The sequence below is a fragment of the Hymenobacter endophyticus genome (genome assembly GCF_032464715.1).
GTDB classification, from domain to species: Bacteria; Bacteroidota; Bacteroidia; order Cytophagales; family Hymenobacteraceae; genus Hymenobacter; species Hymenobacter endophyticus.
This window is the reverse complement of sequence record NZ_JAWDJT010000002.1, coordinates 115,344-344,775: the sequence shown is the minus strand read 5'-3', so window position 1 is coordinate 344,775 and position 229,432 is coordinate 115,344. Positions and strand designations below refer to the sequence as shown.

206 protein-coding genes, 5 tRNA genes, 1 pseudogene and 2 riboswitches (2 of these 214 only partly in view) are annotated in these 229,432 nt (G+C 58.6%); of the genes and pseudogenes, 143 read left to right on the top strand and 69 right to left on the bottom strand.

Features of this window, described 5'->3' with window-relative positions; all coding sequences use genetic code 11:
- From dut to ROI90_RS03835, 3 genes are all read right to left on the bottom strand, one after another.
- Window positions 1-345, bottom strand: partial view of a dUTP diphosphatase gene (gene dut, locus ROI90_RS03845; RefSeq protein ID WP_315997008.1) — the 5' portion only. It extends 90 nt beyond the left edge of the window; 345 of the gene's 435 nt are visible here — the first part of the coding sequence; the start codon lies at window positions 343-345; the stop codon falls past the left edge of the window.
- Between the two features lie 170 nt (window positions 346-515).
- Entirely contained in the window at window positions 516-2,015 is a 1,500-nt protein-coding gene (locus ROI90_RS03840; RefSeq protein WP_315997007.1) for a lipopolysaccharide biosynthesis protein, read from the bottom strand.
- A gap of 121 nt (window positions 2,016-2,136) precedes the next feature.
- A complete protein-coding gene (locus tag ROI90_RS03835; RefSeq protein WP_315997006.1) occupies window positions 2,137-2,925 on the bottom strand; it encodes an enoyl-CoA hydratase/isomerase family protein in 789 nt (262 codons plus the stop codon).
- 242 nt (window positions 2,926-3,167) lie between these two features.
- Between ROI90_RS03835 and mscL the strand changes: the two genes are divergently transcribed.
- The 3 genes from mscL to ROI90_RS03820 all read left to right on the top strand — a co-directional run bounded on the left by mscL (window position 3,168) and on the right by ROI90_RS03820 (window position 5,215).
- Complete coding sequence (gene mscL, locus ROI90_RS03830) at window positions 3,168-3,593, top strand: large conductance mechanosensitive channel protein MscL (RefSeq protein ID WP_315997005.1); 426 nt, start codon at window positions 3,168-3,170, stop codon at window positions 3,591-3,593.
- A gap of 75 nt (window positions 3,594-3,668) precedes the next feature.
- Window positions 3,669-4,670: a DUF3078 domain-containing protein gene (locus ROI90_RS03825; protein WP_315997004.1), complete on the top strand. Its 1,002-nt coding sequence runs from the start codon at window positions 3,669-3,671 to the stop codon at window positions 4,668-4,670.
- A gap of 92 nt (window positions 4,671-4,762) precedes the next feature.
- Window positions 4,763-5,215, top strand: coding sequence for a hypothetical protein (locus ROI90_RS03820; protein ID WP_315997003.1), 453 nt, complete (start codon window positions 4,763-4,765; stop codon window positions 5,213-5,215).
- Between the two features lie 540 nt (window positions 5,216-5,755).
- Here ROI90_RS03820 and infB read toward each other — a convergent pair.
- The 4 genes from infB to ROI90_RS03800 form a co-directional block, all read right to left on the bottom strand.
- Window positions 5,756-8,875, bottom strand: coding sequence for a translation initiation factor IF-2 (gene infB / locus ROI90_RS03815; RefSeq protein WP_315997002.1), 3,120 nt, complete (start codon window positions 8,873-8,875; stop codon window positions 5,756-5,758).
- Window positions 8,876-8,999: 124 nt separating this feature from the next.
- On the bottom strand, window positions 9,000-10,286 hold the full coding sequence (gene nusA, locus ROI90_RS03810) for a transcription termination factor NusA (RefSeq protein WP_315997001.1): 1,287 nt from the start codon (window positions 10,284-10,286) through the stop codon (window positions 9,000-9,002).
- A gap of 99 nt (window positions 10,287-10,385) precedes the next feature.
- Window positions 10,386-10,859: a ribosome maturation factor RimP gene (locus ROI90_RS03805; protein WP_315997000.1), complete on the bottom strand. Its 474-nt coding sequence runs from the start codon at window positions 10,857-10,859 to the stop codon at window positions 10,386-10,388.
- A gap of 228 nt (window positions 10,860-11,087) precedes the next feature.
- A complete protein-coding gene (locus tag ROI90_RS03800; RefSeq protein ID WP_315996999.1) occupies window positions 11,088-14,567 on the bottom strand; it encodes a DUF7948 domain-containing protein in 3,480 nt (1,159 codons plus the stop codon).
- Window positions 14,568-14,701: 134 nt separating this feature from the next.
- Between ROI90_RS03800 and ROI90_RS03795 the strand changes: the two genes are divergently transcribed.
- From ROI90_RS03795 to ROI90_RS03785, 3 genes are all read left to right on the top strand, one after another.
- Window positions 14,702-15,829 (top strand): endonuclease/exonuclease/phosphatase family protein, encoded by a 1,128-nt coding sequence (locus ROI90_RS03795; RefSeq protein WP_315996998.1) that lies wholly within the window; start codon window positions 14,702-14,704, stop codon window positions 15,827-15,829.
- 239 nt (window positions 15,830-16,068) lie between these two features.
- Window positions 16,069-17,616, top strand: a complete 1,548-nt coding sequence (cysS, locus tag ROI90_RS03790; RefSeq protein WP_315996997.1) for a cysteine--tRNA ligase — start codon at window positions 16,069-16,071, stop codon at window positions 17,614-17,616.
- 132 nt (window positions 17,617-17,748) lie between these two features.
- Window positions 17,749-18,774 (top strand): M28 family peptidase, encoded by a 1,026-nt coding sequence (locus ROI90_RS03785; protein ID WP_315996996.1) that lies wholly within the window; start codon window positions 17,749-17,751, stop codon window positions 18,772-18,774.
- Between the two features lie 79 nt (window positions 18,775-18,853).
- Here the strand turns inward: ROI90_RS03785 and ROI90_RS03780 are convergent, their stop codons facing one another.
- Together ROI90_RS03780 and ROI90_RS03775 are read right to left on the bottom strand one after the other, a co-directional pair.
- Window positions 18,854-19,375: a GNAT family N-acetyltransferase gene (locus ROI90_RS03780; RefSeq protein WP_315996995.1), complete on the bottom strand. Its 522-nt coding sequence runs from the start codon at window positions 19,373-19,375 to the stop codon at window positions 18,854-18,856.
- A gap of 22 nt (window positions 19,376-19,397) precedes the next feature.
- Complete coding sequence (locus ROI90_RS03775) at window positions 19,398-20,315, bottom strand: S66 peptidase family protein (protein ID WP_315996994.1); 918 nt, start codon at window positions 20,313-20,315, stop codon at window positions 19,398-19,400.
- 127 nt (window positions 20,316-20,442) lie between these two features.
- Here ROI90_RS03775 and ROI90_RS03770 point away from each other — a divergent pair, with 127 nt between their 5' ends.
- Both ROI90_RS03770 and ROI90_RS03765 read left to right on the top strand, forming a co-directional pair.
- Entirely contained in the window at window positions 20,443-21,669 is a 1,227-nt protein-coding gene (locus ROI90_RS03770) for an alpha/beta hydrolase (protein WP_315996993.1), read from the top strand.
- 76 nt (window positions 21,670-21,745) lie between these two features.
- A complete protein-coding gene (locus tag ROI90_RS03765; protein ID WP_315996992.1) occupies window positions 21,746-22,903 on the top strand; it encodes an alpha/beta hydrolase in 1,158 nt (385 codons plus the stop codon).
- Between the two features lie 69 nt (window positions 22,904-22,972).
- On the opposite strand, the gene ROI90_RS03760 is transcribed toward ROI90_RS03765, so the two are convergent.
- The 4 genes from ROI90_RS03760 to ROI90_RS03745 form a co-directional block, all read right to left on the bottom strand.
- The gene (locus tag ROI90_RS03760; protein ID WP_315996991.1) at window positions 22,973-24,238 is read right to left on the bottom strand and encodes a homoserine dehydrogenase; all 1,266 of its coding nucleotides are present in this window, start codon (window positions 24,236-24,238) and stop codon (window positions 22,973-22,975) included.
- Window positions 24,228-25,265, bottom strand: a complete 1,038-nt coding sequence (gene metX, locus ROI90_RS03755; RefSeq protein ID WP_315996990.1) for a homoserine O-acetyltransferase MetX — start codon at window positions 25,263-25,265, stop codon at window positions 24,228-24,230. Before metX ends, ROI90_RS03760 begins: the two co-directional genes overlap by 11 nt.
- 289 nt (window positions 25,266-25,554) lie before the next feature.
- On the bottom strand, window positions 25,555-26,937 hold the full coding sequence (locus ROI90_RS03750; RefSeq protein WP_315996989.1) for an O-acetylhomoserine aminocarboxypropyltransferase/cysteine synthase family protein: 1,383 nt from the start codon (window positions 26,935-26,937) through the stop codon (window positions 25,555-25,557).
- 379 nt (window positions 26,938-27,316) lie between these two features.
- Window positions 27,317-27,430, bottom strand: a riboswitch (SAM riboswitch).
- Window positions 27,431-27,786: 356 nt separating this feature from the next.
- Complete coding sequence (locus tag ROI90_RS03745; RefSeq protein ID WP_315996988.1) at window positions 27,787-28,083, bottom strand: LysM peptidoglycan-binding domain-containing protein; 297 nt, start codon at window positions 28,081-28,083, stop codon at window positions 27,787-27,789.
- Between the two features lie 227 nt (window positions 28,084-28,310).
- Between ROI90_RS03745 and ROI90_RS03740 the strand changes: the two genes are divergently transcribed.
- Window positions 28,311-28,730 (top strand): lipocalin family protein, encoded by a 420-nt coding sequence (locus ROI90_RS03740; RefSeq protein ID WP_315996987.1) that lies wholly within the window; start codon window positions 28,311-28,313, stop codon window positions 28,728-28,730.
- A 129-nt stretch (window positions 28,731-28,859) separates the two neighbouring features.
- Window positions 28,860-31,451: an erythromycin esterase family protein gene (locus ROI90_RS03735; RefSeq protein WP_315996986.1), complete on the top strand. Its 2,592-nt coding sequence runs from the start codon at window positions 28,860-28,862 to the stop codon at window positions 31,449-31,451.
- A gap of 87 nt (window positions 31,452-31,538) precedes the next feature.
- Here the strand turns inward: ROI90_RS03735 and ROI90_RS03730 are convergent, their stop codons facing one another.
- Entirely contained in the window at window positions 31,539-32,624 is a 1,086-nt protein-coding gene (locus tag ROI90_RS03730) for a lysylphosphatidylglycerol synthase transmembrane domain-containing protein (RefSeq protein ID WP_315996985.1), read from the bottom strand.
- A gap of 252 nt (window positions 32,625-32,876) precedes the next feature.
- Here ROI90_RS03730 and dxs point away from each other — a divergent pair, with 252 nt between their 5' ends.
- Complete coding sequence (gene dxs / locus ROI90_RS03725; RefSeq protein ID WP_315996984.1) at window positions 32,877-34,820, top strand: 1-deoxy-D-xylulose-5-phosphate synthase; 1,944 nt, start codon at window positions 32,877-32,879, stop codon at window positions 34,818-34,820.
- A 204-nt stretch (window positions 34,821-35,024) separates the two neighbouring features.
- Entirely contained in the window at window positions 35,025-35,555 is a 531-nt protein-coding gene (locus ROI90_RS03720; RefSeq protein WP_315996983.1) for a YceI family protein, read from the top strand.
- 120 nt (window positions 35,556-35,675) lie between these two features.
- Here the strand turns inward: ROI90_RS03720 and ROI90_RS03715 are convergent, their stop codons facing one another.
- A complete protein-coding gene (locus ROI90_RS03715) occupies window positions 35,676-36,668 on the bottom strand; it encodes an SRPBCC family protein (RefSeq protein ID WP_315996982.1) in 993 nt (330 codons plus the stop codon).
- A 91-nt stretch (window positions 36,669-36,759) separates the two neighbouring features.
- On the opposite strand from ROI90_RS03715, the gene ROI90_RS03710 reads away from it, so the two are divergent.
- Both ROI90_RS03710 and ROI90_RS03705 read left to right on the top strand, forming a co-directional pair.
- Window positions 36,760-37,515, top strand: coding sequence for an alpha/beta fold hydrolase (locus ROI90_RS03710; protein ID WP_315996981.1), 756 nt, complete (start codon window positions 36,760-36,762; stop codon window positions 37,513-37,515).
- Window positions 37,516-37,720: 205 nt separating this feature from the next.
- Window positions 37,721-38,953 (top strand): isocitrate dehydrogenase (NADP(+)), encoded by a 1,233-nt coding sequence (locus ROI90_RS03705; protein ID WP_315996980.1) that lies wholly within the window; start codon window positions 37,721-37,723, stop codon window positions 38,951-38,953.
- Between the two features lie 224 nt (window positions 38,954-39,177).
- Here the strand turns inward: ROI90_RS03705 and ROI90_RS03700 are convergent, their stop codons facing one another.
- Window positions 39,178-40,176, bottom strand: coding sequence for an aspartate-semialdehyde dehydrogenase (locus ROI90_RS03700; RefSeq protein WP_315996979.1), 999 nt, complete (start codon window positions 40,174-40,176; stop codon window positions 39,178-39,180).
- Between the two features lie 132 nt (window positions 40,177-40,308).
- On the opposite strand from ROI90_RS03700, the gene ROI90_RS03695 reads away from it, so the two are divergent.
- From ROI90_RS03695 to ROI90_RS03685, 3 genes are all read left to right on the top strand, one after another.
- Window positions 40,309-42,921 (top strand): lamin tail domain-containing protein, encoded by a 2,613-nt coding sequence (locus ROI90_RS03695; protein WP_315996978.1) that lies wholly within the window; start codon window positions 40,309-40,311, stop codon window positions 42,919-42,921.
- Window positions 42,922-43,191: 270 nt separating this feature from the next.
- Complete coding sequence (locus ROI90_RS03690; RefSeq protein WP_315996977.1) at window positions 43,192-44,763, top strand: DUF1800 domain-containing protein; 1,572 nt, start codon at window positions 43,192-43,194, stop codon at window positions 44,761-44,763.
- A gap of 167 nt (window positions 44,764-44,930) precedes the next feature.
- Complete coding sequence (locus ROI90_RS03685) at window positions 44,931-46,142, top strand: DUF1501 domain-containing protein (RefSeq protein WP_315996976.1); 1,212 nt, start codon at window positions 44,931-44,933, stop codon at window positions 46,140-46,142.
- Between the two features lie 97 nt (window positions 46,143-46,239).
- On the opposite strand, the gene ROI90_RS03680 is transcribed toward ROI90_RS03685, so the two are convergent.
- The 3 genes from ROI90_RS03680 to ROI90_RS03670 all read right to left on the bottom strand — a co-directional run bounded on the left by ROI90_RS03680 (window position 46,240) and on the right by ROI90_RS03670 (window position 51,154).
- The gene (locus tag ROI90_RS03680) at window positions 46,240-47,100 is read right to left on the bottom strand and encodes a transporter (protein WP_315996975.1); all 861 of its coding nucleotides are present in this window, start codon (window positions 47,098-47,100) and stop codon (window positions 46,240-46,242) included.
- Between the two features lie 63 nt (window positions 47,101-47,163).
- Window positions 47,164-49,632, bottom strand: a complete 2,469-nt coding sequence (locus tag ROI90_RS03675) for a TonB-dependent receptor (RefSeq protein ID WP_315996974.1) — start codon at window positions 49,630-49,632, stop codon at window positions 47,164-47,166.
- A 148-nt stretch (window positions 49,633-49,780) separates the two neighbouring features.
- The gene (locus tag ROI90_RS03670; protein WP_315996973.1) at window positions 49,781-51,154 is read right to left on the bottom strand and encodes an Nramp family divalent metal transporter; all 1,374 of its coding nucleotides are present in this window, start codon (window positions 51,152-51,154) and stop codon (window positions 49,781-49,783) included.
- Between the two features lie 194 nt (window positions 51,155-51,348).
- Between ROI90_RS03670 and ROI90_RS03665 the strand changes: the two genes are divergently transcribed.
- Window positions 51,349-52,332 carry a cation diffusion facilitator family transporter gene (locus tag ROI90_RS03665; protein WP_315996972.1) on the top strand — a complete coding sequence of 328 codons (984 nt, stop codon included), beginning with the start codon at window positions 51,349-51,351 and terminating at the stop codon, window positions 52,330-52,332.
- Window positions 52,333-52,566: 234 nt separating this feature from the next.
- Here the strand turns inward: ROI90_RS03665 and ROI90_RS03660 are convergent, their stop codons facing one another.
- Window positions 52,567-53,964: a PQQ-dependent sugar dehydrogenase gene (locus ROI90_RS03660; protein WP_315996971.1), complete on the bottom strand. Its 1,398-nt coding sequence runs from the start codon at window positions 53,962-53,964 to the stop codon at window positions 52,567-52,569.
- 133 nt (window positions 53,965-54,097) lie between these two features.
- Between ROI90_RS03660 and ROI90_RS03655 the strand changes: the two genes are divergently transcribed.
- The 6 genes from ROI90_RS03655 to ROI90_RS03630 all read left to right on the top strand — a co-directional run bounded on the left by ROI90_RS03655 (window position 54,098) and on the right by ROI90_RS03630 (window position 61,868).
- Window positions 54,098-54,532 (top strand): GNAT family N-acetyltransferase, encoded by a 435-nt coding sequence (locus ROI90_RS03655; protein ID WP_315996970.1) that lies wholly within the window; start codon window positions 54,098-54,100, stop codon window positions 54,530-54,532.
- 42 nt (window positions 54,533-54,574) lie between these two features.
- Window positions 54,575-55,225 (top strand): HD domain-containing protein, encoded by a 651-nt coding sequence (locus ROI90_RS03650; RefSeq protein ID WP_315996969.1) that lies wholly within the window; start codon window positions 54,575-54,577, stop codon window positions 55,223-55,225.
- Between the two features lie 176 nt (window positions 55,226-55,401).
- A complete protein-coding gene (locus tag ROI90_RS03645) occupies window positions 55,402-56,988 on the top strand; it encodes a glycoside hydrolase family 43 protein (protein WP_315996968.1) in 1,587 nt (528 codons plus the stop codon).
- 173 nt (window positions 56,989-57,161) lie between these two features.
- Window positions 57,162-59,609: a S9 family peptidase gene (locus tag ROI90_RS03640; protein ID WP_315996967.1), complete on the top strand. Its 2,448-nt coding sequence runs from the start codon at window positions 57,162-57,164 to the stop codon at window positions 59,607-59,609.
- A 5-nt stretch (window positions 59,610-59,614) separates the two neighbouring features.
- Window positions 59,615-60,871 carry a hypothetical protein gene (locus tag ROI90_RS03635; protein ID WP_315996966.1) on the top strand — a complete coding sequence of 419 codons (1,257 nt, stop codon included), beginning with the start codon at window positions 59,615-59,617 and terminating at the stop codon, window positions 60,869-60,871.
- A 79-nt stretch (window positions 60,872-60,950) separates the two neighbouring features.
- Entirely contained in the window at window positions 60,951-61,868 is a 918-nt protein-coding gene (locus ROI90_RS03630; protein ID WP_315996965.1) for a hypothetical protein, read from the top strand.
- A 156-nt stretch (window positions 61,869-62,024) separates the two neighbouring features.
- On the opposite strand, the gene ROI90_RS03625 is transcribed toward ROI90_RS03630, so the two are convergent.
- The 4 genes from ROI90_RS03625 to ROI90_RS03610 form a co-directional block, all read right to left on the bottom strand.
- A complete protein-coding gene (locus ROI90_RS03625; RefSeq protein ID WP_315996964.1) occupies window positions 62,025-63,209 on the bottom strand; it encodes a hypothetical protein in 1,185 nt (394 codons plus the stop codon).
- A gap of 387 nt (window positions 63,210-63,596) precedes the next feature.
- Complete coding sequence (locus ROI90_RS03620) at window positions 63,597-63,836, bottom strand: helix-turn-helix domain-containing protein (protein ID WP_315996963.1); 240 nt, start codon at window positions 63,834-63,836, stop codon at window positions 63,597-63,599.
- On the bottom strand, window positions 63,836-64,594 hold the full coding sequence (locus ROI90_RS03615; protein WP_315996962.1) for a DUF2975 domain-containing protein: 759 nt from the start codon (window positions 64,592-64,594) through the stop codon (window positions 63,836-63,838). The genes ROI90_RS03620 and ROI90_RS03615 overlap by 1 nt, the downstream gene beginning before the upstream one ends.
- A 158-nt stretch (window positions 64,595-64,752) precedes the next feature.
- Window positions 64,753-65,571, bottom strand: coding sequence for a phosphatase PAP2 family protein (locus ROI90_RS03610; protein WP_315996961.1), 819 nt, complete (start codon window positions 65,569-65,571; stop codon window positions 64,753-64,755).
- Window positions 65,572-65,784: 213 nt separating this feature from the next.
- On the opposite strand from ROI90_RS03610, the gene metK reads away from it, so the two are divergent.
- Entirely contained in the window at window positions 65,785-67,044 is a 1,260-nt protein-coding gene (gene metK, locus ROI90_RS03605; RefSeq protein WP_315996960.1) for a methionine adenosyltransferase, read from the top strand.
- Window positions 67,045-67,131: 87 nt separating this feature from the next.
- On the opposite strand, the gene hpf is transcribed toward metK, so the two are convergent.
- The 4 genes from hpf to ROI90_RS03585 all read right to left on the bottom strand — a co-directional run bounded on the left by hpf (window position 67,132) and on the right by ROI90_RS03585 (window position 70,011).
- Window positions 67,132-67,431, bottom strand: a complete 300-nt coding sequence (gene hpf, locus ROI90_RS03600) for a ribosome hibernation-promoting factor, HPF/YfiA family (protein ID WP_315996959.1) — start codon at window positions 67,429-67,431, stop codon at window positions 67,132-67,134.
- Window positions 67,432-67,471: 40 nt separating this feature from the next.
- The gene (locus ROI90_RS03595; protein ID WP_315996958.1) at window positions 67,472-68,359 is read right to left on the bottom strand and encodes a tyrosine-type recombinase/integrase; all 888 of its coding nucleotides are present in this window, start codon (window positions 68,357-68,359) and stop codon (window positions 67,472-67,474) included.
- Between the two features lie 154 nt (window positions 68,360-68,513).
- Entirely contained in the window at window positions 68,514-68,714 is a 201-nt protein-coding gene (gene rpsU, locus ROI90_RS03590) for a 30S ribosomal protein S21 (protein ID WP_125425461.1), read from the bottom strand.
- A 157-nt stretch (window positions 68,715-68,871) separates the two neighbouring features.
- Complete coding sequence (locus ROI90_RS03585) at window positions 68,872-70,011, bottom strand: acyl-CoA dehydrogenase (RefSeq protein WP_315996957.1); 1,140 nt, start codon at window positions 70,009-70,011, stop codon at window positions 68,872-68,874.
- 255 nt (window positions 70,012-70,266) lie between these two features.
- Between ROI90_RS03585 and ROI90_RS03580 the strand changes: the two genes are divergently transcribed.
- The 11 genes from ROI90_RS03580 (at window position 70,267) to ROI90_RS03530 (ending at window position 83,021) form a co-directional block, all read left to right on the top strand.
- Window positions 70,267-71,229 carry a polysaccharide biosynthesis/export family protein gene (locus ROI90_RS03580; protein WP_315996956.1) on the top strand — a complete coding sequence of 321 codons (963 nt, stop codon included), beginning with the start codon at window positions 70,267-70,269 and terminating at the stop codon, window positions 71,227-71,229.
- 47 nt (window positions 71,230-71,276) lie between these two features.
- Complete coding sequence (locus ROI90_RS03575) at window positions 71,277-73,733, top strand: GumC family protein (protein ID WP_315996955.1); 2,457 nt, start codon at window positions 71,277-71,279, stop codon at window positions 73,731-73,733.
- Window positions 73,734-73,749: 16 nt separating this feature from the next.
- Entirely contained in the window at window positions 73,750-74,514 is a 765-nt protein-coding gene (locus ROI90_RS03570) for a tyrosine-protein phosphatase (protein ID WP_315996954.1), read from the top strand.
- A 36-nt stretch (window positions 74,515-74,550) separates the two neighbouring features.
- The gene (locus tag ROI90_RS03565) at window positions 74,551-75,549 is read left to right on the top strand and encodes an NAD-dependent epimerase/dehydratase family protein (protein WP_315996953.1); all 999 of its coding nucleotides are present in this window, start codon (window positions 74,551-74,553) and stop codon (window positions 75,547-75,549) included.
- A 207-nt stretch (window positions 75,550-75,756) separates the two neighbouring features.
- Window positions 75,757-77,154, top strand: a complete 1,398-nt coding sequence (locus ROI90_RS03560) for a tetratricopeptide repeat protein (protein WP_315996952.1) — start codon at window positions 75,757-75,759, stop codon at window positions 77,152-77,154.
- 191 nt (window positions 77,155-77,345) lie between these two features.
- Window positions 77,346-78,179, top strand: coding sequence for a phosphosulfolactate synthase (locus tag ROI90_RS03555; protein ID WP_315996951.1), 834 nt, complete (start codon window positions 77,346-77,348; stop codon window positions 78,177-78,179).
- 85 nt (window positions 78,180-78,264) lie between these two features.
- A complete protein-coding gene (locus tag ROI90_RS03550) occupies window positions 78,265-79,602 on the top strand; it encodes a PQQ-dependent sugar dehydrogenase (RefSeq protein WP_315996950.1) in 1,338 nt (445 codons plus the stop codon).
- Between the two features lie 173 nt (window positions 79,603-79,775).
- Entirely contained in the window at window positions 79,776-80,696 is a 921-nt protein-coding gene (locus ROI90_RS03545) for a TraB/GumN family protein (RefSeq protein ID WP_315996949.1), read from the top strand.
- An 82-nt stretch (window positions 80,697-80,778) separates the two neighbouring features.
- On the top strand, window positions 80,779-81,480 hold the full coding sequence (locus ROI90_RS03540) for a fused MFS/spermidine synthase (protein WP_315996948.1): 702 nt from the start codon (window positions 80,779-80,781) through the stop codon (window positions 81,478-81,480).
- Between the two features lie 44 nt (window positions 81,481-81,524).
- Complete coding sequence (locus ROI90_RS03535; RefSeq protein ID WP_315996947.1) at window positions 81,525-82,181, top strand: DedA family protein; 657 nt, start codon at window positions 81,525-81,527, stop codon at window positions 82,179-82,181.
- A gap of 96 nt (window positions 82,182-82,277) precedes the next feature.
- On the top strand, window positions 82,278-83,021 hold the full coding sequence (locus tag ROI90_RS03530; RefSeq protein WP_315996946.1) for a shikimate dehydrogenase family protein: 744 nt from the start codon (window positions 82,278-82,280) through the stop codon (window positions 83,019-83,021).
- A 133-nt stretch (window positions 83,022-83,154) separates the two neighbouring features.
- Here ROI90_RS03530 and ROI90_RS03525 read toward each other — a convergent pair whose 3' ends face one another.
- Entirely contained in the window at window positions 83,155-85,635 is a 2,481-nt protein-coding gene (locus ROI90_RS03525) for a TonB-dependent receptor domain-containing protein (RefSeq protein WP_315996945.1), read from the bottom strand.
- A 299-nt stretch (window positions 85,636-85,934) separates the two neighbouring features.
- Between ROI90_RS03525 and ROI90_RS03520 the strand changes: the two genes are divergently transcribed.
- Window positions 85,935-87,056: a sensor histidine kinase gene (locus ROI90_RS03520; protein ID WP_315996944.1), complete on the top strand. Its 1,122-nt coding sequence runs from the start codon at window positions 85,935-85,937 to the stop codon at window positions 87,054-87,056.
- 135 nt (window positions 87,057-87,191) lie between these two features.
- Window positions 87,192-87,950: a LytR/AlgR family response regulator transcription factor gene (locus tag ROI90_RS03515; protein WP_315996943.1), complete on the top strand. Its 759-nt coding sequence runs from the start codon at window positions 87,192-87,194 to the stop codon at window positions 87,948-87,950.
- Between the two features lie 110 nt (window positions 87,951-88,060).
- On the opposite strand, the gene ROI90_RS03510 is transcribed toward ROI90_RS03515, so the two are convergent.
- From ROI90_RS03510 to ROI90_RS03500, 3 genes are all read right to left on the bottom strand, one after another.
- Entirely contained in the window at window positions 88,061-90,628 is a 2,568-nt protein-coding gene (locus ROI90_RS03510; protein WP_315996942.1) for a TonB-dependent receptor domain-containing protein, read from the bottom strand.
- A 174-nt stretch (window positions 90,629-90,802) separates the two neighbouring features.
- The gene (locus tag ROI90_RS03505) at window positions 90,803-91,648 is read right to left on the bottom strand and encodes an ABC transporter permease (protein WP_315996941.1); all 846 of its coding nucleotides are present in this window, start codon (window positions 91,646-91,648) and stop codon (window positions 90,803-90,805) included.
- Between the two features lie 113 nt (window positions 91,649-91,761).
- On the bottom strand, window positions 91,762-92,697 hold the full coding sequence (locus ROI90_RS03500) for an ABC transporter ATP-binding protein (RefSeq protein WP_315996940.1): 936 nt from the start codon (window positions 92,695-92,697) through the stop codon (window positions 91,762-91,764).
- A 241-nt stretch (window positions 92,698-92,938) separates the two neighbouring features.
- Between ROI90_RS03500 and ROI90_RS03495 the strand changes: the two genes are divergently transcribed.
- Window positions 92,939-94,210 (top strand): sensor histidine kinase, encoded by a 1,272-nt coding sequence (locus ROI90_RS03495; protein ID WP_315996939.1) that lies wholly within the window; start codon window positions 92,939-92,941, stop codon window positions 94,208-94,210.
- Window positions 94,211-94,388: 178 nt separating this feature from the next.
- Window positions 94,389-95,129 carry a LytR/AlgR family response regulator transcription factor gene (locus ROI90_RS03490; RefSeq protein ID WP_315996938.1) on the top strand — a complete coding sequence of 247 codons (741 nt, stop codon included), beginning with the start codon at window positions 94,389-94,391 and terminating at the stop codon, window positions 95,127-95,129.
- A gap of 139 nt (window positions 95,130-95,268) precedes the next feature.
- Here ROI90_RS03490 and wrbA read toward each other — a convergent pair whose 3' ends face one another.
- On the bottom strand, window positions 95,269-95,880 hold the full coding sequence (gene wrbA, locus ROI90_RS03485; RefSeq protein WP_315996937.1) for an NAD(P)H:quinone oxidoreductase: 612 nt from the start codon (window positions 95,878-95,880) through the stop codon (window positions 95,269-95,271).
- A gap of 472 nt (window positions 95,881-96,352) precedes the next feature.
- Between wrbA and ROI90_RS03480 the strand changes: the two genes are divergently transcribed.
- From ROI90_RS03480 to ROI90_RS03455, 6 genes are all read left to right on the top strand, one after another.
- Window positions 96,353-96,937 carry an RNA polymerase sigma factor gene (locus ROI90_RS03480; RefSeq protein ID WP_315996936.1) on the top strand — a complete coding sequence of 195 codons (585 nt, stop codon included), beginning with the start codon at window positions 96,353-96,355 and terminating at the stop codon, window positions 96,935-96,937.
- Window positions 96,918-98,564, top strand: a complete 1,647-nt coding sequence (locus tag ROI90_RS03475; RefSeq protein WP_315996935.1) for a hypothetical protein — start codon at window positions 96,918-96,920, stop codon at window positions 98,562-98,564. The genes ROI90_RS03480 and ROI90_RS03475 overlap by 20 nt, the downstream gene beginning before the upstream one ends.
- A 21-nt stretch (window positions 98,565-98,585) precedes the next feature.
- A complete protein-coding gene (locus tag ROI90_RS03470; protein WP_315996934.1) occupies window positions 98,586-98,942 on the top strand; it encodes a DUF6970 domain-containing protein in 357 nt (118 codons plus the stop codon).
- Window positions 98,943-99,219: 277 nt separating this feature from the next.
- The gene (gene uvrB / locus ROI90_RS03465) at window positions 99,220-101,256 is read left to right on the top strand and encodes an excinuclease ABC subunit UvrB (RefSeq protein WP_315996933.1); all 2,037 of its coding nucleotides are present in this window, start codon (window positions 99,220-99,222) and stop codon (window positions 101,254-101,256) included.
- A gap of 95 nt (window positions 101,257-101,351) precedes the next feature.
- The gene (locus tag ROI90_RS03460; protein ID WP_315996932.1) at window positions 101,352-101,699 is read left to right on the top strand and encodes a hypothetical protein; all 348 of its coding nucleotides are present in this window, start codon (window positions 101,352-101,354) and stop codon (window positions 101,697-101,699) included.
- 136 nt (window positions 101,700-101,835) lie between these two features.
- On the top strand, window positions 101,836-102,366 hold the full coding sequence (locus ROI90_RS03455; RefSeq protein ID WP_315996931.1) for a hypothetical protein: 531 nt from the start codon (window positions 101,836-101,838) through the stop codon (window positions 102,364-102,366).
- Window positions 102,367-102,375: 9 nt separating this feature from the next.
- Here ROI90_RS03455 and ROI90_RS03450 read toward each other — a convergent pair whose 3' ends face one another.
- Window positions 102,376-103,080, bottom strand: a complete 705-nt coding sequence (locus tag ROI90_RS03450) for an HAD family hydrolase (protein WP_315996930.1) — start codon at window positions 103,078-103,080, stop codon at window positions 102,376-102,378.
- Between the two features lie 47 nt (window positions 103,081-103,127).
- On the opposite strand from ROI90_RS03450, the gene ROI90_RS03445 reads away from it, so the two are divergent.
- Window positions 103,128-103,757, top strand: a complete 630-nt coding sequence (locus ROI90_RS03445) for a chloramphenicol acetyltransferase (RefSeq protein ID WP_315996929.1) — start codon at window positions 103,128-103,130, stop codon at window positions 103,755-103,757.
- Window positions 103,758-103,760: 3 nt separating this feature from the next.
- On the opposite strand, the gene ROI90_RS03440 is transcribed toward ROI90_RS03445, so the two are convergent.
- The 5 genes from ROI90_RS03440 to ROI90_RS03420 all read right to left on the bottom strand — a co-directional run bounded on the left by ROI90_RS03440 (window position 103,761) and on the right by ROI90_RS03420 (window position 109,817).
- Complete coding sequence (locus tag ROI90_RS03440) at window positions 103,761-105,977, bottom strand: bifunctional alpha,alpha-trehalose-phosphate synthase (UDP-forming)/trehalose-phosphatase (RefSeq protein ID WP_315996928.1); 2,217 nt, start codon at window positions 105,975-105,977, stop codon at window positions 103,761-103,763.
- Between the two features lie 188 nt (window positions 105,978-106,165).
- Window positions 106,166-107,011 (bottom strand): cyanophycinase, encoded by an 846-nt coding sequence (locus tag ROI90_RS03435; RefSeq protein ID WP_315996927.1) that lies wholly within the window; start codon window positions 107,009-107,011, stop codon window positions 106,166-106,168.
- A gap of 385 nt (window positions 107,012-107,396) precedes the next feature.
- Window positions 107,397-108,176: an isoaspartyl peptidase/L-asparaginase family protein gene (locus ROI90_RS03430; RefSeq protein WP_315996926.1), complete on the bottom strand. Its 780-nt coding sequence runs from the start codon at window positions 108,174-108,176 to the stop codon at window positions 107,397-107,399.
- Complete coding sequence (locus ROI90_RS03425) at window positions 108,173-108,592, bottom strand: hypothetical protein (protein ID WP_315996925.1); 420 nt, start codon at window positions 108,590-108,592, stop codon at window positions 108,173-108,175. Before ROI90_RS03425 ends, ROI90_RS03430 begins: the two co-directional genes overlap by 4 nt.
- A gap of 598 nt (window positions 108,593-109,190) precedes the next feature.
- Window positions 109,191-109,817, bottom strand: a complete 627-nt coding sequence (locus tag ROI90_RS03420) for a ferritin-like domain-containing protein (RefSeq protein WP_315996924.1) — start codon at window positions 109,815-109,817, stop codon at window positions 109,191-109,193.
- A 576-nt stretch (window positions 109,818-110,393) separates the two neighbouring features.
- On the opposite strand from ROI90_RS03420, the gene ROI90_RS03415 reads away from it, so the two are divergent.
- Window positions 110,394-110,657 carry a hypothetical protein gene (locus tag ROI90_RS03415; protein ID WP_315996923.1) on the top strand — a complete coding sequence of 88 codons (264 nt, stop codon included), beginning with the start codon at window positions 110,394-110,396 and terminating at the stop codon, window positions 110,655-110,657.
- Window positions 110,658-110,761: 104 nt separating this feature from the next.
- On the opposite strand, the gene ROI90_RS03410 is transcribed toward ROI90_RS03415, so the two are convergent.
- The 3 genes from ROI90_RS03410 to ROI90_RS03400 all read right to left on the bottom strand — a co-directional run bounded on the left by ROI90_RS03410 (window position 110,762) and on the right by ROI90_RS03400 (window position 113,395).
- Window positions 110,762-111,661 (bottom strand): SDR family oxidoreductase, encoded by a 900-nt coding sequence (locus ROI90_RS03410; RefSeq protein ID WP_315996922.1) that lies wholly within the window; start codon window positions 111,659-111,661, stop codon window positions 110,762-110,764.
- 10 nt (window positions 111,662-111,671) lie between these two features.
- Window positions 111,672-112,958 (bottom strand): family 1 glycosylhydrolase, encoded by a 1,287-nt coding sequence (locus ROI90_RS03405; protein WP_315996921.1) that lies wholly within the window; start codon window positions 112,956-112,958, stop codon window positions 111,672-111,674.
- A gap of 364 nt (window positions 112,959-113,322) precedes the next feature.
- Window positions 113,323-113,395, bottom strand: a tRNA-Gly gene (locus tag ROI90_RS03400).
- A 154-nt stretch (window positions 113,396-113,549) separates the two neighbouring features.
- On the opposite strand from ROI90_RS03400, the gene ROI90_RS03395 reads away from it, so the two are divergent.
- From ROI90_RS03395 to ROI90_RS03385, 3 genes are read left to right on the top strand one after another with little or no spacing between them, the layout of a single operon-like run.
- Window positions 113,550-113,792, top strand: coding sequence for a hypothetical protein (locus ROI90_RS03395; RefSeq protein ID WP_315996920.1), 243 nt, complete (start codon window positions 113,550-113,552; stop codon window positions 113,790-113,792).
- Between the two features lie 48 nt (window positions 113,793-113,840).
- Entirely contained in the window at window positions 113,841-114,377 is a 537-nt protein-coding gene (locus ROI90_RS03390; RefSeq protein ID WP_315996919.1) for a GNAT family N-acetyltransferase, read from the top strand.
- A 57-nt stretch (window positions 114,378-114,434) separates the two neighbouring features.
- The gene (locus ROI90_RS03385) at window positions 114,435-115,517 is read left to right on the top strand and encodes a dienelactone hydrolase family protein (protein WP_315996918.1); all 1,083 of its coding nucleotides are present in this window, start codon (window positions 114,435-114,437) and stop codon (window positions 115,515-115,517) included.
- Between the two features lie 10 nt (window positions 115,518-115,527).
- On the opposite strand, the gene ROI90_RS03380 is transcribed toward ROI90_RS03385, so the two are convergent.
- The 3 genes from ROI90_RS03380 to ROI90_RS03370 all read right to left on the bottom strand — a co-directional run bounded on the left by ROI90_RS03380 (window position 115,528) and on the right by ROI90_RS03370 (window position 120,191).
- Window positions 115,528-117,810, bottom strand: coding sequence for a B12-binding domain-containing radical SAM protein (locus ROI90_RS03380; RefSeq protein WP_315996917.1), 2,283 nt, complete (start codon window positions 117,808-117,810; stop codon window positions 115,528-115,530).
- A gap of 136 nt (window positions 117,811-117,946) precedes the next feature.
- Window positions 117,947-119,452, bottom strand: a complete 1,506-nt coding sequence (locus tag ROI90_RS03375) for a hypothetical protein (RefSeq protein ID WP_315996916.1) — start codon at window positions 119,450-119,452, stop codon at window positions 117,947-117,949.
- Window positions 119,453-119,618: 166 nt separating this feature from the next.
- Window positions 119,619-120,191: an AraC family transcriptional regulator gene (locus tag ROI90_RS03370; RefSeq protein ID WP_315996915.1), complete on the bottom strand. Its 573-nt coding sequence runs from the start codon at window positions 120,189-120,191 to the stop codon at window positions 119,619-119,621.
- Between the two features lie 576 nt (window positions 120,192-120,767).
- On the opposite strand from ROI90_RS03370, the gene ROI90_RS03365 reads away from it, so the two are divergent.
- Window positions 120,768-121,043 carry a hypothetical protein gene (locus ROI90_RS03365; RefSeq protein ID WP_315996914.1) on the top strand — a complete coding sequence of 92 codons (276 nt, stop codon included), beginning with the start codon at window positions 120,768-120,770 and terminating at the stop codon, window positions 121,041-121,043.
- A gap of 109 nt (window positions 121,044-121,152) precedes the next feature.
- On the opposite strand, the gene ROI90_RS03360 is transcribed toward ROI90_RS03365, so the two are convergent.
- Both ROI90_RS03360 and ROI90_RS03355 read right to left on the bottom strand, forming a co-directional pair.
- Window positions 121,153-122,232: a DUF5074 domain-containing protein gene (locus ROI90_RS03360; protein WP_315996913.1), complete on the bottom strand. Its 1,080-nt coding sequence runs from the start codon at window positions 122,230-122,232 to the stop codon at window positions 121,153-121,155.
- 33 nt (window positions 122,233-122,265) lie between these two features.
- Window positions 122,266-124,218: a TonB-dependent receptor gene (locus ROI90_RS03355; RefSeq protein ID WP_315996912.1), complete on the bottom strand. Its 1,953-nt coding sequence runs from the start codon at window positions 124,216-124,218 to the stop codon at window positions 122,266-122,268.
- Between the two features lie 165 nt (window positions 124,219-124,383).
- A riboswitch (cobalamin riboswitch) is annotated at window positions 124,384-124,605 on the bottom strand.
- Between the two features lie 48 nt (window positions 124,606-124,653).
- Between ROI90_RS03355 and ROI90_RS03350 the strand changes: the two genes are divergently transcribed.
- Window positions 124,654-125,256: a DNA-3-methyladenine glycosylase gene (locus ROI90_RS03350; protein WP_315996911.1), complete on the top strand. Its 603-nt coding sequence runs from the start codon at window positions 124,654-124,656 to the stop codon at window positions 125,254-125,256.
- A gap of 85 nt (window positions 125,257-125,341) precedes the next feature.
- Here ROI90_RS03350 and ROI90_RS03345 read toward each other — a convergent pair whose 3' ends face one another.
- Together ROI90_RS03345 and ROI90_RS03340 are read right to left on the bottom strand one after the other, a co-directional pair.
- A complete protein-coding gene (locus ROI90_RS03345) occupies window positions 125,342-126,529 on the bottom strand; it encodes a class I SAM-dependent methyltransferase (RefSeq protein WP_315996910.1) in 1,188 nt (395 codons plus the stop codon).
- A 231-nt stretch (window positions 126,530-126,760) separates the two neighbouring features.
- Window positions 126,761-127,384, bottom strand: coding sequence for a hypothetical protein (locus ROI90_RS03340; RefSeq protein WP_315996909.1), 624 nt, complete (start codon window positions 127,382-127,384; stop codon window positions 126,761-126,763).
- 145 nt (window positions 127,385-127,529) lie between these two features.
- On the opposite strand from ROI90_RS03340, the gene ROI90_RS03335 reads away from it, so the two are divergent.
- Together ROI90_RS03335 and ahcY are read left to right on the top strand one after the other, a co-directional pair.
- Complete coding sequence (locus ROI90_RS03335; protein ID WP_315996908.1) at window positions 127,530-128,291, top strand: DUF4397 domain-containing protein; 762 nt, start codon at window positions 127,530-127,532, stop codon at window positions 128,289-128,291.
- 154 nt (window positions 128,292-128,445) lie between these two features.
- Complete coding sequence (ahcY, locus tag ROI90_RS03330; RefSeq protein ID WP_315996907.1) at window positions 128,446-129,762, top strand: adenosylhomocysteinase; 1,317 nt, start codon at window positions 128,446-128,448, stop codon at window positions 129,760-129,762.
- 83 nt (window positions 129,763-129,845) lie between these two features.
- Here ahcY and ROI90_RS03325 read toward each other — a convergent pair whose 3' ends face one another.
- The 4 genes from ROI90_RS03325 to ROI90_RS03310 all read right to left on the bottom strand — a co-directional run bounded on the left by ROI90_RS03325 (window position 129,846) and on the right by ROI90_RS03310 (window position 133,214).
- Entirely contained in the window at window positions 129,846-130,193 is a 348-nt protein-coding gene (locus tag ROI90_RS03325) for a DUF4870 domain-containing protein (protein WP_315996906.1), read from the bottom strand.
- A gap of 75 nt (window positions 130,194-130,268) precedes the next feature.
- Window positions 130,269-131,306, bottom strand: a complete 1,038-nt coding sequence (locus tag ROI90_RS03320; protein WP_315996905.1) for an LLM class flavin-dependent oxidoreductase — start codon at window positions 131,304-131,306, stop codon at window positions 130,269-130,271.
- Window positions 131,307-131,438: 132 nt separating this feature from the next.
- Window positions 131,439-132,317 carry an SDR family oxidoreductase gene (locus tag ROI90_RS03315; protein ID WP_315996904.1) on the bottom strand — a complete coding sequence of 293 codons (879 nt, stop codon included), beginning with the start codon at window positions 132,315-132,317 and terminating at the stop codon, window positions 131,439-131,441.
- A 60-nt stretch (window positions 132,318-132,377) separates the two neighbouring features.
- The gene (locus tag ROI90_RS03310; protein WP_315996903.1) at window positions 132,378-133,214 is read right to left on the bottom strand and encodes a T9SS type A sorting domain-containing protein; all 837 of its coding nucleotides are present in this window, start codon (window positions 133,212-133,214) and stop codon (window positions 132,378-132,380) included.
- Between the two features lie 98 nt (window positions 133,215-133,312).
- Between ROI90_RS03310 and ROI90_RS03305 the strand changes: the two genes are divergently transcribed.
- The 6 genes from ROI90_RS03305 (at window position 133,313) to nadD (ending at window position 137,664) form a co-directional block, all read left to right on the top strand.
- A complete protein-coding gene (locus ROI90_RS03305) occupies window positions 133,313-134,077 on the top strand; it encodes a glycosyltransferase family 2 protein (protein WP_315996902.1) in 765 nt (254 codons plus the stop codon).
- Complete coding sequence (locus ROI90_RS03300; RefSeq protein WP_315996901.1) at window positions 134,074-135,114, top strand: glycosyltransferase family 9 protein; 1,041 nt, start codon at window positions 134,074-134,076, stop codon at window positions 135,112-135,114. The genes ROI90_RS03305 and ROI90_RS03300 overlap by 4 nt, the downstream gene beginning before the upstream one ends.
- 390 nt (window positions 135,115-135,504) lie before the next feature.
- A complete protein-coding gene (locus ROI90_RS03295; RefSeq protein ID WP_315996900.1) occupies window positions 135,505-136,152 on the top strand; it encodes a sigma-70 family RNA polymerase sigma factor in 648 nt (215 codons plus the stop codon).
- 25 nt (window positions 136,153-136,177) lie between these two features.
- Entirely contained in the window at window positions 136,178-136,468 is a 291-nt protein-coding gene (locus ROI90_RS03290) for a hypothetical protein (RefSeq protein ID WP_315996899.1), read from the top strand.
- A gap of 9 nt (window positions 136,469-136,477) precedes the next feature.
- Window positions 136,478-137,062, top strand: a complete 585-nt coding sequence (gene gmk, locus ROI90_RS03285) for a guanylate kinase (protein ID WP_315996898.1) — start codon at window positions 136,478-136,480, stop codon at window positions 137,060-137,062.
- On the top strand, window positions 137,059-137,664 hold the full coding sequence (nadD, locus tag ROI90_RS03280; RefSeq protein ID WP_315996897.1) for a nicotinate (nicotinamide) nucleotide adenylyltransferase: 606 nt from the start codon (window positions 137,059-137,061) through the stop codon (window positions 137,662-137,664). Before gmk ends, nadD begins: the two co-directional genes overlap by 4 nt.
- A 111-nt stretch (window positions 137,665-137,775) precedes the next feature.
- On the opposite strand, the gene frr is transcribed toward nadD, so the two are convergent.
- The 3 genes from frr to ROI90_RS03265 all read right to left on the bottom strand — a co-directional run bounded on the left by frr (window position 137,776) and on the right by ROI90_RS03265 (window position 139,842).
- Entirely contained in the window at window positions 137,776-138,339 is a 564-nt protein-coding gene (gene frr / locus ROI90_RS03275; protein WP_315996896.1) for a ribosome recycling factor, read from the bottom strand.
- Between the two features lie 90 nt (window positions 138,340-138,429).
- Entirely contained in the window at window positions 138,430-139,218 is a 789-nt protein-coding gene (pyrH, locus tag ROI90_RS03270; protein ID WP_315996895.1) for a UMP kinase, read from the bottom strand.
- A gap of 114 nt (window positions 139,219-139,332) precedes the next feature.
- The gene (locus tag ROI90_RS03265; protein WP_315996894.1) at window positions 139,333-139,842 is read right to left on the bottom strand and encodes a biotin/lipoyl-containing protein; all 510 of its coding nucleotides are present in this window, start codon (window positions 139,840-139,842) and stop codon (window positions 139,333-139,335) included.
- 99 nt (window positions 139,843-139,941) lie between these two features.
- On the opposite strand from ROI90_RS03265, the gene ROI90_RS03260 reads away from it, so the two are divergent.
- From ROI90_RS03260 to ROI90_RS02990, 55 genes and pseudogenes are all read left to right on the top strand, one after another.
- Window positions 139,942-142,539, top strand: coding sequence for a M1 family metallopeptidase (locus ROI90_RS03260; RefSeq protein ID WP_315996893.1), 2,598 nt, complete (start codon window positions 139,942-139,944; stop codon window positions 142,537-142,539).
- 249 nt (window positions 142,540-142,788) lie between these two features.
- Window positions 142,789-142,868, top strand: a tRNA-Tyr gene (locus ROI90_RS03255).
- 77 nt (window positions 142,869-142,945) lie between these two features.
- Window positions 142,946-143,018: transfer RNA gene (locus ROI90_RS03250), tRNA-Gly, on the top strand.
- A gap of 92 nt (window positions 143,019-143,110) precedes the next feature.
- A tRNA-Thr gene (locus tag ROI90_RS03245) sits at window positions 143,111-143,182 on the top strand.
- Window positions 143,183-143,349: 167 nt separating this feature from the next.
- Entirely contained in the window at window positions 143,350-144,537 is a 1,188-nt protein-coding gene (tuf, locus tag ROI90_RS03240) for an elongation factor Tu (RefSeq protein WP_125435376.1), read from the top strand.
- 128 nt (window positions 144,538-144,665) lie between these two features.
- Window positions 144,666-144,739: transfer RNA gene (locus tag ROI90_RS03235), tRNA-Trp, on the top strand.
- 61 nt (window positions 144,740-144,800) lie between these two features.
- Window positions 144,801-144,995, top strand: coding sequence for a preprotein translocase subunit SecE (gene secE / locus ROI90_RS03230; protein WP_315996892.1), 195 nt, complete (start codon window positions 144,801-144,803; stop codon window positions 144,993-144,995).
- A gap of 18 nt (window positions 144,996-145,013) precedes the next feature.
- Entirely contained in the window at window positions 145,014-145,580 is a 567-nt protein-coding gene (gene nusG / locus ROI90_RS03225; RefSeq protein WP_315996891.1) for a transcription termination/antitermination protein NusG, read from the top strand.
- A gap of 116 nt (window positions 145,581-145,696) precedes the next feature.
- Window positions 145,697-146,140, top strand: coding sequence for a 50S ribosomal protein L11 (gene rplK / locus ROI90_RS03220; protein WP_315996890.1), 444 nt, complete (start codon window positions 145,697-145,699; stop codon window positions 146,138-146,140).
- Between the two features lie 19 nt (window positions 146,141-146,159).
- Window positions 146,160-146,855, top strand: a complete 696-nt coding sequence (rplA, locus tag ROI90_RS03215; RefSeq protein ID WP_125427633.1) for a 50S ribosomal protein L1 — start codon at window positions 146,160-146,162, stop codon at window positions 146,853-146,855.
- Window positions 146,856-146,874: 19 nt separating this feature from the next.
- Window positions 146,875-147,429, top strand: coding sequence for a 50S ribosomal protein L10 (rplJ, locus tag ROI90_RS03210; RefSeq protein WP_315996889.1), 555 nt, complete (start codon window positions 146,875-146,877; stop codon window positions 147,427-147,429).
- 64 nt (window positions 147,430-147,493) lie between these two features.
- Entirely contained in the window at window positions 147,494-147,871 is a 378-nt protein-coding gene (gene rplL, locus ROI90_RS03205) for a 50S ribosomal protein L7/L12 (RefSeq protein WP_125427637.1), read from the top strand.
- 284 nt (window positions 147,872-148,155) lie between these two features.
- Complete coding sequence (gene rpoB / locus ROI90_RS03200; RefSeq protein ID WP_315997497.1) at window positions 148,156-152,031, top strand: DNA-directed RNA polymerase subunit beta; 3,876 nt, start codon at window positions 148,156-148,158, stop codon at window positions 152,029-152,031.
- A 326-nt stretch (window positions 152,032-152,357) separates the two neighbouring features.
- Complete coding sequence (rpoC, locus tag ROI90_RS03195; RefSeq protein WP_315996888.1) at window positions 152,358-156,710, top strand: DNA-directed RNA polymerase subunit beta'; 4,353 nt, start codon at window positions 152,358-152,360, stop codon at window positions 156,708-156,710.
- A 311-nt stretch (window positions 156,711-157,021) separates the two neighbouring features.
- Window positions 157,022-157,375 (top strand): DUF3467 domain-containing protein, encoded by a 354-nt coding sequence (locus ROI90_RS03190; protein ID WP_315996887.1) that lies wholly within the window; start codon window positions 157,022-157,024, stop codon window positions 157,373-157,375.
- 290 nt (window positions 157,376-157,665) lie between these two features.
- The gene (gene rpsL / locus ROI90_RS03185) at window positions 157,666-158,094 is read left to right on the top strand and encodes a 30S ribosomal protein S12 (protein ID WP_045688446.1); all 429 of its coding nucleotides are present in this window, start codon (window positions 157,666-157,668) and stop codon (window positions 158,092-158,094) included.
- A gap of 86 nt (window positions 158,095-158,180) precedes the next feature.
- The gene (rpsG, locus tag ROI90_RS03180; RefSeq protein WP_110976705.1) at window positions 158,181-158,648 is read left to right on the top strand and encodes a 30S ribosomal protein S7; all 468 of its coding nucleotides are present in this window, start codon (window positions 158,181-158,183) and stop codon (window positions 158,646-158,648) included.
- 104 nt (window positions 158,649-158,752) lie between these two features.
- On the top strand, window positions 158,753-160,897 hold the full coding sequence (gene fusA / locus ROI90_RS03175; protein WP_315996886.1) for an elongation factor G: 2,145 nt from the start codon (window positions 158,753-158,755) through the stop codon (window positions 160,895-160,897).
- A gap of 21 nt (window positions 160,898-160,918) precedes the next feature.
- Entirely contained in the window at window positions 160,919-161,224 is a 306-nt protein-coding gene (gene rpsJ / locus ROI90_RS03170; RefSeq protein ID WP_022822123.1) for a 30S ribosomal protein S10, read from the top strand.
- A gap of 573 nt (window positions 161,225-161,797) precedes the next feature.
- Window positions 161,798-162,679, top strand: a complete 882-nt coding sequence (locus ROI90_RS03165) for an O-antigen ligase family protein (RefSeq protein ID WP_315996885.1) — start codon at window positions 161,798-161,800, stop codon at window positions 162,677-162,679.
- Between the two features lie 252 nt (window positions 162,680-162,931).
- A complete protein-coding gene (gene rplC / locus ROI90_RS03160; protein WP_315996884.1) occupies window positions 162,932-163,552 on the top strand; it encodes a 50S ribosomal protein L3 in 621 nt (206 codons plus the stop codon).
- A 9-nt stretch (window positions 163,553-163,561) separates the two neighbouring features.
- Window positions 163,562-164,200: a 50S ribosomal protein L4 gene (rplD, locus tag ROI90_RS03155; RefSeq protein WP_044003254.1), complete on the top strand. Its 639-nt coding sequence runs from the start codon at window positions 163,562-163,564 to the stop codon at window positions 164,198-164,200.
- Complete coding sequence (gene rplW / locus ROI90_RS03150; protein ID WP_125417664.1) at window positions 164,200-164,487, top strand: 50S ribosomal protein L23; 288 nt, start codon at window positions 164,200-164,202, stop codon at window positions 164,485-164,487. Before rplD ends, rplW begins: the two co-directional genes overlap by 1 nt.
- Window positions 164,488-164,528: 41 nt before the next feature.
- Window positions 164,529-165,356 carry a 50S ribosomal protein L2 gene (gene rplB, locus ROI90_RS03145; protein ID WP_315996883.1) on the top strand — a complete coding sequence of 276 codons (828 nt, stop codon included), beginning with the start codon at window positions 164,529-164,531 and terminating at the stop codon, window positions 165,354-165,356.
- Window positions 165,357-165,359: 3 nt separating this feature from the next.
- The gene (gene rpsS, locus ROI90_RS03140) at window positions 165,360-165,638 is read left to right on the top strand and encodes a 30S ribosomal protein S19 (RefSeq protein ID WP_044003251.1); all 279 of its coding nucleotides are present in this window, start codon (window positions 165,360-165,362) and stop codon (window positions 165,636-165,638) included.
- A gap of 1 nt (window position 165,639) precedes the next feature.
- A complete protein-coding gene (rplV, locus tag ROI90_RS03135; protein WP_315996882.1) occupies window positions 165,640-166,125 on the top strand; it encodes a 50S ribosomal protein L22 in 486 nt (161 codons plus the stop codon).
- 5 nt (window positions 166,126-166,130) lie between these two features.
- Entirely contained in the window at window positions 166,131-167,006 is an 876-nt protein-coding gene (gene rpsC, locus ROI90_RS03130) for a 30S ribosomal protein S3 (protein ID WP_315996881.1), read from the top strand.
- 38 nt (window positions 167,007-167,044) lie between these two features.
- Window positions 167,045-167,470 (top strand): 50S ribosomal protein L16, encoded by a 426-nt coding sequence (rplP, locus tag ROI90_RS03125; RefSeq protein ID WP_125417668.1) that lies wholly within the window; start codon window positions 167,045-167,047, stop codon window positions 167,468-167,470.
- Window positions 167,471-167,473: 3 nt separating this feature from the next.
- Window positions 167,474-167,686, top strand: a complete 213-nt coding sequence (gene rpmC, locus ROI90_RS03120) for a 50S ribosomal protein L29 (RefSeq protein WP_125417669.1) — start codon at window positions 167,474-167,476, stop codon at window positions 167,684-167,686.
- A gap of 2 nt (window positions 167,687-167,688) precedes the next feature.
- Window positions 167,689-167,979, top strand: a complete 291-nt coding sequence (gene rpsQ / locus ROI90_RS03115) for a 30S ribosomal protein S17 (RefSeq protein ID WP_125417670.1) — start codon at window positions 167,689-167,691, stop codon at window positions 167,977-167,979.
- 1 nt (window position 167,980) lies between these two features.
- Entirely contained in the window at window positions 167,981-168,349 is a 369-nt protein-coding gene (gene rplN / locus ROI90_RS03110; RefSeq protein WP_110976717.1) for a 50S ribosomal protein L14, read from the top strand.
- Between the two features lie 3 nt (window positions 168,350-168,352).
- Window positions 168,353-168,601 (top strand): annotated as a pseudogene (gene rplX, locus ROI90_RS03105) (50S ribosomal protein L24); the annotation flags it as partial.
- A 29-nt stretch (window positions 168,602-168,630) separates the two neighbouring features.
- Window positions 168,631-169,191: a 50S ribosomal protein L5 gene (gene rplE, locus ROI90_RS03100; protein WP_315996880.1), complete on the top strand. Its 561-nt coding sequence runs from the start codon at window positions 168,631-168,633 to the stop codon at window positions 169,189-169,191.
- Window positions 169,184-169,453 carry a 30S ribosomal protein S14 gene (rpsN, locus tag ROI90_RS03095; RefSeq protein ID WP_044003242.1) on the top strand — a complete coding sequence of 90 codons (270 nt, stop codon included), beginning with the start codon at window positions 169,184-169,186 and terminating at the stop codon, window positions 169,451-169,453. Before rplE ends, rpsN begins: the two co-directional genes overlap by 8 nt.
- A 196-nt stretch (window positions 169,454-169,649) precedes the next feature.
- Window positions 169,650-170,048, top strand: a complete 399-nt coding sequence (gene rpsH / locus ROI90_RS03090) for a 30S ribosomal protein S8 (RefSeq protein WP_044003241.1) — start codon at window positions 169,650-169,652, stop codon at window positions 170,046-170,048.
- Window positions 170,049-170,068: 20 nt separating this feature from the next.
- The gene (gene rplF / locus ROI90_RS03085) at window positions 170,069-170,623 is read left to right on the top strand and encodes a 50S ribosomal protein L6 (protein WP_315996879.1); all 555 of its coding nucleotides are present in this window, start codon (window positions 170,069-170,071) and stop codon (window positions 170,621-170,623) included.
- A 9-nt stretch (window positions 170,624-170,632) separates the two neighbouring features.
- Window positions 170,633-170,983, top strand: a complete 351-nt coding sequence (gene rplR / locus ROI90_RS03080) for a 50S ribosomal protein L18 (protein ID WP_044003239.1) — start codon at window positions 170,633-170,635, stop codon at window positions 170,981-170,983.
- A gap of 6 nt (window positions 170,984-170,989) precedes the next feature.
- On the top strand, window positions 170,990-171,598 hold the full coding sequence (gene rpsE, locus ROI90_RS03075; RefSeq protein ID WP_315996878.1) for a 30S ribosomal protein S5: 609 nt from the start codon (window positions 170,990-170,992) through the stop codon (window positions 171,596-171,598).
- A 6-nt stretch (window positions 171,599-171,604) separates the two neighbouring features.
- Window positions 171,605-171,784, top strand: a complete 180-nt coding sequence (rpmD, locus tag ROI90_RS03070) for a 50S ribosomal protein L30 (protein ID WP_044003237.1) — start codon at window positions 171,605-171,607, stop codon at window positions 171,782-171,784.
- A gap of 13 nt (window positions 171,785-171,797) precedes the next feature.
- Window positions 171,798-172,241: a 50S ribosomal protein L15 gene (rplO, locus tag ROI90_RS03065; protein ID WP_315996877.1), complete on the top strand. Its 444-nt coding sequence runs from the start codon at window positions 171,798-171,800 to the stop codon at window positions 172,239-172,241.
- A gap of 12 nt (window positions 172,242-172,253) precedes the next feature.
- A complete protein-coding gene (gene secY / locus ROI90_RS03060; RefSeq protein ID WP_315996876.1) occupies window positions 172,254-173,570 on the top strand; it encodes a preprotein translocase subunit SecY in 1,317 nt (438 codons plus the stop codon).
- A 1-nt stretch (window position 173,571) separates the two neighbouring features.
- Entirely contained in the window at window positions 173,572-174,342 is a 771-nt protein-coding gene (gene map, locus ROI90_RS03055; RefSeq protein WP_315996875.1) for a type I methionyl aminopeptidase, read from the top strand.
- Between the two features lie 4 nt (window positions 174,343-174,346).
- On the top strand, window positions 174,347-174,565 hold the full coding sequence (gene infA, locus ROI90_RS03050) for a translation initiation factor IF-1 (RefSeq protein WP_022822146.1): 219 nt from the start codon (window positions 174,347-174,349) through the stop codon (window positions 174,563-174,565).
- 9 nt (window positions 174,566-174,574) lie between these two features.
- Entirely contained in the window at window positions 174,575-174,691 is a 117-nt protein-coding gene (rpmJ, locus tag ROI90_RS03045) for a 50S ribosomal protein L36 (protein ID WP_044003233.1), read from the top strand.
- Between the two features lie 27 nt (window positions 174,692-174,718).
- The gene (gene rpsM / locus ROI90_RS03040; protein ID WP_045688471.1) at window positions 174,719-175,096 is read left to right on the top strand and encodes a 30S ribosomal protein S13; all 378 of its coding nucleotides are present in this window, start codon (window positions 174,719-174,721) and stop codon (window positions 175,094-175,096) included.
- 74 nt (window positions 175,097-175,170) lie between these two features.
- The gene (gene rpsK, locus ROI90_RS03035) at window positions 175,171-175,563 is read left to right on the top strand and encodes a 30S ribosomal protein S11 (protein WP_044003231.1); all 393 of its coding nucleotides are present in this window, start codon (window positions 175,171-175,173) and stop codon (window positions 175,561-175,563) included.
- Window positions 175,564-175,678: 115 nt separating this feature from the next.
- Window positions 175,679-176,284 (top strand): 30S ribosomal protein S4, encoded by a 606-nt coding sequence (gene rpsD, locus ROI90_RS03030; protein ID WP_315996874.1) that lies wholly within the window; start codon window positions 175,679-175,681, stop codon window positions 176,282-176,284.
- Between the two features lie 140 nt (window positions 176,285-176,424).
- Entirely contained in the window at window positions 176,425-177,414 is a 990-nt protein-coding gene (locus ROI90_RS03025) for a DNA-directed RNA polymerase subunit alpha (RefSeq protein ID WP_315996873.1), read from the top strand.
- A gap of 216 nt (window positions 177,415-177,630) precedes the next feature.
- Window positions 177,631-178,221 carry a 50S ribosomal protein L17 gene (rplQ, locus tag ROI90_RS03020; RefSeq protein ID WP_315996872.1) on the top strand — a complete coding sequence of 197 codons (591 nt, stop codon included), beginning with the start codon at window positions 177,631-177,633 and terminating at the stop codon, window positions 178,219-178,221.
- 177 nt (window positions 178,222-178,398) lie between these two features.
- Window positions 178,399-179,685: an erythromycin esterase family protein gene (locus tag ROI90_RS03015; protein ID WP_315996871.1), complete on the top strand. Its 1,287-nt coding sequence runs from the start codon at window positions 178,399-178,401 to the stop codon at window positions 179,683-179,685.
- A 50-nt stretch (window positions 179,686-179,735) separates the two neighbouring features.
- Window positions 179,736-180,767 carry a sensor histidine kinase gene (locus tag ROI90_RS03010; protein ID WP_315996870.1) on the top strand — a complete coding sequence of 344 codons (1,032 nt, stop codon included), beginning with the start codon at window positions 179,736-179,738 and terminating at the stop codon, window positions 180,765-180,767.
- 11 nt (window positions 180,768-180,778) lie between these two features.
- Window positions 180,779-181,573 carry a LytR/AlgR family response regulator transcription factor gene (locus ROI90_RS03005; RefSeq protein ID WP_315996869.1) on the top strand — a complete coding sequence of 265 codons (795 nt, stop codon included), beginning with the start codon at window positions 180,779-180,781 and terminating at the stop codon, window positions 181,571-181,573.
- A gap of 165 nt (window positions 181,574-181,738) precedes the next feature.
- On the top strand, window positions 181,739-183,010 hold the full coding sequence (gene eno, locus ROI90_RS03000) for a phosphopyruvate hydratase (protein ID WP_315996868.1): 1,272 nt from the start codon (window positions 181,739-181,741) through the stop codon (window positions 183,008-183,010).
- A gap of 198 nt (window positions 183,011-183,208) precedes the next feature.
- Window positions 183,209-183,523 (top strand): FtsB family cell division protein, encoded by a 315-nt coding sequence (locus ROI90_RS02995; RefSeq protein WP_315996867.1) that lies wholly within the window; start codon window positions 183,209-183,211, stop codon window positions 183,521-183,523.
- Window positions 183,524-183,562: 39 nt separating this feature from the next.
- A complete protein-coding gene (locus ROI90_RS02990) occupies window positions 183,563-184,003 on the top strand; it encodes a hypothetical protein (RefSeq protein ID WP_315996866.1) in 441 nt (146 codons plus the stop codon).
- Between the two features lie 63 nt (window positions 184,004-184,066).
- Here the strand turns inward: ROI90_RS02990 and ROI90_RS02985 are convergent, their stop codons facing one another.
- From ROI90_RS02985 to ROI90_RS02965, 5 genes are all read right to left on the bottom strand, one after another.
- A complete protein-coding gene (locus ROI90_RS02985; protein WP_315996865.1) occupies window positions 184,067-185,428 on the bottom strand; it encodes a RagB/SusD family nutrient uptake outer membrane protein in 1,362 nt (453 codons plus the stop codon).
- 27 nt (window positions 185,429-185,455) lie between these two features.
- Window positions 185,456-188,527 carry a SusC/RagA family TonB-linked outer membrane protein gene (locus ROI90_RS02980; RefSeq protein WP_315996864.1) on the bottom strand — a complete coding sequence of 1,024 codons (3,072 nt, stop codon included), beginning with the start codon at window positions 188,525-188,527 and terminating at the stop codon, window positions 185,456-185,458.
- Window positions 188,528-188,640: 113 nt separating this feature from the next.
- Window positions 188,641-189,852 carry an anhydro-N-acetylmuramic acid kinase gene (locus ROI90_RS02975; RefSeq protein WP_315996863.1) on the bottom strand — a complete coding sequence of 404 codons (1,212 nt, stop codon included), beginning with the start codon at window positions 189,850-189,852 and terminating at the stop codon, window positions 188,641-188,643.
- A 189-nt stretch (window positions 189,853-190,041) separates the two neighbouring features.
- Complete coding sequence (gene hscA, locus ROI90_RS02970; protein WP_315996862.1) at window positions 190,042-191,901, bottom strand: Fe-S protein assembly chaperone HscA; 1,860 nt, start codon at window positions 191,899-191,901, stop codon at window positions 190,042-190,044.
- A gap of 464 nt (window positions 191,902-192,365) precedes the next feature.
- The gene (locus ROI90_RS02965; RefSeq protein ID WP_315996861.1) at window positions 192,366-192,743 is read right to left on the bottom strand and encodes a hypothetical protein; all 378 of its coding nucleotides are present in this window, start codon (window positions 192,741-192,743) and stop codon (window positions 192,366-192,368) included.
- A gap of 114 nt (window positions 192,744-192,857) precedes the next feature.
- Here ROI90_RS02965 and ROI90_RS02960 point away from each other — a divergent pair, with 114 nt between their 5' ends.
- Both ROI90_RS02960 and ROI90_RS02955 read left to right on the top strand, forming a co-directional pair.
- Window positions 192,858-193,718 (top strand): murein L,D-transpeptidase catalytic domain family protein, encoded by an 861-nt coding sequence (locus tag ROI90_RS02960; protein WP_315996860.1) that lies wholly within the window; start codon window positions 192,858-192,860, stop codon window positions 193,716-193,718.
- Between the two features lie 10 nt (window positions 193,719-193,728).
- Window positions 193,729-194,181 (top strand): hypothetical protein, encoded by a 453-nt coding sequence (locus ROI90_RS02955; protein WP_315996859.1) that lies wholly within the window; start codon window positions 193,729-193,731, stop codon window positions 194,179-194,181.
- 54 nt (window positions 194,182-194,235) lie between these two features.
- On the opposite strand, the gene ROI90_RS02950 is transcribed toward ROI90_RS02955, so the two are convergent.
- A complete protein-coding gene (locus ROI90_RS02950) occupies window positions 194,236-196,599 on the bottom strand; it encodes an alpha-amylase family glycosyl hydrolase (protein ID WP_315996858.1) in 2,364 nt (787 codons plus the stop codon).
- 296 nt (window positions 196,600-196,895) lie between these two features.
- On the opposite strand from ROI90_RS02950, the gene ROI90_RS02945 reads away from it, so the two are divergent.
- Window positions 196,896-197,726: a murein L,D-transpeptidase catalytic domain family protein gene (locus tag ROI90_RS02945; protein ID WP_315996857.1), complete on the top strand. Its 831-nt coding sequence runs from the start codon at window positions 196,896-196,898 to the stop codon at window positions 197,724-197,726.
- Window positions 197,727-197,930: 204 nt separating this feature from the next.
- Here the strand turns inward: ROI90_RS02945 and ROI90_RS02940 are convergent, their stop codons facing one another.
- From ROI90_RS02940 to ROI90_RS02930, 3 genes are all read right to left on the bottom strand, one after another.
- The gene (locus tag ROI90_RS02940) at window positions 197,931-199,001 is read right to left on the bottom strand and encodes an Ldh family oxidoreductase (protein ID WP_315996856.1); all 1,071 of its coding nucleotides are present in this window, start codon (window positions 198,999-199,001) and stop codon (window positions 197,931-197,933) included.
- A 167-nt stretch (window positions 199,002-199,168) separates the two neighbouring features.
- On the bottom strand, window positions 199,169-200,125 hold the full coding sequence (locus ROI90_RS02935) for a Ppx/GppA phosphatase family protein (protein WP_315996855.1): 957 nt from the start codon (window positions 200,123-200,125) through the stop codon (window positions 199,169-199,171).
- A gap of 113 nt (window positions 200,126-200,238) precedes the next feature.
- Window positions 200,239-201,123: a class I SAM-dependent methyltransferase gene (locus ROI90_RS02930; RefSeq protein ID WP_315996854.1), complete on the bottom strand. Its 885-nt coding sequence runs from the start codon at window positions 201,121-201,123 to the stop codon at window positions 200,239-200,241.
- Between the two features lie 102 nt (window positions 201,124-201,225).
- On the opposite strand from ROI90_RS02930, the gene ROI90_RS02925 reads away from it, so the two are divergent.
- From ROI90_RS02925 to ROI90_RS02915, 3 genes are all read left to right on the top strand, one after another.
- Window positions 201,226-201,714 carry a DinB family protein gene (locus ROI90_RS02925; RefSeq protein ID WP_315996853.1) on the top strand — a complete coding sequence of 163 codons (489 nt, stop codon included), beginning with the start codon at window positions 201,226-201,228 and terminating at the stop codon, window positions 201,712-201,714.
- Between the two features lie 245 nt (window positions 201,715-201,959).
- Window positions 201,960-202,757 carry a diaminopimelate epimerase gene (gene dapF, locus ROI90_RS02920; protein WP_315996852.1) on the top strand — a complete coding sequence of 266 codons (798 nt, stop codon included), beginning with the start codon at window positions 201,960-201,962 and terminating at the stop codon, window positions 202,755-202,757.
- A 24-nt stretch (window positions 202,758-202,781) separates the two neighbouring features.
- Window positions 202,782-203,783, top strand: coding sequence for an ABC transporter ATP-binding protein (locus ROI90_RS02915; RefSeq protein WP_315996851.1), 1,002 nt, complete (start codon window positions 202,782-202,784; stop codon window positions 203,781-203,783).
- A gap of 5 nt (window positions 203,784-203,788) precedes the next feature.
- Here ROI90_RS02915 and ROI90_RS02910 read toward each other — a convergent pair whose 3' ends face one another.
- On the bottom strand, window positions 203,789-204,595 hold the full coding sequence (locus ROI90_RS02910; protein ID WP_315996850.1) for a hypothetical protein: 807 nt from the start codon (window positions 204,593-204,595) through the stop codon (window positions 203,789-203,791).
- 142 nt (window positions 204,596-204,737) lie between these two features.
- Here ROI90_RS02910 and ROI90_RS02905 point away from each other — a divergent pair, with 142 nt between their 5' ends.
- From ROI90_RS02905 to ROI90_RS02850, 12 genes are all read left to right on the top strand, one after another.
- Window positions 204,738-205,259: a GNAT family N-acetyltransferase gene (locus tag ROI90_RS02905; RefSeq protein ID WP_315996849.1), complete on the top strand. Its 522-nt coding sequence runs from the start codon at window positions 204,738-204,740 to the stop codon at window positions 205,257-205,259.
- 168 nt (window positions 205,260-205,427) lie between these two features.
- Window positions 205,428-206,633, top strand: a complete 1,206-nt coding sequence (locus tag ROI90_RS02900) for a glycosyltransferase family 1 protein (protein WP_315996848.1) — start codon at window positions 205,428-205,430, stop codon at window positions 206,631-206,633.
- A 74-nt stretch (window positions 206,634-206,707) separates the two neighbouring features.
- A complete protein-coding gene (gene glf, locus ROI90_RS02895) occupies window positions 206,708-207,886 on the top strand; it encodes a UDP-galactopyranose mutase (RefSeq protein ID WP_315996847.1) in 1,179 nt (392 codons plus the stop codon).
- Between the two features lie 221 nt (window positions 207,887-208,107).
- The gene (locus ROI90_RS02890) at window positions 208,108-208,749 is read left to right on the top strand and encodes a peptidase associated/transthyretin-like domain-containing protein (protein WP_315996846.1); all 642 of its coding nucleotides are present in this window, start codon (window positions 208,108-208,110) and stop codon (window positions 208,747-208,749) included.
- A 202-nt stretch (window positions 208,750-208,951) separates the two neighbouring features.
- Window positions 208,952-212,353, top strand: coding sequence for a preprotein translocase subunit SecA (secA, locus tag ROI90_RS02885; RefSeq protein ID WP_315996845.1), 3,402 nt, complete (start codon window positions 208,952-208,954; stop codon window positions 212,351-212,353).
- Window positions 212,354-212,485: 132 nt separating this feature from the next.
- Window positions 212,486-213,157 (top strand): deoxyribose-phosphate aldolase, encoded by a 672-nt coding sequence (gene deoC, locus ROI90_RS02880; protein WP_315996844.1) that lies wholly within the window; start codon window positions 212,486-212,488, stop codon window positions 213,155-213,157.
- Window positions 213,138-213,689 carry a sporulation protein gene (locus tag ROI90_RS02875; protein ID WP_315996843.1) on the top strand — a complete coding sequence of 184 codons (552 nt, stop codon included), beginning with the start codon at window positions 213,138-213,140 and terminating at the stop codon, window positions 213,687-213,689. Before deoC ends, ROI90_RS02875 begins: the two co-directional genes overlap by 20 nt.
- A 223-nt stretch (window positions 213,690-213,912) precedes the next feature.
- The gene (locus ROI90_RS02870; protein ID WP_315996842.1) at window positions 213,913-214,308 is read left to right on the top strand and encodes a hypothetical protein; all 396 of its coding nucleotides are present in this window, start codon (window positions 213,913-213,915) and stop codon (window positions 214,306-214,308) included.
- Window positions 214,309-214,395: 87 nt separating this feature from the next.
- Window positions 214,396-215,595, top strand: coding sequence for a M20 metallopeptidase family protein (locus ROI90_RS02865; RefSeq protein WP_315996841.1), 1,200 nt, complete (start codon window positions 214,396-214,398; stop codon window positions 215,593-215,595).
- A 77-nt stretch (window positions 215,596-215,672) separates the two neighbouring features.
- Window positions 215,673-216,497 carry a hypothetical protein gene (locus ROI90_RS02860; protein ID WP_315996840.1) on the top strand — a complete coding sequence of 275 codons (825 nt, stop codon included), beginning with the start codon at window positions 215,673-215,675 and terminating at the stop codon, window positions 216,495-216,497.
- 214 nt (window positions 216,498-216,711) lie between these two features.
- Window positions 216,712-217,146 carry an Hsp20/alpha crystallin family protein gene (locus tag ROI90_RS02855; RefSeq protein ID WP_315996839.1) on the top strand — a complete coding sequence of 145 codons (435 nt, stop codon included), beginning with the start codon at window positions 216,712-216,714 and terminating at the stop codon, window positions 217,144-217,146.
- Window positions 217,147-217,422: 276 nt separating this feature from the next.
- Window positions 217,423-218,931: a Do family serine endopeptidase gene (locus tag ROI90_RS02850; RefSeq protein WP_315996838.1), complete on the top strand. Its 1,509-nt coding sequence runs from the start codon at window positions 217,423-217,425 to the stop codon at window positions 218,929-218,931.
- 191 nt (window positions 218,932-219,122) lie between these two features.
- On the opposite strand, the gene ROI90_RS02845 is transcribed toward ROI90_RS02850, so the two are convergent.
- Window positions 219,123-219,533: a hypothetical protein gene (locus tag ROI90_RS02845; protein WP_315996837.1), complete on the bottom strand. Its 411-nt coding sequence runs from the start codon at window positions 219,531-219,533 to the stop codon at window positions 219,123-219,125.
- Between the two features lie 115 nt (window positions 219,534-219,648).
- Here ROI90_RS02845 and amaB point away from each other — a divergent pair, with 115 nt between their 5' ends.
- From amaB to ROI90_RS02810, 7 genes are all read left to right on the top strand, one after another.
- Complete coding sequence (gene amaB / locus ROI90_RS02840) at window positions 219,649-221,247, top strand: L-piperidine-6-carboxylate dehydrogenase (protein WP_315996836.1); 1,599 nt, start codon at window positions 219,649-219,651, stop codon at window positions 221,245-221,247.
- 254 nt (window positions 221,248-221,501) lie between these two features.
- Window positions 221,502-222,068 carry an RNA polymerase sigma factor gene (locus ROI90_RS02835; RefSeq protein ID WP_315996835.1) on the top strand — a complete coding sequence of 189 codons (567 nt, stop codon included), beginning with the start codon at window positions 221,502-221,504 and terminating at the stop codon, window positions 222,066-222,068.
- A gap of 127 nt (window positions 222,069-222,195) precedes the next feature.
- Window positions 222,196-222,957 carry a hypothetical protein gene (locus ROI90_RS02830; RefSeq protein WP_315996834.1) on the top strand — a complete coding sequence of 254 codons (762 nt, stop codon included), beginning with the start codon at window positions 222,196-222,198 and terminating at the stop codon, window positions 222,955-222,957.
- Window positions 222,958-222,960: 3 nt separating this feature from the next.
- Window positions 222,961-224,223: a hypothetical protein gene (locus ROI90_RS02825; protein ID WP_315996833.1), complete on the top strand. Its 1,263-nt coding sequence runs from the start codon at window positions 222,961-222,963 to the stop codon at window positions 224,221-224,223.
- 168 nt (window positions 224,224-224,391) lie between these two features.
- The gene (locus ROI90_RS02820; protein ID WP_315996832.1) at window positions 224,392-224,883 is read left to right on the top strand and encodes a PPC domain-containing DNA-binding protein; all 492 of its coding nucleotides are present in this window, start codon (window positions 224,392-224,394) and stop codon (window positions 224,881-224,883) included.
- Window positions 224,884-225,062: 179 nt separating this feature from the next.
- Complete coding sequence (locus ROI90_RS02815; protein ID WP_315996831.1) at window positions 225,063-225,575, top strand: PaaI family thioesterase; 513 nt, start codon at window positions 225,063-225,065, stop codon at window positions 225,573-225,575.
- A gap of 224 nt (window positions 225,576-225,799) precedes the next feature.
- Entirely contained in the window at window positions 225,800-226,327 is a 528-nt protein-coding gene (locus ROI90_RS02810) for a hypothetical protein (protein ID WP_315996830.1), read from the top strand.
- Window positions 226,328-226,334: 7 nt separating this feature from the next.
- Here ROI90_RS02810 and ROI90_RS02805 read toward each other — a convergent pair whose 3' ends face one another.
- Together ROI90_RS02805 and ROI90_RS02800 are read right to left on the bottom strand one after the other, a co-directional pair.
- Window positions 226,335-227,909, bottom strand: a complete 1,575-nt coding sequence (locus ROI90_RS02805) for a DNA integrity scanning protein DisA nucleotide-binding domain protein (RefSeq protein ID WP_315996829.1) — start codon at window positions 227,907-227,909, stop codon at window positions 226,335-226,337.
- A 118-nt stretch (window positions 227,910-228,027) separates the two neighbouring features.
- Window positions 228,028-228,819 (bottom strand): energy transducer TonB, encoded by a 792-nt coding sequence (locus ROI90_RS02800; protein ID WP_315996828.1) that lies wholly within the window; start codon window positions 228,817-228,819, stop codon window positions 228,028-228,030.
- Between the two features lie 113 nt (window positions 228,820-228,932).
- On the opposite strand from ROI90_RS02800, the gene ROI90_RS02795 reads away from it, so the two are divergent.
- On the top strand, window positions 228,933-229,367 hold the full coding sequence (locus tag ROI90_RS02795; RefSeq protein ID WP_315996827.1) for a RidA family protein: 435 nt from the start codon (window positions 228,933-228,935) through the stop codon (window positions 229,365-229,367).
- 42 nt (window positions 229,368-229,409) lie between these two features.
- A protein-coding gene (locus ROI90_RS02790; protein WP_315996826.1) for a hypothetical protein crosses the window boundary here: on the top strand, window positions 229,410-229,432 show its beginning. 1,081 nt of this gene lie beyond the right edge of the window; only the first 23 of its 1,104 coding nucleotides appear in the window; it begins with the start codon at window positions 229,410-229,412; its stop codon lies off the right edge, out of view.

Genomic DNA, 229,432 nt, shown 5'->3' with positions numbered 1-229,432 from the left:
GGCTACTATTAGCTGCGCAACTCGCTCCCCATCCTGCACCACAAACTCCTGGTCCGACAGATTCACGAGCAGCACTTGCAGTTCGCCGCGGTAGTCGGCATCAATGGTGCCGGGACTGTTGACGATGCCAATGCCGTGCTTGTAGGCCAGGCCGCTACGGGGGCGAACCTGCACTTCGTAGCCAACCGGAATTTCCAGGAATAAGCCCGTGGGAATGAGGGCGCGTTGCAGGGGCTTCAACGTAATCGGCTGCGGGAGGTTGGCGCGCACGTCGAGGCCGGCTGCGTGGGCCGTTTGGTATTCCGGCAGCGGGTGCTTGCTCTGGTTGATAACGGGAATCTGCATGAAGAAAAGAAAGTCAGGCAGTTGCCAGCAAGGCCGAGGCCACTGCTGCCCCCGAAGGGACGAATTACTTGCCGGATTCAGAGGAAAATATGGAAAATTTTGGGAGGAGTGCCCGCCGAAAACGGCCCAATCTAGCGTTTTTTACGGTCTCCGCAGTAGTTATAACGCACCTAAATACTACGCAGGCGGCGCCCCTCCACGGCAGCTACCAGCCCCACAAAGCCCAGGGTGAGTAGCGCGTGGAAACCGTAGCGGGCCCAAGCATCGGCCACCGGCACCCACCAACTGACGGTCACCACGGCTACGGCTACGGCCAGCCAGCTTAGCAGCCGGGCTACGGGGTAGGGCACCGGGTAGTGCCGCTCCCCCAGCCACCAACATAGGGCCGCCATCATAAAGTAGCAGGCCAGCGTGGCAATGGCCGAGCCCATATAGCCCAGCACCGGAATCAGCAGAAAGTTGAGGACAATGGTGAGGACAGCGCCGGCAAAGCCCAGGTAGGTGCCGTAGTACGTTTTGTCGGTGAGCTTAAACCACACCGAGAGGTTCCAGTACACGCCCAGGAACAGGTTGGCCAGCAGCAGAACCGGTACCACACTTAGCCCCTGCCGGTACTCGGCCCGTCCCAGAAATATCTGAGCTACCAGGTCCACGTTCACGCTTACGCCCACAAACAGCATGGCACAGCACAGGGTAAACCATTTGAGAACCAAGGCAAACGTACGGGGGGAATTCTGCTCCGTGCTTTGAGCAAAGAAGAAGGGCTCGGCTGCGTACCGGAAGGCCTGAATTACGAGGCTCATCAGAATACTAAGCTTGTAGCAAGCCCCGTACACACCCACGGCAGCCAGGTTGCTCTGGCCTGGGTAAAAGCCCTCGGGCAACCAGCGGGGCAGCAGAATTCGATCCAGGGTTTCGTTTACCATTCCGGCCAAACCCATCAGCATAATCGGGTAAGCGTACTTCAGCAAAGGCCGTAGGGGCTCCAGGCTCAGGCGCGGCCGGAAATCCAGTAACTCCTTACCCAGTAGCAGCAGCGTAAAGGCGGAAGCAGCCAGGTTGGATATAAACACGTAGCCTACTCCCACGGTGGGGTCGTACACGCGGGCCACCAGCGGCTGCAGTGCGGGCAGATACTTGCCAGCCAGCACATCGGGGCAGAGTACAATGAAAAACAGGTTCAGCCCGATGTTCAGTCCAATATTGGCCAGTCGGATGCCCGCAAATTTGCGGGCTTTGTTTTCCAGCCGAAGTCGGGCAAACGGAATGGCCGCCACCGCATCCAGCCCGAGAATAGCCGCTATCCAGATGGCGTACCGCTCGTGGCCGGGAGGGAGGTTTAGCAGGCTCATCAGCGGGCGGGCTAGCAAGGCCAGTAGTATGGTCAGCAGCACACTGGAAATGAGCAGCAGCGTCATCACCCGGTCATACAACTCACGCCGGTCGGTGCCAGGGCGGTTGGCAAAGCGGAAATAGGTGGTTTCCATGCCGTAGGTGAACAGCACATTCAGAAACGACACGTAGGCGTAAAGCCCCGTCACAATACCGTACTCGGCCGCTGCAAACCGCCCGGTGTACACCCGCACCAGCAGAAACGTGAGCACGCGCCCCAGAATGCTGCTCACGCCATAAATGGCCGTTTGCGAAGCCAGCCGCTTGGCTATACTCATCTATTCTCCGTCAAATTAGAAAGTGAACCCAAGGAAATAAAACCAGCAGGACTTGATACAGAAAAGCCGACGGCTGCAAAGCCACAAATCGGCTTCCCTTACCCGCCGGCCACTCTTAGTTTTATTTGCCCTGAAATGCGGCCGGGCGCTTTTCCAGGAAGGCCGAAGTGCCCTCTTGAAAATCCTCCGACCCAAAGCATTGGCCGAAAGCCTCGGCCTCAACCTGATAACCGTCGCGCTGCTTATCGAAGTAGGCATTCACGGCGTCAATGCACAGGCCCACGGCAATAGGAGCCTTGGTAAGAATGCGCGTGAGCAGCTGGCGCGTGAAAGTCAGTAGCTCGGCCTGGGGTACTACGTGGTTGGCCAGGCCCAGGCGCAACGCCTCATCAGCCTTTAGCATATCGGCCGTCAGCAGCAGTTCGAGGGCTTTGCCTTTGCCAATAAGCTGGGTAAGGCGTTGGGTACCACCGTAGCCCGGAATCAGGCCCAGGTTTACCTCTGGCTGGCCGAACCGGGCGTTATCAGCGGCAATGCGCATGTGGCAGGCCATGGCCAGCTCACAGCCTCCGCCCAGGGCAAACCCGTTAACGGCGGCAATAACCGGCTTGCGGCTTTCCTCAATCAGGCGGAACGCCACCTGCCCCGCTTCGGCCACGCGGCGGGCGGCGGCTTCATCCAGCTGCGTCAGCTCGGCAATATCAGCCCCCGCTACAAACGACTTCTCCCCGCTGCCCGTCAGGATAATACCGCGCACCGTTGGGTCGCTCTGGGCCTGCTCCACCGCCACCCGAATCTCCTGAATAGTAGCCGCATTCAGCGCGTTCAGCTTGTCGGGGCGGTTGACGGTAATGGTCAGAATACCAGTTTCGGGTTCGGGCTGATACAGGATGTTGGAGAAGGTAGCCATGCAGAAAGTAGGGTGGGGAGGAGTTATTGGCAGTAAAGATACTGGAAACTGCGCCGCTGCCTGGCCCGGCGCACAGGAAAGGCACTCAACGGGTAGCCGCTTCAGTTGAGCGAAAACAGCCCGTAGCGGGCCGGCTATGTTACCAAATTTGCCACCGGTAGCTAAATCCTGGCGCTGGATACAGAAATTTCTATATTTAGCCGTAGGTTTCTATTCGTTTCACCTTCAAATACTTCTAAAACATGAGCTTCGTTTCCGAATTCAAGGAGTTTATTTCCAAGGGCAATGTGCTCGATTTGGCCGTCGGCGTTATCATCGGGGGGGCTTTTGGCAACATTGTCAAGTCGCTAACGGATGACGTGTTGATGCCCATTTTAACCTTGCTCACTGGAGGACTGGACTTCAAGGATTGGTTTTTCGCCCTGGACGGTTCCGCGTACAAAACCTTGGAAGAGGCCAAAAAAGCGGGTGCTGCTACCATCAATTATGGCCTATTTCTGAATGCCGTTATTACCTTCATGCTCATGGCCTTTGCCATATTCTGGCTGGTAAAGCTAGCTAACCGTTTCAAGCGGCCGCAAGAAGTAATACCGGTAGCCGACCTGGGCCCCACCAAAGACCAGCAGCTGCTGATGGAAATCCGGGATGCCCTGCGTACGCGCAATTAACGGCATCTGTCCGTAGTTTTGGCCGGTTTTTGCCTCTTGTCCAGGGGCAGAAGCCGGTCATTTTTTTGCCTGCTGATGTCCTTGTCTCTATTGATCTGCCGAGTAACCGTCCTGCTGACCGGCCTGAGCCTGGGTGCCGCCACGGCCCAGGCCCAAGCCGACGACCCACGCCGCCCCCCGGCGCCCTTGCCCGCCTACAAAATATCAGCGGAGGTAGATACGGCCCGGGGCTGGCAACGGGGTGGGGCCGGCACGCTCAACTTCAGCCAGGTAAGTTTGCGCAACTGGGCTCCCGGCGGGCAAAGCTCCCTGTCGTTGCTTTCCAGTGGCAACCTTTTCCTGCACTACCGCGGCCCCGACCACACCTTTGACTTGGCTGGCAACTTGATCTACGGTTTGTTGAAGGCCGGGAAAAGCCGCCTCCGCAAAAACGATGACCGCCTGGAGCTGAATGGCCGCTACGCCCGGCAGTTTACCACCACACTGTCCTACGCGGCGCAGGTGAACCTGAAAACCCAACTGACGCCTACCAAGGCCTTGGAGAAACCTGACTCCTTATTGTCGCGGTTTTTCGCCCCGGCCTATATTCTGGCTTCGTTGGGCGTCGAATACAAGCCCAACACCGATTTCTCCCTCTTACTCTCCCCGGCCACTGGTAAGTTCACGGTGGTAGGCAACCAAGCGCTGGCCGATGCTGGTTCATTTGGGGTGCAGGCTGCCCGCCGTGATACGGCCGGCCTCCTACTTCGCGGCACCGGGGAGCGGCTGCGGGAAGAGTTAGGAGCCTACCTTAATGCCCGCTACCGCCACGTCTTCTTCACCAACATCACCTTCAATACCAAGCTGGAACTGTTCAGCAACTACTTCCACAACCCCCAGAATATTGATGTAAACTGGGAAAATCTGATTGACTTTAAAGTAAACAAATACGTAAGCGCCAGCGTGACCACCCTGCTGGTTTACGACGACGATATTCGGGTGCCCCTGGACCGGAACGAGGACGGTATTCCGGACGACCGGGGCCGCCGAGTACAATTCAAAGAAACTTTAGGTATCGGGCTGACTTACAAGTTTTAACGGGATTTGAACTAACTTTACTCCCTGTCCGTTGGCCGCAAATATCCCGAAGTGGTTGTTTTCTGGCACCGGCTCGTTTTCCTCTTCATTCTATGATCAAGTTGCTCTCTGTTCTGGCTGTTGCCGCTGGCCTGTTGATTGCCCCTGCTGCTACGGCGCAAAGCACGGTTGCCGGTGATAATCTGGGTCAGCCCCGGCGTTCCACGGAGGAAGCCCCACGCAAAAAGCGCAAAGCTGCCCCTACGGACATGGCCCGTATGCAACGTCGCATGAGCATGAACCCCGACGAGGTGAAGCGCGACCAGCAGATGGAAGTGCTGGAAGCCCGCTCCGGAGCAAATACGGCCAACACCAGCTTTGGGCGCTCCTCCGGCCCGGCCCGGCAGTATGAGAAGGGGGCCGGTGGCTTCACGGTGCGCAAATTCAAGGATAAGCGCATTGGTACTGCCAAGCAGAAGCGCGGCCAAACCCGCCAAGCCGGCTTCGTGGACCCGAAAGGCAAGCCCTTAAGCCACAAAAAGAAAAGACATTTCCTATTCTTCTAGCAGTCAATTACCTCCAGTGGATATGAAAAAGCCCCGGCGCAACGCTCCGGGGCTTTTTGTTTCTTCAGCAGTACTGAGGCCACCGTTCGCCCTCAGTGCGGCCGAAGAAATGGTGTTTATACGTCTTGTGTGGGCAAGTGTGATGGTGGAGTCAAGCAGCCCGCCGAAATAGGCTACGGGCAGGGGGCGGTTGATAATTGCCAACATCCAGCCGAAACCTTTCGCTAAAGTTTCCTGATCCGCTGTGTATCCTGCAGGCAACTACTAGCATACTGGGCTTGTGGAAGGACGCAGTTCCTAGTATATGCCTGTTGCTTCCCCTCATATCATCTTGCCTTGCCCTACACCAGTAGATTACTACGCTAACAATCAGGGTAATACTAATATATGTAATTTTGGATGTATGCGCAAGCGGCCAGGATGAGTGTACCGGATGAACATTTGATAGAGTAGCTCGATACGGCCGTCGGCACCTATACGCAACAGGCCCCCAACTGCTAGCAGTTGGGGGCCTGTTGCGTATAGGTGCCGACGGAGCGGTTACAGCGTCCGTTTCACTTCTTGCTCTTCGAAGCCTTCAATATTGTCGCCCTCCTGGAGGTCGTTGAAGTTCTTCAGCGAGATACCGCACTCGTAACCCTGGCGTACTTCCGACACGTCGTCTTTGTAGCGCTTGAGGTCCTGAATTTCGCCCGAGTACACTACAATACCGTTGCGCACGAGGCGAACTTTGGTTTTGCGGGTGAAGGTACCGTCTGTTACCATACAGCCGGCAATGGTGCCCACCTTGGTGATATTGAATACCTGACGAATTTCGGCGTTGGCTACTACCACTTCCTTCACCGTAGGAGCCAGCATACCTTCCATGGCATCTTTCACCTCGTTGATGGCGTTGTAGATAATTGAGTAGAGGCGGATGTCGATCTGCTCCTGCTCGGCCAGTTTCCGGGCACTCTGCGAGGGCCGCACCTGGAAGCCGATGATGATGGCGTCGGAAGCCGAAGCCAGCAATACGTCGGTTTCCGAAATGGCACCCACGCCTTTGCTGAGGATGTTCACGGCCACTTCCGGCGTGCTCAGTTTCAACAGGGAGTCGGCCAGTGCTTCCACCGAGCCATCCACGTCGCCTTTCACGATGACGTTGAGCTCCTTGAACGAACCGATAGCCAGACGACGACCAATTTCGTCCAGAGTGATGTGCTTTTTGGTGCGCATGCTCTGCTCACGGGCCAGCTGCTGACGCTGCGTAGCCAGTTCACGGGCCTCACGCTCCGTCTCCATCACCTGAATCTTATCACCAGCCTGCGGTGCACCCGTCAGACCCAGTACCTGCACCGGCGTGGCCGGGCCAGCCTGCTTCATCTTCTTACCGCGGTGGTCGGTCATGGCTTTTACGCGGCCGAAGTGCGGACCAGCCAGCACAATATCACCCACGTTCATGGTACCGGTTTGCACCAGAATAGTCGTTACGTAGCCGCGGCCTTTATCCAGCGAGGCTTCAATAACGGTACCGATGGCGTTGCGGTCGGGGTTGGCCGTCAGCTCGAGAATCTCGGCTTCCAGCAGCACCTTTTCCAGCAGATCGTCAATGCCCAGGCCGGTTTTGGCCGATACTTCCTGGCTCTGGTATTTACCACCCCATTCCTCCACCAGAATGTTGATTACCGACAGCTCTTCCCGCACTTTATCGGGGTTAGCACCGGGCTTATCAATCTTGTTAAGAGCAATTACGATGGGCACCCCAGCGGCTTGCGCGTGGTTGATGGCTTCCTTCGTCTGTGGCATCACCGAGTCGTCGGCCGCTACCACAATAATGGCAATGTCCGTTACCTTGGCACCCCGGGCACGCATAGCAGTAAACGCTTCGTGACCCGGCGTATCGAGGAAGGTTACGCGCTTGCCCGATTTAGTCATCACGTCGTAGGCCCCGATGTGCTGGGTAATACCGCCGGCTTCACCTTTGGCCACGCTGGCATTCCGGATATAGTCAAGCAAGGAAGTCTTGCCGTGGTCAACGTGACCCATGATGGTCACGATGGGAGCACGGGGCTGCAGATCTTCCTCGTTGTCTTCAATTTCAATGGTGGTATCCTCTTCCTCGGCGCTCAGGAACTCCACGTCGTAGCCAAACTCGTCGGCAATAACCGTAATGGCTTCGGCGTCGAGGCGCTGGTTGATGGACACGAACATGCCCATATTCAGGCACACCTTAATCACATCATTCACCGAGACATCCATGAACGACGCCAGGTCGTTGGCCGAAATAAACTCGGTTACTTTGAGGGTTTTAGCATCCAGCTCATTCTGGGCGCGCAGGGCTTCCCGGTCTTCAGCCGCCATGTTCCGCTTGTCGCGGCGGTACTTGGCGCGATTCTGCTGCTGACCACCACGGCCGCCGCTGAGCTTAGCCAGCGTAGCCTTGATCTGCTCCTGAATCTGCTTGTCGTTCTGCTCGGGCGTGAGCGGAACCGCAGGCTGGCGGTTGCCACCAGCGCGGTTGTCACGGTTGCCACCACCCTGCTGGCCAGGACCACCAGGACGGTTACCACCCTGGCCGCCGGGCCGGTTGCCGCCGCCTTGCTGGCCGGGGCCACTGGGCCGGTTACCAGCCCCTTGGGTTTGGCCACCGGTAGCTGGTCCGCCTTGCTGGCCGGGGCCGCTCATAGGAATGCGCTGGCGCTTCTTCTTGTCGTTGGCATTGAGGCCGCTCTTACGCACATCGGAAGAGGCAACGGGGCGGGCACCCCGTCCTCCTCCGCCACGACGTGAGGAGTCAACGGGTAGCTCAATTTTGCCGAGTACCGTGAGGCCTTTCAGCTGGTCAGCCTTGGCCACGATGGTGCCTTCCTCGGTTGCAGCCTCGGGAGAAGCCGGTGCTTCGGGAGCGGCGGCCGGAGTGGGCGCTGCGGCCGCAACTGCTTCCGCAGCCTTAGGAGCCGGAGCAGCCGCCTGCGGAGCTGGGGCGGCGGGAGCGGCCTGGGGTTTCTCGGGGGCAGGAGCAGGCGCGGCAGCAGGTTCCGGGTGCGGAGTTTCCTTGGCTTCTACCGGAACCTTCGCGGCAGGAGCAGGCTCGGCTACGGGCGTTACAGGAGCTTTGGGTGCTTCCGGAGCTTTGGGCGTCTCTACTGCTTTCGGAGCTTCTGGGACCGGAGCGGTAGGTTGCGAAGCAGCGGGGGCTGGAGCCGGAGTTGCTGGTTTGGGCGGCACGGGGCGGCCTTTGGCATCCAACTCAATTTTGCCCAATACCTTCAAGCCAGGCACACGGGCTGGCTCCTCGGCAGGGACAGGTTTGGGGGCCTCAGCAACCGGAGCGGGCTGAGGAGCGGCTTGCGGAGCAGCCACGGGAGCGGGAGCAGCAGGCTTGGGAGCCGGAGCCGCGGGCTTGGCGGCCTCAACGGCACGCGCCGCCGCCGCTTGGGCAGCCGCCGCTTCCATCTCGCTTTGGCGCTTGGCCTGACTCACTTTTGCAGCATCCATCTTATCCTGTGCCGACGACGCGAAGGCCTTCTCCAGCAGAGCAACTTGCTCCGAGGATAGCTTGGTCGTGGGTTTGTTTTCGATGGAATGCCCTTTTCCCGCCAGAAAATCCACGATTGTGGATAGCCCAACGTTCAGGTCTTTGGCCGCCTGATTCAGCCGTTTGGTTGCTGCTTCCGCCATTCTATGCTCGCGAACGATACTCTTATCTTGGTGCAAAGGTACTAACTTAAATCTTGCCGGGCGGCGCTAACTTCAAACCACCCGGCCTGATGTTAGCGCCCGTGCCGTACCGGCCGCCGCGCACTCATTGCGCGTCGCCGGAATTTGGGGTTTCTTCCTCCTGGTCTTCGTTATCTTCGAACTCCTGGCGGATCACGCGGAAGAGCTCTTCCACCGTTTCTTCCTCCAGCTCCGTGCGACGCACGATGTCTTCTTTGCTAACGGCCAGTACGGCGCGGCCGGTATCGAGGCCGATTTTCTTCAGCTCCTCGAGAATCCAGCCTTCAATCTCATCCTGGAACTCGTCCAAGGCAATATCTTCCTCGAAGTCACCGGCATCCCGGAACACGTCGATTTCCATACCAACCAAGCGTGAGGCCAATTTGATGTTGGCGCCACCGCGGCCAATGGCCAACGAAACCTGGTCGGGCTTCAAGAACACCGAAACCCGCCCAGTTTGTTCGTTGATTTTCATCGACGTGAGCTTGGCCGGCGACAGGGCCCGGGCAATGTAGAGCTCCAGGTTGTCGGTGTAGTTGATAATGTCAATGTTTTCGTTCTCGAGTTCCCGCACTACGGCGTGAATACGCGAGCCTTTCATACCCACGCAGGCTCCCACCGGGTCAATACGGTCATCGAAGCTTTCTACGGCTACTTTGGCCCGCTCGCCGGGTTCCCGCACGATATTTTTGATGGTGATGAGGCCATCGAAGATTTCGGGTACTTCCTGCTCCATCAGGCGCTCCAGGAAAGCGGGAGCAGCACGCGACAGAATGATTTTAGGCGTGCCGTTGAGCACATCCACGCGGTGCACGACGGCCCGAATGGAGTCGCCCTTGCGGTACCGGTCCTTGGGGATTTGCTCGCCTTTGGGTAATACCAACTCGTTCTCGTCCTTGTCTAGGATGAGAGCTTCGCGTCCCCATACCTGGTACACTTCGCCTACCACTACCTCACCTACCTGATCTTTGTAAGTCTGGTAGAGATTGTCGCGCTCCAAGTCCTTCACGCGCTGAATCAGCGTTTGGCGGGCCATGAGCACGGCGCGGCGGCCGAAATCCTCCAGCTTCACCTCCTCGGCTACCTGCTCGCCGATTTCGAAGTCGGGCTCAATTTTCTGCGCTTCCGTCAGCGGAATTTTGTCGAAGTCCCAGATGTCCTCGGAGTTGTCGTCCACGATTTCGCGGTTGCGCCAAATTTCCAGGTCACCCTTATCCACGTTCAGAATCACGTCGAAGTTCGAGTCGTCGTCGTACTTCTTGCGAATCATCGTGCGGAATACTTCCTCCAGGATGCTCATCATCGTGGGGCGGTCAATGTTCTTCGACCGGGCGAATTCGGCAAACGATTCAATCAGGACGTTGCTGTTCATGCTGATTTTTAGTTGTTGGTTGTTGGTTGGCAGTGGCTGGCAGATTGCGTGCGGGCTGGTGAAGCCGACAACGGATAACGCGCTACTGACAACCCTATACTACTTAAAAGAAATCACCACTTTGGCTTCGCTGATATCGGCGAAGGGCACAAAAGCGGCCGGGAGAGTCTTTTTCTTGTTCTTTTCCTTTATTTCTTCGGCCAGCTGAATGCCAGTGGAATCAGCTGCCTCCAGTACGCCGGTTTTTTCGGTGCCATCGGCCAGTTTCAGGCTGAGGCTGCGGCCCACGTGGCGGGTGTACTGGCGAGGGTCGCGCAGGGGCTGGTCGGCACCGGGGGAGGTGACTTCCAGCGTGTAGCTGATTTCCTCGCCGTATTCTTCCTCCACGCGGCGGGCCAGGCGGCGGCTAATCTGCGCGCACTCATCAATGCCAAGGCCCTGCTCCCCATCCAGGGTAACCGTTACTTTGGGCCGAATGGCATCCGACACGGCGAGGCTCACCACGAACAGACTACCATCAACAGGTAGACTATCCTGGAGCATCTCGGAGAGGCGGGCTTGGTCGAGTTTCATGGGCGGGACAGCTGATAAAAGAAAGAGGGGACTATCCGTCCCCTCTGTTCACATCCTAATTTGCTGGGGCAAAGATACAACGCAAAATCACGGAAAGCAAGCCAGTAGCCGGTTTGCGCCGAAGAGCAAGTCAGCTGGTAGTGAGGCCGCCAGTTCTGGGCGGGGGCTGGTTGTGAAGGTGCTGGACAAGGCAGCGGTATGGGCCTGGCTGACGAAACCGGGGAGAGCCTACCGCTCAACCGTAACCCAACCTTTTATAGCCCGGCCATCGGCATCTTTCAGGTGATAATAATACAGGCCGTCGGGCAGATTGTCGGCGCGCCAGTCGTTGCGGTAGGTATCGGTTTCAAATACCTTATTGCCCCAGCGCGTGAACACCTGCAGGCGGGCCGGCCGGCAGCTGAAGCGGGGAATAAAGGTTTCGTTCTTGTCGTCGTGGTTGGGGGTGATGATGTTAGGCACAAATACCTCGCCCACCACTATTGGCACGAAGCTGGTTTCTACGGTACAGTTGGCGTAGCGGGCCGTGAGCTTAGCGGTATAGTTGCCGGGCTGCTCGTACACGTGCGTGGGGGCCTCTTCGGTTGACGTTGGGCTACCATCGCCAAAATCCCAGACGTAGGTGCCGCCGGAAAGGACGGGTACGAAAGGACAACTGAAGGGAGCCAAGCCGGTGTACTGCGGGAAGCTGGTGCACTCCGGCGCGCTCAGGGGGAAATTGATGGCCGGAGAGGGAGCCAGTAATACCTGACGGGTGGCCGTGTTCACGCAGCCATTTTCCGTAACGGAGTAGGTAAGCGTAAAGATGTCCCCGCGCAGGTTGGTGTTCGGAGGCGTAAACAAACCACCCGCAGTAACCCCGGTACCGCTCCAAGTACCGCCGGCCGGTGAAAAGCCGCTAAGCTGCACGGGCTGGGTTTCGTAGGCGCAAAACGTGAGGTTGGGACCGGCTGCTATTTGTGGCAAGGGGTTTACCACAATGGTGCGGGTGGCCGAGCCACAGCCAAGGGTATCGGCGAAGGAGTAGGTGAGCGTGTACGTGCCGGCTCCCGCCTGCTGGGGGTTAAACACGTTGCCCGTGAGCCCCTTTGTGGCGCTCCAGGTACCGCCGGCCGGCGTGGCCTGCAGCGTTACGGGTGAGCCGCTGGCACACAGGGCGGGTACCGCGCTAATATTAACTGTGCGCTCGGGAGTTACAATCATGGCCAGGGGCCGCACACTCCGGCAGATGCCGGTGGTGACGACGGAATACTGCAGCACGTTGCGGCCTATTAGCGCCGCCGTGGGTTGAAACTGATAAGTGCCATCGGGCTGGCGTGTTACACCCGGCCCGCTCCAAGTGCCGCCGGCCGGCTGCCCGCCCAGGGTTACGGGCCCGCTGCTGGCGCACACGTAGCGGGCGGGGCCGGTTTCGGCTACGGTGAGGCCAAAGCTGATGACAAAGGCGGCGTTGTTGCAGTTGCTGCTGCCGTTGCGGGTAGTGTAGTAGTTGGCGCCAGCTGGGGTAGGGAAGCCCTGAGTGCCCCGGCACCCACCGCATACGGCTTGGTACACCACGCCTTTTTTATCAAAACGGGAGGTGCCCCCATCCACGTGCTCACCGGTGCCGCCTGTCTCCCCGTAAAAAGTAGCGTACTCCAACGCAGTAAGGCTGGCAGTAAACTGCGCAATGTAAAAGTCGCTGCCATCAGTGGTTCGCTGCAGCGCGTTGGCCGTAGTAGGCAACAAGCGAGTGGAACCGCCGGCATAATCGGCGTTACTGTTGCCGCCCCAGCCACTCACATACACCCGTTCACAGTCATCTACCAGAAAAGCAGTGGGTGAAATATCGTAGCCAGGTGACGTGGAGCCGAAAGCTGTGCTGTAACGGGTGGTGGCCAGATCGGGGCTGAGCTTATGAATGAACTGATGCGCCCCCCGTACCCCATACAAGCCCGTTGTGATAGGGTAATTGCTGGAGCTGGTCTGGCCGAGCACGTACACGTCGCCATCGGCATCCAGCTGCAGAAAGAAAGCTAACTCGGAAGCAGTCGTGCCCAGGTACGTGGCGTGCTGCAGGGTAGTGCCGTTGGGGGAGAAGCAGACGGCAAATCCGTCGCGGCCGCCGGGCTGCTGCCGTTGCAGGGCGCCGGCCGTCGTCGGGAAATCGGGGCTGTCGGTGCCGCCGGCCACAAACAGGCGCTGGTTGGGAGTGAGCTGCAGGGAAAAGGCGGCTTCGGCCCCGGCGCCTCCCAGGTAGGTGCTCCAAAGCTGGCGGCTTAGCTGGCGGTTAAGCTTGCAGACTACGGCATCGGAACTGCCCCGGCGAGTGCCCTGAATTGGCTGCACCAGGGGAAAATCGGCGCTTTGCGTGACAGTAGCAATGTAGATGTTGTTTTCGCCATCGGTCAGTACGTCGCCCCGGAAGGCATCCCCGTAGTTGTTCACCAGCCCTAGGTTCAGGCCATCATTGGCGCTGCCGCCCAAGTAAGTTGACGACGTGAGCCGGGTACCGTCGAAGCTCAGGGTGCTGATAAACAAGTCGGACCCACTGCCGTAGCCCATTGGGCCGCTGGAAATGCCCCCTGTAGGGTTCACGGAGTTACCGCCACGAAAATTCCGCTGCAGAGCTCCCGTTGAGGTAGGAAAATTGCCAGAGCCCGTGGAGCCCAGAATCACCAGCTCGCCTGCGTTATTCACTACTAAGCTGTGGGGGGCATCGGTGCCGGAGCCGCCGAGATAGGTAGCGTACAGGCGGGCTGCTGGCCCGGAGGTGGTCACGCGGTACTTAATGATAGCCACGTCGCCGGCCCCGGCAAAGGAGGATTGAAAAGCGCCCGGGGAAGTGGGGTAACCCTGGTCGAAGGCTACCCCACCGGAGTACATATTGCCCTGAGCATCATAGGTTGCCGTGAAGCCCCAGTTATCGGCCGAGGAGCCGGTAAACGAGGAGAACAGCACCGTGGGGTCAATGGTGAGCGGCCGGTTGGTATCGTAGCTGCCCAAGCGGAAGCGCACCGTCTGGCCAACCAGCTCGAACCGGCACTCCACCGGCTGGCGCTGGCCTGAGGGCGAGGTTTGCCAAGCTTTGGGAGCTTGCTCAGCAATGGTGCCTACTGAGGTTTCCAGTTGCAGATGCCCCTCTGAGGTTATTTTCATCGAGGTGAGCCCATCGTAGCGCAAGCGGATGAGGTTGGGCCGAGCCCCCGGAGCCAACAGGAAGTCGTATTCCAGGTGCTTCTGCTGGTTTTCGTACAGCTGCACATCAATGCCGGGATACATGCCGGTGTAGCGCACCTGCCGGTATCCGCGCACCTGCGAGGCCCACTGGTGCGCATCGGAACCCCGGAAGTAATTGCGGGTGCCCTCGGTGGGCTGCTGAGTGGCCAGGGCCGGCCGGGAGCTGCCGCCCTCAAACGACATGGTGTACGCGTGGCCCCGCAGCAGGGACGGGGCCGGCTGGCGCTGAGCCGCGCCCTGGCTCTGGCCGTGGTGGCTTAGAGCGGCAACATCGGCGGGGTGCAACAGGGAGTAGGTGAAGCCACTGGCCGTGAGGTAGAGCTGCCCGCCAGGTACCTCGGCCCGAAACAGCGCGGCCCGAGGCCATTGGCCTTTGTTTTCCACGAACTCCAGGCTTTGTGCGGGCTCGGGGGCATTAACCGGGCGGGGGGCTGCCGTAGCTGGCAGGCAGGACAGCAACAGAGAAATAAAGAGTAAGAATTGGGGCATATACGAATGGAAATAAACCAGACGAAAGATACGCACTGTGGCGTTGAAAATGCGCGCCATTTTCCGGGGCGCTTGGCTCACTGGGAACGGTTACCTTTGCCCACCTGATTCTATCTGCCGCAGAAAGGTTGCCCGTGCGTCGTTCGTTTGCTTTCAAGAGTACCGTGTTGGTAATGGGGTGGGTGCTGGCAGCCATTGCCTGCGTCCAGATTCCGGCCTATACCTTTTGGCCAGCCATTTTTGGGGCGCTTACCTTGCCCGTGGCCCTGGCCCTGAACCTGCTGCTGCTGGGTTACTGGCTGCTGCGGCGCTGGCCGGTGGCACTGCTGCCGCTGGGTTTGGCGGTGCTCACCTGGCCGCACTTTCAGCGGGGGCTGGCCCTGCATCCATTTAAGCTGAGCAATGCCCCTGTGCCAGCCAACGGTCCGGTGGTAAAGGTGCTGTCGGCCAACGTGCGCATTTTCAACGTGTATCCACAGCTGCGCAATGAAGGGCTCCAATCCTCGAAGGCCATGGTGCAGTGGCTGCAGGAAAACCCGGCCGATATTCTGTGCCTGCAGGAGTTTTACAACGAGCCAGCCGGCACCCGCACCCAGGATGGCGCGGTGTTCCGGACGGTAGATAAAATCGGGCGGGAGTCGGGCCGGCAGGCGTTCCTGTCCAAAACCCTGACCAATAGCGCCGGGGCCGAGTTTGGCATGGCCATTTTTTCGCGCTTTCCCATCGTGCACCGGGGCACCATCAGCTTCGGTAAGCTCACCCAAAACCACGCCATGTGGGCCGATGTGCGCCTGCCCTCCCAGGATACGGTGCGCGTGTACAGCTTCCACCTGCAAAGCATGAGCATGGATGAGAAGGACATCGTGGACAGCTACTCCAGCAAGGCCGGCCTGAAGCAGAAGGGCGCCGGTCTGCTGCGGCGCTTCAAGCGCGGAGCCCTTGCCCGGCACTGGCAGATTGATACACTGGTGCAGCGCTTTGCCCGGTGTCCTTACCCCATTCTGCTCTGCGCCGACCTCAACGACGTGCCCTACAGCTATAGCTACGACCAACTGGCCGACCATTTCCAGAATGGCTGGGCTGCCGTGGGCAATGGGGTGGGTAGCACCTACAATGGCCGCCTACCCTTCGTGCGTATCGACAATCAGTTTGCCGGTCCCCAGTTTTCCGTCGAGGATTTTCAGGTGCATTATTCCATTCCCTACTCCGACCACTTTCCCACCACAGCCACTTACCAATTGCGGAAACCCGCCCATAAATAACAACCGTTGTACCCCTCAGGGAACATCTTGTACTGTCCTTCGAACCTTTTAGACTGCCCGCCCGGATTTTTGTACTGCTTGGGCTAGGTTTTAAACTAAGTTTTGGGGAAATGCGGCCTGCAGCAGACTTTGGCAGGCTTGGGTTGTTGTTCGGCACCTTGAGCACGTATTACCGCAGGCGGTTATAAAATCTGGCACCGCCGCCGTTTCATGCCGCTATGGCGGTTACTTTTGCACCCATGCAGCACCCACTCTCGCTCTACAACACCCTCACCCGCCGCAAAGCCCCGTTCCAGCCCCTCAATGCGCCCTTTGTGGGCGTGTACTTGTGCGGGCCAACGGTGTACAACGAAGCCCACGTGGGCAACGCCCGCGGGCCGGTGGTGTTTGATGTGCTGACGCGCTACCTCCGCTACCTCGAATATACCGTGCGCTACGTGCGCAACATCACCGATGTGGGCCACCTGGAAGGCGACGCTGACGAAGGAGAGGACAAAATCGGGAAGATTGCCCGGGCCCGGCAGGTGGAGCCCATGCAGGTAGCCGAGGGCTACACCAACCTCTACCAGGAGCACATGGAAGCCCTGGGCTGCCTCCCGCCCGACATTACGCCCCGGGCCAGCGGCCACATTGTGGAGCAGATTGACATGGTGCAGCAAATCATCGACAATGGCTTCGGCTACGAGTCCAACGGCTCGGTGTACTTTGATGTGCCCGCCTACAATGCCGCCGGCCGCGAGTATGGTAAACTCTCCAACCGCGTAGTGGAGGAGCTGCTGGCCGGCTCCCGCGACAACCTGGCGGGTCAGGAAGAGAAACGCAGCCCCCTGGATTTTGCCCTCTGGAAAAAGGCCGATGAGCGCCACCTCATGCGCTGGCCCTCGCCCTGGAGCGACGGGTTTCCCGGCTGGCACCTGGAGTGCTCGGCCATGAGCCGCAAATATCTCGGCGCTGAGTTTGACATTCACGGTGGCGGGCTGGATTTGATGTTTCCGCACCACGAGTGCGAAATTGCCCAGAGCCAGGCCTGCAACCACCCCACCAACGAGGCTCAGGTGTGGATGCACAACAACATGATTACGGTGAACGGGGCCAAGATGAGCAAGTCGCTCGGCAATTTCATCACCATCAGCCAGCTCTTCTCGGGTGATAATGGTACCCTGGCCCAGGCGTACTCGCCCATGACCGCCCGGTTCTTCCTGCTGCAAGCCCATTACCGCAGCCCCGTAGATATTACCGATGAAGGTTTGCAGGCGGCCCGTAAGGGCTACCGCAAACTCATGAACGGCCTGCGTCTGCTCGGAAAACTGCGGGAGTTCAGCCTGTCCTCGGAGGTAATCAAGGCCCGCACCGTGGCCCCCGTAGCGGAAGGCAAAGCCCCCGACACTACCGCCGCTGATGCGGAGCTGAACAAGCTGGTGCAGGACTGCTTTGTGGGCCTGAACGACGACCTGAATACGGCCCGCTGCATTGCCAGCCTATTTAACCTGCTGCGCAAGCTCAACGGCTTCGCTGCCAACCCCGCCACCCTGGCCACCGTTAGCGCCGCCGCTCTGGAGGAAGCCACCACGGCCTATCAGGCCCTGGTGCAGGACGTGCTGGGCCTGCGTGATGAGCCCCGGGCCAGCGCCGAGGATTTGCTCCGCCTTACCCTGGAGTTCTACCAGGAAGCTAAAGCCACCAAGGCCTATGACAAGGTAGATCAGATTCGGGCGGCGCTCAAGCAGCAGGGCATTGTGGTAAAGGACACCAAAGCCGGCATCGACTGGGCATATAGCGAAGAGTAAACGGGTACGTTTGAACGTCATGCAGAGGCGCAGCCGAAGCATCTCGCTCGTGAGTAGTTAACTTGCCACTGCAACATCAGCACGCGAGATGCTTCGGCTGCGCCTCTGCATGACGTTCTTCATTCACTTTCTATGACGTCTGTACTTTCCCGTCTTGCTCCAGCCGCATTGGCTAGCTTGCTCCTGCTCACGGCCTGCCCCAGCAAAAACGACACCGCCGAAACCACTACCGATACGACCGGTACCGAAGAGCCTGCGCTGCCCAAAGCCCCGGCCTTCAATGCTGACTCAGCCTACGCCTTCACGGCCAAGCAAGTAGCTTTCGGCCCGCGCGTGCCTAACACCGCGGCCCACGTAAAAACCGGCGACTGGATCATCGGCAAGTTCAAGGAAGCGGGCCTCACAGTAAAGGAGCAGCCCTTTGAGGCCATGGCCTTCGACGGCAAAATGCTGAAGTCGCGCAACATCATTGCCCAGTACATGCCCCAGGCCACACGCCGGGTGGCCATCTTCGCGCACTGGGATACCCGCCCCTTCGCTGACAAGGACAAAGACAAGAAAAACGCGCCGCTTGATGGCGCTTCCGACGGGGCCAGCGGTGTGGCCGTGGCCCTGGAAATGGCCCGCGTGCTGGGTGCGCAGAAAGACAGCCTGGCTCCCGGCGTCGGCGTCGATTTCATCCTGTTCGACTCGGAGGACTACGGCTACGACGGCAGCACCCAGAGCGAGAAGAAAAATCTGCTGGGCAACCAGGAGAGTTGGTGCTTGGGCTCTCAGTACTGGGCTAAAAACGTGCTACCCGTCGGTTATAAGCCCAATTATGGCATTTTGCTGGATATGGTAGGAGCCAAGGGTGGCAAGTTCAGCCGCGAGGAACTCTCCCGCCAGAAGGCTCCGGATGTGGTGGCCAAAGTGTGGAATACGGCCTCCCAACTGGGCTTTTCCGACTACTTCCTGTTCGCTGATGGCTATGGCATCACCGACGACCACGTGTTTACCAATAACGCCGGTATCCGCACCATTGACATTATCGACTTCCTGCCCAACGGCGAGTTTCAGCCTTACCACCACACCACCCAGGACAACATGAGCATCATCGACCGACGCACCCTCAAAGCCGTCGGCCAGACGCTGCTGACGGTGGTGTACGGGGAGTAGAACCAAACACTGCTTTGATGAGAAAGCCTCCGCATCAGCTTGCGGGGGCTTTTTTGTGCCTGTGTACCTGGTACAGGCGTTACTTCAGTAACTTATAGTACACCACTGTAGCCTCCAGTTCCCCGCTGGGTACGCGGGCAAAGGCCGGAATAACTCCTGCTGCGGTGTAGCCCAGACTTTGATAGAGTAGTTCCGAGCCGGCGCCCTGCAGCGTGTCCAAAACCAGGGTGGAGCGGCCATGCTGGCGGGCCGTTTCCTCCGCGGCCCGCATGAGCTGGCGGCCGATGCCGCGCCGCTGTGCCCAGGTAGGTACCAGCAGCTTGGACACTTCGGCGCGGTGCAGGCCATTGGGCTTGGTGGCCAGCACCAGCTGCACGGTGCCTACCAACTGTCCGGCTTCTTCCGCAATCAGTAGTAGGGTGGTTCCGGCCGCAACGCCTGCGCTCACGCTTTGCCAAAACTCCTGGCCCTCGGCAGTACTCATGGGTGGCAGAAAGCCCACGGACGCCTCGGCATCTACGGCATCACGGAGCAGTTCGGTCAGGGCGCTTGCATGCTGGGGAAACTCTTGGGCAGTTACGCGGCGAATCGTGACGGACATGTTGACTGCAGATTGGTGAGCGTTAAACGTACTCCAAGCGCGTACCCTCAGCCGTTACCGTGAGGCGGGCCAAACGGCCCACGACAAGGGCCTGGTTATGGGGCTCATGGCCTACCGGGAAACTGTGAGCCACCGGAAAACCGTATTGCGCAGCGTAGTGCTGAATGATTTCGTTGGGGGTTTGGCCGTAGGGTACGGTATTATCCTGAGGGTTGGAAAAGTGCCCTACCACCAGTCCTGCCAGCCCCGCCAGCTTGCCGGTGCGGTCCAGGTGTACCAGCATCCGGTCAATGGCATACAGGTACTCATCAATATCCTCCAGAAACAGGATGCGGCCGGCCGTAGGTACATCCGACTGGGTGCCGGTGAGGGTTTGCAGGATGCTGAGGTTGCCGCCTACCAGCTCGCCGATAGCCGTGCCCAGTTGGTTGAGTGCGTGGGCCGGGGCCGCGTAGCTGATTTCCTTCCCGAACAACGCCCGCCGCAGGCTTTCCAGGGAGTCCGCGCCGCCCTCCTGGTGAAACAGCAGCGGCATTACCCCGTGAATACTCTGGTGCCCGCGCCGCAGCAAATGGCAGTTGAGGGTGGTGATATCCGAGAAGCCAGCTATCCACTTCGGGTCCTGCCCGAACCGGCCGAAATCAATGCCGTCAATAATGCGGGTGGTGCCGTAGCCGCCCCGGGCGCAGAGAATAGCCCGGATGGCGGGGTTGTCGAGCTGTTGCTGAAAATCCTGGCGGCGCACTTCATCCTCGCCCCCGAACTGGTGGTGCGCCACGTTGGTACTGGCCCCCAGCACTACACGCAACCCCCAGCTTTGCAGCGTGGCAACGGCGGCGGCCAGCTCCTCGTGCGAGGCTTTGCGGGCGGGGCAGACAATGGCAACCTGGTCGCCGGGGCGGAGAGGAGCAGGGGCGGTAGTGGGCATAATAGTCAGCATATCTGAGGCGGTAAACCTACTGAACAGAACTACGCGCCGCGAGGGAACGTATGCGCAGTGCCCGAAAATAAATCCTCTGACCGGGGGAATTATATTTTATATTGCGTAAATCACATAAAACAGCCTCATGAAGAAATTACTACTTGCTCTGTTGTGTGTGTGGTTGGGAAGTGCAGGAGCTACCTCGGCTCAAAGCCGGATTGATACCACCGGCGGCCGCTACTACCGGCCTATTTTCGCCAACATCACCCGCACCCAGGATGTGACCTACGGGGCGGCAACCGACTTTCTGGGCAGCAACCAGAACCTGCGCCTGGATGTGTATCAACCCACCGGCGACACTGTACGCCGCCGCCCGCTGCTCGTGTTTGCCCACGGCGGTGGGTTCGTTTCCGGCAACAAGAACGACGCGGACGTGGTGGAGCTGTGCACCCGCTTTGCCCGCATGGGCTACGTGACGGCCAGCATTGATTACCGCCTGCTGTTTCTGCCCTTTGATACCGTGAATATCGGTCGGGCGGCTATCCGGGCTACGCAGGACATGCGGGCCGCCGTGCGTTTCTTCCGCCGCGACGCCGCTACGGCCCGCACTTACCGCATCCACTCCGATTTCATCTACGCCGGGGGCTCTTCGGCCGGCGCCTTCATGGCTCTGCAAACCGGCTACCTTGATAAAGCTGCCGAAGTGCCCGCCTACATTGGGCTGGCCGACCTGGGCGGGCTGGAAGGCAACAGCGGCAACCCCGGCTACAGCAGTGCCGTGCGCGGCGTTATCAACCTCTGCGGTGCCCTGGGCCGCCCCGCCTGGATTGAGCCCGGTAACGTACCCCTGGTAAGTCTGCACGGCACCGCCGATGCCGTAGTGCCCTACGGCGCTGGCACAGTAGGCGGGGGCTTGCCGCCCCAGAAAGTGTACGGCAGCTCCATCCTGCATGCCCGCGCTACGGCCGTGGGCATCGTCAACCGGCTCTATACGTTCAAGCGGGCCGGCCATGTGCCCTATAGCGGCAGCAGCGCTACGGCCATGGCCTACATGGATACCACCACGCGCGTTGTCCGGGATTTTCTGCGGCCCCTGCTTCGGCAGCCGGCAGTTGTAACGGCCACTAAATCGGCTGCGGGCACTACCCCGCAGGCTTACCCAGTACCTGCTACGGGTACCGTGCAGCTGCAGTGGCCAGCGGCGCTGGCGTTCCGGCCTCAGCCGGTAGAGGTGCTGGATGCCACGGGCCGCGTAGTGCGCCGCCTGCGCTGGGAGCAGCCCACTTTGCTTATCCGCCGGGAGGCGCTGCCTGCCGGCACGTACTTAGTGCGGGCGCCCGGGCTGGTGGCCCGCCGCATCGTGTTCGAGTAAAAAAAACTGGCGCATCGGCCCCCAAACTGGCCGTATCTTTGAAAAAGCAACGGCTCCATGGTCGTTGCTTTTTTGCATGAAATACGGTTGGCTGCTTGGGCTATTGTTGTTGCTGAATATGGGGGCCCGGGCGCAGTCGGCGGCCTCCATTGATACCACCCACGGCCGCTACCACCGCCCGGTGTTCCGCCAGGTGCAGGTGCGCCGCAACGTGGAGTTTGCCCACGTCACCACCATGTTGGGTTTGCCCCAGACGCTGTACATGGACGTGTACGAGCCCCAGGGCGACACCGTGCGCCGCCGCCCCCTGGTAGTACTGGCCCACGAGGGCGGCTTCCTGACTGGCACCCGCGACGATGCCGTAATGACGGCCCTGTGCACCCGCCTGGCTCGCCTGGGCTATGTGGCCGCTACCATTGATTACCGACTCTATTTCTTCCCGTTTGATACCGTGGGCATTGGCCGGGCGGCTGTTCGGGCTACCCAGGATATGCGGGCGGCCGTGCGCTTTTTCCGCCACGATGCCGCCACGGCTCATAAATACCGTGTGCACCCGCAGTACGTGTTCGTGGGCGGTTCCTCGGCCGGGGGCTTCATGGCGTTGCAAACCGGCTACCTCAACAAAGCCTCCGAAGTACCCGCCTACCTGGATATAGCAGCCCTGGGCGGACTGGAAGGCACGGGGGGAAATGCCAAATTCAGCAGCCGACCCCGGGGGGTAGTAAACCTGTGCGGGGCACTAGCCAGAGCGAGTTGGCTGGAAGCCGGCGACCCTCCGCTGTGCAGCGTGCACGGCACCCGCGACGGGTTGGTACCCTACGGCAAAGGCACCATTGGGGCGCAGTTGCCGGCCCAGCTGGTATACGGCAGCGGGGCGCTGCGTGTGCGCGCCAACGCCGTGGGCGTACCCAACGTGCTGCGCCGCCTGCGCGGGGCCGGCCACGTGCCGTATTCCTTCGAGCCTACCTACATCGACTCGGCTTTCGTGGCCGTGCGCGACTTCTTGCGGCCTTTGCTGGGAAACGGGGCACCTGGCCCCCTGCTGGCAGCGGCCTTGAGTCCGCGCCGTGAAGCCCAGGTTACCGCCCTGCTTTTACCTCGGCGCATAACTCTACTCCCTCCTCAACCGGCCTTGGAATGGCAGCCCGCTCTGCTAAAAACCGAACCAGATTCTGTACAGACGCGCCCACAACCTACAACTCCGGAAGCTGCCGGAGCCGGGCCGCCTCAGTAAAAACCGGGTGCCCCGCTACTCGGAAGAGGCAGCAGAACACCCGATAAATGATTCTCGAAAAACGTGAGGTTATGCTAAAACCTCAGCTACCAACACCTCATTGCTGACGGGGCGGAGGCGGCCGGTACGCACAATGAACGCGCCGTATTTGCGCAGTGTGTCGCGGTGACGGATGAGGTTAGCCAGGGCCACGTAGCCTACCACATATTCGTCCTCATCGGCTTCCTCCGAAATTTCGCTGAAGTCGAGCAGGTCAATGAGGCGGTCCTCATCGGTGCGCAGGTAAATTTCCACTTCCAGGTCGGAGGCGTATTCGGCGGGGGCAGCGGCTTTGGGGTAGTGGTAAGCGAAGCCCTGGCGTAGCGCAACCAAATCGGCCAGTACGGCCGAGCCGGTAGGGTGCCCGCCGGCCCCACGCCCCCGCAGAAACTGCTCCCCGGCAAAATCGGCCTCCAGCACTACGCCATTAAACTCATGGTCAACAGTGTACAGCGGCGACTCGGGGCCCACTAGCTGTGGGGTTACCAGGGCGGTTATGCGGCCATCGGCCAGGCGCTGCAAGCCGGCTACTACTTTTATTTTCTGGCCCTGGCTGGCGGCAAAGGCAATATCCACGGCACTGATGCCCTCAATGCCCAGATTCAGCACTTCTTCCGGGTTCAGGAAGGAGCCATAGGCGTGAGCGGCTAGCAGCACGGCTTTGGAGCGCGGGTCGAAAGCGGCCATATCCAGGGTCGGGTCGGTTTCGGCGAAGCCTTTGTGCTGGGCTTCCCGCAACGCCGGCGCGTAGTCGGAGCCATCCTCACCCATGCGCGTGAGCACGTAATTGGAGGAGCCGTTCAGAATACCCGTGAGGCGGCGTAGCGGCTCCTGTCCAAAATAGGCGTCCAGCGTCCGGATAATGGGGATGCTACCGCATACGGCCGCTTCATACAGCAAAGTGCCCTGCCCGGTGCGCTGCAGCTGCACCAATTCGGGCAAGTGACGGGCCAACATGGCCTTGTTGGCCGTCACCACGCGGCGGCCCCGGCGCAACGCCTCGCTCACCAGCCGAAATGCCGTGTCCGCATCATCAATGAGTTCCACCAGCACGTCCAGGGAATCATCGGTAAGCAGCGCCTGGGCGTCAAACTCAAACCGCTCTGCGGGCAGGGGGCGGGCTTTATGGGGGTTTTTTACGGCAATGCGGCTGATAACGAAGCTGCTTTCCGGGTGCTGTTGCAGAATATCGTACAAGCCCTGGCCTACGCAGCCAAACCCAATCAAACCCACCCGCCACGCCTGGGCAGGGGCAGAAACAGCGGAAACGGGCAGGGAAGCAAGGTTAGTGGACATATGTCTGGACGTAGAATCGTTCGAGGAAATGAGTGATTTGAGCGGTTTCAATCAGAAAGCCGTCGTGGCCGTACTGGGAGTGCATTTCGGCATACATGGCCCCTCTGATGTAGCGCGTCAGCAGCTGCTGCTCCTGGGGCGGGAAAAGCACATCGGAGGTAATGCCCAGCACCAGCGTGCGGGCCCGGATGCGGCCCAGCGCCGCCTGCACGCTGCCCCGGCCCCGCCCCACGTTGTGCGAGTCCATGGCGTGGCTGAGCGTCACGTAGCTGTAGGCATCGAAGCGGGCTACTAGCTTATCACCCTGGTAACGCTGGTAAGAGCTGGCCAAAAAATCGGTGATTTTGGCCTCCTCCGGGTCGGTTTGGGTGCTGCCGTAGGCATCGTGGCTGCGGTAGCTGAGTAAGGCCACAGCCCGCGCGGCCCGCAAGCCCGCCGCCCCGCCCGCCGGTGTAGCCTGCTGATAGGTTGGGTCGGCGAAGATGGCCAGCCGTTGCGCTTCGTTGAAGGCAACGCCCCAGGCCGAGTGCCGGGCACTGGTGGCCAGCAGCACCAGGTTCTCAAACACGGCCGGGCGCTGCACGGCCCATTCCACGGCCTGCTGCCCGCCCAAGGAGCCCCCAAGCAAGGTATGGATGCGTGCCAGGGCCAGGTGTTCCCGCAGCGCTTCGTGCACCGTCACCATGTCGCGGATGGTAATAAGCGGAAACTGTTGGTAGGCAGCTTCCCCACGGGTGGGGTCGGGGGTGAGCGGACCAGTGGTGCCGTAGCAGGAGCCCAGCACGTTGGCGCACACGATAAACCACTCGCTCGGATCGAAATGACAACCGGGACCCACCAAACCGGGCCACCACTCCTGCACGTCGGAGTTGGCTGTGAGGGCATGGCACACCCACAGCACATTGTCGCGGGTGGGGCTCAACTGCCCGTAGGTGTGGTAGGTTACCTCCACGTGCGGCAGCACGGCCCCGTTTTCCAGCCGCAGTGGCCGGGGCAAACGAAACACATGGAAATCTTCGGAAGGCATTTTATAGGAGTGCTGTAGGAATGCAGTAGGGTAGGATGGGGCTAAAAAGCCATCATGCTGAGCTTGTGGAAACAGGATGCTCTGATTTTACCTAGCTACCATAAATCAAAAATTAGCCCGCGGGCGGAGTCGAATTCTACCCGACTCCGCCCCGGCTAGGTGCGGACACCACTGGTACTCCCGGTTTCTCTCTCACAAAAACCGGAATGGGTGCCCGCGCTGCGTGCTGGAAGTTGTGCCTCCGGCGGCTCTCTCACCTGCCTCCGGCGGCCTCAACCCCTCTCAAGTTTTACACTTCCAGCGGTGCAGCGTGTTCCGTTTCGGGCTCGGGCAGCAGGGTGCCCTGAGTAGTATTGGGCGAGGCGGCGTTGCGTACCGCGTCAAACGCCTGCTGCAAATCGGCCCGGATGTCCTCAAAATGCTCAATGCCCACCGACAGGCGCAGTAACGTGGGCGACACGCCGGCCGCGCGCTGCTCCTGCTCCGAAAGCTGCTGGTGCGTGGTGGCCGAGGGCTGAATGATGAGCGTTTTGGCGTCGCCTACGTTGGCCAGGTGGCTTACCAGCTTCAGGTTATCAATGAACTGAGTGGCCGTTTCCTTGGAGCCTTTGATGGCAAAAGTGAGTACTCCGCCGTAGCCGCGCTTCAGGTACTTCTGAGCCAGGGTGTGGTAGGGGCTGCTTTTCAGGCCAGGATAGTTCACGACTTCCACCTGCGGATGCTGCTCCAGCCAGGTGGCCGCGCGCAAGGCGTTTTCTACGGTGCGCTCCACCCGCAGACTCAACGTTTCCAGGCCCTGCAGCAGCAGGAAGGAGTTAAATGGGCTTTGCGAGGGGCCAAAGTCGCGCAGCCCCTCCACCCGGGCCCGAATAATAAAGGCAATGTTGCCAAACGGGCCGTTTTTGCCGAATACGTCGTTGAAGATCAGGCCGTGGTAGCCGTCGGAGGGCTCCGTAAACTGCGGGAATTTGCCGTTACCGAAGTCGTAGGTGCCACCGTCCACAATCACGCCGCCCACGCTGGTGCCGTGGCCGCCAATCCACTTCGTGGCCGATTCTACCACAATGTTGGCCCCGTGCTCCAGGGGGCGGAACAGGTAGCCGCCGGCCCCGAAGGTGTTGTCCACAATAAGCGGCAAATCGTGCTTGCGGGCAATGGCAGCAATGGCCTCAAAATCCGGAATGCTAAAGCTGGGGTTACCAATGGTTTCCAGGTAAATAGCCTTGGTGTGCTCATCAATCAGGGCTTCGAACTTGGCGGGCTGGTCGCCGTCAGCAAAGCGCACTTCAACGCCCAAACGCTTGAAGGCCACTTTGAACTGGTTATAAGTGCCGCCATACAGGTGCGTGGTGCTCACGAAATTGTCGCCGGCCTGCAAAATGTTGTTGAGGGCAATGAACTGCGCCGCCTGCCCCGAGGATACCGCCAGAGCTGCCACGCCGCCTTCCAGCGCCGCCACCCGCTGCTCGAACACGTCGGTAGTCGGGTTCATCAGGCGAGTATAAATGTTGCCAAACTCCTTCAGGGCAAACAGGTTAGCGCCGTGCTCAGCATTCTTGAACACGTAGCTGGTAGTCTGGTGAATGGGCACAGCGCGGGAGCCGGTTACAGGGTCAGGCTGCTGGCCGGCGTGGAGTTGGAGGGTCTCGAAGTGGAAGTTCTGCGTGGACATGGCAGGGCTAAGTTTGAAGACGTTGGGGTAGGAAGGGAACCTGAAAGGGAGAGCCACCACGGAGGATAAGGCCACGGCATTCACGTCAAGTTGCTGACGATGAAGCTGGTAGTGGATAGACTGGCTGGCGAGTGCCTAGCAGCGGGCACCTTCGGCTCGGGCCGGAGCTAGGCTGGGAAGAAGGAGGGCTGCGGGGTCGGGCTTGCGGCTAGCAACAGCAACAACACGCGCTGCTACAGCAACGCATTCGCATTCGGCCGGTGGCGGCTGAGGCAGCCGGGGCAACGCAAAAACCCCACGGCAGAACAGCAGGCGCAACGGCGGCTGAGGCGGTAGGGGCTAAAAAGGCGAAAGCGAGGGTGTTTTCCATGGTACTCCTGGGTTATATGCCCCGCCGCCGGATGGCTGGTCGGGCAGGAATTGGCACCTTTCGCGCGGTCGAAGGTTGCCAGTGGGTCAGGGAGCCTGTTCTCTCGCCACTTCTGTATAAATCCTATGAGAACTTCCCCGCCGCGAGCGGAGGAGTACCGAGTTGGTAATGCAAAGGTATAAACGAAGATTTGATATATGCAAGCATTGCCGGGGAAAAGGACTGAAATTATTTTTCTGGCTAATGCGGTTTTATAAATGCATAAAATTATGCATAACATATTGGTAATGAGAAAATAGAAAAAGTATAAGTTAAAGTGGATGTGCTGAGCGAAGTAAAGAAGTGACTAAGCTGATCTGTATAAGCCAACAGTTCCAGTGAGCAGCCAAGCTGAGCTATTGCGAGTAACAGGAGCGTTGGCACACAAAAAAAAGCCGCTCTTATAAGAGCGGCTTTTTGCATATTTTCAAGAATTAACCTTAGCTGGAAGCTTTAGGCAGGGTAAGCACCTGGCCTACTTCAATCTTGTCGGGGTCGGAGCCAATGATAGCCTTGTTGGCCTCGTAAATCTGGTGCCACTTGGTGCCGTCGCCGTAGTGATTGCGGGCAATTTTCGAAAGGGAATCACCGCTTACTACGGTATAGGTTTCGCCTTCGGTAGCGGCGGGCTGGTTGGCGTTGCCGAAAAAGTCGGTAGCACCACCGGCGGCAGGTTTGGCGGCTGGCTCAACGGGTTTCTTTTCGCCGTCGTTCGAGAGAAAATCAAACAGTCCCATAGGAGTAGAATCGTTAAGAGTGGGAGGGGAAGCACCGACATTCGGCCGGGTTGGCAGTCAGTCAGATGCTTCTTACGCCGTGGCGGCCATTAGGTTATAGCTGCACTATATTCTACTGAAGCAAGCATCTGCCGGGCAAACATCTTGCGGTGGGGTTCCGTACTAGACGCATTATCGGCCGTTGCGCCGTTGAGTTTGCCACATCCTTAACCCTATCCACTCTCCCCATGAAAACCCTGACCTCTCCCTTCCGCCTCCTGGCCAGCCTGCTGGTATTGTTGGTTCTCTTCACGGCTGCATCCTGCGGCAGCAAAGAGGGCAAAGTAGAAGGCGTAAATATGCTGTATGGTGCCCAAAGCAAAGTATGGAAAACCGATAAGGAGCTGAGCTCCACCGGCGACAAAGTAAAACAGACTGACGCGCAGGAAGATGAGCGTATTACCTTCTTCGCTAACGGCCAGTACAACATGACCTCGGCCGCTGGTGCCGTAAACGGTAAGTATGACTTTGACCAAGCCGGTAAAAAAATCACCATGACCCCCGACGGCGCGGCCCAAAGCAACACGTTTGATGTAGTAACCCTCACCGACGACAAGCTGACGCTAAAAGCTCCTACCGGCGCCGAGTTAAAGCTCGAAAAAGAATAACCCCGCTGTTAGGTTTGTATAGCAGTCCAAAAAACTTAAAAAAGCCCTTCTGCCCAGTGCGGAAGGGCTTTTTTGATGCGTGTTAGCGGAAGTATGTAGCTTGCTGGCCCACTACATATTATTGTTTCTATGTTTTCTATTCGGATGCTGGCCCTGAGTGGCTTGCTGAGTGTGTTGGCCGGACCGCTACTGGCCCAAAATGCGCCCGGTATTACGGCGGCCGCTGCGCCAATCAAAACATACCCGGTGCGCACCATTAGCCCAACAGATGCTGATTTAAGTGACCTGGAGTTTTTACGGCAGGAAATTGGTCCGGCACGGGTAGTCATGCTGGGTGAGCCTACGCATGGCGTGGGTACGGCCACGGAGGCCAAAGTCCGGTTGATCCGGTTTCTGGCGGAGCGCATGGGCTTTACCACCGTGGCGTTCGAAAGCAGCCTGTATCCGCTGGATCAGGCCGAGCGCGCAATTCAGGCGGGCACTCCGGTCCCGGCTGCCATTGCCGCTTCCGTGTACCCGGTCTGGACGGAAACCCGGGAGTTTCAGGCGCTGCTGCCGCTGCTAGGCAAGGGTAAGCTGCACGTAGCCGGCTTCGACTCGCAGGTGGGCTGGGGGCACGACGATATGCTGGACGAGCTGGAAACCTTCCTGAAGCCCGAAAAAGGCAGCTCCGACATAGCCTACGACTACCTGGATGAGTGCATCAGTACTATGGGGGAGCACAACATTTTTCCTCCTTCGCACCAGCTGGTTTTCTTCAAGATGCAGCTTGGCAAGGCGCGTAAAATATTGGATAAAGTAGCTGTTGGCCCGGACGCCAAGCGCCGGGAGCGGGCCGGCTTCTGGCTGCAGCAGCTGCGGAGTGTGCAGGCCCTGGCCCAGGACTACGCGAGTAACGACCCCGGCGCCAAAGACTCGGCCACGTTTAAGGCCGCCGACAGCAACGCCCGCGACGCTCAAATGGCCGATAACCTGCTATGGTACCTGCGCAACCACCCCCAGGAAAAGGTGATTTGCTGGGGTGCCATCGGGCACCTGTCCAACAAAACGGCCGGTTTGGAAAGTGAGGAGTTGAAGGGTTTCCGGCCCATGGGCCAAGCGGTGAAGGCCGCGCTGGGGGAAGAGGCCGTGTACGTGCTGAGCACGGTGGCGGGTAGCGGCACGCACGGGTTTGGGTACTGGGGCAAACAGCAACCCGTTCCAGTCCCGGCTCCCGGTACGCTGGAAGCCGAGTTGCTGGCCCAGGGCTCCGAGTACAGCTTTGTGAGCCTGAAGCACGATGCCCCGGGCCGCCGGCTCACCACTTACGCATTTGAATTTCTGCCAATATCAGGCCCCTGGAGTGAAGCAATTGATGGGCTGCTCTACCTGAAAACCGTAGCCCCACCCCAGCCCGCACAAGCCACAGCCGCTGCTACGCCCACCGAGGCGGTAGCCGCTGCGGCTCCGCCCGCCGTGCTGAGCCGGCAAAGCCCTACTGTGCGCCCAGCCGCAGGGAAAACCGGCGCGGCGCTTGTGCTCAGTGGTACAGTGCTCGACCGTAAAACCGGCCAGCCGGTTCCCTTTGCTACTGTAGCCATTCCGTCTCGCAGCGCCGGCACCGTTACCGATGCCCAGGGCCGGTTCCGGCTGGAGGCCCGCTTGGGGGAGCAAGTGCAGGTAAGCAGCATTGGCTACGAACCGGCCACCTTAGCGGCGCAGAACCCTACGGCCCTACAGGTGCGCCTGGTTCCGGCGGCCTTCGCCCTGGCCGATGTGCGCGTGAGTGCCCAGTCGCAGGACCCAAAGCGCATTATGAAAAAGGTTATCAAGGCCATTGAAACCAACTACGAGCGGCAGGACTATGCCCAGGATCTGTACGTGCACCGCCGCATTATGGGGTATGATACGCTGCGTCATGAGCTGGAATACACCGGCCGGCAATGGACGCCTGCGGGCTACCAGCATTGGGCGGGCGGCTTTCTGATGCTGGAAAAGCGGCCGGTTATACAGGTACAGGAGAAACGGGAGGCAACTACAAAGGCTGACGGCCGCGCGTACAGTGAGCCAGGCTACGGTTTTTCCGGCGGCTTCGACCCGGTGCGGGTTTCGCCGCTGTTTAAATCGGCCACGCTAGGCCGCTTCCGGCTGCAGCTGGATAGCATAGAACAACGTGGCGGAGAAGTGTACTACGTACTCAGCTTCGCGGCCAAGAAGGCCAGCCACCGGGCCACCGGCATGGGTTTCATTCAGGGCTACTCGGGCAGAATATACGTGCGTGAGCAAGACTACGCGGTGGTGCGCTACGAAAGCCTTTGGCAGCACGACACGGCGGAAGTAAACGCCATAGCACACAAATACTATGGCACTAAAAGCAACATCCGCCACTTCTTCAACGCGGTGTACCAGGACCACCGAACCACGCACGTCGTAACGTATCAGCAAGCGGGTAACGGCCGCTACTATGCCAGCGCCAGCGTGGCGCAGGCCCTGGAGGTTGGCCACATGCTAAGTGGCCGCGGCCGGCATTTTTACAACCAGAAAACCTGCGACGTATACTACGCGCCGCCAGTAGTTGTGCCGGCGGCTGAGGTGCCCGACCCCAATGCCCGGCCTGAGCTGCGCGGCGACAGTACGGGTATCTGGCAGGTTGGCAAAGTTTCAAACCGCCCGGATTTCTGGCAAACCTACCAGCGCCCTACACCGGTTGAGGCAGCTCCAACGCTGGAAGTCACCAGGTAAAGCGGGTTATACCGAGCAAAGCGAAGAATCTGGGGTTAGCGCATCAACAACGTAACCCGGATTCCTCGCTTTGCTCGCAATGACAGTCTATGAGTGCATTACCTGCTCCACCTTCCGCTTGCCATAAATGCGCGTAACCCAACGGGGCAGGAACACGGCCCCCAACACCAAATACAGGTAATACGTGACGATACGGTAAAGCAGCACCATGAAATTGGTCATGGTGGGTGTGCCGATGAACTTGCCGAAGAAGGTGGGGAAGGCGCCCTCGGCAACTCCCGCGCCGCCGGGCGTAATGGCAATCAGCAGGATGACTTTATAGGTGAGGTTGCGGCCGAAAATCAGCCAGAACTCCGGCCAGCTCACGTCAATAAACGCCGCAATCAGGCAGCCGATAACCAGGTAGCGGGCCGTCCAGACAAACGCTGTGCTCAGGGCTGCCCGCAGCCAGTAGCCCCAGCCGTTGCCGCGCAGCTGGGCCGAGGCTAGCACCAGCTCGTTGCCGTGCTGGTAGGCCTTGTTGCGCCAGCGCCGCAGCCCCCGCATGGTAAACAGCCGGATAAACAGCCGCCGCACCGATTGTGGGTTCACAAAAATGGCGTACAGCATCAGCAGGGCGTAGGCCGTCACGAACACGTAGCTCAGTACAAATCCTGCGCGAAGCGTTGCCATCAGTCCGCCCTGTAAGGCTTCGTGCGGGTACAGCGCATCCCCCCCGATGAGCACTACCAGCGGCACCATCAGTACATAGTACAGGTTGTCGAGCATGGCCGTGGCCATAATATAGGCCACCGATTTGCCCAGCGGAATACCCTCCTTGTGCAGCAACACCGGAGCCACGGCCGTACCGCCCACCGCCGATGGCAGCACGCAGGACGAGAACTCCCAGAGCATAATCACATCCAGGGCAGCCCGCCAGCTTAGCACTTTCTCGGTGAGGTACCGGATGCGGTAGACGTAGCCGGCGTCGCGGGCCACCAGCACTACCAGCATCAGCAGCAGCCAGAGTGGTTTGGCATTAGCCAGCGGGGCCAGGTCGCCGGGTTTGTAGCTGCGCCAGAACATAAAGCCCACTACGCTCAGGCCAATAAGCACCGGCAGCACAATCCGCGAGGGGCGGAGCTTATCGAGCAGCTGCTGGTCTTCGGCCTGGGGTTGGGTGAGCTGGGGCATTGCGGAGTGGCGGTGGGTGCGGCTAAAGGTACGGATTTGCGTAGGCGGGGATAGTAAAGTGGTAGTAAACAACAGGTGTTGGTGCCGCAGTTCAACCAATACACCGCCGAATTTCGTAACTCGACGGTTCAACCGGCCGTGCGGAAAACCCGTACCTTTGCCTGGTGTACATTTACGCATTCAGTAACTGCCTAACCTTTATCGGTAGTTGCCGGTTGCCTAGCAAATATCCCCTTTTCCTACCCCCCGCACATGATTGTCGAACCTGGTGCCCTGCTGGCGGAAATAAATTCGCCTGACGACCTGAAAAAGCTCAGTCCCGACCAATTGGTGCAGGTGAGCCAGGAACTGCGGCAGTTTATTATTGATACGGTTTCCATCTACGGCGGCCACTTCGGCGCCTCGCTGGGGGTAGTTGAGCTGTCGGTGGCCTTGCACTACGTGTTCAACACGCCCTACGACCAGCTGGTGTGGGATGTGGGCCACCAGGCTTATGGCCACAAAATCCTGACCGGCCGCCGCGACCGGTTCCCCACAAACCGCCGCTACAACGGCATGTCGGGGTTTCCCAAGCGCAGCGAAAGTGAGTACGATGCCTTCGGGGTAGGCCACAGCAGCACCAGCATCGGCGCGGCCCTGGGCATGGCCGTGGCGTCTGACTATAAAGGCGAATTCGACCGCCAGCACATTGCCGTAATCGGGGATGGCGCCATGACGGCCGGTATGGCTTTTGAAGCCCTCAACCACGCCGGCGTGGAGAAATCCAACCTGCTGGTTATCCTCAACGACAACTGCATGAGTATCGACCCCAACGTGGGCGCGCTCAAAGAATACCTCACCGATATTACCACCTCCCGCACCTACAACAAAGTGCGCGACGAGCTGTGGAACGTGTTGGGCAAGCTCAGCAAGTTCGGCCCCAACCCCCAGCAGATTGCCCGCAAAGTGGAGTCGGCCATGAAGGCGACCCTGCTCAAGCAAAGCAACCTGTTTGAGGCCCTGAACTTCCGTTACTTTGGCCCCGTGGACGGGCACGACGTGCAGCATCTGGCCACCATCCTCAACGACCTCAAGAGCATCCCGGGCCCCAAAATCCTGCACTGCGTAACGGTGAAGGGCAAAGGCTACGCGCTGGCGGAGAAAGACCAAACCCTCTGGCACGCGCCCGGCCTGTTTGACAAGGTGACCGGCGAAATCCACACCAAAACCTACGAGAAGCCCCAGCCACCCAAGTACCAGGATGTGTTTGGGCACACTATTGTGGAGCTGGCCGAGCAGAACGACAAAATCATGGGTGTGACGCCAGCCATGCCCTCGGGCTGCTCGCTCAACATCATGATGAAGGCTATGCCCGACCGTGCCTTCGACGTGGGCATTGCCGAGCAACACGCCGTGACTTTCTCGGCCGGCCTTGCTACCCAGGGTCTGGTACCATTCTGCAACATCTACTCATCCTTCATGCAGCGCGCCTACGACCAGGTGCTGCATGATGTGGCCCTGCAGAAGCTGCACGTAGTGTTCTGCCTCGACCGGGCCGGTTTCGCCGGTGCCGACGGTCCCACCCACCACGGCTGCTACGACCTGGCCTACATGCGTTGCATCCCCAACATGGTGGTGTCGGCCCCGATGAATGAGGAAGAGCTGCGCAACCTGATGTATACGGCCACCCTGTCCGAAAACGCCGGTCCGTTCAGCATCCGCTACCCCCGCGGCGAAGGCGTGATGCCGGAGTGGCGCAAGCCCCTGAAGAAAATTACCGTGGGTACCGGCCGCGTGGTGCGTGAGGGTGAAGGCGTGGCGGTACTCAGCATCGGCCACATCGGCAACTATGCCGTGAAAGCCACCCAGCAGCTCGCGGCCGAAGGCCTCAACCCCGGCCACTACGACATGCGTTTCTGCAAGCCGCTGGACGAGGAAATGCTCCACAACATTGCCCGCCAGTACAAAGCCATTGTAACCGTAGAAGACGGTTGCCTGCCCGGCGGTTTCGGTGCGGCCGTGCTGGAATTCCTCGCCGACCACGGGTACAGCCTCCCCGTGAAGCGCCTCGGTATTCCCGACCGTATTGTGGAGCACGGCACCCAGGACGAGCTGTACAAGGAGTGCGGCTTCGATGCCGCCAGTATTGCCGCCGCCCTGCGCGAAATGAACGGTAAGGTAGCTGCTACTGCCCCATTGGAAACGGTGCTGCTGTAAGCTAGAACTAGTATAGAAATGGAAGCCCCGCTGGATTCATCTAGCGGGGCTTTTTATTTTTCTATCAAAAGCCAATTGAAAATAAATAGATGTATATACATCATTTGTGAAATAAGTACGTACATTTGTCAGGAGTTCGGCGCGGCAGTGTAGCTTGCCTGAGTTCTTACAGTGTTCAACTTCACCCCTCAACTACCTACTGTTATGGCGACTACCAAATGGGTTCTGGACCCGATGCACTCCGAAGTACAGTTCAAGATCAAGCACCTCGTTATTTCAACGGTAACCGGCGCGTTCAAGAAGTTTGAAGGCACGGCTGAAACCGAAGGCGACGCCTTCGACAACGCCAAGGTGCATGTGAGCCTCGATGTGGACAGCATTGATACGAACCAGGAGCAGCGCGACCAGCACCTGAAGGCCGACGACTTCTTCGCCGTAGGTACCTACCCCAACATCACCTTCGAATCGACGGGCCTGACCAAATCCGGCTCCGACTATAAACTCACCGGCAACCTCACCATCAAGGACGTAACCAAGCCCGTTACCCTGGATGTTGAGTATGGCGGCACCGCTACCGACTTCTACGGCAACACCAAGGCCGGCTTTGAAGTGAGCGGCAAAATCAACCGCAAAGACTTTGGCCTGACCTGGGAAGGCATCACTGAAGCCGGCTCCATTGTGGTAGGCGAGGACGTGAAGCTGATTGCCAGCGTGCAGTTCGCCAAGCAAGCCTAAACAGCCACTTTACCTCCCGCACCGGACCGCACACCTAAGGCTCCTTCAATGAGGCCGCCCGCCGCGACGAGAATTTTATAGAACGCCCGTTTCCTGCTGCAGGAAGCGGGCGTTTTGGCGTTAACGGCTGGCGGTACTCTGTTGGTCAGCCTCACACCGGCGCTTGATTACTTCCAGAATGCGGCGCTGGATTTCGCTCATCACATAATCGGTCCAGAGGCCGGCGTAGGGGTTGAGGCGGGTGCTGAGGCGTTGCTGGCTGTAGAGCACGAGGTGGGTACGGCCGGGGCCGGCGGGTTGTAGCTCGTAGGTGCCGCGCAATACGTCGAAAAACCGGCCGCCCACGGTTACGTGCTCGTCGAAGGTGGTAGGCGGAATAGTGGCCGTATTGGGCACAATGCTGAACGACAAGCGCCGTTGCGGCTCCCACAAATCCACTGTTTCGATAAACTCAACGCCCCGCTCAAACGTGGCCCGGCGCACTCCACCCACGCCCTCGTGGCTGAGCGTGGCCTCTACGGGGCGCGGGAACCCAATTTTATCAACCAAGCTAGGGCCCAAGTCGTGGGCTTGGATGGGAGGAACCCGAATAATGTGCTGCCACACCACGGCGGCCGGGGCCTGAATCAGAATAGTGTTTTCGACACGGCGGTTATCCGTAGGTGCGTTGAGCTGGGCTTCGAGCGGGGCCAGCAGAAACGGCAGCAGCGCAAATACCGCCACCGTGTACGTCCGGTTTTTATCGGGTTTGTTGTTGGTTATGGCCAGGTAGAGGATGGCCCCCAGCCAGGAGGTAAACAGGAAGAGCGGCGAAATAATCAGCACGCAAATCAGGCCTTCTAAATGAAACAGCAACGCGCAGAACAGAAACAGCAATACTGTACAGAGGGGCCCCCACACCGCCCGCCATGTGCGCGACATATAACCGGGGGTGAAGTGGGCCGTAACCGCGCCTAAGGCCATTGGAATCAACAGCAGAAAGCAGAGCATAAGCAGTCCGCCGCCGGCATTCAGGATATCGGATCCAAAGACGAAACGGCCCAGCAATGCCACAAGAAGGCCCGCCCCTACGGCAATGGCATAGTGATAGTAACGACGCTCAATAATTGGCATGAGAATATGTGTACGAAGTAGGAACCGGGCAAAAGTGCGTAATTATGCTCATCCAACCAGCTTTCGGCCGCTTGCCTAGCGGGCTTTTCCTATGACCACGGCTCACCCCACCATCCTGTTCCTGCACGGCTTTGCCGAGTCCCGCGAAGTGTGGACGGAATTCACCCGCGACTTTCCCGACGGCTACCGCCTGCTCACGCTCAACCTGCCCGGCCACGGTACCAATGTGCACGATATCCGGGACTACTCCATGGAGGCCCAAGCCCGCTACGTGGCCGAGCAGCTACGCCAGAAAAACGTGGAGCGGGCCCTGCTGGTGTGCCACAGCATGGGTGGTTATGTGGCCCTAGCGTTTGCGGAGCGCTACCCCGAAATGGTGGCTGGCCTCGTGCTTTTCCACAGCACCGCCCTGCCCGATACGGCGGAGAAAAAAGCTAATCGGGACAAAAACATGGATTTCGTGCGCCGTCACGGCGTCGATAAGTTCATGGAGTCGTTTATCCGGCCGTTGTTTGCGCCGGCCAACCGGGAAAGTATGCTGGAGCAGCGCGCGTTTCTGGAAGATATCGGCCGGGCCACGCCCGAAGCTACTGTGCTGGGCGCGCTGGAAGCCATGAAAAACCGTCCCGACCGCACCGACATCCTGCGCGAAGCCCGCTTCCCGGTGCTGTTTATTGCGGGCAAGGAGGATGTGGCCGTGCCCACCGAAAGCCTGCTGCCCCAACTGGCCCTGCCGGCCCAAAGCCACACCCTGCTACTCAGCAATGTAGGCCACTTGGGCTACTTCGAGGAGCCCGAACTCACCCGCCGCGCCGTGGTGGATTTTGCGGGCGTGGTGTTCGGCTAACTGCGGATTTCGGCTATTCTGCCGGCACGGGGGTAGCCGCAGGGCGCCCCGGTTACGTACCGCACCGGAGAACCGCTGGCCCCGGTAGGTGTTATTACCGGATGTAGCCGTAGCTTGGGCCCGCTTTCGGGCTTGCAACGGCCCCGAAATGCACACCCTGCCATGCCCTTGGCGCACAGATTGACCACTTAATCCCCACTTACCCATGACCAAAATCAAAGTAGCAAACCCGGTAGTTGAGCTGGATGGCGACGAAATGACGCGCATCATCTGGAAGTTCATCAAGGACAAGCTGATTACGCCCTACCTGGAGCTGGACATTAAATACTACGACCTGGGCATTGAGTACCGCGACGAAACCAACGACCAGGTAACCATCGACGCCGCCAACGCCATCAAGCAGTACGGCGTGGGCATCAAGTGCGCCACCATCACCCCCGACGAGGAGCGCGTGCAGGAGTTCGGCCTGAAGCAGATGTGGAAGTCGCCGAACGGCACCATCCGCAACATCCTCGACGGAACCGTATTCCGGGAGCCCATTGTGATGAGCAACGTGCCCCGCCTCGTACCCAACTGGACGGCCCCGATCTGCATCGGCCGCCACGCCTTCGGCGACCAGTACCGCGCCACCGACTTCGTGACCAAAGGCAAAGGCAAGCTGACCATCAGCTTCCAGCCCGAGGACGGCGGTGAGGCGCAGTCGTTTGAGGTGTACAACTTCAAAGGCGACGGTGTGGCCCTGGCCATGTACAACACCGATGAAAGCATCCGCGGCTTCGCCCACGCCTGCTTCAACCAGGCTTTAAGCAAAGGCTGGCCCCTGTACCTGAGCACCAAGAACACCATCCTGAAAAAGTACGATGGCCGCTTCAAGGACATCTTCCAGGAGATTTACGAGCAGGACTATCTGGCCAAATTCCAGGCCGCCGGTATTACCTACGAGCACCGCCTGATTGACGACATGGTAGCCTCGGCCCTGAAATGGAACGGCAACTTTGTGTGGGCCTGCAAAAACTACGACGGCGACGTGCAGAGCGACACCGTGGCCCAGGGTTTCGGCTCGCTCGGCCTGATGACCTCCACGCTGGTTACGCCCGACGGCGGCACGATGGAGGCCGAAGCCGCCCACGGCACCGTAACGCGCCACTACCGTGACCACCAGAAAGGCAAACCCACCAGCACCAACCCCATTGCCAGTATCTTCGCTTGGACGCGCGGCCTGGAGTTCCGCGGCAAGCTGGATAACAACCAGGAGCTGATTGACTTCTGCCACGCTCTGGAGCAGGTGTGCATTGAAACTGTGGAAAGCGGCAAAATGACCAAGGATTTGGCCGTCTGCATCCACGGCAATAAAGTAGAGCACGGCCGCGACTATCTCTACACCGAGGAGTTCCTGGCTGCACTTGATGAGAACCTGAAAGCTAAGCTAGCCAAGTAAGCTGCTGCTGATTCTATGAAAAAAGCTCCCTCGGCTAACCGAAGGAGCTTTTTTCGTTGGGGCTGTTTAGGAAGTCGTGGAACGTCATGCAGAGCGGAGCGAAGCATCTCGCGTGCTGATGCCTGAATAGTTCTGCAACGTCAGCAGGCGAGATGCTTCGCTCCGCTCTGCATGACCGTTCTTTTTCCTGTATAAAACAGCCCCCTAGATCAAAATCAGGTTTTCTAAGCCTCCAGCAAGCCCATTTTCAGCATGGCCTCGGCAATTTGCACGGCGTTGGTGGCGGCGCCTTTGCGCAGGTTGTCGGCCACCACCCACAGGTTGAGGGTGCGGGGCTGGGTTTCGTCGCGGCGGAGGCGGCCAACGAGCACGGCGTCGCGGCCGTGGGCGTCTTTGGGCATGGGATACACGTTGTTCTTCACGTCGTCCACCAGCTCCACGCCTTCGGTCTGGCGGAGGATGTCGCGCACTTCGGCTAGGTCAAATTCCTCCGCAAATTCCACGTTTACGGCTTCGGAGTGGCCGCCCATCACGGGGATGCGTACGGTGGTGGCCGTCACCCGAATCTGATCGTCGCCGAAGATTTTCTTCGTCTCGTTCACCATCTTCATTTCCTCCTTGGTGTAGCCGTTGTCCTCGAACACGTCGATGTGGGGCAGCACGTTCAGATCGATGCGGTGGGGGTAGGCGGGGTTGCTGGGCGTCTGGCCGGCACGCTCTTCCAGCAGCTGGTCCACGGCCTGCTTGCCGGTGCCGGTTACGCTTTGGTAGGTGCTCACCACAATGCGCTGGGCCTTATAGCGCTTGTGCAGCTCGTTGAGGGCCACCACCATCTGAATGGTGGAGCAGTTGGGGTTGGCAATGATTTTATCGGCAGGAGTCAGCTCCTTGGCGTTGATTTCGGGCACTACCAGCTTCTTGGTGGGGTCCATGCGCCAGGCCGAGGAGTTGTCGATAACCACGGTACCCACTTCGGCGAAGCGCGGGGCTTCCTGCTTGCTGATGGAGCCGCCGGCCGAGAAAATGGCCACGGCGGGACGGGCCGCAATGGCGTCGTCCATGCTCACCACCTTATATTTCTTGCCCTGAAACTCAATTTCCTGGCCCACCGACCGGGCAGAGGCCACAGGCAGCAGTTCGGTTACGGGAAACTGGCGCTCAGCCAGCACTTTCAGCATCTCAGTACCTACCAGGCCGGTGGCACCTACTACGGCTACTTTCATGGAGTTGCGAGTTTTAAGAGGCGTAAAGGTACGGTGGCGCGGGCATTGATTTCTGGGTATATTTCAGGCAGTGATACGTGGCGTGGCTTGGGCAAATGCGGCTCCCGGCAGCGCCAACAACCCCTATTCAATGTGAAAAAACTACTGCTACCCTTCCTGGCGCTGCTTTTTGCGCGTACTGCTACTGCTCAGCTTGCGGATACTTTCGCCGACGGCAACTTCACTCAGAACCCCACCTGGACCGGCGACGCGGCGTCTTTTCAGGTAAACGCGGCCCTGCAGCTGCAAACCAACGGTGCTGCCACCACTGGCACCGAGCTGCAGCTGGTAACGCCCTGCGCGGCCACTACCGGTACTACCTGGGAGTTTTGGGCCAACCTGAAACTAGCCACCAGCAGCGGCAACTACGCCGATGTGTGGCTCATGGCCGACCAGCCCGACCTCAAAGCCAGCGGCACCAAAGGCTACTTCGTGCGCCTCGGCGGTACGCCCGACGAGGTGGCCCTATTCCGCAAAGACGCTACCGGCAGCCCGGTATATGTCATCAATGGCCAGGACGCCACGCTCAGCTCCACAAACAACAACCTAGTGCGGGTACGCGTGACGCGCAGTACGGCGGGTCTTTGGACGCTGGAGCGGGATTTGGCCGGCGGCACCACCTACGTGAGTGAGGGCACGGCTACTGATGTAACTCACCAGCGTAGTGCATATTTCGGAGTGTACTGCACGTATTCATCCACGAACAACCGGGCGTTCTATTTTGACGATTTCCGGGTGACGGACGCCACCGGGCCACTGCTGCTGCAGGCCGGTGCCCCCTCTGCCCGTCAGCTTGACCTTGGCTTCAACGAGGCTGTAGCGGCTACGCAGTCGGCGGCCAGCTACCGGCTGAGTACGGGTAGTCCGGCCGTAACGGCTGCCGCCCGGGATGCCCAGGACCCCACCGTGGTACACCTCACGTTGGCCGCCGATTTGCCCTTGGGCAGTATCACTGTGGAGGCCCGCAATGTGGCTGATGCGTTTGGCAACGTGGCGGCCGGCCCGCTTACGGCTACTTTTCAGAATAATGGGTTTGCGGTGCCGCCTGTCTTTAATCAGCTGCTCATCATCGAAATCATGGCCGATGAAACGCCGGTGGTGGGGCTGCCCGCTTCGGAGTTCATCGAAATCCATAACCCCTCGGCTACGGCCGTGGTGGATTTGGCAGGTGTGCGGCTGTTGAAACCGGGCAGTACCAGCAACCCGGCGGTGTTTCCGGCCGGGGCGTTGCTCTTGCCGGGCGAGTATGCCGTGGTGTGCGGCAGTACCCGTGCGGCGCTGTTTGCGGGTTACGGCAAGGTATTCGGCCTCACCAACTTCCCCAGTCTCAGCAACGCCACCGACCAGCTGGTACTGCGCGGCAAAGATGGCCGCACGCTGTTTGAGGTGAGCTACTCGGATGCCTGGTACCGGGACGCGCGCAAGAAGGAGGGAGGCTGGACGCTGGAAATGCTGGATACCGCTAACCCTTGCGCCGGCGCCGAAAACTGGAAAGCCAGCGAAGACCCTAGCGGCGGCACGCCCGGCCGCGCCAACTCGGTGCGTACCGCCAACCCCGACCGCACGCCGCCAGCCCTGCTCCGCGCCTTGGCTCTGAACCCAACTACTGTGCGGCTCTATTTCGGCGAGAAGCTGGACAGCGTGGCGGCGGCTAACGTGGCGCTGTACACTATCACCCCAACCGCCAGCACCCTGCGCGCCGCGCCGGTAGGATCAGATTTCCGGTTGGTGGATTTGGTACTGGCCGCTCCACTCACCGCCAATCAGCCGCTAACGGTAACCGCCCAGCGGGCCGTGGATTGCGCCGGCAATGCCAGCGGCCCGGTTACTTCGGCCACGTTGGCTTTGCCGGTACCGGTGGCTACGGGGGACGTAGTTATCAATGAAATCCTGTTCAACCCGCGTACCGGGGGCGTGGATTTCGTGGAAATCCTGAACCGCTCCGGCAAGTTTCTGGATTTGCAGGGCTGGCAATTGGGCAACCAGCGCCCTGATAACTCTGTGGATGCGGAGCCCATTAGCAGCGCGCCGGTACTGCTCCCGCCCGGTGGCCTGCTGGCCTTCACCACTCGCCCCGATATTGTGCAGCAGCAGTACCCCAACAGCACCGACGCAGCTCACCTACTCCAACTCCTGGCCCTGCCCACCTTCCCGGATGATGGGGGCACGGTAGTGCTATTCGATAGCCGGGGGCAGCTACTGGACAAATACGCCTACGCTGCCACCCAACACCTGAAGCTGCTGGATAATGTGGAAGGTGTTTCCCTGGAGCGGATTCGAGCTGCTGGCCCGAGCGAGGCAAGCAACTTTCACTCGGCGGCGGGCAGTGTGGGCTACGCCACGCCCGGCCGCCCCAACTCCCAGCAGCAGCCCGACGTGACGGGCACTGGCGTACTCACGCTGGAGCCGGAAATCTTTACCCCCGACGACGACGGCCAGCAGGACTTCACTACTCTAGCCTACCAGCTCGACCAACCGGGCTATGCCGGTTCTGTGACCATTTATGATGCCCAGGGCCGCTTGGCCCGCCGCCTCGTGCGCAACGAAACGCTGGCCACGCAAGGCACCTGGCAGTGGGACGGCCTAACCGACCGGGGCCAGAAAGCCAGCGTGGGCTACTACATCCTGCACGTGGAGCTGTTTCGGCCCAGCGGCGGCCAGAAGCGCGAGTACCGCAAAACAGTGGTAGTAGGCGCGCGTCAGTAAATCACAGATGGAGCAGATGAATGGATACCGCAGATGACGAGCTGGCGGATGGCTGGATGGATAAAATACACTGTCATCCTGAGCGGAGCGAAGGACCTTATTACATTGTAAGAGGTTGTTCAAGCGTAATAAGGTCCTTCACTCCGCTCAGGATGACAAATGAATCTACTTACTCATCATCCTGCACCAGAACATCATCTGCGGTATCTGTGGCTTCATCTGCACCATCTGTGATTTAAACCCAAGGGCTGTTTCCGCGTCCAACCGGATATGACGACGCAACAGCAACTGCAGCATTTGTATTGGCGGGCGGGATTTGGGCCCCGGCCTGAGGAGGTAGCCACAGGCATTTCGCCGCGTAAGGCCCTGCGCCAATTGCTGCAGAATTCCGAGCAGGTGGAGTTGCTGGATAGTCCGCAGATGCGCTACACGGAGCAGCTGGCCCAGTTTCGGCCCGTAGCGCCGGGCAGCGGTACCCCGCAGAACAGTATGGTAACCACGCCCGATCAGACGACCCAGCAAACTGGCCAGGCCCAGCCCGCGCCGGTGACGGCTATGCCGGTTCGCTCGGCGGTGTCCGGGACGCGGGGCCGTAACCAACCACCGCTGCTACGCCGGCAGGCAATGACGCCCGAGCAGCGTAAACTGCAAAACCAGAGCATCCGCGACGCATTTTACGCCATGAATACCGGCTGGCTGCAGCGCATGGCTACCTCATCGGCCCAGCTGCGCGAGAAGCTGACGTTGTTCTGGCACGGGCACTTCGCCTGCCGGGTGCGCCGCCCCGATGCGGCCCTGCACCTGAACAACACCATCCGGCAGCTGGCGCTGGGCAAGTTTGGCGACTTGCTGCTGGCCGTGAGCAAGGAGCCGGCCATGTTGCAGTTCCTCAACAACCAGCAAAACCGTAAGCAACATCCCAACGAGAACTTCGCCCGGGAGGTGATGGAGCTATTCACGCTGGGCCGGGGCCACTACTCCGAAACTGATGTGAAGGAAGCCGCCCGCGCCTTTACTGGCTGGGGCTACGATGGGCAGGGCGCTTTCGTGTTCCGGGAGAAGCAGCACGATGATGGCTCCAAAACCTTCCTGGGCCGCACCGGCAACTTCGGGGGCGAGAACGTGCTGAAGATCATCCTGGAGCAGCCAGCTTGCGCCGAGTTTATCACCACCAAGCTCTACCGGTTTTTCGTGAACGACGTGCCTAACGCTCAGCACATCGGGCCGCTGGCGCAGGCGTTCTTCCGTAGCGGTTACGACATCCGGGCCCTGCTGGAGCAGATGTTTTCGGCGGATTGGTTTTACGAGGCGGCTAACGTGGGCACGCGCATTAAGTCGCCGGTGGAGCTGCTGGCGGGCATCAAGCGCACGTTGGGGCTAGAGCTGGTGGATGACAAGCCGCTGATTGTGTTCCAGAAGGCCTTGGGGCAAACCCTGTTCGAGCCGCCAAACGTGGCCGGCTGGCCCGGCGGCCGCAACTGGATTGACTCCTCAAGCCTGCTCTACCGGTTGCAATTGCCCTCGGTGCTGCTCAAAAATGCGGAGTTCAGCGTGGCACTCAAGCAGGACGAAAACGATATTGCGCCCAACCTCAGCCGCGCCGACCGTACGTTTCAGCAACCGATAAAAACTACCGTGCGGCTGGTCCCAGTGCAGGCCCTATTGGCCAAAACGCCGCCCGCCCAGCAAGCCGCCCAACTCGGCCAGTTCCTGCTGCAAACCCCGCTCCGCCCCGATAATCTGGCCCTCATTCAGCAAGCCGCCGACAAAGCCCCCACCGAAGGCCGCCTGCGCACCCTGGTAACGGCCCTGCTGAGTTTGCCGGAGTACCAGTTGATGTGAGAGTGGTTGCTGAAAAGAAGTAATATACTAACGTCATGCTGAGCGTAGCCGGAGGCGAAGTCGAAGCATCTCTACCGCTTCGTTGAGTTCTATATAATCATTAGCCAGAGGTAGAGATGCTTCAACTATGGCTGCGCCTTCGCTCAGCATGACCCAACTAATCTGCCATGCCTACTTCCCGCCGCGACTTTCTCAAGACTTCCGGGCTGGCCAGCAGCTTGCTGTTTGTGCCCACGTTTCTGCACGCGCTGGACCGCCAGGGCCTGCGCGACCTGCGCGACGCCCGGGGCCGCCGCCTCGTGGTGGTACAGTTAGGCGGCGGCAACGACGGCCTGAACACCATCATTCCCTACGAAAACGACCTGTACTACAAAGCCCGGCCCACGCTCGGTATCCGGCAGCAAAGCGGTATTCTGACCCTGGACCAGGGCTTGGGCCTGAACCCCGCCATGACCCGTCTCAAAGGCCTCTACGACCATGGCCAACTAGCCGTGCTTAACTCCGTGGGCTACCCCAACCCTGATAGGTCGCACTTTCGGTCCATGGATATCTGGCAGAGCGGCTCGGCCTCCGACCAGTACCTGAGCACTGGCTGGCTCGGCCGCTACCTGGATTCCAACTGCGCCGCCTGCCAACTGCCCTATAACGGCCTGGAGGTAGACGATACGCTGAGCCTGGCTATGAAGGGCGACCTGCGCAAGGGCCTGGCCCTGAAGAACCCCGAGAAATTTCACCAGATAACCCAGAACCGTTTCATTGCCCAGGTAAGCGGCGAAAAGCCCCAGGGCACTCTGTCGGAGCTGGATTACCTGTACAAGACCCTAGCCGAAACCTCGTCCTCGGCCGATTACCTGTACCAGAAGGCCAAGGTGTACAAATCGGTGGTGGCGTACCCGAATACGGAGTTTGGCCGCAACCTCAAAACCACCGCCGAGCTGATCAACTCCGGTGTGGCCTCGCGGGTGTATTATGTGTCGCTGAGCGGGTTTGATACGCACGTGCGGCAGCGGGAGCAGCAGGGCAAGCTGCTGGGGGACTTGTCGGATGGGCTGGCCTCGTTTGTGGAGGATTTGCAGAAAGCCGGCAACCTCGACGATACACTGGTGCTGGTGTTTTCGGAATTTGGCCGCCGCGTAACCCAGAACGCCAGCAACGGCACCGACCACGGCACCGCCAACAACGTGCTGCTGCTGGGTGGTGGCCTCAAACAGAAGGGCATCCTCAACGCCGCCCCCGATTTGGCGAACCTCCAGGACGGCGACCTGCGCCACCAACTCGACTTCCGCAGCCTCTACGCCACCGTACTCCACGACTGGTTGGAGGCCGATGATGCGGCTGTGTTGGGTAGCCGGTTTGAGCGGCTGAAGGGACTGGTGTAGATTAGTTGTTCGTTGCCGGTTGTCAGTTGTTAGGGTTGGTCGGTTTGAAATCAGACCAACCCTAACAACTGACAACCGGCAACGGACAACCAAAGGGCTACCGCCGGAACGTGAGGCCGAGGAAGAATTCCCGGTCGGCGCGGCGGTTGAGGGCCAGGTGGGTGCCCAGGTCCAGCTGCAGGTTGTCGTTGAGGGTAAAGATGGGGGCTACGTTGAGGGAGGCCCCCCAGCGCCGCTGTAGTGCATCCCATTGGCCCACGCCTTCCACCAGAAAGCTGAATACGTCGGAAAACTCATGGTCGAGGGCCACGGAAGGCATCACTTGCGCGTAGTGCTGGCGGGTTTCGTAGTCGAAGTTCATGTCGCCTTCCACCTGCAGGTCCAGGTTGAATTTGTGAGGCAGCTCAATATTGACGGGCAGAATCAGGCCGCCTTCAATGGCTCCGTTGCCGGAATGGCGGCCGGTGGGCAGGCGCCCGTATGCCACCACTGCCATTGCAATGGGGCCGTCCTGGTCGTCGCCCAGAAAGTTGTGCTTAACCCGCAAAGTCATGTCGCCAAAACCGCGCTGACTTTGCCAGGCAGGCCACTCGGCGGTGCGCTGCTTTTCCACCTTGTACAACGGCACTTCCAGCTGCACATCGGTGCGTCGGCTGAGCCCCAGTTTGAACACCGAGTAGGCCGCTTTCCAGGTGCGCTCCTGCTGCTCGTCGTCGCGGGAGTTGATGAGGCGCAGGGCATCTACTTCCAGCTGAAAATGGCCGGCATCTACGGTAAAGGGGCTTTCCGTTACGCCGGGCCGGTCGGGCCGCAAGGGGCGTAACTGGTTGCGCGGCACCGGATGAAACAAATCAAAATGGGCCGAATCGTAGGGGCAGGTTTGGGGCTTGTCCTGGGCCAGCAACTGCCCGGGTAGCAGCAAACCCAGCAGCGCAACGGGTACGTAGCGGTACAACATACAGCAGGAAGGAGGGGAGTGAAAGGTCGTTGGGCCCCCTACGCAGCTACTGAAGCCAGGGGTTTAAAAAGTGGTGCTGATTTTCAGGGTCAAGTTGCGTCCTTGGTTGAAGATGCCTGAGCGCCCGGTGGGGGGGGGCGCGTAGTACTCGAAGTATTTCAGGCGGTTAAGGTGCGACTGATACACGGTGTTCAGCACGTTATCCATCTGCGCCACTACCTGCAGCCATTCCCGCTTTTCCGGGCCGGTAGTCAGGCTGAAGCCGGCGCCCAGGCCCAGCAGCGCGTAACCGGCCGTGCGGGTTTCGGTGTTATCCACGGCGTAAAAACGGTTTTGCGGGGCATTATAATCCAGTACGGCCCGCAGGTAGCCGCCGGTAACCTGCCGCCAGTTCTGCTGGCTGCTGAGGCGTAGTTCGGAGCGGGTGTGCAAGGGCGGAATCAGGGGCAGGTAGCGGGCGGCACGGCCGTGGTTTTCCAGCAGACTGGCCTGCTTGTTGAGGCCGGTTACGTAGGCCAGGCTGTTGTTGAAGGCCAACATGGGCAGGGCGCGGGGGTGCAGGTTGGCCGTAATTTCGGTGCCGTACAGCCGGGCGCGGCCCTGCTGGTACTGGTAGGTAGCGTTGCCGGGGACAATGACCACCGGTTGCCCGTCGGCGTCGGTCAGGCGGGCCTGGTAGATGTAGTTCTGGATGTCGTTGTTGAATACGCTGGCGCTCAGTTCAGCATCAGGTAAGTAGGCGCTCAGGCCAATATCTTCCTGCAAGCTGAACTCCGGCCCGAACGCCCGGTTGCCCAGATACACGATGTGCGCGCCGGGGTCGAGGCCGTTGGAGCCCACTTCGGTAATATTCGGTGCCCGGTAGCCCCGCGCCACGTTGGCCCGCAGCAGCAGCTTTTCGGAGAAGGAATAGGTGGCCCCCGCACTGGCCGACACGCCCTGGTAGCGGGTGCGGAAAGCACCAAACTGGGGCTCCGCTCCGGCCGCTTCGGCGCGGCTCACCTGCCGGGCGAAGCCGGTGCGGGCATCCATGCCCACGTAAAAATCCTTCCAACGCAGCCAGCGGGTATCGTAGCGCAGCCCACCCGACAGTTCCAGCGGCCCTAGGGCTTTCTTCAGGTGCAGGTAGCCACCTACGTCGGTCAGGGTGTAATCGGGAATTGGGAAGTCGGTGGCGTTGCGGTTCTGGTTGCGCTGGTGCATGCCGTTCAGGCCCACAGTGGTTTCCAGCCCCCGCCAGGTGGGCACGGCGTAGCGCACATCGTAGCTGGTGGTAGTCAGGGCTACGGCCAGGCCCGGCTGGCTGGGGGCCGTGGGGTGGTTATACTCCCGGCGCAGGTTCTGCTGCACGCCCAGTAGCGTATACAGTTCTCCGGTGCCCAGGCGCAGGCGGGTGCGGTTGAGCAGGCGGTAGTGCTGAATGTGCTGGTGCAGCGGGTTGATGCGGTAGGTACTCAGGTCGGCAGCTGGCACCAGCGGGCGGTTCTTGATGTCGTCCTGCTCGCCCTCGAACACTTGCCGGGTGAAGCGCCGGCTCAGGGAGTCGCGGCTGCCGTCGGGTATTTCCTGGCGGTTGTCGTAGAGCGTGGCCGTGAAGTGGGTGCTGCCCCAGGCTTTTTCCACACCGGCCATGCCCGTCAGGTTCAGCTCCCGGAAGGCGGTGCCGTACACCCGGCCTTCCAGGGCGTTACGGTAGTTCTGGGCCAGGCGGTAGGAGCCCCGGGCCGCGTACTGCCAGCCGCGCTGGTGGTAGGTGAGGCCCAAAGAAGTGCCCAGCAGGTTGTTGTTAGTCTGGTACTCCGTAAGGGCGTCGCCGTGCAGACGGCCGGGCGTGCCGGTGGGCAGGCGTGGCAGCATATTAATCACCCCGGCCACAGCGTCCGAGCCGTACATCAGGCTGGCCGGGCCCTTCACCACCTCAATCCGGTCAATATCATACTGGTCGATTTCGATGCCGTGCTCGTCGCCCCACTGCTGGCCCTCCTGGCGCAACCCGTTGTACAAGGTGAGCACCCGGTTGTAGCCCAGCCCCCGAATAAACGGCTTGCTGATGTTGGGCCCAGTGGTTACGGCACTCAGGCCCGGCACGCCTTTCACGGCCGCGTCAATGATGTTGCCGTTGCTGTTGAGCAGCACTTCCCGCTTGCTTAGCACGGCCACGGGTACGGGGCTTTTCCGGATTTCAGTGGCCCGGCTCACGCCCGTTACCACCACCTCAGTCAGCGCAGCCGGAGCAGCAGTCAGGCTCACGTCAACGGTAATTATGGCTCCGGCCGTCACCGTTACGCTCCGCTCTGCGGGCTGAAACCCCACGGCGCTGGCCGCCAGCCGGTAATTGCCCACTGGCACGGCTGCCAGCACAAATTCCCCTTTCTCATCTGCTGTAGCGCCCAACTGGCTGCCCTTCAGGCCTACACTGGCAAAGGCTACCGGCTGATTGCCGGCCCGCACCACGCCCTGCACAGTACCGGTGGGCTGTGCCCAGCCTGGAATTGAGCAAAGCAGCAAAATCAGCGAGAAAACGTATTTCATTTTAGAAAGGCCTGTTGTATTTATTTAGAGTAACCTAAATCTGAAGTGCTGAAAAAAGCGCGAAAAGTCCGCGCCTTTATTCCTCCGGACAGAGCGAGAAAGTAGACTTACGGCCAGATTTCTCGCTCTATTCGAGATGTTGGGGTTATCAACCGAAGAAGGTCTGGTACAGCAGGTACAGATTTAGCACGATGATGATGCCCGACACGGCCCAGGCCAGCGCCTGTACCCAGGGCTTGTTTACGAAAACACCCATTTTGGCCTTGCTGCCCGTGAATAGTACCAGTGGCACCACCGCAAAGCTGAGCTGCAACGACAGAATAACTTGGCTGAGAACCAGCAGTTCGCCGGTGCCTTTCTCGCCGTAGAGCAGCGCCACTATGAAAGCTGGTACCACCGCAATGCCGCGCGTAATAAGCCGCCGCAGCCAGGGCTTCAGGCGCAAATCCAGAAAGCCTTCCATTACAATTTGCCCGGCCAGCGTGCCCGTGAGCGTGGAATTCTGGCCCGAAGCCAGCAGGGCTACCGCAAACACCACGGAGGCCGCGCCCGCCCCCAGCACCGGAGCCAGCAGCTTGTGCGCGTCGTGGATGTCGGCCACGTCCTGCAGGCCGTTTTTGTGGAAGGCGGCGGCGGCCGTAACCAAGATGGCGGCATTCACAAAAAAGGCCAGAAACAACGCCACCGTGCTGTCAATGGTGGCGAATTTGATGGCCATGCGCTTGCCCGGCTCGTCTTGGTCAAAGGCGCGGGTTTGTACGATGCTGGAGTGCAGGTAGAGGTTGTGGGGCATAACGGTAGCGCCCAGAATACCGATGGCAATGTAGAGCATGCGCGGCGTGGTTACCACCTCGGGCTGGGGCACCAGGCCACCCAGTATCCCAAACCAATCGGGCTGGGAAACCATGATTTCGTAGAGAAAACAGCCGAAAATCACCACAATCAGCCCCGCTACAATGCTTTCCAGCACCCGGAAGCCCTTGCTCTGGAACAGCAGCACCACCAACACATCCAGAATAGTAAGTACCACGCCCCAGGTCAGCGGCAAGCCAAACAGCAGGTTCAGGGCGATGGCCGAGCCGATAACTTCGGCCAAATCACAGGCGGCAATGGCAATTTCGCAGAGCACCCAGAGCACCCGGGCCACGGGCTTGCTGTAATGGTCGCGGCAGGCCTGGGCCAGGTCTCGGCCCGTTACGATGCCCAGCTTGGCCGCCAGATGCTGGAGCAACATGGCAAACAGGTTGGAAATCAGAATAACTGAGAGCAGGGTATAGCCGAAGCGGGAGCCGCCCTCCAGGTCCGTAGCCCAGTTGCCGGGGTCCATGTAGCCCACGGCCACCATCAGGCCTGGCCCCCAGAAGGCCAGCAGCTTGCGCCAGAAGGAGGCATTTTGAGCTGGCACCCGCACCGAGGCGTACACTTCCTGCAAGGAGGGCGCCGTGCGGGCCCGCCGCCAGCCGCTTTCCGGCGCGGCAGTTTGGGGAGGAGCAGGAGGTGTCGGGGGTAATACTGTGGGCATAGTATCGGCTGAGGGCGTCGGCTGAGACGCTGATGTATTGATAGTCACAAAGAAAGGAAATTTTTAGGCTTGTCTAAATTTAAATTTAAGACAGTCTGCTTACTGTTTTTGTTCTAAAAAGTTGCGTATACCCGCTGAAGCCCGATTTTTCCCCGGAATTTTGCGCCCCGTTCCGCCGTTAGCCGCCTATGTTCATGCTGCCCGTCAAAACCCGTTTCGCCGTGCTGTCTTTGGTGGTCAGCGTAGTGCTGATAGCCATTAAGTTTTACGCCTGGCTGCTTACCCGCTCCCAGGCCGTGCTGACGGATGCGCTGGAGTCCATCATCAACGTGGTAGCCAGCGGGTTTGCGCTCTACAGTATTTACCTGGCCAGCCTGCCCAAGGATGAAAACCACCCGTATGGGCATGGCAAAATTGAGTACTTGTCGGTGGGCTTCGAGGGTGGGCTGATTCTGATGGCGGGAGTGTACATCTTCTACTCGGCCCTCAACTCCCTGCTGCACCCCCACGCCGTGGCGCGGCCCGACTGGGGCATGGCGTTGCTGTTTGTAACGGCCCTGGCCAACCTGGCTACGGGGTTCCTGCTGATTCGGGCGGGCCGGCAGCACCACTCGCCCACGCTGGTCGGCGACGGACAACACCTCTACCTGGACGCCGTGAGTACGCTGGTTTCCTGTGGGGCGCTGCTGCTGGTAGTGTTTACTGGCAATGTGGTATACGACTCGGCGGCGGCGCTGCTGCTGGGTGTATTCATTGTGGTGAACGGCTGGCGTATGGTGCGGCGCTCGGTATCGGGGCTGATGGATGAGGCTGATACGGCTACTGTGGAGCACGTGGTGCGGGAGTTGCAGGAACACCGGGAGCCCGCCTGGATTGATGTGCACAACCTGCGCGTGGTGCGCTACGGGGCCAATATGCACATCGACTGCCACGTAACCATGCCCTATTACTTCAGCCTGGAGCAAACCCACGAGCAGGTGCACCGCATCGAGCAGCTGGTAGACCAGGAGTTTGAAGTACAGGTAGAAATGTTCGTGCACGCCGACCCGTGCCGCTTCTACGCTTGCTCCCACTGCCACATGCCCGACTGCCCCGTGCGCCAGCATCCCTTCGCCCAGGAAATTCCCTGGACGCTGGCCAACGTAGCCAAAAACGAGCGGCACCAGTTAGTAGGGTAGGAGGGTTTGGGGGTAAGAGGGTAGGGTAGACAATTAGCACAGCAGAAAGCTGGTAATTAGAAATACAATGTCATCCTGAGCCGAGCGAAGGACCTTGTCACGCAAGCTAAAGTTGCCGAGGTGACTATTACTCAGGCCGGTGATGAGGTCCTTCGCTCGGCTCAGGATGACATGTTTATTACTTGTAATTTTCCTTATCTAACGCTTACCCTCCTACTTTCTGGGCCTGAAACCTTATTCTACCACAAAGCGCTGCACCACGTCATTGCTCCGCACAGAGTACAAGCCGGGACGCAAGCCCTGCAGCGTGACCTGGGTAGTGCGCTGGCCGGCGGTGAATTGCGCGGTTTGTACGATTCTGCCCAGTACGTCCCGAATTTCGGCGGCCGTGGCCTGAGTGGGGGCCGCAGCTAACTGCAGGGTGAGGGAGGTGCGGGCGGGGTTAGGCCAAAGGCTGAGCTGGCCGTTATTGGGCTTAAGGGTACTGGTGAACACTCGGTTTTCCAGCACCAGAATCTGGTCGTCATTGGCTCCGGGAGTGGCCCGCCCGTCGCGGTTGCTGGTGCCCACGTACACCTTGCCCTGGGGCGAAACGCAGACGGAGCGTAGCCGCCCGAAGCTGCTGAGGAAATCGGTGCTGGTGCCGGCCGTGGTACCGGCGGTATTCAGCGGAATCTGAGTGATACGGTTGCCGCGCAGGGACAGCGCCAGCAGGCTGTTGCGCCAGCCCGGAATGGCGGGGTGGTCGTAGTAGGTGATGCCCGCGGCGCCCACAGTGGGGGCCCAGTTGTAGATGGGTTGCCGCACGTTATTGGCTGTACAGAAGGTCTGCTCGGCGGCCAAGTTGCAGAAGCCCTCTACCGTAGGCCAGCCGTAGTTACGGTTGGGCTCAATGATGTTCACTTCATCCTCGGCGTTTTCGCCGTGCTCCGAGCTGTAAATGAGCCCGTTGCTGGCCCGCACCAGTCCCTGGGGGTTGCGGTGGCCGTAGCTGTAGCTGGCATTGCCGGCCACGGGGTTGTCGGCCGGAATGGTGCCGTCCAGGTTCAGGCGTAAAATTTTACCGTTGAGAGTGGCCCGGTCTTGGGCAGTGGGGCGGTTTTGAGCGTCGCCGGTGGTCATCAGCAGCGTCCGGTCGGGCAGAATAAGTAAGCGGGAGCCGCTGTGCGTACTCACGGCCGGAATATCGCCCAGCAGAATCAGCGGGCTGCTTAAGGTGCCGTTGGCGTAGGTCAGGCGGACCAGCTTTTCCCGGTACTGGCCCCCGGCATCGTTGTAATTATATACCACATACACATAGGGCGAGGTAGTCAGCAAATCGGGGTGCAAGGCCATGCCCAGCAGGCCGCCTTCGGAGGAAGTCACCACATCCGAGAGGGTAACCAAGGGGGTAACCTGCCCGCTGGTGGGGTTTACGCGGCTGATGCGCCCGCCCCGCTCCGTCATCCAGATGAAATTGTCGGGGCCCCACACCAGTTCCCACGGCACCGAAAGCCCCGTTGTGAGGGCCGAAACGGTAACAGTGGTGCTGCCTACGGGAAAAGTGGTGAGCGTGGGTGCGGTTTGTGCCTGCAGCAGCAGCGGGCAGCAATACGCCAGGCCAGTGAGGAGTAGAGAGTGGAGTTGTTTCATAGTCAGATGGTTGAAAAGGTGTCAGGAACTGTTACGCTAGAAGCAGTAACGTGCCGTAAAGTTTTTGGATTGAAAAATGTGCGGCTTTGCGGGCACTTGTCGTTCTTGCCGGCCGGCCATTTTTCCGCACGCTATGTTTACAATTAGCTCTGATTCGTCCCAGCTCGATATTGCCCTGATTCACCGGTATCTGGCCGAGGAGTCGTACTGGGCCCGGGGCATTCCACTTGAAACGGTGCAGCGGGCCATTGCCAACTCCCTCTGCTTCGGGGCCTACACTCCTGAGGGCCAGCAGGCCGGGTTTGCCCGCGTGGTTACGGACAAGGCCACCTTTGCCTGGCTTTGCGACGTATTTGTGCTGCCGGAGTTTCGGGGTCAGGGCCTGAGCAAACAGCTGATGCAAGAGGTGTGGGGCCACCCTGATGTGCAGGGGTTACGGCGGCAGCTGCTGGCTACCCTGGACGCCCACGGCCTATACCGGCAGTTTGGTTTTCGGGAGCTGGAAGCGCCCGAGCGGTACCTCGAAATCCGGCGTTCTAACCCCTACGGAGCGCCTACCGCTAATTAACTACGTACATCTATATCTTATTCCCATCCAGAATCCGAGTTTATGGCCGCGCATACTACCCTGGCTGCCTGCTGGCAGCAACTTACCACCCCCCTGTTGGCGGATGAGGCTGTGCGTAAGGCTACGTACCAGCAACTGGCCACGGCCTACGGGGCCTCCGACCGCCACTACCACGCCCTGCCCCACATCCGGGCCCTGCTGGACGCGGTGGACCGGTACCCCACGCTGGTGCACGACCGGGAAGTAGTGGAACTGGCCATCTGGTTTCACGATGCTGTATACAACGCCCGCCGCTCCGATAACGAAACCCGCAGTGCTGCCCTGGCCCGGGAGTTTTTGCAGCACACTACGCTGTCTTTGGCGCGGCAGCAGCGGGTGGCCTTCCTCATCGAGCGCACCCAGGACCACACCCAGCCCCAACCCGCCGACCCGGACCTGCACTTCTTCCTGGATGCCGACTTGCAAATCCTGGGCGCGCCCGAAGCCGATTACTGGCAGTATGCCCGGCAGGTACGGCAGGAGTATCGCCTCATCCCTGATTTTCTCTACCGCCGGGGCCGCCGCCAGGTACTCGAAAAGCTGCTCCATACCCCGCTGCTTTACCACACCACCGCCTTCCGTGACCGGCTCGACGCCCCCGCCCGCCGTAACCTGCAGGCCGAGCTAAAGGCGTGGGAAAATGGAGGGGTGTAGGGAGGACGTGAAAATGCAGCTGCACTGGGCAACCCAGTTTGCTCAAACCTGGTTGCTGGACTACTAAGTGGCAAACCGGATACTGCGCTGTTCAAAGCCTTTTCGGGCTGTTTCCCTGCCAAAGGCCGTAGGCCGGATGTTGCTACCTTGGCCGCTGTTCACTCGTGCGTTTCCTTATGCGGCGTTTTTCGGCTAGGCTTCTGCTTCTCGGAGCATTCTTTTCGTTTCTGCTTCACTCACCACTTTGTGCGCAGGTCAGGCAGGCGCAAAATCCGATTATCCACGCCGATGTGCCGGATATGTCGATAATTCGGGTGGGCGCTACGTACTACATGAGTAGTACTACCATGCACATGAGCCCGGGCGTGCCCATTATGAAGTCTCAGGACCTGGTGAACTGGCACCTGATAGGCTACGCGCACGATACATTAGCCAGCACGGATGAGTTGATGCTGAGCAACGGCAAAAGTACCTACGGGCGGGGCTCCTGGGCCAGCAGCCTGCGCTTCCACCAGGGCCGATACTACGTCACCACCTTCGCCCAGACGACCGGCAAAACCCACGTGTACTCCACCGCCAATATTGAGAAGGGACCGTGGAAAGCCGTATCGTTTAAGCCCAGCTACCACGACCACTCCTTGTTTTTTGAGGATGATGGGCGGGTATACCTGGTGTATGGCGCTGGTACGCTGCGGCTGGTTGAGCTAACGGCTGACGCGTCTGGTGTAAAGCCTGGGGCCCGGGAGCAGGTGCTCATTGAAAACGCCAGTGCGCCCGCCGGGGCCAGTATTGCGCTGCCCGCCGAAGGCTCACAGTTGTTTAAGGTGAACGGCAAGTACTACCTGTTCAACATCGTCTGGCCCAAGGGCGGTATGCGCACCGTGGTAGTACACCGGGCCGATAAGCTCACTGGGCCCTACGAAGGCCGGGTAGCCCTCCAGGACTTGGGGGTGGCGCAGGGCGGCCTCATTGATACGCCCGACGGCCGGTGGTTTGCCTACCTGTTTCGGGATTTCGGGGCTGTGGGCCGCATTCCTTATCTGGTGCCGGTAACCTGGGCCGACGACTGGCCGGTGCTGGGTGTAGGCGGGAAGGTACCCGCAGCGTTGAACCTCCCGGTCAGCCGGGGGTTGGTGCCTGGTATCGTGGCCTCCGATAATTTCAGCCGCAAGGCCGGGGAGCCAGCCTTGCCACTGGTGTGGCAGTGGAACCATAACCCCGCTAACACCTTGTGGTCGGTGAAAGAGCGCCCCGGCTACCTGCGCCTAAAAAACGGCCGCGTGGATACTTCTTTCCTACTGGCCCGCAACACGCTCACCCAGCGTACCATCGGGCCGGTATGTACCGGTGCCACCGCCCTGGATGTTTCTCACCTCCGGGACGGGGACGTGGCCGGCCTGGCTTTGCTACAGAAGCGCTACGGCCTGATAGGGGTGAAACGTGAAAACGGCCGCAACTTCATCGTGCTGGTTAGTGCCGAGTCGGAGAGGCCCGTGGAAGTGCAGCGCCTGCCGCTAACGCACCGTACCGTTTACTTCAAGGCAGAGTGTGATTTTACAGACCGCCGAGACGAGGCTACTTTCTTTTATAGCCTGGATGGCACCTCCTGGAAACGCCTGGGTGGCCCGCTGAAAATGGCGTACACCTTACCCCATTTCATGGGGTACCGGCTGGGGTTGTTCACTTACGCCACCAAAACTGCGGGGGGCTACGCCGACTTTGACTACTTCACCATCAACCAGCAAATCAGCCGAAAAGAATAAGGGTATCGGGTTGTTGCAATAATTGAGCAGGTACTTAATCCACGGTTCTGGTTACAGGCGGGGAGAGTGGGCGGTGCAGGGCCACATAACGCACTATTCAGTGGCCCAATGCTGGCAGGCCGAATATTGCATAGTAAGTTGCAGGACCGCACCATTTCCACTCCTTGTTCTGCATGCGCTACCACTACCTTCTGTTGCTGGCCGCCGGGCCTCTGTTCTCTACCCTTGCCCATGCCCAGCAGCTTGGCCCGCTGACCGTGGAGAAAATCATGCGCGACCCGGCCCAGTGGCTGGGTAGCTCGCCCAGCAACGTGCAGTGGGCCGAGGATGGTAAAACCATCTACTTCAGCTGGAACCCCGAAAAAGCCCGCCGCGACTCCCTCTACCGCCTCGCGCCCCAAGGCGGCACCCCGCGCAAAGTAAGTCTGCGGGAACAGCAAACCCTACCCGCCACCAGCGGCCAGTACGACCAGCGCTACACCCGTAAACTCTACGAAAAAGACGGGGACATTTACCTGCTCGACCTCAAAACCCAACGCATCCGGCGCGTAACCAACACGGCCGAGCGGGAAACGGATGCGCAGTTCGCCCTGCAGGAACAAGCCATCAGCTACACCCGGGGCGGCAACCTGTTCACCTGGAACCCTGCCACCGGCGAAACCGTGCAGCGCACCGATTTCCGCAAGGGCACCCGCCCCGCCTCCGGGGAGCCCACCGACAAAGGCGAAAAGTACCTGAGAGCTCAACAGCTAGCCCTGTTTGAGGTGCTGCGCGGCAAAGACCAGGATGCCAAAGCCCGCCAGCGCCAGCAAAAAGCTCTGGCCCGGCTGCGGCCCAAGGCCATTTACTTGGGCCAGCAAACCGTGCGTAACCTGCGCCTCTCGCCCGATGGTCGCTACGTGACCTACACGCTTACCCAGGAGCCCGCTAGCGAGAAAGTGGCTATTGTTCCCAACTTTGTGACGGCTTCCGGCTTCACCGAGGATATCAACACCCGCACCAAGGTAGGGGCCGCCCAAACTGCCTACCAGCTCGGCCTCTACGATGTGGGTCGGGATACCACCTTCGTGCTGGGTTACAAGGAGCTAAAGGGCCTGGATGAGCAGCCGGCTTACCGCAAGGAGTACCAGCTGAAAGCCAAGGCCCCCATGCCCGCCGATACTAGCAAAGTCACCGTCAAAAAGGAAAAGCCCGCCACCGAGCTGCGCCGCGTAATTCCCTTCGGCCCTTTCTGGTCTGATAACGGCCAACAGGCTTTCCTGGTGATTCGTAGCACTGACAACAAAGACCGGTGGATTGTGGCCCTAGACCCCGCCACCCAGCAAATCAAACTTCTGGACCGCCAGCACGACGACGCCTGGATCAACGGCCCTGGCATCGGCTACGATGAGGGCAACGTGGGCTGGCTGCCCGACTCGCGCCGTATCTGGTTTCAAAGCGAAGAAAGCGGCTACTCCCACCTCTACACCGTTGATGTTACCTCGGGCCAGAAAAAAGCCCTGACCAGCGGCAAATTTGAGGTGCAACGGGCCCAGCTGAGTCGGGACCGGAAAACGTGGTACCTAACGGCCAACAAAACCCACCCCGGCGAGCAGCACTTCTACCGCATGCCCCTGGAGGGAGGCCCCCTTACCCAGATTACCACTCAGCCCGGCGGCTACGAGGTCAGCCTCTCCCCCGATGAGAAAACGCTGGCCTTGCGCTACAGTACCAGCAACCAGCCCTGGGAGCTATATGTGATGGATAATAAGCCCGGGGCCAAAATGCGCCGCCTCACCCACAGCACCACTCCCGAGTTCGAAAGCTACCCCTGGCGCGCCCCCGAAGTCATCAGCTATAAGGCTCAGGATGGAGCCGACGTGTACGCCCGCCTCTACCGCCCGGCCACTGGGCAGCCCCAGGGCCCAGCCGTCATATTCGTGCACGGGGCCGGCTACCTCCAGAACGCCCACAAATGGTGGAGCACCTACTTCCGCGAGTACATGTTCCATAACCTGCTGGCCGACAAAGGCTACACGGTGCTGGACATCGACTACCGTGGCTCCAGCGGCTACGGCCGCGACGTGCGCACTGGCATTTACCGCTACATGGGTGGCAAAGACCTCACCGACCAGGTAGACGGAGCCAGGCTGCTCACCGAGAAATATGGCGTGAGCCCTCAGCGCATTGGTATTTACGGCGGCAGCTACGGGGGCTTTATTACCCTCATGGCCATGTTTACCCAGCCCGATGTGTTCAAGGCCGGAGCCGCCTTGCGCTCCGTTACCGACTGGGCGCACTACAACCACGGCTACACCGACAATATTCTCAACGAGCCCTACAACGACAGCCTGGCCTACGCCCGTTCCTCGCCCATCAACTACGCCAGCGGCCTGAAGGGTGCCCTGCTCATGTGCCACGGTATGGTGGATACCAACGTGCATTTTCAGGACATTGTGCGCCTTTCGCAGCGGCTGATTGAGTTGAAAAAGGAAAATTGGGAGCTGGCCGTGTACCCCGTAGAAGACCACGGCTTTGTGGAGCCTTCCTCCTGGACGGATGAGTACCGGCGCATCCTGAAGCTATTTGAAACCAACCTGAACCCCGGCAGCGCGGCTCCCAGAACCGCTGGCGGGCAGTAGTAGCAATGGCAACGTTACTGGGGCGGTGGTTTCGGCGGGCAACGGCATACACCGGGCTTATTTTGCTGGCCACGGTATCGTTTCTGTTCTCTCCTGTCCCGCTCACCGAGGACGAGTACTGCGGCACTTATCTGCACCTGACCCGCTTTGCCGGCTTCACGGCCAACTGCGACGGGTTTGTGTACATGGAAGACGCCCGCTACCCAGCCAAGTTGCTGGAACAGGGGGAAGTGCGTCAGTCCCGGCCATTGTTTATTCTGCTGGGTACCGCCGTGGGCTACCCGGTTACCTGGGCAGTGCAGGGCTTGCAGACTAGCGGGTTGCTGCCTGCCTCTCTGGTGCAGAAGCTGCCGGTGAAGTATCAGCCACTGCTGGGGTTTTACGTTGGCTACGTGCTGCTGAACTACGTGGTGCTGCTGGCGGCCCTGCTGCTGTTTTGGTACCTGTACTACCGGCTCACGGGTGGGCACGGAAGCCGGTGGGTATTGGTGGCTCTGCTGATTTTTCTGGTGTCCAACCAGGTAACGAAGGCATTTTTTTGGACGGTGCACCAGCAGATGTTCACTTTCCTGGTGCCGTTGCTGCTCGCGTATACCGGGCTGCAGCTGCGCGAATCGGGGCGGTGGCGGGCGTGGCTACCGGGGCTGGCATTGCTGGGCGGCTTGCTGGCGCTGGTGTACGGAAGCTTCGTGCTGGGGCTGCCGGTGCTACTATACGGCGCCTGGCTCCAGCGAAACAAGACTTTTAGCACTGGCTTCTTCCTCCAACTAGCGGGGCTGAGTTTTCTGTTCACGTTGCCTACCCTCAGTTGGGTTGGCCTGCTGAAGCTGCACGGCGTAACCTACTACAACCATGAGGCCCAATCCTACGGCCAACTGGTCTGGCTGCGGGCAGCCTGGCAGCAGCCGTTTACCGGGTTTCTGCAGCTAGTGGGCCGCAACTTGCTCCGGTTTCTGGTTACCGTGCCGGCTATTGCGCCCTTTCTCGGGCTGGCAGCCGGCGTAGTGCTGTGGCCCCGAAAAGCCAGGCTTTCGCACCAGCCCTTAATTTTCCTAAGCGGGCTTCTGCTCCTGCAAACTGGGTTTCTGGCTGGGCTAGGCTATTACAAGGAGCGGCTCACGTTTGCCCTGTTGCCTTTGCTCCTGCTGATAATAGCCGTGAAGTTGCTACAATATCCTGGCCGCCAGACCGGCGCTTGGCTATTGGCTGCGGCCCTGGGCTGGCACATCTGGCAGGTAGTGCGCTACGGTCCGTTTTCCTGAGTAAAATTAGCGGCGCGGCGTTGTGCGGTACGGGCTAAACGCCTAGGTTTGAGCATTTACGTCCTTTTCCTAATTTTCTATGACAAACTTGTACTATCAACCGTCCGGCCGTTTCACGGTGAGCGGAGTTTTGGGCCTGCTGGGAGCAGGGGCAGTAGTTGCAGTGCCCTTGGCCCTGCTGTACGTGTATGCCGTGTGGTATATCCCGTTCATCTACGTCAACTTTGCTGTTACGCTGGGCTTCGGCTTTGGCCTTGGGTGGGCCTTGAAGAAAATGGTACGGGCCGGCAAGCTGCGCAACCCCAAGCTGGTAGGGTGGCTGAGCGTAGCCATAGGAGTGTGGGCCTGGTACGTGCAATGGTGCGTGTATATAGCCCTGCTGGCCGGAGCCGGCGAAACCGAAAGCCTGGGCAGCCGCGCCTCCTTCACCCATACCACCTTCCAGGAAGATGTATTTCTGGGGTCCTTGCTGAACCCTGCCGCCGTATTTAGTGTGTTGCCTGGCCTGGCTGAAGAAGGTACCTGGAGCATTTTCAAGGTTACCGTCAGCGGTGTGTTTCTCTACCTGATCTGGCTGGCTGAATTCCTGATTATCGTGTTCTTGGCCTGGACGTTGCCCCACAGTGAGGCCGGAGTTCCTTTCTCCGAGCTAGCCGGTGAGTGGGCCGAGAAAACTACGCTGCCCCAGCGCGCTGTCCACTTCACTGATGCCGCCGCCACCAAAGTAGCTCTGGAAGCGGCCGACTGGGGTCATCTTCAGCCACATCAGCAGGATGCAGCTACTGGCTTGGACCCCTTCGGCCGGCTTCACTTCTACCGCGCCCCCTCCGACCCCGAATGCTGCTACCTTTCCCTCGAAAACGTGACAATTGAACTGGATAAAAACGGCAAGTCCTCGGAGAAAACGGCCGATGTAGTAGAATATCTGCGCGTACCTCCTCAAGTCTGCACAGAGCTACATACCCGGTTTGGCACCAATGCCCATGTAGAAGCGTAGAGTCTTCGAAGGCCGGATAAAGCTCCTGCGCCAACCGCGCATTCTGAAGCTGTTTGAGCCTGACCTGTGTAGCGTAACGCTTATTGGCTGAGCCGATAGTAGTGGCGAAAGTGACGGGCGGATGCTTTCGGAAAAAGTAATGAAGGGCCGCGCACTTTACCTGGCCTGGGGTAGCCGGTCGGAGTTACTGTTGAGTTGAAAGCCCAGACTTAAGGCTACACTCACAGTACGGGTTGTATAGCTATAGCCGCGGATAGAGTAAGCAGGATAGTTATAGCTGCTGGTAGATACAACCAGCGGGTCGTAATAACTCTCCTTACCGTAGCGGCGGGCATGAAGCAGCAGAGTGAAACGGTTGCGGCGTATCCCGGCTTCCATGTACGGAAGCAAAGTGCGCTCAAAGCCAAATAACGGATACTCTGAAAGGGTAGGAACAGGATAGGTATTATCAATCAGGCGGGGAGAGGTTGTGCCGTAACGCAGCAACTGAGTTCGGAAGGACTGCATAGGCGGAAGCGTAAAACCAGTGCCCAGTACCAACTGCGTAGCTGAGCCCAGTGAAGGCATAAAGCGTAGCCCCAACTCGGCGGATGTCATAGCCCCCTGCCATGCCAGCTCCCCTTTCCATTGGTCGGACCCATCGGGCGAGGCTACAGCCGTAACGCCCCCGAACCGGGCGTAGGTGAGGCCTGAGTGCAGGGCTAGTTTTCGGCCTCCAAAAATGACGTCAAAAAAAATACCGGCTTGGGGATGCAGACGGCCGTCTGCCTGCACGCCGTCTAGGGTCTGCACTTCCTGTCCGGCTGCCTCGGCAGCGCGCAAGCGCTGCGAGTTGTAGCGCATGCCCAGGGTAGGGCCAACTAGTATTTTGACACTGGGCCCGCGTTTGGCCGGGGCAACAAGTGACCCTACCTGCCGCGTCGTGGAACAGGTAGTATTATATAGTTGTACCAAGTTGCTGAGGGCGCTGGCCGTAAAAGGCGTTTTAGCCAATGCCGTTACCACGGCCGGACAGTCGCCAAAGTAGACTTGCAGTTGGGCGCGGTAGTTATTGCCGTCTACCACCTGTTGCCGGCCGTTTCGCTCAAGCAAATAGCGTCGCTCCGTTAGCTCCAGGTAGGGCTGCTGCTCCCGCTGCACAAAAAAATGCTTGACGTCGCTGGTTTCAATAGCTAGTAGCGAGGCAGGGCCTTCCAGCAGTACATCAGCCAGTACACTATCGGGCCCCTGTGCGCTAACTGAAGTAGTAGAAAGCTGGTTGATGGTTGTTCGGGCTCCGTAATCAATGGGTAAAACCTCGCGCCGTAACTGCCGGCCGCTAGACAGCTGTAGCTCTCGCAAGTGTCGCGCCGCGTAGGTGGTAACCGGACTTTCTGAGTTTATTCTGAATCGAATGGTAGTCGGCGGATCTGACCAGAAAGCATTTTCTATTTCTCCTCGTAGTGTATCGCCGGAAGAAGAAAGCAGATACCCTGGCTCGAACCGTTGCGCCGTTGCTGGCAACGTACATACGCTCAGGAATACGAGCAAAGAGAAAATACGCGCCAAGGATGAGCCACAAACAGACATTATGAGAGCACTAGCAAGAAGTAAAAAACGGTGACGTAGGGCGAAAGTACGCCATCTTACTAATGAAAAAAGCAGACCACTTTCTGTCGAGTTCGGTTAGGAAGATGCTTCTACAAGAAACACGTGGTATTCCCGGGGCCATTCTGATCAGAAGCCGGGTTACTCCGCCTCCGTACCCGGTCGTAGGTCGGCTGGGTCAGGGCGGTGCTCCAGCAAATCGGCGGGTTGGCACTCCAGCACCTGGCAAATAGCGGCCAGGGTGCTAAACCGCACGGCTTTGGCTTTGCCGCTTTTCAAAATCGACAGATTGGCTAGGGTAATTCCCACGGCTTCGGCCAGGGCGCTAAGCGTCATTTTGCGCCGGGCCAGCATCACATCCAGGTTTACAAGTATCGGCATCAGACGGTCAGTTCGGCTTCTTGCTGCAATTCTACCCCGCGCCGGTACACCAAGGCAATAACGGTGAGCATGATGATGCCCAGGGCGCCCGGCGTGTGGCCGTCACCGTGTAACACCACATACTGCACCAGCGTCCCACCATCAGCCACAAAGTTAGGCACCAGGCGCAGCAACAGCATGTGCGCCAGCATCTGCCATATTTCCCAGCTCACTACCAGTAGCATCATGGTACGCAGGCGGCGGGCATTGGCCAGCGTGAAGGGCGTGGCCGGCGTTACGTCCCGCAGTAGCTGCCACAGCAGCAGCGCTAGCCCAAACATAATCAAGGCCTCCACCACCGACATGGTAGTGGACGAGGCTCCCAGCCACAGCAAGGCCAGGCGCTTGCCAAAACTAGGCTCCTGGTACCGGAGCACCTGCCGGTTACGCTGCACAACCACATCAAACCCTTGGCTGTTGAATGAGGCCTGCACCGAGTCGGGGGAGAAAAATACCGGCCGGCTAATAGCGCGGTTCTGCCACCGCTCATAGTTCCAGCCGTTCTGAAAAGCCCGCACAGCCCCATCAAAGGGGTAGCGCGTGGGATGGTTACGGTCCAGCTGCAGCATGATGGTATCCGCCGGTTTCAGTCGGGAGTGTGCCGCCACGTACCCCGTGTCATATCCCGACATAAACAAGTTAACGGCCGTGCCCACTAGGAACAGGAACACAACAACGCGGGTAAACCGCAGAAACCGGAAGGAGAATTTGCTCCGCATACCAAGGGAATAGAGGGACAGAAGTATAGCGGCAAATATAGAGTAGATTATTATTGATAAACAATAAATAAATATCGATTAAAAGAAATAATGTATTGAAAAGCAACAAGCCGGCTTTCTGGGCCGGCTTGTAAATACTTTGTAAAAGTGGTGTGGAACTACAACTGCTTCGTTACTGATAAGCCGGAGTAAGCGTAGCCATTCACGTTCACGCCCTGCACCGGCAGCACGCTCAGGCCGTTGGCCTTCTTGTGAAGCTGGGGTACTACAATGCCGGCCGTGGCACCCACCACGTAGCCCACAATGTTGTCGGAGAGGAAGTGCTTGCCGGCCTTGAGACGGGTATAGCCTTCGGCTGCTGGCACCAGCGCCGCCGCCGTCCACACAAATGGTTTCAGCTTGGAATCTGGGTGGAAGTCGTGGTATACTTTAGCTGCGAAGAACGTAGCCGCCGCCGTGTGTGCCGTGTGCCCGGCAAAAAATGAATTGGTGGCAATCTTGCTGTTCCGGTCGCCGCCGCCTTCCGTGCCATACAGAAAGGGCCGGTAGCGGGTAATGGTACCCACGCTCATTGTGAAGGTGGCGTCGGCGGCCAGCATCGTTTGCAGATACAGCCCCAGCACTTGCCCATACCGCCCGCGCACGTCAGCATCCAACGCCAGCAGTGCCGGTGCCACTACTAATGATGGGTACACAATCAAGTCGCCTGCCGTTTGGGCCTTGTCACTGTAGTAGCCCGCCGAGAACCGGTCAAACTTGGGAATGTCGTTCTTGTTTAGGGCCGCCAACTGGGCGTCAGTCAGCCCATCTTTCTGCTGCACCAGCAACAGCCCTGTAATACTGAGCGCCCCCAAGCCAGCCGAAACCGGTGCATCAACGGCAAAGCGTGTTTTGTAGGGCGAAGGAGCCTTTTGCGCCTGCCCAGGAAGACTGGCGGCAAGGGAAAGTCCGAGGCTAAGGAGAAGCGGTTTTTTCATGCGGGCTGCGGGAAAAGTACAGGTCAGGAGATGGAGCCCTAAACGCAGACCGGCAATAGGAGTTGAACTCAACTGTAAATTCCTGCGTCGGCAAATGAGCGTCGGCGCGTAGTAACCACCGGAAAACTTGTAGCTTTGCGGCCCTGCCTGAACAGTTACTCAGAGCAGGGCAGGGGCTGCCGGCCCCTCGCGTACTACTACATTTTCAAGCTGATGCCCTACCTGTTCACCTCCGAATCTGTTTCGGAAGGCCACCCCGATAAAGTAGCCGACCAGATTTCTGATGCCATCCTTGACGAGTATTTGCGTCAGGACCCCACCGCCAAGGTGGCCTGTGAAACCCTGGTTACCACCGATTTTGCCCTGGTAGCCGGCGAAATCAAATCGACGGCCCACGTAGAAGCCGAGCCCATCATTCGGGAGGTAATTCGCCGCATCGGCTACAACAAACCCGAGTACTTATTCAATGCCGATACCTGCGAGGTGATGAACCGCCTCCACGAGCAGTCGGCCGATATCAACCAAGGTGTGGAGCGCGCTGTGGCTGAGGAGCAAGGCGCCGGCGACCAGGGCATGATGTTCGGGTACGCCACCAAGGAAACCGACAACTACATGCCCCTGGCCCTCGACCTCTCGCACCGTTTGCTGCGCGAGCTGTCGGCCATTCGCAAAGCCGGCCAGGAGATGACCTACCTGCGCCCCGATGCTAAAAGCCAGGTAACCATCCGCTACGCCGACGACAACACGCCCGAGGCCATTGAAACCATTGTGGTAAGCACCCAGCACGATGATTTCGACGAAAGCGAGGAGCGCATGCTGGCCCGCATCAAGGAGGATATCATCAACATCCTCATTCCGCGCGTGAAAGCCCAACTCGGCCCCGAGGTGCAGCAGCTATTCACGGCCGATATCAAGCACCACATTAATCCCACCGGCAAGTTCGTCATCGGTGGCCCTCACGGCGACTCCGGCCTCACTGGCCGCAAAATCATTGTGGATACCTACGGCGGCAAGGGTGCCCACGGCGGTGGTGCCTTCTCCGGCAAAGACTCCTCAAAAGTAGACCGTTCGGCTGCCTACGCGGCCCGGCACATTGCCAAAAACCTGGTAGCTGCCGGCGTAGCCGACCAAGCGCTGGTGCAGGTAGCGTACGCCATTGGCGTGGCGGAGCCCGTGGGTGTGTTCGTGACCACCTATGGTACTACTAAAGCTACCAGCAACGGCCAGCAGCTCACCGACGGCCAGATTGCTGAGAAAGTACAGCACCTCTTCGACCTGCGCCCTTACGCCATTGTACAGCGCTTGGGCCTGCAAAACCCCATCTTCGGCGAGTCGGCTGCTTATGGGCACATGGGCCGCCAGCCGGGCACCAAGCAGGTACAGGATGCTCACGGTAACACGCGTACCGTAGAAACCTTCACCTGGGAAAAACTTGATTACGTGGACAGAATTAAAGCAGAATTCGGCCTGTAAGGTCCAACTCAGCCTCACTGCTATATAGCTAAACGCCCCGCCTGAATCGTCAGGCGGGGCGTTTAGCTATATAAATAGTTGTTTAACTTAATGGTTAACCAACTTCTCCTTATGCTTGGTGATTTGGCGTTTTAAGCTCTCAGCGGCAGCATCAGCAGCGGCTTCAAAGGAAGCTGCGTCTTCCTGAGCAAATAGACTACCACCGGGCACGTACAGCTTAATTTCGACTGTTTTATTATCAATGCCATCCTTGTTATTGAGGCGCATAATCACTTCGCCTTCTGTCACGCGGTCATAGAAGGTTTCGAGTTTATCGAGGCGCTTCTGGATGAAGTCGAGCAGTTTCTGGTCGGCGTCAAAATGCACCGATTGGATCTGTACTTTCATCGGTCGTGGGGGTTAAGAGGTAAAGAAAAAGGAAACAATATCAGGCCTTGGGGTGGGCCTTTTCAAACACTGATTTCAATTTGTCAATACTCAGGTGCGTGTACACCTGAGTGGCCGCCAAATTGGCGTGCCCGAGTAGCTCCTTGATGGCATTCAAATCGGCTCCTTTACCCAGCAGATGTGTGGCAAAAGAGTGGCGCAGCACGTGCGGGTGTTGCTGCCCCGCCGCCGTAGTTATCTGACTCAGATAGTGCTTCACCGTCCGATACACGAACTTTTCATAGAGCGGCTCTCCCTTATCCGTAACGAGGAGTACGCCGTGGGCGTTGCTGACGGAACCAAATTCCTGTTGCTGAAATGCTATATACCGCTCCAAGACGATAAGCAAGGTGGGGTTCAGGGGTACAATGCGCTGCTTGTTCCCCTTGCCAGTTACCCGCACCGCTTTGCCAGGTAAACTGAGGTCAGCGTGCTTAATGCCAAGCAGTTCCGAGAGGCGAATTCCGGTACCGTACAATAGCTCCAGAATCAGCTGGTCGCGCACGCCGGCTAACGTTTCCGGAAATTCAAAAGAATTCAACAGCCCGTTGAGTGAATCTTCCGGCACGAAGTCCGGTAGCTTTTTGGCCACCTTGGGTGAGGTAATGCGCAGCATAGGGTTTTTCTGCACCACTCCTGTCCGCAGTAAAAACTTATAGTAGGAGCGCAGGCAAGCAATTTTGCGGTTAACAGTACGGGGGTCATGCTGCCGCTGCATTAGGTCCACTACCCAGGAGCGGATTAGGGTGTGGTCGGCCTGGGCAGGCTCCGCCAGGTCAAAGGCGGCTTTCAGAAAATCCGAAAACTGCCGCAGATCCGTCTGGTAGGAAAGTACGGTGTGGGGGCTATAGCGCCGCTCAAACCGCAGGTAGTCAAAAAATAATTCCATGCGCAAGGTGTCCAGCTACCAAAGCCGGATACCCAATGTATGGAATTCAATTGAAGAAAAAAACCGAGCTGTATAGACGCGAAAAAGCCGGCTGATTCGCCCAATAGGAGCAAATCAGCCGGCTTTTCGTCCTTACGAACAGGTAGTCAGAAACCTAGGCGTTCGTAGCGTCGGGGCCGTAGGTAGCCAGCTTGTAGATGGCCTTCTGCTTCTGCTTGCGGTTGGTGATGGAAGGCTTCTGGAAGAAGGTGCGGCGACGCAGCTCTTTCAGAACGCCAGTGCGCTCAAATTTCTTTTTGAAGCGCTTCAGCGCACGGTCAACCGACTCGTTTTCTTTGATTTGGACGATGATCATATCTTCAGTGAACTTGGAAACCCAGTTTGCAGGGCGCGCAAAGATACTCATTGATTGGAAAAATTGAAACTCCTTCCCGTGTTTTTCCCTCATCGGCAGGCCGATAGATAAAACCTACTCGGGAAAAATGGCTTCAATCCTCCCTAATGCCTTATTTCTACTTGAGCAGGGCGCGGGCAATAACCAACTTTTGAATTTCGCTGGTGCCCTCGCCAATGGTGCAGAGCTTGGCGTCGCGGTAGTATTTCTCCGCTGGGTAGTCTTTGGTGTAGCCGTAGCCTCCAAAGATCTGTACACCTTCATTCGCTACCCGCACTGATACCTCCGAGGCATATAGCTTAGCCATTGCCGATTCACGGTTTACATTCAGGCCCCGGTCCTTCATATCGGCGGCACGGTAGGTGAGTAGGGAAGCGGCTTCGATTTCGGTGGCCATATCAGCCAACTTAAAGCTAATGCCTTGAAAGTTGCTGATGGGCTGGTTGAACTGGTAGCGCTCCTTGGAGTATTGCACGGCTGCCTCGTAGGCACCCTGGGCAATACCCAAGCTCAATGCTGCAATGCTGATACGGCCGCCATCCAGCACCTTCAACGACTGTACAAAGCCGTCACCAACTTTCCCAATCACGTTTTCCTTGGGCACGCGGCAGTCCGTGAAAATCAACTCAGTAGTTTCGGAAGCGCGCATACCTAGCTTATTTTCCTTACGGCCGGCCTCAAAGCCTGGCGTGCCGCGCTCCACAATAAAGGCCGTCATGCCGTGAGAGTCGCCCACTTCACCAGTGCGGGCAATAACTACCGCCACATTACCGGATTTACCGTGCGTAATAAAGTTCTTGGCTCCGTTCAGTACGTAATGGTCGCCATCAAGCACGGCCACGGTGCGCATGTTGCCGGCATCGGAGCCCGTGTTAGGCTCCGTGAGTCCCCAGGCCCCAATCCACTCGCCGCTGGCCAGCTTAGGCAGGTACTTTCGCTTTTGCTCCTCAGAAGCATGCTGCAAAATGTGGCCAGTGCACAAAGAATTGTGCGCTGCCATGCTCAGGCCAATGCTGCCATCAATTTTAGCCAGTTCCGCAATGGCCGTCACGTACTCTACGTAGCCAAAACCTGCCCCGCCATACTCCTGAGGCACTAATACACCCATCAGGCCAAGCTCACCGAGCTTGTGAAAAACGTCTTTGGGAAACTCCTGCGTTTCATCCCACTCCATCATGTGGGGTTTGATGTGCTGCGCACCAAAGTCGCGCACCATCTGGGCAATCATTGCCTGGTTTTCAGTAGCTACCAGTTCCATAAGTGGGTGGGGTGGGGGTGGGGAAGTGTGGTCGAGGAAATGAGGAGAATGAACGTGCCCGACCAAAAAATGAGTCTGCGAAAGTAGGGTTTTGTTGGCGTACAAGCCAGTGTAGGATTAGGTGCTTCACCGAAGGAATTTTGATAGGGGCAGCTAATTCGGTTTCTTTGATAGTTTTTAGGCAAAAACTGCCCTGGTAAACTAAGGCTAGTTTGCCGCTACTTCCGTACCTGACCCCGGAATACTCCGGTTTTCATGCAAAATACACTGTTTCGCCGCTACATAAACATCTGCCTCCTATGGGTAGTAGCAGGCTTCCTGCTAGGATCCTGTGCCACCGCACGGGTGCATCAGCAAAATATTCTGTTTCGCACTGACGGTTCCGGTCGCATGGACACAGCTAAGTTGCGAGACGTAGTAAACCGGGCCGAGCGCAACTACATCATTCAGCCCAACGACGCTTTAGATGTACGCGTGTATACCAACAACGGGGAACGTATTCTGGACCCCAATGGGGAGTTGATGTTTGGCTCTCCGGGAGGAGGAAGCAGTGGTGGTATAGGTGGGGGAGCAGGAGGCGGTGTGAGCCGACAATCTTCCTCTGGCCGTTCTATGGGTCAGGGCCGACAGCAAAATCAGCAGGGCCAACAAGGACAACAGGGCTATACAGAATTTTTGGTGCAACACGATGGAATGGTAAAGCTGCCCATGGTAAATTACCAAAAATTGTCTGGACTCACCTTACTGGAGGCTGATAGCTTATTGCAACGCAAGTACACAGAATTCTACAAGGATGTATTTGTAACGACTCGCGTAACTAATAATCGAATCATTGTGCTGGGAGCCACATCTGGAGGGTCAGGGCAGGTAATTCAGATGCTTAATGATAATATGAATCTGCTGGAAATACTGGCGCAGGCTGGCGGCATTGAGGGTGCTTTTGTTGGGACCACCAGTTCCGGCCGTGCTGGCCGCGCAGATAATATCCGTTTAATTCGGGGGGATCTGAAGAATCCACAGGTACAGATCATAGACCTGACTACTATTGATGGTATGCGCCGAGCTAACTTACAGGTGGAACCAAATGATATTGTGTATGTTGAGCCGATTCGACGGCCATTCTATGAAGGGTTGCAGGATGCAGCTCCTTTGTTTACGCTAATAAGCAGTGTAGCTGCTGTTATTAGTACTATCTACTTTGTAAGTAATATTAAGTAAGGTAGGTAAAGCACAGTCTCATTCATTTTTGTATTACCAGAACATACATGGCGGCGAAAGAAGACGCTGAATTAGAAGAGCTTATCCGTAATGCTGGCGGTGCCGATTCAGAAGCGGAAGAAGATGGGCCAGGGTTTGATCTAACTACACTGTTAGCGGTTGCTTGGAAGAGTCTGCCTTGGATGTTGCTATTAATTGGCTTGGGCATAACTGCTTCTTGGCTATTTTTGCGCTATACACCAGCGGAATACAAGTCTACCTCTACCATCAAAATTGATGAGAAAACAGAAGCTGGTATACTAGGCTTGGAAGGCTTGGGAGGTGCTGTGGAGCAAAAACAAAATCTGAACAAGCTATCTGGTGAAATTGAGTTGATCAAGTCTGATATTATTTATCGGCGCCTCAAGGACTCATTGGACTTGGATGTAAACTATTATGTCCAAGGTACTGTGCTTGAAACCGAAATGTATGGCAGTTCGCCATTTCGGATTGTATTTGAGCCCACGTCGGACGCTGCCTACGACCAGAAAATCAATGTTCAACTCCTCAGTCCTACCCGGTTCCGCATAGTACAGCCGGAGCAGTTAGGCGGCGAAACTGCGGAATACGCAGTAGGCGTTCCGTTCATGGCAGCTGGATTCCGGATGCGCTTGCTGCTCGATAATGCACTTACTCCAACTGATTTAGAGGGAGCGTATTCTTTTGTGGTCAACAGCAATGGGGCGCTCAACGAGTATTTTAATAAAAACCTATTGGTTGACATTGTTAATCCTGACGCTAATACCATCAGCATTTCATTCACGGATCGAAATCCACTGAAGGCCCGGGCTATTGTCAATAAAATTGATTCAGTATACCTAGTGGAAAAGCTGTTGCGTAAGCAAGAGCAAGCAACCCGCGCTATGGGTTATATTAACGAGCAACTAGGCGAAAATAATCAGAAGCTGGGCCGCGCCGAGGAAGATATGCAGGCCTTTGTAAAGCGGAACGGCACATACGATGTAAAAGGTGACGTAAGCCAGATTACTACTTTACTGCAGGAGCAGGAGACGGAACGGGAAAAAATTCAGGAGCAGATTGACGTATTGAACGATTTAGCGCAATTGATAGAAAAAGAGCGTCTAACAGAACGTGCTGATGGAGATGTTACCCAGAGTATACCTGCTCTGGCTGATATTAAAGATTCTCAGTTGTCTTCCCGCATTCAGGAGTTGAGCGATGCGCAACTCGATTTGAAACGTGCATTGCTTTCGTATCAGCCGGGGGCTACCACGGCCATGCAAATTAAGGAGCAGAACATTGCCGACTTAAAAAAGATAGTGCGCCAACTGTTGCGGAAAAACAGGCAGTTAGCTCAGGGCCAGTTAATTAAACTAGATGGTAAACGGTCCGCACTGGAGAGTCGGTTACGGGCACTGCCAGAGAAACAGACGGAGCAGGCTAGGTTGCAACGTCCACTGGAGTTGTACGAAAAGTACAACCTCATCATGATGGATAAGCGCATTGAATTTGGCATTTCTATGGCGGGAGCTACAGCCGATTTTCAGATTCTGTCGCCGGCCAGCGTAGCAGAGCGTATTTCGCCTGTTAAAATTATGATCTATGCTATTGGGCTGGCGGCCGGAATTATTTTGGGACTAGGATTAATTGCCGTGCGCTACCTAATGCACAATACGGTAACAAATATTCGGGAGCTAGAACGCAGTACTGGGGCCTCAGTGCTCGGAGTCATTCCGACATATGACAAAGAAAAGATGGCTGTATCAAAAATGGTGGTGGATCGTAATCCTAAGTCAGCTATATCAGAAGCAATTCGTTCTATCAGAACAAACCTAGAATTCATTGCCAGCTCTAAAAAAAAGCGGCTAATATCTGTTACCTCCACCATAAGTGGAGAGGGTAAAACATTCGTAACAGTCAACTTAGCCGGTATTATTGCCGCTTCTGACCAGCGGGTGATTATCCTCGACCTAGATATGCGCAAGCCCAAGGTAAACTTGGCTTTTGATGCCGAGAACGTCAAAGGCGTCAGTACCGTGCTTATTGAAAAGCATACTTGGCAAGAGTGCGTGCAGCACACCAGCATTCCTACACTAGATTTTATTTCGGCCGGGCCTACGCCGCCTAATCCATCAGAACTTATCCTGAGTGCCCGGTTTGATGAAATGATTAAAAGTCTGCACGAACACTACGATGTGGTAATGATTGATACACCGCCCGTAGGTTTGGTAACGGATGGTATTCTAATTATGCGCAAGGCTGATGTGCCTATTTATATCGTGCGGGCTAACTATTCTAAAAAGTCGTTCCTGAAAAATATCAACAAACTGATTCGGGCCAACGGCTTCACTAAGATGACTACCATTTTGAACGATGCCAAAACCACCGGCGGCTACGGGTATGGCTACGGGTATGGCTACGGATATGGCTACGGACAAGGGTATTATGAGGAGCCGACGAAGCCTACTGGGCTGCTGAGTGGCCTGCGGAAACGGTTGTCATAAGCATGTTTTTTGGCATATGTCCTTGTTTCAGAAGCTATTTGGTAGCCGGGAGGCGCCCATTATTCAGGTTGCCTCACTAGCTATTTTGGGCGTGGATATGCACTCCCACTTGCTGCCAGGACTGGATGATGGAGCTGAAACGCTGGAACAGTCGCTTGATTTGCTGCGGGGCTTGCAGGAACTGGGCTACCGAAAGCTGGTGATGACGCCCCATATTATGGGCGACTTCTACCGCAACACCCCTGAAGGCATCCTAGGAGCACTGAGCGGGTTGCAGGAAGCGGCCGCTAAGGCCGGGCTGAGTGGCGTTGAGTTAACCTGCGCCGCCGAGTACTACCTGGATGAGAGCTTTGGGCCGCGTCTGGAGCGAGGGGAAGAGCTGCTGAGCTTTGGTGGTGAGCGGCGTATGGTGCTGGTGGAAACCTCCTATATCAATGAGCCCTTCAACTTCACCGAAATCATCTTTAATCTGAAAGCTGCCGGGTACCAGCCGGTACTGGCCCACCCGGAACGCTACACCTACCTGTACGGCCGGTATGAGGAGTTGCTCAAAATGCGGGATCTGGGGGTATTGTTACAGGTGAACCTTAACTCCATTATCGGTTACTACTCAAGTGGGGCCAAGCATGTGGCGGAAAAGCTGATTGATGGAGGCCTCGTGGACCTATTGGGAACAGATACCCACAATGGAAAACACCTCGATAATATCCGGGATAAGGTGCTTAAGAGTGAATACTTAGCAAAAGCGCTGGCGCTGCCTCTGCTCAACAACACACTGTAATTCATCTGACCTGATCATCACACTAGTTGCCGCACTATGATTTTTGTTACCGGTGGTAGTGGTTTGGTGGGGAGGTTTCTGCTGGCTGAACTAGTAGCGCGTGGGCTGCCGGTGCGCGCCCTGTACCGACAGCAAATTCCGGATATTCCCGCCGCTGATAAGGTAGAATGGGTGCAGGGCGACGTTCGGGATGCAATAGGGTTTCGGCAGGCACTGGAAGGCATTACCCATGTATTTCACTGCGCCGGACTGGTGTCCTACGCCCCTCAGGATGAGGACGAGCTGCTGCGCATCAACGTGGAGGGTACGGCTAACGTGGTAGATGCCTGCCTGGAGCGGCCGGGCATTCGGCTGGGCGTGGTGTCATCGGTGGCGGCGCTGGGCGGCGGCACCACAGAAGCCGCAACACAACCGGGCCCGGTAGTACTAGATGAACAGACCAAATGGGACCTGGGAGCGGAACACAATGCGTATTCTACTTCCAAGTATTTGGGCGAGCTGGAAGTGTGGCGCGGAATTTCTGAAGGGTTGCAGGCCGTTATGGTGAACCCATCCGTAATTCTGGGACCAGCTGATTGGACGCAGAGTAGCACGCGTCTGTTCCGCTATGCTTACCAAGAGCATTATTTCTATACTCCCGGGGCCATCAACTTGGTAGATGTGCGGGATGTAGTGGACGCGCTAGTACACCTAACGCTGCATACTACGCGCAGTGGGGAGCGGTACGTGCTCAGTGCGGGCAGTATGCCGCTGCAGAAGCTTCTGAGGCAGGCAGCGACCAACTTCCGCAAGCGCCCGCCCAGCGTGGCCGTGCCCGACTGGGCAGCGGAGGTTATCTGGCGGCTGGAGTACATTCGGTCCTTGGTAACCGGAGCCCGGCCCCTGATAACCAAGGACACTGCTCGTGCCGGCCGGCGGCCGGTAGCATACCGGGCGGAGAAAATTCGGCGGGAAATGGGCCGCAACTTCCGACCTTTGTCGGAGACCATCAACTGGTGCTGTCAGGAGCTTAAGAGCAATGGAGTAGCGGAGTAAACAGGTGCCTGGCGCAGACAGCGCGAATGGCTGACACAGGTACTGTTACTGCTTTCCTCTGTTTCTGCACTGCTCCCGAAGAACCCATCGGCCTCCGGTGTGGTTGTTGTATAGTAAGGGCACAGCGCTTTTTTACTATAAAAGCCGTTTGCTTATTCACGGAGCCTGCCGTTTTGGCGGCGTTGTGCCGATTGTTGCCGCATGAGAATGAACGAGAATTTTGAGGACCGGGACGAAGTGCTGGCTACCGTACGCCGCTTTGAGCAGATGGTAGCCCACAACGAGCCCGTGTTTTTTGATTTGGCCGATTTCGAGAACATTATCGACCATTATACATCTACTACCCAATACGATAAAGCCCTGCAGGCCTGCGAGGCGGCCATTGCCCAGTATCCGTTCAGCACGGAGCTGCTCATTGACCGCTCACAAGTGCTGGCCATGAAAGGCGAGTACACGGCGGCCAGTATCCAGATTGAGGATGTGGCCCACCTGGACCCTGACAATCCTGATGTAGCCGTAACACGGGGCATAATTGCCACGCAGAAGGGCGAGTTTGCTGAGGCCATTGCCTTCTTTCACCAGGCAGCTGAGCGGGCCCCGGACCGGGACGACATCTTTTTCAACCTGGGGCTGGCGTACCAGAGCTGGCAGAAGTTCAAGAGTGCGGCCAAGTACTACAAGCAAAGTCTGCGCCTCAACCCCGACAACGACGTAGCGGTGCAGGAGCTGCTGTATTGCCTGGAAGTAAGTGAGCGGCTGGAAAAAAACCTGGACTTCTTCCGGCGCTTTACTGATGAGGACCCGTATTCGGCCATTGCCTGGTACAACCTGGGGCAGGCCTACCTGCGCGCCAACAAGCTCGATGACGCAGTGAGTGCCTTTGAGTATGCCATTCTCATTGATGCTAAGCTGTATGAGGCGCACGGCTACCTGGCCAGCACCTACGTGAGCATGGAGCGGTACCGGGCCGCCATTGCCGAGTTTGAGCTCAGCTACCCTGAAGGCGAGCCTTCTCCCGAGGCCCTGTGCAACATTGGAGAGTGCCACGAAAAGCTGGCCGAGTGGGACTTGGCCCGCCGCTTCTACCAACGCGCCATCGACTTGGACCCCGAGATGGACGAGGCGTGGTTTGGTATTGGCATCATCATGAATGCGCAGGAAAAGTACTTCGAGGCCATTCACTTTTTCCGCAAGGCGGTGAGCCTCTACCAGGAAAGCGTGGAGTATTGGCTGGCCCTGGCGGCGGCGGAGTACCAGATTGGCAACATTATTTCGGCGGTGGAAGCCTACGAAAAGGCCACCGAAGTAGCCCCCGACAACAAGGACGCCTGGTTGAACTGGAGCATTCTGTTGTATGAGCAGGGTAACTTCGACGGGGCCATTGACCTGATGCGTAACGCCGTGGAAATTCAGCCCATGGAAGCCGAGCTGCACTACCGCCTGTGCGCCTACCTGCTGGCAGCCGGGCGCTACCGCGAAGCCTACCAGTGCCTGGAAAACGCCCTGACCCTGGATTTCGACAAGCACCGGCTGCTGTTTGACTACTTCCCGGAGTTGGAGTCGCAGAAGGCGCTGGCCCGCCTAATTGACCAGTACCGGAAGTAAGTTGCCCGGTCAAAAAAGCAGAAGCGCAGACCTTTCCGCAAAGGTGGTCTGCGCTTCTGCTTTTTGGCGGCTGTTCCCTTCTCGCAGCACTTACAGAATTCGGGCGTACTTTTACCGCCGTTGTTTCTTCGGAAGAGGCCGCTGATGGCAAACCAGCCAGTGCCTCTCTCAAATCCCCAAGCCATTCGATAATGAACTACACGCTTAATCAACTCCCAGAGCGGACGCAGAAACCCCGTGAGCAAGGCTTCACCATGGTGATGGACAAGGGCCTGAGCGTGCGGGAAGCAGAGGACTTCCTCGAAGTGGGGGCCGAGTACACGGATATCGTGAAGCTGGGCTGGGCCACCTCCTACGTGAACCCCAACCTTAAGCGCAAGCTGGCGGTGTACAAGGAAGCCGGCATTCCGGTGTACTTCGGCGGAACGTTGTTTGAGGCCTTCATTATCCGTAACCAGTTCGATGATTATCGCCGCCTACTGCAGGAATTCGACATGGAGTACGCCGAGGTGTCGGATGGTTCCCTGGATTTGAACCACGACAAAAAGCTGGAGTTCATCCGCACCCTCTCGCAGGATGTGAAGGTGCTGAGCGAAGTAGGCTCCAAGGATGCCGAGAAGATCATTCCGCCCTACAAGTGGATTTCGCAGATGAAAACGGAGCTGGAAGCCGGCGCCGTGAAAGTAATCGGCGAGGCCCGGGAAGCCGGTAACGTGGGGCTGTTTCGCAGCACGGGTGAGGTGCGCTCGGGCCTAGTAGAGGAAATCCTGACCCAGATTCCCTCCGAAAAAATCATCTGGGAAGCTCCGCAGAAGGCGCAGCAAGTGTGGTTTATCAAGCTGCTGGGTTCTAACGTAAACCTGGGCAACATTGCCCCCAACGAAATCATCAGCCTGGAAACCATTCGGCTGGGTTTGCGCGGCGACACGTTCCTGGATTTCCTGGACCTGGAAAACGTGGACGAAATGTTCAAGCCTGAGCCCAAAGCCCAAGGCAAGCCCGGCACCTCCATGCCCCGAGGCTAACCTGAACGGCAGAAAATGAGTACACCCGAAGGCCGGACTACCCAGTAGTCCGGCCTTTTCTTGTCCATACTCACTGCTTTTTGATATGAACCGACTGATTTCCGGCTCTGCCTGGGCCTCTGTGGCCCTGCTGACAGCCTGTGGCGGCCCCTCGAAAGAGGAAAAGGCCGAAGCCGCCGCCACCACTCCCGCCGACACGGTGGCTACTGCTGCCAGCCCAGTAAATCTGCCCGAGCCTTACGCTACCAAATCGGTAACCAAGCGCAGCAAGGTGATTGGCTGGCCGGCCGGCAAAATGCCCACGGCCCCGGCTGGTTTTGTGGTAACCAAGTACGCCGATGGCCTGGTGAGCCCCCGCAACGCCTACGTGCTGCCCAACGGCGACGTACTGGTAGCCGAGGCCAACACCATCCCGACGGATGTAAAGGAAAAGGTAACGGCGCAGTTGGAGCTGGACCCGTCCAAGTCGTTGCGAGCCAGCAGTGCCAACCGCATTACGCTGCTGCGTGATACCAACAAGGACGGCAAGCCCGACACCCGCACAACGTTTCTGGCTGGTTTGAACCAGCCGTTTGGCATGGTGCTGATTGATGGTAAATTCTACGTGGCCAATACCGACGGCGTATGGCGTTACCCCTACAAAGCGGGCGAAACCAAGATCAGCGGGGCTGGCGAGAAAATCATGACGCTGCCGGCCGGCGGTTACAACAACCACTGGACGCGCAACCTGCTGGCTGGGCCCGGCGGCAAGAAAATCTACGTATCGGTGGGCTCGGCCTCCAACGTAGCCGAGCACGGTATGAAAGAAGAGGAGCGCCGCGCCAACGTGTTGGAAATAAACCCCGACGGCAGTGGGGAGCGGGTGTACGCCGCCGGCCTGCGTAACCCGGTGGGCCTGGACTGGGCCCCCGGCACCCAAACCCTGTGGACGGCCGTGAACGAGCGGGATGAGCTGGGGGATGATATTGTGCCCGATTACCTGACCAGCGTGCAGCCCGGCAAGTTTTACGGCTGGCCTTATGCCTATTTCGGGCAGAAGGAGGACCCCCGCCGTAAAGGCGAGCGGCCCGATCTGGTGAAGCAAACCGTGGTGCCCGAAGTGGCCCTGGGGCCGCACACGGCGTCATTGGGATTGGCTTTCTATAAGGCTGATAAATTCCCAGCTAAGTACCGCAGTGGCGCGTTCATCGGGCAGCACGGCTCCTGGAACCGCTCCAAATTTTCGGGGTATAAGGTAGTGTTTGTGCCCTTCAGCAACGGCAAGCCCAGCGGCCCCATGGAGGATTTCCTGACCGGCTTCATCGCCAACGAAGGCGACAAAGAGGTATATGGCCGCCCGGTAGGCATTACGGCCCTGCCCGACGGCTCTTTGCTGGTAGCCGATGACGCTGCGGATACCCTGTGGCGCGTAGCCGCGCAGTAAGCTGTCAAGTACCACAATCAGGCAAACCGGCCTGCCAGCGCTTCGGCGGTTGGTGGGCCGGTTTGCGGCGTTTAGGCGCAGTAAGTTAGCGTTGGTACAATAAACGGATGAGCGGATACGGGACGCTGCATCTTTGTGCAGATCATCCTTCACCTCTCACTTATTTCTACCCGATGACTATGTTCCGCACGCTGCTACTGGCCGGCGCTTTGGCCCTGACTTCCCTGAGCACGCAGGCCCAGAAAACCAAAATCAAGACTAAAACGGCCGATAAGGCGTCGGCAGCTGCTGCCGCTCCGGCCAACTCTCTGCTGTGGGAGGTTTCGGGCAAGGGCCTGGCGCAACCTTCTTATATCTACGGTACCATTCACCTGATTTGCCCCCAGGATTTGCAGGTGACGGAACCTATGAAACGCGCCTTTGGTAGCAGCAAGCAGGTGGTAATGGAGTTGGATATGGATAGCCCCACCATGATGCAGGAAATGCAGGCCGGCATGATGATGACCGATGGCCAGACCCTGGAAAAGCTGCTGCCCGCCGCCGACTACACCCGCGTGGGCGACTACCTCAAGGCCAAAGCCGGTATTCCTATTGCCCAACTGGGCATGCTGAAGCCGTTTATTGTAAGCTCCATCATGTACCCGGCCCTGCTGGGCTGCACGCCGGCCAGCTACGAAACCACCTTCGTGAAACTGGCGCAGGAGCAGCACAAGGACGTAACCGGCCTGGAAACGGTGCAGGAGCAGATGGGCTTCTTCGACAAGATTCCGTATGCGGTGCAGAGCAAGATGCTGGCCGACATGGTAACCAAGGAAGCCGAAGCCAAGCAGGAGTTTCAGCAGTTGCTTACCCTTTATAAAGCCCAGAATATTGAGGAGCTGCGCACTGTGAGCAGCAAAAGCAGCTTCGGATTCCAGGAGTATGAGCAGCTGCTGCTGGACGGCCGCAACCAGCAGTGGATTGCCCGCATCGAGAAGCAGGCGGCCGCGCAGCCCACGTTTTTTGCGGTAGGCGCAGCTCATTTGGGCGGTACCCAGGGCGTGCTTAACCTGCTGCGCCAGCAGGGCTACAGCGTGAAGCCGGTGCTGCAGTAAACAGTCTTTTCTGCTAACTCCCAGCGGCCTCCCGGTGGCGTAGCAAGTGCTGCGCAGCCGGGAGGCCGTATGTTTGCGCCCTATGAACAAGCTGCTTGCATCCCTGCGGAATTGGGTAAGCTACGCCCTGCCGCTGGCCCGGCGGGTGCCCTCGCGCTACAGTCCGGGGCTGGTGGTGCGCCAGCACCAGGGCCGCAAGGTGCTCGATACCCAGTACGCCAACTACAGCTACGGCCCCCTGCACCAGGTACTGCGCTACGCCCTCATGCACGTTGCCCCCAGCTTGCCCAACGCGCCGGTGCTGGTGCTGGGGATGGGCGGGGGCGGCATTATTGAGCTGCTACGCCAGGAGCGGGACCACACCGGGCCCATTACGGCCGTGGAGCTGGACCCCGCCATTGTAGAAGTAGCCGCCTCGGAGTTTGGCATCCGCCCCAATGCTACCCTGCAGATTGTGTGCGCCGATGCCTTTGCCTGGCTGCCCACGGCCCCTGCGGCAGCTTATGAGCTGATTGTGGTGGACCTGTTCCTGGACTTGCTGCTGCCCCGGCAGCTCTCGGAGCCCGGCTTCTGGCAGCACATCCGGCGGGTGCTGCGGCCCGAAGGAACGGTGATAGTGAATACGCTGCAGCAAGCCCCGCTCCATATCGGGGAGCAGGCGGCGGTGGAGTATCTGCGGGGGCTGGGCCTGCAGGTAAAGGAGCTGGAAGTGGAGTACAACCTGGTGCTGCTTGCGCGGGGCTGCTGTCAGTCAGATACAAACCTAAACGCCGCCGTGGAGTAGGCAACGGATAATCCGCTTTCTTTGTAGCCTCACTGCCGCACTCCATGGAAATTCTGAAGCATCTACTCGACTTTATCCTCCACCTCGACAAGCACCTGGCGGAAATTATTCAGGACTACGGGACCTGGACCTACGCCATTCTCTTCCTCATCATCTTCGTGGAAACCGGCGTAGTGGTGCTGCCCTTCCTGCCTGGCGACTCCCTGCTGTTTGCCGCCGGTGCGCTGGCCGCTAACCCAGCCAATGGCCTGAACGTGGGCATCCTGATTGGGCTATTGATTCTGGCCGCCGTGCTGGGGGATACGCTCAACTACCATATCGGCGACTATCTGGGGCCGCGTGTGTTCAGGGAAAACTCGAGGTGGCTGAAACGGGAACACCTGGACCGCACCCAGGATTTTTACCAGAAGCACGGGGCCAAAACCATCATTATTGCCCGCTTCATTCCCATTATCCGCACGTTTGCTCCCTTTGTGGCGGGCATAGGCACCATGAGCTACTCCAAGTTCTTGTCCTATAACCTGGTAGGCGCGGTAGTGTGGGTTGTGCTGCTGACGGGAGCGGGGTACTTTCTGGGTAGCTTTCAGTGGATTCAGAATAACTTCGGACTGCTCACGCTCATGATAATTTTCGTATCGGTACTGCCAGCCGTGTGGGAGTTCTTCAAAGCCCGCCGGGAAAACAAGCGCCCAATAGCTTAGCCAGAACCCGTTGGAATAACTACGAAAACCGCCCCGCTTACTTTGGCCGGGGCGGTTTTTTTTGTTGCTTACTTCTCAAACCTTAGTCATGCAGTTATGCCGGAATTCGGGCTCCTTGGCCGCTCCCTGAAGCACTCCTTCTCCCAGACGTACTTCACCCAGAAGTTTCATAATCTGGGCCTGGACGACCACCGCTACGAGCTGTTTGAGCTGGCTACCATCAATGAGCTGCCAGCACTACTGGCCGCGCATCCGGAGCTGCGGGGGCTCAACGTGACTATTCCGTACAAGGAGCAGGTGTGGCCGTTTCTGAACGAAGTAGCTCCCTCTGCCGCCCGGGTCGGGGCCGTCAACGTCATTGAGTTTCAGGAGGGTGGCCGCTTAGTTGGGCACAACACTGACTACATCGGCTTCCGCGAGTCCTTGCGCGGATTTCTGCCCAAAGGGGGGCTAGCAGATTTTCGGGCGCTGGTGCTGGGCAGCGGCGGAGCCTCCAAGGCCGTGGAAGTGGCGCTGAAAGATTTGGGCATCGGCTACTGGGTGGTGTCGCGCAACGCTATGGGCGCGGGGCTAACTTACCAGGAGCTTACGCCCCGGCTGTTGCAGGAGCATCAACTTATTATCAATACCACCCCGCTGGGTACTTTTCCGGAGGTGCACGAGTGCCCGCCTATTCCCTACGGAGCCCTCAGCAGTCAGCACTACCTCTACGACCTGATTTACAACCCCCGCGAAACCGAATTCATGCAGCGCGGACAAGCGGCCGGGGCGCAAACCAAAAACGGTTTCGAAATGCTCTGCCTGCAAGCCGAAGCCGCCTGGGAAATCTGGAATAAGTGAATGAGGGGAAAGGGGATGAGAAATGAAGCAAAAACGTCTGTCATCCTGAGCGCAGCGAAGGACCTTACCTTGTCTGAACGAGTCGTTCGAACGTAATAAGGTCCTTCGCTGCGCTCAGGATGACAGACGTTTGCTACCCGCCTTGCTGGCCGCCGCTGCCGCCGCCTTTGCCGTCGTCGTTGCGGATGGAGCGGCGCTGGCGCTGCCCGCCTTCCAGCTTGCCGAAGCGGTAGTTGAAGGACAGGCGGATATTGCGCTGGTAGGAGTAGAAGGAGCCGTAGTTGACGAAATCGGGGGTGGTAGTGGTGCTGCGGAACTCGCGGCCGGGCGCCAGGAAGTTGTTGAGGCCCAAGGAGAGGTCGGCTTTTTCGGCCAGCAGTAGCTTCTTGGCGCTGAGACCATAATATACGCCCCCGGAGTAGCGCGTCTGGAGCTGCACGCCGCCCGTCCAGAAGCCGCCGTAGCCCTGAAGGGAGTAGTTTTTGCTCAGCTTCAGGGAGGAGTTGACGTTCATGTAGAGGCTGGCTCGGCTGTTGGTGCCCTGGAGCACCGAGCTGTTTAGGCGGGTATAGTCGCCGCTGAGGTTGGAGCTCAGGTCCCAGTCTTTCATGGGTTTCCAGGAGCCGTACAGGTTCACGCCGTAGTTGTACACGGTGGCCAGGTTGCCGTAGGTGGTTTCGTTGCGGGCCAATTCCTGATTATAGGAGCTGAACCTCTCAATGGAATTACCAGTGCGCCGCATGAAGGCCGAGGCGTTAAAGGAGCTTTTCTCCCCGAACGTACCGTACCCCAGCTCCAGCAAATCGGCCGTTTCGGGCCGTAGGCGGGGGTTGCCGAAGTTGACAGAGCTGGGCGTTACCTGATTAACGTAGGGGTTGAGGAAGTAAATCTGGGGGCGCTGGATGCGGCGGGAGTAGCTCAGGCGCAGCGTCTGGCCGTCTTTTTTGAGGGTGCGGGTGGCGCTCAGGTTGGGCAATACGTTCAGGTAATCGTTCTGAAAACGGCCGGCTTCGCTCTGAAACTCGCCCGCAATGGCCGTGCGCTCCAGGCGCGTGCCCAGGCTGAAGGCGTATTTCTTACCGGCCGAAAAGTTGTAGGTGCCGTACGCCGCCAGCACGTTCTGGCTGTAATCGAAGCGGTTGGAGCGGAGGGCGCTACGCGCAAAGTCAGTCTGCTGGCTTACCAGCAGCGTGTCCAGGGTATAGTCGCTGCTAACCTGGCGGCGGATGTGCTTGGCACCCAGCTCCAGCGTGTTCTTCTCCCCAAATGGGTGGGTGTAATCGGTCTGGAAGGTGGTTTCGAGGTTGCGGGCCAGGTTGCGGCTGGCTTCCCGATACTCAATAGGCCCACCAAACAACTCGGCCGTCGGGAATTGGTCGAGGCGGTATTTTTCGCGGCTGCGGTTGTTGGTGTGCTGGGCCAGCAGGCTCCACTCGCGGCGGGGCTGTTGCTCGCCGAAGGTGCGGGTGTAACCCGCGTTCAGGTCGTAGTTGCGGCTTTCATCCTGGCGGTTGATGTCGCGGGTGTACAGCGTATCCAGTTGGGGCTGGCCCTGGTATTGGTTGAACAGCTGCTGGGGGGCATCGTTACCGTACAGGTTGCCGTTGCCGCTCACCGTGAAGCTATGCAGGGGCGAGGGGTCGTAGGTGAGTTCTACCTGCCCGTAGCCGCCCGTGCCCTGGTTGTGGGAGGTAGTGCGCTCCGTGAGCTGGCCGGTACCGCCACCGGGCAGAAAGCTGGTGCGCTCCGTAAGGCTTTTAAATGGGTACAGATTGCGGAAGCCGCTGAGTTTGGTGTTCACACCTACTTTGCCGCGCTTGGCGTTCAGGCTGCCGTTGAGGCTCTGGTTACGGTTGCCGCCGCTAGCGCCCACGCTGCCGCTGGTACCCTGCAAGCTGTTCTTCTTGAGCACGATATTGATAACCCCGCCGGAGCCTTCGCCGTCGTACTTGGCCGAGGGCGCAGTAACTACCTCTATAGCCTTGATCTGGTCGGCCGGGATTTGTTTGAGGGCTTCGGCCAGGTTGCCGGCCAGCAGGGCTGAGGGCTTGTTGTTGATGAGGATACGCACGTTGCTGGTGCCGCGCAGCTGCACGTTGCCCTCCCCGTCCACGTTTACCAGCGGGGTTTTGCGCAGAATATCGGTAGCCGTGCCCCCGGCGTTGCTGGCATCCTGGTCGGCGTTGTACACTAGGCGGTCGGGCTTGGTTTCTACCACCGGCCGCTCCCCGGTTACCGTTACGCCGGCCAGGTTTTGGGCTGAGGCGGTGAGTGTGAGGTTGCCCAGGTTCTGGGGTTCGGCCGTAATAGTCACCGGCTTCATCACGCTGCCATACCCCACAAAACTGATTTGCAGCCGAAACTCGCCGGTGGGCAGGTCGCGCAACTCGAAGCGGCCATCCGCGTCGGCGGTGCCACCCAGCAGCGGGGCCGTGCCGGTAGCGGGCAGCAGGGCCACGGTGGCGTACTCCACGGGTTTCTGAGTGGCGGCATCCAGCACGCGCCCACTCAGGCGGCCGGGGCCCTTGGTGGTAGAAACCGTTGAGGTAGCCGGGGCCTGAGCGTGTACTGCTATGGGAGCCGCCAGCAAAAGCAGCGGGAAAAAGTGCTTCATAAGAAGAATAGAGAAAAAGTAATATGCATGGGCTGGATGTTGCCCAGCGGAATCGGTAACACAACGCTGCAAACCTAGTAGGTATTTGAGCCAGGAGTCATAATAATCAACCAACGTTGCGTGCAGCCTCAACCAACCCGGTTATCCGGGGCATTTGTGGCAGGGGCAGGCTGGTAAGCAGCCCGGGCAGGTTGATTGAAGCCAGCCGCCTGGTTGGTTGAAAACTCCGCCGGAAATGGCCGCGTGGTTGTATGTTGCCGGAGCATTCGGTGGGCGGTAAAGTCTGCCGGTTACTTCTCTTGGCTCTGAATCCCTCGTTTTCTCCTACCCGCGCCGTCCGCCGCCCGGCCTGGCAGCTGCCCGCATGGCTGCGGCGTTTGCCCTGGGTGCACCTGGGGTGGCTGGCGCTGCTGCTGTACTTTGATGCCCAAGGCTGGCTGCTGAACCAGGGCGTGCTCATTCCCCCGCCCAAAGACCATTTCTGGGCATTAGCCTTGACTACCAACGTCCTCGATTCGGGCTTGTTCTACCTCAACTGGTTTGCTATGCCGGCTCTGTTTCGGCGGGGCAGGCTGGGGGCGTATCTGCTGGTGCTGGCGCTGGGCCTGGTAGCGTTTTGTACCACCCGCATCGGGGTGAGCTACTACTTTGAGGAGGTGAAGGTGCAGGGCCAGAATCAGCCGCTGGGCTTTTACGTGCAGGTGTTGCAGAGCTACTACCTGCTGCTGGGCGGCCTTATTCTGGCGCTGAGCTTCTTTCTGCGGCTGGCCGGCGACTACCTGCGGGAGCGGGACAACCGCCGGGAGCTGGAGCAGCAGCATTTGCGCACCGAGTTGGCCCTACTCAAAAACCAGCTGCACCCGCACTTTCTCTTCAACACACTCAACAACATCTATTCCCTCACGCTCAACGCCTCGCCCCAGGCCCCGGAAGCAGTGCTGCGCCTCTCCCAGCTGATGCGCTACCAGCTCTACGACAGCCAGGACGACCTAGTGCCCCTGGCCCGGGAAATTCACCACCTGCAGAGCTTCCTCACACTGCAACATCTGCGCCTGCCCCCCGAGGATGCCGACGAAGCCATCCAGTTCACGGTGCTGCTGCCGCCCGGCGCCGACCACGCCTGCCGCCTGCCGCCCATGCTGCTACTGCCGCTGGTGGAAAACGCCTTCAAGCACGGCGACCTGACGGCCCGCCCCCACGCCGTGCGCCTGAAGCTGGAACTTACGCCCGAGGGCCAGCTACAGTTTCTGGTGCGCAACCGGGTGGCTCCCGAAGCCCCCGGCCCTGGCGGGGTAGGTCTGGCCAACCTGCGCCGCCGCCTGGAGTTGCTCTACCCCGAAGCCCATGCCCTGGTAGTTACTGCCAACGCCCAGGAATACGCCGTGCGGCTTTCTTTGCAGATTGGTCGTTTGCCAGCCTGAGTCGCGCTGCTATAACCTTGGTTCCCGCACAGGTTGGCAGAGGCCGTCCGGTTCGGGTAAACTTCTGCGCAGGCTCAGGGTGACGGAACAACAAGCAACAAGCATCAATTACCAACAATCAGCAACTAATCAGCCATGCCCGTTTCTGAGACAGTAACCCGTCGTCCGATGAGCTGCGTGGTGGTGGATGATGAGCCCCTGGCCCTGAAGGTGCTGGCCGAATACTGCGCGCAGGTGCCGTTTCTGGAGCTACGTGGGCAGTTTCAGGAGGCGCTGGCGGCCGTGTCCTATCTGCAGGACAACCCCGTGGACGTGGTATTTCTGGATATTCAGATGCCCCGCCTCACGGGCCTGCAGCTGGCCCAGCTGCTGCCCGCGCCCCGGCCCCTCATCATCTTCACCACCGCCCACCCCGACTACGCCGTGCAGAGCTATGAGCTACCGGCCCTTGATTATCTGCTCAAGCCCATTTCCTTCGAGCGGTTTGTGCAGGCCGCCCACCGCGCCCGCGCCGCCCTGCAGCCCCTTCCTTCAGCCCACGGCACTTCTGAACCAGTCGAATTTACGGAGCCCGGGGAGGCACTGTTTGTGAAGCAGGATAGCCGTCTGCGCCGGGTACCCATTGATGAGCTGTACTACGCCGAGGGCCAGAAGGAATACCTGATGTACTACACGGCCACCGGCAAAATCCTGACGCTGCAGTCCTTTCGCAAGCTGGAGGAGCTGCTGCCGGCCGGCCGTTTTGCCCGCATCCACAAGTCCTACCTCATCAACCTGCGCCACCTGGAGTTTGTGGAGCGCCACCGCGTGCAGGTGCACGGCGCCCAGCTGCCCATCGGCGAAACCTACCGGGAGGCGTTTTTGGAGCTGCTGCGCTACCACGGGAAGCTGTGAAATCAAGTAAAAATTGAGAATGAAGAATTAAAAATGAGCCGTTGGATGGACCCGTAACCGGACCGCCCAACGGCTCATTTTTAATTCTTCATTCTTAACTTTTAATTGACCTAGTTTCCCTGCTGGCCCTGGCCGTCGCCGCCTTGCTTCACGTCGTCGTTCTGGATGCTGCGGCGGCGTTTGGGGGCTTGCTGGGTTACTTTGCCGAAGCGGTAGTTGAAGGCCAGACGCACCCCGCGCAGGTAGATGTAATTGTTGCTTTCCTGGCGGAACTGGTCGGTGTCGAGGGTGCTGCGCAGATTGCGGGTGGCCGAGAGGAAGTTGTCGGCGTTCAGCGTGAGGTCAGCCTTGTCCTTGAGCAGGTTTTTGCGCAGGCCCACCGAGTAGAACGTCCAGGCAGCCTGGCGGCCCTGCAGCTGCACCCGCGGCGAGTTAAGCCCTCCGAAGAACTGCACGCTCAGGCCCTTCTCAAATTTGTAGCCGGAGTTTACGTTCAGGTTGTACATCACCCCGCTGTTATCCAAGTTCAAGGCATTGCTTTTCAAGGATACGTAGTACACGTTCACGTTGCCGCTCACGTCCCACTTCGGCACCGGCTTCACTGAGCCAAACAGGCTAACCCCGTAAGTGGCATTGCGGCCGATGTTGCGGAAGGTCTGGTTGTTCACCCCATTCTCCACAAACCGGTAGCTTTCAATGGCGTTGCCGGTGCGGCGGGCGTAAGCCGACATATTCAGCACCGAGCCCTTGATGAAGGTGGTGTAGTTGACCTCGTAGCTATCCGTCAGCTCAGGCTCCAGCTGGGGGTTGCCGTAGCTCACGTTCAGCGTATCGGAAGTGTTGCGGAAGGGGTTCAGGTAGAAAATCTGGGGGCGCTGGATGCGCTTGGAGTAGGCAATGCGCAGGGTTTGGCCCGGCTTCTTGGGGTTCTGGGGCTGGTAGCTCAGGCTCAGGTTGGGTAGCCAGTTGGTGTAGTTCTGCTTCACGGCCGAGTTTTCGCTCTGCTGCTGCTGGAAGCTGCCGTTGATGCGCGTATTCTCCACCCGGGCTCCCAGCTTGAAGCTCACCTTCTTGCTGGCCGAAAACCCGTAGGTGCCGTAGCCCGACACCACATCCTGGTTGTAATCGAAGAGGTTGGAGCGGTTGGGGTTATACACCGGGTCGAGCAGGCTGACGGACGGGCTGTTGAACACGTCGTAGTCACTGCTCACGCGGCGCAGAATGGCCTTGGCTCCGGTTTCCAGCAGGGCAGTCTCCGAGAAGGGGTGGGCGTAATCGGTCTGGAGGGTAGTTTCCAGGTTGCGCGAGAGGTTGTCCGATTCTTCGCGGTAATTTTTGGCTAGGTTCTCGGTGGTGTTGCCCGCAAACTGATCTAGGTAGTAGGCCTGCACGTTGCGGTTGCGGGTGTGCTGGGCCAGTACGCTCCACTCCCGGCGCTTCTGCTCAAACGTGCGGGTGTAGGAGCCGCTCATGTCATAGCTCTGGGTGCGGAAGCGGCGGTCGGTAGCACGGGTAAACTGGTTGCTCAGTGGCAAAAGCACGTTGTTAAACTGGTCGTAGTCGCCGCTGTTGCGGAACAGGCTGCCCTGCACGTTCAGCGTGAGGTTGTGGTACTGGGCCGGGTCGTAGTCCAGGCCCAGCCGCCCGAAGCCGCCACCGCCAATCGTGTTGCCGTCGCCCTGCTGTTCCAGGGAAAGCCGCTCCTGGCCGCTGCCGTCTTTCAGGTAGCGGGTGAGGTCGTTGCGGTTGGGACTGTAGAAGCCAAAACCGCTCAGCGAGCTGGTGAGGCCCACTTTGCCTTTGCGGTAGTTGAGGGAGGCGTTGCCGTTGGAGCTCCGCGTACCCGCCGCCAGCCCCGCCGAGCCATTGATACCCTCCAGATTATTTTTCTTGAGCGTGATGTTGATGATTCCACCCGTGCCCTCTGCGTCGTATTTGGCTGAGGGCGTGGTAATCACCTCCACGCTCTTGATCTGGTCGGCCGGAATCTGCTTCATGGCATCGGCCACCGAGGAGGCCACGATTCCTGAGGGCTTGTTGTTGATGAGTACGCGTACGTTGCTGGTGCCGCGTAGCTCCACGTTGCCGTCGGGGTCCACGTTCACCAAAGGCACTTTACGCAGCACATCGGCCGCCGTGCCGCCGGTGTTGGTCAGGTCTTTTTCGGCGTTGTACACAATGCGGTCCGGCTTCGTCTCGATAACGTCCCGTTCACCCGTTACGGTTACCTCGCCCAGCTTCTGGGCCGTGCCTTCTAGGCTGATAGTGGGCACCGTAGTCAGCCCGCCGGTGATAGTGACGTTGCGCGTTTGGGTAGCGTAGCCGATAAAGCTGATCTGCAGCCGGAACTCGCCGGCGGCCAAGCCCTGCAGCTTAAAGCGGCCCCGCTCGTCGCAGACGCCGCCATCCAGGGGCGTGGTGCCACTCAGGGGAAGCAGCGTGATGGTGGCAAACTCCACGGGCTTCTTGGTGGTAGCATCCAGCACGGTGCCTTCGAGGCGGCCAGTGCCTTTGGCGGCCGTGGGCAGAATGGGCTTGGCCGCCGCTGCGCCGGGCTGGCCCGGTGCGCCAGCGGGGCGCTGACCGGCTGGCGGAGCACCGGCGGGCGGCGCAGTCTGGGCCAGAACCGGGGTAGCGAGCAAGCCAGTAAGCAGCAGCGGAAGGGTAACAGTTTTCATCGAGAGATAAAGAGAAGGTAGTTGCAAAGAGAAAGTATCGGGCGCACAGCAAAAAGCAGCGCTTGCCGAACGGTAGGAAAGGGTGCCTGAAGCGTCAGGAAAGAAGGGTAAGCTGTGCGGAGAAGGCGCGCCAAGGACTGGAAAAGGATCGGCCCGTTGCCGCTACGGAAAGTTTTAATTCGTCGCGCTGCGGCGGAGCAGCAGCACGTAGCCCAGCACCAGCACTGCGGCAAACCAACCCAGGGAGTACCATTCGTGCTTGGCCAGCTCGTGGGCTACTTCCAACCCCCCGCCTTTCACCATCTTCATGGCCATGGAAGTGCCCAGGGGCGCGGCGTAGGGTATCTTATCAGCGTGCTCCCACTGCAGCAGGGCAATGGTGGCCACCACCGCGCCCATGCCCACGCCCACCGGCACCACAAAAGAGCGCCAGAACAAACTCACCACGTACTGCACCGCCAGCAAGCCCAGCGTGGCCACGTAGGTGCGCAGTAGCATCCAGACAACGGTTTCTAGCGGAATAGTGGCCAGTGCAAACCCCAACTTGGGCCGGAGCACGCTCAGCAGCATGCCGGCCCCCAGCACCAGGGCCGCAAACAGCAGCAGGGCCACGGCATTCAGGGCCAGAATCAGCAGGAGCTTGGACAAGAACACGGCCCCACGCCCCACGGGCTGGGCGTAGAGGTGCTTCCAGGCGGTGGCTTTGGTTTCGATGTGCACTACCAGGCTGGTAAGGAGCACCACAAACAGCGGCAGCAGCAGGGTGCCCGCCGTCTGCCAGCTCGTGCTGATAAACCGGGGCCAGGGGCTGCCGCCGGCTTTCATAATAATGTCGCCCTTGAAAAAGAAAATCAGGAACGTAATGAGCACCGGAAAAGCGCCGCTGAGCAAGGTAAGCCGCAATGCCGCCGTGCGCTTCAGCTTCAGGGTATCAGAGGCCAGAGTGCGACGCAGCTGCGTAATTGGAGCCGGCGCAGCGGACAGGAGTGTAAAGTCGGATGAGGGTAGGGTAGCTTCCATAGCAGAGAGTGGATAAGGAGTGATTGTCATTCCGAGTGCAGCGAGGAATCGGGGTTGAATACTCAGCTGAATTGAGCTAGATTCCCCACTTCGTTCGGAATGAAAAAGTCGTTTTACACAGCGGCCACGCGGCTTTCGGTGAGGTGGAGAAAGGTGTCCTCCAGGGTGGGCTGCTCCAGGCGCAGACCGTACAGCGGCTGCTCGGCGGCAATCAGCTCCACGGCCAGGGCGGCCGTGTGCTCCTGGCTGAGCCAGGGCAGCCAGAGGGTGCCGGGGCCCGCTACCGTAGCGCCGGCCAGCAGGCGGGGCAGCAGGTTGCGGCAGCTTTCGGCGTCCAGGGTTTCTATTACCAGGCGGGCGCGGCCGGTTTGCAGGCGGCGTAAATCGGGCAGGCTGCCCTGAAATACCAGCTTGCCCTGCTGAATCACGCCCACGTGGGTGGCCATTTTCTCAATTTCGCTGATGAGGTGGCTGCTGACCACAATGGTTTTGCCGTGCTGCCGGCACAGGCGCTGCAGCAGTTCCCGCATCTCAATAATGCCGTTGGGGTCGAGGCCGTTGGTGGGCTCATCCATCAGCAGTAGGTCGGGGTCGGAGAGTAAGGCAATGGCTAGGCCCAGGCGCTGGCGCATGCCCAGGGAGTACTCCTTGGCGGGGCGGTGGGCGTTATCAGTCAGGCCTACCAGTTCCAGTACTTCGGCGGTGCGGCTGGCGGCCACGCCCCGCAGGCGGCGGGTGGCTTCCACGTTTTCGCGGCCCGAGAGGTGGTCGTAAAGCGAGGGGTTTTCGATGAGGGCGCCCACCCGGTCCAGCAGCGCCACTCGGTGCCGGGCCAAATCGTGGCCGAACAGGTGGACCGAGCCGCTAGCCGGCCGCAACAGGCCCAGCAGCAGGCGCATGGTGGTGCTTTTGCCGGCTCCGTTCGGCCCCAGGAAACCGTAAAGACTGCCCGGCTCCACCTGCAGGTTCACATCGTGCAGGATAGGCCGCTGGCCGAAGCGAAAATGGAGGCTGCGGGTTTCGAGCAGCAGGGGAGTAGTGGATTTCATAGCGCAGAAAGACAGATAGAACGGCAGCAAACCTAGCGGCCCTGCTATATCTTCTCTGGCCTATTCAACCAACCCACCGGCCCGGCCCCGAAACGACGGTTTTTCCCGCGCAAAATCTGTTTTCAGTCCCCCAGTAAACTCTGGCTCACGTTTGCGCTGGCTTTGTGGGCGTTGGCGGTAGTTATGGGCGGGTTGATTGAAAAAAAGCCGGAAAACGGCCTTCCGCGTGCTATTTTCGATGATGGAAGTTCTGTCCGCTCCGCTAAGAGCCTCGTCGGGGAAAGATGCAGCTGGTTCCCGCCTTAGCTGGCGCAAGCGCCTGCGCGCCTGGCTCCGCCCCGATACCTGGTCGGCGGCTCAGGAAAACCTGCGCGTCCCCCGCTGGATTCACGTGGTACTCTGGGTGGTGCTGGTGCTGCTGGACGGGCTCAAGCTGAGCAGCGTTATCAATGTGCTGCCCCGCTTCCCGGCCACGCTGGGCGAATGGCAGCCGCTGTGGCCCATGGTAGGGCGGTTGGTGGTGGAAGATATTTGCGCGGCCACTCTGTTTTACTTGACCTGGCGCTGGCTGGTACCGCGCACCCTGGGCCGGGCCCGCGTGCTGCAATACGGCCTGATTACGGCCCTGCTGGTGCTGCCCTACGCCCTGGCCATTGGCTGGCTCACGGCCCAGACCTCCCGCAAAGGCGTGCAGATTTCGGCCTACCGCGTAACGCGTCCGGTAGGGACCAACGGCCGGCAGGTAACCACCATTGTACCGGGCCGCAAGCCCAACGCCGATACCACCGAAGTGTGGGCCCGCATCTTCAGCTCGGCCATTGTGGGCGTGTTTATCATTGGGAGCAGCTCGGCCCTGCGCATCACCGGCGACTACGTGCGAGGCCAGCGCAACCGCCGCGAGATGGAGCGCCAACAGTTACTGACAGAGCTGGCCATGCTCAAAACCCAGATCAACCCGCACTTCCTCTTCAACACGCTCAACAACATCTACTCCCTTACCAGCCGCAAGTCCGATAAGGCCCCGGAGGCCGTGCTGCGCCTGGCCGAAATCATGCGCTACCTGCTCTATGAAAGCAGCACCGATACTGTGCCCCTAAGCCGGGAAATTGCCCATTTGCGCAGCTTCCTGGATTTGCAGCGGCTGCGGCTGTCGGCTTCGGCCCAGGATGCCATTCAGTTTGAGGTAGAAGGCACTTCGCCCGACTGCGCCCACCCTATTGCGCCCCTGTTGCTGCTGCCTTTGGTAGAAAATGCCTTCAAGCACGGCGACCTGACGGCCCGCCCCGTGGCCGTACACATTTCTCTGCTGCTGGCTTCCGATGGGCTGCTGCGCTTCACGGTGCTCAACCACGTAGCTCCCGCCGATGCCGAGCGGGAGCTGCCCAAACAGCCCGGGGGCGTGGGCCTCGTCAACCTGCACCGCCGCCTGGAGCTGCTCTACCCCGGCCGCTACGCCTTGGATGTACAAACGCCCCCCGGCCAGCACGTGGTGACGCTGGTGCTGTTGCAGTAGGGTAAGAGGGTTTGGGGGGAAGTGGGTAGGAGTCGAGGACAGTCGTTTGAACGCTATCCGTTGACAGTCAGCTCGCCTCCGCTAACCTGCCTTATTGCGCTGCATCCAACGCGACGATATATATTTCCCGCTATATCATCCTAAACTCCTACCTTCCTACCCTCATACCCTGATAAAGATGACCTGCGTTATCCTCGATGATGAGCCCCTGGCCCTGGACCTGCTGGCCGATTACTGCGCCCAGGTGCCCGGCCTGGAGCTGAAAGCCCAGTTTGACGATGCGCTCCAGGGCCTGGCCTATCTGCAGGATAACCCCGTGGACGTGGTGTTTCTGGATATTCACATGCCCCGGCTCACGGGCGTGCAGCTGGCCCAGCTGCTGCCCCAGCCCGGCCCCCGCATCGTATTCACCACCGCCTACGACCAGTACGCCGTGCGTAGCTACGAGCTCAACGCCGCCGACTACCTACTCAAACCCATTGCCTTCGAGCGGTTTGTGCAGACGGTGCAGAAGGTGCGCCAGCAACTGCAACCCGCCGCGCCTATAACGCCAGCTCCGGCTGCAACTCCCGCTCACTCCGAGGCCACGCCCACCGCGCCGGATGCCATGTTCGTCAAAAACGACCACCGCCTCCAGCGCGTCGCTTTTGATGATATTCTCTACATAGAGGGCATGAAGGAGTACCTGATGATTTACACCGCCACCGGTAAGGTGCTCACACTCCAGTCGTTCCGACGGGTGGAGGAGGTGCTGCCGCCCGAGCGGTTTGCCCGCATCCACAAATCGTTTCTGGTGGCCCTGAGCCGCATTGAGCACGTGGAGCGCGGCAAAGTGCAGGTAGCCGGCCGCCTCCTCCCCATCGGCGACACCTACCGCGACTCGTTCAATGCCTTGATTAAAGCCTATAATCTGCTGTAGTAGAGAAGAGAGGAATAAACTAAAGCAAAGGACCTTATCACGCTGGAACGACTTGTTCTGACGTGATAAGGTCCTTTGCTTTGCTCAGGATGACAGGCTTACGTTTAGCTTTTGTCTCCTGACTTCTATCTGCTTCCGCTTACTTAGCCAGCTTCTTGGCAATTTCAGCGGTGTGGCGACCCTGGAAACGGGCACCTTCCAGCTCATTGTCGCTGGGCTGCCGCTCGCCCTGGCCGCCGGCCACGGTGCTGGCGCCGTAGGGCGTGCCGCCGGTTACGTCGGTGTGGCCCATCTGGCCCTGCCAGGCGTAGGGCAGGCCCACAATCACGAGGCCGTGGTGCAGCATTTCAGTATGCAGGCTGCGCAGCGTTACTTCCTGGCCGCCGTGCTGGGTGGCGGTACTCACAAAGCCGCCGCCCACTTTGCCTACTAGCTTGCCCTGGGCCCACAGGGCACCCGTACCGTCAAGGAAAGCCTGAATCTGGCTGCAGACGTTACCGTAGCGGGTGGGCGTGCCAATGATGATGGCGTCGTACTGGTCCAGCTCCTCGGGCTTGGCTACCGGAATGTGCTCAAACGCCTTCTGGGCCTGCGTAGCACCAATCTGGTCGAGCAGCTCCTTGGGTAAGGTTTCAGGTACACGCTTAATAACTACTTCGTTATCGGCCACCTGGCGAGCACCTTCAGCCACGGCTTCCGCCAGCTTATATACGTGACCATACGTGGAGTAAAACAGCACCAGAGTTTTCATGGAAGATGAGGTTAAAGGATGAATGAGCAAATACCAAGGAGTTGTTGGCTACTTCTAGCCGGCAACGCGTGTAACTACACGGTAAGGCAGCTGCAGGTTACGAAAGCCGAAATTCTATGAGAGCAAAAAGCTGTTGCTGAAACGCTTATCTTGTACTCCCCAAAAAAGCAGTTATCCTATGCAACCTCCCGTGGGGCCACTAGCCTCTTGGGTGCGTACTGGTTGCCGCAGCTTTAGGGCGGGCTACCGAATTAGTTTATTCCACTTTGCAGCGTATGCAGCATTCCTACTTGCGCGGTTGTAGCCTTCCTGGGGAGGTAGCCGCAGGTGAGCACTCTAACGCCGGCCCCTGCCAGGGCCGGAACCGGCAATGAGCGCCCTCTCGGCCACGTTGGGAGGGGGCGGGCTGCGTAGCCTGCTGCCCGGGGCTGCTGCGCGCCCGGAGTCCCTATCCTCGTCGTTATCCGCTCCTGTGCGCACTCTTACCCCGCCTTCCCAGCTCTCCGACACCGAGCTGCTCGACGGTTGCCTGGCGGGCAGCCGCCTCATGCAGAAATACCTGTATGAACGCTTTGCCGGTCGCATGATGACCGTGTGCCTGCGTTACGCCCAAACCACTTTTGAGGCCGAGGATGTGCTCCAGGAAGGGTTTCTGACGGTGTTCAAAAACCTGGGCAGCTTCCGCCGGGAATGTCCCCTGGAATTCTGGATTCGCCGTATCATGGTGAATGCCGCCCTCCGCCAGCACCGCCGCAACGCTCCGCTAGTGGCCGTAAGCGACGGGGGCGAGTACCCCGAAGACCTGGCTGGCGAGGAGTTCACCCTCTCCAACTACAATTTTGAGGAGCTGCTCAACCTGATTCAGGAGCTGGCTCCCCGCTACCGCATGGTGTTCAACCTGTTTGCCATTGAAGGCTACGGGCACAAGGAAATCGGCGAGATGCTGGGAATTTCCGAGGGCACCAGCAAATCACAGTACTCCCGTGCTCGGGCAATTTTGAAAAGTAAAGTCGAGCGTCTCGACGCCCACCGCACCCATGGCAGCTTCCGCTCCTAACGATAACACACCCAACCACCAGGACCCGCGCCCAACCGGCGACCTGGAGCACCTGTTCCGGCAGAAGTTTGCCGATGCAGAGGTGACTCCGCGCGCCAGCTTCTGGGAGCAGCTCGACCACGAGCTGGTAGTACAGCAGCACGAGCAGATAGTTCAGGAAAATACCGCCTACCGCCGCCGCCTGGTGCTGCACCGTTGGGTGGCCGCAGCCTGCCTGCTGCTGGCCCTGGGTTTCGGTAGCTGGGCATATCTGCACACGGCTCCCTTTACTACTGGCCTGGAACTGGCTGCGGAAACGGGCTCAGGTACTAGCACTAGTGCACTGCCCGACGCAGCCAGTAATGCCTCCACCGGCAGCGCCGCCGATGGTGCCGCCAGTAGCGCCTACAACGAGGCGTTGGCTGCTGCCTCCTTGGCTGGCTCCCAGTCTGCCGAAGGGCTGCTGGCGGCTCCGGTTGCTGGCGGCAGCGGTGCTGAGTTTGGTAACGCAGGGTACCCGGTAGCTATCCGCTCGGTGCGGGCAGAAAATGGGCGGGCCCTGGCGTACGGCGCGGCTGCCTACGGCCGAAACGGCCAGGCGGCTTACGGCTACACTGGCAACGGCTACACCGGCAATGGCTATACCAACGGGCTGCTCAACGTACTACTCTCGAACGGCCAGGCCGGACCAGGCGGACAGGAAACCGGCCTTTTGTCGAGGGCGGGCCTGCTGACGCCCCGGGCCGCTTACCTGCGTAGCCTGCTGGGACTGGGCCGCCCCGACTCTCTCAAGCCAGCTTTGCTAGCCGTGCCCCAGCCCTCCAACGAGGCCGTTGCCGCCGCCGAGCCAGAGCATAAGGAAACGCCCAAGCTGTGGAAGCGCCTGCGCCTGGGCGGGAGCTACGCGGTAGGTACGTTCAACCCTAACATCAACTTTTCTCGCACCGATGGCCGCGTGAAAGCCGACCCGGTAACCAATGCCCTGCGCTCCTACTACCAGGAGGAAGCGGAGGATGAGTACCGCCGCAACCTGCGGGCTGGCCTGAGCCAGCGGGTCGCTCTGGCCGCTTCATACGCTCTAAACAAGCACTGGACGCTAACTGCCGCCGCCGAGGCCTCGGAGCAGCGCGCCACTTCGGCTACTACCTACGGTTTCATCGACGGGAAGCAGGTGGGGCCCCAGGCCGCCGATATTTTCAGCCGGCCCGCTGCTTACAGCCCGGCTCCGGCCCAGCCCCGCACTACCTCTTACCGCTACCGCATGGCCAGCGTACCGGTAGCGGTGCAGTATGGCTCCGGTAAGGCAGGCTTATCGCTCTACGCTAAGGTGGGGGCGGCTGTGGGAGTACTGCTCACCAGCCGCTCAGAGCTGGCCGGCTCGCCCCAGGCTACCCGGGAGTACACGTCCAAATCCACGGACTCGCCTTACCGGCAGATGCTGGTTTCGGGCCGGGGTGGTGCCGGCGTGCGGTATCAGCCAGCTTCGGCGGGTTGGAGCATGGCCGTAGGCCCCGTGGCCGAAACCTACTTCACTACTCTCAACGCCAACCCCAACCAGCGCGCCATCAACCAGAGCCGCCCCTACAGCCTGGGCATTGAGGCCAGCGTAGAATTTGGAACTCCTAAGCCCATGCCGGGTGTCCAGTAGGCATTGTTTGCCGCCGCTTTAATGATGAACCGCACCTTTTTCCGTTGTCTGACGTGGCTGCTCCTGCTGGGGGCGGCTACCTCCTGTGCCTCTACCAACGACTCCATTGAGCCCGCCTGCGCCGGTAACTTTTCTGCTACCCTCATCGAGCAGCTCAAGCAAAAGCCCAAGCAAACTCCGGCCGCCGAAGTAACCCAGTACACCTACCAGAACCAGATGGTGTACCTGGTAACCGGGGGCAGTACCAGCTACGTGTTTGATGCCTGTGGACAGGTAATTTGCTCGGCGGCGGTACGAAATAACCCTGGCGACGGTCGTTGCCCCGATTTTGCCGCTACGGCCACCAACCCCCAGCTCCTCTGGACCGACCCCCGGTGAGATAGTGAGATAGTGAGTGCCCTGGCGAACCGACCGACACTATTCGTCTTCACTTTTGCGCACCACCTGCTAACCTGATGAGCCCTTACTTCCACGTGGAGGTAAGGGCTTGTTACATTTCAGGAGGTAGCCCGTTGATCAGGATGGTATCGGTCGGTTCGCCAGGGTACTCACCATCTCACCATTTCACTATTTCACCATCTCACCGTTCCCCGAACCAACGGCCCCGAAATGCAGTTATGATAGGCTACCCTTTCACGCCCTATCTTGCCGCTGCATGAAGTATCAACTGACCTCGGAATTCACCCCCACCGGCGACCAGCCCACGGCTATCAAGCAACTGGTAGAAGGCGTAAATAATGGTGAGCCGGCCCAAGTGTTGCTGGGGGCCACGGGCACGGGCAAAACCTTCACCATGGCCAACGTAATTGCCGAAACCGGCAAGCCGGCCCTGGTGCTCTGCCACAACAAAACCCTGGCCGCCCAGCTCTACGGCGAGTTCAAGCAGTTCTTTCCCAATAACGCCGTCGAGTACTACATCAGCTACTACGACTACTACCAGCCCGAGGCCTACATTGCCTCCACCGACGTTTTTATCGAGAAAGACCTGGCCATCAACCAGGAGATTGAGAAGCTGCGCCTGCACACTACCTCCACGCTGCTCAGCGGCCGCCGCGACGTAATTGTGGTTGCCTCCGTGTCGTGCATTTACGGTATTGGTAACCCCGAGGAGTTCGGCAAAAACGTGATTTTCCTGGCACCCGGCCTGCGGTATTCGCGCAACAATCTGCTCTATCAGTTCGTGCAGATTCTGTACTCGCGCACGGAAATGGAGTTCACGCGCGGCACGTTTCGGGTGAAGGGTGATACTGTGGATGTGTTTCCGGCCTACGCCGACCACGCCTACCGCATCTTCTTCTTCGGCGACGAAATTGAGGCCATTCAGAAAATTGACCCCCAGAGTGGCAAGAAGCTGGCCGACGAAAAATCGGTGACGCTATACCCGGCCCAGCTGTTCGTAACGGGCAAGGATACGCTCAACCAGGCCATCCGGGAAATCCAGTTCGATATGACCCAGCAGCACGCCTACTTCGAGAAGGAAGGCCGTGACCAGGAAGCCAAGCGCATCATGGAGCGTACGGAGTTCGACCTGGAGATGATTCGGGAGCTGGGCTACTGCTCGGGCATTGAAAACTACTCGCGCTACTTTGATGGCCGCCAGCCCGGCAGCCGCCCCTTCTGCCTGCTCGATTACTTCCCCGATGATTACCTCCTCGTTGTGGACGAAAGCCACGCCACCATGCCCCAGATTCGGGCCATGTGGGGCGGTGACCGGAGCCGCAAAACGGCCCTGGTAGAGTACGGTTTCCGCCTACCTTCGGCCATGGACAACCGCCCGCTCACCTTCAACGAGTTTGAGGGCATGGTGCGCCAGGCCGTGTACGTATCGGCTACGCCCGCCGATTATGAGCTGACCCAGGCCAACGGCGTGGTAGTGGAGCAGATTATCCGGCCCACCGGCCTGCTCGACCCCGAAATTGACCTGCGCCCCAGCGGCAACCAGATTGACGACCTGCTGGATGAGGTGGACAACCGCGTGAAAATGGGCGACCGGGTGCTGGTAACCACTCTCACCAAGCGCATGGCCGAGGAGCTGCAGAAGTATATGGAGCGCCTGGGCATCAAGTCGCAATACGTGCATTCCGACGTGAAAACCCTGGACCGGGTAGAAATTCTGCGGCAGCTGCGCCTGGGCGAAATTGACGTGCTCATAGGCGTAAACCTGCTGCGCGAGGGCCTCGACTTGCCGGAAGTTTCGCTGGTAGCCATTCTGGACGCCGACAAGGAAGGCTTTCTGCGCGACCAGCGCAGCCTGATTCAGACGATGGGCCGCGCCGCCCGTAACGACCGAGGCAAGGTGATTATGTACGCCGACCGGATTACGGGCTCCATGCAGCGGGCCATTGATGAAACTAACCGCCGCCGCGCCACCCAGCAGGCCTACAACGAAGCCCATGGTATCACGCCCCGCACCGTGCGCAAAAGCCGGGAGGCCATCATGGAGCAAACCTCCCTGTCGGATTACCGCATCCAGGAAGGCGCGGCATATTCCGGGCCCGATGCCGACGTAACCCTAGCCATTGCCGCCGAGCCGGTAGTGTCCGTCATGGCCCGGCCGGAGCTGGAGAAGCTCATCAAACAAACCGAAAAGCAGATGGAAGCTGCCGCCAAGGACCTCGACTTCCTCACCGCCGCCAAGCTCCGCGACGAGTTGGCCGCCCTGAAACAGGTACTCAAAACCAAACGGGAGTAACTGCTTAGCATGAGCAGAAACCGCGTGGCGCAGTTATTGCGCTTGTATGAGCTACCGGCTGCTATTGGCCGGTAGCTCATTTTTTACATTCGGTTATGCGCCTTATTCTTACTGTATTGCTTGTGTGGGCTGGGAGCTTCCTGGCGTCCGCTCAGGCCCAGCAAGTGTCCGCCCGTTACCAGTTCATGCACGTCAGCCTCGATTATAACCGCTTGTATTTCTTTCCGGCGTATCAGAACCGGGAAGATGTGAAGGTGGAGGAGTATATGGGAAAGTCAGTAGGGCTTTTTGACAGCCGAATGCTAGGGTGGGAGGCCATGAGCCGTCTGCTCACGGAGCTGTCGGCGGAGAGCTGGGAATTGGTGAATATGGTAGCTAACAATGATGAGGACGGTAACCGAGGAGCTGTGTATCTGCTGCGCCGGCCTTTGCCCGCCAAGTGACTGCGCGGGCCCCGGTTCTTGCAGTAGCTGGTAAGATTGGTGCAGCATTAGGCCTGAAGAAAATAGCGGCCTGGCACAATATTCGGAGGAGGGCGAATAGTACAGCCAACGTAGGCCATACCCTCTCTTTTACCTTATGAAATATCCGGTACTGTTATCTGCTTTGCTACTGCTGTACACGGCCGCAAGTGCCCAAACCACTGAGCCGGCAAAGCCCGTGCGCCCTATGCCGGCTTTCCCGGCGCTACCCGAAACGGCTCTGCAGCCTACCGCCACTGTCACCCGGCCACCAAGCGCCGCAATTAGCAGCCGCTTTCAATACCAGCTGCTGAAAATGCAGAATGGGCAAGTCGCCTATCTGGCGCCAGCGTGGCGAGGCATTACGCAACTGGAACCTGACCGTGTGCAGAATGGCCGCCGGAGCGAGGTAGTGCCGGGTTCACTGGAATCTAAGCTCATGCTAACGCTCAATGAATTGTCATTGGAAGGCTGGGAGTTGGTGGAAGTTTACAACTTGTCGCAGCCAGTGAGTGCCCAGCAAAGCATTGAAACCAGCCTCACCTTTAACGACCCCAACCGGCCCGTCTATTCCGGCTCTACTTCCATCAATACGTACACCGAAACGCGCTACCTGCTGCGCCGGCCCTTGCCCGCAACTGGCAAGTAGCCTGGCATATTAGTTTATCTGGGCAAGCCAGCCCGGCACTTCGGCCAGGGAGGCCACCTCCTGAAACGATACGCCCGCCAAATCCTCCTCGGAAACCCGCTCCATTACCCACGTAGTGTAGTAGGGCACGTACACGGCCCGCCCGCCCAGGCGCGCCACCGGCAGCACGTCTGATTTCAGGGAGTTACCAATCATGACGAACTCCTCGGGCGGCACGCCGTGGCGGGCCAGCAGGCGCTGGTAGGTAGCCTCGTTTTTCTCGCTCACAATTTCTACGTGGTCGAACAGGTCGCCCAGGCCGGAGCGGGCCAGCTTGCTTTCCTGGTCGAATAAGTCGCCTTTAGTGAGCAGCATGAGGGGGATGCCCTGCGCCTGCACGGTGGCCAGCACTTCCGGCACGTGGGGCAGCAGCTCAATGGGATAATCCAGCAGGCGCTTGCCGTAGTCGAGGATGTGCTGGATTTCCTGGCCGCTGACTTGCCCGTTGGTGAGCCGGATAACGGTTTCAATCATGGAAAGCATAAACGACTTGGCGCCGTACCCGAACAGGTGCAGGTTTTCGCGCTGCAGGGCAAAGAACTGGTTGCTGAGTTGTTCCGGGGTACCGTAGTGACTAAGCAGTTCATACAGGTGCGCCTCGGCCAGGTCGAAGTGGGGCTGGTTGGGCCAAAGGGTGTCGTCGGCGTCGAAGGCAATCAGGCGGGGCGCGGGCATGGTGGCAGCAGGAAATTGGTAGCGCGAAGTTACCGAACTTGGCGCCCATGAAGCAGCTGATTGACCTGAGCACCTGGAACCGGCGGGAGCATTTTACCTTCTTTTCAGGCTTCGAAGAGCCGTTCTGGGGCGTGGTGACGGACGTAGACGCCACCCGGGCGCTACAACGAGCCCGCGACCTGGGCTGCTCGTTTTTTCAGCTCTACCTGCACTGCACCCTCACGGCCGTGAACCAGGTGGAAAATCTGCGCTACCGTATTGAGGAGGGCCAGGTGGTGTGCTACAACCAGATTCATGCCTCGCCTACCCTGGGCCGCCCCGACCATACGTTCGGGTTTGGCTTCGTGCCGTATCACGCCGATTTAGATACTTTCGGGCGAGGCCTGGAGGCTGAAACTGCCGCCGTGCAAGCCAGCACGGGCCTCCGCCTGGGGCCCGAAACGGGCCGCCCGGATGTCATTCACTTCTCGGCCATGCCCTGGCTGTCCTTCACCGGCCTCACCCACGCCCGCTCCTTCTCCCACCCCGACAGCATTCCGAAGATTTCGGTGGGCCGCCTCCGCTCCGAAAACGGCCGCCAGCTGATGCCCGTGGCCGTCAACGTGCACCACGGCCTGGCCGACGGCTACCACGTGGGGCTGTTCGTGGAGGCGTTGCAGCAGGCTCTCAATCAGTAGCAACTAACCAAGCGGGCCGGGCTCAGCTACCAGCGTGGCCGAGGTGCACAGGCTACCCAGCAGCTTGTGCACCTCGGCCACGCTGGCAACGGAGTAGCGGGCCCGGGAGCGGGGTGTGGGCCCAACTTTCAACGAATAGGCCCCGGGCGGCAGCGCCGCAAAAATGTCCTCATCGGTCCGGTCGTCGCCCAGGGCCAGTATAAAGCCCGGCTGCGTTGCCCCGAGCCACTGGGCGGCGGCCGTGCCCTTGTTAATGCCAGCCGTCTTGATTTCCAGGATCTTGTTGCCTTCCAGCACTTGCAGGTCGGTATTGGAGGTCATGAAGGTGAGGTGGTGGAGCAGGTCGCGGGTGCGGACGGCTCCCAGCCCGGCATCGGCCCGGCGGTAGTGCCACACCAGGGAGTAGTCCTTCTCTTCAATGGCGGAGCCCGGGGTACGGCTCACGTACTGCTCCAGAATGGGCCGGATATCCCGCTTCCAATCAGCCCGGAGGCCCTCCTGAAACGGCCGCCACTCCTCGCCGGCCCGGCGCAGCCACACGCCGTGCTCAGCCACAAAATGCAGCGGCAAATGCCCCAACCAGCCATCCAGCGTAGCCCGGTCGCGCCCACTGATGATGACTACTTGGTTGCGCACATCCGAAGCCAGACTCCCCAGCAGCTGCAGCAGCTCTTCGCGCGGGTACGCATCCTGGGGGCGGCCGTGGAAGCGCACCAGGGTGCCATCATAATCAAGCAGTAGTAGCCGCTGCCCGGCCGCCCGGTAGTCGTGCAGCAGCTGGGCACGGGTAGGGGCATCCAGGGTATCGGTGGCCAGGGTTTGCTGCTTGATTTTGCTGTAGGTCAAGCGGTCCAGAAACAGCCGGGTCCAGGCAAACACGTCGTACTGCTGCACCAGGGCCTGCAGGGCAGCCATGCGGGTTTGCTGCTCTTCAACGGGCATGTGCAGGGCTTCGTGCAGTGCCTCCACCAACTGCCCGGTATCGGTGGGGTTGATAAGCAGGGCATCGGCCAGCTCCTGAGCCGCTCCGGCCCGCTCGCTCAGGATCAGCACGCCGCGCTGGTCAGTTTTGCTGGCAATAAATTCCTTGGCTACCAGGTTCATACCGTCGCGCACGGGCGTTACCAGGGCCACATCGGCGAGGCGGTAGAGGGCGGCCAGCTCACCTGGCGGGAAGGAGCGGTAGAAGTAGTGGATGGGATTCCAGGCAATGTTGCTGTACTGGGCGTTGATGCGGCCCACCAGCTCGTCAATTTCCTCTTTCAGGGCCGCGTACTGTGCCACCTGGTCGCGGGAGGGCACCACCAGCATCAGTAAGCTTACCCGTCCCCGCCACTCGGGGTAGCGCTGCAGCAGCAGCTCAAAGGCCCGCAGGCGCTGGGCAATACCCTTGGAATAATCAAGCCGGTCAATGGACAGCACTATCCGCGTGTGGCCCAGGGCCTGCCGGTAGGTGCGCGCGTGCTGGCGGGCAGCTTCCGAAGCGGCGGCTTCGGCGTAGCGGCCGTAGTCAATGCCCATCGGAAAAGCATCTGCCAGCACCGTGCGGGTGCGCGTTTCTACCTGCCCGTTGTGGCTGGGCAGCCCCAGCAGCTGCGACACGGCGCTCAGGAAATGATGCATGTAGCCGAAGGTGTGGAAGCCAATCAAATCGGCCCCTAGCATGCCCCGAAGCAGTTGCGCACCCCAGGGTAGCACCCGCACCAGCTCGTAGCTGGGAAAGGGAATATGCAGAAAGAAGCCGATGGTAGCCTCGGGCCGCTGCTGGCGCAGCATTTCCGGCAGGAGCAGCAGCTGGTAATCGTGCACCCAAACGGTGTCTTCGGGGCCGGCTAACTCCAGCACCGCCCGGCAGAATTTCTCGTTGACGGCCACGTAGGCTTCCCAGTGGGCCTGCTCATAGGTGGCGTATTGGCTGAAGTAGTGGAAAGTGGGCCAGAGGGTGGAATTGCTGAAGCCTTCGTAGAAGTCCCGGATTTCGTCCTCGGTCAGGAACACCGGCGCCATGCTGTCCTGGCGCAGCTGCTCGGTTACCTGGGCCTGTTCGGCGGGCTCCTCTACTGATAAGCCGGGCCAGCCTACCCACACATTGCCATCGGCCTGGTAAACAGAGCCCAGGCCGGTAGCCAGGCTGCCTTCACTGGGCTGAAATGTGAAGCCCTCGGCAGTGCGCTGCCCTTTAGTGGGGAGGCGGTTGGAAACAATCAGGGTTCTGGACATTACTTTTCAGCGCTGGAAAACCAGTTCTACCAACATCTGCCGTGAACTGGGCCGCGTACATTTCGGGCTGAGGGGGTGTGCTGCAGCAAATGGTCAGCGCACATTTTGGGCGGGAGTCAGCCGGCCAGCACGCAACGCACGAGGCGTAGCAAGCCAGCCACCAAGTAAGGCAAGTTGGTGGACCAGGGTTAGGCTACCTCGTTGAAGCCCGGTAGGGTAAACCGCTGGCCCTTGGAGAGCAGGTGCAGGCGCAGGTCGCGGATGGAAAAAACCTCGCCAGGCTCTATTTCCGCAATGGTGTTGCCGGTGCAGTTATGTCCATCCAGCAGCACCACAATGCCATTGCCAACTACCTCCAGCTCCGAGCCCTGGTGCACCAGTACGGCCGTGTCCTCTTCCAGCCCCAGGCCGATGCAGCCGGGATTGGTGGCAATAATCTGGGCCATGCGCACGATGCGGCCACGGGCAATAAAGTGGGTGTCGATGGCCACGTCGCGTACCAGCTGCAGGCCGGTGGTAATGTGAATCTCGTCCTTCACGAACCCGGCATCGTTGCGGCCCTGGTAAATCATGGGCGTGCTCATGGCCGTAGCGCCGGCGCTGGTTCCGGCAATGATGATGGGCTCTTGGTAGTAGCGCTCCGTAAGGCGGTGCAGCAGCCGGGTGCCCCCAAGCAGGGAAGTGAGGCGCAGCTGGTCGCCGCCGGTAATCATCACGCCATCGGCCCGGCTGATGACTTCCAATGCCTCGGGGCTGTTGGCTTGGTCCCGGTCCCGGATATCGAGCACCTCTACGCTCTCAATGCCCAATGCCGAAAACGCCTCCAGGTAGCTTTGGGCCGCTTCTGCCGGCTCCTCAGAGGCGGCAGGTAGTATAACAACGGTGCGGGAGCCTTTCAGCTCGTCTACAAAACGCTGCAGAATAAAATCGGGCGATGTTTCTTGGTTGCTGCTTTTCTGATCAGATGCGTCGCGCTGTTCGTGGCCGCCAATAGCGAGCAAACGGCCTTTGGGTCGGGGTGAGGTAGTAGGCATGGTGAGCAGGAGGAAGTGTAACCAGCGCCCACGCTTCCGTCGGCCGTAGGCGGTTAGCAAAAAGCGTGGGCGCTGACGTGTGGGAGGGCGTAAGCGCCGTAGTGGCCTGCACCGTTCCCGGTCCATCGATGCGACTTACATTCTGCAAGAATGAACTCAGGTGGTTTTACGGTGCGGCAAGTGGCCAGGATCCGCTAGAAATACGGATTTGCAGGGCGGCAAAACACGTAATTACGTTGCTGGGGCAAGGCTATTCATCCCGCCAGATGGCCACGTAGGGTTTGGCCGTACCCACGCGGTAGGCCCGGCGCATCACGTTGGTATTGAACTCCAGCGCAATGTTGCCGTGGGGGTCAATCCCAATAATGCCTTTGTCGCCACGCAGTTATTCGTCGCGCAGGTGGACGGCCGCCTGGCAGGCTTCATTCAGGGGCAGGCGGCGGTACTTCACCAGCGCGTACACCTCGTGAGCCAGGGCTCCGCGCAGTATCACCTCCCCTTCGCCGGTGCAGGACACGGCACAGGACTCGTTGCTGGCGTAGGTACCGCCGCCCAGCACCGGACTGTCGCCAACGCGACCCTTCGATTGGCCCTCCAGGCCGCCGGTGCTGGTGGCTACGGCCAAGTTGCCGGCCTGGTCGAGGGCTACGGCTCCCACGGTATCGTGGCTGGCGGGAGCCGCCGGGTTCTGCTGCAGTAGTTCCAGCCATTCCTGCCGGGTTTTTTCGGTTTGGAAGTAGCTGGGAGGCTGCAGGGGCAGGCCACACTCCAGGGCCAGCTCCAAGGCGCCTTCCCCCGACAGGCAGACGTGGGGGCTGTTGTCGATTACCTGCCAAGCCAGGCTGATGGGGTTCTGCACGTACTTCACCCCACTCACGGCCCCGGCCTGCAGGGTGCGCCCATCCATAATGGCGGCGTCCATTTCCACCTCGCCCTGGCGGGTAAGGCCGCTGCCCCGGCCGGCATTGAAGTGCTCATTGTTTTCCAGGAGGCGTACGGCCGCTTCCACCGCATCCAGGGCAGTGCCGCCGTCGTGCAGAATCTGCCAGCCGGCCTGCAGGGCTTCCTGTAGGCCTTGGCGCTGCTGGGCTTCTTCTTCCGGGGGCAGCTTGCCGGGTTCCATCGTCACGGCGCCGCCGTGCAGTACAAGGGCATACTGGCTCATACGCGGCTGATGGGGGTAAGCTGCCATAACTGTCCGCACCCGGCAGGCAGGCACTGCAGACGATAATAGCCGCGCAGCAAATTTCCGTTGAAGGTGAGCCATAATGTGCCCTGGGTCAGCGCCTGGCGCAAGTTGGGGGTAGTGCCCGAGGCAGTAGGGGCCGACTGCACAGTTCCGGTTTCCATGCACACCAAGGGACTGGAGGAAGGCGGCGTGGTGAGCAGCCACAGCAGCACGGGGCGCTTAGAGAGCCGCTTTACGCGTTGCGAAATCACCCAGTGGGCCAGTACGCCGGAGGCATCTTCCAGCACCAGCTCCTGATAGGCCGGGGTTTCCGGGGAGTAGCGGATGGTGAAAGCCAGTGCCGAGCGGGGTGGTACTACCACTACGTCGGCAAAGTGGAGCTCATGATTCATAGCGAAGGTAGGACGGGACAACAGCATGCCCAGTATAACGGCGTCCTGCTCAGTTGCGGCCAGATAGAAAATACTGATTTTACGGCCGCTACCTCCACACTCCTCTCCGGATTTATACGGAAAAGCAGAACCATGAAGTATTGATAGATACTTGATATAAAAAGAATTGCATACAGAAATTCATTCTCTAAACCATGGGCCCCGCCAGAAGCTTGTCCTTAACTAGTGGGCTATCAACGGGCTGCTTACTCACATCCGGCAAGGTGGTTTGGGCACCGGTAGCGGAGTCTGGCCGGCTTACACAGTGGCCTTTGACTACGGTAGTCCACAGAATAATTATCCGGGCCTACTCTCACTTCCCACGGGTAATTGAGCTGGCGGTCTGGTACGCGGGTACTGAAGGTTTAGCTGTAACCCCACTACCGTTTGGGCCCGCGCTGGCAGGTCCAGCAACAGCAGCAGGCCTTAAATTAACTGAATAGGATGACGCATAGAAATAACGGTACCTACACCCCCTAACCTGACCCCCAGCAATAAGCCCCGCCGGGGCATCTCTTTAAAAAGATACTCCCGGCGGGGCTTATACTGGCAGCCTGTGCTACTGGCTAACTTCCAGGGTTTTCAGGCGGCGGTAGGTGTTCTGCGACAACTCATACTGGCGCTCCACCGTCCGCCGAATTTCGCCCGTGAGTTTGGGGTCGGCCAAGGCTTCCTGGTAGGCTTTTAGCGCCCATTCTTCCCCGTAAATGTTAGCACCGAGAATGGCCTTTTCGTCACTGCCGGTTAGGGCCGCCTGGGTGTCCATCCAGCGGCGGTACAGCTTGCCTTTCAGCGTGGTGCTGGTTTGGCGGCCCCTGCCTTCCCGGCTGAGGTAGGTATTCAGATCAGTGGAAAACTGCTGGCTTTGGCTAACCAGCTGCTTGTAGTAACCGCGCAGCTCTGGGTTGTGGCTTTCGGCCACGGCCCGCTTATACCCCGCAATACGGTCGTTCACAAAGTATAGCAGCTCGTTGAGGGTGGCGGCAGTGGAGGAGGTTTTGCTGCCGCCTTTGCTGCGGGCCAAATACCCCACACCCAAGGCCAGCAATGCGCCACCTACTACTTTCTGGGTGGTGCTGAGTTTGTTAAAGCCCACCGACGTTTTGCTGCCAGCGTTTTTCAGGGAAGTGAGTGCCGGGCCCGACCATTGGTCGGTTTGCGGAGTGGAGGCGGTAGTCTGGTTCATAGCTCAGAAAGCAGGTTGATTGAAAAATAGCATGTGTGGTCAGCAGGTGAGTATAGGGCCGCTGCAGTGCAGCCAGGCACCGGCACCTGACCTAGTTATACGTGGACCAGCCCTGCGTTACATACTGATTTAGAAGTGATAAACACGTAAAAAATGGGTAGTAGCTGCCGGGGCCAGCTACTACTGCCGCCATTTGCCCTTCTGCAGCCAGCAGGTGGTAGCCCTGGCGTTTTCGTGCAGCGTTCAGTTGCCGGCTTGGGCTCGCCAGCGCAGGTTTTTTGCCCGGGTTAGCTGTTCCCGCTTTGGGGGTCGCAACGGCGCTTGCCAGCCAAGCTCGCTTCGCTTACGCAGGTTCTGGCCCAACTTCTCAATCCCTAATAAGTGACCCTGCCGCCAGTAGCCAAGCCCAATGGTGTCGCCAGGCTGTTATGCAGTTACCCATCACGCGCAGAATGAAAGTAAGATGCTGCTATACAGTATGTTTACGTAGTTATTCGGTCTTGATTACGTTTTTCTGCGGAGTCGTTGCGGTACGCTCAACGCGTAAATTTGTGTTGTCAGATTTTGCTGCTACCTATGATACACATCGACAAGTTTGGTCCGGCTGCTCAAACAACTCAGCAGCGTGCGCACAGCCTAAATCAACTGGTGGCTCTCACTGCCTCCCAAAGAACCCGGATACCCACCCATGTGCGCAACCTATACCGGCGCTACATAGTGGGCGAGCTAAGCTGGCAGGAAGTGTGTGAACTGCGGGATGCGCCCAGTGCTCTGCCCTCGTTTGCCCACTTCATGATTAGCCCTACATCCTCCTGGCAGGCGGCGGGAGTGTATCGATAAGCTTCCCAGGGCACTGTACGCAACCAGTTAAGGTTGAAGGAGTATGCAGCCTGGCTGGCGGATACCTCCCGGCTGGAAGGCACCCGAGTGCCCTGTACAGGACGCTAGCCAAGCAGGAAAGCCGGCGGATTGGCGGATTGCAGTACCTGCGCGTCGGCCAGGTAGCGGTGCAGGCCACTTTCCACGCTGGGCAGTAGTATGCCCTGGTTGCTGCCCAAGGCACTAAAGCCCGGGCGCGGGGCGGCCCAACCGAAAGCAGCTACCGGTTGCGGCACCACGCAGGCCGTATCCAGGCCGGCTGTTGCCACGGCCAGGCGTGCCAGCTCGGCCCAGGTATAGGTGCCCTCGTTGGTTAAGTGCCAGATGCCTTTTTCCTCGTCCAGAAGCAAATCGAGGGAGGTATTCACCAAGTCAGGAACGTAGGTGGGAGTGATGACAACATTGTCGGCGGCGGGGAAAACCTGGCCTTGCCGGGCAGCAGCCAGGGCATGGTGCACAAAGTTATGCTCGTCCCAGGCCCCGAAAAACGAGCTGGTACGCACCACTAGCGCTCTGGGATGATGCGCCAAAACGGCCTGTTCGGCCAGGAGCTTGCTGTGCCCATACACATTAAGGGGGCGAGCCAGGTCATTTTCGAGGTAGGCCCGACGCTGCTGCCCATCAAAAACCAAATCCGACGAAAACGTGAGCAGGGCCACACCGTGCGCGGCGCACGCCTGCGCCAGCAAGGAAGGGCCAGTGGTGTTCTGCTGATAACAGGGGCTGGGCTCGTTCTCGGCCGCATCTACCCGCACGTAGCCCGCCGCATTCACCACCGCCCAGGGCTGGTAGGTGCGCAACGCCTCCTCAACAGCATCGGCGCTGGTGATATCCAGGGCCGTCCGGTCCAGGCTAACAGCTTCCAGCCCCCGGATGCGGCAGATAAGCCGGAATGCGCGGCCCAGGGTGCCGTTGCTGCCCGTAATAAGCAGGGGCTGCTGGGTAGTTGATGGAGCGGTTTTCATAGCTGACGGATTAGGCAACGGGGTAAAAACGGCTGGGGCGCTGCCACCAGCCCGCCCCCTTCAGCACCGGGTGGGTGTAGTGGCCGTGGCGGGCTAGGTTTTGCACCATCTTGAACAGGGCCGTAGGTCGGGGGTGTCCGCCCCGCATATCAAACACCCCGCTTTCGTAGGAAGCTCCATCGTGGGTGAGTAGGTTACTCCAGTCATACGCTCCCAGCAGCGACCAGACCGTGAGGCCGCGTACATCCACCCCGCTATGGCGCAGGCGGTTGACAGCCTCCCAGGACTGTTGCAACCAGCGCATCTGCTCTTCGCGGGTGCACCCCAAGTGCGATTCGGTGACGGCCAGGGGCCAGTGGTAGCGTGTCCAGGCCTGGCGTAGCAAGCTTTCCAGACCTTCTACCTGGGCTTCGGGCACCCGTAGCGCCTCCAGGTCCACGTAGGCAGGTGTTTTTTTGTGGGCCGGTGCCACGCTGCGGCCGGGGTAACGCTCCACTCGCTCATCCAGAAACCGCTCACTGGTGGCGTAATAGTTGAGCCCCAGAATATCTGGGGGGAGGGGAGAAGCCCGGAGCACATTCAGCTCAGCAATACCTAGGCCGTGGCGGCGGAGGTAGCGCCACAGCGGATGCGTTGGTGTAACGCTGCCGCTCAGCAAGTCAAAGCTCAGCCAGCGGCGGTGATTTTGAAACTCGGCTTGAGCTGCCAGGGCCGGGGTACTGTGGGCCTGGCCCAGGTCTTCGGTTTGTACCAGTTGGGCCGCCGGGTTCACCTCCCGAATAGCCTGCATGGCCAGCTTAGTGGCCAGCACCTGGTTGTAAAGCACGCGCACGAATACCTCGTCACTGGTGCCGTGCGGATACCATAGCCCATACAGCCCACTAAAACGGGCGGTGGTGAGAGGCTCGTTGACGGGGGTATAATAGCGCACCCAAGGGTAGCGCCGGGCCACCATACCTGCGTAGCGGGCTAGGCCAGTGGCAAAGCTTGGGTGGTGGAGGGCCGTGTAGCGGGGGCCGCTTCCGTGGTGTACCAATCCTACAATGGGCTCAATGCGCAACGCTTGCAGCCGGGCCAAACGCTTATCAGACCAGCGCCAGTCGGGCTGGTCGAGGCTGGTGGGGGCTACGTGTTCCCAGAGCACTGGGTAGCGCAATGTGCGCAGCCCCAGTTCCGCAAACCGGTCCAGGTCCGAAATTCGGGTGCGGTGGCCACTGCGCGTAAGTTGATCCGAATACGAGTCTCCTATTCGCCGGCAGGTGCATTCTACTCCGCCCCAAATTTCTACGTCTTTCATTCCCAAGGATTTCGTTGCCGAATAACCACTGCCCAGCTTACACCCTGCAAGTGGCTTAACTGCCAGAACGCTCCATGTCACTGGCACGAAAGCAGGTGGCGAGCCTAGTCCTTGTATACCTGATACGGGCGGAGAGTGGACGCCGTATTTCCCGCAAAAAACGCCCGGATTTATACCTAAAAAGCCAGGGGTAATGCTACTGTTCAGGCTAAACAGAGCAGCCACCATAGTACTGCATCCAGCAAACAAGCCCGTAGCAGCACTGCCCAGCTAAGCAACCCAAACGGCCGGAGCCGCCACCAAGCACCGGCACCAAACGCAAATCAGCCACCCAGACCTGGGTCCGGATGGCTGATTTACAGTGAGCGGGAAACGAGATTCGAACTCGCGACCCTCAGCTTGGGAAGCTGATGCTCTACCAACTGAGCTACTCCCGCTTCTGAAGTAAAGCAAAAGTACGGGCAGAAAATCAAAATCCAACTGCTTGCGTATCGGAAGGCAGTAGGATCTGGCCGCCTAACTTGGGTGCTGTATATTACCCTGGCTTTTCTGGCGCGCTGATTCGCGTGCGTACCTCACATGTGCTTTCCTATGGCTTGGCCACTTCCTCCCACCACCCGCCGTTTGGTTGGGTTGTTGTTTTTGCTTGCCGGATTTCTGCTGCTATTGGGCGTAGCACTGCGGCTGTACGTGGTATATGATACATACCAGCGTCTTGGGGCCGATGCTGTTGCTTCCACTCAACTGGTTATTTACCTGATTATGCTGGTAGCAGCGGTAATGATGCTACGCTACGGCTGGCGTGAGCGGCGCGGTAACGATACCGTGGATTAAACCGCACTACCTTTGCGGGCCCACCTGTCAGATAGGGGTATCCAGATTATGTCGTCTCCGCTCCAAATACTCGTGGCCAAGCGCACTGCCGCTACCGCCGCGCAACTGGCCGAACTGGGTCAGCGCCTGTTTCATGCCACCTATGCCACCCAAAACCGCCCGGAGGACATGGCCGCCTACGAGGCCGCTACCTTTGGCCCGGAGCTCCAGCTGGCGGAGCTTCAGGACCCCAATACGGTATTCCTGCTTGCCCAACTGGTGCAGCAGGTGGTAGGCTACGCCAAACTCAACGTGGATTCTCGCCTGGGCCTCGACTCAGCCAAAACACCCGAAAAGCGCCTGGAAATTGAGCGGCTGTACGTGGAGGAGGACTGGATTGGTACCGGCCTGGGCGCAGCCCTGATGCGGCGGGCCATAGAAGAGGCCCGCCAGCAGGGGTGCCGGGCCGTGGTGCTGGGCGTATGGGAGAAAAACGAGCGGGCCCGGGAATTTTACCAGCGGTTTGGTTTCAAGCCGGCCGGGGAGCACACGTTTATCATCGGCTCCGATGTGCAGCGGGACTTGATTCTGCGCAAAGGCCTTTAAACTAGCCGGCTATATTCGCCGCTCAACCGGCTTCTTCATCACCCTAGCCCCACTTGCTTGTTGCCTCTGCATCTTACCCGGTTGTTGCGCCTTGTGGCATGTTGGGGGCTGATTGGCGCCGGCCTCGAATTGGTGGCTGCTTGTTCCGGCAGCCCCGGCTCGGAGGAAGCAGCAACGGTACCACCGCCTACTGGTCACTACGAGGGGCCCATCACCTACCAAGGCAGTGAGTTGCGGGTGACAATGGAGCTGCGGGAGGTCAGTCCAGGCAAACTAGAGGCTGAAATTGACTTTCCCCAGTTGCCCGGTCTGGGCTTCGCAGCTACCCGCACCAGCTACCAAGCTCCTCAACTGCGCCTGGAGCAAGCTAATGCTGGTGGCGGTATTGAAATACAGGCCGTGCGCGAAGGTGATTTTTTGCGGGGTGTATTGACCTGGGACAGTCTGCAAGCTGATTTTGTGTGGGCCCGTCGGGGCGAGGCCGCCCCGCGTGGCTTCCGGGTGCAAGCGGTAGGGGGCACCCAACGGCTACGCCTGCTGCTGCCCGATGACACCCTGCCCCAACATCCGGCCTTGGTGCTGTTGGCAACGCCAGCCACGGCGGCGGCGGCGGCTCAACGTGCCACTTACCTGGCCCGGCATGGGGTAGCTGCGGTAGTGGTTCCTCTCTCCGCCTCCGACCCTGATTCGGTGGCCGGCATGGCAGGGGCAACAGCCCTGGCAGCGGTGCGCCGCCAGGCTGGCGTTGATTCCGGCAAGGTGGGCTACTGGGGCCGCGCAACCGGAGGGCTGGCAGTAGCCGCCGCCGCCCGGCAGCAGCCCACGCCGGCTTTTGCTGTGCTGGAAGGCGTACCGGTTATTACCCGCGAGCAAGCACGGCCCTACTACGTATTCAATCAGCAACGAATTCCGGTTCTGGCATTGTATGCGGCCCTGGATACGGCCGCGCAGGTGCCAGTGAGTGTGCGGCGCCTGCGCCCGGCACTGGGCCAACGCCGGGGTACCTACGTACGGGTGTTCCCAGGCGCCACGCCCAACTTTCTGCTGCCCGGCCGCAGCCGCCCTGATGGGCAGTGGCAATGGCCCCAACCAGCTGCCGGGTATTGGCCCGACTTACTACAATGGCTGCAGCAGCACTAACACGCGCAGTTTACAGTACTAGCAGACCCTTCTCTCGCAGCAGCTGCCACCCCGCCGACATCAGAAACTGCTCCCAGGGCTGGCCGCCGCTAGGGTAGGAAGCGGCGGCGTCTTTAACCAAGACTTTAGTGTCATAGTCGTTGGCCAGGCCGGTCAAGAGGGCGTGCAGCCAAGGGCCGAGCGTGGCCGGCACGGTTACTTCAAAATCCTCGGCCTGCTCATAAAACGTAAGCACGGCCCGCTGCCCCTTGCGGCCTGGCTCGTAGCGCAGCTCGGGCGCATTGCCCAGCCAGAACAGCCGATTGTTGGGGCGGCTGGCATCCGGCTTGGCGGGTTCCTGCAACGCCTGGCTGATAAGGTGGCGGGGCACGGTGGTTTTGGGCACCCGGAAATCAAACCAGAAGCTGAGCGGCTCCTGCAGGGCCACACTGTGCAGGTAGTTGTAGAGAGCTTTGGCCAAGCCCGGACCGAACTGCTCGTGGTCGGTGCCGGTGGGGTCGTCGTGCCACAGGTCATTCCAGGCAAAGGCGCCGGGCTCAGGGCCTACGGCGGCTACCTGGTACTTCGCGGGGTTCTTGCCAACCGGCGAGTGGGCCGTCATCGAAAACCGGTGCCAGTAGCCGCTCTGCACAATGCCGGCCTGAAACAGCTGGCGCACCACTTCCAGCGAATCCACGGTTTCCTGGGCGGTTTGGGTGGGGAAGCCATACATCAGGTAGGCGTGCACCATAATGCCCGCCTGGGTGAAGCCATCCGTCACGCGGGCCACCTGGGCAATGGTCACGCCCTTCTCCATCAACGCCAGTAACCTATCGGACGCCACTTCCAAGCCCCCGCTCACGGCTATGCAGCCGCTGGCCGCCAGCAGCCGGCATAAGTCGGGCGTGAAGGTTTTCTCGAAGCGGATATTGCCCCACCAGGTAATGCTTACGCGCCGCTTTAGCAGCTCCACGGCCAAATCACGCAGGGCCAGGGGTGGGGCGGCTTCATCCACGAAGTGGAAGCCGGTTTGGCCGGTCTGGGCAATAATCTGCTCAATGCGGTCCACCAGCAGCGCGGCCGGGGCCGTTTCGTAGCGGGCAATGTAGTCCAGGGTCACGTCGCAGAAGGAGCAGCGTTTCCAATAGCAGCCGTGGGCAATGGTGAGCTTGTTCCAGCGCCCATCACTCCAGAGCCGGTGCATGGGGTTCAGCACCTCAATCACCGACAAATACTCCGTCAGCGGCAAATCCGAGTAATCCGGTGTGCCTACCTCCGGATGCGGAATATCGGGCGAAGGGTGATTCACGTACTCGACCTCACCCGCCGCATTGCGCAGGAAGGTGCGTTGGAGGTTTCTAGTTGTTAGTTGCTGGTTGTCAGTTGTTAGGTTGCAGTTGGGAATTGTTGGTTGCTGGCTGGCGGTTGCCAGTAAAGTCTGGTTACCTGATAACTCACCGCCTAGCGCCTCCAGCAGCCGCAGCCAGGGCCCTTCGCCATCATCCAGGGTCAGGAAGTCGATGTAGTCGAAAAAGCGGGGCTCCCGAATGGTCCGCAGTTCGGTGTTGGGGTAGCCGCCGCCCATGCTGGTATAGGTGCCGGGCCGAAGCTGCTTCACGCGCTGAGCCAGCCGCAGTGCTCCGTACAGGTTGCCGGGGAAGGGCACCGTGAAACCCACAATGTCGGGCTGGGCGCGTTCCAGTAGCTTATCAAGCAGCTCCAGCAGCATCCGGTCAAGCAGATTGGGGGCGGCTTGCAGAGCCTCGTGCAGGGCATCAAACGAGGTGGCCGACATAGCCAGCTTCTCGGCGTAGCGCGAAAAGCCGAACTGCGGACCCACGGTTTCCTTGATGAGGTCGGCCAGGTCTTCGAGGTAGAGCGTGGCCAAGTGACGGGCCTGGTCGGTGAGGCCCATCGTGCCGAAGGCAGTTTCCAGGTCGGCCACGTTGTCAAAGCGGCTGGCCTCGGGTAGAAACCGGCTGTGGCAGATGCGCGGGGCCAGGGTAGTGTCCTTGTTCTGCAGAAACCGAATAACCGGCTCCACCGTGCTCAGGTAGCTGTTCTTAAGCCGCAGCATCCGTCGGGCGTTGTCGCTCAACTCAAAGCCGCCCGCTTCTATTTCGGCAAACACCCGTGCCAGCCCGGCCCGCGAAAACAGCTGCAATACCAGCTCCAAACCCAAATCGGCCTGGGTTACGTGGTAGCCCCGCCCGCCCAGAAAACCCTTGAGGTAGGCCGTGGCCGGGTAGGGCGTATTGAGCTGCGTGAGCGGCGGGGTAATGAGTAGGATGCGGGGCTGGGCAGAAGACGACACGGGGACAACAACCGCCAACCGGCGGCAAAGGTGCCCGCAAAGGTACGGCGTTCAGTTGCCTGTTGTCAGTTATCAGTTGTCATTTGCTCGGTGATGGCACTGCACTAACAACTGACAACAGGCAACGGACAACGGTTTACCGCCCGTTCATCCGCATTAACGAGGGATTCAGCCGCAGATACACCTGCGCCGACACGGGCGTAGAGCCGTAGTAGTAGCGAATATCCTGGTCGGGGCGGTATACGGTGGCCTGGGCCCCCAGCGTGAGGTCGGTGCGGGCCAGTTGGGCCACGCGGTAGTTGGCACCCAGCGTGAGGGCATGCACGTTGTACTGGGCCGTGAGGGGCTCATCGGCCGGCCCGAATAGCGGAATTTGCAGCTCCTCATTGGATTTCTGCACGAACTCGTAGCGGCCGTACACGGCGGGCTTGCCCAACTGCACATTGGTTTCGGCCAGCACCGAGTGCGAGGCCTCGCCGTGGCTGTGCCCATCAGCCTCTACGTGCTGATTAAGGCCCCACACTAGGGCCGAGGTGATAAAGCGGTACTCGCCCCACTGGCTGCTCTGGATGACGGAGGCCGTGGTGCGCTTCACGTCCTCGTCGGGGTGCAGCTCTTCGGGGCGCTTGATGGTGGCGCGGGAAACCTGCAATGCCAGCGCCCCGGTTGGGTTCCAGCTTAAGCGGCCGGCCCAGGAGTCGGCCCGGGGTCGGTCGAAGCCGTAGCGGTGCTCATCTGGCTCCCGGCCCGTAAAGTTGGAGCCCTCCAGCCGGAACTGCTTGTAGCGCACGCCCAGCGTGGCCACGCCGAAGGTGATGTGCGTAGCATCCTGCCAGTGGTGGCCCAGCGCGGCATCAGGGTTGGGCATGGCCGAAATACGGTGCATGAAGGCCACCGGCCCGATGGCCGGCTCACCGGGGTAACCCAGATAGGCCGTCACGTCCACATCCTCAGAAATAGCATGCGTGTAGGCCACGCTCAGGGCCGAGAACAGGTCGTGGGGATGCTGGCGGTCCACTAAAGGTTGGCCTTTATATGCCTCTCCGCTCTGAAACAGCAAGGGGTAGCCATTGCCGCCTTCCGTGAGCGGGTCGAGAGAAATCATGGCCGTGAGGTTGAGCAGACCTTTCTGCCCGATGCGGCGTTGCGCCATAGTCATAAACCAGTTGGGCGCATCGAAGGTGCTGCCGCCCCGCTGCCCGCTGCCGCGCCCGATGTTCTGGCGGGTGTAGCGCACGTTCACGGCCCCGTGATTCATCACCATCCAGGCACCCTTGTGGTGCATCCACATAAACATGGGCGTATTGTCGGGGTTCCAGGCGGTGCCGGAGCCGTTGCGGTTCATAGGTAAGCTACGCGAGTAGGCGTGGCTCATCTGCTCCATCCCGGCCATACTGCCCCCATGCTGCATGCCGCTCATATCATGACCAGCGTGCTGAGCGCCAGCACGGGCCTGCCGGGTAGTATCAGGAAGGGCCGTGCCGGGTGTGCCCATATCATGGCCGGCATGCTGGCTGGGGACGGGAGCCGAGCGACGCGTGGTATCAGTGGCCGGAGTAGGTTGGTGGTGCTGGTGCTGGCTGTGGGCTGGCCGGGCAGCCAGCAGGCTAAGGCCGAGCGGAAAAAGAAGAAAAGAGCGCATAGGCGGCCGTATTACTGTGGAGCGAACAACTACACAACAATACTGCCGCATGGCCCATTGAGTTATACAAAACCCGGGCCGAGTACGTACGATTGTATGCCCATAACGGCAGCAGGCCGCCCAGCTGCTGCTGAACGGCCTGCTTTTCAGGAATGGTAGCCGCTGGCTAGGCCAGTTGGTCCAGCGAGAGGCGGCGGGGCATCAGGTCCCGGCGAAATTCGCTCACGGAGTGGCCGGTTACCTGCCGGAACTGGTTGCTCAGGTGCTGGCCGGAACTGTAGCGCATGTGCTCGGCAATTTCGCTGAGCGTCATTTCATTGTAGCTGAGCATTTCCTTCACCCGCTCAATTTTCAGCCGGATAAGGTATTTCTCAATGGTCAGGTTGGCCGTGCGCGAGAATACCTTGCTCAGGTGGGAGTAAGTAGCTGCAAAACGGTCGGTGAGGAAGGCCGAGGTAGTTAAGGGCATGCGCGCCGTGCGCAGGTGCTCCAGGTATTCCACCAAGGCCGTCTTGATTTGCTCCGTCAGCTGGTCGGCCCGGCCCATAATCACGTCGAAACCGGCTTCGCGCAGCATGGGCGCTACGGATACGGGGTCGGCGGGAGTGCTTTGGTCGAGCTGGGCCTGACCCAACGACACGTCGGTGGGGCGGTAGCCAGCTTGTTCGAGGAGGTTGCGCACGGCATCAATGCAGCGTGGGCAAACCATGTTTTTGATGTGCAGGAGCGTCGTTTTCACGGATGTTGAGTTGAGTTCAACCGCGGTGCGGTACGCGTGGATGTACGAGTAGATGGTGGAGAAGCGGCGGGCTTGGGGCGGCGCACGGTTGGCGCGTCCTCAGCCCATTGCTTCCCAAACCAGTTGGCGGCTGCCCAATTCACGAAGGGAACTACTCCTAGAAACGTAACAGCCAGTAGCCAGAAAAATACGAAAAAAGCGCCAAAAAATCGACTGAAGAACTGGTCCTGAACGCCGTACAGATACGCAATCAGCAGCAAAGCCAGTAAGGCGCTACTGCCAGCCAGCCAGGCTGTTTTCCGCAGGAACGGGTGGGACGGGGTAAAGCGGGAAGAGGTAGCTCGGGTCATGTAAGCAGGTCCAGGCAAGCAAAGGTAACCGTTGGCCGCATACAAACCGGGGAAGGATATAGGCGGGGCCAGCTATGGGTCGGCGTGAAGCATAGGAACAAAATAGACTGAGTTGTGGCGAAATGGTTGCGGTAGGAAAAGCTCAAGTCCTGTTACGTAAAAACCAGCGCGGCGGTCAGCCGTACAGCCCAAATAGTTTACAGCTCCTCCAACTTCCCCCAGACGTATGAAAACGCTCCTTGCTTTTCGCTCCTTGGCCGTAGCCGCCCTGCTTGTCTCCTTCGTATCGGCCTGCAACACGGGCTCCGACAGCGGAGACACCAACGTGGAGCGCGGCTCCGAAAAAAGCCTCGACCCGGCCCGGCATCAAAACGCCTCTGTATCGGCTGATTCGGCTACCTCAGGCATGGTGCGCGACACTGCCGCCGGCCCCACCGGCCGCCAGCAGTACGAAGCCGCCACTGACCGGAAAGACCGTAACAACGACGGCCTGGCTGACTAGTCGACTTCTGCGCCAGATAGCAACAAAAAGGCCCGTAACCATGGTTACGGGCCTTTTCGTTGACGCTGCCGAAGCTGCATCGGGGTTTTCAAAGCTCAGAAAAACAGGGCTAGTAAAAAACGAATCCGTTGGGGCCTACCCCCACGGTAAACGAATCAATGGGCGCGCCAGTGGTGCGGTAACGAATTACCTTATCGGTGGTCGTGAAGGAGGCCCGGGCACCGTAAATCGTGCCGTCCTGGGGGTCAACCCCTAAGCCGTAGAAGCTGCGCCGGATGAGCGGGGTAGTTGGCAGAGCAGCATCGGTGGTGCCAAGCGTGTACACTCCGCCTTTGTAAGTGTAGTACAGCTGGTTTTTGGCACCATTGATAGTCAGGCGCCCCGGAGAGCTTTGGCTGGAATCGAATTCCCGGGAAGTGGCGGTAAGCTGACCAGGTACAATTTTGGCGAGGCTGCCTTTGGTCAGCAAAGAGAAATTAGGATTGTAGACTCCTTTGCCCCCGCTCAGCACCCATACGTTGCCGTCCCGGTCCTGGGCCAGGCTGTTGGGCGAGTCGCCCACTGTAATGGTGCCTTCCACGGCATCGGTGGTGGTATTGATAACCGTTACCGTGTTGCCGCCGCTGTTGGTTACGTACAGGCGGGAGCCGGCCACCAGCAGTTGCTCAGGCTCTACCCCCACGGCAATAGTTTTGGTAATGGTGTTGGTAGTGAGGTTGATGACTGATACCTGCCCATTGGAGCCGTCGTACTTCACGGTCTCCGTTACATAACCTTTTGTTGAGGAAACCGGCGCGAAATAGCGCGGCAGCTTCAGGCCCGTTACCGTGGCCTTCGACCGAAACTTGGCCAGGGATACTACTTCCAGCTTATTGCTGTTGTTCACCACAATGTAGCCCAGGCTGTCCTGAATGGCCATGCTCTGGGCTATGTCGCCAAGGGCTTTGCCATTGGCCGCATTGAACAGGGCTTTGTTGGTTACCGTGCCGCTGGCTTTGCTGAATAGGCTGATGTCGGCGTTGGAGCGCAGGAAGTTGCCTTCGTTCACCACAAACACGGTGCTGGTTACGATGGGCTGCTCAACCGGCTGAGGGTTGTCGTTTGGGTCGCAGGCCAGCAGGCCCAGGGCGGTGGCGCTGCCCAGTAGCAGGCGGCTGCTTAGGCTGGCGAAAGGGGAGGAGTGCTTCATAGTAGAAAAACAGGTAGAAAAAATGTCGGGAGGTTAGCGCCACAGCACCCGCAAACTCAGGCTGCCACTACGTAGCGGCATAGCGCGGTTCTGGTAGCTTTGGTAGGCGGTGTTGGCGAGGTTGTAACCCTGGGCTAGCACCTGCAGGCGCCAGTCGGGCCGCACGGCCAGGGTGCGGCCCAGCGCGGCGTTCAGCAGCCAGTAGCTGGGCAGATAATCCGTGGCGGAAGCATCGGTGTAGCAGTAGCCGGTAAACGTGAGGGTGGTACTGAGCTGCCAGCCATGCCAGGTGTGGTCGGTGCTGAAAGCGGCTGTGTGCAGGGGTACAAAGGGCAGCTGCCGCCCCACTGGGTCGGCGTCAGAAGCCACACCCTGCGTTTTCACCGACTGCGTAAAGCCGTAGCTGGCCCGCGTCTGCAGGCGGTAGGCTCCCGGCTGCCAGCCCAGCTGGGTGCTGGCCTCCAGTCCTTGGGCGCGTACCTGCCGCAAATTCCGCGGCGACCAGTACGTGGCTCCCGGCGTCCACTGCACCCAGTTATCCACCAGCTGCCGGTAGCCTGTCAGTTCCGTTTGCAGGCGCAAATGGGCCGGAGCCGCCGTAAAGATGTGTACCAGCCCACCCTCGTAGCCCAGGCTTTCCTCGGGCAATAAGGTGGGGTTGCCGCCGGGCCGCCAGTACCGCTCATTGAGGGTGGGGGCCCGGTAGCTGCGGGAGGCGCTGCCTTTGGCCGTGAGGGTATGCGGCCCCGCTTCCAGTGCCAGCCATTCCGCTCCCAGTGTAGGGGTGAGTGGCGGGCGGCGGCCCGGCAGCACGGCCTGGCGCAGGTTTAGGGAAAGGCGCAACCGGGGGCGTGGGTCATAGCGGAGCAGGGCAAAGCCGGAGTAGCGGTTTTCGGTGCGGGGCTGACTGCCGTAACCATCTACCTGAGCCGCAAAGTGCTGTGCTTCGCCTCCCAGCCGCACCGAGGCGTTGGGCGCCACGTTCCAGGTGTGCTCGGCCTGCGCCTGACTGGTGCGTACCCGTGATTCGCTGAGCCCGCTCACGTCGTCGCGGTAGTTAAGTACGTCCTCAAACCAGGCGGCGCGGGCAGTCCACTCGTGGCGCTGGCTCACGTAGCGGTAACTGCCCGTAAGGCGGCGGCTCTGGTCCCGTTCCTCGGCGTGAGTGTTGTTGGTGCCAATACCGGGCTGAATCTGGCGGTCGGCATCGGTAAGCCAGGCGGCCAGGGCCACTTCGCTGCGCTGGCCCAGGCGCAGGGTTACCTCCTGGCTGAGGCTGGCCTGGCGGAGGGCAGCGTTTTCCTGGCGCTGCCGCACGCGGCCCCGGGCTTCTTGGGTGTGATAGGCAAAGTTGTTGGCAGCTTCCCGGTACAGCAGGCTGGTGCGCACTGCTATTTTCTGGTTGCTGAAGGCGGCCTCCGCTGTGCCCGCCCCCAGCCCGAAGCTGCCGTACTCAGCCTGGACTGCGCCGCGCCAGCCTGCGCCCCATTTCGCATCCGACGACAGCAGCACCGTGCCCCCAATGGCCCCGTTGCCGTAGGTAGCGGCGGCCGGGCCCAGTTGCACATCAGCCTGAGTAAAGCCGCTGACGGGTAGCAGGGAAAAATCGGCCTCGCCCAGGCTGGGTAAGTTAATGTTGAAGCCGTTCCAGAGCACGGCCGTATGCCGGGCCGAGGTGCCCCGCAACGTGATAGAAGCCAGTTGGCCGGGGCCGTAGTTTTTCAGGTAGACGGCCGTGCGCGCACTGAGCACATCGGTCAGCGTGCCGGTGCGGTAGGTGGTGAGGGCCAGCGAATCGAGGGCGAAGCGGCGGCTTCCTACGGCAAACCGCTCTATCCGCACGCCGGGGATGCGCACCGTGGGTAGGTGCTGCACCCGGGCCGTGTCGGGCAGTAGGCCAGCTTGGGCTGCGGCCGAGGTAGGCAGCAACACCGCGCCAGCCAGCCGGCCCAGCAGGCCACCACGCACTAAAACCGCAAAACGCATCTTCCGAACCAAATTTTCGCACTCGAAAAATTCAGTTCAAAACCTCGTTGCTCAACTGGCTTTTAGCAGCTGACCCCCGAAGTCGAGGCCGAAAACAGAAGGGTACTCCGCGCAGCCTGGGCTCCGCCACTGGTTTCATTCTCCGCCCTTCCTCCGAAAGCGCTGAACATAGGAATTGCAAAGGCAGGTCTCCTGGCTTGCTCCGGGCGCGTCGCCTTCCCATTTCAACGGCCGCCGCTGGGGCAGCCGGGGCAGAAACAGTGGCCGGTGATGACGCGCCGACTCATGAAGCGTACAGTTGCGGGGACAGCTCCGGATTTCAACCGGATTCCCTTTTCAGCCTCGCCCCCCAATCGGGGTCCGGCCACCTTTACAGCGGCAAAGGTAGGCAATACCTCGTATAGATGGCTACTCATCCTTATCCTCTGCCGAACTATGGCTATAATTCCCCTGGATTTCTACCGTCGCCCCAACCCTGTGCAGATTGCCCGGGAGCTACTAGGTAAATACCTGTACACCCGCATCGGTGGGGTGCTCACTGGCGGCCGCATCACGGAAACCGAAGCCTACGCCCACGAAAACGACCAGGCTTGTCACTCCCACCTGGGCCGCTACACGGCCCGCACCCAAATCATGTATCAGCCCGGCGGAGTGGCCTATGTATACTTGGTGTACGGCCGGTACGCTCTGTTCAACATTATCACCAATGAAGCTGGCAAAGCCGATGCCGTGCTGATTCGGGGCTTGGAACCTACCGAAGGTGCGGCCGAAATGCTGCTGCGCCGGGGGCTGCCGCAGGTGCAGCGTAATCTTACCAGCGGCCCCGGCCTGCTTACTCAAGCCCTGGGCATCAGCACCGCCCACTACGGCCTCGACCTGACCGGACCCACCATCTGGCTGGAAGATCACCACGAGCCAGTAGCCGAGGCCGACATCCTGGCGTCCCCCCGCGTGGGCATCGATTATGCCGGGGAGGACGCCGCTTTGCCTTGGCGCTTCCGCATCAGAGGCAGCAAATGGACCAGCCCGGCACGGTGAGGTGGTGAGTTAGTGAGTTTGACGTTTTGCTTGCGTTAACTGCGCGACCTGAACGTCAAACTCACTAACTCACCATTTCACCAACTCACAGCTTCTCGCACACCAGCACCATGAGCTTACCTTCCAGGTTGGTGGTAGCGAATAAGTACAGTTCCCCACCTTCTTTGATGGCGGTGCGGTGCCGAAACTCCGCCACGGAGTCGGGGAAGTTGCGGGTGGTGACGTGGGCGCGGTTGTCGGGGCCGAGGTGGGCGCGCAGGGCTGCCCCGTCGTACTTCTCCACTGCCCGGATGCGGAAAATCCGGCCCGGAAAGTCGGTTCGCAATGCGTCGGACGTGTACAGGTGGCTGTGTTGGTGCAGCTTCAGCATCTCGAAGGCCGTACCTATACTCTTGAAGGCTCCCGCTTTCAACACGGCTACGTTGGGCTCATAAAGGTATTGGCGGGGCTCAGCGTAGCGGGCAATGGCGCGGGTTTCCCGGGCCCGGTTCAACCGAAACTCCTGTTGCTGCCCGTTGCGGAGCAGGTTCACCGTGAACCGCTCGGGGTCAACGGCGGGTTCAGGGCCCAACTCATACAGCACTTCCTTACACTCATTATCCACGGCTACCACCCACAGCCGCCGCACCTGCCGCAGCTCCAGAATGGCCTGCTCAATATCCAGCATGGGTGAGGTTTTCAGCAGTACGCAGCGGCTTTTATGCAGCAGCAGGGGCATCAGGCGCAGAATGTCCGGCTCGCAGTCCTGCAACCGGAAAATCTTCTTGGCGGCCGTGTCGCGGCGGGCGGGGTCCAGGTACAGCCAGTCGAAGGTATCGGGCGTGTTGCGCAGAAACTGTACGGCGTCGCCGGTGTGGCACTGCACGTTGCTGATGTCCAGCTGCGCCAGGTTGTAGCGCACTACCTCGGCCAGGGCCGCGTTGCGCTCCACATAATGCACCTCGGGCACCGCCGCGGCGAAGTGGGCCGCATCCACCCCAAAGCCCCCGGTTAAGTCGGCCAGGCGTTGCCCATTCACCAGTGAGGCTTTAAAAGCAGCTGTACGGGCCGAGGAGGCCTGTTCCACCGAAAGGGTGGGGGGGAAGATAAGCTCCGGATTCTCGGCCCAGTCGGGCAGCTTGGTGCGGGCCTTCTGGCGGGCCTGAATCTGCCGGATAAGGTCGGGGACGGGCAGGCCAGGGTAGCGGCGGGCTTGCAGGGCTAGTTGGGCGGGGTCATCGTGCAGGTGCTTGGCAACGTATTGCCGAGCCGCCGTGGGCAGCGGGTATTCCATGTAGGGTTCCTACGAAAAACAGGCCGGCTCCGGACGATCCTCTGCGCCGGCCTGGGCGAAAAGCATACTCAAACGTAAGCAGGAAATACGCAACTGATATTTCCTGGCAGCGTCCGGCCAGCTGTGGTACAGTGAAAAAAGAATATTCCGGGCCCGTATTTCGGTGCGCAGCTCCCTACAGAGAAGCTACCCCGAAAACGGCCCCGGAATATCCGGAAAACAAGAAAGGTATTAGCGTAGGTTCCAGCTTAGGGCGAGTAGCGGCTGCCCGTTACGGCTGGCAGCCAGCCCCACCGTGCTAGGCCGCATTTGCTGCAGCACACCAGTGCGGGCCGCCGGTACCCCCGTATTATGCGCCTCAATGGCCCGCTGGAGGTGCGAGTTGGTGTGGCGGCTAATAAGCACGTTGCTCAGGAGGCTAAAGGCCGCTAAGCCCACCGCAGCCTGCTGTGTAGTATTAAAATATTCTTCCTTCTCGGTATGCGCAAGCACCTGCTGGCCGTACAAGCCTACCGCGCCCACAAACGTTAGACGCTCAGTCAGATACATCCACTTCTGCCGGCGGTAACGGTTCAGGTTGTCCAAGGCTTCCTGGTTGCCGGCAAGGTAAGGCCGTAGGCGCTGTCCGAAAAAGCCGGCGCTTTGGTAATCGTCGTTGGCAGTGCCGGCACCGGTAGTGAAAAAGAAGTTTTTCTGGGGGCCATTCAGTCCGCGGCTAACGTCCTCGGGTGCCAAACGCAACACGGTGGTAGTCTGCTGAGCCTGAGCCGCCAGGGATACTCCCAACGAGCAAGCGGCAACTAAAGTAAAGCGGCGTAAACCGCCGGAAACACGAGACAGTTGGGTGTGAGGCATGAAGGCAAAACTACGGTCTATATAGTCAAAGAGCTAAGTGTTTGGACGACAAAAAAGTGCAATTCATCGAGCAAAAGTTTTAAGGCTCATCCAACAAAAGCAGTCAGGGCTTCGTTGAGGCACTCAGTTCACCTACTTCCTGCTTATGAAAACCCTGACTTCGCTTTTCCGTCCGGCCGTTTTATTGGCCGCTCTGCCGGCTGCTCTGGCTTTCTCAGCCTGTGGCAATGATGATGACAATAACAACACGCCCGCACCCGACCAAGGCAAGGTAGTAGTAGTGCATGCGGCTGCGGCCGCCACAGCCGCCATAACACCGGTGTTTGATAGTCAGCAGGGCAGCTCGCTCACGTACACGCAAAACAGCGGCTACCTCGGCGTCAACGTAGGCTCCCCTCAGCTGCGTATTGTCAACGGTACCGGCACTACGGTAGTCAGCCGCACGCTGGCCGTGGCCAAAGACCAGAGCTACTCCGTATTCGTGTACTCGCCTACGGCCTCTATCGGTAGCGCCGAGTTGCTGTCTGTTACCGACGACCTGACCGCTCCGGCCGCTAATCAAGCTAAGATCCGATTGGTACACTTAGCAGTAGGCGCGCCTTCTCCGGTTCGGTTAACGGTGCCATCGGCTGTTCCAGGTACGCCTGGCACTGATGTTACTCCAGACGTCGCCTTCGGAACGGCCTCTGCCTTTTTCGCCATCAACGCTGGCTCGCCAACCCTCACCATTACGAGTGCCGGCACTCCACGCCCGGTTCTGTTGACCGTAGGCGATGGATCAGGGTCGGGAACGGGTACTAAAAACTATGAGGCCGGCAAAATCTATACAATTCTGGTGCGAGGCATTGCCGGCGCCGGAGTAGCGGCCGAGCAGCAGCCCAAAGCAGTTATTTTGCAAAATAACTAGCACCACTTGCTCAGTACTAGCACGAAGGCTGCCCGGAAATATCCGGGCAGCCTTTTTTGTGTCCAGCTTCTGCCCGTTGCCCGGAAATAAAAAGGCTAACAAATCGAGTATCTTTGCGGTTAGAATCCGACTACTTCACCACTGTATCTGACTGATGGAGACCAAGACCACGGCCTACGTTCCGTACAAAGTAAAAGACATGAGCCTCGCTGAGTGGGGCCGTAAGGAAATCCGCCTCGCTGAAGCCGAAATGCCCGGCCTCATGTCGTTGCGGGCAGAGTATGGTGACAGCAAGCCGCTGAAAGGCGCGCGCATTGCCGGCTGCCTGCACATGACCATTCAAACGGCCGTGCTCATCGAAACCCTCATTGAGCTGGGCGCCGATGTTACTTGGTCGTCGTGCAACATCTTCTCCACGCAGGACCACGCCGCTGCGGCCATTGCCGCCGCTGGTATTCCGGTGTATGCCTGGAAAGGCCTGAGCGAGGAGGACTTTAACTGGTGCATTGAGCAGACGCTGTTCTTCGGCGAAGAGCGCCAGCCCCTGAACATGATTCTGGATGATGGCGGCGACCTGACCAACATGGTGCTGGACCAGTACCCTGAGCTGGCCGCCGGCATCAAAGGCATTTCGGAAGAAACCACTACGGGCGTGCTGCGCCTGTTGGAGCGGGTGAAAGCCGGCACCTTGCCCATGCCCGCCTTCAACATCAACGACTCGGTAACCAAGTCGAAGTTTGATAATAAATACGGCTGCAAAGAGTCGGCTGTGGATGCTATCCGTCGGGCTACCGATGTAATGATGGCCGGCAAAGTAGCAGTTGTGGCTGGCTACGGCGACGTAGGAAAAGGTACGGCAGCCTCACTGAACGGTGCTGGTGCCCGCGTTATCGTAACCGAAATTGACCCCATTTGCGCTCTGCAGGCTGCTATGGACGGTTTCGAGGTGAAGAAGATGGAAAACGCCATTCCCCGCGCCGACATCGTCATCACCACTACCGGTAACTGCGACATTATCCGGGAGGAGCACTTCCGGGCCCTGAAGGACAAAGCCATTGTCTGCAACATCGGCCACTTCGATGATGAGATTGACATGGCGTGGCTAAATAAAAACTACGGCCACACCAAGGATACGGTGAAGCCCCAGGTAGATATTTACACCATCGACGGCAAAGAGGTAATCATCCTGGCGGAAGGCCGCTTGGTAAACCTGGGCTGCGCTACCGGCCACCCTTCGTTCGTTATGTCGAACTCGTTCACTAACCAGACGCTGGCTCAGCTGGAACTATGGAAGAACGCCGACAAGTACGAAAACCAGGTATACACCTTGCCTAAGCACCTCGATGAGAAAGTGGCCCGCCTTCACCTCGCCAAAATTGGCGTGGAGCTGGACGAGCTGACGCCCAAGCAAGCCGATTATATCAAAGTACCCGTGGAAGGTCCGTTCAAATCAGACCTGTACCGCTACTAAGCGGCCACAGCCTTCATAGAAAACCCCGCCTGGCACTGCGCCGGGCGGGGTTTTTTGCTATGATGAGCTTGTAAAGAGGGCCGCTATGAAAGAAAGCGGATGGTCAGCGGATACGACCAAAGGATACCTTCATTGGCCTTGACAGCCCCGATGATAGGAAACACGATGGATACTATACCCAAAATACCCAGCAGGGGCAGGCCAATAAGCAAGAAGCTGAGTAGGCCGAATACAGCCCCATAAATAACCGCGCTGATCAGCCAATTGGTTACCATTTTGCCGTGCGCATCAATACCGGGCAATTCGTTCTTCTTCACCTGCCACAGAATAATAGGCAGAATAAACCCCGCCCCCGGTACGAGCACTCCGGCTAGGAGGGAAAGGTGCAGGAACATGGCCCATTGGCGGGTTTCCGAGTCGGAATAATTCATGGTGCGGCAGACCATACGCGCTGCCGGGGTTGGCAGGCGGCAGTAAATAACACAAATTTTCCGGGCCTGCGCACCCTACACGCCCACACCCAGGCGGGCGCGCACAGCCGGGGACACTACTTGCCCGAATAGGGCAGTGGAGTGCAGTACCGCCTCGTGGGGCATGCCTTCCAGCATCAACTGACCAATGAAGCGGGTGTTCTGGAAAAGGCCATGCAGATAGACCAGCTTCTCAGTAACTTCCTGGGGTGTGCCAACAAACAGCGGCCCCTGCGGCCCACGTAGGTAATCGAACTGCTGCCGCGACATGGGCGGCCAGCCCCGCTCCCGGCCAATGCGGTTCATCACCAGAGAGTAGGCCGGGAAAAACTCGTCGGCGGCCTGTTGAGAGGTGTCGGCCAGATGGAAATGGCAGTTCAGGCACAGGGGCAGCACCCCGGTGTGGCCCGCCTGCTTGGCGGCCCGGCGGTGCAGGTCAGCAAATGACACGTATTGCGCCGGCGCACCGCCCAGAATGGCAATGGTCAGCCCCAGGCCCAGAGAACCGGCCCGGGCCGCCGAAGCAGGCGTGCCGCCCACGCCAATCCAGATGGGCAGCTTGGGTTGCAGGGGCCGCGGATACACGCCCTTGCCCGCAATGTCGGGCCGAAGCTTGCCCTGCCAGGTAATTACTTCCTGCTCATTGAGCTGCAGCAATAAACCTAGCTTCTCAGTGAATAGGGCATCGTAGTCGCTCAAATCCTGGCCGAACAGCGGAAACGATTCAATAAAGGAACCCCGACCCGCAATGATTTCGGCCCGGCCGTTGGAGAGTAGATCCAGCGTGGCAAAGTTCTGAAAGGTGCGCACTGGGTCGGTAGAGCTGAGCACCGTAACGGCGCTGCTGAGCCGCACGCGGCTGGTAACCGCTGCCACAGCCGCCAGCACCATCTCCGGCGACGACACCACGTAGTCGGCCCGATGATGCTCCCCAATGGCTACCACATCCAGCCCAGCCTCATCGGCCTGGCGGCCCAGCGCTACCAGCTCCTGCGTGCGTTGGGCCGCCGCCGTGTCGCCGCCAGCTACGTGGGCTGGGGCTACTTCACCGAATGAGCTAATACCAAGTTCCATATAAAGTCAAAAAAGAGGTAGGTACATGAATTGCCTGCGTAACGCATCTACCCCTTGAATTGTTTGCCGGTACGCTCATGCCCATAGAGGCTAGACACGTAATTAATGCTGCTTAGCAGTGAAGCACTGGCATTAGGCTTCTGATAGAAACGGCTGTCCTGCTAACCGCTCGGATTCCTGCCAGAGACGCCGGGCATTTTCCAGCGTATTATAGCCGGATTTTACGGCTTCCGGTTGCTGCTTCACAAAGTAACCACCACTGGTTTGGGCTACTGCGGGGTCGGAAGCCAGATAAATGCTGGTTTTGGCACCATCCTCGGAAGAAGTCATAAACGGTGCGGCTACCTTATAAAAGGCCCGAGTAAACCACGTAGAGTTACTGCCGAAATTACTGGCTACTACGCCGGGGTGCAGACTGTTGGTGGTAACGTTGTGGATGCCCCGCTGCCGCAACCGCCGGGCCAGCTCCTGCGTGAACATAATATTGAACAGCTTGGAGTTGGCGTAGGCCCGCATAGGGGAGTAGTGGTGGGCAGCATCCAGGTCATTGAAATCGGGCTTGGCAAACTGGTAAGCCATGGAAGCCACGTTCACAATGCGGGCGGCCGGGCTCTGCTGCAGCTTATCGAACAGCAGGCTGGTGAGCAGAAAGGGGCCGAGGTGGTTGGTGGCAAACGTCATTTCGTGGCCGTTGGCGGAGGTTTCGCGCTCCGTCCCAAATACCAGTCCGGCGTTGTTCACCAGTACATCCAGCTGGGCGTAGCGCTGGTTGAACTCCTCTGCCGCCCGCCGTACCTGGCTCAGGTCCGACAAATCACAGAGCAGCACATCTACGCGGCGGCCGGGCCAAGCTACTTGCTGAATTTCCAGGCGCGTTTGGGCCGCTTTATCAGCATTGCGGGCTAGCACCACCACGTGGAAACCCTGGCGGGCCAACTCCAGCGCGGTTACTTTGCCAATACCGGAGGTAGCGCCCGTAATCAGGGCGAGAAGAGGCTGCTGAGTAGTCATAGAAGGGGCGTAAGTCGGCTGACTATACGCAACACTAGGAGTGGAGTTAGCGGCGTGTTGTTAGTGCATTACCACCAACCGGAGGGGAGCAGCTGCCCCGGCAGCGCCCGTAAGCACACGCAAAACATAGGTGCCGGCTGGTAGATGCGCAACGGAAAAGGTGAGTTGATGAGTGGACGTGGAGTAGGTATGCAACAAGACGCCGGCAGTGGTATAGAGCCGGATTACGCGCTGGACATTGGAGCCAAATTCTACGGTAGCCTCTAGTTGAGCCGGGTTGGGATAAACCGAGTAAGTTGGAGTAGCTGGAAGCCCATTCGCTACACCCCTCGGAACAACCTCAGGCTTGGTAGGGGGCTGAATTCGGTATAGGGGTAAACTATCGGCTTGTGCTTCAAAGAACGTGCGCAGCGTTTTCCTGCTGAAGCGCAGACGGATGCTGTCATTTTTGGCGTTGCGGTAGCGTACCAGCTCCGGCCAGTGCCCTTGCTGCACTAAGTGGCTAAGATTCTCCATCTGTAGTAAACCTGTTCCGAGCCCCTGCACTGTATTTCTGCGGATGCGTACCGCGTGTACCCATTGCCGGGCATCAGGTAGAGTTTCGACCAGATAATAATAGCCTCGAAAGCGGAATGCCCGAACATATAATGGGTTCTGGCTGCTATCCGCCGCCACGATGGTGGTGATGCCGGAAGCAGGCGCAAATGATATCCGCAGGCGTAGCGTGTCGGCCGAGCCCAAAAGCGTTACATCGGGTCCGAGTACCCGAGCCAGATTTACCGGGCGTTGTCCAACAATGGGGTCGAAGCTAGCCGCCGGCAGCCAGCTCGTTAATGTACCGTCGCAGCTGCTGAGCAGCAGCCCTGCAAACAAGTAAGCAAAGTGGGGTAGCCGCATGGTCAGGAAATGAAGCAATACTAGCTGTGAATGCACGCATCAGCCAAAATGTAACCCGCTACGCTGCCTGCCGCAAAACCCCGATATTTGCCCGCGCTATGCCCCAGGTTCCCCTGTCCGTCGTCATCATCACCTTCAATGAAGAAGCCAATATTGCCCGCTGCCTCGAAGCGGCCCGTCCAGTGGCCGACGAGCTGGTAGTAATTGACAGCTTCTCCACTGACCAGACCGTAGACATCTGTCGGCAACTGGGCGCGCGGGTAATTCAGCACGCTTTCGAGGGCTACGTGGAGCAGAAAAATTATGCTACTGCCCAAGCCCAGCACCACCATGTACTGCAGCTGGATGCCGACGAAGTGCTGACCGAGGAGTTGCGCTGTAGCATTGAGGCCGCTAAAGCCAACTGGCAGGGCGCTGGCTACACTCTGGCTAGGCTTACCAACTACTGCGGTAGCTGGGTGCGCCACGGCGGCTGGTACCCCGACCGCAAACTGCGGCTGTACGACCGTCGTCTGGGCTGCTGGGAAGGCCTGCTGCTACACGAGCGGTACGAGCTGACGGCCGGTGAGCCCGCGCCGCTGCCCCTGGCCGGCGACGCGCTGCATTACTCCTACCACTCCGTGGAGCAGCATGTGCAGCAGCTCAACCGCTTCACCAGCATTGCCGCCGAGGAGTTGTGGCTCCGGGGCAGGCGCGACGTTTCCGTGTTCCAGTTGCTGCTGAAACCCTGGTGGAAATTTGTGCATGGCTATTTTCTGCGGTTGGGCTTCCTAGATGGATTTGCCGGCCTGAGCATAGCCATAATTTCGGCCTGGGGCGTGTTCCTGAAATTTGCCAAGCTCAAAACCCGCACCGCCGCATGAGTCGCACCTTCCTCATCAGCCGCACCGATGCCATCGGGGACGTGGTGCTGACGCTGCCGGTTGCCGGCCGCCTCAAACAGTTGTTCTCTGGGTGCCGCGTGCTGCTGCTGGGTCGCACCTACACCCAGGCCGTAGCCGCCGCCTGCCCCTGGCTGGATGACTTTCTGAACCTGGATGAGCTCCTGCAACTGCCCGAGGCGGCCCAAGTGGCCGCCTTGCAGGCCACCGGCGCCGATACCATACTGCACGTCTTTCCCAACAGACAAGTGGCTTGGCTGGCGCGCCGGGCTGGTATCCGCCACCGCATTGGTACCCGCAACCGGTGGTTTCACTGGCTTACTTGCACCAAGCTGGTTACCCTCAGCCGCCGCCACTCGCCCCTTCACGAGTCCCAGCTTAACCTGCACATGCTGCACGGACTAGGCCAAACCGGTACCATGCCGCTGGCGGCCGTAGCCCCCCTGGTACAGCTTAGCCCTACTGTCCCGCTCCGGCCCGAGCTATGTCAGCTTCTGGCCGCTCGTCAACCCCAGCAGCTTAACGTCATTCTGCACCCGCGCAGCCGCGGCAGCGCCCGGGAGTGGGGGCTGGAGAACTTTGGTACTCTGGCCAAGTTGCTGCACCAAGCCGGGCACCGCGTATTCATCACCGGCACAGCTGCCGAGGGGGAAGAGCTCCACCCCTGGCTACACGAGCACCAGCCCTACCTCACCGCCAATCTTACTGGCCAATTGGGGCTGCCCGAGTTCCTAGCCTTTATTGCGGCCGCCGATGGGTTGGTGGCGGGCAGCACCGGCCCGCTGCATTTGGCCGCGGCGCTCGGCCGCCATGCCCTCGGCCTCTACCCGCCCATCCGGCCCATGCACCCGGGCCGCTGGGCTCCGCTCGGTCCGCACGCTAGCTACTTGGTCTTCGACAAGCCCCATTGTCAGGCGTGTCGCGCGCAGCCGGCTGGTTGTTCATGCATCAAAGCACTGGAGCCCCTGCAAGTGGCAAGCCGGGTATGCAGTTGGGCTAATTTACCGCTGGCTAAGTGATACACGGCCGGTCTTATATAGCCTCAGCAATATTTATATCAATACCAGACAACAACGAATAACGGGCAGTAACACAAGCTGTCATCCGTAATCCAAGCACATATTCCTTGCTGCTAGCCAGGCCGCTGCTGCCATCGGCGCAACCCGCATACCGGCGTAGCCCGTAGGTGTATCAGTTTCCGCTGCGACACACTACCCTCCATGCGGTAGTTCGTTATCGGAATGATGAACTGGCTTCAAGTAGCTCGTTTCTTATGCGGGTTTCCGGATGTCTACACTGAACAATGCGCTGCGTTGCCAGAAAAACATTCTGCCTAAAAGCCGGTATACTCCCGTAGATTTGTCTAACAGCGGTATTTTTCTAATATTCAGCCGCAATTTTCAGCTTTCATGAGCGACTCTCCCGAGCGGATTCCTAAACTGAGCAAAGAGGAAAAAGACCGGCGTTTTCAGGCCGAGTTGATGCCCGTGCTCGACTCCCTGTACAACTTTGCCTTCCGCCTGACCCTGGACGAAGATGATGCAAATGACTTGGTACAGGAAACTTATCTGAAAGCATATCGCTTCTTTGAGTACTTCGAACCAGGAACAAACGCCAAAGCGTGGCTGTTTCGCATCCTGAAAAATTCGTTCATCAACGATTTTCGCAAAAAAAGTAAGCAGCCTGCCAAGGTTGACTACAGCGAAATCGAAGGCTACTACAACTCGGAAGATGTAGAGGCGGATAATGACGCCGGCCCCTCCTCCTCCGACATGCGGCAGCAAGCCGTGCGCGACCTGATCGGTGATGAGGTGGCCCGTGCCTTGAACTCGCTGCCCGTGGATTTTCGCACGGTCATTATCCTCTGCGACCTGGAAGGGTTCACCTACGAGGAAATGGCAAAAGTGCTGGACATCCCCATCGGTACGGTGCGCTCCCGCTTGCACCGGGCACGCAATTTCCTCAAAGAAAAACTTGAAAAGTACGCTAAATCAATGGGCTACGGCTCCAATGAAGATGGCGAAGATGAATTCACCAGCTCGGAAGAATCCGAATAAACTCCCCTCAGCCAACACCTGCGTTATGGAAACTACGTCTACAAAACAAACCAACCAGAGCGGTGCCCCTGTTATTAGCGGCCCCGACTGTGAACGTGTGAACACCATACTCGACCAGATTATTGTAGGCCAGGAGCCTACGGCGGAGGACACGGATTATTTCGTTAACCATGCCGAGGACTGCTCTCCTTGCTTTGATAGCATCGATAAGCAGAACATTTTCATCGACTTCCTGGGGGAGCATGTAGGCCGTAAGAAAGCTCCGGCAACCTTATCAAACTCAATTCTTGCAAAAATTCAGGTAGAAATGGCCTAATTTTGCCCGATGCAGGGTAAAATTATCGCCTTTTCCGCTCCTTCCGGAGCTGGTAAAACCACCATCGTGCACCGGTTGCTACAGCGTATGCCGGAGCTAAGCTTCTCAATTTCAGCGTGCACGCGTGATAAGCGTGGCCGCACCGAAGCCAACGGGAAGGATTACTACTTTATCTCCGTACAGGAGTTTCAGGAGAAAATCCGGCACGATGACTTTGTGGAATGGGAGGAAGTGTACGAAGGAGCTTTCTACGGTACCCTTAAATCTGAGGTAGAGCGTATTTGGGAAAACGGCCAGCATGCCATCCTGGATGTGGACGTGAAAGGCGGCCTCAGCATAAAGGAGTTCTATAAGGAGCGGGCTTTGGCCATCTTCGTGAAACCACCGTCGTTGCAGGTGCTCGAGCAACGGTTGCGCCACCGCGCTACCGACTCTGAGTCCAGTATTTCGGCCCGTATATATAAAGCCAACTTCGAGTTGACGTTTGAAGACCGCTTCGACGTGGTGATTGTCAACGACGATTTGGAGCGCGCTATTGATGAAGCGGAGAAACTCGTCCGTGCTTTCATTACCGCCGAACAAGCCATTCTGTGAGCAGTCCTGCTGCCGTTGCCCCCGTGGGCCGGAAAGTAGGACTGCTTTTCGGTTCTTTCAACCCTATTCATACCGGGCACCTTATTCTGGCAAATTACATGGCCACGCACACCGATTTGGATGCAGTGTGGCTGGTAGTTTCCCCTCAAAGCCCTTTTAAAGTTGGGCAGGAATTGCTGAGCGAAGTCCAACGCTTTGATTTGGTGCAACGCGCCATTGCTGGCAATGAGCGGTTACGAGCCTTGGATGTGGAGTTTGCCATGCCTAAGCCCAGCTACACCATAAGCACTCTGGATGAGCTGCGCCGCCGCTACCCAGGTGTCCAATTCGTGTTGCTGATGGGTGAAGACAACCTGCCTGGTCTGCCACGTTGGGAACAGGCAGCGCGTATCCTCGCGGAAAATCAGATTTACGTGTATCCGCGCCCCGGTGCAGGTACCACGGATCCAAGTCTGCATCCGGCTGTTCAGATGGTAAAAGCACCTTTGCTGGATATTTCGGCCACGTTTGTGCGGGAGTGTATCCGGGCCGGCAAGTCCATCCGTTATCTGGTGCCTGAAGCCGTGGAGCAGCAAATTATAGCTGCTGGCTACTGGCTTTAAAAAAGCAGACGGTAGATATAAGAAGTGGGAGGTATAGCTTCTGTTCAATGGCGTAGCGCCGGAACAAAAGCTATACCTCCCACTTCCTATATCTACCGTCTGCCTGTATAATCAGATGGTCATGATTTCTGACTCCTTCTTGCTGAGCAGTTCGTCCACCTTGCTGATGTAGCTGTCGGTAAACTTCTGCACTTTAGCCTCGGCGTCTTTCACGGCATCCTCAGCGGCTCCGTCCTTCTGCAGTTTGCGCAGCGACTCATTCACGTCCTTGCGGATACCGCGGATGCGCACTTTGCCGTTTTCCGACTCTGACTTGGCCTGCTTCACCAATTCGCGGCGGCGCTCCTCCGTCATGGGCGGAAGGTTCAGGCGAATACCCTCGGCATCTGACTGCGGATTCAGGCCCAGGTCACTGTTCTTGATGGCCTTGGCAATTTCGCTGATCATGTTTTTCTCCCAGGGCTTAATGAACAGCGTGCGGGCATCGGGGGCCGCTACGTTGGCTACCTGAGCCACGGGAGTTGGAGTGCCATAGTAATCTACCCGCAAGGAGTCGAGCATGGCAGGAGTGGCTTTGCCGGCGCGGATGCGGGCAAATTCTACCTGCGTATGTTGCAGGGCCTTGCCCATCGACTCCTCGGCCTCGTCCAGATAAAACTTAATTTCTTCGTCCACTTCTAAAAGGGTTGAATGTTGAGTGTAGGTGTTGAATTTGCGTGAAAGCGGCGCAAGCCAGCAAGGAGGTTGCTGCACGCCGGCCCGGGACTAAGCCTGTTCTGCTGAGCCGTTGTGTGTGGATGGTTGCAGGCTGCTGTGCTTGGGGTCAAGCCCGGCCGCTTTGCTGGCGTGCATACTTACTAAGGTGCCCACGCTTTCCCCATCTAATAAGCGTTGCAGGTTACCGCCTTTGTTCATGTCGAACACAATGATAGGCAGGTTATTTTCCTTGCACAGCGTGAAGGCCGTCATGTCCATCACGTTTAGGTTCTTTTCCATCACCTCATCAAAGGTAATTTCGGGGAAGCGGGTGGCCGAAGGATCTTTCTCAGGGTCGGCAGTATAGATACCATCTACCCGGGTACCTTTCAGCACTACATCCGCTTCAATTTCAATGGCCCGTAGCGAGGCAGCCGAGTCAGTGGTGAAGTAGGGGGAACCAATGCCGGCCCCGAAGATAACCACGCGGCCCTTCTCCAGGTGGCGCATGGCCCGCCGACGGATATATGGCTCACACACCCGCTGAATGGTAACACCGGAGAGTAGGCGGGTATTCACGCCCAGCTTCTCCAGGGCGCTTTGCAGGGCCATAGAGTTGATAACCGTGGCCAGCATACCCATGTAGTCGCCCTGTACCCGGTCAAGCCCAAAGGCTTCCGCCTGCACGCCCCGGAAAATATTACCACCTCCGATAACCACGGCTACCTGGGTACCCGTAGCGGCGGCGGCCCTAATTTCTTCAGCATACTGCATGAGCCGCGTGGCATCAATACCATATTGCTGCTGGCCCATCAGGGCCTCACCGCTTAGTTTGAGCAGAATTCGGTTGTACTTCAAAGTGAGAGAGGGTTAAGGCGTAAAACGCGAGTGTACGTGGCGAGGCCGTAAGCAAATACGGGCGGGGGAGGCCGCACGGTATCCGATTACGGCCCCGGGTAAAGAAAGTGGTACCTAGCTGAACAGAATCAGTACTTGGCCCTTGGTTACGTTGTCGCGCAGGGCAACTTTTATGGCGGCCACGGTACCATCACCGGGCGCTTTCAAGATGTTTTCCATCTTCATGGCCTCCAGCACCAGCAAAGGGTCACCCTTCTGCACGGTCTGGCCGGGCTCCACCCGAATGTCCACAATCAGGCCGGGCATGGGTGCTTTCAGGTCATTTACCTTTTGGCTGGCCGCGTTGCTCATGCCCAGTTTATCCAGGAGCAGATCAAACCGGTCTTTGGCCTGTAGCTCCACCTTCTGGCCGTTCAGCTTCAGGCTAATGGTTTTGGCGGCATAGTCAGCAGCTATCAGCTCGGCTGTGTAAGAGCGGCCCTCATACAACAAGTGGTAGCGCCCATTACCCAGGGGAGCAATGTCCCAGTGAAAAGGCTCCCCGTTGAGGGTGATGGCGCCGTTGGGCTGATAATTAACTTCCCAGGTTTGATGGGGGGCGGCTTCGGTACGGACCTGGAGCATAGAATGGGGGCAGGGGTGGGGCGGAAAAGGGGCTTAAAGATAGGCCTATTCTGAAATAAATTCGGAACTTGACCCTCCAATGTCCTAGTGCCTTCCCGCATGAAATATCCGGTCCTCGGTGTCCTTATTCTGGCGCTGATGTGTGAGTTGTCGGCTTCTGCTCAGGCAGTTAAACCAAGCCGTCCACCTTCTGCTATACCCCATGCCAACCGCAAAAAAGTAGCGGAACCCGTTACGCCGCCCACGCCGGTTGCTGCCAGTGCAGTTGTGCCCAACTGGCTGCCTTCCACCAATTCCCTCCAGCCCTCTGCCACCATCCTGCACGACCTGGCCGATACGAAGCTGGATGTCCGCTTCGACTGGGCTAAGCAATGGTTGCTGGGAACGGCCGTACTCACCCTGCGCCCCCATTTCTACCCGCAAAGTCAGCTGGTGCTGGATGCGAAGGGATTTGATGTCAAAAGCGTGGAGCTCATGAACGGCTCCCGCAAGGGCCGGGACCTGAAGTTCAGCTACGACAAGCGCAAAATTACCATCAGCCTCGACAGGCTATACCAGCGCACCGAGCAGTATCAGGTGCGCATTCAGTACGTAGCCAAGCCCAACGAGCTACCCAAGGGCGGCAGTGAGGCCATTACCGATGATAAAGGCTTGTACTTCATCAACCCCTTAGGCACCGATAAGACCAAGCCCCGGCAGGTTTGGACGCAGGGGGAGACGGAAGGTAGCTCTTGCTGGTTTCCTACCATCGACCGGCCCAACCAGCGCATGACGCAGGAAATCACCATGACGGTGGAAAGCGGCCAGAAAACCCTGTCCAATGGCATACTGGTATCGGCGCGCCGTAACCCCGATGGTACCCGTACCGATACGTGGAAACTCAGCCAGCCCCACGCCCCTTACCTGGCCATGATGGCCGTGGGTGATTTTGCCGTGGTAGCCGATTCTTGGCGGGGCAAACCAGTGGAATATTACGTAGATCCTGCCTATCAGCATACAGCCAAGCGGGTATTTGGCAATACGCCCGAGATGATGGAGTTCTTCTCTAAAAAGCTGGGGGTTGATTTTCCTTGGGAGAAGTACGCACAAGTAGCCGTGCACGATTTCGTGTCGGGTGCTATGGAAAACACGTCGGCTTCCACGTTTCAGCAGCAATTGGTACAGTTTACCCCGCGTGAGTTGCCGGATGTAACGTACGCAGGCTCCGAGTCCGTAATTGTCCACGAATTATTTCACCAATGGTTTGGGGATTACGTGACCACGGAGTCTTGGAGTAATCTGCCTCTCAACGAGTCCTTTGCCGATTATTCTGAACTGTTGTGGGCCGAGCATAAATACGGAGCCGATGCAGCGGCACACGTACAGCAAAGCAAGCTGCGTAATTATTTGGAAGAGGCCCAAATGAAGCGGGAGCCTCTCATCCGCTACCGCTACAATAGCCAGGAAGACATGTTCGACCGGCACTCCTACGATAAGGGCGGGCGGGTACTACATATGTTGCGCAAGTACGTTGGCGACGAAGCCTTTTTCGCCTCACTCAACCGTTATCTGGTCAACAACAAGCTGTCCTCAACGGAACTTGCCAAGTTGCGCATTGCCTTTGAGGAAACGACGGGTGAGGACCTGATGTGGTTTTTCGACCAGTGGTTTTTGCAGCGTGGCCACCCAGAGCTACGCGTGACCCATAGCTACGAAAACAGCCAAGTGGTTGTACATGTGCAACAGGTGCAGGATACTCTTTATCAGCCCGTTTACCGTTTGCCGGTAACCATAGCCACCTGGAACGGCAACCAAGCCACCGAACACCGCATTCTGGTGACTAAAGCCGACCAGACGTTCCGTTTGTCAGTCAACCAGCGCCCCAGCTTGGTTAAGTTTGATGATGAAGGTGTGCTGCTGGCAGAAATTGATGAAACGCAAAGTCAGGAAGAACTACTGTACCAGCTGAGCCACGCCCGCGGTTACCTTCAGAAATACCAAGCTATTCAGGGGCTACGCAACAAATCCGCCGACTTGCTTGTCAGCGCAACGTTTCGCAACACCCTCAACGATTCCTTCTGGGCAACCAGGGTTGCTGCTCTTGAAGGCCTGCGCCGCTACCGGGGAGCGGAAGGCAACGCTGTGCGGAAGGATTTGCAACGAGTGGCCTTGAATGAAAAGAATGGGGCTGTACGCGCTACGGCCATTCGGGTACTGAGCGCTTTTCCTAACGAGGATTTTAGCGAGGTATACAGTACGGCGCTAAAAGACAGCTCCTACGTGGTAACTGGTGCTGCTATTGAGGCCCTGTCGCATGCGCCCACTGCCACAACTCGCTCCCAGATAGCCGCTCTGCAAACAACTACAAACCCTGCACTTCTTACGGCGCTTTCCAATTACTACGGGCTCAATGGGACGCTCGATGACTACCAGTGGTTTTTACAACGCAGCAAGGATGCTCCAGCTGAGGTTCTGTACGTCATGCTGGAGAACTTCGGAGTTCTGATGCAGCGAATTCCACCTATTGAGCGGGAGAAGGGCATCCAACGACTGGAAACGCTAGCCCGTACGCATCCGCAGATGTATGTTCGGCTAGGAGCCTACAAAGGACTACACGAGTTAGTGGCCAGTATGCCTGCCCTGAAAGCTACCCTGCAGGACATCCGAAACAAAGAAAAAGACAGCAGTCTGAAGTCGATGTACAGCCTGATTCAGTAAAAACGTATTTTTTTTTGTAAGCCGTCAAGTCTGCTTTTGTTGCCGCTTGTGCTAGGCAGTCAGATAATTACCTGCCGTTGCAACGCCTGCTGATTACCCAAGCGCAAGAAAAAACAAAACCTTTTTGAGTGAAGGGCTTGACTTGCATCAGAAAGCCGCTAATTTTGCAACTCCAATCGACACAGTAACGGTTTTAGCCGCTAAAGTGCAGAACGGGGAGTCCTGGCAATCGGCGCAGGAAATATAGCTGGGGGCGTCGCATAGCGGCAATTGCGGGTGACTGTAACTCACCTCCTTCGGGTTCAAAGGTTCGAGTCCTTTCGCCCCCACATATGGTGAAATAGTGACTGAGTAAAGTAGTGAGTTGTTAAATTTACTACTTCACTCAGTCACTGACTCACTCTACGCGGGAGTAGCTCAGTTGGTAGAGCGGCAGCCTTCCAAGCTGCAGGTCGCGGGTTCGAACCTCGTCTCCCGCTCGGTGTCAGGAATGACGACGAGGAGTATAAGCAGTAGCATCACTGGCAAATGTTTCTCGACAGTTGTATCTTTGCCAAGCACATTGCAATAAGCCGTTTTAGCTCAGTGGTAGAGCACTTCCTTGGTAAGGAAGAGGTCATGGGTTCAAATCCCATAAATGGCTCAGAATTACGAGTACCAACGGGGCAGCGCGACTGCACCGTTTGGAACTGTCAGCAAAGTAAAGCGACGTGCAGTCCCGACTAAACGGAGCTGTGTTTCGCTTTCTTACTGTATAGTCTAGTCGCGTTTCCCCCTCATCACCTCAAAATTCCTCTTAATCTCTTTACAATGGCTAAAGAAAATTTTGACCGGTCCAAGCCGCACGTAAACATCGGCACGATCGGTCACGTGGACCACGGCAAAACCACCCTCACCGCCGCCATTACCATGGTTCTGGCTAACAAGGGTCTGGCTGCCAAGCGCGACTTCTCTTCGATCGACAATGCTCCCGAAGAAAAAGAGCGTGGTATTACGATCAACACCTCGCACGTAGAATACGCTACCGAAAACCGTCACTACGCTCACGTTGACTGCCCCGGTCACGCTGACTATGTGAAGAACATGGTTACCGGTGCTGCTCAAATGGACGGTGCTATCCTCGTGGTAGCTGCTACCGACGGTCCCATGCCCCAGACGCGTGAGCACATCCTGCTCGCTCGCCAGGTAGGTGTACCTCAGCTGGTAGTGTTCATGAACAAAGTGGACATGGTGGATGACCCCGAGCTGCTCGAGCTGGTGGAAATGGAAATCCGTGAGCTGCTGTCGTTCTATGACTTCGACGGTGACAACATTCCGGTTATTCAGGGTTCAGCTCTGGGTGGCTTGAACGGCGACGCTGCTTGGGTTCCCAAGATTGAAGAGCTGATGGCTGCTGTTGATAGCTACATTCCAATTCCTGCTCGTCTGACCGACCTGCCCTTCCTGATGCCCGTAGAAGACGTATTCTCTATTACGGGTCGTGGAACGGTTGCTACCGGCCGTATCGAGCGTGGTATCATCAACTCGGGTGAGCAAGTTGAAATCCTCGGTATGGGTGCTGAGAACCTCAAGTCGACCGTAACGGGCGTTGAGATGTTCCGCAAAATCCTGGACCGTGGTGAAGCTGGCGACAACGTAGGTCTGCTGCTCCGTGGTATTGAAAAAGAAGCCATCCGTCGTGGTATGGTTATCTGCAAACCCGGTTCGGTTAAGCCCCACACCAAGTTTAAAGCTGAGGTGTACGTGCTGTCGAAAGAGGAAGGTGGTCGTCACACGCCGTTCTTCAACAACTACCGTCCCCAGTTCTATTTCCGCACCACCGACGTAACCGGCATCATCACGCTGGGCGAAGGCGTAGAAATGGTAATGCCCGGCGACAACGTAACTATCTCGGTTGAGCTGATCAACTCGGTAGCTATGGAGAAAGGCCTGCGTTTCGCTATCCGTGAGGGTGGCCGTACGGTAGGTGCCGGTCAGGTAACCGAAATCACCGAGTAGTTTTAACCAACTACCGTTGAAATAATACAGATCCGCCCTCGAAATTTTCGGGGGCGGATTTGTTTTGTGTAAAGAGTTCCATACATTTGCAGTCCCAATCCAGCACCTTGACTGGGCGGGGCGCATACACGGGCGTAGTTCAAGGGTAGAATAGAGGTCTCCAAAACCTTTGATGGGAGTTCGAATCTCTCCGCCCGTGCCACAACAAAACTACGGCTGCTTCGGCAGCCGTAGTTTTACACCCCAAACCGGTGCTTTCTATTATGAGCAAGCTAACCAAATACTTTCAGGAGACATCCGAGGAGATGCGTTACAAAGTAACGTGGCCTTCGCTGGAGGAACTGCAGAAAAGCGCCGGCCTGGTGCTGATTGGTTCTTTGCTGTTTGCTGCTGTGGTAGGCGTGCTGGATGTGGTTTTCAAAGAGAGCCTAGAAGCATTTTATAACTCAGTCCGCTAATCGGTAGAACATACGACAATGGGTGAGTTGAAATGGTACGTAGTCCGCTCGGTTAGTGGACAGGAGAAAAAAGCCAAGACCTATCTGGAGACGGAAATTGGCCGTCATGGCCTTTCTGACTTGGTGCCCCAGGTGCTGATTCCGGTAGAGAAGGTGTTCGAGATGCGCAACGGCAAGAAGCGCGTGCGTGAGCGGAACCTGTATCCTGGTTATATCATCATTCACGCCGACCTGACTCATGGTGAGGTAGATCACATAATTACCAGCACGCCTGGTGTGATTGGTTTTCTTAGCGACAAGGAAGGCAAAGCCGCTAATCAGAATACCAAGCCAGTTCCCCTGCACATCTCCGAAGTAAACCGCATCCTCGGGATTGTGGATGAAGTGGAGGAGCAAGCTGCCACGCTGGAAACGCCTTTCGTGGCGGGCGAGCTGGTAAAGATTGTGGACGGTGGTTTCGCAGGTATGTCGGGCACGGTGTCCGAAGTATTTGAGGAACGGAAGAAACTGAATGTTATCGTGAAAATTTTCGGCCGTAGCACTCCTATGGAGCTCAGCTACACGCAGGTTGAAAAGGAAGCGTAGTCAATAAAAACGTCACCGGTTATCCGCTCCGGACCGGTGGTGCTTCCACTTTTGGAGCAATTTTCATCTGAGGGTAACTACGTGTTACCGTAGAAACCCGAAGCCTTTCAAACCAAATGGCCAAAGAAATCAGAGGTTATCTGAAGCTTCAGATAAAGGGAGGCGCCGCAAACCCTGCGCCGCCGGTTGGACCTGCACTTGGTAGCAAAGGCCTTAACATCATGGAGTTCTGCAAGCAGTTCAATGCGCGGACCCAAGATAAGGCCGGCCAAGTTTGTCCTGTACTCATCACCATGTACACCGATAAGTCGTTTGACTTTGTGGTGAAGACTCCTCCGGTGCCGGTTCTGCTCTTGGAAGCAGCCAAGCTCCAGGGTGGCTCAAAAGAGCCGAACCGTAACAAGGTAGGGTCGGTATCATGGGACCAAGTGCGCACCATCGCCGAGACGAAAATGCCCGACCTGAACGCCTTTAAGGTGGAGTCGGCCATGAAGCAGGTAGCTGGTACGGCTCGTAGCATGGGTATCACCGTGTCGGGCACTTCTCCCTTTGCTGAATAATTAACAACGGAGAAGACACATGGCAAAGATTAGCAAAAAGCGCAAGGAAGCCCTTGCCAAGCACGACCTGACCGAAGTTCGGAACTTGGTGGAAGCTGCCAAAGTGGTAAAGGACATTACCTATACCAAATTTGACGCCTCCGTTGACATCGACGTTCGTCTGGGAGTAGACCCCCGCAAAGCTGACCAGATGGTACGTGGCGTAGCCACGCTGCCCCACGGCACCGGCAAAACAGTTCGCGTTCTGGCCCTGGTTACCGCCGACAAAGAGGCCGAAGCTACTGCAGCTGGCGCTGACTACGTTGGTCTGGACGACTACATCTCGAAAATCGAGAAAGGCTGGACTGATATCGACGTAATCATCACGATGCCGTCAGTAATGGCCAAGGTTGGCCGTCTGGGTCGCGTACTGGGTCCTCGTGGCCTGATGCCGAACCCCAAGTCGGGCACCGTAACCACGGATGTAGCCAAAGCTGTGCAAGAGGTGAAGGCTGGTAAAATCGACTTCAAAGTTGACAAAACCGGTATCATCCACTGCTCGGTTGGTAAAGTGTCGTTCGATGACCAGAAGCTGGCTGAAAACGCCATTGAGGTTATCCAGACCCTGATCCGTCTGAAGCCTTCGTCGGCTAAGGGCACCTACATCAAGAGCATCACGCTTTCGAGCACGATGTCGCCCGCCGTTCCGGTTGACACCACGGTAACTTCCGCCTAATTTAAATCAACACGACGATATGATCCGGGAAGACAAACAAGCCCTCGTCGACGAGTTGAGCGAGAAGTTTCAATCGCACAACGCGTTCTACATTGCCGACGCTTCGGGAATGTCGGTGGCGAAAATTAACGAATTCCGTCGCCTGTGCTTCACGCGTGGCATGGAGTTCAAAGTGTACAAAAACACGTTCATCCGCAAAGCTCTCGATACCCTCGGTGGCGACACGGCTGAGATGGACGCGGCGCTGAAAGGCCAGTCGGGCATTCTGTTCTCGAAAGAGTCGGGCAACGCTCCTGCTAAACTGCTGCAAGACTTTTATAAGTCGCAGAACTACGGCAAGAACGTAGAGCCCAAGCCTGCTTTGAAAGGTGCTTACGTGGATGCTGGCATCTACATCGGTGCTAACCAGTTGGCTAGCCTGAGCACGCTGAAAGGCAAAAACGAGCTTATCGGTGATGTTATCGGTCTGCTCCAGTCGCCCGCCAAAAATGTTATTTCTGCTCTGTCGAGCGGTGGCAACATTCTCGCCGGTCTTATCAAAACGCTTTCCGAAAAAGAAGAGGTTGCAGGCTAACCGCTGCTCATCTTTTTCACTTTAAATTTCCTTCAACAACCCCCCTTTTTAACAATCTACAGAAATGGCAGATTTGAAAGCATTCGCCGAGCAGCTCGTTAGCCTGACGGTAAAAGAAGTAAACGAACTGGCTACCATCCTGAAAGACGAGTACGGCATTGAGCCTGCTGCTGCTGCTCCCGTAATGGTTGCTGGTGGTGGTGCCGCTGCTGCTGACGCTCCCGAGGAGAAGACTTCGTTCGACGTAATCCTGAAGTCGGCTGGTGCTGGCAAACTGGCTGTGGTGAAATTGGTGAAAGACCTGACCGGTCTGGGCCTGAAAGAAGCCAAAGAACTGGTTGACGGTGCTCCTAAAGCCCTGAAAGAAGGTGTTGCCAAAGACGAGGCTGAAGGCCTGAAAAAGCAACTGGAAGAAGCCGGCGCTGAAGTAGAAATCAAGTAGTTTCTGCTGCCTGCTCGTAAAACCAGCAAATATGGAGAGGCCTGGCAACTAAGCCAGGTCTTTTCCTGTTTGTAGGCAACAAACTAATCGGAAGTTCGTTTGCACGCCGCTTTGCGGCTTTTCGTGCCTACGGACGCCAGAGGCGCAAAGTTTTGCTTTGCGCTTTCGTGCGCTCAATACTTCCGAAATTTTCAAGGTAGGGGCCTTGCCGCTACTCTGTTCTGGATTCTCTCAGTATCCATTTTCTAACCCCACATACATTGGCTACACCGAAAGCAACAGGCCTGCAAAAGCTGCAGGCGGCTGACGAGCGGATCAACTTCGCCAAGATTAAAAAGGTTATTGAGTACCCGGATTTCCTGGACGTGCAGGTTCGCTCGTTCATGGATTTCTTCCAGTTGGAAACGGCTGCCGAGAGCCGGACCGATGAGGGGCTTTTCAAGGTATTCGCCGAGAACTTTCCGATTTCGGACTCTCGCGAAAACTTCGTGCTGACCTTCCTCGACTACCACGTTGACCCACCCAAGTACTCGGTTGACGAGTGCATTGACCGGGGCCTCACGTACTCGGTACCGCTGAAAGCCAAGTTGCGCCTGGTCTGCAATGATACGGACAACGAGGATTTCGAGACGATTGAGCAGGAGGTTTTCTTGGGGAACATTCCCTACATGACCGAAAAAGGCTCGTTCGTTATCAACGGCGCGGAGCGGGTTATCGTGTCGCAGTTGCACCGCTCGCCGGGCGTGTTCTTTGCCCAGAGCAAGCACACCAACGGTACCAAACTGTACTCGGCCCGTATCATTCCGTTCAAAGGCTCGTGGATTGAATTCGCCACGGACGTGAACAACGTGATGTACGCCTACATCGACCGGAAGAAGAAGTTTCCGGTTACCACGCTGCTGCGCGCCATCGGCTACGGCACTGACAAAGACATTCTCGACCTGTTCGGGCTGTCGGAGGAAGTGAAGGCCGATAAAAAGAACCTCAAGAAAGCCGTTGGCCGCAAGCTGGCCGCCCGGGTGCTGCGTACCTGGACGGAAGACTTCGTGGACGAGGACACCGGGGAGGTGGTTTCCATCGACCGGAACGAGGTGCTGTTGGAGCGTGACTCCACCATTGAGGAGGAGGACATCGACGTAATCCTGAATGCCGGTGCCAAGTCGGTGATTCTGCACCGCGAGAACGTAAACATTGCCGACTACGCAATTATTTACAACACGCTGCAGAAGGACAACTCCAACTCAGAGAAAGAAGCCGTGGAGCAAATCTATCGTCAGCTCCGGAACACGGAGGCTCCAGACGAAGAAACTGCCCGCGACATCATCCAAAAGCTGTTCTTCTCGGATAAGCGCTACGACCTCGGGGACGTAGGCCGCTACCGTATCAATAAGAAGCTGGGTATTGACACCGGTTGGGACGCCCGCGTATTGACCAACGAGGACATCGTCCTCATTGTGAAATACCTGATTGGCTTGATCAACTCGAAGGCTATTGTCGATGATATTGACCACTTGAGCAACCGTCGTGTACGCACGGTAGGGGAGCAGCTCTACGCCCAGTTCGGCGTGGGTCTGGCCCGTATGGCGCGTACCATCAAGGAGCGCATGAACGTGCGCGACAACGAAGACTTCAAGCCGGTTGATCTTATCAATGCCCGTACGCTGTCTTCGGTTATCAACTCGTTCTTCGGCACCAACCAGTTGTCGCAGTTCATGGACCAGACCAACCCGCTGGCCGAGGTGACGCACAAGCGTCGCGTATCGGCACTGGGGCCGGGAGGTCTGTCGCGGGAGCGGGCTGGTTTCGAAGTACGTGACGTTCACTACACGCACTATGGCCGCCTCTGCACCATCGAAACGCCGGAAGGCCCGAACATCGGTCTGATTTCGTCGCTGTGCGTGCACGCCCGGGTTAACTCGATGGGCTTCATCGAGACGCCTTACCGCACGGTAGAAAACGGCAAGGTAGACACCACGGAAAACGTGAAATACCTGACCGCCGAGGAAGAAGATACCCACCACATTGCGCAGGCCAACGCCCGCATCGATGAGCAAGGTAACTTCATTAACGAGCTGGTAAAAGGCCGTTTCGAAGGTGACTTCCCCGTGGTTGGTCCCGACGAATACAGCTACATGGACGTGGCCCCGAACCAGATTGTATCGGTGGCTGCTTCGCTGATTCCGTTCCTGGAGCACGATGACGCCAACCGGGCCCTGATGGGTTCGAACATGCAGCGCCAGGCAGTTCCGCTGTTGCGTGCTGAGGCGCCCATCGTAGGCACTGGTCTGGAAGGCCGCGTAGCCATTGACTCCCGCACGCTAGTAGTAGCCGAGGGCGAAGGTGTGATTGACTACGTAGATGCCAACAAAATTGTAGTGAAGTACGACCTGACGGCCGACGACATCCTCGTAAGCTTCGACGCTGAGAAAATTTCGTACGACCTGATCAAGTTCCGTCGCACCAACCAGGATACCTGCATCAACCTGACGCCTCTCGTGAAGAAGGGCGAGCGGGTGAGCAAAGGACAGCCCCTCTGCGAAGGCTACGGCACGAACAAAGGTGAGCTGGCCCTGGGCCGCAACATGCAGGTGGCGTTCATGCCGTGGCAGGGCTACAACTTCGAGGATGCTATTGTCATCTCGGAGAAAGTAGTGCGCGACGACATCTTCACCTCGATTCACATTGAGGAGTTTGAGCTGGAAGTGCGCGAGACGAAGCGTGGCGAAGAAGAGCTGACCTCGGAAATTCCGAACGTGAGCGAAGAAGCCGTGCGTAACCTCGACGACAACGGCATCATCCGTCTGGGAGCTGAGGTGCGCGAAGGCGACATCCTCATCGGTAAGATTACGCCCAAAGGCGAAACCGACCCGACCCCGGAAGAGAAGCTGCTCCGCGCCATCTTTGGCGACAAAGCCGGCGACGTGAAGGATGCCTCCCTTAAGGCGCCACCGTCCCTGCAAGGGGTAGTTATCGGCACCAAGCTGTTCTCGCGTCCGAAGAAAGACAAAAACCTGCGGGCCAAGTCGAAGAAGGAAGTAGAAGAGTTGAAGGAGTCGTACGCTCGGGAGTTGCGCGGCATCAAAGCGGTGATGATCGAAAAGCTGGTGGATTTGCTGGAAGGCAAAACCTCACAGGGCGTGAAGCACAAGTTTGGTGACGAAATCCTGACCAAAGGGGCCAAATTCGGCAAGAAGAACATCTCCGATGCCCTCTTCCCCGAGAAGAACCCCTACAAGGACGAGAGCAACTACGCCGTGCCGGAAGAGGTGAACATGTTCAAAGACCTCATTCTGGAGAACTGGACCGCCGATGCCCGCGTGAATGGTATGGTGCTCGAATTGGTGAAAAACTACACCAAGAAGCGCAACACCATCACGGCCCGCTTCAAGCGTGACCGATTCACGCTGGAAGTAGGCGACGAGCTGCCCGCCGGTATCGTGCAGCTGGCCAAAGTGTACATCGCCAAGAAGCGCAAGCTGAAGGTGGGTGACAAGATGGCTGGTCGTCACGGTAACAAAGGGGTAGTAGCCCGCATCGTGCGTGATGAGGACATGCCCTTCCTGCCCGACGGCACCCCGATGGACATCGTGCTCAACCCGCTGGGTGTACCAAGCCGGATGAACATCGGTCAGATTTACGAAACCGTACTGGGCTGGGCTGGCCTGAAGCTGGGTCGCACCTACGCTACCCCGATTTTCGACGGTGCTACCGAAGAGGAAGTATCGAAAGAGCTGACGGAAGCCGGGCTGCCTACTTTCGGCCGTGCCTACCTGCACGACGGTCTGACGGGTCAGCGCTTCGACCAGCCGGTAACCGTGGGCGTGATTTACATGCTCAAACTCGGTCACTTGGTTGACGACAAGATGCACGCTCGTTCCATCGGGCCGTACTCGCTCATCACGCAGCAGCCGCTGGGTGGTAAGGCACAGTTCGGTGGTCAGCGCTTCGGCGAGATGGAAGTATGGGCGCTTGAGGCGTTCGGTGCTTCCAACGTGCTCCAGGAAATCCTGACGGTGAAGTCGGATGACGTGGTAGGCCGCGCTAAAGCGTACGAAGCTATTGTAAAAGGCGACGTACTACCCAAGCCGAATATACCCGAGTCATTCAACGTACTCATCCACGAGTTGCGCGGTCTGGCCCTGGAAATCACGCTTGACTAAGGTTTGAAAGAAGTGGCTGCTGATATGTGAGTATCGGCAGCCACTTTTCAAGTCCTACTATATAAAGTACCGCAGCCGAAACTGCCGGCGTCGCTCCGAGATAAGGTCAGAACGACATCAACCGCCGACAGCAAAAGCAGCAAACTGGCTCAGCTAGCTGAGCCACCCGCATACCAGACCTGGCGAAGAACTACTGCGCGGCGTACCTATCCGACCCGCAGAGCACTTTTCGCAGAGTCGAACTGTTACGTTCTTTCTGACCTCTCTTAAGAGGGGCAGAGCCAACGGACAGAAAACAAGCCACCAGCTAACAACAGCTACCCTACATGGCGTTTGCAAAAAACAAGAAACTGGTACAGGACTTCTCGAAAGTCACCATTTCGCTGGCCTCGCCCGAATCCATCTTGGAGCGGTCGAACGGTGAGGTTGTGAAGCCCGAGACGATCAACTACCGGACGTACAAGCCCGAGATGGGCGGCCTGTTTTGCGAGCGGATTTTCGGTCCGGTTAAGGACTGGGAATGCCACTGCGGCAAATACAAGCGGATTCGCTACAAAGGCATCATCTGCGACCGGTGCGGCGTGGAGGTGACCGAGAAGAAAGTACGCCGGGAGCGGATGGGCCACATCGAACTGGTGGTGCCTGTTGCGCACATCTGGTACTTCAAGTCCCTGCCCAATAAAATCGGCTACCTGTTGGGCCTGCCCACCAAGAAGCTTGATCAGATTATCTACTACGAGCGGTATGTAGTCGTACAGCCCGGCGTATTGGGCGAAGAAGGCGTGCAGCAGCTCGACTTCCTCACCGAAGACGAATACCTCGACATCATCGACAAGCTCCCCCGGGAGAACCAGATGCTGCCGAACGAGGACCCCAACAAGTTCATCGCCCGCATGGGCGCCGATGCCCTGCAACTCCTGCTGGAGCGCATCAACCTGGACGAGTTGTCGTACTCACTGCGTGACTCTGCCGCGCACGAAACTTCGCAGCAGCGTAAGGCTGAGGCCTTGAAGCGTCTGCGCGTGGTAGAAGCATTCCGTGACGCCGCAACTCGCGTGGAAAACAAGCCCGAGTGGATGGTCATCCGCATGGTGCCCGTTATTCCGCCGGAACTGCGCCCCCTCGTTCCGCTGGATGGTGGCCGTTTCGCTACCTCAGACCTCAACGACCTGTACCGTCGTGTAATCATCCGTAACAACCGCCTCAAGCGCCTGATCGAAATCAAAGCGCCCGAGGTGATTCTTCGGAACGAGAAGCGCATGCTGCAGGAAGCCGTGGATTCGCTGTTCGACAACTCGCGGAAAGTAAACGCCGTGCGTGCCGAAGGCAACCGCGCCCTGAAGTCGCTGTCCGATATGCTGAAAGGCAAGCAGGGCCGCTTCCGTCAGAACCTGCTCGGTAAACGTGTCGACTACTCCGGTCGTTCGGTTATCGTGGTAGGCCCCGAGTTGAAACTGCACGAGTGCGGCCTGCCCAAGAACATGGCGGCCGAGCTGTTCAAGCCGTTCATCATCCGCAAGCTCATTGAGCGCGGCATCGTGAAAACGGTAAAGTCGGCCAAGAAAATCGTGGACCGCAAGGACGCCGTGGTATGGGACATCCTGGAGAACGTGCTGAAAGGCCACCCAGTGCTCCTGAACCGGGCTCCTACGCTTCACCGTCTGGGTATCCAGGCGTTCCAGCCCCGTCTCATCGAGGGCAAGGCTATCCAGCTGCACCCCCTCGTTTGTACGGCCTTCAACGCTGACTTTGACGGTGACCAGATGGCTGTGCACGTTCCCTTGGGACCGGCTGCTATTCTGGAAGCCTCCATGCTCATGCTGGCCTCCCACAACATCCTGAACCCGGCCAACGGCGCACCCATTGCGGTACCGTCGCAGGACATGGTTCTGGGTCTGTACTACGTGACAAAAGGCAAGCGCAGCACCGACGAGGAGAGCATCCAGGGCGAAGGCCGCATGTTCTACTCGGACGAGGAAGTTGTTATTGCCATCAACGAAGGTCAGCTGTCGAAGCACGCCTATATCAAGGTGCGCACGCAGGTTCGCGACGAGGACGATAACCTTGTAACGAAGATCATCGAGACGGTAGCCGGCCGCGTGCTGTTCAACCAGCTGGTGCCGGTTGAAGTAGGTTTCGTGGATGAGCTGCTGACCAAGAAAAAGCTCCAGCAGATCATTTCGATGGTGTTCAAGCGGACCGGCATGGCCCGCACCGCACAATTCCTCGACGACATCAAGACGCTGGGCTTCCAGTCGGCTTACAAAGGTGGTCTGTCGATGGGTCTGGGCGACATCAAGATTCCCGCCGAGAAAGATATCCTCGTAGCGCAGGCCCAGGCCGACGTGAAAGCCGTAACCCAGAACTACCAGATGGGTCTGATTACGGACAACGAGCGGTACAACCAGGTTATTGACATCTGGACGCGCATCAACAACCAAATCACCGAAACCCTCATGGGCCGTCTTGAAAAAGAGGACCAGGGCTTCAACTCGATTTACATGATGATGCACTCCGGGGCCCGTGGCTCGCGCGAGCAGATTCGTCAGCTCGGCGGTATGCGGGGTCTGATGGCCAAGCCGCAGAAGTCGCTTCAGGGTTCGGTGGGTGAGATTATCGAAAACCCGATTCTGTCCAACTTCAAAGAAGGTCTGGACGTAATCGAGTACTTTATTTCGACCCACGGTGCCCGGAAAGGTCTGGCTGACACGGCTCTGAAGACGGCTGACGCCGGCTACCTGACCCGTCGTCTGGTAGACGTTTCGCAGGACGTAATCGTGAACGAAGTAGACTGCGGTACTCTCCGTGGCATCGAAACCTTCGCGCTGAAAGACAACGAGGACATCGTGGAGCCCTTGGCCGAGCGTATCCTGGGCCGCGTAGCTGTTCACGACATCGTGGATCCGCTGACGGACGAGGTAATCCTGCCTGCCGGTGATGAAATTACGGAAGAAGTAACCCGTCGTATCGATGCTACCAGCATCGAGTCGGTGGAAATCCGCTCGGTACTGACCTGCGAAAGCAAGCGTGGTATCTGCGGTAAGTGCTACGGCCGTAACCTGTCGTCGGGCCGCATGGTGCAGAAAGGTGAGGCTGTTGGCGTAATTGCCGCGCAGTCTATCGGTGAACCCGGCACCCAGCTGACCCTGCGTACCTTCCACGTAGGTGGTACGGCTTCCAACATTGCCGTTGAAGCCAGCCTGCGCGCCAAGTTCACCGGTGTAATTGAGTTCGAAGACATCCGCACGGTAGAAACCGCCAACGCCGATGGCGAGCCGGTGAAAGTAGTAATGGGTCGTTCGGGCGAGATTCGCATCGTGGAGAAAGGCACCGGCAAGGTGTTCATCTCGAACCACGTGCCCTACGGCTCCTTCCTGCTGGTAAACGAAGGCCAAGAGGTAGAGAAAGGCGAAGAGCTGAACAACTGGGACCCTTACAACGCCGTTATTCTGGCCGAGTTTGATGGTACCATTCAGTACGACGCCATTACTGAAGGCATCACCTACCGTGAGGAATCGGACGAACAGACCGGTCACCGCGAGAAAGTGATTATCGAATCGAAGGCCAAGGACCAGAACCCGGCCATCATCGTGCGCCCCGGCAAAAAGGGCGACATGGAAGGTTCGAAAGGCTATTCCATCCCGGTGGGCTCTCACTTGAATGTGGAGAACGGCGAGAAAATCAAGGCTGGTCAGATTCTGGCCAAGATTCCGCGTGCCGTGGGCAAAACCCGCGACATTACCGGTGGTCTGCCCCGTGTTACGGAGCTCTTCGAAGCTCGTAACCCGTCGAATCCGGCTGTTGTGGCCGAAATCGATGGTGTGGTAACCTACGGTACGGTGAAGCGTGGTAACCGTGAAATCTTCGTGGAGTCGAAAGACGGCGTGAAGAAGAAGTACATGGTACCGCTGTCCAAGCACATCCTCGTGCAGGATAACGACTTCATCCGCGCTGGCTCGCCGCTGTCCGATGGTGCCATCACCCCGTCCGATATCCTGAACATTCAGGGTCCCGGCGCGGTGCAGGAGTACCTCGTGAACGAGATTCAGGAAGTATACCGCTTGCAGGGTGTGAAAATCAACGATAAGCACATCGAGGTGGTAGTTCGCCAGATGATGCAGAAAGTGGTTATCCTCGATGCCGGCGACACGACCTTCCTGGAGCACCAGGTAATCGATAAGATTATCTTCATGGAGGAAAACGATACCATCATCGACATGAAGGTGGTAACCAACGCGGGCGACTCCACGAACCTGAAGCCCGGCCAGATTGTAACGGCTCGTCGCCTGCGTGACGAGAACAGCAGCCTGCGCCGCCGCGACCTGCAACTGGTGGAAGTACGCGACGCGCAACCGTCCGTATCCCGTCCCACGCTGCAGGGTATCACCCAGGCTTCGCTGGGCACCCAGTCGTTCATCTCGGCTGCCTCCTTCCAGGAGACGACCAAGGTGCTGTCGGAAGCCGCCATCCGTGGCAAGGCCGACGAACTGCTGGGCCTGAAGGAGAACGTAATCGTAGGTCACCTCATCCCGGCTGGTACCGGTCTGCGCGAGTACACGCGTCAGATTGTGGGCTCGAAGGAAGAGTTGGAAGCCGCCCAGGCTGCCAAAGCCGACGAGACGCCTGCTCCCGCCAAGCGTGGCGCCCGCGCCTCACGCCGCGAGTCGGTTTCGGAGTAATCTGGACCGGAGTAAATAAGGAAAGCCGGCTGGGGAAACCCGGCCGGCTTTTTCTTTTGCAGATAGCAATAGATTTGCACGATGACACGGTACTTACTGCTTATCATAAGCGCAAGTTGGTTACTTGCTTATCAACTGATACTTGTTGTATTCTCTCTCGTCAATGGCTATACCTCTAGGAGAAGCTTAGACTTTTTTGACCTGATGGACTATGTTAGCATGTTGATAATCATTGTTATCTGTCTGTTCACCATTTCTACTGCCAAACAAAAGCATCGGCAAATGCAGGCCGAACGCAAACAATAAATACCATGGCCCAACAGAACCAACCCGAAAGCACGCCCGAAACCATCCAACCCCAGGACCCCAACGCCATCAGCATTGAGCTGTCGGAGGAAATTGCCGAGGGCGAGTACGCCAACCTTGCCATGATTGCGCACAGCAACAGCGAGTTTGTCATTGACTTCATCCGCCTGATGCCCGGCTTGCCCAAAGCCAAGGTGAAATCCCGCATCATCCTCACGCCGGAGCACGCCAAGCGGCTGGTTGCCGCCCTGAATGAGAATATCGAGCGGTTCGAGCAGGCCAACGGCGCTATCAAAGAGCAGCCCAACGACGGGCCGTTGTACCCGATGGGCTTCGGCGGCAAGATGGGAGAGGCCTAAAACCTCGGAATAATACAGCACTTGGAGCGGCTTTTATCGAGAAGATAGAAGCCGCTTCTGCGTTGAGTGCAAAACGCAGCAGAGCACAGCATCTGCTGCACCGTGGGTGACCAGTGGCCTGATAAGGAAGGTCTGATCAGGATGATAAGCCAGCAGTAGGGGAGGAGCAGATGGGCAAGGAAGCACTCTAAAATTAACTAATTCAACCTGTTTGCTATTTGCCGCCAACTTGTCTACCTTTGCAAGCCTAATTTTTGGGAGAGAACCCTCCTTGACAAAACCTACCGTAGATGCCTACCATCAACCAGTTAGTACGAAAAGGCCGCGAGAAGCTGACGACGAAGTCGAAGTCGCCGGCTCTGGATTCGTGCCCGCAGCGCCGTGGCGTTTGCACCCGTGTGTACACCACCACGCCTAAGAAGCCAAACTCGGCTATGCGTAAAGTAGCCCGTGTGCGCCTCACCAACGGCAAAGAAGTTAACGCCTACATCCCTGGTGAAGGCCACAACCTGCAGGAGCACAGCATCGTGCTGATCCGTGGTGGCCGTGTGAAAGACCTTCCCGGCGTACGTTACCACATCATCCGTGGCGCTCTTGACACCGCCGGCGTAAACGGCCGTCTGCAGCGTCGCTCGAAATACGGCGCTAAGCGTCCGAAGCCCGGCCAGGCTGCAGCAGCTGGCAAAGGCGGCAAACCAGCTCCCGGCAAGAAAAAATAAGTGAAACCGAGGGCGGCAGCGCCCGGCGCCGGCTAGCAAATGGTTCTTAGCCCGTTGCCTGCTGTCCGTCGCTCATTTCTACACCCATGAGAAAGTCAAAACCAAAAAAGCGTATCCTCCTGCCCGACCCTAAGTTCAAGGAGACGCTGGTAACCCGTTTCGTCAACTACATGATGTACGACGGGAAGAAAAACCTGGCCTACACCATTTTCTACGATGCCTGCGAACTGGTTGAGCAGCGCACCAAGGAAAGCGGCCTGGAAATGTGGCGCAAAGCCCTGAACAACGTAATGCCGACCGTGGAGGTGAAAAGCCGCCGCGTAGGTGGTGCTACCTTCCAGGTGCCCACCGAGGTTCGTCCGGACCGTCGTATTGCCGTTGGCTCGAAGTGGCTGATCCAATATGCTCGTCGTCGTGGTGAGAAAACCATGAAAGACAAGCTGGCCGGCGAAATCATTGCCGCCGCCAAAGGTGAAGGTGCTGCCGTGAAGAAAAAGGACGACACGCACCGGATGGCAGAAGCCAACAAGGCCTTCTCGCACTTCCGCTTCTAAAAAATGAGTGAAGGAATGAATGAGTAAAGGCGGGAATTGGTTAACGCCATACCTCAACAACAACTCATTCATCTACTCACCCATTCACTCATTCTCAAAGAGACATGGCTGTTAATAAAGATCTGCAATACCTCCGGAATATCGGGATTATGGCGCACATCGACGCCGGTAAGACCACCACGTCGGAGCGCATTCTCTACTACACCGGTAAGACCCACAAAATCGGGGAAGTGCACGAAGGTGCCGCCACGATGGACTGGATGGAGCAGGAGCAGGAGCGTGGTATCACCATCACCTCGGCTGCTACTACCACCTTCTGGAACTACCCGACCGACGCCCAGGGCGACCCGACCTCGGATACCAAGCAATACAAAATCAACCTCATCGATACCCCCGGCCACGTTGACTTCACGGTAGAAGTTGAACGCTCGTTGCGCGTATTGGATGGTGCTGTTGCCCTGTTCTGTGCCGTATCCGGCGTGGAGCCCCAGTCGGAAACCGTATGGCGTCAGGCTGACAAGTACAAGGTGCCCCGCATCTGCTTCGTCAACAAGATGGACCGTGCCGGTGCTGACTTCTTCAAGGCAGTAGCCGAGATTAAGGATAAATTGGGCGCTAACCCCGTGCCGCTGCAAATTCCGATTGGCGCCGAGGATACCTTCAAAGGTGTTGTCGATTTGCTGACCGGTAAGGCCATCGTATGGGACGACGCTACGCAAGGCAAATCCTACCACGAAATCCCCGTTCCCGAGGATTTGGTGGATACGGTTGCCGAGTGGCGCGAAAAGCTCGTGGAAAGCGTAGCCGAGTACGATGATACGTTGATGGAGAAATTCTTCGACGATCCGGACTCCATTACCCGTGAAGAAATGATGGTGGTAATCCGCAAAGCGGTTATCGACATGAAGTTCTCGCCCGTAATGTGCGGCTCGGCCTTCAAAAACAAAGGTGTGCAGTCGATGCTGGATGGCGTAATGGCCTACCTGCCGTCGCCCCTGGATATGCCCGCCATCATCGGTACCAACCCCGAAACCGGCGAGGAAATCGAGCGTCACCCCGACAACGCCGAACCCTTCACCGCATTGGCGTTCAAAATTGCTACCGACCCCTTCGTTGGTCGTCTGTGCTTCTTCCGCTGCTACAGCGGCGTGCTGGACGCTGGTTCGTACGTGCACAACAACCGCACGAACAAGAAGGAGCGTATCTCGCGCCTGATGCAGATGCACTCCAACAAGCAGAACCCCATCGACAAAATCCAGGCTGGTGACATTGCTGCCGGCGTGGGTTTCAAAGACATCAAAACTGGTGATACGCTGACCGACGAGAAGTCGCGCGTAGTGCTGGAGTCGATGAGCTTCCCCGAGCCCGTTATCGGTTACGCCATTGAGCCCAAAACTCAGGCCGACGTGGATAAAATGGGTATGGCTATTGCCAAACTCGTGGAAGAAGATCCTACCCTCGTGGTACAGACTGACCCCGAGACGGGCCAGACCGTACTGAAAGGCATGGGCGAGCTTCACCTTGAAATCATCATCGACCGGATGCGTCGTGAATTCAAAGTGGAAATCAACCAGGGTGCCCCGATGGTAGCCTACAAAGAGATTCTGACGAAGTCGGTAGAGCACCGCGAAACCTACAAGAAGCAAACGGGTGGTCGTGGTAAGTTCGGTGACATTGTATTCGAACTCGGTCCGAAACTGACGGATCCGGAGAAACCCGGTCTGGAGTTCGTAAACGACATCACCGGTGGTGTTATCCCCCGCGAATTCATCGCGCCAGTTCAGAAAGGCTTCGAAGAAGCGATGAAGAACGGTCCGCTGGCCGGCTTCCCCATCGAGGGTATGCGTGTTCGTCTGTACTACGGTTCTTACCACGATGTTGACTCGGACGCCCTGTCGTTCGAACTCGCCGCCCGTGGTGGTTTCCGCGAAGCTGGTAAGCAAGCTGGTCCGAAACTGCTCGAGCCGATTATGGCCGTAGAAGTAGTTTCGCCCGATGAGTACACTGGCTCGGTAACGGGTGACTTGAACCGTCGTCGTGGTATCATGAAAGGAATGGACACCAAAGGCGGTGCCAACGTTATCAAGGCTGACGTTCCGCTGTCGGAACTGTTTGGTTACGTGACGACGCTGCGTACCATCTCCTCGGGTCGGGCTTCAGCTTCGCTGACGTTCTCGCACTACGACCAGGTGCCCAACAACCTTGCTGAAGCCATTATTGCCAAGCAAAAGGGTAACGCCATTCGCTAATACCGCTTTCATTCAACAGACATGAACCAGAAAATTCGCATCAAACTCAAATCCTACGACCACAACCTGGTGGACAAATCGTCGGAGAAGATTGTGAAGGCGGTAAAGGCTACGGGCGCCATCGTAAGCGGCCCCATTCCATTGCCGACCGACAAGGAAAAATTCACCGTGCTTCGTTCGCCCCACGTGAACAAGAAGTCACGTGAGCAATTCCAGCTCTGCACCTATAAGCGCCTCGTAGACATCTACTCGACTTCGTCGAAGACGGTAGATGCCTTGATGAAGCTGGAACTGCCCAGCGGCGTTGACGTTGAAATCAAAGTCTGAGGACTGGTTTCTTTAAGTAAATAAGAGTAACGCCTCACTGGCTCTTCGGAGCTGGTGGGGCGTTTTCTGTTTTTATTGATGCAACTTGTGCTTTAAGTAAAGGCTCGTTGTACCGTGGAGCTGCGCGGCAACGTTCATCGTGCGCCTTACACTATAGGCTCCTTAGCTCTGTTCATGCTGTCTTCCTTAGGAACCACATTGACTATCACTCGGCTGTTGGTCGCAGCTACTTTTTTTTGCGTCTGCATTATAGTTGGCCTGTTTGCTAGCAGCTTTTTTCGGGTGTTGCCTAGTTTGGGCATGATTGGTCTGTTGCTTACGGGTACCACCTGCTTTTTCCTGCACGGCCGACACTACAAGCGGGCCACTCTAAGTCATTACTTGCCATTTCTACTCATTTTCTCGGTGCACGTAGGTGCCGGGCTTCTGACCTCGGCGGCTAGGATGGGGGAGTACATGCGTGATATAGTGCTGCAGTTACCGTTTGTAGTCTTGCCTTTAAGCTTCTGGTTACTGCCGCCCCTGCCAGCCCGTACTCTGCGAGCCTTGTGGCTGCTTTTAATTGCTACTACTATGGTGGCCGCTTTGCTGAGTACAGGAAACTACTTGCTGCATTTCGACCAAATCAACGAAATGTACCTGCACTCCAAAGTGATGCCCACGGAGCCAGATCATATTCGCTTCAGTTTGCTGGTTACCTTGTCTGTTGCATCTGGTGTGTGCTTGCTGGCCCACCGCAGTGTGGTTGGCCGAGGCGCAGTTATCTTGTGGGGTAGTGTGCTCTACTTGGCGTTTTATCAGCACCTGCTAGCCGTGCGGAGCGGCTTAGTGACACTCTACGTAGTGGGAATTGTAGGATTACTTTGGCTGGTATTCCGGACGCGGCAATACCAGCAGGCCTTGGTACTGGCAGCTGCCCTGGTTTTAATTCCGGCAGTGAGTTACTCCGTATTCCCGACGCTGCAGAATAAGTCAGCCAATACCCGCGAAGACGTAGGCCGGGTCGATAATACGTCCTCCGCCAACAATTACTCCTTAGTAGGGAGAGTCTACTCGTATAAGGTAGCTCTGGAGGTGGTGAAGGATAACCCCTGGGTAGGCGTGGGCAGGGCCGATATTGAGCCGGAAATGGCGGTACGATATCAACGTGATTATCCTAACATCCGTCCGGAGGCTTACATCCAGCCGCACAACCAATTCTTGTTCTCGGCGGTAGCCTTCGGGTTAATCGGTTTGGTGCTCTTTATCATCGGTTTCTATTATGCTGGCGTTAGTGTATGGCCCACGTATGCGCCGCTGCTTCTGGCGCAGTACCTTATCGTTACTCTTTCTTTTCTGGTGGAATACACCCTAGAAACCCAGATAGGACTTGGGTATGCCCTGTTCTTTATACTACTGGCTCTGGAAGGACAAAAAGTAGCGCCTGGGCCGGAAGGAGAGTGGCGCCCCGTGTGAGCAACTGCCGTCAGGATACGTAAATCGTAAGCCAGTTACCCGAGAGGGTAGCTGGCTTACTTGTCTAACTACCACTATATAGCGCTTGAGCTGCTACCCTAAACTGAGCTTGGAAATGGCTAACTACTTAACTCTTAAAATATTTCAGAAGGCCGTTAGATTATGACCCAACAATTTCCTAGCTTTGCACTCCATTTCCGAAAACGCCACTTGGGCGTTTTCAAGTGTGTCTTTTTCTAAAACCCCAATCGAATGCCTGGCATCATCGGTAAAAAAATCGGTATGACAAGCCTCTTCACTCCGGACGGGAAGAACATTCCCTGCACGCTCATCGAAGCGGGTCCGTGCGTAGTGACGCAGGTTAAGACCATCGAAACGGACGGCTACACGGCCATCCAGCTCGGTTACGGCGAGAAGAAGGCGAAGAACACCACCAAAGCATTGGCTGGTCACTTCGCTAAAGCCGGAACCACCCCCAAGAAAAAACTCGTTGAGTTCCGCACCGACGAGGCTGGCAACTTTGCTGCCGGTTCTACCATCGACGCTACTCTGTTTGAAGAGGGCGAATTCGTTGACGTAGTAGGTACCTCAAAAGGTAAAGGTTTCCAGGGCGTTGTGAAGCGTTACAACTTCGCTGGTGTTGGTGGCCAAACGCACGGTCAGCACAACCGCGGCCGTCACCCCGGTTCTATCGGTGCTTGCTCCTGGCCTTCGCGCGTATTCAAAGGAATGCGCATGGGTGGCCGCATGGGCAACGACCGTGTGAAAGTGCAGAACCTGAAGGTGATGCGCATTGTAGCCGACAAAAACCTCATCGTGGTGAGTGGCTCGATTCCCGGTGCCAAGAACTCTTTCGTGGTCCTGGAAAAATAAGCTAGCAACATGGAACTGTCAGTAATCAACATCAAAGGCGAAGACACCGGCCGCAAGGTTACCCTGTCCGACGCCATCTTCGGCCTGGAGCCGAACGAGCACGTGATGTACCTCGACGTGAAGCAGTACCTGGCCAACCAGCGCCAGGGTACGCATAAGTCGAAGCAGCGCAACGAAGTACACGGCACCACCAAGAAGCTGAAGAAGCAAAAAGGTACTGGTGGAGCCCGTGCCGGTAGCATGAAATCGGGTGTGTTCGTAGGTGGTGGCCGTATTTTCGGTCCTCAGCCTCGCGACTACGGCTTCAAGCTGAACAAGAAAACCAAGCGTCTGGCCCGTCTGTCGGCTCTGTCGGCTCTGGCCAAAGACGGCAAGGTATCGGTAGTGGAAAACATTTCTCTGTCGACTCCCAAAACCAAAGAGTTTGCCGCCATCCTAGCTGGTCTGAAGCTGAACAACGGCCGCAAGACTCTGCTGGTAACTGGTTCGGTTGACAAGAACGTGGTTCTGTCGGCCCGCAACATTCAGCGCGTGAGCGTGGCTACCCCCGTAGCCCTGAACACCCACGATCTGCTGAACACCGACACTTTGCTGCTGTCGGAAGATGGGTTGAGCGCACTGGAACAACTCTATACCACTGCTGAGTAATGAGCATCCTGAAGAAACCCATCGTAACTGAAAAGGCTACGGGTCTGAACGAGAAAAGCCAGTACGCTTTCGAAGTGGCCATCGACGCCAACAAGGTTCAGATCAAGAAAGAGATTGAGCAATTGTACGGGGTAACGGTAACGGGCATCAGCACCATCCGCACCATCGGCAAAGTGAAATCGAAGTTCACGAAAGGCGGCGCCGTTTCTGGCCGTCGTCCGCATGGCAAAAAAGCCATCGTGACCGTGAAAGAAGGCGACGTAATCGACTTCTACAGCACGCTGTAAGCCTGCCTTCCCGCCAAGAATTTTTTTCCTAAGCAAGAGTAATGGCACTCAAAAAACTAAGACCAACATCACCGGGTCAGCGCTTCCGCATCGCCCCGGCCTTCGACGAGATTACCGCGTCGACGCCGGAGAAGTCGCTGTTGGCACCCCTCAAAAACTCCGGTGGCCGTAACAATTCGGGCAAAATGTCCAACCGCTACATCGGCGGTGGTCATAAAGCCAAATACCGTATCATCGACTTCAAGCGTGACAAAGCCGGCGTTCCGGCCACGGTGAAGACGATTGAGTACGACCCTAACCGCACTGCCCGTATTGCTTTGCTGCAGTATGCTGATGGTGAGAAACGGTACATCATTGCTCCTGCCGGTGTTACCGTGGGCGCCAGTGTTGTATCGGGTTCGGGCGTTGCTCCGGAAGTTGGTAATGCCCTACCCCTGCGCGAGATTCCGCTGGGTACCATTGTACACAATATCGAGCTGATGCCCGGTAATGGTGCTGCAATGGCCCGCTCGGCCGGTACTTACGCGCAGTTGGTAGCCCGCGAAGACAAGTACGCCACCCTGAAATTACCCTCCGGCGAAATGCGTATGGTACTCGTTACCTGCATGGCCACGGTTGGTACCGTTTCCAATGGCGACCACATGAACGTGCGTCTCGGCAAAGCCGGTCGTAATCGTTGGTTGGGCCGTCGCCCCCGTGTTCGTGGTGTAGCCATGAACCCAGTGGATCACCCTATGGGTGGTGGTGAAGGTAAGTCGTCGGGTGGTCACCCACGCAGCCGTAACGGTATCTTCTCGAAAGGTCAGAAGACCCGAAACAAGAACAAGTACTCCGAGCAGCTCATCGTTAACCGCAAAGGCAAGAAGTAAGCAATGGCACGTTCACTAAAAAAAGGGCCGTACATTGACTTCCGGCTCGAGAAGAAAGTAACGGCAATGGATGAGTCCGGCAAAAAGTCGGTGGTGAAGACTTGGTCGCGCCGCTCGATGATTTCGCCCGATTTCGTTGGCCACACCTTCGCCGTGCACAACGGCAATAAGTTCATCCCGGTGTATGTAACGGAGAACATGGTAGGACACAAACTCGGTGAGTTTGCCCCGACCCGTAACTTCCGCGGCCATATCGCCAAGAAAGATAAAGGCAAGCGCTAATATGGAAGCAGTAGCTAAACTCCGGAACGTGCCCACCTCTCCGCGCAAAATGCGCTTGGTGGCCAACCTGGTACGCGGTCAGAAAGTGACCCGTGCTCTGGGCCTGCTGAAATTTGAGGCCAACTCGGGCGCCCCCAAAATCGAGAAACTGCTCCTGTCGGCTCTGGCTAACTGGCAGCAGAAGAACGAGGATGAGCGCATTGAGGATGCTAACCTCTACATCAAAGAGATTTTCGTGGATGAAGGCCGTCAGCTGAAGCGTCTGCGCCCCGCCCCCCAGGGCCGTGGCCACCGCATCCGCAAGCGCAGCAACCACGTTACGCTGATCATTGATTCGAAAGTGGAACCGCTGGGCAGCAAGGCTGCTGCCACGCAGGCTGCCGAAACTAAATCAGCTGAAACGGGTGTTGACTTAGCTCCGAAAAAATCGGCTCGTCGCAGCTCGGCTAAAAAATCCACTGAAACCACGGCAGAAGCCACCGCATAAGCACTATGGGACAGAAAGTAAATCCGGTTGGCTTCCGTCTGGGCGTCATCAAAGGATGGGACTCGAACTGGTACGGCGGCAAGGACTTTGCCGACAAACTGGTGGAAGACGAGAAAATCCGCAAGTACATCATGGCTCGTATCCCGAAAGGTGGCATTAGCCGCATCGTGATTGAGCGCACTCTGAAGCGTGTTACCATCACCATCAACACGGCTCGTCCGGGTGTGGTTATCGGTAAAGGCGGCGCAGAGGTTGATAAAATCAAGGACGAGCTGAAGCAGATTACTGGCAAAGACGTTCAGATCAATATCTTCGAAATCAAGCGTCCGGAACTCGATGCCAAGCTGGTAGGTGAGAGCATTGCTCAGCAGCTGCAAGCCCGTATTTCGTTCCGTCGCGCCATGAAAATGGCTATCCAGGCTGCCCTGCGTGTTGGTGCCGAAGGCATCAAAATCCAGTGTGGTGGCCGTTTGGGCGGTGCTGAAATTGCTCGTTCCGAGCAGTACAAAGAAGGCCGCACTCCGCTGCATACCCTGCGCGCTGACATCGACTACGCTCTGTCGGAAGCTCAGACGGTATATGGCAAAATCGGTATCAAGGTGTGGGTAATGCGCGGTGAGGTGTTCGGCAAGCCCGACCTCTCGCCGAACCAGCAGCCTGCTGGTGGTCAGGGTGGCGACAGCCGCAACGACCGTGGTCCTCGTGGCGACCGGAATGACCGTGGTGGTGACCGTGGCCCGCGCCGCGACCGGAATGACCGTGGCGGCGAAGGCCGTGGTGGTGACAACCGTGGTGGCCAGGGTGCTGGCGGTCAGCGCCGGGGTCCGGGCCAAGGCGGCCAGAACCGTGGCGGCCAAGGCGGTGGCGCTCCTCGTCGCTAGCCTGTTTCTTTCTCTCGGATTTTAATTCAAGATAACTCATGTTACAACCGAAAAGGACCAAGTATCGCAAGATGCAAAAGGGTCGCGTGCACGGTTTAGCGCATCGCGGCAGCTCCATTGACTTCGGTTCATTCGCTATCAAGTCGCTGGAACAGGCTTGGATTACGGCTCGCCAGATTGAGGCGGCTCGTATTGCCATGACCCGCGCCATGAAACGCGAAGGTCAAGTATGGATTCGCATCTTCCCAGATAAGCCAATCACTAAGAAACCAGCCGAAGTGCGGATGGGTAAGGGTAAAGGCTCCCCAGAGTATTGGGTAGCCTGCGTGAAGCCCGGCACCATCATGTTCGAGTCGGATGGCGTATCTCTGGAAGTAGCGCAGGAGTCGCTGCGTCTGGCTGCGCAGAAACTGCCAGTTCGGACCTCTTTTGTTGTTCGTCGCGACTACGTAGAAAGCAAGTAAAAGATGAAGAACGCAGAAATCCGCGCCCTCTCCCTGGAGGACCTCAAAAACCAGATTAAGTCGGAGCAGACCAACGGTCAGACCATGCGTTTCGCGCATGCCATCTCGCCCCTGGAAAACCCCCTCCGCCTGAAGCAAGCCCGCAAAAATGTCGCCCGTCTGCTGACCGAGTTGAAGCGTCGCGAGAACGAGCAGGCTACTAACACTGCTAACTAACGATGGCAAGCAACGAAGAACAGCAAGGCACTACCGCCGTTGAGCGGAACCTGCGCAAAGAAATCATCGGGCGCGTTACCTCGTCGAAAATGGACAAGTCCATTACGGTGATGGTAGAAAGCAAAATGAAACACCCGATCTACGGCAAATTCGTTACCAAGTCGACCAAATTCATGGCCCACGACGAGAATAACGAGTGTGGCGAAGGGGATACGGTTCGCATCATGTCGACCCGTCCTCTGAGCAAGAACAAGCGGTGGAGACTGGTAGAAATTGTAGAACGCGCCAAGTAAGATGATACAGCAAGAATCCCGTCTGACCGTCGCTGATAACAGCGGCGCCAAAGAAGTTCTCTGCATCCGTGTCCTCGGTGGCACGGGCAAGAAATACGCCAGCGTAGGCGACAAGATTGTAGTCGCCATCAAATCGGCTATTCCTTCCGGCAACGCTAAAAAAGGCGCAGTTTCGAAAGCAGTAGTAGTTCGCACGAAAAAGGAAGTACGCCGCAAAGACGGTTCGTATATCCGCTTCGACGACAACGCTGCCGTACTGCTCAACAATAACGACGAGCCCCGCGGTACCCGCATCTTCGGCCCAGTGGCCCGCGAACTGCGTGAAAAGCAGTTCATGAAGATTGTTTCGCTGGCTCCTGAAGTTCTCTAAGCAATGGCAACGAAACCCAAAGCAACGCCCGCGAAACTGCACGTGAAGACTGGCGACACCGTACTGGTGATTTCCGGCGACGAAAAAGGTAAAACCGGCACCATCAAGTCGGTGAACCGTTCGACGCAGCGTGTTATCGTGGAAGGCCTGAACCTGGCAACCAAGCACAACAAACCCAGTGCGAAGAACCCCCAGGGCGGCATCACCAAGATCGAGGCACCGATTCACGTGAGCAACGTGAAGCGCGTAGACTCGGCCAACGCCTAACCCGCTCTACGACCATGGCTCGACTGAAAGAGAAGTATCAAAAAGAAGTAGTACCGGCGCTCCAGGAGAAATTCCAGTTCAAGAGCATCATGCAGGTACCCCGCATCACCAAAATCTGCATTAACCGCGGTATTGGTGCTGCTGTAGCCGACAAGAAGCTGGTAGACAACGGTGTTGATGAATTGACTATCATCACTGGTCAGAAAGCAGTTCCAACCATTGCCAAGCGTTCGGTTTCGAACTTCAAGCTGCGTGAAGGTATGCCCATCGGCGCCCGCGTTACCCTGCGCGGTGAGCAGATGTACGAATTCCTGGACCGTCTGCTGACCGTGGCTCTGCCCCGTGTTCGTGACTTCAAAGGCATCAACGACAAAGGCTTTGATGGCCGCGGTAATTATACCCTGGGTATCAAGGAACAAATCATCTTCCCCGAAATTTCGATTGACAAAATCAAATCGATTTCCGGTATGGATATTACCTTCGTAACGACGGCTGAGAACGACGAACAGAGCTACGAGCTGCTGCGCGCTTTCGGAATGCCTTTCGCTAACGCCAAGAAACAGAACAATGGCTAAGGAATCAATGAAAGCACGGGAGCGGAAGCGTATTGCTACCGTTGCCCGCTACGCTGAGAAGCGCAAGGCTCTGAAAGAGGCTGGCGACTTCGAAGGCCTGGACAAACTGCCGCGTAACGCGTCGCCCGTGCGCCTGCACAACCGCGACAAAATCGACGGCCGCCCCCGTGGTTACATGCGCAAATTTGGCATCAGCCGCGTACGTTTCCGTGAAATGGCTCTCGCCGGCAAAATCCCCGGTGTGACCAAGTCCAGCTGGTAATCCAACTGTTTCGGCTCCACCAGATTCGTCTGTAAGGCCTTGTTACTTGGCAGGTTGCCAAAAGAAACCATCAGCCGAGCCCTCAAAAGCCGAGTTGAGTAGTCTTAACCGAAAATTTCGTCGCCTCTTTCCGTGGCGGCGAAATTTTCATATCTTTGCGGCTCCCTAAAAATGGGCGCTTCATTTTCATAATCGAATGAACACAGATCCAATTGCCGACTACCTGACCCGGGTGCGCAATGCCATCAAGGCAAACCACCGGGTGGTGGAAATTCCGGCCAGCAACATCAAAAAGGAAATCACGAAAGTGCTCTATAAAAAGGGCTACATTCAGAGCTACCGTTTTGATGACGCCGCTGTACAGGGCACGATTAAAATCGCGCTGAAATACAACCCGGCCACCAAGAAGCCCGCCATCACGAAGCTGGAGCGCATCAGTTCGCCTGGTCTGCGCACCTACGCTCACGTGGAGAATCTGCCCCGCGTACTGAGCGGCTTGGGCATTGCGATTCTGTCGACGTCGAAGGGCGTAATGACGGAGAAAGAGGCGAAAGCCGAGAACGTGGGCGGCGAAGTGCTGTGCTACGTCTACTAATCTGAAAGGAAAACGAGACTATGTCACGCATTGGTAAACTGCCCATCAGCCTGCCCAGCAACGTGCAGGTTGAAGTGAGCAACGAAAACACGGTTACCGTGAAGGGCCCGAAAGGTACCCTGACGGTTCCAGTTGACCGCGACATTACCGTAGCAACCGAAGACGGTCAGCTGGTAGTGACCCGCCCCACTGAACAGAAGCGCCACAAAGCTATGCACGGCCTGTACCGTTCGCTGCTCAACAACGCCGTGAACGGCGTGAGCAACGGTCAGGAGGTGAAGCTGGAACTGGTAGGTGTAGGTTACAAAGCCTCGATGGCCGGCACCACGTTGGAATTGTCGCTGGGTTACTCGCACAACATCTTCCTGTCGCTGCCCAAGGAGGTAACGGCTACGGCTGTAACGGAGAAAGGTAAAAACCCCATCGTTACACTGACCAGCATTGATAAGCAACTGTTGGGCCAGGTAGCCGCCAAAATTCGCTCGTTGCGCAAAGTTGAGCCCTACAAAGGCAAAGGCGTGCGCTTCGTGGGTGAGCAGATTCGTCGTAAGGCTGGTAAAACGGCTTCGAAATAACATCACACCATGGCTTTCGATAAAGCAACTAGAAGAAAACGGATCCAGCGCATCATCCGCACTAAGGTGGCTGGCACGTCCGAGCGTCCACGTTTGTCGGTGTTCCGCAGCAATACGGGCATTTATGCTCAGATTATTGACGACACCACCGGCCACACGCTGGCGTCTGCTTCCTCGAAGCACGTATCGGTGGAAGGGGGCAACGGAGTCGCCCTCGCTGCCGCAGTCGGCAAAGAACTTGCTGCCCGTGCTACAGGAAAAGGAATTTCGAAAGTGGTATTTGACCGATCCGGTTACCTCTACCACGGCCGCGTAAAATCATTGGCAGAAGGAGCCCGCGAAGGCGGCCTCAATTTCTAAATCATCATGGCAGAATTTAACAACGGCCCACGTGGTGGCAGCGGCGACAACCGTGGCGGTGGCAATGACCGTCGTGGTGGTGGCAATGACCGTCGCGGCGGCAATGACCGCAAAGAAGAGTCGCGCACTGGTGACTCCGATTTGAAAGAGAAAGTGGTTGCTATCAACCGCGTAGCCAAAGTAGTAAAAGGCGGTCGTCGCTTCAGCTTCTCGGCCATCGTGGTAGTAGGTGACGGCAACGGCACCGTAGGCTACGGCCTCGGCAAAGCCAACGAAGTAACCGACGCCATTGCCAAAGGCATTGACGACGCGAAGAAAAACCTGGTGAAAGTTCCGCTGTACAAGCACACGGTTCCCCACATCATGGAAGGCAAGTACTCGGGCGGCTTCGTGCTGGTTCAGCCGGCTGCTGCCGGTACGGGTGTAATTGCCGGCGGTGCCATGCGTGCTGTATTTGAAAGCGCTGGTATTAAAGATGTACTGGCTAAGTCGAAAGGCTCGTCGAACCCCCACAATGTGGTTAAGGCTACCTTCGATGCCCTGCTGAAAATGCGCGACCCCATGCAAATCGCTCAGGCTCGTGGCATTACTCTCTCCCAAGTTTTTAACGGCTAAGAGCAGATGGCGCAGATCCAAATTAAACTCGTAAAAAGCGTTATTGACCGCCCCGAGCGTCAGAAGCGCACTGTGCAGGCCCTCGGCCTCGGCAAAATGGGCAGCACCAAAAGCGTGGAAAACACGCCCCAGGTTGCTGGCATGATTAACGCCGTGAAGCACTTGTTGGAAGTAACCGAACTCTAGGAATCTCCCGAAAATGAATCTCAGCAATCTCCAGCCCGCCATTGGTGCTACGCGCAACGAAAAGCGCATCGGCCGTGGTACGGGTTCCGGCCGCGGCGGCACGTCGACGCGTGGTCACAAAGGTGCCAAGTCCCGTTCGGGTTACTCCAAAAAGTCGGGTTTCGAAGGTGGCCAGATGCCTTTACAGCGTCGGGTACCTAAGTTTGGCTTCAAGAACATCAACCGTGTAGAGTACAAAGCCATCAACCTCGATGTGCTGGCTACTCTGACCGAGAATGGTACCACTACGCTGGACGCCGCTTTCTTTGTAACGGCTGGTCTGGCTTCGAAGAACGCCAAAATCAAGGTGCTTGGCCGTGGCGAAGTAACCAAAGCTCTGGAAGTACACGCTCACGCTTTCTCGAAATCGGCCATTGAAGCCATCGAAAAGGCAGGTGGCAAAGCAGTTACGCTGTAAGCTTACTTGGCAATGAACAAGTTCATCACCACGATTAAGAACATCTTTGCGATTGAAGATCTGCGTATGCGGATCTTCAATACGCTTTTTTTCATTGCCATTTACCGGCTGGGTTCTTACGTGGTGCTCCCCGGCGTTGATCCGACGCAGCTGAAGCAGGGCGGTGCTACTGGCGTATTGGGAATTCTCGATACGCTGCTGGGCGGTGCCTTCAGCCAAGCGTCGATTTTCGCTTTGGGCATTATGCCTTATATCTCGGCATCCATTGTACTGCAGCTGCTGACAATTGCCGTGCCCTATTTCCAGAAACTCCAGAAGGAGGGCGAATCGGGACGTAAGAAAATCAACCAGTACACGCGCATTCTTACAATTCCGATTGTGGCGCTGCAGTCGGTTGGCTTCATTGCTACCATCAATGCGGAGGCCATTATCAACCCAGGTGTTTTCTTCACTGTTTCCACAGCCATGATTGTAACGGCAGGTACGCTGTTCTGCATGTGGTTGGGGGAGAAAATTACGGATAAAGGTATTGGCAACGGTATTTCCATGATCATCATGATCGGGATTGTATCGCGTCTGCCTGGTGCCCTGATCGGGGAAGCTACTGCTCGTACTATGCGGGGCTCTCTGATTTTCCTGATCGAGCTGGTAGTGCTATTCTTGGTAGTTATGGCGGTTATCATCCTCACGCAGGCTGTCCGTCAGATTCCAGTACAGTACGCCAAGCAAATTGGTGGAGCTGCCAGCCTTAGCTCCCAGCGCCAGTACATTCCCATGAAAGTGAATGCGGCTGGGGTAATGCCCATTATCTTCGCTCAGTCGTTGATGTTTGTGCCCGCTATAGCTGCTTCCGCATGGAATAAGGATAGCGAAACTGCTGGTTTGATCGGTACTTGGTTTCAGCCTAACCACTGGGTGTATAACGTAGTGTTTGGGTTGTTGATCATCATCTTCACCTACTTCTACACGGCCATCAGCGTTAACCCCAACCAGATTGCGGATGACCTGAAACGTAGTGGCGGCTTCATCCCGGGTGTAAAACCTGGGCGTGATACCTCGGAGTACATTGATGAGGTACTGACGCGCATTACGTTGCCTGGGGCTGTGGCCTTGGCTGTAATTGCTATTCTGCCCTCACTTGCCACGGTAGCTGGTATTACCCGTCCCTTCGCTCAGTTCTACGGTGGCACTTCCCTCATTATTATGGTGGGTGTAGTGCTAGATACTATGAACCAAGTGAAAAGCTATCTGCTCATGCGTCATTACGACGGCATGATGAAGACCGGCAAAGTGCGGGGACGCTCCCAGAACATTGCCCTTGCTTCGTAAGATGATCTTTTACAAAACAGAGGAGGAAATTGAATTCATGCGGGCCAGCGCGAACGTACTGGCTCAGGCCCACGGAGAGGTTGCGAAACTGATCCGGGAAGGAATTACAACGCGGCAGCTGGATCAGCGCGCGGAGGAATTCATTCGTGACAATGGAGGTGAGCCTTCATTTAAAGGGTACAATGGATTTGAGTACAGCCTTTGCATCTCACCGAACTCGGTAGTAGTACATGGTTTTCCAGGTGACTACACGCTGCAAAGCGGTGATGTTGTTTCGATTGATTGCGGAGTAAAGCTCAACGGCTACCATGCTGACAGTGCTTACACCTACCCAGTAGGAGAGGTGGCACCTGAGGTAACCCAATTGCTTGAGGAAACCAAGAAATCACTGTATCTGGGCATCGAACAGGCAGTGGCGGGTAACCGAATGGGCGACGTGAGCTATGCTATCCAAAACCACGTTGAAAAACTGGGATACGGAGTAGTTCGGGAGTTGGTCGGTCACGGTATCGGCAAAAAGCTGCATGAGCGCCCCGATGTACCAAATTTTGGTAAGCGCGGAGCCGGCCTAAAGCTGCAAACCGGGTTGGTCATTGCCATAGAGCCCATGGTGAATCTGGGAACGAAGAGCGTGATTCAGGAGAAGGACGGTTGGACAATCCGTACGAAAGACCTGAAGCCCTCGGCGCACTTTGAGCACACCGTAGTTGTTCGCAAAGACAAGGCGGAAATACTTACCTCCTTCGAATACATAGAAAAAGCCTTACAGTAGCCTTATGGCCAAACAAACTTCCATTGAGCAGGACGGTGTCATCCTGGAAGCCTTATCCAACGCCATGTTCCGCGTGGAGCTGGAAAACGGTCACCAGTTGATTGCCCATATTTCGGGCAAGATGCGGATGCACTACATCAAGATTCTGCCGGGAGATAAGGTAAAACTCGAAATGTCGCCCTACGATTTGTCGAAGGGACGCATTGTGTACCGTTACAAATAACCCGACGACATGAAAGTCAAAACCTCCGTAAAGAAGCGTAGCGTTGATTGCAAGATCATCCGCCGCAAGGGCAAGCTCTACGTTATCAACAAAAAGAACCCACGCTATAAGCAGCGTCAGGGCTAGTAGCACCAGACCTTTTTAAAAAAGCACATGGCTCGTATTGCAGGGGTAGATATCCCAGACAACAAGCGCGGCGAAATCGCGCTGACCTACATCTTCGGCATTGGCCGTCCTTCTGCTCAGCAGATCCTCACCAAAGCAGGCGTTGACCTGAACAAGAAGGTGAAAGACTGGACTGAAGCTGAAGCTGGCGAAATCCGCGGCGTGATTGCCGCCGAGTATAAGACCGAAGGTGTTCTGCGCTCAGAAGTGCAGTTGAACATCAAGCGCCTGATGGACATTGGTTGCTACCGGGGTCTGCGTCACCGCAAAGGTCTGCCGGTTCGTGGTCAGCGCACCAAGAACAACTCCCGTACCCGTAAGGGCAAGCGGAAGACCGTTGCTGGCAAGAAAAAGGCTACTAAATAATCTGTAGCGGGAATCGAAGCCTGATTTTTTAGAAGCAGGCTTCAACACCTTCCGCAGTATTTTGCGATAACCAAATGGCACAAAAAAGAAAAGACAAAGCCAAAAAGCGCGTTGTCGTTGTAGAACCAGTAGGTCAGGTACACATCAAGGCCTCGTTCAACAACATCATCATATCCATTACCAACAACAACGGCCAGGTTATTTCCTGGGCTTCGGCTGGTAAAATGGGCTTCCGCGGTTCCAAGAAGAACACGCCTTACGCCGCCCAAATGGCTATGACGGATTGCGGTAAAGTTGCTCACGACCTGGGCATGCGCAAAGCCGAAGTATTCGTGAAGGGTCCGGGTGCTGGTCGTGAATCGGCTATCCGTACGCTGGGTAACGTGGGTATTGAGGTAACGACCATTAAGGACGTGACGCCGCTGCCCCACAACGGCTGCCGTCCTCCCAAACGTCGTCGCGTTTAAGTACGTGACCCGAACTATCGGTTCCGATTTGAAGTTATGCCGGCCCTTGGGCTGATGACGCCACCTCCGGACATAGCCGCATAGTTCACCCTCCTCAACACTCAACATCTCCGAAATGGCACGTTATACTGGTCCCAAAACCAAGATTGCCCGTCGCTTTAATGAGCCGATTTTCGGCCCGAGCAAGGCACTCACCAAAAAAGCATATCCTCCCGGCCAGCACGGCCGTGGTCGTCGTAAGAAGCAGAGCGAGTACGCTGTCCAGTTGATGGAAAAGCAGAAAGTAAAGTACATGTACGGCATTCTGGAAAAGCAGTTCGAGAACCTGTTCCACAAGGCTGCCACGATGCCCGGCATCACTGGTGACAACTTACTGGGTCTGCTCGAGTCGCGCCTCGATAATACGGTATACCGTTTGGGCATTGCTCCTACGCGTCGGGCCGCTCGTCAGCTTGTACTGCATAAGCACATCACCGTAAACGGTGAAATCGTAAACATTGCTTCGTACAAACTCCGCGCTGGTGACGTTGTTGCCGTGCGTGAAAAGTCGAAGTCGCTGGAAGCCATCACTACGAGCCTGAGCGCCCGCAACGCGCGTGCTTTCTCGTGGTTGGAGTGGGACGGCAAAGACATGGTGGGCAAGTTCATCAGCGCCCCCTCGCGTGAGTTGATTCCGGAGAAAATCACGGAGCAGCTCATTGTCGAGCTGTACTCGAAGTAATCATTGGAACGGCCCGGCAGTCTGGGCCGTTCTTCTGCTTCGACTTTCTTACATGGATTCAGGTATTGGGTATTGGGTATCGGGACTTTTTGTCTAACTACCTGATACCTTTTACTCAATACTAACAAACCGCCCCACTTATGTCAATCTTAGCTTTTCAAATGCCGGAGAAGGTAGTAATGGAGAAATCCGACGACTTCTACGGAACGTTTGAATTCAAACCGCTGGAGAAAGGCTACGGCGTCACGATCGGCAACGCTCTGCGCCGCATCCTGCTGTCGTCGCTGGAGGGCTATGCCATCACGTCGGTTCGCACCAACAGCGTCCTGCACGAGTTCATGACCATTGAAGGTGTGATTGAGGACATGTCCGAAATCATCCTGAACCTGAAACAGGTTCGCTTCAAGAAAGTGAGCGACGCCATCGAGGATAAAATCACGGTGCGCGTGAAAGGCCAAGACACTTTCTCGGCTGGCGAAATCAACAAATTCACGACTGGCTTCCAGGTGCTGAACCCGGAGCTGGTTATCTGCAACGTGGACCCCAGCACCGAGCTGGAATTCGAATTCACGATTCAGAAAGGCCGTGGCTACGTTCCTGCTGAAGAGAACAAGCCAGCTGACCAAGTTTTCGGTCAGATTGCCATTGATGCCATTTTCACGCCTATCAAGAACGTGAAGTACAGCATCGAAAATACCCGTGTGGAGCAAAAGACCGACTATGAGAAGCTCGTTATTGAGATTCACACGGACGGTTCGATTCATCCGGAGGACGCACTGAAAGGTGCGGCCAACATTCTGATTCAACACTTCATGCTGTTCTCCGACAGCACCATGACCTTCGAGACGGTGAAAGCCGAAGAAGAGGAAACCGTGGATGAGGAGACGCTGCACATGCGCAAGGTGCTGAAGACGCCGCTGGCGGATATGGACCTAAGTGTGCGCGCCTACAACTGCCTGAAAGCCGCCGACATCAAAACTCTCGGCGACCTGGTGCAGCTCGACATGGCTGACATGATGAAGTTCCGCAACTTCGGTAAGAAGTCGCTGACGGAGCTGGAGAACCTGGTAGAGGAGAAAGGCCTGACCTTCGGAATGGACCTGGGCCGCTACAAGCTCGACGAAGAATAGGCGCAAGCCCGTTAATGTGCTGCTGCTGAAGATGTGTGAAATGCACATTTTGGCAGCAGCACATTTTTTTTGCCCAGGGTTTCACTACCTTTGCACCCCATTCAACTTTTTCACATAGTGAGCCCGAAGGGGCAGCGGTTCTAATGTGAGAGCAACGCTAGCGCGTTTGTTTTCCGCCGTGGTCGTTGCCCGCAAGCTCACACTTTCATCACTTTTATGCGTCACGGTAAAACCATCAACCACCTCGGCCGCACGGCCTCGCACCGCACCGCCATGCTTTCGAACATGGCCTCGTCGCTGATCCTGCACAAGCGCATCACCACGACGGTTGCCAAAGCCAAAGCTCTGCGCAAGTTTGTTGAGCCCCTGCTGACTAAATCCAAGAACGACACCACGCACTCGCGTCGTCTGGTGTTCTCGGAAATCGGTAACAAAGAAGTTCTGAAAGAACTGTTTGGCACGGTAGCCGCTAAAGTAGCTGGTCGTCCTGGTGGTTACACCCGCATTATTAAGCTGAGCCAGAGCCGTTTGGGTGACAATGCCGAAATGTGCATCATTGAGCTGGTTGACTTCAACGAAACGCTGCTGGACGCTAAAAACGCCGGCGAAGCCAAAGCTGCTACCACTCGTCGTTCGCGTCGGGGTGCTGGCAAAAAAGTAGAAGGTGAAACTTCGGCTGAAGTAGTAGCTGAGGAGAAGCCCGCCAAAAAGGCTAAAGCTGCTGCCACGGAAGTTTCGGCTCCCGAGGATACCGCTACTGAAACCCTGAAAGAAGGCGAAACCCGCGACGAAAAAGCGGCCGAGTAGTCGGAACAAATTAGTGAACAGAAAGGGACGCTCCAGCTGGGGCGTCCCTTTCTGTTTTACTTCATCAACTATTTCATTTGGTTTGAGGGGTTTAGTAGTGGAGTGAAGGAAATAGGGGAGGAAAAGGACCGCAGAAACAGGTGATTTACGACAGTTAACCACTTATTCTGCCCAATCATGCTGTGCTTCCTGTCCCAGTTCCGCCTTACGGCCTTTATTGTTTTGCTGCATTGCGGCCTCACTCACGCAAGCCGGGCGCAGGCTGTGGCACCGGATACGGCGGTATTTGCCGGTATTCCGCAGGCCACAGTGCCACTTGGGCAGCCGCTGGCATTTCCGGAGTTTAAGGCGGGTTTCTATGACAACCAGCTGTTTCTGCTGGGGGAAGCACATGGTACGGAGCGGCCGCAGGAGCTTGATCTGGCTTTGTTGCAGCACCTGAACCAGCGGGCCGGCGTGCGGACGTACGTGGGGGAGGTGGACTGTGCCAAGGCATACTTCCTGAACGAATACCTGCGCACCGGCAAAGCGGCAACCCTGGACCTGATCTTCCGCAGCTGGCAGGCTGATGGGTCGCAGTGGGCTAATACGGCCATGCGGGCCAAGTTTCAAAAATTGCGCAGCTGGAACCAGACGTTGCCGGCCAGGCGCCGAGTTCGGGTGCTGGGCATTGACCAGTTGCAGGATTTGCCGTTGGCGGCCGATTATCTGCGGGTGCTGACGCGCGGGCTGACGTTGCCGCCGGCAGTGCGGGGGCAACTTGATTCGGTGGCTATCTGGCTGCAACGTGAGAATGGTGAGCAGGCAGCGGCGGGAGCTACGCGGGCTATGCGGTTACTGGCCGGGAGCAAGCCTGATAAAGCGTTGTTCGACCTGACGCATTTGCTGCGTAACGTGGCCTATGACCGCCGGAACATGGCAGTGCGGGAGCAGAACATCTTCGCCAATTTCCGGGAGCTGTACCTGGGGCTGCACCTGGAGGGAGAGAAGCTATATGGTATGTGGGGACTGGCGCACGTGCTGCAAAGCCCGATGCAGAGCGGAACGACACTGTTTGCCGGTTTGGTGCGCCAGAGCGACCTGCCGGTGCGGGATAAAGTGGTTTCGTTGTTGTGCGTATTTTCGGAATGCCAGCTGCTGATGCCGACTAGCTTTCTGCCCGCTGCCTGGCAGGTTCCCGGCCAACGGTTTACGCCGAGCGACAAATTCAACCATGATGGCCCCCTTACGCGGATTGCAGGCCTGGAAGAGCTGAAACGCCGCACGCAGCCGGGAACTACCACCATCTTTCAGTTAAATGCCCCGGCGGCAGCTACTAACCGGCAACCCATCCGGGTGACATACGCGCCGGGCATTCCGGCCGGCCAGCAAATCCGGTTCCGGGCCGACTTGCCGGCTACGGCGTACGTGCAATACTTAGTACTGGTGCGTAATTCGCCGGCGCTTACGCCGCTGGTACCGTAGCGGGCGGCACCCCGGGAACTGGTGACTTACGCGCTATTGACTACGTGACTATGAGACTTTCCGGGATGCGCCGGTGGGCCACCGGCTCCGATGCGAAGCTGGTCGGTGGCTACTGGGCCGTGGTGGCGCCGGTGCTGCTGCTGCAATACGTGGCCGATACGGGCTGGGCCTGGTGGCGGGTGCTGCCGGTGGTGGCCGTGACGGTGCTACTGGACACGGCTATGGTGGCCGTGCTGGTGGAGCGGTTTCTGCCGCTGTTTCTGAGCCGGAGCTGGTGGCGGGGGCTGGTGCAGCTGCCGGTGCTGCTGCTGCTGAGTGGGGGGCTGTATCTGCTGCTGTACGGGAGCTTGCTGGGGCACCGCATCGATTTGTCGGGGGGACGCCTTGTGCTGGGAGTGGTGGCTCACGCGAAAAGCTACGGGCTGCTGGCCGTGCTGCTCACCGGCAAGCGGTATGTGCAGCTGCAACAAACCCTGCTGCGTACCCGCCAAGCCCAAACGGAAAGTGAGCTGCGCAACCTCAAAGCCCAACTCGACCCGCACTTTCTGTTCAACAACCTCAACGTGCTGCGCGGCCTGATTCAGCACGACCCGGCGGAGGCCCACGAGTTTTTGAATCGCTTCGCGGCGCTCTACCGCTTTCTTATCCGCTACAAGGAGGAAGACGTGGTGCCGCTGAGCGAAGAGCTACAGTTTGCGCGGGAATACATCTACCTGCTGCGGCACCGCTTCGGGGCAGCCTACGACTTCCAGGAGGAAATAACCCCCACGGCCCGCTTGCAGCAGCTACTGGTGGTGCCGGGGACAGTGCAGCTGCTGGTGGAAAATGCCATCAAGCACAACGCCGGCGACGAGGAAAATCCGCTGATCATCACCATTACGGTAGCCGAGGCGGCCCTGACGGTTTCGCACCCCCGCCGGCCCAAGCTCACGGCCGTGGAGTCGATGGGGACGGGGCTGGCTAACCTGCGGGAGCGGTACCGCCTGCTGTTTGGCCGGGGCATTGCGGTAGAGCAAAGCCCCGCCATCTTTGCCGTAACAGTTCCGGTGGTGCCGCTGGGACAGATAGGGCCGGCTGCTTAACGGAAACACGCATGAACATTCTGATTCTGGAAGACGAGGAGCTGGCCGCGCGCCAGACGGTGGAGTTTCTGCGGCAGGCCGGTGCGGTGACCAGGGCCGCCCCGCCCGTGCTGCGGAGCGTGGAAAAAGCCCTGGCGTGGCTGCAAACCAACCCCATGCCCGACCTGATCTTCTCCGATATCGAACTACTGGACGGCAACGTGTTCCTGCTCTACGAGCGGTTTGCGGTAACCTGCCCCATCATCTTCACTACCGCCTACGACCAGTTTCTGCTGCCCGCCTTCCGGGGCAACGGCATTGCGTATCTGCTCAAGCCCTTCACCTACGAGCAGTTTCAGGAAGCCCTGGCCAAATACCACGGTCTGAAAACCAGCCTGAGCCGCCCCGCCCCGGCAACGGCCCCGATTTTGACGCCGGAGGTGCTGCGCGAGCTAAGCCAGGCTCTACGGCAAAATAGCCAGCCCCAGTACAAACAGCGTTTTTCGGTACGGATGCGCAATGGCCTGTACGTGCTGCCGGTGGAGGAAGTAGCCTACATGCAGGCCGATGAAGGCGTAGTATTCGCCGTGGACCGCGCCGGGGCGCGCTACCCGTTGCAGGGCACGCTCACGGAGCTGGAGCGGCAACTCGACCCGGCCCGCTTCGGGCGGCTGAACCGCTCGGAGCTGGTCAATATTGCCTTCGTGGAGCGTAGCGAGGCCTATTTCAACAACCGGCTGGCCGTAACGCTGCGCGGCTTGCCCGGAACGCCGCTGCTTACCAGTACCGCCCAGACCCCGGAATTCCGCCGCTGGCTGGAAGGGTAGTGCGCTATGCGCTTTTTTCGGTGCTGGCTTGGCAACTGCCGGATTTCGCACTGGGCAAAAACCATCAATTGAGTACCTTGCCTTCGCAACGCGGTACCCCGGCCCGGTGGGCGCGGGTGCTGCGGCGCACGGCGTTGCATTCCTTACTCAACCAACTTTTCTCTCATGAGCATTATCACCGAAATTCACGCTCGTCAAATTTTCGATTCGCGCGGCAACCCGACCATTGAGGTAGACGTGACCACCGAAAGCGGCACTGTGGGCCGTGCGGCCGTGCCTTCGGGCGCCAGCACCGGCAAACATGAAGCCGTAGAGCTGCGCGACGACGACAAAGCCAAGTACATGGGCAAGGGCGTGCTGAAGGCGGTGGAAAACGTGAACACCAAAATTGCCGAAGAGCTGGTGGGCTTCTCGGTGTTCGAGCAGGGTTTGCTCGACAAAATCATGCTGGAGCTGGACGGTACGCCTAACAAGGCCAACCTGGGCGCCAACGCCATTCTGGGGGCTTCGCTGGCCATTGCCCGCGCCGCTGCCGCCGAGGCGGGTATGCCGCTGTACCGCTACGTGGGCGGCGTAAATGCTACCACGCTGCCCGTGCCGATGATGAACATCCTGAACGGCGGCTCGCACGCCGACAACAGCATCGACTTCCAGGAATTCATGATTATGCCGGTGGGTGCTACTTCGTTTTCGGAGGCGCTGCGTTGGGGCACCGAAATCTTCCACCATCTCAAAAACGTGCTCAAGAAGCAAGGCTTCAGCACGAATGTGGGCGACGAGGGCGGTTTCGCACCCAACATCAAATCCAACGAAGACGCCATCAAGATTGTGTTGCAGGCCATTGAAACGGCTGGCTACAAGCCCGGCGACGACGTGATGATTGCCATGGACGCCGCGGCCTCCGAGTTCTACTCCGATGGCCACTACCACTTCAAGAAGAGCACCGGCGACAAGCTGACCTCCTCGGAGATGGTGAGCTACTGGACCGACTGGACCAAGAAATACCCCATCATCAGCATCGAGGATGGCATGGACGAGGACGATTGGAGCGGCTGGAAGGCCCTCACCGACAGCATCGGCTCAACCACCCAGCTGGTGGGCGACGACCTGTTTGTGACCAACGTAAACCGTTTGCAGCGCGGTATTGATGAGCAGATTGCCAACGCCATCCTCATCAAGGTTAACCAGATTGGTACGCTCTCGGAGACGATTGACGCCATCAACCTGGGCCGCCGCAACGGCTACAAGAGCATCATGAGCCACCGCTCGGGCGAGACGGAGGACAACACCATTGCCGACCTGGCCGTGGCCCTGAACACCGGTCAGATCAAAACCGGCTCGGCCTCACGCTCCGACCGGATGGCCAAATACAACCAACTGCTCCGCATTGAGGAGGAACTGGGCGAAGTGGCCTACTTCCCCGGCCGCAAAATGTAAATCACGGATTTAGACGGATTTTTCGGATTACGCGGATTTCTGTGGAACGGCACCGTTGCCTGAGGGCGGCGGTGCCGTTTTGCGTGCTGCGGGCTCAAAACCGGATGACGCCGGAATGGAGAGAATACCGGATATTTGTTTGGGCCGACTGCAAAACCAGGGTGTGGCCCACCCGACATCCGCCTTACCTGTACCGGCATGAGTGCTTTGGAAATATTTGAACGGGTTCCGCGCTTTCTGCGCAGTTTCTACTTCCTGGCCGGCGTGGCGTTTCTGGCCTGGATGTTCCTGTTCGACGCCAACGACTTCGTGAAGCAGTACGATATGTACGCCAAGTGGCAGGAGCTGAACAACGACAAAGAGTACTACCTGCGCGAAATTGACAAGGTAAAAAAGGACCGCGCCGAGCTGCTGAGCAGCCCCGAGCTGCTGGAGAAGTTCGCCCGCGAAAAGTACATCATGAAGCGCCCGGGCGAGGATGTATTCGTGCTGGTGCCCCAGGAGCAGGAGTAGCCACCGCAGCCCTGGCGTGGTAGTTGCCGGCGAATGGATATGCCTGACCTCCCCAAAATGAAAGCCTGCCTGACGATTCTGCTGCTGCTGTGCCCGCTGCTGACGTGGCCGCAGCAACAGCCGCGTAACTCCCAGGTACAGGTGGCGCGGCAGTTTCTGCTGGCGGTGCTGGGCGGCAACTGGGACGCGGCGTATCAGCACCTCAGCCCGACGGCCCGGCAGCAACTGCCGCTACCGGCCTTCCGCACCGCCACCCAACCCATCATCGACCAGGCCCGGACCTACGGCCCCGTCATCGACCTGTACAAGCTGGGCTACCGGCTGCGGGAGGAAGATGCCATCCAGTCGTTCGTGGCTTTTACCTACCGCGCCGACAGCTTGCGCCCCGGCCCGCATGTGCAGTTGGACGTGACGTTTCAGGATTCCTCAGCCCGGCAGATTCAGGGTTTTAGCATCGTTCCGCTGCGGACAAGTAAGTAGATGCACAACGCAAAAGGCCGCTACCCATGAGGAAGCGGCCTTTTTTTATGAACTGGTACCGGTTTAGATGGAAGGGTCAGTAGGTGTATTTGGGTTGTTCACGCGCTCCTGCTGAGGGTAGGGGTAGAAGTTGCGGGTCCGTTCCGTGAGGCTGGTGGGCGGAGCGGGGCGGCCGAAGCGGCGGCTGTCGTCGAGACGCAGGCCGGAAAGGTAGAGCTCGGCACTGCGCTGCTTGTACACTTCCAGGAGCAGATCGGGCACCGTCACCGGGCCGCTGTAGGCAGGCAGGTTGGCGTGCACGCCCCACGGGTCGCCGCTGGCCTGGGTGCGTACCGCGTTGATGTCGAGGAGGGCGGCTGCGGTGTTGGGCGAGGCCGCGCGCAGGTTGGCCTCGGCCCGGATCAGGCGCATCTCATCGGGCAGATAGGCTGGAATAGCGCTGTTGATGGTGCCGAAGAAGCCCGCCAGGGTCCGGATGTTATCGGTGCTGCCGTTGTTGGCATCCACCACTACCGGGCCGGTGAGGTAAAACGCCAGGCGGCCGTCCCCGGCTTCTACCAGACTGGCGGGGAGACCAAACCGGTCACGAGGCCGGAAATTGGTGCCGGCCAGGGCCGTGAACTGGTACACGGGATTAGGGTTCTGGGCCGAGTAGGTAAAGCCCGAGCGCACCGTCAGCGTCACCTGGTTGGCGGCCGTGAGGGCGGCGGCGTAGTTGCCGGCCATCAGGTTGAAGCGCGCTCGGTAGGCCTGCACAGTGTTGAGCAGGCTGAAGTCGGCCCCGAGTACCTGCGTAGTAAACTCCGTGGAAGGCGGGGTGGCAGTCAGCTCCTGCACGGCTTGGTCGAGCAGACTAATGGCCTGGCCCAGCAACTGCTGCCGCGGCACGAAACTGGGAGCTGTACCGGTAGTTACAGGCCCCTGTTCGAAGCCCAGAGCCACGCCGGCGAGGGCCGAAGCCTTGAACAGATACGCGTGGGCCAGCACCCCGCTACGCGCGGCGGCATCGGCCGCCAGCACCGTGGGCGCGGCTTCAATGAGGCGGTCAGCCACGCCGATTACGCGGTAGTTGCGGGCAAACAGGGCGGAGGTGTTGGCGTTGCTGGGGGAGAGGTTGGCGCCGCCCTGTTCCAACTCAGTAATGTTGAAAAACGTGGTGATGCCCTTCACCTCGCGGCTGCTGGTGCCGGTGGTGAGGATAATGGGCTCCAGGGCCGCCGTGGAGTACAGCTGGCGCAGGCCCACGCTCAAGGCAAATACGCCTTCACGCGTGGTCAGGGTCTGCTCGTCGGTGGCGGCGTTGGGGTTGGGCAGGTCAAGCTGGCAGGCTCCTAGCAGGCCCAGGCCGCTGAGCAGCAGCAGTGCCAGGCCGCGCCGCGCCACAACCGGCAAGCAGGGGGATAGGCGGGTGAGTGAGAAATTCATATCGAGAGGAAGTAAAAGCCGGAAAAATCAGAAGGACGCGTTCAGGCCCACCGACAGGGTGCGGGGAATGGGCACTTCCACGAAATCGAAGCCGCGCACGGCGTTGCTCTGGCCCGCGGCGCTAACCTCCGGGTCGTAGCCGGAGTAGTCGGTGAACACCCAGAGGTTGCGGCCCGATACCGAAACGCGCAGATCCTTCAGGCCCAATAGCTTCGGGCGCAGCAGGTAGCTGATGGATGCCTCCCGCAGCTTCACGAAGGAGCCGTCCTCAATCCACACGTCAAACGTGTTGTAAGTGGCCGTGCTGCTGCCTTTTGGTACTTCGCCGCGCAGCTCCCGCTCGTAGCGGGCCAGGCCCCCGAAAATGTCGCGGGAGCCCACGCGCTGGGTGAAGTTGAACACGTCGAAGCCCTGTTGGGTATCAAACTGCACCCGCAAGGTGAGGCGGTTATCGAGCAGGCTGACCTCGTTGATGAGGGAGGCCACAAAATTGGGGTTCGGGTCGCCCAGCACCCCGTTCACCAGGTTACCGGAAGGCTGGCCGTCGGCGGCACGCTGGGGCGTGTTGGGGGCTCCGAAAGTGCCCTGAATGCCCCGCTCACGCTGGGGCAGGCCGGCGGGCGTGAGCAGCAGGGAGCCATCGGGGTTGCGGGCCGAGTAGGTGCCGTAGTAAGTGCCCAGCGGCTGGCCCTCCACCGCCGCCACCAGCCCAAAGCCGTTGGGGAAGGTGACCAGGCCGTTCGGGATGTTAGTGATGCGGTTACGGTTGCGGGAGTAAGTGGCCGTCACGTTCCAGCGTACCGCCGTGGTTTGCACCGGCGTGGCCCGCAGCAGCAGCTCCAGGCCCTTGTTGCGCATGTTGCCCACGTTATCAAAGCGGGTGCTGAAACCGGAGCTGAAGTTCAGGTCGCGCTGGAGCAGCAGATCCTCCACCCGCTTGTCATAGTACGAAAACTCCAGGCCCAGCCGGTCTTTGATAAAGCTGGCGTCGATGCCCGCCTCAAACTCCTTCTGCCGCTCGGGTTTGAGCTGGTCGTTGCCTTGCAGAGTGGAGGTAACCAGGCCCGGCAGCGTGCCCACCGTCACCGGGTCGAAGTTGGTAAACCGGTCGTAGGGGCCGATGGCCGTGAGGTTGCCGGCCTGCCCGTAGGAGGCCCGTAGCTTGAATTGGGGCACCAGCTGGGCCAGGGAACCCGCCCGCCAGAATTCCTGATCCGACAGCACGTAGGAGGCGCTTAGCTTGGGATAGTACTGGGTGCGGACTTTGGTACCGTACACGGAGGCAGCATCCACGCGCAACGCACCGGTCAGAAACAGCCGGTTGTAGAGCCCCACCGTCTGCTGCACGAAGGCCCCGCGAATGGTGCGCTCGGTGCGGTAGTCGCCGAGGTAGCGCGGGTTTTGCACTACCGACGTACCGCTGGCCGTCGTCTGAATAACCGGTGAGAGGCCGATGGTCTGCTGGGCCGTTTGCAACGACTGCTCCGACTGCAGGGTGCCGCCCAGGGTGGTGGTACTGGCCAGCCACTCCATAAAGTCGCGGCGGTAGCCCAGGGTCAGGTCGTTGTTGACGAGCAGGGCCGTGCGGTCGGCGCGGCGGGCCAGGCCGGTGCTGTACGTGGGGGCCGTGCTGTTGGTCGGGATAAAGCCGGTAGCCACCTGGGTGCTGGCGTCGTAGCCCAACACGTAGTCGATGGTGAAGCCGGCGAAGGGCGTCAGGTTCAGCTGCGCGTCGCCGATGAAGCGGGAGGTGCGCTGGCGAAAATCAAAGCGGTCCACGGCTTCCAGCGGGTTGGTACGGGCAATATTGGCGGCGGTGCTGGGGTAGCGGCCGGTTACCGGGTCCCGCTCAGGATTGAGGTAGTTGTTGGCGAAAATAAAGCCCGTCAGCGCCCCGTAGGCCTCGTTGATGCCGCCGTTGGGTACTTCCCGGCTCTGGCTCAGGGTGTAGTTGGCCCCCACGCTCACGCTGGCCTTGGAGCCCAGGGTCTGCTGGAGGCGCAGCCGCCCGCCGCCCCGGTTGAAGTCGGTGTTCTCGACAATACCCTGGTTGCGGAAGTAGTTACCAGAGGCGAAATACTTGGTGCCCGCCGCCCCACCGGTTACCGACACGTAATTGTCGGTGCCCACGGCCGTGCGGAAAATGTCCTTTTGCAGATCATAGCGCTGCACCGGCACCTGGGTGAGGTCGGCGTTGTTGGCCGTGTTGGCGAAGCGGAAAGGGTAGTCGTTGTAGTCGAGCGTCTTGCGGATCTGAGAAGTCAGGAACTGCGAGGATACCGTCACCTGAGGCTTGCCTTCCTGGCCGCGCTTAGTGAAAATCTGGACTACGCCGTTGCTGGCCCGGGAGCCGTAAATGGCCGCCGCCGCCGCGCCCTTAATCACCTCAATGCGCTCCACGTCGTTGGGGCTGATATCCACGAGGCGGTTCTGGGCGTAGCCGCCCAGGTCCAGCAGCTGGGGCGAGTCGTTGTTGATGATAACCCCGTCGATGATATAGAGCGGGTCGGAGGAGCCGGCCACGGTACTGGGGCCGCGCAGGCGCACGGAAATACCGCCGGCCGGGTTGCCGGAGTTCTGGGTAATCTGCACCCCCGCAAATTTGCCCTGCAAAGCCTGGTCAATCTGGGTGGGTACCGCCGTGCGCAGCTCCGCCCCCGAAACCGTGGCAATGGTGTTGCCCAGCTGCTTTTTGCTGGTGGCTACCGAAGTACCGGTTACTACCACATCATTCAGGCGTACCAAGTCCTCACTCAGGGCCACGTCGGGCACCGTCACGGTGGGGTCGGTGCCCAAGGTAACGGCGCGGCGCAGGGGCGTATAGCCCACCGAGCTGATTTCCAGCTGATACGCGCCGGGGGCAAGGCCGGAAGTCAGCTCAAAAGTCCCTTCCGCATTGGAGCTGGCCCCCAGCACCGTGTTGAGCAGGCGCACGGTGGCGCCGGGCAGGGCTTCGCCGCGGGCGTCCACCACGCGGCCCCGAATGGTATAACGGGTGTTCTGGGCCGTGGCAGACTGGGTATAGCCCAGCAGCGGAACCAGCAGGGCTATACCAGCCAGGTAACGTCGGTGCCCAGTGAGAGAGTAGGCGTGTGGCATAGAGAGTGAGGTAGGGGTGAAAAAGAACGGCTTGCCCCCGACCAAATGTGCGTCGAGGGCAAGCCACTAAACATAGCGAAAAGAAGGATGATTTGTACTTCCTATAGCCGCGTTTACCCCGGAAAAGAAATCTTACCCATACTTACGGCCGGCACCCGCTGCCGCCCGGCCCCAATGCTCACCGGCTGGCCCGCCACCGCCTCATTAGCCAGCAAAGCAAACAGGATGGCCTCCTTGGCATCGGGCAGCACGCCCAGCGCCTCGGTGGTAGAGAAAGTACAGGCGGGCAGCTGCCGCCGCAGGGCCGCCTGCAGGGCCGGGTTATGGGCCCCGCCCCCGCTGGCGTACACGGCCAAAGCCGGCTGCACCCCGAATACCTGCCGGGCCGCCCGCGCCACGCCCACGGCACTCAGTTCCGTGAGGGTTGCCAGGGTGTCTTCCAGGCTAAGCTGCGTGGTGTTGCTGCGCACCTGAACCTGCCGCAGATACGCCGGGCCAAACAACTCGGGGCCGGTGGTTTTGGGCAGCGGAGCCGCAAAAAATGGGTGAGCCAGCAGTTCCCGCAGCAGGCCTTCGTGCACTTGCCCAGCCGCCGCCAGCCGGCCATCCTCATCGTAGGCCAGCTCGGAGTGGTGCTGGCGTACGGTGGCATCCAGCAGGGTATTGCCGGGGCCGGTGTCGGTGCTGAAGGCAGTGCTGGCGTCCTGACTGGCCCGGGGCAGGTAGGTGAAGTTGGCAATGCCGCCCAGGTTGAGCAGCAGGCGTTCTTCCTGGGGGCTGCTGAGCAGCAGATAGTCGCCGTACGCGGCCAGCGGGGCACCCTCGCCGCCGCCGGCAATATGCTTCTGCCGGAAGTCGCTGAGCGTGATGATGCCCGTGCCCATAGCCACATGGTCACCGTCGCCAAGCTGTAGGGTGGCGTTCAGGCCCGCAAAATCGGGGTGTTGGTGCTGGTGGGCGGGAGCGTGGTACACCGTCTGGCCGTGGCTGGCTACCAGGTCTACTTCCGCTGGGGCAGTTTGCCATTGTTGCAGGCACTGCGTAATCATGGAGGCGTGGAGTTGGCCCAGCCAGGGGTTCAGCAGGGTGAGGTACTCCAGGCTCACCTGCCCGCCCGCAAACACCTGCCGGATGCGGCGGCGCACATCGTCGGAATAAGGTACCGTGGCAAATTGCTCCAGCTCCAGCCGCGTGCCGGTACCGTGCCCGTGCAGACGGCACAGGGCCACATCCAGCCCATCCAAAGAAGTACCCGACATCAAGCCAATGATACGGCGGCTGGGTTGCTGGGCTATCTGGTGCAGGCGGGCGAGGTGGGTATTCATCGGAACTTTTTATACTGTTTACTGCTGCTTCGGGAACCCAATGTAGCCCCCAAATTCGCTTTGTACCCTTTAGTGCCGGCCGCCGGGTGCCGCAACGAGGTGGGCCGGGCTGCGGACCAGAATTAAAAAGCCCAACTGTCAAGGCTGACAGCCGGGCTTTTGCTTTTCGAGTGCGGCCAGAGGCACCCGTTATTCAATCTTCTTGCCGGCCATAGCCTGGTTGATGCTGATGTTCATCACGCGCTCCGCGAAGGGGCGGGTGAGTTCTTCCAACTCGTCCACGGCTTTCAGGATGGTATCTTTTTGCTGCGTTTCGAGGGCGGCTTTCAGCGTGGCTACGCCGGCCTGGGTCTGGGCGGTTTCCTCGGGGGTGAGGTGCTGGCCGTTTTTCGCCACGAACCGCTCCACCTGGTAGAGCATCTGCTCGGCTACGGTGCGGGCCTCAATCACCATGCGGGCGGCAATGTCTTCGCGGGCGTTGGTCATGGAGTCCAGTAGCATCTGCTCCACCTGCTCATCGGTGAGGCCGTACTGGGGCTTGATTTCCACCGAAGTGCGGGTGTTGGAGCGCAACTCAATGGCCTCTACTTTCAGAATGCCGTCGGCGTTCAGGATGAAGTTGACATCTACCTTGGGCAGGCCAGCGGGCATGGCCGGAATGCCGCGCAAATCGAACTCGGCCAGCTTGCGGTTCTCCTTCACCAAGTCCCGCTCGCCCTGATACACCGATATTTTCAGGTTCACCTGTCCATCCACCGAGGTAGTGTACTGGCGGCCGGCTTTGGTCGGGATTTTGGAGTTGCGCGGGATAATCGGGTCCATCAGGCCGCCCAGGGTTTCAATGCCCAGCGTGAGGGGCGTCACGTCCAGCAGCAGCACGTCGCGGCGGTTACCACCCAGGATGTCGGCCTGAATAGCCGCGCCTAGTGCTACCACTTCATCAGGGTTAAGGGAGTTGTTGGCGGGCTGCTGGAAAAACGCCGAAACGGCCTCGTACACCAGTGGTACGCGGGTGGAACCGCCCACCAGCAACACGGCGCTCAGGTCCTGGGGTGTGAGCTTGGCGTCGGTGAGGGCTTGGCGGCAGGCGGCCAGGGTGCGGTCCACGAGGGGCTGCACCAGCGCGTTGAACTCAGATTTGCTCAGGCGCACCACCACGTCGTCGCCGAGGTTGCCGGCGAAGTCGTCGTGCTGGCTGAGGTAGCGCTTGGCCGACTCGGCCAGCAGCCGCAGCTCCTGCTGGAGCGGGCCGCTGCCCTGTAAGTGGCTCGTGAGGTTGTACTGGGCGGTCCAGTGGTCGGAAATGGCCCGGTCCAGGTCGTCGCCGCCCAGGTAGGTGTCGCCGTTGGTGCTCAGGACCTCAAAAATGCCCTGGTGCAGGTGCAGAATGCTGATATCGAAGGTGCCGCCGCCCAAATCGTACACGGCCACGGTTTTCTCTTCTTCGGGGTTGAGGCCGATGCCGTAGGCCAGGGCCGCCGCCGTGGGCTCGTTCACGATGCGCAGTACTTCCAGTCCGGCCAGGCGGCCAGCGTCGCGGGTGGCCTGGCGCTGGGAGTCGTTGAAGTAGGCGGGCACCGTAATAACGGCCTTGTTTACGGGCGTTTTGAGGGCGTGCTCGGCCCGGGCCCGCAGCTCCTTCAGAATTTCCGCCGACAGCTCGATGGGGGAGTAGAATGTGTCGCCTACCCGGATTTTCACCAGGCCCTCGGAGTTGTCGTCGATGACTTTGTAGCCCAGCTCCTCGGCGTGCTGGCCCAGGTCTTTGTAGCTCTTGCCCAGCAAGCGCTTCACCGAATAAATGGTGTTCTGTGGGTCGGTAAGCAGGTATTCCTTGGCCTCGGTACCCACAATAGGATCGTGGCCGGCCGGAAAATGCACAATGGATGGCACGATGGTGCCGCGCCCCTGGTCGTTGATGGCCTGGGGCTGGCGGCCGTCGGGGTGAATGTAGGCCACCAGGGAGTTGGTGGTGCCCAGGTCAATGCCCACAATAATTTCTTCCTGCTGCAGGCTCCCGGTAGAGAGGTTGATTGCGACTTTGGCCATATAAAACGAGGCAGGCAGATGCCCGCCGGGAAAAGCGAAAATGAGAGTAGTCCCCTGGCCCGGTATACCTACCGAAGCGAGGGAATGGTGCAAAAATACGCAACAAAAAAGCCGCGGGCTTTGCTGGTTAGCCTTTTGGTGTAGCAATTAGGTAGCATTTTGAGCATCAGGCCGGTAGAATGGAGAGCTAGGTGCCAGGCAGTCCGCCAAACGCCCGTGCAATATTCCGGCTATTTAAATCCGGTAGCTACACGTTGGTCGTACTCCTGAAACTGGCCCGCTCCGGTTTCAGCCCCTGGTTACGGCAAAAGCGCACCCATCGGGCACAGTTCGGCGCGGATGCTGCAAGCGGCCTTTACCAACCACAGCCTGTGACCCTGCGCCAGCCCGTTCACCCATGGCGGGTCGGGCGCATTGATACGGGCGGATAGCCGGGCCCTGGGTGAGTTCGGCTATCCTTTTTACTAGAGCGTGTTTGGGATTTTACAAAAACGTCGATGCCATCCTGCTTCAGCGGGCTCAGCAGGCCACAAAAACAAAATCCCAAACACGCTTTTAGAGAAGGAATTCAACAGTCGGCTGGTTGGCTTTTCTGGCCCTGCAACCAGGGTATATCTGGTGAGTTTTTGGCTTTCTGAATAGGTGCCGAAACGCGCGCAGTTATGTTTTGCGGGTACGCCATTCATCCCGCATTTGCGCTCAACCGCCGGGCGCAACCCGGCGGCTCCACGCATTGCTGATACCGCAGCCGCGACGTAAGTAGCTTCTGCACCGCGAAAACGGGAACTGCACTTTACGGTACCAAAACAGATGCGGGTGCTGAATAAAAACAGCGTCTCCACACTTGGTGGCAGAAGTAGTCCGGATTCTGGGCTGCTACCGACCTTCTCAAAAAGGGTAATAGCTTGGAATCCGGTTAATAAATACGGATTTTGGGCCTGCAATTACCGGCTGCCATGACCTTCACCGCACCTTTTTACCGGCCGCTTCTGCGGCGCTGCCTGGGGTATGTGCTACTGGTTGGCATGCTGGCCGGCTGCCAATCTTCGGCCACAGAGCTGCCCGCGGCCCGGTTGGTAGCCAGCGCCGCCCCCACTACGGCCGACTCCGCCACGGCCATTATGCCGTCCCTGTCCGATTCCTTGCGCCTGACGCCGCTGGAGCCCCTGGCCGCCGTGCCTGCCTCCTTGCACCAAGCCGTGCAGGCCCTGCACACCGCCCTGGGGCCCGAAGCAGCCACGCTGCGCCTGGAGGTGCTGGAGCGGGCCTGCGTAGGCTACCTGAATCTGCGAAAATTCGGTAAAATCAGTCAGCCGGGCATTCTGGCCGTGGCCGATATGGATTTGCCTTCCTCCGAGAAACGCCTCTGGGTGCTGGATCTGCGGAAAGCTGAGGTACTCCAGAACAGCCACGTGGCCCACGGTCGGGGCTCGGGCCACTTGCGCGCCCGGCGCTTTTCCAACGTCATGAAATCGGCCTGCACCGCCTTGGGCTTCTACCGCACCCAGGATACCTACCAGGGCAAGCACGGCCTCTCGCGCCGCCTGCGTGGCCTCGACGCGGGCCAGAACGACAACGCCCTGCGCCGCTACGTCGTCCTGCACGCCGCCGACTACGTGAGCCAGCAGCACCTGCAGCGCCACGGCCAGGCTGGCTACAGCCGCGGCTGCCCCGCCCTACCGCCAGATCAGTACCGCGCCATCATCCGCACGGTGGGGGAGGGCGGCTGCCTCTACCTCAGCGGCCCCGGCCTGGAATCGAAGTGGCTGAATCCCGAAGTAGCGGCTCAGCAGCTGGCCGCGCGGGGGTGGCGGTAAAGCGTCTGTGATGAAATACCCTAACCGTATCCGCGTCGACTTTGAGCGGCCAAGCCACGGCTGGCTGCCGGTTAAAGTCATTATGAATGACTTTGAGCTTGATATTGACGCTTCGGACGTTCCAGTCAACCCTATATATCTGTTGTATTTAGCAATTCTTGATGTGGTTGCTGGAATAGCGTCTAAGGTGTGGTGGCATCTGGAGCCAGTTGGCTATTATTTCGATTTCACCCAGCCACAGCCAGGACTATATCGCCTAGTTATCAGCTACCATTCCGATAGTCAAGTGCCAGAATTTCTGTACGAAACGAAAGGTAGCGCTGCCGACATCGTCCTGCCATTTTGCCGGGCCATCAAAAATCTGGATTCCTGTAAGTATGACGAGCAGGACTGGCCCAGTCTCGAAGAAAAGCAGCTAACTCATCTGTCAAACGTCATCGAATTATTGAAGAAAAGAGCATAAAAAAGTGCCTCAGGAAACTCCGGAGGCACTTTTGCAAATCATTGAGCCTACTTTTTACTTCACTATTACCTTCCGGCTCAGGCCTAGCTCCGGAATGGTCAGGTGGTAGACGCCGGCGGGCAGGGTGCGGGTTACGCGCAGGCGCTGCTCCGTGGAGCCGGGGTATAGGCGCAGGGGCTGCTCATGCACCGGGCGGCCCAACAAGTCCACTAGGCGCAGCGTAGCCGTCAGCTCCTTCGGCGACTGTACCACTACGTCAATCCGGTCAGCAGCGGTAGGGTTGGGATACACGGCCAGGTCGGCGCCGGAAACAGTGGCTTCCTTGGTGGCCGTGATGGTAGCTTCGCGCAGGGCGGTGCTGGTGAGTACGGCCGGAGCCGTGTAAGTGGCCTTTACAAAAGCACGCTGGGCGGGGTTAGTGGTAGCGGCATTCTTGGCGCGCAGCGTCAGCCAGCCGGTAGCCGTGGGCGTGTAGGTGCCCGTGAGGGTGCCGGTGCCGGTTTTGCTGCTCACAACGGTGGTGCCGCTTACTACTTCAACGGCTAAGCTACGGGTAGCATCGGTGGGGAATAGGGTATAGGTTACCGCTTTGCCCGAGGCCACGTAAATGCGGCCCGCCGTGCGGTAAGCCGTGGACGAAGCCGGCAGCTGCCCGCCCTGCTTCAGCGAAGAAGCGTGCGAGTCGCCCAGGTCGTCGGCCAGTTCCCATTCCTGGGTAGTAGCCATAGCCGCGCGATTGTAGTTGGTGTTGATGCCGGTAGGAGCCCACACCGAGTAGCCGCGCCGCCCGCCCGTGGCCGTGCCGTTGCAGGGCGGCGTGTTGATGCTCACCGTTTGGGAACTGCTTACCGTTACCGTAGCCGTACCGTTAGCTCCGGAATAATCTTTCAGGACGGTACCGGGCGCAAAGTCGCAGCTCACGGTATTGTTCTGCCAAGTGTTCCAGTTGTCGTTGATGCCAATTAGGGCCTTAGTGCTCCGCTCAATCACCAGATGGTCGGCGGCCTGCCAGCGCACTTTGTAAGCACCGTCTTTGAAGCGCAGATTCTGGTGGCACCAAATCAGGTTTTCGATGTCGGAGCGCTGGGGCAGGTCGGTGGTGTTGGTGGGCTGGTGGGAGTACCGCTTGCTGGTGCTGCCAATGTTGAACAGGTCCTCGAAGAAAATCTGGGGGGAGCCATCCACGGCCAGGGCTGCCGCGTAGGCCGGGGAGAGGCGGCCGTCCGACGGGTCGATGTGGGGCGCCAGCTCCGAGCCGGTATTCCAGCCGGTGTAGTTGCCGTTGGCGTCCGTCTGGGGCCGGAAGGTATCGTGGTTGTTCACGAAAGGCACGGTGCGGTGCACGTAGGTACCATTGATGTTTATCACCCGGGCTCCTTGCTGGTAGCTGGGCAGGCTGCCCAAATCAAAGTTGCCGCCCCCACTCACAATGCTGTAAAGGCCGTTGCGCAGCGAGAAATCAAAGGTGCCGGCGCGGTTCTGCACGTTGCCTACCCAATTGTCCATCTGCCCCGAGGAGCCCACCCATTCGCCCACGGCGTACATGGTGGCGCCGCCGCTGGCCCAGCCGGCGTTGCTTTGCATGTTGTAGAGGAAATCCTCCATGGCGAAGTCGGGGAAGTGCTTCACGGCATCCAGGCGCACGCCATCAAAGCCTTCCTGCTTCTTGTACCACACCAGCCAGTTGCGCACCTCATTGCGCATGTAGTCGGCGCCCTGGGCAGGGTTGAAGGTAGCGTTGGAGCTCTGGCCATAGGAGCCGTTGTAGTAGCTTACATCGGGTCCGAAGTACACGGCGTTCCAGTCGCCAGAGGTGGAGTTATTTCCGGGGTTGGGGTTGAAGTTCTGCCAGTTTTTGGGGAAGCGGCCGTTACGGGCCAGGTAGTTGGCGGCCGTTTCGTCGGTGGCGGGCTTGCTATAGCTCACGTACCGGAAGTTCTTGTACTTGCTGGTCGAGCCATCTTCCCAGGCCGCAGGGTCCTGGCCGCCGCCGCCGGTTTGGGAGCCCGCGCCGTCGTTGTGGTTGAGCACAATGTCCTGCACTACCTCAATGCCATTAGCGTGCAGCACGGCCACGGCCCGCAGCAGCTCATCCTTGTTACCTAGGCGGGTGGCGGTGAAGCCTTTTTGGTACTTATCCCCGAGGTCGTAGTTATCGAAGGGGGAGTAGCCGTTGCCCTGGTTGCCGTTCTTGATGCTCGGCGGCAGCCACACGGCATCAATGCCCATGGCTTTCAGGCGCGGAGCCAGCAGGGCAATATAGTTAGCCCAGCCATTGGGGTAATTAGAATTCCAATAGTCCCACCAGTAGCCTTGCAGAACTACTTTTTGGGCATTGGCGGGTTGGCCGCCCAAAACAAAAAGGGCAGCGGCGGCCAGGGTGAGCTTGCGCCACCGGGAGGGGGTACTCGTGTGCATGTGGGAATTGGTTGGTGGGAAAAAGAAACGGCGCGGGTGACGCCGCAAAGAGCGAATTTGGGGTTTCTAAAGTCGGTAATTAAATAGTAAAATACCGATGGTATGTTGCTGAATGCTGGTTCTGGTTTGGCCGTTTCTGGATGAGGAGGGAATTAAATGGGCCATTTTATCCTTATATTCAGATACTATTCGGGTGCTTATAGGCATCTGCAATGGCCGAATACTCGTAAGAACACGTGCGCCTGATTTTTGAATGCCCAGGCGTATTGTTCAAAACCTGAAACCGAACTGTGTCGATGGAAAACCAGAGTGTAGTGCGCCGTCAGCGTATCAAGCGCCGGGCCCGCCGAATGGCGCGCCGGATTTTGCCTTTCGTGGCATCCCTGTTTCTGGCCACGCCACTAGCTGCCCCGGTGCGCTCCAAGGCGGCTACCACGGGCTCCGAAATGCGTTTGCCTACGGCTGCAGTTACTAAAACCACGCTGTTTAGTCAGCACCTGCACGACCTCTACCGCGACCTGCAGGTGGAGCAGCAGGGCCTGCGCTTTGAGGTGTTCGAGAAGGCCATGACCGGTTACCTCAACCTAGACAAGCAAGGTAAGCTCAGCGAGAAGCAGTTGCTGACCGTAGTTGATTTCGAGCTGCCCTCCACGGAAAAGCGCCTGTGGGTGCTGGACTTGGAGGATAAGCAAGTGAAGTTCCACACGCTGGTTGCTCATGGCCATAATTCCGGCGAAAACATGGCCACCAACTTCTCCAACGAGAACGAGTCGAACATGAGCAGCCTGGGTTTTTACGTAACCCAGGGAGAGTACCAGGGTAAGCATGGCCGCTCCCTCAAGCTCAAGGGCTTGGATGAAGGCTACAACACCAATGCCCTGAGCCGCTCAGTGGTTATGCACGGTGCCGATTACGTGAGCGAGGACTTCATTCGGCAAAATGGCCGTCTGGGCCGCAGCCTGGGTTGCCCCGCGTTGCCCATGGATCAGAAGGACGCCATTATCGCCGCCGTGGAAGGCCAGACCTGCCTGTTTCTGAATGGTCCCGATCAGTCGTATTCCTCCAAGTACCTGAACCAGGATGTGGCCGTAACCAGCCTGCTCGACCGGGACAACCAGATGATATAAATCGGGGATGATGCAAATGAAGCCGCAGATGCCGCGGATTTGTTCTACTAACCGACAAAGACTCGTATACCGCTAACAAAGAGGGCAATCCTATCCAGGATTGCCCTCTTTGTTAGCGGCTCACGAACGGTAGAAGCTAGAGTGAATGCTCAGATCGTCAGAACACATCTGCGGCATCTGCGGCTTCATCTGCATCATCTCTGATTATAGCTTCACGCCAAACTTGCTACCCACCGTTTCCAAATCTTTAATAACTGCGTCGAGCAAGGGAATGCCGTCAAGTAAGCGTACGGCGGAGGTTTCCCGTTCCGGGTCGCCGGGGATAAGCACTTGGTGGCCCTCCACGGCCTGAGCCGAGCGGAACGTAGCAATCCAGTTGTCCATGTGGGCCTTGAACTCGTCGGCGGGGCGGAAGGCATCCACGCGCATGGCCCCGAAGAAGTGCCCCAGGCCCTGACCTACCGGGTTGGCGGAGGGCTGCAGGAAGGCCACGAACGGCGGCACCCAAGGCCCGTAGTTGGCCCCACTGAGCACGGCCGAGAAGATATCAACCATGGCACCTAGCCCGTAGCCCTTGTGGGAGCCGGTGGCCCCGCCCAGCGGCAGTAAGGCTCCCCCATTTTTCACGGCGTTGGCATCCGTAGAGCCTACGCCCTTCGCATCCTGGGCCCAGCCTTCTGGAATAGGTAGGTTTTTGCGTTGGGCAATTTCTAGCTTGCCGTTGGCGGCGGTGGTAGTGGCCATGTCCAGCACAAAATCGGGCTGCTCACCGGCGGGCACAGCCACGGCAATGGGGTTAGTACCCAGCAGGCGTTCAAGCGAGTAGGTGGGCGCTACCAGGGGGGAGGCGTTGGTCATGGCCACGCCAATCATATCGAGGGCCAGGGCCTGCATGGCGTGGTAGCCGGCAATGCCGAAGTGGTTGGAGTTCTTTACCGACACCCAGCCGGTACCCACCTGCCGGGCCTTATCGAGGGCTACCTGCATGGCCCGGGGGCCTACTACCAGCCCCAGGCCCCCGTCGCCGTCCACCACGGCCGTGCTGGGCGTTTCGTAGGTGACGCCGATGCGGGGCGTAGCGTTGATGCGGCCCGCTTCCCAGAGGCGCACGTAGCCCACCAGCCGCGCTACCCCGTGCGAGTCCACCCCGCGCAAATCCGCCGACAGCAACGTTTCCGTGGCTTGCGTCGCGTCGGCCTCGGGGCAACCCATGCTGCGGAAAACGGCTTCGGTGAAGGCAAACAGCTGGGAGTAGGAGAGCAGGGTAGGAGTCATAGAGGGAGTACGCACGCAGCGTAAGTAGCTGATGATTAAGAGAATAAATTGGGAAAAGGGACTGTTATTCTGAGCGAAGCGAGGAATCTGGGGTATGGGCCGAAACGGTTACCCCAGATTTCTCGGCACTGAATTGATGCGCCACCTGCTCGGAATAGGACTAAGGGCTACTCGGGGGTAGCCAGCATTTCGGCCAGCAAACCCTCTTTCAGGGCGTAGGCTGAGGTGCGGATGTTGGTAATGCCGGTAAGCTGCAGCACGTAGTCGATGAGTACCGAGGCCACTACCAGCATATCGGCGCGCATGGGCAGGATACCGGGCAGGGCCACGCGCTGCTCGTGGGTGAGGCTGAGCATCTGCTGGTAGCTGCGGCGGAAGCCCTCCGGTGTCAGCTCAGAGCTGGGTGGCAGTTCGGCTTCGGTGCGCAGGCGGCCCAGCTGCATATCGGCCAGGCTATCAAAGGAGCCGGACGCGCCCACCAGGCCCACCGGCCGAAACTGCTGCACGGCTTCGGCCAGGGGCTGCAGTACTTCCCGCAGATAGGCCTGCTCGGCGGCCAGGGCCTCGGGCGGGAACACGCCACTGGGGTCAGGGAAAAACTTGTCGAGCAGGCGTTGGGCCCCGATTTCAAAGCTGCGCTTCCAGAAAATCTGGTTTTCATCGGCCACAATAAACTCCACCGAGCCCCCGCCGATATCCATAATCAGGTGGGACTCCGGGCCCAGGGCCACGGCCTGCCGTACCCCTTTGGCAATGAGCTCAGCTTCCCGGTCGCCGGCAATAACTTCCACCCGAATACCAGTTTGCTCGAAGATATCCTGCACTAGCTGGGGGCCGTTTTGGGATACGCGCATGGCGCTGGTGGCCGTGGCGCGCACATCGGTAACCTGGTGCAGCTCCATTTCCTCCTTGAAACCGGCCAGGGCGTGCAAAGCCCGCTCGTAGGGGGCCTCGGCAATGCGGCCCTGGCTGATGCCGCCTTCGCCCAGGCGCACGCCCACTTTCGTGCGCAGTAGCTTAATGGGCTGCGCGTGGCGGGCCTCGGGCATTTCCACAATCAGCAAATGAAAGGTGTTGGTGCCCATATCAATGAGGGCCAGGCGGCGGTGGAGGGGCTGATGCACGTTAGAAGAAGGTAAGAGGGTGAGCGGGTAGGAAGGCAGGAGGGTAAGCTTTTCGCAGGAAAGACCGTCTTGACAGGTCAACTCCTATACGCTTACCCTCTTACCCACCTATGCTAATTGCCGAACCGGCAGAACGTGCCCAGAGGCAGTTTACGCGCCGCTGCATCGTGCAGGTAAATTTCTCCGATTTCGCGGGTCTGGCGAGCTGCCGGAAAGATTTCGTGTACCAGATTTTCCAGAATCAGAGCCGAGAAACCCAGGGAATACAGGTTAATCAGAAAAAAGTGGTCCTCGGGGTCGAGTAGTTCCTTGCAGAGCTTGAGCATTTCGTTTAGCTCATCCTCCAGCTGCCACTTTTCACCGTTAGGGCCGCGGCCGTAGGCGGGCGGGTCGAGGATGAGGCCCTGGTACTTGCTGCCACGCTTTACTTCGCGCTTCACGTATTTCATGGCATCTTCCACCAGCCAGCGCACGCCATCCAGGTTGGAAGCCTCCATATTGTCGCGGGCCCAGAAGTTCACCTGCTTCACCGAATCCAGGTGCGTAACATCGGCTCCGGCGGCGCGGGCGGCCAGGGTAGCGGCGCCGGTGTAGGCAAACAGGTTGAGCACCCGGGGCTGGGCAGCCCGGCGCTTGCGCGTCTGGTTGTAGATAAACTGCCAGTTGGGGTCCTGCTCCGGGAATAGCCCCACGTGCTTAAACGACGACATGCCCAGGCGGAACCGCAGCTTCAGCCCATCGGGCCGCTCGTAGCCAATCACCCACTGCTCGGGCGTGCCGGCCTTGATTTTCCACTGGCCCCGTTCCTGACTGCCTTTCTCGCGGGTGAAAATGGCGTTGGCGCGCTGCCACTCCGAGGCGGGCAGGTGCGGGTCCCAAATAGCCTGGGGCTCGGGCCGGGCCAGGATGTGCTTGCCGAAGCGCTCCAGCTTTTCAAAGTTGCCGGCGTCAATCAGCTCGTAATCGGCCCAGGGGCTGGTAGTCAGAAACGTGTACATAGAACGGGAAATAGGCTGCCCGGTCAGGCAGGAAGGCAAAGGTACGGCATGGCGAAGTTTCGGCTGGTATCGTACAATGCCGTACACCATGCCGCTACGCTCATGTCTGAAATCAACCGCCTGCTCGACCAGCTGCACCGTGCCTTCGACGGCGACGCCTGGTCGGGCCCCAACCTGCAAGTAACGCTGGCGGGCCTCCCGGCGGCGCAAGCGGCGGCCCACCCGCTGGCGGGGGCGCACAGCATCTGGGAAATTGTGCTGCACCTCACCACGTGGCTGCGGGTAGTGCGGCAGCGCCTGGCCACGCACACGCTCATTGGCCCCACCGATGCCGAAAACTGGCCTCCGCTGCCCGCCCATCCTGACGAAGCCGAATGGCAACGCGCCCTGACGGAGCTGCAGGGGGCCCACACGGCGTTGCTAACGGCCGTGCAAGAGCTGTCGGATGATGATTTGGTGCAGTTCCCGACGCCCTTGGCCGAGTATCCGGCTGGCACGCCGGGCTCCTGCTATGTGCTGCTGCACGGAGTAGTGCAGCACAACCAGTACCACACCGGTCAGATTGCCCTGCTGCGGAAGGCATTTGGCTGAAGCCGTGGTTATCCTAGGCTGTGTGGACAGTAGCGCTTCTTACTACCAACCAGAACGTCCTGCAGAGAGCAGCGCAGCATCTCGCGTGCTGATGGTGTAGTGCTATTCAGACCTCAGCACGCGAGATGCTGCGCTGCGTTCTGCAGGACATGGCGTTATGTAGGCTTGCTTACTGTCCACACAGCCCAAGGCGTGAGCGGTGTTCCGGCTGCTATGTGCCATCTTTGTTTTCTGATTTGACGGGTATGACGACACTTTCCTTTTTTAAGTACCAGGGCACCGGCAACGACTTCGTGCTGCTAGATGACCGGGCTCAGCTTTTCGACATCGACAACCACCAACTGGTGCGCTTCCTCTGCGACCGGCGCCGGGGCATCGGGGCCGATGGGCTGATTCTGCTGCGCCCCCACCAGCAGCTGGATTTTGAAATGGTGTACTTCAACGCCGATGGCTACGTGGGCTCCCTCTGCGGCAACGGCAGCCGCTGCGCCGTGGCCTTTGCCCATGACTTGGGCCTCATCAACCGGGAAACCCACTTCCAGGCCGCCGACGGACCTCATGAGGCGCACATTGATGAGGACGGATTAGTGCATTTGCGCATGCAGGACGTGCTGGGCCAGCAGGAAGTAGAGGAATACGGCATCTTCCTGGATACTGGCTCCCCCCACCTGGTGCGCTTTCAGCCCGCCAGTACCCTGGCCGAGCTGAACGTATTTGCCGAGGGCCGGGTCATTCGCTACAACGAGCGGTTTCGGGAGAAGGGTACCAACGTAAACTTCGTGGAAGCCCCAGCCGTGCCCGGACAGCCCTGGCAGGTGCGTACCTACGAGCGGGGCGTGGAAGACGAAACCCTGAGCTGTGGCACCGGCGTAACGGCTGTGGCCCTGGCTGCCAGCAAGCGGGGCGCTACCAGCCCCGTACACCTGCGCACCCCCGGCGGCGACCTGCACGTGGCCTACGAGGCCCGCCCCGACGGCTCCTTCACCAATGTGTACCTCAGTGGCCCGGCCCAGCGCGTGTTCAGTGGTACCATTGAGCTATAGCTCCGCGCTTTATTAGGTGAAGTAATGCCCGAAACCGACGACTTTCTGACCGTAACCGACCTAAGCCTGGCTGAGCGCGGCGCGGTGGCGCTGCAAAACATTAGCTTTCGGCAGGAGCCCGGGCAGCGGCTGGCATTGGTGGGTGAGTCGGGGGCGGGTAAGAGCACGTTGCTGCAGTGCATTGCGGGCCTGGTGCAGCCCACGGCCGGCGAAATCCGGTTTGCGGGCCGCCGCGTGAAAGGCCCCCAGGAAGTGCTGGTGCCCGGTCACCCCGGCATCGTGTATTTGTCCCAGAAGTCGGAGCTGCCGCACTCCTTGCGGGTGGAGCAGGTGCTGCGCTACGCCAGCAAGCGGCCCGCCGCTGAGGCTGCCGCCGTGTACGACGTCTGCCGGATTACCCAGCTGCTGACCCGCCGCACCGATGAGCTCTCGGGTGGGGAGCAGCAGCGCGTGGCGCTGGCCCGGCTGCTGCTGGCAGCCCCGCGCATGCTGCTGTTGGATGAGCCCTTCTCCAACCTCGACCGGGGCCATAAGCAGCAGATGCAGCGCATCATTCAGGAAGTGGGCGAGCAGTTGGCTATTACCTGCCTGCTGGTGTCGCACGACTCGGCCGATACCCTGCCCTGGGCCGATGAGCTGCTGGTACTGCAACAAGGGCAACTTATTCAGCAGGGCCCGCCTGAGCAGGTGTATCGTCAGCCCGTAAATGAATACGCGGCCGCGTTGCTCGGGGACTATTCAGTAGTGTCCGGCCCGGATGTGCGCGCCTTGTTGGCCGCGCCCCGCCGCAAGCTGCCCGGTACGGCCCTGCTGGTTCGGCCGGAAAACGTGCAGCTACTGCCCACTACCGAATCTGGAGTGCCCGCGCAGGTACAGGCAGTGCGGTTTATGGGCAGTTATTACGAGGCAGAAGTGCTGCTACCCGCCGGCTCCCGGCTCCGGGCCCGCTCCAATACTGCGCCGGTTATTGGGGCAACTGTAACGGTGCAGTTGTTAGCAAGTGCGCCAGTGTTTCTTAGCAACTAGGCAGGCTAGCCTGGCGGCGCCTTGCCGAAGGTTTTCAGCCGGATAGGTACGCCCAGTGTGGCGCTAAAGCCCGTGCCCCGGATATGCAGGGTAGTGGCCCCGCGCTGGGAGTTGTATTGGTACTGCACCGGCACCAGTAGCATGTCCGTCAGGCCCTGGGTGTAGTAGATGCTCAGGTTGAGCCGCTCCTTACCCAGCCGGTAGAACCGGGCCGTAACGCCGCCCATCAGAAACCCACCCCACTTTTGGCGCACGATGGTGGTTTCGTGAAAGTCGATGGTATCGTAGAGAAGGCCTCCGATGCTAGATCCGCCGCAATCCACGCAATTATTGCCTAGGCGGTTTACACCTGCGCCCAGTACCGCATCCAGCCGGAAGCTAGCTATGTATAGATGCCGGATACTGTCAATTTCCCCTAGATTAATTTCCCGGAATGTTTTGCTCAGCAGCACTGGAAACTGATGCATATACGCGCTTCTTCCGTGGCCTGCCCACGGCGGCCCGTATGGATTATGGGTGTATTGCTTTGGCATTTTGAGGCTATACGACCATGCCAACGCGCTGCCGCTGTAGCCGGCGGCCACCCCGAACCGCTCCCGGTGCTGCCACCGCAACATCACCACGGCCTGCTCGTCGAAGCTCACGTCTTTGAGCGTGCTGTAGGGTTTAAAGGGCGGTGTACCTTTGCCGAAGTAAGCCCCTTCGGCTTCGTTGTGGTTCAGACCCAGCCGTAAATCGAGGTAAAGCTTGCTTTGGCCCGAAGCTGTAGCACCCAGCAATAGCCCCACTGCCAGGAATAAATACTTGAGCATAATTGGATGATAAATAGTGCGGTAATTATACAGTGAATGCCTAACGGCCAAGTATACCAAATAAGTATGTCTAGAGGTATGTGTATTCCAAGCACAGCCCCATTTTTACATTTCAATCACATTATTCACATTCAACCTCCCCATGCTCCGCTCCGACCTGATTTTCCTGCGCCCCCTGGAAGCCGAGGACCTGGAGTTTCTTTATGCCCTGGAAAACGACCCTTCGGTGTGGGGGGTATCGGATACGTTGGTGCCCGTGTCGCGGCACACTTTGCGGCAGTATTTGGATAGCGCGGCGGCTGATTTTTTTGAGGTGCGGCAGTTGCGGCTGGTGATAGGGGAGGTGGCTACCGGCACGGCAGTAGGTACGCTGGATATTTTTGGGTTTGAGCCGCTGCACCAGCGCGCCGGCGTGGGCATCACCATTCTGGCTCAGCACCGGCAACAAGGCTACGCCCAAGCTGCCCTGGCCCTGCTACTCCCTTACGCCCGCCACGTGTTGCGGCTGCATCAGCTGTTCTGCACCATAGCCGCCGACAACGGGTCCAGCCTGCATTTGTTCAAAGGGGCTGGCTTTACCGAAGTAGGCCTACGGCGGCAGTGGCTGCGCACGGCTCAGGGGTGGCTGGATGCAGTGGAGCTCCAACGGCTGCTGCAGCCATGACAGCGGGCTAAGCAGGATAGCATCGGGCGGCGGATAAGGGCCGGAAAACTGCGCAAAACAAGCTGAACGATATCCTTTTACTAAAGCCCACGTACAGGACTAAGCTGTCCGGTACGTGGGCTTGTGTTGCTGCCGGATGACATCTGGACCTTATACCTTTTCCCCTCTATGCCGCTGTCGTCAACCGCGGAGTCGCCCGTGCGTGCCTCTGACCATCCTCACTCTGCTGCCCCTGCTACACCCGTACCCACTGCCCTGCCCGACGTAATCTGCTTTGCCCATTTGCACTGGGATTTTGTCTGGCAGCGCCCCCAGCACCTGATGTCGCGCTTTGCTCAACAGGGGCGGGTATTCTATGTGGAAGAGCCCTTCTTCCACGCCGATGATTTGGTGGAGCCGCACATGGAGGTAAAAGAGCGGCAACATGGCCTGAAAGTACTGGTAGTGCACCTGCCCAACCGCCTGCGCGGCCAGGAGGATGCCACCGACCAAGCTCAGTACGAAGTGCTCAGCCAGTATTTCCAGGAGCAGGGTATCAGCAACTACTTATTCTGGTACTATACACCCATGGCCTTGGGCAAGTCGCGCCACTTCACGCCCCGCCTCACCATCTACGACTGCATGGATGAGCTGGCCGCTTTCAAGTTTGCGCCGCCGGCTCTGCAGGAACGGGAGCAGGAGTTGTTCCGGAAAGCCGATTATGTATTTACGGGCGGTCATACACTTTACGAAGCCAAGCGCCAGCAACACTCCGATGCCCATCCTTTCCCCAGTAGCATCGACAAAGCGCATTTCGGTCAGGCCCGCCAGCCCATGCCCGAGCCCCAGGACCAAGCCGGCATTGCCCACCCCCGCGTAGGCTTTTTCGGGGTGGTGGACGAGCGGCTGGATATTGAGCTGCTGCGGAAGCTGGCCGAAGCCCACCCCGAATGGCAGTTCGTCATTATCGGGCCGGTGGTAAAAATTGACCCCGCTACGCTGCCCCGCCAGCAGAACGTACATTATCTGGGCAGCAAGGATTACCAGGAACTACCCGCCTATTTGCAGGGTTGGGATGTAGCTACCTTGCTTTTCGCCGACAACGAGAGCACCAAGTTCATCTCGCCCACCAAAACGCCCGAGTATCTGGCTGCCGGCCGGCCAGTGGTGAGCACACCCATCCGCGACGTGGTGCGGCCTTACGGCGAGCTAAACCTAGTACAGATTGCCGCCACGGCCGATGAATTCGGTAAGGCCATCGAAATAGCCCTGACCCAAACCCAGGATACCGACTGGCGTCGTCGCACTGATGAGTACCTGGCTACCATCAGCTGGGACCAGACTTGGGAGCAAATGGTGGCCTTGTTGCGCCGTAAGCTTGGTGCCACGGCTTAGTGACCCTGCTAGTACCCCTTTTCATTACTCGCCCAACCTCCCCCTCTATTCTTCTTCCCCAAACACCGCTAGCTATGTTCGATTATCTCATCGTAGGAGCCGGCTTCGCCGGTAGTGTGCTAGCCGAGCGGCTGGCCACGCGCTCCAACAAAAAAGTGCTGATTGTAGATAAGCGCTGCCACATTGCCGGCAACGCCTTCGACCACTACAACGAGGACGGCATTCTGGTCCACAAGTACGGGCCGCATATCTTCCACACCAACGCCAAGGACGTATTCGAGTACCTTTCTAACTTCACCGACTGGCGTCCTTATGAGCACCGCGTACTGGCCTCCGTGGATGGTCAGCTGGTGCCCATGCCCATCAACCTCGATACCATCAACAAACTCTACGGCCTCTCGCTGAATAGCTTTGAGGTGGAGCAATTCTTCGAGTCGCAGGCGGAGGAAGTGCCCGTAATTCGCACCTCCGAGGATGTGGTAGTGAGCAAAGTGGGCCGGCAGCTCTACGAGAAGTTCTTCAAGAACTACACCCGCAAGCAGTGGGGCCTCGACCCCTCCGAACTGGATAAATCGGTAACGAGCCGGGTCCCCACGCGTACCAACCGCGACGACCGGTACTTCACGGATACCTATCAGGCCATGCCCCTGCACGGCTACACCCGCATGTTTGAGCGCATGCTGGACCACCCCAACATCAAGGTGATGCTCAACACCGACTACCACGATATCATTGATTTCATTCCCTTCAAGGAAATGATTTTCACGGGTCCCGTGGATGAGTACTTCGACTTCAAGTACGGCAAGCTGCCCTACCGCTCCCTGGAGTTCAAGCACGAAACCCTGAATGAGGAGCAGCACCTGGCGGCCCCCGTGGTTAACTTCCCCAACGACAACCTCTACACCCGCATCACGGAGTTTAAGGCACTCACTGGCCAGAAACACCCCAAAACGGCCCTGGTGTACGAGTACCCCAAAGCCGAAGGTGACCCGTACTACCCCGTACCCCGCCTGGAAAACGCCGAGCTGTACAACAAGTACAAGAAGCTGGCCGACGAAACGCCCAACGTACACTTTGTGGGCCGCTTAGCCACTTACAAATACTACAACATGGACCAAGTGGTGGCCCAGGCCCTCACCCTCTACAAAAAGCTCACGGACAAGGAGGAAAGCCTGAAGCCTAAAATGCCCGCCATTACCGGCTCCACCTCCATCATGGAGAAGCTAGTACCCCGCGACCCGGCCAAGGAGTAGCCTTACCATAACATAGCAGCGCCAGAACCCACCCCTGCATAGGGGTGGGTTCTGTTTTTATAGGTTTAGTGAAGTATGAAATATTGATATGCAAATATCTGGTGGTTAGTTAATTAGTGTGCTGGTGCAATTATTCGAAAAGTCGAATAACGGTAGCTTGTGGTTGGGAGAAGAATACTGGAAAGGCGTGGTTTACTAGCGTATTCAACCTCCCATTCCAGATGAATTCTTTCTATTCCCTTTGCTCCTTGCTGGCACTTAGCGGCTTGCTCAGCGCCTGCCAGAAACAGGACGGACCTACTTTGGTAGAAGGCCAGGTGATTGAGATGAAAACCAACAAGCCAGTGCCATATGCCACAATTGAAGTATATGGCCAGCGTGGTAGCGGCTTGCACACGGGCTACAACCCCAGTGCTACGCCCCAGCAAGCCGACGCCAACGGCCGCTTCAGCTTTCAGTTTGAGGCTGCCGAGGGTACTTCCTACCTGTTGAAGGCGTTTTCTAAAGCCGGACACGCCTCTAAGTGGGGGCAGGAGCCGAATGTGGAGGAAGGTCGCAAAAACAAAAACCTGGTCATTCCGGTAGCTGCCCCGGCCTGGCTTAAAATTCGGGTAGAGCAAAGGCCCGGCCCCGTGCCCGACGCTATTAACGTGTGGGGCCCTTGGTATGACCAGGGCTATATTTCCAACCTCGACTTACGCCCCAAGGACTACGGCACCGTCAGCTACCACGTCGTCGATTCAACCCTGCCCACCACCACTACCGTGAACTGGGAGGTAAACTACGGCGGCCAGCTCACCCGCTACCATCAGCCCTTCACCCTGCAGCCCTTTGATACCACGGAGGTAGTAGTGCGCTACTAGCCCCTGGCCGAAAATCGGGCCGGAAAGCCACCTCTGTACCTGACAACATAACCGAAACGACAAAGCCCGCACACTCTTTGAGGTACGGGCTTTGTCGTTTTGGGGGCCAGGGCGACGGGTTTGCGGTAAATGAGCCGGGACTTTCCCGAAAAACGCTGTAAATTTGAGTTGCGCCCCGGCGTTTCAATTAAGGTAAACCAGCATGTTTGATTTTCTAGGTAAAACCGTCGCCAAGATTTTCGGCTCCAAGTCGGAGCGGGATTTAAAGGAGATTGTACCGTATGTGGCGCTTGTAAACGCCGAATATGCCAAACTGGCACAACTCAGCGACGACGAGCTGCGCGCCCGCACTGACGAAGTACGGGCCCGGATTAACGCTCACCTGAAAGCCATTGACGACCAGATTGCCAACCTGCACACCCGTGTAAACGAGGACGCTTCCCTGGACGCGGTGCAGAAAGAGGAGCTGTTCGACCAGATTGATACGCTGGAAAAACAGCGCAACAAGGAGCTGGAAGTCGTGCTGATGGAAGTGCTGCCGGTGGCCTTTGCCATTTGCAAGGACACTGCCCGCCGCTATACTCAGAACGGCCAGCTGGTGGTTACCGCCACCGATTACGACCGGGAGTACGCCAGCCGCAAGCCCAACGTGCGCATCGAGGGCGACAAAGCCATTTGGAGCAACAAGTGGCTGGCCGCCGGAGCCGAGGTAACCTGGGACATGATTCACTACGACGTGCAGATCATCGGCGGCGTGGTACTGCACCAGGGCAAGATTTCGGAAATGGCCACGGGTGAGGGCAAAACTCTCGTTTCGACCCTGCCGGCCTTTCTGAACTCCCTGGCCAAGCGCGGGGTGCACCTGGTAACGGTAAACGACTACCTGGCCAAGCGTGACTCGGAGTGGAATGCGCCCTTGTTCGAGTTCCACGGCATTTCGGTGGACTGCATCGACAAGCACCAGCCTAATACCGACGCCCGCCGCAAGGCCTACCTGGCCGATATTACCTACGGCACCAACAACGAATTCGGCTTCGACTACCTGCGCGACAACATGGCGCGCGACCCCGAGGAGCTGGTGCAGCGCAAGCACCACTACGCCATGGTGGACGAAGTGGACTCGGTACTGATTGACGACGCCCGGACTCCGCTCATCATCTCGGGCCCTGTGCCCCGCGGTGATGTGCACGAGTTCTACCAGCTCAAGCCCCGCATTCAGAAACTGGTAGAAGCCCAGAAAAAGCAGGTGCAGAACTATCTGGTGGAAGCCCGCCGCCTGATCAAGGAAGGCAATGACGGCCCCAAGGAGGGCGAAGGCGGCCTGATGCTGTTCCGGGCCCACCGCGGCCTGCCCAAGAGCAAGCCGCTCATCAAATTCCTCTCGGAAACCGGCATGCGCGCCGTGCTGCAGAAAACGGAAAACCACTACCTGCAGGACAACCAGCGCCAGATGCCCAAGGCCGACGAGCCGCTGTTCTTCACCATCGACGAGAAAAACAACCAGATTGAGCTCACTGAGAAAGGCGTTGACCTGATTACCGGCGAGGGCGAAGACCACAGCTTCTTCATCATGCCCGACATCGGCTCGGAGCTGGCCAACATCGAGAAAAACGAGAGCCTGACCGGCGAGGAAAAGCTGCACACCAAGGAAAAGGTGATGGACGACTTCCAGGTGAAATCGGAGCGTATTCACACCATCAACCAGCTGCTGAAAGCCTACACCCTGTTCGAGAAGGATGACCAGTACATCCTAACCGACGACGGCAAGGTGAAGATTGTGGATGAGCAGACCGGCCGCGTAATGGAAGGCCGCCGCTACTCCGATGGTCTGCACCAGGCCATTGAGGCCAAGGAAAACGTGCGCGTGGAAGACGCCACCCAGACCTACGCCACCGTGACGCTGCAGAACTACTTCCGCATGTACCACAAGCTGGGCGGCATGACGGGTACGGCCGAAACCGAGGCCGGCGAGTTCTGGGAAATCTACAAGCTCGACGTGGTGGTGATTCCTACCAACCGCGGCATCTCCCGCAAAGACGAGCACGACAAAGTCTACAAGACGGTGCGCGAGAAGTACAACGCCGTAGCCGACGAAATTCAGACCCTGGTGCAGGCCGGCCGTCCCGTGCTGGTAGGTACCACCTCGGTAGAAATTTCGGAGCTGGTAAGCCGGATGCTGAAGTTTAAAGGTATTCCGCACCAGGTGCTCAACGCCAAGCAAAACCAGCGCGAAGCTGAAATTGTGGCCGCTGCTGGCTACCCTGGCACCGTAACCATTGCCACCAACATGGCTGGCCGCGGTACTGACATCAAGCTGAAGGAAACCTCCAAGGAATCGGGCGGGCTGGCCATCATCGGCACCGAGCGGCACGAGTCGCGCCGGGTAGACCGCCAGCTGCGGGGCCGCGCCGGCCGCCAGGGCGACCCGGGCTCCTCGCAGTTCTTCGTGAGCCTGGAGGACAACCTGATGCGCCTGTTCGGCTCGGACCGCATTGCCAAGCTCATGGACCGCATGGGCCTGGAGGAAGGCGAAGTGATTCAGCATTCCATGATTACCTCGAGCATTGAGCGTGCGCAGAAGAAAGTGGAGGAAAACAACTTCGGCATTCGGAAGCGTCTGCTGGAGTACGATGACGTGATGAACGCCCAGCGCGAGGTGGTGTACAAGCGCCGCCGCAACGCGCTGCACGGGGAGCGGCTGGAGCTGGACATCTGGAACATGATTTACGATGTGTGCGAAGACATCGTGGTGGGCCACAAAGGCAATAACGACTACGAGGACTTCAAGCTGGCCATCATCCGGGTATTCGGCTACGATACCCACCTGACCGCCCAGGATTTGGGTGGTATGGCCGCCGGTCAGCTCACCCAGAAGCTCTACGACGAGGCCCTGAGCTACTACCACAGCAAGAATGAGTTTATCGGGGGCAACTCCATGCCGCTCATCAACGACTTGCTGAGCCAGAACGCGCCCTACGAGAATATTGCCATTCCCTTCACGGATGGCCGTAAGCAGATTCAGGCCGTGGCCAACCTGCGCCGCTCCCAGGCCTCGCAGGGCCAGGAGATTATCCGGGGCATGGAGAAAGTGGTGGTGCTGTCGGTTATCGACGAAGCCTGGACCAAGCACCTGCGCGCCATGGACGACCTGAAGCAGGTGGTGCAGAACGCCGTATACGAGCAGAAAGACCCGCTGCTGGTGTACAAGTTCGAGTCGTTCGAGCTGTTCAAGCAGATGATCAGCAAGGTGAATGAGGAAACCATCCAGTTCCTGTTCCGCGCCGACGTGCCGATGCAGGCCGGTCAGGATGGGTACGACGAGCCCGAATACTTCACCGAGGACGAGCTGCCCGTAGCGCCACCCCAACCCAAGCTGAAAGCTGAGAAGGAGGTTTCCTCTGTCTCGCTGGGTGCGGGTCCCGAGGATTTGGAGCAGGATGGCGCCCAGGTGCTGGAAAAGCAGACGCCTGCCAAGTCGCAGAAAGTGGCTAACCGCAACGAGAAAGTAAGCGTGCAGTACATGGATGGCCGCATCGTGCGCGACGTGAAATACAAATCGGTAGAAGACGATCTACTCAACGACCGGGCCGTGCTCATCGACTAAGACCACTGATTGCACGAATTTTTTGCGGATTTCACGGATTTAGTGGACGACTTTCAAAACTGCCCCGGCCGCAAGGCTGGGGCGGTTTTTGTTATAGGGCCCTACTTCGCCTCACCTCGTACCTTTGCTCTTGTGAACCTAGCTTCTTATATCGACCATACTCTGCTGAAGCCGGACGCTACGCCGGAGCAGATTGCGCAAATCTGCCGGGAAGCGGCCCAGTACCGTTTTGCCAGTGTGTGCGTGCCGCCCTGCTACGTGCGGTTGGCCGCCGAGCAGCTGCACGGCACCGGCGTGCCCGTGTGCACCGTTATTGGGTTTCCGCTGGGGTACTCGTTGGCGAAAGTGAAATTCTTTGAAGCCCACCAGGCCCTAACCGAAGGCGCTACGGAGCTGGATATGGTTATCAACGTGGGCGCTCTGAAAGCGGGCCGGCTAGCGGAAGTAGAGGAGGAAATCGGGCAGCTGGCCGAGCTGTGCCACCTGCGTGGGGCGCTGCTGAAAGTCATTATTGAAACGGCTTTGCTCACGGAGCCGGAGGTTGTAACGGCCTGCCGCTTGTGCGAGGAAGCGGGGGCTGACTTCGTAAAGACCTCCACCGGTTTTGCCAGCCGGGGCGCTACCGTGGCCGATATTGCCCTGATGCGCCAGTCGTTGCCGGAGCACATCCGTATCAAGGCCTCGGGCGGTATCCGGGAGCGGGCGTTTGCGCTAGAACTGGTGCAAGCCGGCGCCGACCGGATTGGCTCTTCTAATAGTCTGGCTTTAGTGGCCGAATCTTCCCATGACACATCTGCTACGTAACGTGCTGCTGCTATCCGCCCTGTTTGCGCTGGGAAGCTGCGCCTCCTCCGGCCCGGCCGCCCCGGCCGCTTCCACCGCCCCCGATACTACCCGCAAAGCCACCACGGCCGCGCCGGCTCCGGCCGAAGACCTCAGCCGTTACCGGCCCGTATTCTCGGCTCCGAAAACAGCCGTGACGCCGGTTACTCCGGCCCGAGTTGTACCGCCCACCAACCAAGTGAATGCCCAGGTGGAGCAGCGCCTGCGCGACCAGGCCTACACCAACCAGAACGTGAAGTACGCCCAGGGCTACCGCATTCTGGCCTACGTAGGGTTGGAAAAGGACCAGGCCATGGCCATCCGCCGTTCCATCATCAGCCGCTACCCCGAGGAAACCGATTACCTGGCCTTCAAGCAGCCCATTTTCCGCCTCTGGGTGGGTGATTACATGACCCGGCTGGAGGCGGAGCAGGCGCTGCTGCGCATTCGGCCCCTGGCCCCCAAGGCCGAGCTGGAATCGGCCCAGGTTATCATCAACAAAACCGCCTACTAGACTGTGTGGACAGTCACTAGGAAAGAACGTCATGCAGAGCATGTTGCGCCTAGAGCAAGGACGAAGCATCTCGCGTGCTGACGTTGAATACAGGTGCATCGTCAGCACGCGAGATGCTTCGTCCTTGCTCTAGGCGCAACATGCTCTGCATGACGTTCTATTTCGTGCCTTTTGCCAACTGTCCACACAGCCTAGGCCGCTAGGCCCTTAACCCGTAGTCCGTATGGCAAGTATGCGCCAGTTGCAATGGGATGAGCTGGACCTCTTGCAGGGCCTGGAAGTGGTGCCCTCCGAAAACGACAACGGCGGTCTGCACTTCGAGGTGGAGCAGGCCGGCCTGAAGCTGCTGGTGACGCTCTGGGCGCACGCGGGCGTGGTGGACGTGACGCTGCTGCACCTGGAAACCCGTGCCATTCTGCTGGATCTTACGGTGGCCGTGCGCGGCCGCATCCGTTTCAACAATGACAAGCGCGGCCAGTACCTGGAGTTTCCGGATTGTGTGCTGGTCAGCCGCATCTCGTTTTCTTTGGAGCAGGATGAGGCCGCCTTCAACCCCAATACCCTGGGCCGGCCCATGCTGCTGACCGTGCGCCCGTACCCCAGCGTGCTGTTCGAGTAAATTTGCCGGTTCCGCCGAGGCCTGCTATGCAAATAGCCAGGGCGCGTCGTTTCCCTCTCACTTGTGCTGCCCACGCAGCTCTGCTCTATGCTTGATCTGATACCCCGCATCAAAACCCTGGCCGCCGAAGCCGCCGCCGATACCGTGGCCCTGCGCCAGCACCTGCACGCCCACCCGGAGCTTTCCTTTCAGGAACACAACACGGTGGCCTACGTAACCGAACAGCTGCACAAGCTGGGCTTAGCTACTCAGCCCATTGCCGGCACCGGAGTGGTGGCCCTCATCGAAGGCCGCAACCCCGGCCGCCGTACCGTGGCCCTGCGCGCCGACATGGACGCGCTGCCCATTACGGAGCAGAACGAAGTGTCCTATAAATCCGCCAACCCCGGCGTGATGCACGCCTGCGGCCACGATGTGCATACGGCCAGCCTGCTGGGCGTGGCCCGCATTCTGGTGGCTCTAAAAGAGGAGTTCGAGGGCACGGTGAAGCTCATGTTTCAACCCGGCGAGGAGCTGCTGCCGGGCGGGGCTTCGCTGATGATCAAGGAAGGCGTGCTCGAAAACCCCAAGCCCGCCAGCGTGCTGGGCCAGCACGTATTTCCGCGCCTGCCGGCCGGTAAGGTGGGTCTGCGCGCTGGCCGCTACATGGCCAGCACCGACGAGCTGTACCTGACCGTGCGCGGCCAGGGCGGCCACGGCGCCATGCCCGAGCAGAACATTGACCCCGTGCTGGTAGCCGCCCACATCATTGTGGCCGCCCAGCAGATTGTGAGCCGCCGCGCCAATCCCAAGCTGCCTTCGGTGCTGTCGTTCGGAAAGGTCATTGCCCAGGGCGCCACCAACGTCATTCCGAATGAAGTGCACCTGGAAGGCACGTTCCGGACCCTGAATGAGGAGTGGCGCAATGAGGCCCACGAGCACCTGCGCCGCCTCTGCGAGGGGCTGGCCGAGAGTATGGGCGCCACCTGTGAGCTGGAAATCCGCCGCGGCTACCCTTACCTGGAAAACGAGCCCGCCCTCACGGCCCGCACCGAGCAGGCCGCCGTGGAGTACCTGGGTCGCGACAACGTGGTGGAGCTGGACCAGTGGATGGCCGCCGAAGATTTTGCTTACTTCAGCCAAGCTGCCAGTGCCTGTTTCTACCGCCTGGGCACCGCCGCCGCCGATGGCAGCGGCCGGTTCACCGCCAGCGTCCACACACCCACCTTCGATATCGACGCCCAGGCCCTGGAAACCGGCCCCGGCCTCATGGCCTGGCTGGCGTTGCGGGAGTTGGGAGAGGAGTAGCCCGACACCATTTATCTGCTTAATCACCGCTACACCTGGCAGACCTCAACCCGGGCTTTCAGGAAAATCTGTATCCGATGCGTATTCCTTTCTTTCTCCTGGCAGCAGTTGCCGTACTGTTCTCCACTGCTTCCGCCCAGGCTCAGCGCCGCACCAAAGGATTTACCGTGTTGCAGCCCCAGGCGCAGGTGGAGTTGCCGCTCAGCGGTAACGACTACCTGTTTGGGGTCCTGAATCTTCAGCATTTCGATACTGACCTGGAAGCCACGCCGCTTTTTTCGGGGCAGGGCCTGCGGTTGGGCTATGAGCATTTCTTCAACGACCGGTGGAGCTGGGGGGCAGTTCTGAACGGACAGCGCGTGCAAGGCACTTCTCTCTATTCGCCCGCCACCTATTCGCATTTGCTGCTGCCGGAGGTTTTCGGCCGCCACTGGAATACGCTGGGCTCCGTCAATTTCCGGCAGCGGCTGGCAATAGGCTACGACTGGCCCCTGGATATAGCCGCTTCCGGCCGCTTTCTGAGCAGCCTCCGCCTCGATGTGGACCGGGTGTTTCCGCTGGGCAGCACGGGCCTCGCTCTGCGCCCCCGGCTGGCCGTGGAGCCGGTAGCTTACCTGCGTTTTCAGCGCGAAGACTACGAAGCCAAGGAGCCTTTCCTTGATTTCTCAGAACTGCGTGGGGAAGTAGGGGTGCGGCTCTCACCTCGCTTCGACTTTACGCCCTGGTTTTCCTGGCAGAACAGCTACAGCATTGCCCTGCCCCAGTACAATGCCGATGGCACCGTGAAAATATCCGGTGGCAATAGCCGCTACGTGCAGCCAACCGTGGGCCTGGATATGCGTGTCACTCTGGGCAATACCGCCAGAAATACGGAGCGCCGCCAACTGCCTACGCAGTATTAATGACATATTGGCATTGCCTGAAAATAGTATAAATGTTTGTTCGGTGGCTTTTAAATAGATATTAATAAGAAACGAGATGCTGTAGGTTCAGCATCTCGTTTCTTATTAATGCCATATTGTCTTCTTTTTGCCGTTGGTATAGATTTTATGGAATACGGGTGTCACCGCTTCGGCAGTGACGGCTAAACCATAACGCTAAACACTCTCTACTACCATGGCAACTCTGCTGTATAACAACCGTCCCGCCCGCGCCTTCAACTCGGTACTCAACGAAATGCTGCGCGACACGCTGCCCACCCTCAACGAGCCCGTAAAAACCTTCGTGCCCCAGGCCGACGTACTGGAAGGAACCACCGGCTTCGAGCTGCACTTGCTGCTCCCGGGGGTGGTCAAGGAGGACGTCAAAATCGACTTTCAGGACAGTCAGCTCACCATCAGCGGGGAGCGGAAGGCCCCCGAAAATACGGATGAGCAGGCCCCGAAATTCCGCCGCGTGGAGTCGGGCTACGGCAGCTTCTCCCGCAGCTTCCGCCTCCCCGATACCGTGGATGTAACGGCCATTGAAGCCGAGCTAACCAACGGTATCCTGCGCCTGCAACTGCCCTTCGATAGTAAAAAAGTAACCAAGCACCAGATTGAGGTGCGCTAAACGCTACCAAAAGGGCACCAGAAATGGTGCCTTTTTTGTTGGTGAATGAAGGTGGGTGCCGCCGTGGGTATCCCAGGGAAAGTGAATAATCTACCAACGGGCTTTTTTCCTCCTTCAACAGCCATGCAACCGGACACCAATTGGTTGGTATCTGGCGTTAGGAAGGTAAGAAAACGGCCTCCCGGTCACGTACTCGGGTAAGTGGGGTATGGTTAGCTCACGTTTCCGTTGTATTTTCAAATCATCAAACCGTTCAATTTCACCTCTTTCTTACCCATGCAAGCAAAACAAATGATGCTCGGCCTGCTCGGTTCCGCCATTTTGGGTGGCGGCGTAGCGGTAGGTGGGTATAAGCTGCTGGAGCCGGAGCGCCCGTACTCGCCCCAGGCCGTTGCTGCCGACCCCAATGTGCGCTACACCAGTGAGCTACGCAGCAGCACCTATACGGTGCCCGAAGGCCTCAACTTCACGGCTGCCGCGGCTTCCGTAACGCCCGCTGTAGTACACGTAATGACGGAATACGCTCCCAAAAGCAACCAGGAAGAAATGTCGCGCATGGACCCCTTCCTGCGGCAGTTCTTTGGCGACGAAATGGACCAATACCAGGGCCGGGGCCGCCAGCGCGGCCCGCAGCAGGGCTCCGGTTCGGGTGTTATTATTGCGGCCAACGGCTACATCGTGACCAACAACCACGTGGTGGACAAGGCCGATAAGATTGAGGTGGTGATGGACGACAAGCGCAAGTTTCAGGCGGAGCTGGTAGGTGTTGACCCCACTACCGACCTGGCCCTGCTCAAGGTAAAAGCCGATAACCTGCCCTTCATCCGCTACGGCAACTCCGATCAGGTGAAAGTAGGGGAGTGGGTACTGGCCGTGGGCAACCCCTTTAACCTGAACTCCACCGTTACGGCTGGCATCATCTCCGCCAAAGGCCGCAACATCAATATTCTGCGCCGCGAGGATGGCATGGGGGTAGAGTCGTTCCTGCAGACGGATGCCGTGGTAAACCCCGGTAACTCGGGTGGAGCGCTGGTAAACCTCAACGGCGACCTGATTGGCATCAACTCAGCCATTGCCTCGCAAACCGGTTCGTTCGTGGGTTACTCGTTTGCCGTGCCCAGCTCCATTGTGAGCAAGGTGGTAGATGATTTGCTCAAGTACAAAGTGGTGCAGCGCGCCTTGTTGGGTGTGCAAATTCGGGAGGTAGATGCCCAGCTGGCTTCTGAGAAGAAGTTGAACACGCTGAACGGGGTGTACGTGATGGGCTTCAACAAAACCAGCTCGGCGGCCGATGCTGGCCTGAAAGAAGGCGACATCATTACGGAAATCAACGGGGCCAAGGTGAATACCTCCTCCCAGCTGCAGGAACAGGTGGCCCGCTTCCGCCCCGGCGACAAAATCAAGGTGACCTACCTACGCGACGGCCGCCAGAATACCACCAGCGCCACTCTGCGCAACTCCACCGGCACCACCGATATTATTCGGGAGGAAGTAGCTTCCACGCTGAAATACGAAGGAGCTACGCTGGCCCCGGTAACGCGCCAGGAGCTAAGCAAGCTGGATATTGAGGGTGGGGCCAAAATCAGCGGCATCCGCAACTCCAACTTCCGCGAAACCGGTATTGCCGACGGCTTCATTATCACCCGCATCGACAAGAACAAGGTAAGCAAACCCCAGGACGTGCAGCGCTACCTTGAAGCAGCCAAAGAAACGGAGGGCGCCCTGGTTGAGGGCGTGTACCCCGATGGCCGCAAGGCATACTACCCTATCGGGCAGGCCCAGTAGCTTGTACCGCTTAGAAGAAAAGGCCTTCCGCTGCATCAGCGGAAGGCCTTTTTGCTATTCAAGGCTCGGTCTGAGCCTGAAAACTCATTTGCACCTATTTTGCACCTTATGTTGAGCTTGCCGAAGCATCTGCCGAACAATGCGGCACGGTAGAGATGCTTCGGCTGCGCTCAGCATGAGGCTCCGGGGTTTCAGGCACTGCCCAGCAGCCACTCCATAGCTACGCCCTCCTCAATGAACAAGCGTAAATCGTAATTGCGGCCGGGCTCCAGGCCATACGCCAGGTACTGCTGCTGGGATGGATCAGCTTCATACACCGCTAACCGCACCGGGGAGCAGAGCACGGCAATGCGTAGCTGTTGCGGTTCGAGGCTGGAGGCCGCCCGTGGGTAAAACTCGTGGGTAGTCCAGCGGCCCAGTTCCGGGTTTAGCTGGTCGCGGCGGCGCACATCCAGCAGCCACTTGGCCAGGTGGTGCTCTTGGGCTACGGCTAAAATATGCACGTAGTCCTGCTGCAACTGCGCTGTAGAGCCATCATCGGACCAACGGGCAACCAAAGCGTGTAAATCGGGGCGGGGCGTGAGGGAGAGGGCGGAGGTCATGGCATAAAGATACGAAGCGGCCATGTGCTCAAAATGCTTTTGCTAGCTTTGCTGAGCGCCCCGGCGCGGGGTACTTGCTTTCCATTTCCCACCCACCATATTCGTTTTCACTCCCATGAAACAAGCGCTTGAAGAAGCCGTTGCCACCGGCACCGACGTACAGGACCACGACCACCACGGCATCCGGCAGGTGCTGCGCGAGCTGGGCATTACGGCTCACAACGCGGCCTGGAGCACCGGCCTCACTTGGGGCGGCGCCGATAATGGCAACACCCGCACCGTTACCTCCACCGCCGATGGCCGTACCATTGGCACCGTAGCCCTCGCCACCGCCGACGACTACGAGCAGGTAGTGCTGAAAGCCCAGGAAGCCTTTAAAACATGGCGCTTGGTGCCCGCTCCTAAGCGCGGCGAAATTGTACGCCAGATTGGCAACAAGCTGCGCGAGTTCAAAGAGCCCCTGGGTAAGCTGGTGAGCTATGAAATGGGTAAAATCCTGCAGGAAGGCCTGGGCGAAGTGCAGGAAATGATTGACATCTGCGACTTTGCCGTGGGCCTCTCCCGCCAGCTGCACGGCTATACCATGCACTCGGAGCGGCCCGGCCACCGCATGTACGAGCAGTACCACCCGCTGGGCGTGGTGGGCATCATCTCGGCCTTCAACTTTCCGGTGGCCGTGTGGAGCTGGAATGCCATGCTGGCCGCTGTGTGCGGCGACACCTGCATCTGGAAACCCTCCGAGAAAACGCCCCTCACGGCCGTAGCCGTGCAGCACATTCTACGGGACGTACTGCGTGAAAACGAGCTGCCCGAAGGCATCTTCAACCTATTGATTGGCGACGCGGAAATTGGCACTAAAATGGCCGCCGATGGCCGCGTGCCGCTGGTATCGGCCACGGGCAGCACCCGCATGGGCAAGAAAGTGGGCGAGGTGGTAGGGGCCCGCCTGGGCCGCGCGTTGCTGGAGCTGGGCGGTAACAACGCCATCATCCTTACCGAAAATGCCGACCTGGGCATTGCCATTCCGGGTATTGTGTTCGGGGCCGTGGGCACGGCCGGGCAGCGTTGTACCACCACCCGCCGCCTCATCATCCACGACTCGATTTACGAGGATGTAAAGGCCCGCCTGCTCAAAATCTACCCTAACCTACCCATCGGCCACCCCTTGCAGGAAGGCACCCTGGTAGGCCCGCTCATTGATAAGGACGCCGTGGAGAATTTCCAGAAAGCCCTGGAAGCCGTGCAGGCCGAGGGTGGCAAGCTGCTGATTGGGGGCGAAGTGCTGAGCGGCGCCGGCTACGAAACTGGCACCTACGTGAAGCCGGCCCTAGTAGAAGCCCGCAACGAGTACCACACCGTGCAGGAAGAAACCTTTGCCCCTATTCTTTACCTCATCAAGTACAGCGGCGGCGTAGAAAACGCCATTGACGCCCAAAACGGGGTGCGGCAGGGCCTTTCCTCCAGCATCTTCACGGTGAACATGCGCGAGGCCGAAGCCTTCCTCAGCCACGCCGGCTCCGACTGCGGCATTGCCAACGTAAACATCGGTACCAGCGGGGCTGAAATTGGCGGCGCGTTTGGTGGCGAGAAGGAAACCGGCGGCGGCCGGGAGTCCGGCTCCGACGCCTGGCGCGTGTACATGCGCCGCCAGACCAACACCATCAACTACAGCACCCAGCTTCCCCTGGCCCAGGGCATCAAGTTTGATGTATAGGCGCCAACGTTAACCTTCATATGCAGCCCAAACGGCCCGCCTGGTTTATCCGGGCGGGCCGTTTTGTGTGGGGTGGGGCAGCGGGCCTGGCACGAAAACGCCCGGGGCTTGTGTTAATACCGCACAGGCAGTGCAACCCCGCCCCGCGGCCCGCTGTCTTTCACTTGCTTACCTACCAGCACCCGCCGCTTTACCCCGGAAAGTTGGATATTTACGATTCTCTCGTTTCCGAATCCCCGCCAACACAGCAACCAATGGAGGCATTTGCGTACACTGACATCAACGCGCCGCTGGTCGAGCGGTGCCGCCTGGGCGACCGGCGGGCCCAGGCCGAAATCTACAAGCGCTACTCCAAAGCCATGTTTAACGCTAGTCTGCGCATCACGGGCGACTATGCTGAGGCGGAGGATGTATTGCAGGAGTCGTTTCTGAGCGCCTTCCGGGAATTGCACAGCTACAAAGGGGATTCGTCGTTTGGCTCCTGGCTGAAGCGCATCGTTATCAACAAGAGCATCAACTGCCTACGCAACCGGCGCCTGCAGCTGGTGCCCCTGGCCGAGCAGCACGATGGCGCTGCCCCCGAGGCCGATACTGTTGGTAGCCTGGATGGGGAGGAGCTCAGCTGGCGGGCCGATGTGGTGCGCCGCTGCGTGCAGGAACTTCCCGATGGCTACCGCGTGGTGCTCACGCTTTATCTGCTGGAAGGCTACGACCATGCCGAAATTGCCGGTATTCTCAACATCACTGAATCTACTTCGAAGTCGCAGTACAGCCGGGCCCGGAAAAAACTTCTGGAGCTGGCCCGCCAGCACGGGCTGTAATTCTGCCACCTGATTTTATCCCTCTGACCGCAGGCGCGGCATCCCGGACCAGCCGCTTTTTCCCTGGCCCACCCAACCATCCCGACCAGTTTGCTCCTGGCCTGCCGCCCTACCATTACCACCTACCATGAACGAGAAGAAAACCGGACTGGAAGCCTTTGTGGAACACCACCGCGCCGATTTCGACGCGTTTGAGCCCCGCGCTGACCTCTGGGATGATATTGCCCTGGATTTAGAATTAAGCGCTACCCAAGCGGCGGAAGAAACTGCGCCTCTGCGCGTAGTGCCCCTATTCCCAACAGCCGAAGTAACTCCGCTGGCTCCGGCTGCGGCCCCCGATATGGCGGCGGTGCGCTCGGCGCGCCCTTACGGTATGGCTGCCGCCGTGGCCGCCCTGCTGCTGCTGGGTACGTGGTTTTGGCAGCACCGCACCGAGGCCACCATCTGGACGCGTACTGGCCAGCCGGCCCTGACTGCAGTAACCCCCGCTGCGCCTGATCAGGACTTCTACGCGGGCTCCGACCTGACGGCTACGACGGCTGCTGCCGGCCCCGAGCAGCGGTTGGCCAGCGCCGTGCAACGCATGGAAGCCTACTACGCCACCCAGATTGCGGAGCGCCAGCAGGAGTTGCATGAGGTAGCAGCCGAAACGGTGGGTGCCGCTCCTAAAGCCGACTGGCAGCAGGAGCTGACGGCCCTGGATTCTACCTATCAGCAGCTCAAAGCCGAGTTGTACCGCAACCCTGAACCGGATGTAGTGCTGGAAGCTATGAACCGCAACATGCAAATCCGGCTGGATTTGCTGACCCAGCAGCTGCACACACGGGAGCGAATTCGGGACTATCATAGCCAGCCCTACATGGTAGCCGACAACCGCCGGATTCCGTAACCTATGCGCTCATCTTTTATATATACCAGCCGTGCTAGTTGCCTGGCGGTGCTGCTAGGTTTAGCGGGTACCGTCCCATTGAGTAGCCGGGCCCAAGTAGCGGAAGGCGGTTCCGAACTAGCGGCCGTGTACTTCTGTGAGCCTGCTCCGCTTGGCTGGCCGGGTGCTGGCCAAGGCACGCCCGATGCCCGCCAGGGCGGCCCGGTTCAGGGTAACAATGGGCAGGGCCCGCAAGATGAAGCCCAGCCCACGCCGGCAGTAGAGAAGGTGCGCAAAATCAGCCGGACGTTTCCGGCCAGTGCCACCAAGCTCTATACTCTCGATACGCGCTACGGCCGGGTTCAGGTAAACGTGTGGAACCGGCCCGAAATCCGGACGGACGTAGACGTGATAACCCGGGCCGATACCGACGAAAAAGCCCAGCAGCTCCAGGATATGATTCAGGTGCAGCTGCAGGATAAGGACCCTACCACTGGTGGAATTGTGGTCCGCTCCCGTTTTGGGGCCATGCCCCGGGAGTGCTGGAGCCGCACCAAGCTCTACGAGGTGAACTATACCGTATGGGTGCCCAAAAACACGCCCATGGCCCTGCACAATACTTTCGGCGAAATCAGCCTGACCGGCGACGTAAGCGGTGCCACCGAGCTGGCCGTGGAGTACGGCAGCCTGCGTACCGCCCGTCTGGATGGTCCCCGTAACACAGTGCGCCTGTGCAACGCGCAATGCTCCGTGCCCTTCGCCCGCCGCATGGCCGTAGATGCTTCCTACTCCAAGCTACGCCTCACCGATGGCGGCACGGTGGACCTGCGCAACAATTCTTCAACCATCGATATTGGCACGGTGCAGGACCTGACCGTGCATAGCAAATACGGCGACGTGGCTTTGGGCACGGTGCGCAACCTGCGCGGCACCTCCGGCTACTCCAAGTTCAGCATTGATAAGCTCAGCAACCAGCTGGATATGAAGTTGCAGTATTGCCCCAGCTTTGAGGTGCGCAACACGGGTAAAAACTTCCAGCAAATCAACCTCGACGGCGGTTACAGCACTATCCTGCTCAACTTCCCGGACGGGGTAGCCTTTGATTTCGATGTGAATACTGAGCATGGCCAGCTGCTGGTAGATAAGCGCCTGGTGAAGGTAGCCTCAGAAGAAACCACTGCCGGCTCCAGCGACCTGCAAGGCTCTTTCGGGGCTGCTGTGCCGGCCCGCAACGCCAGCAACGTGAACATTAAGGTGCGCTACGGCAATGTGAGCTTCAACCGCTAAGCTACCGCCCTCATGGTACGCAGCCCCTGTTCGGCCCTTGGTCGGGCAGGGGCTGCGTATATTTCGGCCATGCTGCCTTCCTCCGTTCAACGGTTCGCGTTCTGCGTTTTTATGCTTGTGCTGGATTTAGGGCACCGCCGGGCCGCTGCTCAAACTACCTCTTCTGTTATGTCTGCTGCTTCGCCAGTATCGGGTTCTTCCGCCATGCGCACCTACGCCCTCCGCCTCCGGCCAGGGCAGGATGTACGCCAGGAGTTGCAAGCCTTTGCCCGGCAGCACCAGTTGAAGGCCGCCTGCATTCTGACGGGCGTAGGCAGCCTGACCACCGCCACCCTGCGCCTGGCTAACCAGGAAGGGCCCACAGTGTACCACGGCCATTTCGAAGTTGTGTCGTTGGTGGGCACGCTGGCCGTCAGCGGCAGCCACCTGCACCTCTCCGTATCCGACTCCACCGGCCGTACCGTGGGCGGGCACTTGCTGGATGGCAACCTAGTGTACACCACCTTGGAACTGGTGATTGGAGAATTGCCGGAGGTGGAATTCCGCCGGGAAGCTGATCCGACCTTTGGCTACAAAGAGCTGACTATACACCCTGCTACCCCAGCAGCCACTTCCCCCGTCACGTCGCCAAAGCCGGCGCGAACCAAGAAAAAGCAGTAAGCTACCGGCTCTTCGTTGCCGGTTTTGCTAGCTGCCAGCTTTTGGCCCCCGTAGGTAAGAGGACGGGAAAGTAGGGAACTGAAATGCCGCCAGCTTGCGTGGTTAGCGCAGGCTGAAGAAGAATATACTCAGCATGCCGAGTATTTTTTGTTCATTGCAGCTGCCCAACTACCATAGCCATGACCTCGCCCACTGCCGCCATTCCGGCCGATGCCGCCCGCCTGGAGAAATTCCGCCGCGACATCAGCAATCCGCTTAAGCTGAAGCTGTTTATGCTGCGGCGGCTGCCAATGGCCTACTTAGCCGGCTTGCGCGTGGCGGAGCTAACGGCGGAGCGGGCCACCGTAACGGTGCCCTACAAATACCTGACGCAGAACCCATTTCGCAGCATTTATTTCGCCTGCCTGAGTATGGCGGCCGAAATGGCTAGCGGGCTGCTGAGCATGATGCACGTACAGGCCGGGCCGCCGGTATCTATGTTGGTAGTAGGCCTGGAAGCCGATTTTAGCAAGAAAGCCGTGGGCCTCATTCGCTTCACCAGTACCGACGGGGCCGCCATTGCCCAAGCCATTGCCGAAAGCCGCGCCACCGGCGAAGGCCGCACGGTAGTGTGCACCAGCACTGGCCTCGATGCTGCCAGCGACACGGTAGCTACCTTCCGTATTACCTGGTCGTTCCGGGCCAGGAAGTAAGCGGTGTAGGTTTGTTGCACAACGTCGTAGAGCGTAGTGGAAACAGTAGTTGAGTCCGTTTTACTGGTTGGCAAAAAAAAGAAGGGTGGTTATGTGGAATAGAAGCGGAAAGGGCATCTAAAGAGCAAGCACCTGCCTTTGGCCTTCGGATCGTCCCTGGGCACCTCAGCTCTTATGCATAGCCAGCAGGTGGCGGCCAGATAAACTGTAAACCCCTTCTTCGTATGAAATCTGTTCCTGTAATCCTGTTGCTCCTGCTACTGCACTCTTCTGCTGCGTTAGCCTGTTCCTGCGTTGGTGCCACTGGCTCCGAAAAAGAGCAGGTTGCTGCTGCCTACCAGCGCGACGCATTGGTATTCGTGGGGCGCGTACTAAGTGTAGAAAAAGTAGTGGCAACCGATACGCTCCGGGTTTCCGACACAGGCCCGCTGGAGCAGCGCGTACGGCTCACGCAGCATGAAACATTCCGCTATACGTTTGCCGTAGCGCGCAAGTATAAAGGGCTGACAACTGAATCCACGGTACAAGTGTCGTCCGAAACCCAGAGTGCCTCCTGCGGCCGGGAGTTCAAAGTGGGTTCCGCGTACCTATTGTATGGTTATCAGATCAGTGAGAAGTATCCCGCAGATGGCGGCCCGGCCACGCTCATCACGCCCTACTTTGCTACCAGCCTCTGCAACCGGGGCCAGGAACTCAGGGAAGTAAAACGGGCGGAGCTAAAGCAGCTGAAGAAACTGGCTAAAGCGGGCTAACCAGACCCTAGTTTTCGTCCCGGAGGCTTTCCTTAGTTATCACGTCCACCAGGCCATCTTCGCTCACCACAATGGCCAGACAAGGATAAGGAGAGCTTTCCACGTACCGAATAGCGGAGTTGTAGCGGGCTCCGCGGGTGCTGGTGCCGTGGCCGGAGGCTTTACCATCCAGAATAACCCCGATGGAGTAGCAGTAGCTTTCCGGGTCGAGGAGTACGGCCCCATCAATGGCGGTAACCAGGCGGGTAATGAGCGGAGTGAGCGGCACGGGCTCTATGAGCGTACACTGCAGCTTGAGGCGGTCGGCTTCGGCCAGGGCTTCGGTGGTGATGACCAGCAGGGTGCCATGCTTTTGGCGGCTGGCCTCGACTACCACATCCCACAGCCGCTCAACCTTGGCGCTGTCGGTGAGCTGGAAGGTCTGCTTCAGGTCGCGGCGGAACCGGGCACGGTTGAGGCGGGTGCGGGGCAGGCTGGGCAGGCCATAGTGGGCGCGCATGAGCACCTGCCCGCCATGCTGAAACTCCCAGGCGTAGTGGGTTACAAAGCTGATAACGAACAGATCTTCCCGCGCAGCATCATACTGGCCGATCTGCCGGCCCAGGGCGTACACATTCTCGCCGTCGGCCAGCAGGCTCACGTCGTGGGTGGTCATTTCGAGCAGCTTGCGCACGGCCCGGTAGTCGGTAAGCGGGGTAGGGCAGGTGAGGGCAAATACCTCCGCCAGATTAGGGTGCCCCCGCCGGGCCAGCAGCAGCTTGCCCACACCCTCGGCACCCTCGTAGCGCAAAGAGGAAATGGTGTTGCAGGTGGCAAACAGCTTGGTGGCCGAGGGGTTCATGCCCAGATCCTGGGCCGGGGTATCCATGAACAGCTTGCCGGCCGAGCGGATGATTTCGTCGGTGTCGCGGGGGCGTACCAGCAGGCCCGAGCCGGGCTCCGGCTCCGTCAGCGACTTGAAGCACTCCTCGTGAAACCGCAGCACCGCCGACATCAGCAGGGAGTGGGACAGCAGGCGGCCATCGGTGTAGTAGCGGTTTTTCTGGAGGGTGGGGTAGGCCTGCACCACTTTACGGTTGAGCCGTAATACCGGTACCACAAAGTGGGCCTGAATGAGTACCGGTGCCCCGGCGTAGTACTGGTATTTGCTGCCGGTCAGGTCTTCCAATACCTCCTGCACAGCCTGGCGCAGGCCCAGCGCCACGCGCTTGCGCTGCACCATTTCCTCGGGCATCAACTCCCCCTCCGGGGCACTCCACGGATGCAGGTACTGATAGTAACGCCCCCGGGCCCGAGCCTCCTGAAACGCCAGGGCTTCGAGGCCGCAGTCGGCGGGTTCCAGGCAAATGGGGGCGGGATTCTCGTCGAAATTGCCTTGGTCGGCTTCATCGGCGGGCAGGGCCAGCAGGAGCACGTAGGGGTTCAAATCTTCGTCCAGTACCTCAAAAATACCGGTGGCTATAGCCTGGGCCGCCTGCCGGAACCGAGCCTGGTAAGGCCAGATGGAAAAGCTGGTGGGCAGGGGCAAAGGCGTACCGAAGGCGACGGGGGGAGCAGCAAGCAGGGGCAGGGGCGACAACATAACGGAGCAGCAAACAGGTACAGCCAGAGTGCTGACCCGAGAAAATCAGCCCATACTTCTCAGGCTGACGAAAAAGGCGAAACAATACTTTAAAGCGGGCGAACTAAGCGCCCGCGGGCTACAGCGTAAATACAACCGGCAACACCATCTTTTGCTTCATGGGCTGGCCCTGGTAGGTAGCGGGCTGCCACTTGGGCGCAGCCTTAATCAGCCGGATGGCCTCTTCGTCGAGGCCGGCTCCAAGGCGCTTAACAGGCTTTATCTCGCTGAGGGAGCCGTCTTTCTGCACCACAAACTCCATCATCACGCGGCCCTGCACCTTTTTCTGGCGGGCCAGGGCAGGGTACTTCTGGTTTTGCTGAATCCACTCAAAAAAAGCGTCGGTGCCCCCTACCGGACGGGCAGGTTGGTCGGGTTTTACTACTTGGGTGATGGGCCCGTCGGGGGCGGTGCCGGCCGGCGCGGCGGCCGTGCCACTGCCGGTTTCGGCCGGAATTTCAAACGTGATGGGTACCGACACGCGTTGGCGCACCGTGCCGCCCTTGTGCTGGGCGGGTGTCCAGCGGGGCCCGCCTTTGATGACGCGAATGGCCTCGGCATCCAGCAGGGGGTGCAGGGGCTGGGCCACGGCTACGTTGGAAACGGAGCCGTTTTTCTCCACCACAAACGTGACGGTGGCCGTGCCCTGGGCCTTCGCCTGCAGGGCAGCGGTAGGGTACTGCTGGTTGTCGGCCAGGTACTGGGCGTAGGCCTCCACGCCGCCCACCGGTATGGCAGGCTTCTCCACCGCGTCATAAATTTCGGAAGCGGCGGCGGCTTTGGGATACTTCAGCTTTTGGGCGGTAGCCGGAGCCAGCGCGGCCGTGCTCAGCAAAGCCGCCAGCGGCAGCAAACGGAAAGCATGTTTCATAACGGATGAAAGCAGAGAAGGGCAGACTGACCAGCTGGCACAACAACCGCACCAGCCCCGGCCTGGGTTTCCGGGTGATACGAAAAGAACGGCTTTTCGGTAGATTTGACGCTATGCAACCTGACGTAACTTCCGCCGCCCACCATTCTGGCCGCGCCCCCGAGCCGGTGGGCCTGTACCCGCACGCCCGCCGCGTGGGCAACCTGCTGTTTCTCTCCGGGGTAGGCCCGCGCCAGCGGGGGCAGCAGCAGGTGCCCGGCGTGGAGCTGGACGAGGCGGGCCACATCCGGCGCTATGATTTTGAAAGCCAGTGCCACGCAGTATTCCAAAACGTGCGCTACATTCTGGAAGATGCCGGGGCCCGCTGGGAGGATTTGGTAGATGTGACGGTGTTTCTGACCAATATGCGCGACGACTTTGCCACCTATAACCGTCTGTACGCCGAGTATTTCCAGACCAACCAGCCTTGCCGCACCACCGTGGAAATCAACTGCCTGCCCACGCCCATAGCCATTGAGTTGAAGTGCGTGGCCGCGTTGCCCGGTTAAGCTCGTTGCTTGCTTATTAAGTATATAGATAGTACTATGAATATGTATACAAAAGCCGCTGTGGT

Coding starts and splice junctions, on each gene's coding strand:
- ROI90_RS03390 (WP_315996919.1), top strand. CDS start 113,841: ATGTCGTCTCCGCTCCAAATACTCGTGGCCAAGCGCACTGCCGCTACC.
- ROI90_RS02860 (WP_315996840.1), top strand. CDS start 215,673: ATGCGTATTCCTTTCTTTCTCCTGGCAGCAGTTGCCGTACTGTTCTCC.
- ROI90_RS03545 (WP_315996949.1), top strand. CDS start 79,776: ATGACTATGTTCCGCACGCTGCTACTGGCCGGCGCTTTGGCCCTGACT.
- ROI90_RS02990 (WP_315996866.1), top strand. CDS start 183,563: ATGCCTGACCTCCCCAAAATGAAAGCCTGCCTGACGATTCTGCTGCTG.
- ROI90_RS03440 (WP_315996928.1), bottom strand. CDS start 105,977: ATGTCCAGAACCCTGATTGTTTCCAACCGCCTCCCCACTAAAGGGCAG.
- ROI90_RS03470 (WP_315996934.1), top strand. CDS start 98,586: ATGATGAACCGCACCTTTTTCCGTTGTCTGACGTGGCTGCTCCTGCTG.
- ROI90_RS03765 (WP_315996992.1), top strand. CDS start 21,746: ATGAAATACGGTTGGCTGCTTGGGCTATTGTTGTTGCTGAATATGGGG.
- ROI90_RS02795 (WP_315996827.1), top strand. CDS start 228,933: ATGCAACCTGACGTAACTTCCGCCGCCCACCATTCTGGCCGCGCCCCC.
- ROI90_RS03025 (WP_315996873.1), top strand. CDS start 176,425: ATGTCAATCTTAGCTTTTCAAATGCCGGAGAAGGTAGTAATGGAGAAA.
- rpsM (WP_045688471.1), top strand. CDS start 174,719: ATGGCTCGTATTGCAGGGGTAGATATCCCAGACAACAAGCGCGGCGAA.
- ROI90_RS03310 (WP_315996903.1), bottom strand. CDS start 133,214: ATGCGGCTACCCCACTTTGCTTACTTGTTTGCAGGGCTGCTGCTCAGC.
- ROI90_RS03540 (WP_315996948.1), top strand. CDS start 80,779: ATGAACAAGCTGCTTGCATCCCTGCGGAATTGGGTAAGCTACGCCCTG.
- nusA (WP_315997001.1), bottom strand. CDS start 10,286: ATGAACAGCAACGTCCTGATTGAATCGTTTGCCGAATTCGCCCGGTCG.
- rpsE (WP_315996878.1), top strand. CDS start 170,990: ATGGCAGAATTTAACAACGGCCCACGTGGTGGCAGCGGCGACAACCGT.
- rplD (WP_044003254.1), top strand. CDS start 163,562: ATGGAACTGTCAGTAATCAACATCAAAGGCGAAGACACCGGCCGCAAG.
- ROI90_RS03705 (WP_315996980.1), top strand. CDS start 37,721: ATGACCAAAATCAAAGTAGCAAACCCGGTAGTTGAGCTGGATGGCGAC.
- ROI90_RS02955 (WP_315996859.1), top strand. CDS start 193,729: ATGAAATACCCTAACCGTATCCGCGTCGACTTTGAGCGGCCAAGCCAC.
- ROI90_RS03595 (WP_315996958.1), bottom strand. CDS start 68,359: ATGGAATTATTTTTTGACTACCTGCGGTTTGAGCGGCGCTATAGCCCC.
- map (WP_315996875.1), top strand. CDS start 173,572: ATGATCTTTTACAAAACAGAGGAGGAAATTGAATTCATGCGGGCCAGC.
- ROI90_RS03435 (WP_315996927.1), bottom strand. CDS start 107,011: ATGCCTACTACCTCACCCCGACCCAAAGGCCGTTTGCTCGCTATTGGC.
- ROI90_RS03345 (WP_315996910.1), bottom strand. CDS start 126,529: ATGGAATACCCGCTGCCCACGGCGGCTCGGCAATACGTTGCCAAGCAC.
- rpsS (WP_044003251.1), top strand. CDS start 165,360: ATGGCACGTTCACTAAAAAAAGGGCCGTACATTGACTTCCGGCTCGAG.
- rpoC (WP_315996888.1), top strand. CDS start 152,358: ATGGCGTTTGCAAAAAACAAGAAACTGGTACAGGACTTCTCGAAAGTC.
- ROI90_RS02830 (WP_315996834.1), top strand. CDS start 222,196: ATGAACGAGAAGAAAACCGGACTGGAAGCCTTTGTGGAACACCACCGC.
- ROI90_RS03325 (WP_315996906.1), bottom strand. CDS start 130,193: ATGAATTATTCCGACTCGGAAACCCGCCAATGGGCCATGTTCCTGCAC.
- ROI90_RS03300 (WP_315996901.1), top strand. CDS start 134,074: ATGAGTCGCACCTTCCTCATCAGCCGCACCGATGCCATCGGGGACGTG.
- rpsN (WP_044003242.1), top strand. CDS start 169,184: ATGGCTAAGGAATCAATGAAAGCACGGGAGCGGAAGCGTATTGCTACC.
- ROI90_RS02870 (WP_315996842.1), top strand. CDS start 213,913: ATGGCAAGTATGCGCCAGTTGCAATGGGATGAGCTGGACCTCTTGCAG.
- ROI90_RS03510 (WP_315996942.1), bottom strand. CDS start 90,628: ATGAAAACTGTTACCCTTCCGCTGCTGCTTACTGGCTTGCTCGCTACC.
- ROI90_RS03305 (WP_315996902.1), top strand. CDS start 133,313: ATGCCCCAGGTTCCCCTGTCCGTCGTCATCATCACCTTCAATGAAGAA.
- ROI90_RS03740 (WP_315996987.1), top strand. CDS start 28,311: ATGAAAACCCTGACCTCTCCCTTCCGCCTCCTGGCCAGCCTGCTGGTA.
- ROI90_RS03420 (WP_315996924.1), bottom strand. CDS start 109,817: ATGAACCAGACTACCGCCTCCACTCCGCAAACCGACCAATGGTCGGGC.
- rpsK (WP_044003231.1), top strand. CDS start 175,171: ATGGCACAAAAAAGAAAAGACAAAGCCAAAAAGCGCGTTGTCGTTGTA.
- hpf (WP_315996959.1), bottom strand. CDS start 67,431: ATGAAAGTACAGATCCAATCGGTGCATTTTGACGCCGACCAGAAACTG.
- rpsU (WP_125425461.1), bottom strand. CDS start 68,714: ATGATCATCGTCCAAATCAAAGAAAACGAGTCGGTTGACCGTGCGCTG.
- ROI90_RS03315 (WP_315996904.1), bottom strand. CDS start 132,317: ATGACTACTCAGCAGCCTCTTCTCGCCCTGATTACGGGCGCTACCTCC.
- ROI90_RS03355 (WP_315996912.1), bottom strand. CDS start 124,218: ATGCGTTTTGCGGTTTTAGTGCGTGGTGGCCTGCTGGGCCGGCTGGCT.
- ROI90_RS03515 (WP_315996943.1), top strand. CDS start 87,192: ATGCCCGTTTCTGAGACAGTAACCCGTCGTCCGATGAGCTGCGTGGTG.
- rpsD (WP_315996874.1), top strand. CDS start 175,679: ATGGCACGTTATACTGGTCCCAAAACCAAGATTGCCCGTCGCTTTAAT.
- ROI90_RS03800 (WP_315996999.1), bottom strand. CDS start 14,567: ATGCCCCAATTCTTACTCTTTATTTCTCTGTTGCTGTCCTGCCTGCCA.
- ROI90_RS02845 (WP_315996837.1), bottom strand. CDS start 219,533: ATGACCTCCGCCCTCTCCCTCACGCCCCGCCCCGATTTACACGCTTTG.
- ROI90_RS03780 (WP_315996995.1), bottom strand. CDS start 19,375: ATGTCCGTCACGATTCGCCGCGTAACTGCCCAAGAGTTTCCCCAGCAT.
- ROI90_RS03715 (WP_315996982.1), bottom strand. CDS start 36,668: ATGCCAATTATTGAGCGTCGTTACTATCACTATGCCATTGCCGTAGGG.
- ROI90_RS03455 (WP_315996931.1), top strand. CDS start 101,836: ATGAAATATCCGGTACTGTTATCTGCTTTGCTACTGCTGTACACGGCC.
- ROI90_RS03615 (WP_315996962.1), bottom strand. CDS start 64,594: ATGCGGAGCAAATTCTCCTTCCGGTTTCTGCGGTTTACCCGCGTTGTT.
- secE (WP_315996892.1), top strand. CDS start 144,801: ATGAGCAAGCTAACCAAATACTTTCAGGAGACATCCGAGGAGATGCGT.
- rplQ (WP_315996872.1), top strand. CDS start 177,631: ATGCGTCACGGTAAAACCATCAACCACCTCGGCCGCACGGCCTCGCAC.
- ROI90_RS03555 (WP_315996951.1), top strand. CDS start 77,346: ATGAACTACACGCTTAATCAACTCCCAGAGCGGACGCAGAAACCCCGT.
- ROI90_RS03620 (WP_315996963.1), bottom strand. CDS start 63,836: ATGCCGATACTTGTAAACCTGGATGTGATGCTGGCCCGGCGCAAAATG.
- ROI90_RS02950 (WP_315996858.1), bottom strand. CDS start 196,599: ATGCACACGAGTACCCCCTCCCGGTGGCGCAAGCTCACCCTGGCCGCC.
- ROI90_RS03290 (WP_315996899.1), top strand. CDS start 136,178: ATGGAAACTACGTCTACAAAACAAACCAACCAGAGCGGTGCCCCTGTT.
- ROI90_RS02865 (WP_315996841.1), top strand. CDS start 214,396: ATGCTTGATCTGATACCCCGCATCAAAACCCTGGCCGCCGAAGCCGCC.
- ROI90_RS03430 (WP_315996926.1), bottom strand. CDS start 108,176: ATGAGCCAGTATGCCCTTGTACTGCACGGCGGCGCCGTGACGATGGAA.
- ROI90_RS02800 (WP_315996828.1), bottom strand. CDS start 228,819: ATGAAACATGCTTTCCGTTTGCTGCCGCTGGCGGCTTTGCTGAGCACG.
- ROI90_RS03655 (WP_315996970.1), top strand. CDS start 54,098: ATGTTTACAATTAGCTCTGATTCGTCCCAGCTCGATATTGCCCTGATT.
- ROI90_RS03335 (WP_315996908.1), top strand. CDS start 127,530: ATGAAAACCCTGACTTCGCTTTTCCGTCCGGCCGTTTTATTGGCCGCT.
- ROI90_RS03760 (WP_315996991.1), bottom strand. CDS start 24,238: ATGTCCACTAACCTTGCTTCCCTGCCCGTTTCCGCTGTTTCTGCCCCT.
- ROI90_RS02835 (WP_315996835.1), top strand. CDS start 221,502: ATGGAGGCATTTGCGTACACTGACATCAACGCGCCGCTGGTCGAGCGG.
- ROI90_RS02910 (WP_315996850.1), bottom strand. CDS start 204,595: ATGCTCAAGTATTTATTCCTGGCAGTGGGGCTATTGCTGGGTGCTACA.
- rpsG (WP_110976705.1), top strand. CDS start 158,181: ATGAGAAAGTCAAAACCAAAAAAGCGTATCCTCCTGCCCGACCCTAAG.
- ROI90_RS03395 (WP_315996920.1), top strand. CDS start 113,550: ATGGCTTGGCCACTTCCTCCCACCACCCGCCGTTTGGTTGGGTTGTTG.
- ROI90_RS02820 (WP_315996832.1), top strand. CDS start 224,392: ATGTCTGCTGCTTCGCCAGTATCGGGTTCTTCCGCCATGCGCACCTAC.
- rpmC (WP_125417669.1), top strand. CDS start 167,474: ATGAAGAACGCAGAAATCCGCGCCCTCTCCCTGGAGGACCTCAAAAAC.
- ROI90_RS02890 (WP_315996846.1), top strand. CDS start 208,108: ATGAATTCTTTCTATTCCCTTTGCTCCTTGCTGGCACTTAGCGGCTTG.
- ROI90_RS03750 (WP_315996989.1), bottom strand. CDS start 26,937: ATGTCCACGCAGAACTTCCACTTCGAGACCCTCCAACTCCACGCCGGC.
- ROI90_RS03700 (WP_315996979.1), bottom strand. CDS start 40,176: ATGAAAGTAGCCGTAGTAGGTGCCACCGGCCTGGTAGGTACTGAGATG.
- ROI90_RS03690 (WP_315996977.1), top strand. CDS start 43,192: ATGACGACGCAACAGCAACTGCAGCATTTGTATTGGCGGGCGGGATTT.
- ROI90_RS03610 (WP_315996961.1), bottom strand. CDS start 65,571: ATGAAAAAACCGCTTCTCCTTAGCCTCGGACTTTCCCTTGCCGCCAGT.
- ROI90_RS03535 (WP_315996947.1), top strand. CDS start 81,525: ATGGAAATTCTGAAGCATCTACTCGACTTTATCCTCCACCTCGACAAG.
- rpsC (WP_315996881.1), top strand. CDS start 166,131: ATGGGACAGAAAGTAAATCCGGTTGGCTTCCGTCTGGGCGTCATCAAA.
- ROI90_RS02940 (WP_315996856.1), bottom strand. CDS start 199,001: ATGACTCCTACCCTGCTCTCCTACTCCCAGCTGTTTGCCTTCACCGAA.
- ROI90_RS03010 (WP_315996870.1), top strand. CDS start 179,736: ATGAGACTTTCCGGGATGCGCCGGTGGGCCACCGGCTCCGATGCGAAG.
- secY (WP_315996876.1), top strand. CDS start 172,254: ATGAACAAGTTCATCACCACGATTAAGAACATCTTTGCGATTGAAGAT.
- ROI90_RS03165 (WP_315996885.1), top strand. CDS start 161,798: ATGGTGGCCGCTTTGCTGAGTACAGGAAACTACTTGCTGCATTTCGAC.
- infA (WP_022822146.1), top strand. CDS start 174,347: ATGGCCAAACAAACTTCCATTGAGCAGGACGGTGTCATCCTGGAAGCC.
- ROI90_RS03525 (WP_315996945.1), bottom strand. CDS start 85,635: ATGAAGCACTTTTTCCCGCTGCTTTTGCTGGCGGCTCCCATAGCAGTA.
- ROI90_RS03665 (WP_315996972.1), top strand. CDS start 51,349: ATGCTGCCCGTCAAAACCCGTTTCGCCGTGCTGTCTTTGGTGGTCAGC.
- ROI90_RS03445 (WP_315996929.1), top strand. CDS start 103,128: ATGAAGCAGCTGATTGACCTGAGCACCTGGAACCGGCGGGAGCATTTT.
- rplO (WP_315996877.1), top strand. CDS start 171,798: ATGAATCTCAGCAATCTCCAGCCCGCCATTGGTGCTACGCGCAACGAA.
- cysS (WP_315996997.1), top strand. CDS start 16,069: ATGCAGCACCCACTCTCGCTCTACAACACCCTCACCCGCCGCAAAGCC.
- ROI90_RS02995 (WP_315996867.1), top strand. CDS start 183,209: ATGAGTGCTTTGGAAATATTTGAACGGGTTCCGCGCTTTCTGCGCAGT.
- rplF (WP_315996879.1), top strand. CDS start 170,069: ATGTCACGCATTGGTAAACTGCCCATCAGCCTGCCCAGCAACGTGCAG.
- ROI90_RS03500 (WP_315996940.1), bottom strand. CDS start 92,697: ATGAAATCCACTACTCCCCTGCTGCTCGAAACCCGCAGCCTCCATTTT.
- metX (WP_315996990.1), bottom strand. CDS start 25,265: ATGCCTTCCGAAGATTTCCATGTGTTTCGTTTGCCCCGGCCACTGCGG.
- ROI90_RS02915 (WP_315996851.1), top strand. CDS start 202,782: ATGCCCGAAACCGACGACTTTCTGACCGTAACCGACCTAAGCCTGGCT.
- ROI90_RS02900 (WP_315996848.1), top strand. CDS start 205,428: ATGCCGCTGTCGTCAACCGCGGAGTCGCCCGTGCGTGCCTCTGACCAT.
- ROI90_RS03570 (WP_315996954.1), top strand. CDS start 73,750: ATGTCCTTGTTTCAGAAGCTATTTGGTAGCCGGGAGGCGCCCATTATT.
- rplR (WP_044003239.1), top strand. CDS start 170,633: ATGGCTTTCGATAAAGCAACTAGAAGAAAACGGATCCAGCGCATCATC.
- ROI90_RS02925 (WP_315996853.1), top strand. CDS start 201,226: ATGTCTGAAATCAACCGCCTGCTCGACCAGCTGCACCGTGCCTTCGAC.
- rplL (WP_125427637.1), top strand. CDS start 147,494: ATGGCAGATTTGAAAGCATTCGCCGAGCAGCTCGTTAGCCTGACGGTA.
- fusA (WP_315996886.1), top strand. CDS start 158,753: ATGGCTGTTAATAAAGATCTGCAATACCTCCGGAATATCGGGATTATG.
- ROI90_RS02960 (WP_315996860.1), top strand. CDS start 192,858: ATGACCTTCACCGCACCTTTTTACCGGCCGCTTCTGCGGCGCTGCCTG.
- secA (WP_315996845.1), top strand. CDS start 208,952: ATGTTTGATTTTCTAGGTAAAACCGTCGCCAAGATTTTCGGCTCCAAG.
- ROI90_RS03495 (WP_315996939.1), top strand. CDS start 92,939: ATGGAAGTTCTGTCCGCTCCGCTAAGAGCCTCGTCGGGGAAAGATGCA.
- rpsL (WP_045688446.1), top strand. CDS start 157,666: ATGCCTACCATCAACCAGTTAGTACGAAAAGGCCGCGAGAAGCTGACG.
- rplK (WP_315996890.1), top strand. CDS start 145,697: ATGGCCAAAGAAATCAGAGGTTATCTGAAGCTTCAGATAAAGGGAGGC.
- rplW (WP_125417664.1), top strand. CDS start 164,200: ATGAGCATCCTGAAGAAACCCATCGTAACTGAAAAGGCTACGGGTCTG.
- rpsJ (WP_022822123.1), top strand. CDS start 160,919: ATGAACCAGAAAATTCGCATCAAACTCAAATCCTACGACCACAACCTG.
- ROI90_RS03015 (WP_315996871.1), top strand. CDS start 178,399: ATGCTGTGCTTCCTGTCCCAGTTCCGCCTTACGGCCTTTATTGTTTTG.
- ROI90_RS02825 (WP_315996833.1), top strand. CDS start 222,961: ATGCGCTCATCTTTTATATATACCAGCCGTGCTAGTTGCCTGGCGGTG.
- ROI90_RS02945 (WP_315996857.1), top strand. CDS start 196,896: ATGGAAAACCAGAGTGTAGTGCGCCGTCAGCGTATCAAGCGCCGGGCC.
- gmk (WP_315996898.1), top strand. CDS start 136,478: ATGCAGGGTAAAATTATCGCCTTTTCCGCTCCTTCCGGAGCTGGTAAA.
- ROI90_RS03425 (WP_315996925.1), bottom strand. CDS start 108,592: ATGAATCATGAGCTCCACTTTGCCGACGTAGTGGTAGTACCACCCCGC.
- ROI90_RS03745 (WP_315996988.1), bottom strand. CDS start 28,083: ATGGGACTGTTTGATTTTCTCTCGAACGACGGCGAAAAGAAACCCGTT.
- infB (WP_315997002.1), bottom strand. CDS start 8,875: ATGGCGGAAGCAGCAACCAAACGGCTGAATCAGGCGGCCAAAGACCTG.
- amaB (WP_315996836.1), top strand. CDS start 219,649: ATGAAACAAGCGCTTGAAGAAGCCGTTGCCACCGGCACCGACGTACAG.
- ROI90_RS03490 (WP_315996938.1), top strand. CDS start 94,389: ATGACCTGCGTTATCCTCGATGATGAGCCCCTGGCCCTGGACCTGCTG.
- ROI90_RS03680 (WP_315996975.1), bottom strand. CDS start 47,100: ATGTTGTACCGCTACGTACCCGTTGCGCTGCTGGGTTTGCTGCTACCC.
- rpsH (WP_044003241.1), top strand. CDS start 169,650: ATGAACACAGATCCAATTGCCGACTACCTGACCCGGGTGCGCAATGCC.
- rpsQ (WP_125417670.1), top strand. CDS start 167,689: ATGGCAAGCAACGAAGAACAGCAAGGCACTACCGCCGTTGAGCGGAAC.
- ROI90_RS03405 (WP_315996921.1), bottom strand. CDS start 112,958: ATGAAAGACGTAGAAATTTGGGGCGGAGTAGAATGCACCTGCCGGCGA.
- ROI90_RS03635 (WP_315996966.1), top strand. CDS start 59,615: ATGGCAACGTTACTGGGGCGGTGGTTTCGGCGGGCAACGGCATACACC.
- ROI90_RS03475 (WP_315996935.1), top strand. CDS start 96,918: ATGGCAGCTTCCGCTCCTAACGATAACACACCCAACCACCAGGACCCG.
- ROI90_RS03735 (WP_315996986.1), top strand. CDS start 28,860: ATGTTTTCTATTCGGATGCTGGCCCTGAGTGGCTTGCTGAGTGTGTTG.
- ROI90_RS02815 (WP_315996831.1), top strand. CDS start 225,063: ATGACCTCGCCCACTGCCGCCATTCCGGCCGATGCCGCCCGCCTGGAG.
- ROI90_RS03805 (WP_315997000.1), bottom strand. CDS start 10,859: ATGAAACTCGACCAAGCCCGCCTCTCCGAGATGCTCCAGGATAGTCTA.
- ROI90_RS03580 (WP_315996956.1), top strand. CDS start 70,267: ATGCAAAATACACTGTTTCGCCGCTACATAAACATCTGCCTCCTATGG.
- ROI90_RS03730 (WP_315996985.1), bottom strand. CDS start 32,624: ATGCCCCAGCTCACCCAACCCCAGGCCGAAGACCAGCAGCTGCTCGAT.
- rplP (WP_125417668.1), top strand. CDS start 167,045: ATGTTACAACCGAAAAGGACCAAGTATCGCAAGATGCAAAAGGGTCGC.
- rplB (WP_315996883.1), top strand. CDS start 164,529: ATGGCACTCAAAAAACTAAGACCAACATCACCGGGTCAGCGCTTCCGC.
- ROI90_RS02980 (WP_315996864.1), bottom strand. CDS start 188,527: ATGCCACACGCCTACTCTCTCACTGGGCACCGACGTTACCTGGCTGGT.
- dapF (WP_315996852.1), top strand. CDS start 201,960: ATGACGACACTTTCCTTTTTTAAGTACCAGGGCACCGGCAACGACTTC.
- ROI90_RS03720 (WP_315996983.1), top strand. CDS start 35,025: ATGGCGACTACCAAATGGGTTCTGGACCCGATGCACTCCGAAGTACAG.
- ROI90_RS03670 (WP_315996973.1), bottom strand. CDS start 51,154: ATGCCCACAGTATTACCCCCGACACCTCCTGCTCCTCCCCAAACTGCC.
- ROI90_RS02810 (WP_315996830.1), top strand. CDS start 225,800: ATGAAATCTGTTCCTGTAATCCTGTTGCTCCTGCTACTGCACTCTTCT.
- ROI90_RS02850 (WP_315996838.1), top strand. CDS start 217,423: ATGCAAGCAAAACAAATGATGCTCGGCCTGCTCGGTTCCGCCATTTTG.
- ROI90_RS03365 (WP_315996914.1), top strand. CDS start 120,768: ATGAAAACGCTCCTTGCTTTTCGCTCCTTGGCCGTAGCCGCCCTGCTT.
- ROI90_RS03350 (WP_315996911.1), top strand. CDS start 124,654: ATGGCTATAATTCCCCTGGATTTCTACCGTCGCCCCAACCCTGTGCAG.
- ROI90_RS03630 (WP_315996965.1), top strand. CDS start 60,951: ATGACAAACTTGTACTATCAACCGTCCGGCCGTTTCACGGTGAGCGGA.
- ROI90_RS03775 (WP_315996994.1), bottom strand. CDS start 20,315: ATGCTGACTATTATGCCCACTACCGCCCCTGCTCCTCTCCGCCCCGGC.
- ROI90_RS03550 (WP_315996950.1), top strand. CDS start 78,265: ATGAACCGACTGATTTCCGGCTCTGCCTGGGCCTCTGTGGCCCTGCTG.
- rplE (WP_315996880.1), top strand. CDS start 168,631: ATGGCTCGACTGAAAGAGAAGTATCAAAAAGAAGTAGTACCGGCGCTC.
- ROI90_RS03585 (WP_315996957.1), bottom strand. CDS start 70,011: ATGGAACTGGTAGCTACTGAAAACCAGGCAATGATTGCCCAGATGGTG.
- ROI90_RS03460 (WP_315996932.1), top strand. CDS start 101,352: ATGCGCCTTATTCTTACTGTATTGCTTGTGTGGGCTGGGAGCTTCCTG.
- ROI90_RS03360 (WP_315996913.1), bottom strand. CDS start 122,232: ATGAAGCACTCCTCCCCTTTCGCCAGCCTAAGCAGCCGCCTGCTACTG.
- ROI90_RS03450 (WP_315996930.1), bottom strand. CDS start 103,080: ATGCCCGCGCCCCGCCTGATTGCCTTCGACGCCGACGACACCCTTTGG.
- rplJ (WP_315996889.1), top strand. CDS start 146,875: ATGATCCGGGAAGACAAACAAGCCCTCGTCGACGAGTTGAGCGAGAAG.
- ROI90_RS03640 (WP_315996967.1), top strand. CDS start 57,162: ATGCGCTACCACTACCTTCTGTTGCTGGCCGCCGGGCCTCTGTTCTCT.
- ROI90_RS03260 (WP_315996893.1), top strand. CDS start 139,942: ATGAAATATCCGGTCCTCGGTGTCCTTATTCTGGCGCTGATGTGTGAG.
- ROI90_RS03295 (WP_315996900.1), top strand. CDS start 135,505: ATGAGCGACTCTCCCGAGCGGATTCCTAAACTGAGCAAAGAGGAAAAA.
- ROI90_RS03005 (WP_315996869.1), top strand. CDS start 180,779: ATGAACATTCTGATTCTGGAAGACGAGGAGCTGGCCGCGCGCCAGACG.
- ROI90_RS03415 (WP_315996923.1), top strand. CDS start 110,394: ATGATACACATCGACAAGTTTGGTCCGGCTGCTCAAACAACTCAGCAG.
- rplC (WP_315996884.1), top strand. CDS start 162,932: ATGCCTGGCATCATCGGTAAAAAAATCGGTATGACAAGCCTCTTCACT.
- ROI90_RS02975 (WP_315996863.1), bottom strand. CDS start 189,852: ATGAATACCCACCTCGCCCGCCTGCACCAGATAGCCCAGCAACCCAGC.
- ROI90_RS03645 (WP_315996968.1), top strand. CDS start 55,402: ATGCGGCGTTTTTCGGCTAGGCTTCTGCTTCTCGGAGCATTCTTTTCG.
- ROI90_RS03770 (WP_315996993.1), top strand. CDS start 20,443: ATGAAGAAATTACTACTTGCTCTGTTGTGTGTGTGGTTGGGAAGTGCA.
- nusG (WP_315996891.1), top strand. CDS start 145,014: ATGGGTGAGTTGAAATGGTACGTAGTCCGCTCGGTTAGTGGACAGGAG.
- ROI90_RS03660 (WP_315996971.1), bottom strand. CDS start 53,964: ATGAAACAACTCCACTCTCTACTCCTCACTGGCCTGGCGTATTGCTGC.
- ROI90_RS03265 (WP_315996894.1), bottom strand. CDS start 139,842: ATGCTCCAGGTCCGTACCGAAGCCGCCCCCCATCAAACCTGGGAAGTT.
- ROI90_RS03505 (WP_315996941.1), bottom strand. CDS start 91,648: ATGGAAGCTACCCTACCCTCATCCGACTTTACACTCCTGTCCGCTGCG.
- ROI90_RS02875 (WP_315996843.1), top strand. CDS start 213,138: ATGACACATCTGCTACGTAACGTGCTGCTGCTATCCGCCCTGTTTGCG.
- ROI90_RS03685 (WP_315996976.1), top strand. CDS start 44,931: ATGCCTACTTCCCGCCGCGACTTTCTCAAGACTTCCGGGCTGGCCAGC.
- ROI90_RS03835 (WP_315997006.1), bottom strand. CDS start 2,925: ATGGCTACCTTCTCCAACATCCTGTATCAGCCCGAACCCGAAACTGGT.
- wrbA (WP_315996937.1), bottom strand. CDS start 95,880: ATGAAAACTCTGGTGCTGTTTTACTCCACGTATGGTCACGTATATAAG.
- ROI90_RS03190 (WP_315996887.1), top strand. CDS start 157,022: ATGGCCCAACAGAACCAACCCGAAAGCACGCCCGAAACCATCCAACCC.
- ahcY (WP_315996907.1), top strand. CDS start 128,446: ATGGAGACCAAGACCACGGCCTACGTTCCGTACAAAGTAAAAGACATG.
- ROI90_RS03785 (WP_315996996.1), top strand. CDS start 17,749: ATGACGTCTGTACTTTCCCGTCTTGCTCCAGCCGCATTGGCTAGCTTG.
- ROI90_RS03675 (WP_315996974.1), bottom strand. CDS start 49,632: ATGAAATACGTTTTCTCGCTGATTTTGCTGCTTTGCTCAATTCCAGGC.
- ROI90_RS02905 (WP_315996849.1), top strand. CDS start 204,738: ATGCTCCGCTCCGACCTGATTTTCCTGCGCCCCCTGGAAGCCGAGGAC.
- ROI90_RS03530 (WP_315996946.1), top strand. CDS start 82,278: ATGCCGGAATTCGGGCTCCTTGGCCGCTCCCTGAAGCACTCCTTCTCC.
- metK (WP_315996960.1), top strand. CDS start 65,785: ATGCCCTACCTGTTCACCTCCGAATCTGTTTCGGAAGGCCACCCCGAT.
- ROI90_RS03320 (WP_315996905.1), bottom strand. CDS start 131,306: ATGGAACTTGGTATTAGCTCATTCGGTGAAGTAGCCCCAGCCCACGTA.
- ROI90_RS03820 (WP_315997003.1), top strand. CDS start 4,763: ATGATCAAGTTGCTCTCTGTTCTGGCTGTTGCCGCTGGCCTGTTGATT.
- ROI90_RS03375 (WP_315996916.1), bottom strand. CDS start 119,452: ATGCGCTCTTTTCTTCTTTTTCCGCTCGGCCTTAGCCTGCTGGCTGCC.
- rplV (WP_315996882.1), top strand. CDS start 165,640: ATGGAAGCAGTAGCTAAACTCCGGAACGTGCCCACCTCTCCGCGCAAA.
- ROI90_RS03340 (WP_315996909.1), bottom strand. CDS start 127,384: ATGCCTCACACCCAACTGTCTCGTGTTTCCGGCGGTTTACGCCGCTTT.
- rplN (WP_110976717.1), top strand. CDS start 167,981: ATGATACAGCAAGAATCCCGTCTGACCGTCGCTGATAACAGCGGCGCC.
- ROI90_RS02930 (WP_315996854.1), bottom strand. CDS start 201,123: ATGTACACGTTTCTGACTACCAGCCCCTGGGCCGATTACGAGCTGATT.
- glf (WP_315996847.1), top strand. CDS start 206,708: ATGTTCGATTATCTCATCGTAGGAGCCGGCTTCGCCGGTAGTGTGCTA.
- tuf (WP_125435376.1), top strand. CDS start 143,350: ATGGCTAAAGAAAATTTTGACCGGTCCAAGCCGCACGTAAACATCGGC.
- ROI90_RS02985 (WP_315996865.1), bottom strand. CDS start 185,428: ATGAATTTCTCACTCACCCGCCTATCCCCCTGCTTGCCGGTTGTGGCG.
- ROI90_RS03840 (WP_315997007.1), bottom strand. CDS start 2,015: ATGAGTATAGCCAAGCGGCTGGCTTCGCAAACGGCCATTTATGGCGTG.
- rplA (WP_125427633.1), top strand. CDS start 146,160: ATGGCAAAGATTAGCAAAAAGCGCAAGGAAGCCCTTGCCAAGCACGAC.
- ROI90_RS02805 (WP_315996829.1), bottom strand. CDS start 227,909: ATGTTGTCGCCCCTGCCCCTGCTTGCTGCTCCCCCCGTCGCCTTCGGT.
- dxs (WP_315996984.1), top strand. CDS start 32,877: ATGATTGTCGAACCTGGTGCCCTGCTGGCGGAAATAAATTCGCCTGAC.
- ROI90_RS03825 (WP_315997004.1), top strand. CDS start 3,669: ATGTCCTTGTCTCTATTGATCTGCCGAGTAACCGTCCTGCTGACCGGC.
- ROI90_RS02855 (WP_315996839.1), top strand. CDS start 216,712: ATGGCAACTCTGCTGTATAACAACCGTCCCGCCCGCGCCTTCAACTCG.
- ROI90_RS03560 (WP_315996952.1), top strand. CDS start 75,757: ATGAACGAGAATTTTGAGGACCGGGACGAAGTGCTGGCTACCGTACGC.
- rpmJ (WP_044003233.1), top strand. CDS start 174,575: ATGAAAGTCAAAACCTCCGTAAAGAAGCGTAGCGTTGATTGCAAGATC.
- eno (WP_315996868.1), top strand. CDS start 181,739: ATGAGCATTATCACCGAAATTCACGCTCGTCAAATTTTCGATTCGCGC.
- hscA (WP_315996862.1), bottom strand. CDS start 191,901: ATGGCCAAAGTCGCAATCAACCTCTCTACCGGGAGCCTGCAGCAGGAA.
- ROI90_RS03565 (WP_315996953.1), top strand. CDS start 74,551: ATGATTTTTGTTACCGGTGGTAGTGGTTTGGTGGGGAGGTTTCTGCTG.
- rpmD (WP_044003237.1), top strand. CDS start 171,605: ATGGCGCAGATCCAAATTAAACTCGTAAAAAGCGTTATTGACCGCCCC.
- uvrB (WP_315996933.1), top strand. CDS start 99,220: ATGAAGTATCAACTGACCTCGGAATTCACCCCCACCGGCGACCAGCCC.
- mscL (WP_315997005.1), top strand. CDS start 3,168: ATGAGCTTCGTTTCCGAATTCAAGGAGTTTATTTCCAAGGGCAATGTG.
- ROI90_RS03410 (WP_315996922.1), bottom strand. CDS start 111,661: ATGAAAACCGCTCCATCAACTACCCAGCAGCCCCTGCTTATTACGGGC.
- ROI90_RS03650 (WP_315996969.1), top strand. CDS start 54,575: ATGGCCGCGCATACTACCCTGGCTGCCTGCTGGCAGCAACTTACCACC.
- ROI90_RS03710 (WP_315996981.1), top strand. CDS start 36,760: ATGACCACGGCTCACCCCACCATCCTGTTCCTGCACGGCTTTGCCGAG.
- ROI90_RS03575 (WP_315996955.1), top strand. CDS start 71,277: ATGGCGGCGAAAGAAGACGCTGAATTAGAAGAGCTTATCCGTAATGCT.